The sequence below is a fragment of the Methylovorus menthalis genome (genome assembly GCF_020523625.1).
Taxonomy (GTDB): Bacteria; Pseudomonadota; Gammaproteobacteria; order Burkholderiales; family Methylophilaceae; genus Methylovorus; species Methylovorus menthalis.
In genome coordinates, this window is the sequence record NZ_JAJAQH010000006.1 from 341,481 (window position 1) to 572,166 (window position 230,686).

Annotated in this window: 213 protein-coding genes, 2 tRNA genes and 1 riboswitch (2 of these 216 only partly in view); of the genes, 115 read left to right on the plus strand and 100 right to left on the minus strand. The window is 54.6% G+C overall.

What is annotated here, in order from left to right; all coding sequences use genetic code 11:
• Positions 1–432, plus strand: the 3' portion of a protein-coding gene (locus LG204_RS07440; protein WP_230336671.1) for a LexA family protein. 147 nt of this gene lie to the left of the window's left edge; only the last 432 of its 579 coding nucleotides appear in the window; its start codon lies off the left edge, out of view; the stop codon is at positions 430–432.
• 313 nt (positions 433–745) lie between these two features.
• Here the strand turns inward: LG204_RS07440 and LG204_RS07445 are convergent, their stop codons facing one another.
• Complete coding sequence (locus LG204_RS07445; protein ID WP_230336672.1) at positions 746–1,663, minus strand: LysR family transcriptional regulator; 918 nt, start codon at positions 1,661–1,663, stop codon at positions 746–748.
• A gap of 112 nt (positions 1,664–1,775) precedes the next feature.
• Here LG204_RS07445 and LG204_RS07450 point away from each other — a divergent pair, with 112 nt between their 5' ends.
• The 3 genes from LG204_RS07450 (at position 1,776) to LG204_RS07460 (ending at position 3,826) form a co-directional block, all read left to right on the plus strand.
• On the plus strand, positions 1,776–2,378 hold the full coding sequence (locus LG204_RS07450) for an FMN-dependent NADH-azoreductase (RefSeq protein ID WP_230336673.1): 603 nt from the start codon (positions 1,776–1,778) through the stop codon (positions 2,376–2,378).
• A gap of 49 nt (positions 2,379–2,427) precedes the next feature.
• A complete protein-coding gene (locus LG204_RS07455; RefSeq protein ID WP_230336674.1) occupies positions 2,428–3,306 on the plus strand; it encodes a pirin family protein in 879 nt (292 codons plus the stop codon).
• A gap of 121 nt (positions 3,307–3,427) precedes the next feature.
• Positions 3,428–3,826, plus strand: coding sequence for a DoxX family protein (locus tag LG204_RS07460; RefSeq protein ID WP_230336675.1), 399 nt, complete (start codon positions 3,428–3,430; stop codon positions 3,824–3,826).
• A 74-nt stretch (positions 3,827–3,900) separates the two neighbouring features.
• Here LG204_RS07460 and LG204_RS07465 read toward each other — a convergent pair whose 3' ends face one another.
• From LG204_RS07465 to LG204_RS07480, 4 genes are all read right to left on the minus strand, one after another.
• Positions 3,901–5,535, minus strand: coding sequence for a phosphoethanolamine transferase (locus tag LG204_RS07465; protein WP_230336676.1), 1,635 nt, complete (start codon positions 5,533–5,535; stop codon positions 3,901–3,903).
• A 256-nt stretch (positions 5,536–5,791) separates the two neighbouring features.
• Positions 5,792–6,346 (minus strand): thermonuclease family protein, encoded by a 555-nt coding sequence (locus tag LG204_RS07470; protein WP_230336677.1) that lies wholly within the window; start codon positions 6,344–6,346, stop codon positions 5,792–5,794.
• Positions 6,346–6,741 (minus strand): GNAT family N-acetyltransferase, encoded by a 396-nt coding sequence (locus LG204_RS07475; RefSeq protein WP_230336678.1) that lies wholly within the window; start codon positions 6,739–6,741, stop codon positions 6,346–6,348. Before LG204_RS07475 ends, LG204_RS07470 begins: the two co-directional genes overlap by 1 nt.
• Positions 6,742–6,999: a hypothetical protein gene (locus LG204_RS07480; protein ID WP_230336679.1), complete on the minus strand. Its 258-nt coding sequence runs from the start codon at positions 6,997–6,999 to the stop codon at positions 6,742–6,744.
• Between the two features lie 281 nt (positions 7,000–7,280).
• Here LG204_RS07480 and LG204_RS07485 point away from each other — a divergent pair, with 281 nt between their 5' ends.
• Positions 7,281–9,299: a hypothetical protein gene (locus LG204_RS07485; protein WP_230336680.1), complete on the plus strand. Its 2,019-nt coding sequence runs from the start codon at positions 7,281–7,283 to the stop codon at positions 9,297–9,299.
• Between the two features lie 99 nt (positions 9,300–9,398).
• On the opposite strand, the gene LG204_RS07490 is transcribed toward LG204_RS07485, so the two are convergent.
• From LG204_RS07490 to LG204_RS07530, 9 genes are all read right to left on the minus strand, one after another.
• A tRNA-Met gene (locus tag LG204_RS07490) sits at positions 9,399–9,475 on the minus strand.
• Positions 9,476–9,563: 88 nt separating this feature from the next.
• Positions 9,564–10,649 (minus strand): redox-regulated ATPase YchF, encoded by a 1,086-nt coding sequence (gene ychF / locus LG204_RS07495; RefSeq protein WP_230336681.1) that lies wholly within the window; start codon positions 10,647–10,649, stop codon positions 9,564–9,566.
• Between the two features lie 18 nt (positions 10,650–10,667).
• Complete coding sequence (gene pth / locus LG204_RS07500) at positions 10,668–11,255, minus strand: aminoacyl-tRNA hydrolase (RefSeq protein ID WP_230336682.1); 588 nt, start codon at positions 11,253–11,255, stop codon at positions 10,668–10,670.
• Between the two features lie 123 nt (positions 11,256–11,378).
• Entirely contained in the window at positions 11,379–11,996 is a 618-nt protein-coding gene (locus LG204_RS07505) for a 50S ribosomal protein L25/general stress protein Ctc (RefSeq protein ID WP_230336683.1), read from the minus strand.
• An 83-nt stretch (positions 11,997–12,079) separates the two neighbouring features.
• Positions 12,080–13,015: a ribose-phosphate pyrophosphokinase gene (locus tag LG204_RS07510; protein WP_230336684.1), complete on the minus strand. Its 936-nt coding sequence runs from the start codon at positions 13,013–13,015 to the stop codon at positions 12,080–12,082.
• An 81-nt stretch (positions 13,016–13,096) separates the two neighbouring features.
• Positions 13,097–13,173 (minus strand) — tRNA-Gln (locus LG204_RS07515).
• A gap of 14 nt (positions 13,174–13,187) precedes the next feature.
• Positions 13,188–14,048: a 4-(cytidine 5'-diphospho)-2-C-methyl-D-erythritol kinase gene (ispE, locus tag LG204_RS07520; protein WP_230336685.1), complete on the minus strand. Its 861-nt coding sequence runs from the start codon at positions 14,046–14,048 to the stop codon at positions 13,188–13,190.
• A gap of 4 nt (positions 14,049–14,052) precedes the next feature.
• Entirely contained in the window at positions 14,053–14,643 is a 591-nt protein-coding gene (gene lolB, locus LG204_RS07525) for a lipoprotein insertase outer membrane protein LolB (protein ID WP_230336686.1), read from the minus strand.
• A 35-nt stretch (positions 14,644–14,678) separates the two neighbouring features.
• Positions 14,679–16,391, minus strand: a complete 1,713-nt coding sequence (locus tag LG204_RS07530) for a tetratricopeptide repeat protein (protein ID WP_230336687.1) — start codon at positions 16,389–16,391, stop codon at positions 14,679–14,681.
• 249 nt (positions 16,392–16,640) lie between these two features.
• Here LG204_RS07530 and LG204_RS07535 point away from each other — a divergent pair, with 249 nt between their 5' ends.
• From LG204_RS07535 to mutM, 5 genes are read left to right on the plus strand one after another with little or no spacing between them, the layout of a single operon-like run.
• Positions 16,641–17,573, plus strand: coding sequence for an ABC transporter ATP-binding protein (locus tag LG204_RS07535; protein ID WP_230336688.1), 933 nt, complete (start codon positions 16,641–16,643; stop codon positions 17,571–17,573).
• Positions 17,574–17,601: 28 nt separating this feature from the next.
• Positions 17,602–18,348: an ABC transporter permease subunit gene (locus tag LG204_RS07540; RefSeq protein ID WP_230336689.1), complete on the plus strand. Its 747-nt coding sequence runs from the start codon at positions 17,602–17,604 to the stop codon at positions 18,346–18,348.
• Positions 18,349–18,360: 12 nt separating this feature from the next.
• Positions 18,361–19,749 carry a GldG family protein gene (locus tag LG204_RS07545; RefSeq protein ID WP_230336690.1) on the plus strand — a complete coding sequence of 463 codons (1,389 nt, stop codon included), beginning with the start codon at positions 18,361–18,363 and terminating at the stop codon, positions 19,747–19,749.
• Entirely contained in the window at positions 19,746–20,636 is an 891-nt protein-coding gene (locus LG204_RS07550) for a DUF4340 domain-containing protein (RefSeq protein ID WP_230336691.1), read from the plus strand. The genes LG204_RS07545 and LG204_RS07550 overlap by 4 nt, the downstream gene beginning before the upstream one ends.
• Positions 20,637–20,644: 8 nt before the next feature.
• Complete coding sequence (mutM, locus tag LG204_RS07555; RefSeq protein WP_230336692.1) at positions 20,645–21,463, plus strand: bifunctional DNA-formamidopyrimidine glycosylase/DNA-(apurinic or apyrimidinic site) lyase; 819 nt, start codon at positions 20,645–20,647, stop codon at positions 21,461–21,463.
• Positions 21,464–21,588: 125 nt separating this feature from the next.
• Here mutM and LG204_RS07560 read toward each other — a convergent pair whose 3' ends face one another.
• Entirely contained in the window at positions 21,589–23,094 is a 1,506-nt protein-coding gene (locus tag LG204_RS07560) for a sodium:solute symporter family protein (protein ID WP_230336693.1), read from the minus strand.
• A gap of 304 nt (positions 23,095–23,398) precedes the next feature.
• Here LG204_RS07560 and LG204_RS07565 point away from each other — a divergent pair, with 304 nt between their 5' ends.
• Positions 23,399–24,229, plus strand: a complete 831-nt coding sequence (locus LG204_RS07565; protein WP_230336694.1) for an HDOD domain-containing protein — start codon at positions 23,399–23,401, stop codon at positions 24,227–24,229.
• A gap of 74 nt (positions 24,230–24,303) precedes the next feature.
• Here the strand turns inward: LG204_RS07565 and ubiB are convergent, their stop codons facing one another.
• Genes ubiB through LG204_RS07585 form a run of 4 tightly spaced genes read right to left on the minus strand, consistent with a single transcriptional unit; the run spans position 24,304 to position 27,608 of the window.
• Positions 24,304–25,824: a ubiquinone biosynthesis regulatory protein kinase UbiB gene (gene ubiB, locus LG204_RS07570; RefSeq protein WP_230336695.1), complete on the minus strand. Its 1,521-nt coding sequence runs from the start codon at positions 25,822–25,824 to the stop codon at positions 24,304–24,306.
• A 53-nt stretch (positions 25,825–25,877) separates the two neighbouring features.
• Positions 25,878–26,477, minus strand: coding sequence for a ubiquinone biosynthesis accessory factor UbiJ (locus tag LG204_RS07575; RefSeq protein WP_230336696.1), 600 nt, complete (start codon positions 26,475–26,477; stop codon positions 25,878–25,880).
• A complete protein-coding gene (gene ubiE, locus LG204_RS07580; RefSeq protein ID WP_230336697.1) occupies positions 26,474–27,211 on the minus strand; it encodes a bifunctional demethylmenaquinone methyltransferase/2-methoxy-6-polyprenyl-1,4-benzoquinol methylase UbiE in 738 nt (245 codons plus the stop codon). Before ubiE ends, LG204_RS07575 begins: the two co-directional genes overlap by 4 nt.
• Before the next feature lie 10 nt (positions 27,212–27,221).
• Positions 27,222–27,608 carry a gamma-butyrobetaine hydroxylase-like domain-containing protein gene (locus tag LG204_RS07585; RefSeq protein ID WP_230336698.1) on the minus strand — a complete coding sequence of 129 codons (387 nt, stop codon included), beginning with the start codon at positions 27,606–27,608 and terminating at the stop codon, positions 27,222–27,224.
• A 212-nt stretch (positions 27,609–27,820) separates the two neighbouring features.
• Between LG204_RS07585 and LG204_RS07590 the strand changes: the two genes are divergently transcribed.
• The gene (locus LG204_RS07590) at positions 27,821–29,782 is read left to right on the plus strand and encodes a dynamin family protein (protein ID WP_230336699.1); all 1,962 of its coding nucleotides are present in this window, start codon (positions 27,821–27,823) and stop codon (positions 29,780–29,782) included.
• The gene (gene ccoS, locus LG204_RS07595) at positions 29,779–29,985 is read left to right on the plus strand and encodes a cbb3-type cytochrome oxidase assembly protein CcoS (protein WP_013442793.1); all 207 of its coding nucleotides are present in this window, start codon (positions 29,779–29,781) and stop codon (positions 29,983–29,985) included. Before LG204_RS07590 ends, ccoS begins: the two co-directional genes overlap by 4 nt.
• 67 nt (positions 29,986–30,052) lie before the next feature.
• Here ccoS and LG204_RS07600 read toward each other — a convergent pair whose 3' ends face one another.
• Together LG204_RS07600 and rpoH are read right to left on the minus strand one after the other, a co-directional pair.
• Positions 30,053–30,262: a hypothetical protein gene (locus LG204_RS07600; protein ID WP_230336700.1), complete on the minus strand. Its 210-nt coding sequence runs from the start codon at positions 30,260–30,262 to the stop codon at positions 30,053–30,055.
• A gap of 14 nt (positions 30,263–30,276) precedes the next feature.
• Positions 30,277–31,131, minus strand: coding sequence for an RNA polymerase sigma factor RpoH (gene rpoH, locus LG204_RS07605; protein WP_230337863.1), 855 nt, complete (start codon positions 31,129–31,131; stop codon positions 30,277–30,279).
• A gap of 413 nt (positions 31,132–31,544) precedes the next feature.
• Between rpoH and LG204_RS07610 the strand changes: the two genes are divergently transcribed.
• The 5 genes from LG204_RS07610 (at position 31,545) to LG204_RS07630 (ending at position 37,149) form a co-directional block, all read left to right on the plus strand.
• Positions 31,545–32,081, plus strand: coding sequence for a sigma-70 family RNA polymerase sigma factor (locus tag LG204_RS07610; RefSeq protein ID WP_230336701.1), 537 nt, complete (start codon positions 31,545–31,547; stop codon positions 32,079–32,081).
• 20 nt (positions 32,082–32,101) lie between these two features.
• Positions 32,102–33,082 carry a FecR family protein gene (locus LG204_RS07615; protein WP_230336702.1) on the plus strand — a complete coding sequence of 327 codons (981 nt, stop codon included), beginning with the start codon at positions 32,102–32,104 and terminating at the stop codon, positions 33,080–33,082.
• Positions 33,083–33,156: 74 nt separating this feature from the next.
• On the plus strand, positions 33,157–35,595 hold the full coding sequence (locus LG204_RS07620; RefSeq protein ID WP_230336703.1) for a TonB-dependent siderophore receptor: 2,439 nt from the start codon (positions 33,157–33,159) through the stop codon (positions 35,593–35,595).
• 206 nt (positions 35,596–35,801) lie between these two features.
• Entirely contained in the window at positions 35,802–36,605 is an 804-nt protein-coding gene (locus LG204_RS07625) for a hypothetical protein (protein WP_230336704.1), read from the plus strand.
• Positions 36,595–37,149 carry a TetR/AcrR family transcriptional regulator gene (locus tag LG204_RS07630; RefSeq protein ID WP_230336705.1) on the plus strand — a complete coding sequence of 185 codons (555 nt, stop codon included), beginning with the start codon at positions 36,595–36,597 and terminating at the stop codon, positions 37,147–37,149. The genes LG204_RS07625 and LG204_RS07630 overlap by 11 nt, the downstream gene beginning before the upstream one ends.
• A gap of 41 nt (positions 37,150–37,190) precedes the next feature.
• Here the strand turns inward: LG204_RS07630 and LG204_RS07635 are convergent, their stop codons facing one another.
• Positions 37,191–37,691, minus strand: coding sequence for an SRPBCC family protein (locus LG204_RS07635; protein WP_230336706.1), 501 nt, complete (start codon positions 37,689–37,691; stop codon positions 37,191–37,193).
• Positions 37,692–38,238: 547 nt separating this feature from the next.
• Entirely contained in the window at positions 38,239–38,964 is a 726-nt protein-coding gene (locus tag LG204_RS07640; RefSeq protein WP_230336707.1) for a class II aldolase/adducin family protein, read from the minus strand.
• Between the two features lie 492 nt (positions 38,965–39,456).
• On the opposite strand from LG204_RS07640, the gene LG204_RS07645 reads away from it, so the two are divergent.
• Entirely contained in the window at positions 39,457–40,992 is a 1,536-nt protein-coding gene (locus tag LG204_RS07645) for a SulP family inorganic anion transporter (protein ID WP_268868024.1), read from the plus strand.
• A 60-nt stretch (positions 40,993–41,052) separates the two neighbouring features.
• Here the strand turns inward: LG204_RS07645 and LG204_RS07650 are convergent, their stop codons facing one another.
• Positions 41,053–41,649, minus strand: coding sequence for a PEP-CTERM sorting domain-containing protein (locus LG204_RS07650; protein ID WP_230336708.1), 597 nt, complete (start codon positions 41,647–41,649; stop codon positions 41,053–41,055).
• Positions 41,650–41,985: 336 nt separating this feature from the next.
• Complete coding sequence (locus tag LG204_RS07655) at positions 41,986–43,245, minus strand: NRAMP family divalent metal transporter (RefSeq protein WP_230336709.1); 1,260 nt, start codon at positions 43,243–43,245, stop codon at positions 41,986–41,988.
• A gap of 340 nt (positions 43,246–43,585) precedes the next feature.
• Here LG204_RS07655 and LG204_RS07660 point away from each other — a divergent pair, with 340 nt between their 5' ends.
• Genes LG204_RS07660 through LG204_RS07690 form a run of 7 tightly spaced genes read left to right on the plus strand, consistent with a single transcriptional unit; the run spans position 43,586 to position 48,398 of the window.
• Positions 43,586–44,215: a paraquat-inducible protein A gene (locus LG204_RS07660; protein ID WP_230336710.1), complete on the plus strand. Its 630-nt coding sequence runs from the start codon at positions 43,586–43,588 to the stop codon at positions 44,213–44,215.
• On the plus strand, positions 44,212–44,910 hold the full coding sequence (locus LG204_RS07665) for a paraquat-inducible protein A (protein WP_230336711.1): 699 nt from the start codon (positions 44,212–44,214) through the stop codon (positions 44,908–44,910). The genes LG204_RS07660 and LG204_RS07665 overlap by 4 nt, the downstream gene beginning before the upstream one ends.
• The gene (locus tag LG204_RS07670) at positions 44,907–46,610 is read left to right on the plus strand and encodes a PqiB family protein (RefSeq protein WP_230336712.1); all 1,704 of its coding nucleotides are present in this window, start codon (positions 44,907–44,909) and stop codon (positions 46,608–46,610) included. Before LG204_RS07665 ends, LG204_RS07670 begins: the two co-directional genes overlap by 4 nt.
• Positions 46,607–47,221: a PqiC family protein gene (locus tag LG204_RS07675; RefSeq protein WP_230336713.1), complete on the plus strand. Its 615-nt coding sequence runs from the start codon at positions 46,607–46,609 to the stop codon at positions 47,219–47,221. The genes LG204_RS07670 and LG204_RS07675 overlap by 4 nt, the downstream gene beginning before the upstream one ends.
• Positions 47,222–47,232: 11 nt before the next feature.
• On the plus strand, positions 47,233–47,670 hold the full coding sequence (locus LG204_RS07680; RefSeq protein WP_230336714.1) for a GNAT family N-acetyltransferase: 438 nt from the start codon (positions 47,233–47,235) through the stop codon (positions 47,668–47,670).
• Positions 47,646–47,834, plus strand: a complete 189-nt coding sequence (locus LG204_RS07685; RefSeq protein ID WP_230336715.1) for a hypothetical protein — start codon at positions 47,646–47,648, stop codon at positions 47,832–47,834. Before LG204_RS07680 ends, LG204_RS07685 begins: the two co-directional genes overlap by 25 nt.
• A gap of 12 nt (positions 47,835–47,846) precedes the next feature.
• Positions 47,847–48,398, plus strand: a complete 552-nt coding sequence (locus LG204_RS07690) for an NADPH-dependent FMN reductase (RefSeq protein WP_230336716.1) — start codon at positions 47,847–47,849, stop codon at positions 48,396–48,398.
• A 123-nt stretch (positions 48,399–48,521) separates the two neighbouring features.
• Here the strand turns inward: LG204_RS07690 and LG204_RS07695 are convergent, their stop codons facing one another.
• The gene (locus LG204_RS07695) at positions 48,522–49,850 is read right to left on the minus strand and encodes a putative bifunctional diguanylate cyclase/phosphodiesterase (RefSeq protein ID WP_230336717.1); all 1,329 of its coding nucleotides are present in this window, start codon (positions 49,848–49,850) and stop codon (positions 48,522–48,524) included.
• 518 nt (positions 49,851–50,368) lie between these two features.
• Between LG204_RS07695 and cptA the strand changes: the two genes are divergently transcribed.
• Positions 50,369–52,129, plus strand: a complete 1,761-nt coding sequence (cptA, locus tag LG204_RS07700) for a phosphoethanolamine transferase CptA (protein WP_230336718.1) — start codon at positions 50,369–50,371, stop codon at positions 52,127–52,129.
• A 48-nt stretch (positions 52,130–52,177) separates the two neighbouring features.
• Entirely contained in the window at positions 52,178–52,612 is a 435-nt protein-coding gene (locus LG204_RS07705; protein WP_230336719.1) for a DUF2141 domain-containing protein, read from the plus strand.
• A gap of 110 nt (positions 52,613–52,722) precedes the next feature.
• Here the strand turns inward: LG204_RS07705 and LG204_RS07710 are convergent, their stop codons facing one another.
• On the minus strand, positions 52,723–52,914 hold the full coding sequence (locus LG204_RS07710) for a hypothetical protein (RefSeq protein ID WP_230336720.1): 192 nt from the start codon (positions 52,912–52,914) through the stop codon (positions 52,723–52,725).
• 326 nt (positions 52,915–53,240) lie between these two features.
• Here LG204_RS07710 and LG204_RS07715 point away from each other — a divergent pair, with 326 nt between their 5' ends.
• Entirely contained in the window at positions 53,241–54,437 is a 1,197-nt protein-coding gene (locus LG204_RS07715) for an MFS transporter (protein ID WP_230336721.1), read from the plus strand.
• On the opposite strand, the gene LG204_RS07720 is transcribed toward LG204_RS07715, so the two are convergent.
• The 5 genes from LG204_RS07720 to LG204_RS07740 all read right to left on the minus strand — a co-directional run bounded on the left by LG204_RS07720 (position 54,424) and on the right by LG204_RS07740 (position 62,342).
• Positions 54,424–55,311, minus strand: coding sequence for a bestrophin family protein (locus tag LG204_RS07720; protein ID WP_230336722.1), 888 nt, complete (start codon positions 55,309–55,311; stop codon positions 54,424–54,426). The genes LG204_RS07715 and LG204_RS07720 overlap by 14 nt on opposite strands.
• A gap of 10 nt (positions 55,312–55,321) precedes the next feature.
• Complete coding sequence (locus tag LG204_RS07725; RefSeq protein ID WP_230336723.1) at positions 55,322–56,707, minus strand: di-heme oxidoreductase family protein; 1,386 nt, start codon at positions 56,705–56,707, stop codon at positions 55,322–55,324.
• Positions 56,704–58,059, minus strand: a complete 1,356-nt coding sequence (locus LG204_RS07730; protein WP_230336724.1) for an ABC transporter substrate-binding protein — start codon at positions 58,057–58,059, stop codon at positions 56,704–56,706. Before LG204_RS07730 ends, LG204_RS07725 begins: the two co-directional genes overlap by 4 nt.
• 8 nt (positions 58,060–58,067) lie before the next feature.
• The gene (locus LG204_RS07735; protein WP_230336725.1) at positions 58,068–60,077 is read right to left on the minus strand and encodes a TonB-dependent receptor plug domain-containing protein; all 2,010 of its coding nucleotides are present in this window, start codon (positions 60,075–60,077) and stop codon (positions 58,068–58,070) included.
• A 168-nt stretch (positions 60,078–60,245) separates the two neighbouring features.
• Positions 60,246–62,342, minus strand: a complete 2,097-nt coding sequence (locus tag LG204_RS07740) for a TonB-dependent receptor (protein WP_230336726.1) — start codon at positions 62,340–62,342, stop codon at positions 60,246–60,248.
• Between the two features lie 116 nt (positions 62,343–62,458).
• A riboswitch (cobalamin riboswitch) is annotated at positions 62,459–62,654 on the minus strand.
• A gap of 237 nt (positions 62,655–62,891) precedes the next feature.
• On the opposite strand from LG204_RS07740, the gene LG204_RS07745 reads away from it, so the two are divergent.
• Positions 62,892–63,344 carry a hypothetical protein gene (locus LG204_RS07745; protein WP_230336727.1) on the plus strand — a complete coding sequence of 151 codons (453 nt, stop codon included), beginning with the start codon at positions 62,892–62,894 and terminating at the stop codon, positions 63,342–63,344.
• A 48-nt stretch (positions 63,345–63,392) separates the two neighbouring features.
• On the opposite strand, the gene LG204_RS07750 is transcribed toward LG204_RS07745, so the two are convergent.
• Positions 63,393–64,328, minus strand: a complete 936-nt coding sequence (locus LG204_RS07750) for a patatin-like phospholipase family protein (protein WP_230336728.1) — start codon at positions 64,326–64,328, stop codon at positions 63,393–63,395.
• A gap of 528 nt (positions 64,329–64,856) precedes the next feature.
• On the opposite strand from LG204_RS07750, the gene LG204_RS07755 reads away from it, so the two are divergent.
• Positions 64,857–67,208: an EAL domain-containing protein gene (locus tag LG204_RS07755; protein WP_230336729.1), complete on the plus strand. Its 2,352-nt coding sequence runs from the start codon at positions 64,857–64,859 to the stop codon at positions 67,206–67,208.
• A gap of 66 nt (positions 67,209–67,274) precedes the next feature.
• On the opposite strand, the gene ribA (LG204_RS07760) is transcribed toward LG204_RS07755, so the two are convergent.
• The 4 genes from ribA (LG204_RS07760) to LG204_RS07775 all read right to left on the minus strand — a co-directional run bounded on the left by ribA (LG204_RS07760) (position 67,275) and on the right by LG204_RS07775 (position 70,623).
• On the minus strand, positions 67,275–67,901 hold the full coding sequence (gene ribA, locus LG204_RS07760; protein ID WP_230336730.1) for a GTP cyclohydrolase II: 627 nt from the start codon (positions 67,899–67,901) through the stop codon (positions 67,275–67,277).
• Complete coding sequence (locus LG204_RS07765; protein WP_230336731.1) at positions 67,888–68,940, minus strand: sigma-54 interaction domain-containing protein; 1,053 nt, start codon at positions 68,938–68,940, stop codon at positions 67,888–67,890. Before LG204_RS07765 ends, ribA (LG204_RS07760) begins: the two co-directional genes overlap by 14 nt.
• A gap of 71 nt (positions 68,941–69,011) precedes the next feature.
• Positions 69,012–70,220, minus strand: coding sequence for an acyl-CoA dehydrogenase family protein (locus tag LG204_RS07770; protein ID WP_230336732.1), 1,209 nt, complete (start codon positions 70,218–70,220; stop codon positions 69,012–69,014).
• Positions 70,221–70,479: 259 nt separating this feature from the next.
• Positions 70,480–70,623 carry a hypothetical protein gene (locus LG204_RS07775; protein ID WP_230336733.1) on the minus strand — a complete coding sequence of 48 codons (144 nt, stop codon included), beginning with the start codon at positions 70,621–70,623 and terminating at the stop codon, positions 70,480–70,482.
• Between the two features lie 34 nt (positions 70,624–70,657).
• On the opposite strand from LG204_RS07775, the gene ssuD reads away from it, so the two are divergent.
• The 3 genes from ssuD to LG204_RS07790 are packed head-to-tail and all read left to right on the plus strand — an operon-like array spanning position 70,658 to position 73,978.
• A complete protein-coding gene (gene ssuD / locus LG204_RS07780) occupies positions 70,658–71,803 on the plus strand; it encodes an FMNH2-dependent alkanesulfonate monooxygenase (protein WP_230336734.1) in 1,146 nt (381 codons plus the stop codon).
• A gap of 9 nt (positions 71,804–71,812) precedes the next feature.
• Entirely contained in the window at positions 71,813–73,015 is a 1,203-nt protein-coding gene (locus tag LG204_RS07785) for an acyl-CoA dehydrogenase family protein (protein ID WP_230336735.1), read from the plus strand.
• Between the two features lie 51 nt (positions 73,016–73,066).
• Entirely contained in the window at positions 73,067–73,978 is a 912-nt protein-coding gene (locus tag LG204_RS07790) for an amidohydrolase family protein (RefSeq protein WP_230336736.1), read from the plus strand.
• A gap of 33 nt (positions 73,979–74,011) precedes the next feature.
• Here LG204_RS07790 and LG204_RS07795 read toward each other — a convergent pair whose 3' ends face one another.
• From LG204_RS07795 to LG204_RS07815, 5 genes are all read right to left on the minus strand, one after another.
• Positions 74,012–77,098, minus strand: coding sequence for an efflux RND transporter permease subunit (locus LG204_RS07795; protein ID WP_230336737.1), 3,087 nt, complete (start codon positions 77,096–77,098; stop codon positions 74,012–74,014).
• Positions 77,099–77,108: 10 nt separating this feature from the next.
• Positions 77,109–78,194, minus strand: a complete 1,086-nt coding sequence (locus tag LG204_RS07800) for an efflux RND transporter periplasmic adaptor subunit (RefSeq protein WP_230336738.1) — start codon at positions 78,192–78,194, stop codon at positions 77,109–77,111.
• 1 nt (position 78,195) lies between these two features.
• A complete protein-coding gene (locus LG204_RS07805; RefSeq protein ID WP_230336739.1) occupies positions 78,196–79,641 on the minus strand; it encodes an efflux transporter outer membrane subunit in 1,446 nt (481 codons plus the stop codon).
• Positions 79,638–80,315, minus strand: a complete 678-nt coding sequence (locus tag LG204_RS07810) for a CerR family C-terminal domain-containing protein (RefSeq protein WP_230336740.1) — start codon at positions 80,313–80,315, stop codon at positions 79,638–79,640. The genes LG204_RS07805 and LG204_RS07810 overlap by 4 nt, the downstream gene beginning before the upstream one ends.
• A 188-nt stretch (positions 80,316–80,503) precedes the next feature.
• A complete protein-coding gene (locus LG204_RS07815) occupies positions 80,504–81,739 on the minus strand; it encodes an SfnB family sulfur acquisition oxidoreductase (RefSeq protein WP_230336741.1) in 1,236 nt (411 codons plus the stop codon).
• Between the two features lie 447 nt (positions 81,740–82,186).
• On the opposite strand from LG204_RS07815, the gene msuE reads away from it, so the two are divergent.
• From msuE to LG204_RS07865, 10 genes are all read left to right on the plus strand, one after another.
• Positions 82,187–82,783, plus strand: coding sequence for an FMN reductase (msuE, locus tag LG204_RS07820; RefSeq protein ID WP_230336742.1), 597 nt, complete (start codon positions 82,187–82,189; stop codon positions 82,781–82,783).
• Between the two features lie 29 nt (positions 82,784–82,812).
• Entirely contained in the window at positions 82,813–83,937 is a 1,125-nt protein-coding gene (sfnG, locus tag LG204_RS07825) for a dimethylsulfone monooxygenase SfnG (RefSeq protein WP_230336743.1), read from the plus strand.
• A gap of 43 nt (positions 83,938–83,980) precedes the next feature.
• The gene (locus LG204_RS07830) at positions 83,981–85,300 is read left to right on the plus strand and encodes an ABC transporter substrate-binding protein (protein WP_230336744.1); all 1,320 of its coding nucleotides are present in this window, start codon (positions 83,981–83,983) and stop codon (positions 85,298–85,300) included.
• Positions 85,301–85,399: 99 nt separating this feature from the next.
• Complete coding sequence (gene sfnG / locus LG204_RS07835) at positions 85,400–86,503, plus strand: dimethylsulfone monooxygenase SfnG (RefSeq protein WP_230337865.1); 1,104 nt, start codon at positions 85,400–85,402, stop codon at positions 86,501–86,503.
• A 23-nt stretch (positions 86,504–86,526) separates the two neighbouring features.
• Complete coding sequence (locus tag LG204_RS07840; RefSeq protein WP_230336745.1) at positions 86,527–87,768, plus strand: AMP-binding protein; 1,242 nt, start codon at positions 86,527–86,529, stop codon at positions 87,766–87,768.
• A complete protein-coding gene (locus LG204_RS07845) occupies positions 87,765–88,535 on the plus strand; it encodes an ABC transporter ATP-binding protein (protein WP_230336746.1) in 771 nt (256 codons plus the stop codon). Before LG204_RS07840 ends, LG204_RS07845 begins: the two co-directional genes overlap by 4 nt.
• Positions 88,536–88,579: 44 nt before the next feature.
• Entirely contained in the window at positions 88,580–89,461 is an 882-nt protein-coding gene (locus LG204_RS07850) for a branched-chain amino acid ABC transporter permease (protein WP_230336747.1), read from the plus strand.
• Between the two features lie 9 nt (positions 89,462–89,470).
• Positions 89,471–90,538 carry a branched-chain amino acid ABC transporter permease gene (locus tag LG204_RS07855; protein ID WP_230336748.1) on the plus strand — a complete coding sequence of 356 codons (1,068 nt, stop codon included), beginning with the start codon at positions 89,471–89,473 and terminating at the stop codon, positions 90,536–90,538.
• Between the two features lie 167 nt (positions 90,539–90,705).
• Positions 90,706–92,058 (plus strand): ABC transporter substrate-binding protein, encoded by a 1,353-nt coding sequence (locus LG204_RS07860; protein WP_230336749.1) that lies wholly within the window; start codon positions 90,706–90,708, stop codon positions 92,056–92,058.
• A 165-nt stretch (positions 92,059–92,223) separates the two neighbouring features.
• On the plus strand, positions 92,224–92,973 hold the full coding sequence (locus LG204_RS07865) for an ABC transporter ATP-binding protein (RefSeq protein WP_230336750.1): 750 nt from the start codon (positions 92,224–92,226) through the stop codon (positions 92,971–92,973).
• Positions 92,974–93,080: 107 nt separating this feature from the next.
• On the opposite strand, the gene LG204_RS07870 is transcribed toward LG204_RS07865, so the two are convergent.
• From LG204_RS07870 to LG204_RS07930, 13 genes are all read right to left on the minus strand, one after another.
• On the minus strand, positions 93,081–93,494 hold the full coding sequence (locus LG204_RS07870) for a hypothetical protein (protein WP_230336751.1): 414 nt from the start codon (positions 93,492–93,494) through the stop codon (positions 93,081–93,083).
• A gap of 162 nt (positions 93,495–93,656) precedes the next feature.
• Positions 93,657–94,226, minus strand: coding sequence for a hypothetical protein (locus LG204_RS07875; RefSeq protein ID WP_230336752.1), 570 nt, complete (start codon positions 94,224–94,226; stop codon positions 93,657–93,659).
• Positions 94,227–94,317: 91 nt separating this feature from the next.
• A complete protein-coding gene (locus LG204_RS07880) occupies positions 94,318–95,589 on the minus strand; it encodes an O-acetylhomoserine aminocarboxypropyltransferase/cysteine synthase family protein (protein ID WP_230336753.1) in 1,272 nt (423 codons plus the stop codon).
• 79 nt (positions 95,590–95,668) lie between these two features.
• Entirely contained in the window at positions 95,669–96,895 is a 1,227-nt protein-coding gene (locus tag LG204_RS07885) for an SfnB family sulfur acquisition oxidoreductase (RefSeq protein ID WP_230336754.1), read from the minus strand.
• 64 nt (positions 96,896–96,959) lie between these two features.
• The gene (locus LG204_RS07890; RefSeq protein WP_230336755.1) at positions 96,960–97,595 is read right to left on the minus strand and encodes an OmpW/AlkL family protein; all 636 of its coding nucleotides are present in this window, start codon (positions 97,593–97,595) and stop codon (positions 96,960–96,962) included.
• Between the two features lie 276 nt (positions 97,596–97,871).
• Positions 97,872–98,975: a porin gene (locus LG204_RS07895; RefSeq protein ID WP_230336756.1), complete on the minus strand. Its 1,104-nt coding sequence runs from the start codon at positions 98,973–98,975 to the stop codon at positions 97,872–97,874.
• A 574-nt stretch (positions 98,976–99,549) separates the two neighbouring features.
• Entirely contained in the window at positions 99,550–99,984 is a 435-nt protein-coding gene (locus tag LG204_RS07900; RefSeq protein ID WP_230336757.1) for a DUF2214 family protein, read from the minus strand.
• Positions 99,985–99,988: 4 nt separating this feature from the next.
• Positions 99,989–100,324 (minus strand): antibiotic biosynthesis monooxygenase family protein, encoded by a 336-nt coding sequence (locus LG204_RS07905; protein ID WP_230336758.1) that lies wholly within the window; start codon positions 100,322–100,324, stop codon positions 99,989–99,991.
• Between the two features lie 73 nt (positions 100,325–100,397).
• Positions 100,398–100,844, minus strand: coding sequence for a hypothetical protein (locus LG204_RS07910; RefSeq protein WP_230336759.1), 447 nt, complete (start codon positions 100,842–100,844; stop codon positions 100,398–100,400).
• Positions 100,845–100,894: 50 nt separating this feature from the next.
• The gene (gene tmpT / locus LG204_RS07915) at positions 100,895–101,545 is read right to left on the minus strand and encodes a thiopurine S-methyltransferase (RefSeq protein ID WP_230336760.1); all 651 of its coding nucleotides are present in this window, start codon (positions 101,543–101,545) and stop codon (positions 100,895–100,897) included.
• A 42-nt stretch (positions 101,546–101,587) separates the two neighbouring features.
• The gene (locus tag LG204_RS07920; protein ID WP_230336761.1) at positions 101,588–101,929 is read right to left on the minus strand and encodes a zinc ribbon domain-containing protein YjdM; all 342 of its coding nucleotides are present in this window, start codon (positions 101,927–101,929) and stop codon (positions 101,588–101,590) included.
• 105 nt (positions 101,930–102,034) lie between these two features.
• Positions 102,035–103,684, minus strand: coding sequence for an electron transfer flavoprotein-ubiquinone oxidoreductase (locus LG204_RS07925; RefSeq protein WP_230336762.1), 1,650 nt, complete (start codon positions 103,682–103,684; stop codon positions 102,035–102,037).
• A gap of 27 nt (positions 103,685–103,711) precedes the next feature.
• Entirely contained in the window at positions 103,712–104,638 is a 927-nt protein-coding gene (locus tag LG204_RS07930; protein ID WP_230336763.1) for a LysR family transcriptional regulator, read from the minus strand.
• Positions 104,639–104,733: 95 nt separating this feature from the next.
• On the opposite strand from LG204_RS07930, the gene LG204_RS07935 reads away from it, so the two are divergent.
• The 3 genes from LG204_RS07935 to LG204_RS07945 are packed head-to-tail and all read left to right on the plus strand — an operon-like array spanning position 104,734 to position 107,219.
• Positions 104,734–105,483, plus strand: a complete 750-nt coding sequence (locus LG204_RS07935) for an electron transfer flavoprotein subunit beta/FixA family protein (RefSeq protein WP_230336764.1) — start codon at positions 104,734–104,736, stop codon at positions 105,481–105,483.
• Positions 105,480–106,406 carry an electron transfer flavoprotein subunit alpha/FixB family protein gene (locus LG204_RS07940; protein ID WP_230336765.1) on the plus strand — a complete coding sequence of 309 codons (927 nt, stop codon included), beginning with the start codon at positions 105,480–105,482 and terminating at the stop codon, positions 106,404–106,406. Before LG204_RS07935 ends, LG204_RS07940 begins: the two co-directional genes overlap by 4 nt.
• Before the next feature lie 36 nt (positions 106,407–106,442).
• Positions 106,443–107,219, plus strand: a complete 777-nt coding sequence (locus LG204_RS07945; protein ID WP_230336766.1) for a ferredoxin--NADP reductase — start codon at positions 106,443–106,445, stop codon at positions 107,217–107,219.
• A gap of 113 nt (positions 107,220–107,332) precedes the next feature.
• Here the strand turns inward: LG204_RS07945 and LG204_RS07950 are convergent, their stop codons facing one another.
• The 7 genes from LG204_RS07950 to ftsY form a co-directional block, all read right to left on the minus strand.
• On the minus strand, positions 107,333–108,433 hold the full coding sequence (locus tag LG204_RS07950) for a glycosyltransferase (RefSeq protein WP_230336767.1): 1,101 nt from the start codon (positions 108,431–108,433) through the stop codon (positions 107,333–107,335).
• The gene (locus LG204_RS07955) at positions 108,430–109,545 is read right to left on the minus strand and encodes a glycosyltransferase family 9 protein (protein ID WP_230336768.1); all 1,116 of its coding nucleotides are present in this window, start codon (positions 109,543–109,545) and stop codon (positions 108,430–108,432) included. Before LG204_RS07955 ends, LG204_RS07950 begins: the two co-directional genes overlap by 4 nt.
• Positions 109,538–110,821 carry an O-antigen ligase family protein gene (locus tag LG204_RS14095; protein WP_230336769.1) on the minus strand — a complete coding sequence of 428 codons (1,284 nt, stop codon included), beginning with the start codon at positions 110,819–110,821 and terminating at the stop codon, positions 109,538–109,540. Before LG204_RS14095 ends, LG204_RS07955 begins: the two co-directional genes overlap by 8 nt.
• A gap of 223 nt (positions 110,822–111,044) precedes the next feature.
• Complete coding sequence (gene ribA, locus LG204_RS07965) at positions 111,045–111,647, minus strand: GTP cyclohydrolase II (protein ID WP_230336770.1); 603 nt, start codon at positions 111,645–111,647, stop codon at positions 111,045–111,047.
• A 20-nt stretch (positions 111,648–111,667) separates the two neighbouring features.
• Positions 111,668–112,570, minus strand: coding sequence for a permease-like cell division protein FtsX (gene ftsX, locus LG204_RS07970; protein WP_230336771.1), 903 nt, complete (start codon positions 112,568–112,570; stop codon positions 111,668–111,670).
• Positions 112,567–113,220, minus strand: coding sequence for a cell division ATP-binding protein FtsE (gene ftsE, locus LG204_RS07975; RefSeq protein ID WP_230336772.1), 654 nt, complete (start codon positions 113,218–113,220; stop codon positions 112,567–112,569). The genes ftsX and ftsE overlap by 4 nt, the downstream gene beginning before the upstream one ends.
• Before the next feature lie 33 nt (positions 113,221–113,253).
• Positions 113,254–114,279, minus strand: coding sequence for a signal recognition particle-docking protein FtsY (gene ftsY / locus LG204_RS07980; RefSeq protein WP_230337866.1), 1,026 nt, complete (start codon positions 114,277–114,279; stop codon positions 113,254–113,256).
• A gap of 309 nt (positions 114,280–114,588) precedes the next feature.
• Here ftsY and LG204_RS07985 point away from each other — a divergent pair, with 309 nt between their 5' ends.
• The 13 genes from LG204_RS07985 to LG204_RS08045 all read left to right on the plus strand — a co-directional run bounded on the left by LG204_RS07985 (position 114,589) and on the right by LG204_RS08045 (position 129,054).
• Positions 114,589–115,938: a M16 family metallopeptidase gene (locus tag LG204_RS07985; RefSeq protein WP_230337867.1), complete on the plus strand. Its 1,350-nt coding sequence runs from the start codon at positions 114,589–114,591 to the stop codon at positions 115,936–115,938.
• A 71-nt stretch (positions 115,939–116,009) separates the two neighbouring features.
• Positions 116,010–117,326 (plus strand): M16 family metallopeptidase, encoded by a 1,317-nt coding sequence (locus tag LG204_RS07990; RefSeq protein ID WP_230336773.1) that lies wholly within the window; start codon positions 116,010–116,012, stop codon positions 117,324–117,326.
• Positions 117,316–117,909 (plus strand): 16S rRNA (guanine(966)-N(2))-methyltransferase RsmD, encoded by a 594-nt coding sequence (gene rsmD, locus LG204_RS07995; RefSeq protein ID WP_230336774.1) that lies wholly within the window; start codon positions 117,316–117,318, stop codon positions 117,907–117,909. Before LG204_RS07990 ends, rsmD begins: the two co-directional genes overlap by 11 nt.
• Positions 117,896–118,411, plus strand: coding sequence for a pantetheine-phosphate adenylyltransferase (gene coaD, locus LG204_RS08000; RefSeq protein WP_230336775.1), 516 nt, complete (start codon positions 117,896–117,898; stop codon positions 118,409–118,411). The genes rsmD and coaD overlap by 14 nt, the downstream gene beginning before the upstream one ends.
• Positions 118,412–118,420: 9 nt before the next feature.
• On the plus strand, positions 118,421–118,672 hold the full coding sequence (locus tag LG204_RS08005) for a YfhL family 4Fe-4S dicluster ferredoxin (RefSeq protein ID WP_230336776.1): 252 nt from the start codon (positions 118,421–118,423) through the stop codon (positions 118,670–118,672).
• A 141-nt stretch (positions 118,673–118,813) separates the two neighbouring features.
• On the plus strand, positions 118,814–120,580 hold the full coding sequence (locus tag LG204_RS08010) for a methyl-accepting chemotaxis protein (RefSeq protein ID WP_230336777.1): 1,767 nt from the start codon (positions 118,814–118,816) through the stop codon (positions 120,578–120,580).
• A 68-nt stretch (positions 120,581–120,648) separates the two neighbouring features.
• Positions 120,649–121,038 (plus strand): lactoylglutathione lyase, encoded by a 390-nt coding sequence (gene gloA, locus LG204_RS08015; protein WP_013442706.1) that lies wholly within the window; start codon positions 120,649–120,651, stop codon positions 121,036–121,038.
• A gap of 205 nt (positions 121,039–121,243) precedes the next feature.
• Positions 121,244–122,245 (plus strand): alpha/beta hydrolase, encoded by a 1,002-nt coding sequence (locus tag LG204_RS08020; RefSeq protein WP_230336778.1) that lies wholly within the window; start codon positions 121,244–121,246, stop codon positions 122,243–122,245.
• Positions 122,246–122,607: 362 nt separating this feature from the next.
• Positions 122,608–124,290 carry a 2-isopropylmalate synthase gene (leuA, locus tag LG204_RS08025; RefSeq protein ID WP_407664211.1) on the plus strand — a complete coding sequence of 561 codons (1,683 nt, stop codon included), beginning with the start codon at positions 122,608–122,610 and terminating at the stop codon, positions 124,288–124,290.
• Between the two features lie 257 nt (positions 124,291–124,547).
• Positions 124,548–125,513, plus strand: a complete 966-nt coding sequence (locus tag LG204_RS08030; RefSeq protein ID WP_230336780.1) for a mitochondrial fission ELM1 family protein — start codon at positions 124,548–124,550, stop codon at positions 125,511–125,513.
• A 265-nt stretch (positions 125,514–125,778) separates the two neighbouring features.
• A complete protein-coding gene (locus tag LG204_RS08035; RefSeq protein ID WP_230336781.1) occupies positions 125,779–126,705 on the plus strand; it encodes a mitochondrial fission ELM1 family protein in 927 nt (308 codons plus the stop codon).
• Positions 126,702–127,838, plus strand: a complete 1,137-nt coding sequence (locus LG204_RS08040) for a glycosyltransferase family 4 protein (RefSeq protein WP_230336782.1) — start codon at positions 126,702–126,704, stop codon at positions 127,836–127,838. The genes LG204_RS08035 and LG204_RS08040 overlap by 4 nt, the downstream gene beginning before the upstream one ends.
• Positions 127,839–128,163: 325 nt before the next feature.
• A complete protein-coding gene (locus LG204_RS08045) occupies positions 128,164–129,054 on the plus strand; it encodes a glycosyltransferase family 9 protein (RefSeq protein ID WP_230336783.1) in 891 nt (296 codons plus the stop codon).
• A gap of 111 nt (positions 129,055–129,165) precedes the next feature.
• On the opposite strand, the gene dnaJ is transcribed toward LG204_RS08045, so the two are convergent.
• The 4 genes from dnaJ to waaC all read right to left on the minus strand — a co-directional run bounded on the left by dnaJ (position 129,166) and on the right by waaC (position 134,141).
• Positions 129,166–130,287 carry a molecular chaperone DnaJ gene (gene dnaJ / locus LG204_RS08050; RefSeq protein ID WP_230336784.1) on the minus strand — a complete coding sequence of 374 codons (1,122 nt, stop codon included), beginning with the start codon at positions 130,285–130,287 and terminating at the stop codon, positions 129,166–129,168.
• Between the two features lie 138 nt (positions 130,288–130,425).
• Positions 130,426–132,354 carry a molecular chaperone DnaK gene (dnaK, locus tag LG204_RS08055; RefSeq protein ID WP_230336785.1) on the minus strand — a complete coding sequence of 643 codons (1,929 nt, stop codon included), beginning with the start codon at positions 132,352–132,354 and terminating at the stop codon, positions 130,426–130,428.
• Positions 132,355–132,546: 192 nt separating this feature from the next.
• Positions 132,547–133,071: a nucleotide exchange factor GrpE gene (gene grpE / locus LG204_RS08060; RefSeq protein WP_230336786.1), complete on the minus strand. Its 525-nt coding sequence runs from the start codon at positions 133,069–133,071 to the stop codon at positions 132,547–132,549.
• Between the two features lie 95 nt (positions 133,072–133,166).
• Positions 133,167–134,141, minus strand: coding sequence for a lipopolysaccharide heptosyltransferase I (gene waaC, locus LG204_RS08065; RefSeq protein WP_407664212.1), 975 nt, complete (start codon positions 134,139–134,141; stop codon positions 133,167–133,169).
• A 133-nt stretch (positions 134,142–134,274) separates the two neighbouring features.
• Here waaC and LG204_RS08070 point away from each other — a divergent pair, with 133 nt between their 5' ends.
• The 10 genes from LG204_RS08070 to LG204_RS08115 all read left to right on the plus strand — a co-directional run bounded on the left by LG204_RS08070 (position 134,275) and on the right by LG204_RS08115 (position 145,337).
• On the plus strand, positions 134,275–135,411 hold the full coding sequence (locus LG204_RS08070; RefSeq protein ID WP_230336788.1) for a glycosyltransferase family 4 protein: 1,137 nt from the start codon (positions 134,275–134,277) through the stop codon (positions 135,409–135,411).
• Complete coding sequence (gene rfaP / locus LG204_RS08075; protein WP_407664213.1) at positions 135,411–136,241, plus strand: lipopolysaccharide core heptose(I) kinase RfaP; 831 nt, start codon at positions 135,411–135,413, stop codon at positions 136,239–136,241. The genes LG204_RS08070 and rfaP overlap by 1 nt, the downstream gene beginning before the upstream one ends.
• A gap of 23 nt (positions 136,242–136,264) precedes the next feature.
• Entirely contained in the window at positions 136,265–137,050 is a 786-nt protein-coding gene (locus LG204_RS08080) for a lipopolysaccharide kinase InaA family protein (RefSeq protein ID WP_230336790.1), read from the plus strand.
• A gap of 98 nt (positions 137,051–137,148) precedes the next feature.
• A complete protein-coding gene (locus tag LG204_RS08085) occupies positions 137,149–137,955 on the plus strand; it encodes a glycosyltransferase (protein ID WP_230336791.1) in 807 nt (268 codons plus the stop codon).
• A gap of 34 nt (positions 137,956–137,989) precedes the next feature.
• The gene (locus LG204_RS08090) at positions 137,990–139,471 is read left to right on the plus strand and encodes a lipopolysaccharide kinase InaA family protein (protein ID WP_230336792.1); all 1,482 of its coding nucleotides are present in this window, start codon (positions 137,990–137,992) and stop codon (positions 139,469–139,471) included.
• 10 nt (positions 139,472–139,481) lie between these two features.
• Positions 139,482–141,212, plus strand: coding sequence for a carbamoyltransferase family protein (locus LG204_RS08095; protein WP_230336793.1), 1,731 nt, complete (start codon positions 139,482–139,484; stop codon positions 141,210–141,212).
• A gap of 131 nt (positions 141,213–141,343) precedes the next feature.
• Positions 141,344–143,158 (plus strand): phosphogluconate dehydratase, encoded by a 1,815-nt coding sequence (gene edd / locus LG204_RS08100; protein ID WP_230336794.1) that lies wholly within the window; start codon positions 141,344–141,346, stop codon positions 143,156–143,158.
• A 104-nt stretch (positions 143,159–143,262) separates the two neighbouring features.
• Positions 143,263–143,889 (plus strand): bifunctional 4-hydroxy-2-oxoglutarate aldolase/2-dehydro-3-deoxy-phosphogluconate aldolase, encoded by a 627-nt coding sequence (gene eda / locus LG204_RS08105; protein ID WP_230336795.1) that lies wholly within the window; start codon positions 143,263–143,265, stop codon positions 143,887–143,889.
• A gap of 103 nt (positions 143,890–143,992) precedes the next feature.
• On the plus strand, positions 143,993–144,661 hold the full coding sequence (locus LG204_RS08110) for an HAD family hydrolase (protein WP_230336796.1): 669 nt from the start codon (positions 143,993–143,995) through the stop codon (positions 144,659–144,661).
• On the plus strand, positions 144,654–145,337 hold the full coding sequence (locus LG204_RS08115; RefSeq protein WP_230336797.1) for a BUD32 family EKC/KEOPS complex subunit: 684 nt from the start codon (positions 144,654–144,656) through the stop codon (positions 145,335–145,337). Before LG204_RS08110 ends, LG204_RS08115 begins: the two co-directional genes overlap by 8 nt.
• Before the next feature lie 23 nt (positions 145,338–145,360).
• On the opposite strand, the gene waaF is transcribed toward LG204_RS08115, so the two are convergent.
• From waaF to LG204_RS08155, 8 genes are all read right to left on the minus strand, one after another.
• Positions 145,361–146,395, minus strand: a complete 1,035-nt coding sequence (gene waaF, locus LG204_RS08120; protein ID WP_230336798.1) for a lipopolysaccharide heptosyltransferase II — start codon at positions 146,393–146,395, stop codon at positions 145,361–145,363.
• Positions 146,396–146,404: 9 nt separating this feature from the next.
• A complete protein-coding gene (rfaE1, locus tag LG204_RS08125) occupies positions 146,405–147,871 on the minus strand; it encodes a D-glycero-beta-D-manno-heptose-7-phosphate kinase (protein ID WP_230336799.1) in 1,467 nt (488 codons plus the stop codon).
• Positions 147,872–147,873: 2 nt separating this feature from the next.
• Entirely contained in the window at positions 147,874–148,437 is a 564-nt protein-coding gene (locus LG204_RS08130; RefSeq protein WP_230336800.1) for a D-sedoheptulose 7-phosphate isomerase, read from the minus strand.
• 11 nt (positions 148,438–148,448) lie between these two features.
• Entirely contained in the window at positions 148,449–149,429 is a 981-nt protein-coding gene (gene rfaD, locus LG204_RS08135) for an ADP-glyceromanno-heptose 6-epimerase (protein WP_230336801.1), read from the minus strand.
• A 196-nt stretch (positions 149,430–149,625) separates the two neighbouring features.
• Entirely contained in the window at positions 149,626–150,735 is a 1,110-nt protein-coding gene (gene hemH / locus LG204_RS08140) for a ferrochelatase (RefSeq protein WP_230336802.1), read from the minus strand.
• 6 nt (positions 150,736–150,741) lie between these two features.
• Positions 150,742–151,662, minus strand: coding sequence for a flagellar brake protein (locus tag LG204_RS08145; protein WP_230336803.1), 921 nt, complete (start codon positions 151,660–151,662; stop codon positions 150,742–150,744).
• Between the two features lie 2 nt (positions 151,663–151,664).
• Positions 151,665–152,681 (minus strand): heat-inducible transcriptional repressor HrcA, encoded by a 1,017-nt coding sequence (gene hrcA, locus LG204_RS08150; RefSeq protein ID WP_230337868.1) that lies wholly within the window; start codon positions 152,679–152,681, stop codon positions 151,665–151,667.
• A gap of 107 nt (positions 152,682–152,788) precedes the next feature.
• On the minus strand, positions 152,789–154,717 hold the full coding sequence (locus LG204_RS08155) for a sulfatase-like hydrolase/transferase (RefSeq protein ID WP_230336804.1): 1,929 nt from the start codon (positions 154,715–154,717) through the stop codon (positions 152,789–152,791).
• 282 nt (positions 154,718–154,999) lie between these two features.
• On the opposite strand from LG204_RS08155, the gene LG204_RS08160 reads away from it, so the two are divergent.
• Entirely contained in the window at positions 155,000–155,863 is an 864-nt protein-coding gene (locus LG204_RS08160) for an NAD kinase (protein WP_230336805.1), read from the plus strand.
• Between the two features lie 28 nt (positions 155,864–155,891).
• Complete coding sequence (recN, locus tag LG204_RS08165; protein WP_230336806.1) at positions 155,892–157,547, plus strand: DNA repair protein RecN; 1,656 nt, start codon at positions 155,892–155,894, stop codon at positions 157,545–157,547.
• A gap of 3 nt (positions 157,548–157,550) precedes the next feature.
• Here the strand turns inward: recN and fur are convergent, their stop codons facing one another.
• Positions 157,551–157,973: a ferric iron uptake transcriptional regulator gene (fur, locus tag LG204_RS08170; RefSeq protein ID WP_230336807.1), complete on the minus strand. Its 423-nt coding sequence runs from the start codon at positions 157,971–157,973 to the stop codon at positions 157,551–157,553.
• Between the two features lie 170 nt (positions 157,974–158,143).
• Here fur and LG204_RS08175 point away from each other — a divergent pair, with 170 nt between their 5' ends.
• From LG204_RS08175 to LG204_RS08200, 6 genes are all read left to right on the plus strand, one after another.
• A complete protein-coding gene (locus tag LG204_RS08175; protein WP_230336808.1) occupies positions 158,144–158,875 on the plus strand; it encodes an outer membrane protein assembly factor BamE in 732 nt (243 codons plus the stop codon).
• Between the two features lie 85 nt (positions 158,876–158,960).
• Positions 158,961–159,767 carry a 4-hydroxy-tetrahydrodipicolinate reductase gene (gene dapB, locus LG204_RS08180; RefSeq protein WP_230336809.1) on the plus strand — a complete coding sequence of 269 codons (807 nt, stop codon included), beginning with the start codon at positions 158,961–158,963 and terminating at the stop codon, positions 159,765–159,767.
• 231 nt (positions 159,768–159,998) lie between these two features.
• Positions 159,999–161,135, plus strand: coding sequence for a glutamine-hydrolyzing carbamoyl-phosphate synthase small subunit (gene carA / locus LG204_RS08185; protein WP_230336810.1), 1,137 nt, complete (start codon positions 159,999–160,001; stop codon positions 161,133–161,135).
• Between the two features lie 78 nt (positions 161,136–161,213).
• Positions 161,214–164,423, plus strand: coding sequence for a carbamoyl-phosphate synthase large subunit (carB, locus tag LG204_RS08190; RefSeq protein ID WP_230336811.1), 3,210 nt, complete (start codon positions 161,214–161,216; stop codon positions 164,421–164,423).
• 85 nt (positions 164,424–164,508) lie between these two features.
• Positions 164,509–164,985, plus strand: coding sequence for a transcription elongation factor GreA (greA, locus tag LG204_RS08195; protein ID WP_013442662.1), 477 nt, complete (start codon positions 164,509–164,511; stop codon positions 164,983–164,985).
• An 18-nt stretch (positions 164,986–165,003) separates the two neighbouring features.
• Positions 165,004–165,456 (plus strand): DUF4149 domain-containing protein, encoded by a 453-nt coding sequence (locus tag LG204_RS08200; RefSeq protein WP_230336812.1) that lies wholly within the window; start codon positions 165,004–165,006, stop codon positions 165,454–165,456.
• Positions 165,457–165,485: 29 nt separating this feature from the next.
• On the opposite strand, the gene yhbY is transcribed toward LG204_RS08200, so the two are convergent.
• Entirely contained in the window at positions 165,486–165,779 is a 294-nt protein-coding gene (gene yhbY / locus LG204_RS08205) for a ribosome assembly RNA-binding protein YhbY (RefSeq protein ID WP_230336813.1), read from the minus strand.
• A gap of 117 nt (positions 165,780–165,896) precedes the next feature.
• On the opposite strand from yhbY, the gene LG204_RS08210 reads away from it, so the two are divergent.
• The 5 genes from LG204_RS08210 (at position 165,897) to LG204_RS08230 (ending at position 171,582) form a co-directional block, all read left to right on the plus strand.
• Positions 165,897–166,520, plus strand: coding sequence for an RlmE family RNA methyltransferase (locus LG204_RS08210; protein ID WP_230336814.1), 624 nt, complete (start codon positions 165,897–165,899; stop codon positions 166,518–166,520).
• Between the two features lie 73 nt (positions 166,521–166,593).
• Entirely contained in the window at positions 166,594–168,489 is a 1,896-nt protein-coding gene (gene ftsH / locus LG204_RS08215) for an ATP-dependent zinc metalloprotease FtsH (protein ID WP_230336815.1), read from the plus strand.
• A gap of 64 nt (positions 168,490–168,553) precedes the next feature.
• A complete protein-coding gene (gene folP / locus LG204_RS08220) occupies positions 168,554–169,375 on the plus strand; it encodes a dihydropteroate synthase (protein ID WP_230336816.1) in 822 nt (273 codons plus the stop codon).
• Positions 169,376–169,483: 108 nt separating this feature from the next.
• A complete protein-coding gene (glmM, locus tag LG204_RS08225) occupies positions 169,484–170,842 on the plus strand; it encodes a phosphoglucosamine mutase (RefSeq protein ID WP_230336817.1) in 1,359 nt (452 codons plus the stop codon).
• Between the two features lie 206 nt (positions 170,843–171,048).
• Positions 171,049–171,582: a phosphatase PAP2 family protein gene (locus LG204_RS08230; protein WP_230336818.1), complete on the plus strand. Its 534-nt coding sequence runs from the start codon at positions 171,049–171,051 to the stop codon at positions 171,580–171,582.
• A 19-nt stretch (positions 171,583–171,601) separates the two neighbouring features.
• On the opposite strand, the gene LG204_RS08235 is transcribed toward LG204_RS08230, so the two are convergent.
• Complete coding sequence (locus tag LG204_RS08235) at positions 171,602–171,913, minus strand: helix-turn-helix domain-containing protein (protein WP_230336819.1); 312 nt, start codon at positions 171,911–171,913, stop codon at positions 171,602–171,604.
• On the minus strand, positions 171,841–172,542 hold the full coding sequence (locus tag LG204_RS08240) for a cupin domain-containing protein (RefSeq protein WP_230336820.1): 702 nt from the start codon (positions 172,540–172,542) through the stop codon (positions 171,841–171,843). Before LG204_RS08240 ends, LG204_RS08235 begins: the two co-directional genes overlap by 73 nt.
• On the opposite strand from LG204_RS08240, the gene LG204_RS08245 reads away from it, so the two are divergent.
• Positions 172,516–172,737 carry a hypothetical protein gene (locus tag LG204_RS08245; protein ID WP_230336821.1) on the plus strand — a complete coding sequence of 74 codons (222 nt, stop codon included), beginning with the start codon at positions 172,516–172,518 and terminating at the stop codon, positions 172,735–172,737. The two genes, LG204_RS08240 and LG204_RS08245, sit on opposite strands and share 27 nt — an antisense overlap.
• Positions 172,738–172,772: 35 nt before the next feature.
• Here LG204_RS08245 and LG204_RS08250 read toward each other — a convergent pair whose 3' ends face one another.
• The gene (locus tag LG204_RS08250) at positions 172,773–173,621 is read right to left on the minus strand and encodes a zinc dependent phospholipase C family protein (protein ID WP_230336822.1); all 849 of its coding nucleotides are present in this window, start codon (positions 173,619–173,621) and stop codon (positions 172,773–172,775) included.
• Between the two features lie 146 nt (positions 173,622–173,767).
• Here LG204_RS08250 and LG204_RS08255 point away from each other — a divergent pair, with 146 nt between their 5' ends.
• Positions 173,768–174,136: a diacylglycerol kinase gene (locus LG204_RS08255; RefSeq protein ID WP_230336823.1), complete on the plus strand. Its 369-nt coding sequence runs from the start codon at positions 173,768–173,770 to the stop codon at positions 174,134–174,136.
• Between the two features lie 34 nt (positions 174,137–174,170).
• Here the strand turns inward: LG204_RS08255 and LG204_RS08260 are convergent, their stop codons facing one another.
• The gene (locus LG204_RS08260) at positions 174,171–174,872 is read right to left on the minus strand and encodes a hypothetical protein (RefSeq protein ID WP_230336824.1); all 702 of its coding nucleotides are present in this window, start codon (positions 174,870–174,872) and stop codon (positions 174,171–174,173) included.
• A 130-nt stretch (positions 174,873–175,002) separates the two neighbouring features.
• Between LG204_RS08260 and LG204_RS08265 the strand changes: the two genes are divergently transcribed.
• Positions 175,003–176,157 carry a glycosyltransferase gene (locus LG204_RS08265; protein WP_230336825.1) on the plus strand — a complete coding sequence of 385 codons (1,155 nt, stop codon included), beginning with the start codon at positions 175,003–175,005 and terminating at the stop codon, positions 176,155–176,157.
• A gap of 118 nt (positions 176,158–176,275) precedes the next feature.
• Positions 176,276–177,532, plus strand: a complete 1,257-nt coding sequence (locus LG204_RS08270) for a D-amino acid dehydrogenase (protein ID WP_230336826.1) — start codon at positions 176,276–176,278, stop codon at positions 177,530–177,532.
• A 92-nt stretch (positions 177,533–177,624) separates the two neighbouring features.
• Here LG204_RS08270 and pstB read toward each other — a convergent pair whose 3' ends face one another.
• The 4 genes from pstB to LG204_RS08290 form a co-directional block, all read right to left on the minus strand.
• Positions 177,625–178,404, minus strand: a complete 780-nt coding sequence (pstB, locus tag LG204_RS08275) for a phosphate ABC transporter ATP-binding protein PstB (RefSeq protein ID WP_013442647.1) — start codon at positions 178,402–178,404, stop codon at positions 177,625–177,627.
• A gap of 59 nt (positions 178,405–178,463) precedes the next feature.
• Positions 178,464–179,402 (minus strand): phosphate ABC transporter permease PstA, encoded by a 939-nt coding sequence (pstA, locus tag LG204_RS08280; protein WP_013442646.1) that lies wholly within the window; start codon positions 179,400–179,402, stop codon positions 178,464–178,466.
• 3 nt (positions 179,403–179,405) lie between these two features.
• Positions 179,406–180,353: a phosphate ABC transporter permease subunit PstC gene (gene pstC, locus LG204_RS08285; RefSeq protein WP_230336827.1), complete on the minus strand. Its 948-nt coding sequence runs from the start codon at positions 180,351–180,353 to the stop codon at positions 179,406–179,408.
• Positions 180,354–180,439: 86 nt separating this feature from the next.
• The gene (locus tag LG204_RS08290; protein WP_230336828.1) at positions 180,440–181,444 is read right to left on the minus strand and encodes a PstS family phosphate ABC transporter substrate-binding protein; all 1,005 of its coding nucleotides are present in this window, start codon (positions 181,442–181,444) and stop codon (positions 180,440–180,442) included.
• A 351-nt stretch (positions 181,445–181,795) separates the two neighbouring features.
• On the opposite strand from LG204_RS08290, the gene LG204_RS08295 reads away from it, so the two are divergent.
• The 6 genes from LG204_RS08295 to LG204_RS08320 all read left to right on the plus strand — a co-directional run bounded on the left by LG204_RS08295 (position 181,796) and on the right by LG204_RS08320 (position 192,149).
• On the plus strand, positions 181,796–183,343 hold the full coding sequence (locus LG204_RS08295) for a hypothetical protein (RefSeq protein ID WP_230336829.1): 1,548 nt from the start codon (positions 181,796–181,798) through the stop codon (positions 183,341–183,343).
• 105 nt (positions 183,344–183,448) lie between these two features.
• Positions 183,449–184,553 (plus strand): peptide chain release factor 2 gene (prfB, locus tag LG204_RS08300; RefSeq protein WP_148211171.1). Its coding sequence is split into 2 segments (ribosomal slippage): positions 183,449–183,529 and positions 183,531–184,553, totalling 1,104 coding nucleotides; the frame shifts between segments, so codons are not numbered across the junction.
• A gap of 3 nt (positions 184,554–184,556) precedes the next feature.
• Positions 184,557–186,071, plus strand: coding sequence for a lysine--tRNA ligase (lysS, locus tag LG204_RS08305; protein ID WP_230336830.1), 1,515 nt, complete (start codon positions 184,557–184,559; stop codon positions 186,069–186,071).
• 276 nt (positions 186,072–186,347) lie between these two features.
• A complete protein-coding gene (locus tag LG204_RS08310; protein ID WP_230336831.1) occupies positions 186,348–186,938 on the plus strand; it encodes a bactofilin family protein in 591 nt (196 codons plus the stop codon).
• Positions 186,939–187,129: 191 nt separating this feature from the next.
• On the plus strand, positions 187,130–188,539 hold the full coding sequence (locus LG204_RS08315; protein WP_230336832.1) for a putative porin: 1,410 nt from the start codon (positions 187,130–187,132) through the stop codon (positions 188,537–188,539).
• A 229-nt stretch (positions 188,540–188,768) separates the two neighbouring features.
• On the plus strand, positions 188,769–192,149 hold the full coding sequence (locus LG204_RS08320; protein WP_230336833.1) for a bifunctional diguanylate cyclase/phosphodiesterase: 3,381 nt from the start codon (positions 188,769–188,771) through the stop codon (positions 192,147–192,149).
• Positions 192,150–192,179: 30 nt separating this feature from the next.
• On the opposite strand, the gene fdx is transcribed toward LG204_RS08320, so the two are convergent.
• The 10 genes from fdx to LG204_RS08370 all read right to left on the minus strand — a co-directional run bounded on the left by fdx (position 192,180) and on the right by LG204_RS08370 (position 200,366).
• A complete protein-coding gene (gene fdx / locus LG204_RS08325; RefSeq protein WP_159355344.1) occupies positions 192,180–192,521 on the minus strand; it encodes an ISC system 2Fe-2S type ferredoxin in 342 nt (113 codons plus the stop codon).
• Position 192,522: 1 nt separating this feature from the next.
• Entirely contained in the window at positions 192,523–194,391 is a 1,869-nt protein-coding gene (hscA, locus tag LG204_RS08330) for a Fe-S protein assembly chaperone HscA (RefSeq protein ID WP_230336834.1), read from the minus strand.
• A gap of 35 nt (positions 194,392–194,426) precedes the next feature.
• Complete coding sequence (gene hscB / locus LG204_RS08335) at positions 194,427–194,960, minus strand: Fe-S protein assembly co-chaperone HscB (RefSeq protein ID WP_230336835.1); 534 nt, start codon at positions 194,958–194,960, stop codon at positions 194,427–194,429.
• A gap of 64 nt (positions 194,961–195,024) precedes the next feature.
• Positions 195,025–195,348, minus strand: a complete 324-nt coding sequence (iscA, locus tag LG204_RS08340) for an iron-sulfur cluster assembly protein IscA (RefSeq protein ID WP_013442628.1) — start codon at positions 195,346–195,348, stop codon at positions 195,025–195,027.
• 10 nt (positions 195,349–195,358) lie between these two features.
• Positions 195,359–195,757 carry a Fe-S cluster assembly scaffold IscU gene (iscU, locus tag LG204_RS08345; RefSeq protein ID WP_230336836.1) on the minus strand — a complete coding sequence of 133 codons (399 nt, stop codon included), beginning with the start codon at positions 195,755–195,757 and terminating at the stop codon, positions 195,359–195,361.
• Positions 195,758–195,822: 65 nt separating this feature from the next.
• Entirely contained in the window at positions 195,823–197,037 is a 1,215-nt protein-coding gene (locus LG204_RS08350; RefSeq protein ID WP_230336837.1) for an IscS subfamily cysteine desulfurase, read from the minus strand.
• An 8-nt stretch (positions 197,038–197,045) separates the two neighbouring features.
• Positions 197,046–198,203 carry a cysteine desulfurase family protein gene (locus LG204_RS08355; protein WP_230336838.1) on the minus strand — a complete coding sequence of 386 codons (1,158 nt, stop codon included), beginning with the start codon at positions 198,201–198,203 and terminating at the stop codon, positions 197,046–197,048.
• A gap of 13 nt (positions 198,204–198,216) precedes the next feature.
• On the minus strand, positions 198,217–198,705 hold the full coding sequence (locus tag LG204_RS08360) for an Rrf2 family transcriptional regulator (RefSeq protein WP_230336839.1): 489 nt from the start codon (positions 198,703–198,705) through the stop codon (positions 198,217–198,219).
• Positions 198,706–198,823: 118 nt separating this feature from the next.
• On the minus strand, positions 198,824–199,579 hold the full coding sequence (cysE, locus tag LG204_RS08365; protein WP_230336840.1) for a serine O-acetyltransferase: 756 nt from the start codon (positions 199,577–199,579) through the stop codon (positions 198,824–198,826).
• A 22-nt stretch (positions 199,580–199,601) separates the two neighbouring features.
• A complete protein-coding gene (locus tag LG204_RS08370) occupies positions 199,602–200,366 on the minus strand; it encodes an RNA methyltransferase (RefSeq protein WP_230336841.1) in 765 nt (254 codons plus the stop codon).
• Positions 200,367–200,463: 97 nt separating this feature from the next.
• Here LG204_RS08370 and LG204_RS08375 point away from each other — a divergent pair, with 97 nt between their 5' ends.
• The gene (locus LG204_RS08375) at positions 200,464–201,273 is read left to right on the plus strand and encodes an inositol monophosphatase family protein (RefSeq protein WP_230336842.1); all 810 of its coding nucleotides are present in this window, start codon (positions 200,464–200,466) and stop codon (positions 201,271–201,273) included.
• Positions 201,274–201,397: 124 nt separating this feature from the next.
• Entirely contained in the window at positions 201,398–201,970 is a 573-nt protein-coding gene (locus tag LG204_RS08380; protein WP_230336843.1) for an FxDxF family PEP-CTERM protein, read from the plus strand.
• Between the two features lie 145 nt (positions 201,971–202,115).
• Here LG204_RS08380 and LG204_RS08385 read toward each other — a convergent pair whose 3' ends face one another.
• The 3 genes from LG204_RS08385 to epsA form a co-directional block, all read right to left on the minus strand.
• Positions 202,116–203,042, minus strand: a complete 927-nt coding sequence (locus tag LG204_RS08385) for a capsular polysaccharide synthesis protein (RefSeq protein ID WP_230336844.1) — start codon at positions 203,040–203,042, stop codon at positions 202,116–202,118.
• 165 nt (positions 203,043–203,207) lie between these two features.
• On the minus strand, positions 203,208–204,629 hold the full coding sequence (locus LG204_RS08390; RefSeq protein WP_230336845.1) for an undecaprenyl-phosphate glucose phosphotransferase: 1,422 nt from the start codon (positions 204,627–204,629) through the stop codon (positions 203,208–203,210).
• Entirely contained in the window at positions 204,626–205,423 is a 798-nt protein-coding gene (gene epsA / locus LG204_RS08395) for an XrtB/PEP-CTERM-associated transcriptional regulator EpsA (protein WP_230336846.1), read from the minus strand. Before epsA ends, LG204_RS08390 begins: the two co-directional genes overlap by 4 nt.
• Before the next feature lie 510 nt (positions 205,424–205,933).
• Here epsA and LG204_RS08400 point away from each other — a divergent pair.
• The 18 genes from LG204_RS08400 to galU all read left to right on the plus strand — a co-directional run bounded on the left by LG204_RS08400 (position 205,934) and on the right by galU (position 224,688).
• On the plus strand, positions 205,934–206,443 hold the full coding sequence (locus LG204_RS08400) for a Crp/Fnr family transcriptional regulator (RefSeq protein WP_230336847.1): 510 nt from the start codon (positions 205,934–205,936) through the stop codon (positions 206,441–206,443).
• Positions 206,444–206,457: 14 nt separating this feature from the next.
• Positions 206,458–207,699 carry an XrtB/PEP-CTERM-associated polysaccharide biosynthesis outer membrane protein EpsL gene (gene epsL, locus LG204_RS08405; protein ID WP_230336848.1) on the plus strand — a complete coding sequence of 414 codons (1,242 nt, stop codon included), beginning with the start codon at positions 206,458–206,460 and terminating at the stop codon, positions 207,697–207,699.
• A 48-nt stretch (positions 207,700–207,747) separates the two neighbouring features.
• Entirely contained in the window at positions 207,748–208,668 is a 921-nt protein-coding gene (locus LG204_RS08410; RefSeq protein ID WP_230336849.1) for an EpsD family peptidyl-prolyl cis-trans isomerase, read from the plus strand.
• 50 nt (positions 208,669–208,718) lie between these two features.
• Entirely contained in the window at positions 208,719–209,771 is a 1,053-nt protein-coding gene (locus tag LG204_RS08415) for an SLBB domain-containing protein (RefSeq protein ID WP_230336850.1), read from the plus strand.
• A gap of 9 nt (positions 209,772–209,780) precedes the next feature.
• Positions 209,781–211,184 (plus strand): chain length determinant protein EpsF, encoded by a 1,404-nt coding sequence (gene epsF / locus LG204_RS08420; protein WP_230336851.1) that lies wholly within the window; start codon positions 209,781–209,783, stop codon positions 211,182–211,184.
• An 8-nt stretch (positions 211,185–211,192) separates the two neighbouring features.
• Positions 211,193–212,074 carry a chain length determinant protein tyrosine kinase EpsG gene (gene epsG, locus LG204_RS08425; RefSeq protein WP_230336852.1) on the plus strand — a complete coding sequence of 294 codons (882 nt, stop codon included), beginning with the start codon at positions 211,193–211,195 and terminating at the stop codon, positions 212,072–212,074.
• A 69-nt stretch (positions 212,075–212,143) separates the two neighbouring features.
• Positions 212,144–213,058, plus strand: coding sequence for an exosortase B (xrtB, locus tag LG204_RS08430; protein WP_230336853.1), 915 nt, complete (start codon positions 212,144–212,146; stop codon positions 213,056–213,058).
• A 4-nt stretch (positions 213,059–213,062) separates the two neighbouring features.
• Positions 213,063–213,761: an exosortase-associated protein EpsI, B-type gene (gene epsI / locus LG204_RS08435; RefSeq protein ID WP_230336854.1), complete on the plus strand. Its 699-nt coding sequence runs from the start codon at positions 213,063–213,065 to the stop codon at positions 213,759–213,761.
• 121 nt (positions 213,762–213,882) lie between these two features.
• Positions 213,883–214,734, plus strand: a complete 852-nt coding sequence (locus LG204_RS08440; RefSeq protein WP_230336855.1) for a glycosyltransferase — start codon at positions 213,883–213,885, stop codon at positions 214,732–214,734.
• 24 nt (positions 214,735–214,758) lie between these two features.
• A complete protein-coding gene (locus tag LG204_RS08445) occupies positions 214,759–216,162 on the plus strand; it encodes an O-antigen ligase family protein (protein WP_230336856.1) in 1,404 nt (467 codons plus the stop codon).
• Positions 216,159–217,376: a glycosyltransferase family 4 protein gene (locus LG204_RS08450; RefSeq protein WP_230336857.1), complete on the plus strand. Its 1,218-nt coding sequence runs from the start codon at positions 216,159–216,161 to the stop codon at positions 217,374–217,376. Before LG204_RS08445 ends, LG204_RS08450 begins: the two co-directional genes overlap by 4 nt.
• A 26-nt stretch (positions 217,377–217,402) precedes the next feature.
• Positions 217,403–217,798 carry a GtrA family protein gene (locus LG204_RS08455; protein ID WP_230336858.1) on the plus strand — a complete coding sequence of 132 codons (396 nt, stop codon included), beginning with the start codon at positions 217,403–217,405 and terminating at the stop codon, positions 217,796–217,798.
• Between the two features lie 71 nt (positions 217,799–217,869).
• On the plus strand, positions 217,870–219,051 hold the full coding sequence (locus LG204_RS08460) for a glycosyltransferase family 2 protein (RefSeq protein ID WP_230336859.1): 1,182 nt from the start codon (positions 217,870–217,872) through the stop codon (positions 219,049–219,051).
• 265 nt (positions 219,052–219,316) lie between these two features.
• A complete protein-coding gene (locus tag LG204_RS08465; RefSeq protein ID WP_230336860.1) occupies positions 219,317–220,081 on the plus strand; it encodes a WecB/TagA/CpsF family glycosyltransferase in 765 nt (254 codons plus the stop codon).
• A gap of 68 nt (positions 220,082–220,149) precedes the next feature.
• Positions 220,150–221,571 (plus strand): mannose-1-phosphate guanylyltransferase/mannose-6-phosphate isomerase, encoded by a 1,422-nt coding sequence (locus tag LG204_RS08470; RefSeq protein WP_230336861.1) that lies wholly within the window; start codon positions 220,150–220,152, stop codon positions 221,569–221,571.
• 39 nt (positions 221,572–221,610) lie between these two features.
• Positions 221,611–222,621 carry a glycosyltransferase family protein gene (locus LG204_RS08475; protein ID WP_230336862.1) on the plus strand — a complete coding sequence of 337 codons (1,011 nt, stop codon included), beginning with the start codon at positions 221,611–221,613 and terminating at the stop codon, positions 222,619–222,621.
• Positions 222,622–222,683: 62 nt separating this feature from the next.
• Entirely contained in the window at positions 222,684–223,667 is a 984-nt protein-coding gene (gene galE / locus LG204_RS08480; protein WP_230336863.1) for a UDP-glucose 4-epimerase GalE, read from the plus strand.
• A gap of 121 nt (positions 223,668–223,788) precedes the next feature.
• Complete coding sequence (gene galU / locus LG204_RS08485; RefSeq protein ID WP_230336864.1) at positions 223,789–224,688, plus strand: UTP--glucose-1-phosphate uridylyltransferase GalU; 900 nt, start codon at positions 223,789–223,791, stop codon at positions 224,686–224,688.
• A gap of 9 nt (positions 224,689–224,697) precedes the next feature.
• On the opposite strand, the gene LG204_RS08490 is transcribed toward galU, so the two are convergent.
• Positions 224,698–225,342 (minus strand): lytic transglycosylase domain-containing protein, encoded by a 645-nt coding sequence (locus tag LG204_RS08490; RefSeq protein ID WP_230336865.1) that lies wholly within the window; start codon positions 225,340–225,342, stop codon positions 224,698–224,700.
• Positions 225,343–225,468: 126 nt separating this feature from the next.
• Here LG204_RS08490 and mutS point away from each other — a divergent pair, with 126 nt between their 5' ends.
• The gene (gene mutS / locus LG204_RS08495; RefSeq protein WP_230336866.1) at positions 225,469–228,045 is read left to right on the plus strand and encodes a DNA mismatch repair protein MutS; all 2,577 of its coding nucleotides are present in this window, start codon (positions 225,469–225,471) and stop codon (positions 228,043–228,045) included.
• Here the strand turns inward: mutS and arsC are convergent.
• Positions 228,037–228,411: an arsenate reductase (glutaredoxin) gene (arsC, locus tag LG204_RS08500; RefSeq protein WP_230336867.1), complete on the minus strand. Its 375-nt coding sequence runs from the start codon at positions 228,409–228,411 to the stop codon at positions 228,037–228,039. The two genes, mutS and arsC, sit on opposite strands and share 9 nt — an antisense overlap.
• A 212-nt stretch (positions 228,412–228,623) precedes the next feature.
• Here arsC and LG204_RS08505 point away from each other — a divergent pair, with 212 nt between their 5' ends.
• The gene (locus LG204_RS08505) at positions 228,624–229,133 is read left to right on the plus strand and encodes a DUF1993 domain-containing protein (RefSeq protein WP_230336868.1); all 510 of its coding nucleotides are present in this window, start codon (positions 228,624–228,626) and stop codon (positions 229,131–229,133) included.
• Here LG204_RS08505 and LG204_RS08510 read toward each other — a convergent pair.
• Positions 229,130–230,686 carry the 3' portion of a methanol/ethanol family PQQ-dependent dehydrogenase gene (locus LG204_RS08510; protein ID WP_230336869.1) on the minus strand. Its footprint extends 300 nt past the window's final position, so 1,557 of the gene's 1,857 nt are visible here — the last part of the coding sequence; its start codon lies beyond the right edge, outside the window; it ends in the stop codon at positions 229,130–229,132. The two genes, LG204_RS08505 and LG204_RS08510, sit on opposite strands and share 4 nt — an antisense overlap.

A 230,686-nucleotide genomic window follows, 5' to 3' on the forward strand; every position in this document is an offset into this window, starting at 1 on the left:
GGCTTTCTGGATGCCACGGTCGACCGGCGGCTCAAGCCAGGCAAGCGCTTTTTCGAGCGCATCTTGGCCGAGAGTACCGTGCAGGCAGGTTTTCCTTCCGCAGCCAGTGGCGATCGCCACGATACCCTCAGCATTGATGACTATCTGATCGAGCGTCCCTCACAAACCGTGCTGATCACGGTCAAGGGCGACTCCATGATCGATGCTGGCATCGTGCCGGATGATGTGGTGATTGTGGAAAAGCGGCAGGTGGCGAATGTCGGCGATATCGTAGTGGCGATTGTCGATAATGAATTTACCCTGAAAACTCTGGGCCGCGAAAAAGGCCAGTTTGTATTGCTCCCAGCCAATAAAGCCTATCCGGTGATTCGCCCGCAAGGCAATCTGGAGATATTTGGGGTCGTGGTCGGGCAGTTTCGTAAATACGACTAAAGCCGCGCTTATATTTATTCTGGCGCTATTTCCGCGTGCCAACTTTCAAAGTTCCAAACAAAAAGCCTTGTCAGAGATGCCAAGGCTTTTTTGTTGTTGCGTTATGAAGCTCAACGCCTTATTGGATGCTGGATTTGAGCCAGTTGCAGCCACAAGCTTACTCCACAAATTCTGTGGATAACTACGCGGATGAATACTGGATAGTGTACTTAAGTGTCTGGCCGGGCATGGGTATCTCAAAAGTGCTCGAAACGGATGCGTTTGCGCATATTCCACTCAAATGGGCCGATGGGTTGCCACTGCCGACGCCACATTACTGCTGATGTTTTTCGCAGTCGGCCTCGGCAAAGCGCGCTACCAATGCATCCAGAAAAACCCGGGTGCGGGCGGGCATCAGGCGGCGACCGGGAAACACGGCCCAGGCGGTGACACTTGGCAATTGCCAGTCTTCAAGGATGCGTACCAGCTCACCTGCCTTGACGTAGGGCTCGGCAAACGGCTCACCCAGCATGGCAATGCCCAGGCCCGAGATCGCCATGCGGACTAGAATGGCAGGCGAATTGGCGGATACCTTGCCAATCGGCGTGCCTTGCCATTGGGCTTGGTCGCGTTTGAGTTGCCACAGCATGGGTTCGCCGCGTCGGGTGAGCAGATGCAGCGCATCATGTTCCATCAATGCTTCTGGTTCATGCGGTGTGCCGCGTCTTTTGAGATAGGCGGGTGAGGCATAGAGCCCGGTTTCAAACGTGGCTATGCGTCTGGCGGCGAGCGAAGTGTCGTCTGGCAGATCGCCCATGCGAATCGCCAGGTCAAAGTTTTCGCCAATCAGATCCACCCGCCGTGGTGAAATATCCATCTCCAGAGAAATCGCCGGATAGCGCATGGCAAACTCGGCAAGCAAGGCTTGCAGGATATCAATCCCGAAATCCCCCGGCATTGAGAGTCGCAACCGACCGCTGGGCTCCACTTGCCGATGTTGCGTCAGCGCCAGCGTGGCTTCTACTTCCGCGGTGACCTGATGTGCATGCGCCAATACGGCATTGCCAAAGTCGGTGACGGTCAGCTTGCGTGTGGTTCTCAGCAGCAGGCGTTCGCCCAGTTGCGCCTCAAGCGCCGCCATGCGCCGCGAGAGGGTGGATTTCGGAATATGCAGGCGCTCTGCCGCGCGGCTGAAGCTTCCTTCATCCACGACGCGGGCAAACATGAGCAAATCATTCGCTTCCAGCTTCATTCTATATTTCCATCAGTGGAACAATAATATCCATTTTAACGACTTAATTAATTATTTGGGAATATGTAAAGTGTCTCCATCGTCATTCCACACATTAACTACGGAGATCATCATGAACATTCTGCAAGTGAATTCCAGCGCACGGACTATCGGTTCCCACTCCACGCATCTGGCCAATGCCCTGGTCGAGCGCTTGCTCACCCAGCATGCCGACGCCACATTGACCGTGCGTGACCTGGGTCGCAACCCACACCCTAATCTGGACGAAAAGGCCCTGCAGGCATTGTTCACGCCTGCGGACCAGCGCAATGCCGAGCAGGCTGCGCGCGTGGCGCTGGATGATGTGCTGATCAGCGAAATCCAGGCTGCTGATATCGTTGTATTGGGCGTACCCATGTATAACCTGGGGGTGTCTGTGCAACTCAAGAACTGGATTGATGCCATCTCGCGTGCGCAAGTGACGTTTCAATATACCGCCAACGGGCCAGAAGGCTTGCTGACCGGCAAGAAGGTTTACGTGGTGCTGGCCCGCGGCGGCATTTATCGCAATACGCCTGCCGATACCCAAACGCCGTACCTGAAAATTGTGTTGGGTTTTCTGGGCATGCATGATGTCGAATTCATTCATGCCGAAGGCCTGGCCATGGGCCCTGACGCGGAAAAAGCCGCGCTCGATACCGCCTATCGCCAGCTGGAAGAACTGGTGCCTGCCTGAGGCACAGTTAATCGCGGCACATTTAATCTCATAAATAAGGAGAGCGACCATGCGTAATATTCAAACCCCTGCAAATGCAGACATCGTGACCCAGCCACGGGCTGTGGAACAGATCGTGATCGGTCAGGCCACGTCTGACGGCGCCGGGGTCAAGCTCACGCGCGTGCTGACGCAACACCTGCAACGGCGTCTGGACCCTTTCCTGATGCTGGATGCCTTTGGCACAGACCAGCCTGAAGATTACATCGGTGGCTTTCCTGATCACCCGCACCGCGGATTCGAAACCGTGACCTACATGTTGCAAGGCCGCATGCGCCATCGCGACAGTGCCGGTAACGAAGGTCTGCTCGCCCCCGGTGGCGTGCAATGGATGACGGCGGGCAAGGGCGTCATTCACTCCGAGTTGCCCGAGCAGGAAGAGGGCGCCATGGAAGGCTTTCAGCTTTGGCTCAACCTGCCCGCCAAGGACAAAATGGTGGAGCCCGCCTACCGCGATATTCAAACGGAAGAGATTCCGGAATTCACCACTGCCGATGGCGTGACGGTACGGGTGATCGCAGGCGAGAGCCAGGGCGTCGCCGGTGCCATTCAACGTGACACCACCGAGCCGCTATATCTGGATGTGCATTTGCCAGCAGGCACTCGCTTTACCCAGCAGATGCCTGCCGAGTTTAATGCCCTGGTGTATGTGTATCGCGGTGAGGCGCTGATTGGCGAACGCCAGGTGCCACAACAGCGCATGGCCATACTCAAGACAACCAGCGACAGCGATGGCGTTGTCATTGAAGCGTCTGAAGCCACGCGTCTGCTGCTGATCGCAGGTCGTCCGCTCAAGGAGCCCATCGCGCAATATGGCCCTTTTGTGATGAACACCCAAGAGCAGATTTTTGAGGCGATTCACGATTACCGCGAAGGCCGTCTGGCCTGAGAAATGCGCTTAGTTTATTGATCGTAGTAAAACTGCCTGACTCAGCCTCACCTGGGTGAGTCAGGCCATTTTCAACAAGCAATCGGGTTTTTTATTTTTTTACTTTAAAGGGAGTTTTCTCATGCAAGCACTACATCGTCACGGCCCATTGGTCGGCCGCATCCTGATCGCGCTGATCTTCATCCTCTCAGGCTTTTCCAAGATCGGCGGTTTTGCCGGCATCTCCGGCTACATCGCCAGCAAAGGCCTGCCGCTGCCTGACCTAGTGACCATCCTCACCATCCTCATTGAAGTGGGAGGCGGCTTGCTGATCGTCGTCGGCTACCGTGCGCGTCTGGCCGCTGCTGCCTTGTTCTTGTTCACTCTGGCAGCCGCGTTCCTGTTTCATGATTTCTGGGCAGCAAGCCCAGACATGGCGCAAAACCAGATGATTCATTTCATGAAAAACATCTCCATGGCGGGTGGTCTGTTGTTTGTGCTGGTGCATGGCAGCGGCCCGCACAGTGTAAAAGCCGACTAATCCTTTAGTCTTTCAGCCAAACAAAAAGCCCGCTCATAATAAGCGGGCTTTTTCTCGTCAGCAGATGCTGATTCTTACTGCAACGCTGTATGCAGCTGGCCTTGTTGCTGCAGCATGCTGATGACGTCGGCGTTGTGCATGAGCACATCGTGTTTGCTGTCGCAGGTTTTGCTGTTGAGTTCGTACGAGACCAGCAGGGTGCAGAAGAGGTCATCGTGGCTGAAGGGGTAATCCTGATAGGGCTTGAGGTCGCTTAATTTGTAATCAAAATGCTTGCCCATCCAGACGATGGCGGGGATGTGGGTTTGCTCTTGCGGGGCGATCATGTAGGGGGCGGCATGCAGGTAGATGCCGTGTTCGCCCAGGGATTCGCCGTGATCGCTCACGTACAGCATGGCGGTGGCGTGGGTTTCGTTGTATTGCTTGAGAAAATCCACCACGTGCGCCAGGAAGTAGTCGGTATACAGAATGGCATTGTCGTAGGCGTTATCGAGTTCTTGCTGCGAGCATTGGCTGAGCTCGTTACTTTTGCAGGCGGGTTTGAATCGCTCAAACTCGGGCGGGTAGCGGCGATAGTATTCTGGGCCGTGGTTGCCCATTTGGTGCAGCACGATGAGGATATCCTTGTTTTTATGGCTGTCGATGTATTTATCCAGCCCGCCCAGCATGCCGATGTCGCGGCATTCGGTATCGCAGACTTTATTCAGCGTGGGGCTTTTGAAGTTTTCGTACGTCATGCGCGTGGCGACGCCTTTGGAGTCCGAGTTGTTGTCGCGCCACAGAATCTGCACGCCATGCTCAAACAGCACATCCAGCGCATTTTCATAATGCAGGGCTTTTTCGCGGTCAAAATCCTTGCGGCCCAGCGCTGAAAACATGCACGGCACAGATTCGCCAGTGGAGGTGCCGCACGAGCTGACATTGCGCAGGCTCAGCACATCGCGCTTGGCGAGCTCGGGGTTGGTGTCACGCGGGTAGCCATTCAATGAAAAGCGATCGGCACGCGCGGTTTCGCCCACCACCAGAATAATCAGCTCATGTTGCGATGGCGTGCCTATCATCACCGCATCGGGTGCGGTGGCTGTCAGCGCGGTAATCGCGGTGGACTTCAGCTTTTCATGCGCATAACCAAACAGCGAGTAAACGGGGTAAATCGGGTTGGCATAGTTGCGGGTGATTTTGTGCTCGCGTATGAAAGACGCGTAATGCGCGGTAAACGGTGCCACCACCAGCACCATGCCGATGATGAGCAGCAGCGTGAGCGAAAGCTTGGACTGGAATTCCGCCTTGAAGCCCCTGCCGGCTGGCCAATAGCGAATAATCAGCCACGCCGGCAACACGCCCAGCAACAAGGTGCGCAGCACCAGCCCCCAGCTCAGCAGCCCGGCAAACTCCTGCGTATCGGTATGAAAAATATTGTCGATCATCACCGTATCGACCACCACGCCATAGGTATCCATGTAATACGCCGCTTGCGATGCCACCAGCACCAGCAAGGCCAGCAGCCAGCGTGCGCCACGGGTATGCGCCACCAGCAGCAGAAACAGCGCGGTGGCAAACGTGAAAAACAAACCAAGGGAGATCAAGAGCGGTACATTGCCAGCGCTGGGCGGGTACACCTCCAGCAGACGTTGAAACAGGCTGATATTGGCCGTTGCCATCAGAAACACGGCAACCAGCAAGGTTTTACGGTTACAAGTTGAAAACATGGGACTCTTTAAACAGGTTGTGAAGTAATGCCCGGCTTGCGCAGGGCTTATCACTACTACATGGCACGATTTGTACCAACGCCCGCTAAAGAGTGTGCGCGGATGGGAGAATGGTTTGTTAATTAAAAATCAAAGACTTGAAGTGTGGTGGCTGAGGCGGAATGCAAGGCAAAGCAGCCCACCCTGCAAACATGTTCATAACCCTGGTTTAACAGCCTGCATATTTTGGTAAAGATGACGGCTGAAAACCGTGGCGCTATCTAAAGCGGCGGTTATGCATCATCCATTGCTGCTTGAAGGCATCCTGCGTCTTTTGCTGGTTTTCTTGCTGTCGATATTCCCATGGCGGGGTCGGGTTGGCATCGGCCCACAGGCCGCGCTTTTCATTGCGGGCGGTTTGCTCAGCTGCCGCGTAGCTTATTCGGTCTGCCTCGGTCTGGTCCCGCGCATAATGCTTGTAATGCCACGCCATGCCCTGAGTGAGCTGGCGCAGATTGCAGTCCGTGCCATCCACCCACACCTTGCCCAGCAGTCGGCCATATTGGTCCGACTCCTGGCTCTCGATCATCGCCTCTCTGCCGCGCGCGCACTCTGCCAGCGCCTGCTTGGCCTTGTTGCCAAAGGCCTGCGCTTGCTCAGGCGCATCAATGCCCTGCAAGCGCACTTTATATTTCAGGTTGTCCGGGGTTTTGACGGTGAGCGTATCGCCATCGGCGATATACACCACCTTGCCACTCACATCGGCATGCGCGGTTAGCGCCAGGCAGCACAGCCATGGCAATACAAAACGGGGTGGGGAAAGGGTAAACATCAGGTCAGGCGGCGAATGACGTAAGCATTATCCGCCAGTGTAAACCCCAGCCTGGGGTAATAGTCCATGGCATCGGGCGCGGACAGCAAAATCAGCGATACCTGCTCACCTGTTTTTTCTCGCGTCAGCCGCACCAGCTCCTCGCCTATGCCCTGGCGCTGATAAGCCGCATCCACCGCCAGATCAGATAAATAACAGCAATAACTAAAATCCGTCAGCGCCCGGCTCACGCCCACCAGCGTGTCGCCATCCCACGCAGAAAACACTAGGTTCGCATGCGTGAACATCGCCCCTATTCGCGCCAGATCATCCACCGGCCGGTTAATGCCCGACGCCTTGAACACCCGCGCCACATCGGCAGGGTTCAACGGAAAATTTTCACGGTAGGTAATCATCTACTTTTGTGCGGACTGGCAAGCATGGTCATGGCAATTCTGTCCGCATACATAATCCCCCGCCGTGCCCACCGCCAGCTCTTTCAACTTGGCCACCGACGCCTCACGACACGCCGACAATGAAGAAAACTGCCCCACGAACACGGTGTTATCCAGATCAAACTTATCCGGGTACACATAGCTATCATAGGTATCGCTGCTGCAGGCAGCGCATAAGGCCAGCAAGGCAGAGAGCGCCAGAAATCTCAATGCATTCATCAACAACATCATGGGTTTACTTTATGGAATGGGTTGAGGTGATTTTAGCGACTAATGGGGAAGGAGGTGGGGTGGGATGACAATTATGGGCTGAGGGCGGATAGCTGACCTTGCTACCCGCTGAAAAAATTGCAGGCGAGTATATTTGGAGGCTATAGCTTGAAATGCCTAAATCACTTCCCTGCAGTTAGGGGATACTTCTTCAATCTCAATGTTATCCTCATAAAGTTTGGAGCTATGATCAATCTGCGCGTATAACGATGAAAAAAGGATGAGGCAACGTGAGTCTACAAACAAATTTAAAGGGTCGCTTACGAAATACTTCCTTGCCCAAGAGTCACGGCTTAATGCCGGTATTTGAGGCTGTGGTTAACTCTATTCACTCTATTGAGGAAAAAAGGGATGTGGAAAATGGCAAGATTATTCTTCGTGTAAATCGCGCAACCCAAGTTGATCTGGACTTAGAGGCTAAGTCCTTGGCGCCCATTGTCGGCTTCACCATAGCTGATAATGGCTGCGGTTTTGACGAAGCCAACTTTAAGTCATTTGAAACTCTTGATTCTGACCACAAAATCGACAAGGGCTGTCGAGGCGTTGGCCGCCTGATGTGGCTGAAAGTATTTAATCTTGTTGAAGTTGAAAGCCACTTTTTAGATGTTGATGGCGAGCTTAAAAAGCGCATATTTCGATTTGACGATAAATTGGGTGTCCACGGCGAAGAGATTGTGTCCGCCACTGAAAAACAGTCAGGAACCCTAATCAAGCTGGTTGGTTTCGATGAAAACTATCGAAAGCAGGTTCCCACAAAGTGTCAGTTGATCGCTAACCAATTGCTGGAGCATGTGCTGTGGTATTTTGTGCGAAGTGAGCACGCTCCGAAAATATTGGTTGAGGATTCAGGAGAAAGCATCGATCTGGATTCTCTCTATGACCAACATATGCACGCAAGTGCTTATCATGAAACCATTAGAATTCGAGAGTACGACTTCGATTTAACCCATATCAAGTTTCGTTCCTCCGTCAATAAAAAGCACCAGCTTGCTCTTTGCGCAGCCAATAGATTGGTTAGAGAGGACTCAATTCAGGGAAAACTTCCCGGCCTATACGGCAAAATTTCAGATGCTGCTGGTGAGTTCACTTATACCTGCTACGTGTCTTCAAGTTACCTCAACGAACATGTGCGCAGTGAGCGGACTTCTTTTGATATTGCCGAAGATGTTGAAGATATGCTCAACGAAGTGAGTTTTAAAGATATTCGCGACGCCGTGTTAGAGCGAACCAAAGAATACCTGCAAGATGTCCTGGAAGAATATGTGTCTGCTGGCCGCAAACGGGTAGATGATTTTATTAACAATCATGCACCGCGCTACCGCCCAATTGCCAATTATATTGCAGAAGAACTGCTGATTTTTGACCCGGAAAAGTCCGACAAGGAGCTGGAGCTACACCTGCACGCTCAGTGGTATGAGGTCGAGCGGCAGCTGGTGAGCGCAGGCCATGACATCATGCAGCCGCAGAATGAGGAGCATGTAGAGGAGTACAAGGAAAGGCTGAGCGAGTATCTACGTAAGTCAGAAGACCTTAAAAAATCAGACCTTGCCAACTACGTTTCGCACCGCAAGGTGATTATCGATCTGCTACAAAAGTCTATCGAGCGACTCGATAATGGAAAGTACGCCCGTGAAGATATGATTCACGAGCTGATAATGCCCATGCGAAAAGATTCCAGCGAAGTCTTTTTGGATTCTTGCAATCTTTGGCTGGTCGATGAGCGCTTGGCATTTCATAACTATTTGGCTTCAGACAAAACGCTCAATGCTATGCCAATTACAAGCAATGACTCAACCAAAGAGCCCGACATACTCAGCCTGAAGGTGTTCGATAATCCACTTCTTGTTAACGATCAGCCCAGCTTTCCTCTTGCAGCCATTACTGTTATCGAAATAAAGCGCCCAATGCGCAACGATATGCGTGAAGGCGAAGATAAAGACCCTATCGATCAGGCTCTCAATTACGTTGAGCGGATTCGTGAGGGTCAGGCAAAAACTAAGTCAGGTCTGTTAATCCCAAGAAATAACGATATCCCCGCCTATTGCTATATCATCTGCGACCTCACTTCAACAATGATAAAACGATGTAAAAACTTTAGTTTGACCATGACTGCTGATGGGATGGGCTTCTTTGGGTACAACCCTAATTACAAGGCGTATATTGAGGTCATTAGCTTTAATCAACTCGTGAAGGCGGCAAAAGAACGTAATCGAGCATTTTTTGAAAAGTTAGGTATGCCAACTACATAACTCTTATGATCGTAAGAAGTGTTAGACCAAAAGGGATGGTCGAAGAGGGGCAGTGGCCGATAAAAAAGCGGCTTCCATCTCTGGAAGCCGCTTGATATTTGGTGGTGATGGGGGGACTTGAACCCTCGACCCCAGGATTATGAATCCTGTGCTCTAACCAGCTGAGCTACATCACCGGGTACTGTTGAAACAAGCCCGCTATTGTATTTTCTGGGCGGGTCTTTGTCAAAGCAAAACTGAGTGTTTTATTGGTTTTGCGGCCGATTACACGTTAAAGCGGAAGTGGACGACGTCGCCATCCTGCATGATGTATTCCTTGCCTTCCAGACGCATTTTTCCGGCTTCCTTGGCGCCTTGTTCGCCTTTGTTTTTCACAAACTCTTCGTAGGCGATAACTTCGGCACGGATAAAGCCGCGTTCAAAGTCGGTGTGGATGACGCCAGCGGCTTGCGGGGCGGTGGAGCCGCGTTTTACGGTCCAGGCGCGCACTTCTTTCACACCGGCGGTGAAGTAGGTTTGCAGGCCGAGCAGGCTGTAGGCGGCGCGGATCACGCGATCCAGGCCGGGTTCTTCCAGGCCGAGTTCGGTGAGGAACATGGCTTTGTCTTCGTCTTCCAGATCGGCGATTTCAGATTCGATCTTGGCGCAGATGGCGACCACGGGGGCGTTTTCTGCTTTGCCGAGGTTAAGCACTTTATCCAGCAGCGGGTTGTTCTCAAAGCCGCTTTCGTCCACGTTAGCCAGATACATCACAGGCTTGACGGTGATCAGGCAAAGGGGCTTGATGATTTGCAGCTGGTCAGCATCCAGGCCCAGGGTGCGCACGGGCTTGCTTTGGTCCAGCCATTTCTGGATTTTTTCGAGCACGGCGCACAGGGCGATGGCTTCTTTGTCGCCAGACTTGGCTTTTTTGCCTTCGCGCTGCAGGGTTTTCTCCACGGTTTCCATGTCGGAAAGGGCGAGCTCGGTGTTGATGGTTTCGATGTCGTCCAGCGGGTCTACCTTGCCTGCTACGTGCACGACGTTGCCATCGTCAAAGCAGCGCACCACGTGGGCAATGGCGTCGGTTTCGCGGATGTTGGCGAGGAACTTGTTGCCGAGGCCTTCACCCTTGGAAGCGCCTGCCACCAGACCGGCGATGTCGACGAACTCTACAATGGCGGGTTGGGTTTTTTGCGGGTTGACGATGTCGATCAGCGGTTTCAGGCGCGGATCAGGTACTTCCACAATGCCGACATTGGGCTCAATGGTACAGAAGGGGTAGTTTTCCGCAGCAATACCGGCACGGGTAATGGCATTGAACAGGGTGGATTTACCAACGTTGGGTAGACCGACAATTCCGCATTTCATATGGCTCGCCTTTTTTGCTTAAACTGCTTTGGGTTTGGTGTGTAACTTGAGCATGGCTTGTTCAAAGCTGCCGGCCAGCAGCTGGTCGAGCAAGGCCACGCTATCTTCTATGGTGGTTTCTATCAGGCTCATTTCGGCCTTGGCTGGCGCATGCAGCACAAAGTGGGCCACAGCTGCGCGCTCGCCGGGGTGGCCAATGCCCAGGCGCAGGCGCCAGAATTCATTGGTGCCGAGGTGCGCGGCAATATCCTTGAGGCCATTGTGCCCGCCGTGGCCGCCGCCTTTTTTCATTTTGACCTGGCCGGGCGGGATATCCAGCTCATCATGGATCACCAGGATCTCATGCGGCTCGAGTTTGTAAAACTTGGCCAGCGCGCTTACCGAGCGGCCGCTGGCGTTCATGAATGTGGTGGGCTTGAGCAGCCAGGCTTCTGTGCCGCTGTGCTTGAGTTTGCCTGCCAACCCGTGAAACTTGGCTTCATTGGCGAGCTTGCTGCCGGATAATGCCGCGACGCGGTCTATCCACCAGAAACCGGCATTGTGGCGCGTGTCTTCATACTCGCTACCGGGGTTGCCGAGGCCAACAAAGAGTTTGATGCCGTTCATGGGTTAATCAGCTTGGGTTATCTGTGCAGCAGTATAAATCCAGCACTATAAATAAAGACGCGCGGTCCGAGTTTGCCAGTGATGGGCTCGGAACGCGCGCTTTAAGCCGCTTGCAGAAAAAACTTATTCTGCTGCTGGTGCGTCAGCGGTTTCTTCTTCAGCAGCTGCACCGCCACGTGGCACGGAGATAGATGCAACAGCTGCATCGTTGTCGTGTGCCAGTTGTACAAATTCAACGCCCTTAGGCAGCTTGATTTGTGACAGGTGGATGCTGTGGCCGGCTTCCAGAGGTGCCAGGTCAACTTCGATGAACTCTGGCAGGTCTTTTGGCAGGCAGCTTACGTCAGCTTCGGTCAGGATGTGGGTTACCACACCGCCAGACAGTTTCACGCCAGGTGCGATGTCCTGGTTGATGAAGTGCAATGGCACCTTCACGTGCAGCTTTTCAGTAGCGCTTACGCGTTGGAAGTCGATGTGCTGAATGGTGTTGCGTACTGGGTGCATCTGGTAGTCACGCAGAACAACTTGTTCCTTCTTGCCATCCAGATTCAGAGTCAGGATGGAAGCGTGGAAAGCTTCGTGACGGAATTCCAGGAACAGCGCCTTGTGGTCAAACTCAACGCTAACTGCGTCTTTGCTTGCACCGTAGACGATGCCAGGCACCTTGCCTGCGCGACGAAGGCGGCGGCTCGCACCCGTACCTTGGTTTTCACGCTTAACGGCGGTAATTTCGATTTGCATGGTACTACTCCTTAATTAACTGCTATCCGCGACCAGATAACAGGGTTGTGAGTGCAGGGCCTTGTGAGCTCTGCGCTCGAAACTTAATCCATAAACAGCGAGCTGACCGAGTCTTCGCGGCTAATGCGGCGGATGGTTTCGGCAAACAGCTCAGCGGTTGAAAGCTGGCGAATCTTGGGGCATGCAGCAGCATCGGCGCGCAATGGAATGGTGTCGGTGACGACCAGTTCATCGAGTTGCGAGCTGGTGATGCGTTCTACAGCCGGGCCGGAAAGTACCGGATGGGTGCTGTAGGCCACCACTTTGGATGCGCCTTGCTCTTTCAGGGCAATGGCGGCTTCGCACAGGGTGTTGGCGGTGTCGACCATGTCGTCCATCAGCACACAGGTACGGCCAGCAACATCACCGATAATGTTCATGACCTTGGCCACATTTGGCTTGGGGCGGCGCTTGTCGATAATCGCCAGGTCGGAACCCAGTTGCTTGGCGGCCGCACGGGCACGCACCACACCGCCGACATCGGGCGATACCACGACCAGATTTTCGTGCTTTTGCTTCAGCAGATCATCCAGCAGGATAGGGGTCGCGTAGATATTGTCGACGGGAATATCGAAGAAGCCTTGAATCTGGTCAGAGTGCAAATCCATGGTCAGCAGGCGGTTAACACCTACGCTGGTGAGCATGTTGGCAACGACCTTGGCGGTAATGGCAACACGTGCGGAACGCGGACGGCGATCCTGACGTGAGTAACCGAGATAAGGAATCGCTGCGGTGATGCGGCCAGCAGAGGAGCGACGCAGCGCGTCGACCATCACCATGACTTCCATCAGGTTGTCGTTGGTGGGCATGCAGGTGGATTGCAGAACGAAGACATCCTTGCCGCGCACATTGTCGAGCAGTTCAATCATGACTTCGCCATCGCTAAAGCGATCTACCGTGGCACGGCCAAGGCCGATACCCAGGTGGCTGACAACTGCTTCGGCTAGCCTGGGATTGGCTGTGCCGGTAAATACCATCATGTCGCCATTGGCCACAGTCGGGATTCCTTGTAGGTCAAAAAAATAAAAAAGCGTGTATAGCTACACGCTTTTAATGCATTCTGGCTGGGGAAGAAGGATTCGAACCTTCGCATGCCGGAATCAAAATCCGGTGCCTTAACCAGCTTGGCGACTCCCCATTTGATCTTTAAATCTACACGTTTTTTACAAGGTCATAAAGTGGATGCTTTTCCAACCCTTTTGCCACACATGAAAACACCGGAAGACCCGCTATTTTCGATGGCACCTGAGCAAGAATCGCTTCTGCTTCTGCCTGGCTTTCAACGCTGATGAATACTGAAGCGCCTGATCCGCTCATTCGTGCCGGTGAGAATTGATTTAACCAACTCAGACTAGCGGCGACTGCGGGATGCTGCTGGCAAACTACAGTTTCAAGGTCGTTGTGAACCATGCCCCTTGAAAAGTCCGCTATTGTCGTGAGTTTTGTATCCCTTGTCAATTCCTTCGACGCAAAAATTTCAGCAGTCGAGACGTTGACTTGTGGCGTCAACAGCACATACCACGCTGGATTCAAGGAGATAGCTGATAATTTTTCTCCTACACCTTCTGCCCAGGCATTCTCTCCAAAAACAAATACCGGCACATCGGCGCCGAGTTGCAGGCCGAGGGTGATCAGGGTTTGCCGATCAAGCTGCAAATCCCACAGATGATTAAGCGCCAGTAGCATGGTCGCCGCGTCAGAGCTGCCGCCACCCAGGCCGCCGCCCATGGGGATGCGCTTTTCAATCTTGATATCGACACCGCGCGTGCAGCCGGTGTGCTGTTGCAGCAGGCGGGCAGCCCGCACGCACAGATCGCGCTCCGCAGGCACGCCGGGGACGTCGGTAATGCGGTTTACCTCGCCATCCTCGCGCAAGCGCAGTTGCAGCGTGTCAGAAAAATCCAGCAGGCGGAACACGGTCTGCAGCAAATGGTAGCCATCGGCGCGCTGACCGGTAATGTGCAGGAAGAGATTGATTTTGGCCGGGGCCGGGTAGGTGTGAAAGTCGCTCATGGGGCTATTGCGTGGTTTGCAATGAATCCGTGCCATCGATATTCCAGCGCTCGACGATCAGCTTGAGATTCAGTTGCAGGCTTTTCATGTAAATTTTGTGGGGCAGGTCGTATTGGCCTACGCGCTGGTACTGGCTGTATTCAATGTCCCAGCCATCCTGCTTGAGGCGGGTCAGGCGGCCTTGTTCATCCCATATCGCTTCATGCGCTGCAGCAGTGGGGCGACCCAGCGCCCAGTCATGCAGACCTTGCATGGGGAGGCGCCAGCCCAGGTTTTGCTCGGTCAGGGTTTCGGCATCTTGCGCGCGCAGGGTTTTCTGGTCGCTGGTCACCATGGTGACGCCAGTCGCGTCTTTATCTATGGTCGCCACTTGCGATCCCAGTGGCGAAAACAGGGCCACCTGGTCCGTGGCTGGCTGGTGATTCCAGGTAAATCCACCTGAGAAACCCTGCTTTTGCGTCTGCACGCCTATGCGGCCTTTCAGGTCGAATGCCTGCAGGGTTTGCAGGCTGACAAGGTGCTGGCGATACACCTCTTCATTGGCCACCGGGCGCGATGGCGTGGTGGTGCAGGCAGAAATCAAGAGGGCCGCCATAAAGAGCGGCCCCCGCAGAAGCACACGCACGTTCATCAGTTCTTGAACTTCTGCGCTGTCTTGATCAGGACTTCATTGTCGGGAAATACCTTGAGGGCGGATTCCCAGGTTTGCACGGCTTCGTCTTTCTTGCCCTGGTGCCACAATACTTCGCCCAAATGCGCGGCGATTTCAGGGTCAGGCTGCTGCGAGTAGGCTTGGCGCAGGTAATTGCTTGCCGAATCCAGCTTGCCCATGCGGTATTGCACCCAGCCCATGCTGTCGAGGATGTAATGGTCATCCGGGCTCAGGGCCAGCGCCTGCTGAATGAGTTTGTGCGCTTCGTCGAGCTTGAGGTTGCGATCTGCCAGGCTGTAGCCGAGGGCGTTGTAGGCTTGCGCAAAATCCGGCTTGAGCTTGATCAGCTTGCGCAGCTCTTTTTCGGCAGTATCAAACTGGCCAATACGCTCCGCGGCCATGGCGTAGTCGTAAATGATTTCCGGCGTGTTGGGCAGGGTGGCCACGGTTTGACCGAGAAGGTCAAAGGCTTCCTGGTAGCGCTTCATCTTGCCCAGCAGGCTGGCCTGCATTTGCATGGAAAGGGCTTCCTGCTCATTGGTCAGCTCGGGGATGTCACGCAGCACCTGTAATGCGGCATCAATGCCCTGCGTACGGGCCACAATGCCAGCAATGTTGAATTGTGCATCCAGATAGCGGTCACCCGGCTTTACGCGGTTGTACCAGGCCAGCGCCAGCTTGTCGTCATTCTGTTTCTCGGCGATTTGGCCCAGGTAGATAAACACCTGATCTGGATTTTTAAATCCGGCAGCCAGAGCGTCCTGAAAGTATTTTTCCGCATCGGCCAGTTCATTGGCCTGAATCGACAGCAAGCCGACGACAACCATGATTTCCGGGTTGTTTTTAGACGCTGAAATCAGCTTGATGAATTCAGGCTTGGCTTCATCAAACCGTTTCTGGTTGATCAGCAGGCGCGCCATGGTCAGCCGAACTTCGTTGGCGTTTTCATTCACGCTGAGAAATTGCTTGTAGAAGTTGATGGCGGCATTAGGCGATTGCAGATACAGAATCTGGCCTTTGAGCAGCGCGCTCATTTCCCACCCTGGGCTCAGCTTTTCTGCAATATCAAGCTCGCTCACGGCAAGCTCCACCTTGCCAGCGGCAAGCGCCGAATTGGCAATGGTGAAATGGGCTTCCGGCAGATCAGGGTAAGGTGCGGCCAGTTCTTGCACCAGTGTCAGCACGGCGCTTTTGTCAGTTTGCTTTGCCAGCAGGCTGTTCAGGTAAAGAAAGCCATTGGCACGGGTGTCTTCTTTTGCCAGCAGTTTTTGCAGGAAAGGCTTGGCCTCGTTTAGTTTGCCTGCATTCACAAACAGCTCGGTGCTGGCTTGCTGCGCCTCGGTTGAGCTGGGGTCGAGTTCGGTCCACAGGCTCACGGCTTGTGTCACCAGGCGTGGCTTGTTGCCGTACACGGCTGCTTTGGCAGCGCGCTCGGCCAGGCGTGGATCACGGCTGGACTTGGCTAAATCGAGAAAAATCGTACTGGCAAGTTCAAGATCACCACGTTGGCCGGCGACTTCGCCAATCAGGTACTTATAGACAAAGGCGCCAGTAAGCTCGGTTTGCGGAGTGGCAGCAGGCTTGGACTTTGCAGATTCTGATTTGGATGGCTCGACTGCCTGAGCGGAGATGCTGGCAATGGAGGCCAGACTTAACAAAACAGCTAGCGTGAGTTTGCGGGGATTAGGCATGAGTGAAAAGTGTTCTCGATACTAGGTGTGGTTGCGATAAATTCTGGCTGATGGCTTAAATGCTTAGTCCGTGACAGTGTTTGCAAGTTCATCCATAATGAATTCTGACTATAGCTTTTTGGATAGAACTTTCCAATAGAATTTAATTCTATTTGCATGTACTTTGAATATATGACCCCTAACGCTTGACAGTTGTCAGGCGTTTTTTTAATTTAGCAGCCCTTCACCCGGAGTGTATCAACTTCAATTATGACTACTGTAACCGTTGAGGCCCGCGAGCTTACGCGCATCTATGGGGGGCGCGAAGCAGTTCGCGATGTGAGTTTTACCCTGAATAAAGGGGAAGTGTTAGGTTTTCTCGGGCCGAATGGTGCGGGCAAATCCACTTCCATGAAAATGCTGACCGGCAACCTTGCTCCGAGCAAGGGTAGCGTCAAGATTTGTGGTATCGACATGATCGAGAACCCCAAGGAAGCCAAGGCGCTGATCGGATACCTGCCAGAGCAACCTCCGCTTTATCGCGAGCTTACCGTGGACGAGTTTCTGGCGATTGCCGCGCGTTTGCACCGGGTGAGTGGCAGTCATGTCAAGAAAGCCGTGCGCATTGCCAAAGAGCGATGTGGCCTGACAGAGATGGGTAGCCGCCTGATTGAAAATCTCTCCAAGGGTTACCAGCAGCGCGTGGGCATTGCACAAGCCATCATCCACAATCCCATGGTCGTCATTCTCGACGAACCTACTGTCGGTCTCGATCCTATCCAGATTCGCGATATTCGCAACCTGATCAAGGAACTGGGCGGCGAGCACAGCGTTATCCTTTCTACCCATATCCTGCCTGAAGTCGAAATGGTCTGTGATCGCGTGCAGATCATTCACAAGGGGCAGATGGTATTCAATGGCTCGATAGACGTGCTCAAGCAGCAACGTCATGGCAACAAGTTGCTAGTTGGCCTGAGCCGCGCGCCCGCTGATGAAGAATTGCTGAAGATTCCTGGCATTACCGGTGTGGAATCCATGGCGGGCGGCCTGTTGCGAGTACGTTATGCTGAAGGTGGCAATCCGGCAGAACTGCTGGTGCAGGCGGCTGTTAACCAGAACTGGGGTCTTTATCAGATTCAACCTGACCAGACCAGTCTGGAAGAAGTCTTCGTTCAACTCACCTTCCAGGAGCAGGCTGCTTAAGCCCGCTCTGCTCACAGAAAGCGTAGTCATGATTTTCAATATCACCAGAAAAGAATTGAAGAGCCTGTTCTCCTCGCCCATGGGCTGGGTAGTGCTGGCCCTGTTGCAATTCGTCTTCGGTACCTTCTTCCTGAATGGCATCGAGCAATACTTCCAGACCATGTCCGGCGCCATTCGCCCGGAGCAGCGCATCGGTGTCACCGAGTTTGTCGGGGCCAATATTTTCGGCATTGCTTCTTTCGTCATGCTGTTTGCCGTGCCTTTGCTGTCCATGCGCCTGATCAGTGATGAACGCCGTCAGCAGACGCTGACCTTCCTCTTCAGTGCTCCCTTATCGCTGACTGAAATCGTGGTTGGCAAATTCCTCGGCCTGGTCACCTTTCTGTCTATCGTGATCTTTTTTCTGGCCGCGATGATGTCCACGCTCAATTTCTGGGCCGAGATCGACTTTGGCTACATAGCGGCGAACGTGATTGGTCTATGGCTGCTGGTGGCGAGTTTTTCTTCGCTGGGCCTGTATGTTTCCAGCCTGACGCAGCAACCGATAGTGGCCGGTATTATCAGCTTTATCGCCCTGTTTGCCTTGCTGCTGCTGGATAACTTTATGGCGGGCGATCCTACCGGCACCATGTCTTATCTGTCGCTGATGCGCCATTTTGAGCCGTTCTCTCGCGGCCTGCTGGATACACGCGATGTGGCTTATTTCCTGTTGTTTATTGTCACTTTCCTGACCTTGACAGTGCGTCGCCTGGACGCTGATCGTCTGCGCGGCTAACTGGGTACCCCTATGAAAACGAATCGTAAACTCCGCCTCCAGCTCTTCATGCAAAACAGTGTGTTTGTTTTGCTGTTTCTGGCTCTTATTTTCCTGTTGGGCTATCTGTCACATGAGTACCATGTGTCGCAGGATATTACCCAAAGTTCACGCAATACCCTGACCGAAGGCAGCGTTAATGTCCTGAAGCAGATGAAAGGGCCGGTGGAGGTCACCGTCTTTGTCTCCAAGGATGAAGCCTATCGCAAGGTCATCAACGACTTCATTTCGCGCTATCAGCGCTCCAAACCTGATATCAAAGTCACCTGGGTAAACCCGGCCGAAGAGCCCAAGCTGGCACAGGATGCCGGCATCAAGGCCGAGGGCGAACTGGTAGTGGATTTCAACAAGCGCACCGAGCATCTGACGCCACCGTATGTTGAGCAGGACATGACCAATTTGCTGGTGCGCCTGTCGCGTACCAACCAGCGTGCCGTGATGTATCTGGATGGGCATGGCGAACGTAACCTGATCGGTATCAAGAATCATGATCTGGGCGAGTTTGGCCGTCAGTTGCAGAAAAAAGGCTTCAAGCTGGCCAATCCTGATCTGACCATTGCGCAAGGCGTGCCAAGCAATGGCGCCATGCTGGTGATTGCCAGTCCACAGGTGGATGTGTCTGAAGTTGAGGCCAAGAAGATCAAGGATTACCTGGATGCAGGTGGCAATCTGCTGTGGTTGCTGGACGATGAAAACACCCATGGTCTGCAAAGCGTTGCCGAATACCTGGGCCTGGAAATCACCCCAGGGATGGTGATTGACCTGTCATCTGCCCAGTATGGCGCTGACTCCAAGATCGCATTCGCCAGCCAATACGGTGAGCATCCCATTACCAAGAACTTCATGCTGCGCACCTTGTTCCCCGAAGCCCGCATGCTGGATGCGCGCGGCACCGATGAAAATGGCTGGCAAGTCAGCCATCTGGTGGAAGTGGCCCCGAATGGCTGGCTGGAAACCGGCAAGATCGATGCCAAGGTGAGCTTTGATGACAAGAAGGACATCCATGGCCCGATCAATGTGGCGGTCGCCATGGAGCGCAAGTATGGCAAGAAGGGCCAGCGCGTGGTCGTGGTCGGTAACGGCAACTTCCTTTCCAATACCTTTGTCGGCAATGGCGGCAACCTGGACCTGGGCATCAATATCGTGAACTGGCTGGCAGGCGACGATAACCTGATCACCATTCAGCCCAAACCCCTCAAGGATGTGAATATCTCCATTCCCAAGGAAGGCTGGGGCCATTTTGCAGCACAAGTGGTGTTTATCCCCGTGTTTGGCGTATCGCTGGGCCTGTTTCAGTTCATCCTGCCCGTGGCCTTGCTGGTGGCTGGTGTGAGCATCTGGTGGCGGAGACGCAAGGCATGAGGTCGCGCTGGATTGTTAACCTGATCTTGCTGGCGCTGATCGCTGGTATCGTGAGTTTCCTCTACCTGCGCCCCGCAAAGCCGGTAGAGGAAAAGAAAAGCCAGCAGGTGATTGCCGTTTCCAATCTCAAGATTGGTGGCTTCAGCCATGTCAGTATCGAATTCCCGGCCAAGGCGGGTGTGGAATTCGAGAAAATTGACGGCTACTGGCATATCGTCAAGCCATTCAAGGCACGCGCAGACCAGATGGCAGTGCAACGCATTCTGGCGATAGTGGCGGCCGAGAGTAACGATAAATTCCCGGCGACCGATCTCGCCCGCTATGGCCTGGATCAACCCAAGATCAAGGTAAAGCTGGATAACGAAGAGTTCCTGTTCGGTACTTACAATCCGGTGAGCAGCGACCAGTATCTGGCGTACAAGGATGCGGTTTATCTGGTATCCAGCTCCTACTCTGACTTTGCATCCGTGCAGGTGGAAGAGGCGATCGACAAGAACCTGCTGAAGCCCACGGAAAAAGTGGCCGGGTTTGATTTCTCGCGCCTGGAGCAATGGGAGTCTGTGCGCCTGAATGTGGATATCAAGGACGGCAATTGGACGACCTCGGTGCCGGATGCCAAGCTCACGCAGAACGATATGAACGAGTGGTTTGATACCTACTGGAAGAATGTGGATATCAAATCGGTAGAGCCTTATACGCCTGATCGCAGGGCGACGTATGCCTCGTTTGAAGTGAAACTGCAGGATGGCTCCAAGGTGCATTTCGACCGCATTCAGGAGGCTCCTGAGGTAATCCTTGGTCGCCCGGATGAAGGCATGATGTATCACCTGCCTGCCGACTTTGGCTTTACGCTGCTTAATCCTCCCGTTACCGCCAAAAGCAAGTAAGCAGCTGCATGCCTGAACTGCCGGAGGTCGAAACTACCATGCGGGGCCTGGCCCCGCTGGTCGGCCAGCCGGTAGCCAAGGTCATCATTCGTCATCCCACCCTGCGTTGGCCCATCCCGGCCGACCTGGTGCATACCCTGCCGCAACAGACCCTCAAGTCGCTTAGTCGGCGCGCCAAATACATTCTGGCGCAATTCGATACCGGTTATCTCTTGCTGCATCTTGGCATGTCTGGCCGTATCTGCCTGCTCGCGCAGGATGAGCCTGCCGCCAAGCATGATCACTTTGATCTGCATTTTGCCGATGGCCAGGTATTGCGGTTGCGTGATCCCCGGCGTTTTGGGGCTGTGTTATGGGCGGGCGCAGACCCTGCGCAGCATTCCTTGTTAAATGTGCTGGGGCCGGAACCGCTGGAAGCCGCGTTTGATGGCGACTGGTTGTATCGCCAGTTTCGCACGCGTAGCGCCCCGGTTAAAAATGCCATCATGGATAGTCATCTGGTGGTCGGCGTGGGCAATATCTACGCCAGTGAATCCCTGTTTCGCGCACGCATACATCCGCAAACCCCTGCCAATCGGCTGAGTCGCCAGGCATGTGACCGACTGGCGGCCGAGATCAAGGCGACCCTGACCGATGCGCTGGCAGCCGGTGGCAGCAGCCTGCGCGATTTCTTTGGCGCAGATGGTAATCCAGGATATTTTCAGCAGGAATATTTCACTTACGCGCGCACAGGTGAGGCCTGCAAGATATGCAGCACGCCTATCCAGAACGTGCGGCTGGGGCAGCGCTCGACTTTCTTCTGTCCTCGCTGTCAGCCCAAGCCTTAGCCTGCAAACTTTAGTCTGAAAACCTTAGTCTCAGAGATGGCCGCATTCGCGGCGCATTTCACCATTGTTTATCGGCGCATTAGCGGCCAACGACGGCCTTTTATGCTGAAAGGCCACTTAGCCGATTAGTGACCAGGCAGATGCCCGGATTGACCTGCATGACCCGCCGGGGTGTGTGGGTGGGCGGCCTGCCGGTGCAGGTATTCCGCTTCTGCGTGGCCGGGTTTGCCTATCTTCTGCGGTAGCAATGAACCTACCACCATGCCGAGCGCACTGACGGCGAGCCCTATCATCTGGGGCGGTACCAGGCTGTCTTCCCCTAACAGCACTTCCAGCAATATCCAGGTGCTCACTCCGCCAATAATGGCTGCCAGAGCGCCCTGGCTGTTGGCGCGCTTCCAGAATGCGCCAAAAAACAGGGGCACGAAAGCGCCTGCCAGGGTGATCTTGTAGGCGGACTCCACCATGCCAAAAATCGACAGTTCCGAGTTGAGTGCATAGGTCAGCACGCATGCGGCAAAGCCGATCAGGCAGATACGCATCACCTTCAAAAAGCCACGATCCGTGAGATGCGGCATGAAGCCGCGCACAATATTTTCAGCAAACGAGATGGAAGGCGCCAGCAGCGTAGCCGACGAACAGCTCATGATGGCCGAAAGCACGGCCCCAAAGAAAATGACCTGCGCCAGTAATGGCGTGTGCTGCAATACCAGCGTCGGCAGCACGCGTTGCGAGTCTTCGGCGATCAGGCCATTAAAGAAGGCGGGATCGATAATGGTGGCGGCATAGGCAATAAACATCGGCACAAAGGTAAAACAGAAGTAGACCGATGCGCCGAGCACCGAGCCCCAGATGGCCACCTTGGCGCTTTTGGCCGAGGTGATGCGCTGGAATACGTCCTGCTGGGGGATGGAGCCCAGCATCATGGTCATCCACGCGCCGAGGAAGCCTACCCATTGCCAGATATCCAGTGGTGGGAAGAATTCGAGCTTGCCAGCGGCGCGGGCGTGATCAATCACCGGTGCCACGCCACCTGTCATGCCGGATACGATGTAGCCAATGTAGAGCAGGCCGCCGATGATCACCGTCATCTGCACAAAGTCGAGGATGGCCACCGACAGCATGCCGCCGAACGTGGTGTAGGTGAGAACAATGGCGGTGCCGAGGATCATGCCGGCTTCCTGGCTGACAGCCCCTTGCGTGATCATGTTGAAGATCAGCCCGAGCGCCTTGATCTGCGCAGCCACCCAGCCGAGGTAGGACACCACAATAGCAAGTGTGGTCAACACTTCTACCGTGCGGTTGTAACGCATGCGATAGAAATCGCCCAATGTGATGATGTTGAGTTTATAGAGCTGGGTAGCGAAGAAGAAACCAGCGATCACCAGGCACAAGCTGGAGCCGAAGGGATCGGCCACCACGCCGCGCAGGCCTTCCTGCACAAAGGTGGCGGAGACGCCAAACACTGCTTCTGCGCCGAACCAGGTGGCGAATACGGTTGCCATGACCACAGGCAACGGCAGGTGCCGACCGGCGACGGCATAGTCCTTGGTGTTCTTGACGCGGGTGGCGGCGATGAGACCAATGCTGATGGAAACCAGCAGATAAAGAACCACAAACCAGATCAGCACGCTTTCATGTCCTTATTCCAAATAAAGCCGCCATTTAACTGGCGGGAGTGAAGGCATTCGCCGCTCAAACTGCACCGTGTCTTGCTGAATCCGGGCTGGTTTTTCGAGGGCTGTTTTTTCACCATGGATTCTAGCAAAAACTATGCTTGGGCGAGTATTTTGCGAGCCTTAATTGATGCGGTTTGCCCATCTATTTTATGAAATGCAAAGGCGCGGTCTGCGATATGCTAACGACTCGCATCGATCGTAGTCTAAACTGTGCTGAAAAAAGGTCGATACAGGTATATGAGGAGCCCGCGACATCATGCCAAACACGAATAAATCCCTGACTGAATGGGTGGATTTTCTTAGCCACGCCGATATTCCGGTGCTGAAGTATACCTCGCGAGAGCTTGCCAGACTGCAGTTGGACGAAGATTCCCTGAGCGGGCGCGCCATTTTTTCTGTGGTGATTCAAGACCCGATGATGGTGTTCCGCTTGCTGCGCTATATGCAGTCGCACAAGCATAAAAGCCAATTGCAGGATCTGGTGCAGATTGAGCATATCGTGATGATGCTGGGCACCGAAAAGTTTTTTCAGGATATTCCGGCCAAACCTATCGTCGAAGAAGTCTTGCATGACAACTTGCCAGCGCTGACGCATTTGCTGCGTCTGGTGCATAGGGCCCATAAAGCCGCGCATTACGCACTGGATTGGGCGGTGCGGTTGTATGACCTCCATGCCGAAGAGATACGCACGGCCGCGTTGCTGCACGATCTTTCCGAGATATTGATGTGGTGCTTTGCCCCGGACAAGATGATGGAAATCTTTCAACGGCAGCATGCAGATAAAACGCTGCGCAGCCAGGCCGTACAGCAGGAGGTGCTCGGCTTCCGCCTGCTTGATTTGCAGCAGCAACTGGCCGAGGTGTGCGAATTACCGCCTTTGCTGCTCAGGCTGATGAAGGATGGTGCCAGTGGTGAGCAGCGGGTGCGCAATGTCACGCTGGCGGTGAATCTTGCCCGGCATGCCGCGCATGGCTGGGATGATGCTGCCTTGCCGGATGATTATCGTGATATTGCCGAGTTGTTGCGGGTGGATGTGCCCAAGGTGCGACACTGGGTGGGAGCCCCGGTCATCGGCGAATCGTCTTGATTGGCTGGGTAATTTAAATCTTATACAGCACAGCGGGCCCGGTAGTCATATCAGGCCCGTGTGCATTCTGTCTGTTAGAAAAATCGAATTGCTTCCAGCGCCAGCAGGCCGACAAGTGCCAGAGCCAGCAAGCTCAGCACCCAGGTCTGACGTTGCTGCTGACGGCGCAATTGATGCAGTTCCTTGACCAGATGCGGATTCTGCTCGCGCAGCAGAAAATCATCAATGCGACGCGGCAACATGGGCAGGATGGCCCCCCAGGTCGGCGCTTCCTGCTGTACGCGTTTTAACACACTGCGCCAGCCTATCTGCTCCGACATCCAGCGCTCAAGGTAGGGTTGTGCTGTCTTCCACAGATCCAGTTGTGGGTCGAGGTCGCGCCCCAGCCCTTCCACATTCAGCAGGGTTTTTTGCAGCATGGTGAGCTGAGGCTGAATTTCTACACCAAAGCGACGCGAGGTCTGGAACAGGCGCAACAGTACGCGGCCAAATGAAATCTCGCTGATCGGTTTATCAAAAATCGGCTCGCACACGGCGCGGATGGCGGTTTCAAATTCCTCCAGCGGTGTGTCTTTTGGGGCCCAGCCCGATTCGATGTGCGCGCGGGCCACTTCACGGTAATCCCGGCGGAAAAAGGCCAGGAAGTTACGTGCCAGATATTGTTTATCTATTTCTGTCAGGCTACCCATGATGCCGAAGTCGAGGGCGACATAACGCCCATCCGGTGCGACCTGGATATTGCCGGGATGCATGTCGGCATGGAAAAACCCATCGCGGAACACCTGGGTAAAGAAAATTTCCACGCCATCCCGCGCGAGCTTGGGAATATCAACCCCCATGCTGCGCAATTGCGCCACCTGGCTGATGGGGATGCCATTCATGCGGTCCATCACCATTACTTGTTCGCGGCACCAGTCCCAGTAAACATCCGGCACCAGCAGCAGGCGTTTATCCTTGAAGTTGCGACCCAGCAGGCTGCAGTTGGCGGCTTCCAGCATCAGGTCGAGTTCGCTGTGTATATGCCTGGCAAACTCGGCAACCACTTCGCGGGGTTTCAGGCGGCGGCCATCGGAAGAAACTTTGTGGAACAGCCAGGCCGCGCTATCCAGCAGGGCCAGGTCTTTTTCAATGATCTTGCCTATGCCTGGGCGCAGAATCTTGACGGCGACCTCGCGACCGCCGGGCAGGCTGGCAAAATGCACTTGGGCAACCGAGGCGCTGGCAATCGGTGTCGTGTCAAACCGTTCAAATACCTGGGCCACCGGCATGCCATAGGCTGCTTCCATGATGGCGGCGGCTTGTTCATAGGGGAAGGGCGGTACGCGATCCTGCAACTTGGCGAGTTCATCGGCAATATCCAGCGGAATCAGGTCGCGGCGCGTGGAAAGCATCTGGCCGAATTTGACGAAAATAGGACCGAGGGCTTCGAGTGCCAGTCGCAGGCGTTCACCGCGCGGGGCGCGTATCGGGCGCCAGAATAGCAGCGCACGTATCAGTGTTTGCGCCGGGCGCAAGCGGCTGTGGCCGAGGATGAATTCATCCAGGCCGTAGCGCAGGGTGATCACGATAATCTTGAGCAGTCTGAAAAAGCGCATGCCGTTATTCTTGAGGTTGGGTTGGGGATAATGAGCGCGAGAGGCTTGTTGGCTTATGAATGTTTTTGCAGCAAGTCATCCAGCCGGGCGCTGAGTTTTTCAATGTGCTTTTCCAGGCGGCCGAGGTCGTCGCGCAGGGTGTCAACATCGCGGTTGAACGCTTCCACATGGCGCTTTTTGGCAATCAGCGGTTGTTCTTCCTGCCAGAATTCAGCGGCCATTTCGGTCAGGTTCACGGCCTGCTTGCGGGTGGCGGCTACGCCTTCTTGCAGGCGCTGGCTGATCTGGCTGGCGGCCACATCGCCTACCACATGGCTCAGGTCTTCTTCGTAATCCCACGACATGGCTTGCAGGACTTTGCCCAGCGCGATGGCAAATTCGGTGTCGCCTTCCAGCACGATTTCACTATGGGCGGACGCATCTTTTGCCAGCAACCGCAAAGCGAGGGAAGGGCTGATGCGCATGCTGGCATCATAAACTGCGGTGTCGCCAGCCATGGCCAGGCCGCCGTCTTCCAGCACCACCAGCGTGGCGCTGACCGGAAACAGCTGCAGGCGGATATGCTTGCCAGCATAGGGTTGCAAGTGCGGTCTGGCCCAGCTGTTCTGGTTGATGAGATGGCCCAGCAGACGTGTCAGCAGCGGTTTGATCATGCGGTTTTCCATCCTTTGTGCAGGGCAACCACACCGGCGGACAGGTTGTAGTAATCCACCTTGCCAAAACCGGCATCCAGCATCATTTGTTTCAGGGTTTCCTGATCGGGGTGCATGCGGATGGACTCGGCCAGATATTGATAACTGGCGGCATCCTGTGCCAGGAGCTTGCCCATCAGCGGCAGCAGCTTGAAGGAATAAGCGTCATACAGCGAGGCCAGGGGTTTCCATACTTGCGAGAATTCCAGAACCAGCAGGCGCCCGCCGGTCTTGAGTACACGGTGCATTTCGGCCAGGGCGCGGTCTTTGTGCGTCATGTTGCGCAGGCCAAAGGCGACAATCACACAGTCGAAATGCTGATCAGGGAAGGGCAGTTTCTCGGCATCGCATTGCAATGCAGGTACTGCAACGCCTTCATCCATCAGGCGGTCGCGCCCTACGCCCAGCATGGAGGCGTTGATGTCGGTCAGCACCACAGTGCCTTCGTTACCGACCTTGCGTGAAAAGAGGCGTGACAGATCGCCACTGCCGCCGGCGACATCCAGCACACGGTCGCCTGCCTTCACGCCGCTGATCTCGACGGCAAAACGCTTCCAGGTGCGGTGCAAGCCCGCCGACATCACGTCGTTCATCAGGTCATATTTGCGCGCCACGGAGTGAAACACTTCGCCTACCTTGCGGGCTTTTTCGTGTTCTTCCACCGTCTGGAAGCCAAAATGGGTTTTATCGGTCATCGTGTGTTCCTTATGCGTTGCTGTCTGTCTTGCGTTTTACGCCGGCCATCTCAAGGCGGCCTATGTATTCGCGCCACAGGGCTTCGTACTGGCTGGCGAGGTCGTAGAGATAATCCCAGGAGTAAAGCCCGGTGTCGTGGCCATCGGAGAATGTGAGTTTGACGGCGTAATTGCCCACCGGGCTGATGGCGGTGATATTGACGTCTTCCTTGCCGATTTGCAGGGTTTCCTGTCCCGGGCCATGTCCGCGCACTTCAGCGGAGGGGGAGTAAACCCGCAGGAATTCGCAGGACAACATGCAGGTCGTATTGTCATCGAATGTAATCTCGAGCAGGCGCGATTTCTGATGCAGGCGAATGTCGGTTGGGCGCGGGGAATCCGGGGTTAATCCACTCATGAGACGTGTGACTGGGCTAAAAGGTTGATGATAGCAGAATCATCGAATCCGGATTCAGATATCTCCCCTTTGCAGCATGTGCATAAGCACGCCAGATGCGGGCTGTCGTGTTACGGGAGATTGGCAGGAACTGACAATATACGCCTGATTTGTTTGACTTAAAAATCGGGCATGCTAGAGTGGTGTGAATAATAAAGTGTGGTGGGGGTACCATGGCAGAGAGTAAATTGGCGCATCAGTTCGCGGCCTATAGCGAATGGCGCAAAGCCCTGATGAATACGGTGCAGGATTACCGCCAATGGCTGAACGAACAGGAGCTGAATGACGCCCAGATCGATCAGCGTTTGCAGCAGCTGCTTGAGCGCCTGCGTGAAGACAAGCTGAATGTAGCGTTTGTCGCCGAATACTCCCGTGGCAAGTCTGAACTCATCAACGCCGTTTTCTTTGCCGATTATGGTCAGCGCCTGTTGCCATCCAGTGCTGGCCGCACCACCATGTGTCCGACTGAACTGCTTTACGACCCCGCCAAGCCAGCTTGCCTGCAGTTGTTGCCGATTGAAACGCGTGCTTCTGACGCGACCACCACCGAATACAAGCGCTACCCTGAAGAGTGGCGCGTGATCGAATTCAAGATTGACGATAGCGACAGCATGATAGAGGCCTTCAAGGAGGTCAGCACCACCAAATCGGTCAGCCCGGAAGAAGCCGAGCGCTATGGCCTGTTTGACCGGAATAACCCGGAAGACGCGCTTAACCTGAATGCCAATGGCACGGTGGATGTGCCTTGCTGGCGCTATGCCGTGATCAACTTCCCGCATCCCTTGCTGGAGCAGGGCCTGGTAATTCTGGATACCCCTGGCCTGAATGCCATTGGTACCGAGCCAGAGCTGACGCTCAATATGCTGCCTAACGCGCATGCCGTGCTCTTTATTCTGGCGGCAGATACCGGCGTTACTAAGTCGGAAATCGACGTCTGGCGTCAATACATCAGCGGTACCCGCTGGAAGCAGAAGGGCCGCCTGGCGGTGCTGAACAAGATTGATGGCTTGTGGGATGAACTCAAGGATAGCCAGAGCATCGAAGATGAAATAAAGAAGCAGGTGCAGACCAGCGCAGAGCTGCTGGGCTTGGACGCAGGCCAGATTTTCCCGATCTCGGCGCAGAAAGGCTTGCTCGCCAAGGTAAATGGCGATGCGACACTGCTGCAGCGCAGTCGCTTGCCTGAGTTGGAAAAAGCTCTGTCCGACGAGCTTATCCCTTCCAAGAAGCAGATCGTGCAAGAGTCCACCCAGAGCGAGATTGATGATCTCTTGAGCAATTCAAGCCTGATTCTGGATTCGCGATTGCAAGGGCTCAGCGAGCAGCTCGATGAACTCAAGGGCCTGCGTGGCAAGAATGAGGATGTGGTTGAGCACATGATGAACAAGGTGAAGGTCGACAAGGAAAACTTCGAGAAAGGCTTGCAGCGCTTTCAGGCACTGCGCAGCGTGTTTTCGCAGCAGACCAATCGGCTATTCAGCCTGCTGGGCATGGAAGCCTTGCGTGATCAGGTGACCACCACTCGCAACAAGATGATCGCGGCGACCTTTACCAAAAACATCCGCAGTGCCATGGATGAATTTTTTGCGGATCTGAAAACCCGCATGCAAAGCTCGGAAACGCAGATCGAAGAGATCAAGAAAATGATGGACGCGATGTACGAGAAATTCAATCAGGATCATGGCTTGCGCAAATCGGATGCGCCGTCATTCTCGATGTTGCGCTATCAGAAAGAGCTGGCAAAGCTGGAACGTGCCTACAAAGAGCAGTTCAACACCACGCTCAATATGATCACCAATGAAAAAATGACGCTGACATCCAAGTTTTTCGAGACGCTGGCAACGCGCGTTATTCATGTCTATGAGATTGCCAACCGCGATGTGGAGAACTGGCTGAAGGCCGTGATCGCGCCCATGGAATCCCAGGTGCGCGAGCACCAGCTGCAACTCAAGCGCCGTCTTGAGAGCATCAAGCGCATTTACAAGGCGACCGATACTCTGGAAGACCGCATCGGTGAGCTTGAAAGTATTGAAAGCGGTATCCGCCAGCAATTGGCAGACTTGGAAAACCTGCGGCAGCAGATGTACGCTGCGCTCGCATCCGTGCAGGATGCTCCATTGACGCAGGCCGCATGAACGTCACCACGCTTCTTTTCCTGCTGGGCATGACCGTGGTGTTCATCGTGATTGCCGCGTTCGGTATTCTGTGGGCAATCAAAAGTGGCCAGTATGATGATATGGAAGGGCCCGCCCAGCGTATCCTCATGGACGATGATGATCCCATGATTCCATTTAATCGCTTGAAGCAAGCGCCTAAAAATACTAAAATCGACGAATAACAATACAACTTGTGAGGTTTTTGATATGAAGGATTACAAGTCCTGGTTCACGTTTGCCAATTTGCCATTAACCATTGTTGTGGTGCTTATCACTTGGTCCTGGATGAGTGCGTTGTCGGTCATGATTTTTGGCTAATACGGCACTGGATTCAGAATATAAAAAAGCTGCTTCGGGCAGCTTTTTTATTGTCCGATTGCGGAGTTTGGCTGTGAATGCGTTGCTCATGCCCACCATGAAAAAACCCGGCGTCAGGCCGGGTTTTTTGTGAGTCAACATTGCAGACTGCCAGGTTAGGCTGCGCTCAGCATGCCTTTCATTTTTTGCATGGCTTTCTGCTCTATCTGGCGGATACGTTCTGCCGATACACCAAACTCGGCTGCCAGATCATGCAGGGTCGCACTATTGTTTTCCTGCAACCAGCGCGCCTGCACAATGCGGCGGCTACGCTCATCCAGGCTTTCCAGGGCATTGGCCAGGCCTACGGTCTGGTTATGCTCGGCTTCGCGCTCGGCCAGCAAGTCGGAAGGCTCTGGCTGCTGATCCTGAAGGTAAGCGATCGGGCTGAAGCTATCTTCGCTGTCATCATCACTATTGCCTTCCAGCGAAATCTCATGGCCACCCATGCGCGACTCCATCTCCACGACCTCTTCCGGCTTGACCTTGAGTTCGCGGGCGATATCCGCCACTTCGTCGGGGCTCAGCGTATGGCTGCTTTTCTTCATGCTGCGCAGGTTGAAGAAAAGCTTGCGTTGCGCTTTGGTGGTGGCCACTTTAACCAAGCGCCAGTTGCGCACGATATATTCGTGAATCTCGGCCTTGATCCAGTGCATGGCAAAAGACACCAGGCGAACGCCACGGTCAGGGTCAAAGCGACGCACAGCCTTCATCAGGCCGACATTGCCTTCCTGAATCAGATCGGCTTGTGGCAGGCCATAACCGGAGTAGCCGCGGGCGATGCTGGCAACCAGACGCAAGTGCGACACGATGAGGCCTTTGGCAGCGTCAATGTCGTTATCTTTGCGCAAGCGTGTGGCCAGATCGTACTCTTCCTCGGCGGTCAATACCGGAAATGCCTTGATCGTACGCAGGTACTGATCAAGGCTGTCCAGTGAAGACACTGAAGGAATCGTCAGGGCATTTGTCATAGGATTAATCTCGCTCATGAAATTGATTTTAGCACTCCCTCTTTGAGAGTGCTAGTGCTGAAAAGTTTCCTTTTTTATGCATGATTGTTCAGTGACATTAAGGTCGTGGACACGACAATATTGAAGCAGCGTGAGAGTCCGTCAACTATCTCTGAGTCATCTATTCGTCGTTTATTGATGGCGATCCCTGAATCAGGAAATTCAGTCCGGATGGAGCTTTATGAGGTACTTTTATTGGCTTTTCGAGGTCTGGCAGCATTTCCAGCGTGCTGTAGTTTGATACCAGCTCAACGAAATCTGGTGGTCGCTGGAATAGCCTGGATCACAATGTCATTAACACCGGCTACCTGAAAACGCTTTACAAAATCATGCATATTTATGAGAATGGTTCTCATTTTAAATAATCTTTTGCCATGCAACCCTCCATTTCTCCAAGATCCGATACGAGTTTTAGCGAGTTATACAAAGAGCATAACGGATGGCTGAAAGGATGGCTCTTAAAAAAGCTTCGTTGCTACCAGAGTGCTGAAGATACAGCGCAAGATACCTTTCATAAGCTGTTATTGGCTCCCCCGTCGGAGTTGGCGAATTTAAAAAGCCCCAGGCCTTATTTATCTACAATTGCCAAGCGGCTGATGATCGATCAATTAAGGCGAAGGAAACTGGAAGCCTTATATCTGGAGGCTTTAAATAACTTCACAGAACATGATGCCTACAGTTCTGTGCAGGACCATCATCAGGTAATTGAAACCCTGATTTTATTGGCTAATATGCTGGATAAGCTTCCAGAAAAACCAAGGAAGGCGTTTCTGGCATGCCGTTTCGAAGGTCTTAGCTATAAAGAGATTGCTGATGAATTGGATGTGTCTGCAAGCATGGTCAAACAATATATCGCCCAAGTCATGGTGGAGTGTTATGCCATTGTTTTCGAAAATGAGAAAACTAAATGAGGGCGCGCTCGAGCAATTCGATGAGTGCTGAAGCTCATATCAATAGCAAGTCCGATTCGGTGGTTGAGCAGGCGGCGCAATGGCATGCAAGTTTGCAATCCGGCGATATGACGGATGTGGAATTACAGGCATTCCATGAATGGCATGACGCTGATTCAGTACATGCCGCAACCTACGCCAAAATGAGCTCACTGTGGTCCAGGTTTGATTCGGCAGATTCCATAGCTGGCAAATCTACGCTTCATAAGCTCCTGAAAACACGCAAGTCGAAATCAAACATCAAGAAGACGAATGCCTTGGTGGGGTTGTGCCTTGTGTCCATAGTGGCTTGGGTAGGCATGCAAACCAATTATCCAAAATATTATTTGGCAGATTACCGAAGTGCTGTTGGTCAACAGCGGAATATTCAACTTGCTGATAATAGTGAAGTACTTCTCGATACCAACTCGGCGATTAACATTCACTACTCTCAAGGTGTGCGAAAGATAGAGCTGGTGCAGGGCAGTCTATTCATCAAAGTCAGCAAGGATCCAACCCGGCCATTAATCATCGCAACGTCGTCTGGCACCGCCCAGGCATTAGGAACTCAGTTTTTTGTGGAACAGCATGCGGGTTCCATGGTGGTGGGTGTCACTGAATCCAGAGTACAGGTTTGCGCGGTGAATGATAAACGTGTTTGTACGATACTGTATGCGGGAGAGAAGGCCGAAATAAAAGATCATCATCTTTCCAAGCCGCAAGAAATGGATGTTCTTGCGGCCGTTGCCTGGACCAAGGGGGATCTGATCGCCGATAACCTTGCACTGAGCGACGTGCTATATGAACTAAGCCGTTACAAGTCTGGCTGGATTTCCTATGATGCTGAAGAAATGAAAAAAATACGGGTTTCTGGCGTGTTTAAACTCTCGGAGGTTGATCAATCTCTTCATCATCTGGCGGAAACGCTTCCAATCCGCTTAGATGCATACACATCCTACTGGACCGCCGTGCATTCAAAATAGATTCAGGCTTGCTGTCCATTTGTCGGTTTCATTCGTCCTAGTTATGAAGACAAAAATTAGGGGAGTTACCGTCAATGTTCAAAATTGCAAATCATCGTTATCAACGCTCTATCGCAGGGATGCTCTCCCTGCTATTGGTTCAGCTGACATCACCGCCACTTTTGGCAGCGGATAATGCTAGCGCTGTTCAGCAGCATCAGTACGCAATTCCTGCTGGATCACTGACACAAGCGTTAAATCACTTCGCTCAAGATGCCGGCATCGTCCTATCTTTTGACCCGCAACTGACCCTGAATAAATCCAGTAATGGAATTCAGGGGAAGTTCAGTGTCGAGGAGGGGTTCTCCAGGCTATTGGAAGGCTCTGGCGTCACTTTCTACAAAACATCTGACCAAGGCTATGGCCTCAAGAAAGTACCGCTTCCACCAACTTCGGATAACGCTGCGCCGGATACTTTGCCGGAAGTTCGTGTCCGGGCTGCCGCTGAAAAAAATGAAGAAAAGGCATGGAGTCCAGTCGAGGGTTTTGTTGCTAAACGTAGTGCTACTGCAAATAAAATCGACAGCAAGATTATTGAAACCCCCAACTCGATTTCTGTGGTCACGGCGGATCAAATGGAGGCGCAGCAGGTAAAGACTATTACACAATCTTTACGGTATACACCTGGCATAACGGCGGAAATAGCAGGCCCGCAATTCATGGCCGATCAACTGCTGATACGTGGTTTCCAGCAAAGTACCGGCAGGCTGCTCAGAGACGGAAATCGAACGTTTCTTGCCAATTACCTTGGCTGGGATGCGCCAGAGCCATTTGGGCTGGAGCGCGTTGAGGTCATGCGTGGTGCTAGTTCAGTACTATATGGTTCATCAGATCCAGGGGGCCAGATCAACCTTGTGACAAAACGTCCGCCGTTAACCCCTCTGCACCATATCCAGCTCCAGGCGGGAAGCTTCGATTATAAGCAGGCTGCATTCGATTTCGGTGGCCCCGTCGATGATGCGGGCGTTGTCAGCTACCGTTTAACTGGCTTGATCCGTGATAGCAGTGCCCAGACCGATTATATAAAGAATGAACGCACCTTCATTGCTCCCGCCATAACCATTCGTCCATCTGAGCAAACGGAAATTACCTTCTTGGCTGAATACCAGAAACAGAAAGGGAATTTTGCCAATCCATTGCCTGCTCAAGGAACAGCATTAAGCAATCCTAATGGCCGCATCAGCAGGGATCGCTATATCGGTGAACCGAATTACGATAAATCCATGAATGAGAAAGTATCTGCCGGGTATATTCTTGATCATGCCTTTAATGATGTCTGGACATTCAGGCAGAACCTCCGCTTCAGTCATTATCGTCATGACAGTCGTGAAGTTGCTTTCTTGGGTTGGGCCGATCCGGAATTAACGACTGCAAACAGATACGCTGAAGAGCGCAATGGTTCAGGCAATTTATTTACCGTGGATAACCAGGTTCAAGCAAAGTTTGCTACCGGGAGTCTTAACCATACGCTTTTGACCGGTTTGGATTTCAGTCGAGCAAGCTATAAGCAGGATCAATCTCTGCTGTTGGGGACATCACTGAATCTTTTTAATCCGGTATACGGAAACTTGACCCTGTTCCCATTCTCTACAGTTTCGTATGAGCAGACGGTTAAGCAGACAGGTGTTTACCTGCAAGACCAAATCAAGATTAATAACTGGGTCGCCGTTGTAGGCGGGCGCCAGGACTGGGTCCGGGATGAAAATGATGCCGCGTTTGCTTCCAAACCAGTAGCAAAAGACCATAAATTCTCAGGCAGGGCCGGACTGTTATACCTCTTTGATAACGGGTTTGCGCCGTATGTCAGCTACTCCGAGTCATTCCTGCCTGTCGCAGGCAGGACGTTTACCCAGGAGGTATTCAAACCGGAGGAAGGCAAACAATACGAAATCGGGTTGAAATATGAACCACCTCAATCCAATAGCCTTTATTCGATTGCCGCCTTTGACTTGACCAAGGAAAACGTGAGCATTCCTGACCCCGCTCATTCAGGCAACAATATTCAGGAAGGTGAGATAAGGTCTCGCGGTATTGAACTTGAAGCGAAAACCAGCATTACCCGGAAGCTGAATGTTCTTGGCAGCTATACATGGAATGATGTTGAAGTTACCAAGGCAGAAGCAGGCATCAAGGGAAATACCCCATTCCGGGTACCTGAACATATGGCATCGATATGGGTGGATTACATGCCATCTGGCGTATTGGCAGGTCTTAATATTGGCGGAGGTGTCCGTTATGTAGGAAGCTCAGCTGGCGACCGCGAAAACAGTTTCAAAGTGGACTCCTATACGGTAGTCGATGCGCTAGTCAGGTATGACCTTGAAAACATGAATGCTAAATTCAAAGGCTTCAGGGTTTCATTGAATGCCATGAATTTATTGGATAAGCGATTCGTTGCAGGATGTTTCAGTATGAACGGCTGTCAATATGGGCAACAACAGACCATCTTCGCAACAGTGGACTACAAATGGTAAAAACATATACAGCATGAATTTAAGGGAGCTCAGGCTCCCTTATTATTTTATATTGTGTAAATGACTGACTTTAAGGTTCGGCATTCGACGTCTTCATACAAAGCAAGTCGTATGGTTGGATTATCGGATCTTGGCAATACGTTTTCAAACTACATAAGCCCTTCATATTATTTGAATTACCATACTAAACAGTTTAGTATTTGCACATGGAAATACTAAACAGTTCATGGTTGCTCCGCATGCTGGAGAATGGTGGGAAAAAGCCTTCAGACAAGCTTCTTTCGCTATTTCCCTGTTTGGAAACATGGCTGGGCGCTCCGGGGATTAGAGAGCGCTTTATCTCCGAGTTTGAAGCGAAGCATATGCTTAACCAGCATTGTCCTGCGCTCGCCGCCAGACTCACGGAACTTGCGACGGAAGCCAAGGTATCGAAGCCGGATGTTTTTGTGGCGCAGGTGCTTATTCTTCTGCAAGGTGCGCTTACGGAGGAGGTTCGCAATCCTGGGTCAGGCGCACTGAACGCAGCCAGAATCGCAGCAAAAGCGATACTTGAAGATGCTATCCAGCCACCCCGATTGAAATCGAAATGGGCTTACGCGAGTGGGGCTGCAGTGGCATCCCTATGCATCGCCATGGGTGGTTATCTTGTCGGTTCGCAGATTGCGGTTGAGGCATCAGCGGATGCTTATCAGGCAGCGTATAACAGGGCTCTGCTGGAGAGCTCTCCCATTAACCCTGAATTGATCGATAAAGTGATGGCACTTCAGGCTGAAATCAATTCAGGTCATTGTCCCGCTCCGCAGTTGTTCGCTATGCCACAGGATCAGGCGGCTGCGTATATGGATGCCATTACGTATCGCACATCGCGGCATCCTTTGCAGGATAGTGAAAGGCTGACGAAATTTTTAGTTTGGTATAAACAGAATCGGGAATGGGAGTGTTACTTCCCGCCATCGAATGGCCACACGGCTGTCTCATGGGTTCCTACAGGAAGAAAATATGGCTACTAAGATGCGTGAATATATTCTTGAGGTCGCCTCCGATCTCTTTCTGACGCAAGGAATTAACGCGACCAGTGTCGATGCGATTGTGGCAAAAGCCGATATCGCGAAAGTCACTTTATACAAGTATTTCAAATCCAAGGAACAGCTCATTCTTGAGTATCTCAAGGATTATGACGATAAGCTATGGAGTATCCTGGCCAAGGGCGATCAGCATGCGGATGCAGAGACACTGTTGTCCAATCTGGTTGCCAATCTTCTGGATTTGATAGGGAGCCCGGACTTTAAGGGATTTGCGTTTATCAACGCCAGTGTTGAGTTTCCTCAAAGCGATAGCGCAGTACACCAGACCTCGCTGGAGTTTTCGCGTAATTTGAGAAACCAGCTTGCCAAGTTGGCGCATGCCGCTGGTAAAAAGAATGCCGATGTTCTGGCCTTGCAACTGCAGATGGTGATCGAAGGGGCTTCGGTCAGTAACGAGGTGCAGATCAAGTCTGAGGCTATCAAGCATGCCAAAGACATGGCCAAGGTATTGATTGAGTCTGCAAAATAAATAGACAGCGCCTCAACAACTTGAGGCGCCATCCTTCGCGATTACTTGGTTTCGCTAATCTTCTTCAGATTGTCCAAACCACCTTTGTAAACACCCGTAATAGTCTTGACGGCATCTGCGTTACTTGCCCCTGCGGCATTGAATGTTCCGCTCCAGGTGACCTTGGTCTTGTTCGCCCCCGCTGAATGCACAGTGTAGGTTGAGTGATAGTCGCTCACCGGGAGAACGCCCTCAAGGATGGTGTAAGAGTATGTATGCTTCTTTGTATCATAGGCTTCCAGCTTTTCCTTTAGCTTGCCGCCATCCGGCAAGGTGATGACGCGTACCGCGCCAACCTGATTGTTTGTACCTTCTACAATCTCCGTTTTCGTTGCGGCAGGATGCCACGCGCCCAGATCACCAAAGTTACTCGATTTTGCCCAAACATCATCTGCTTTTGCATTGATCTCGATAGATTGTTCCGCCTTCAGGCTGCCACCCGCAAAAGCGACCCCTGAAGAGATGCCAGCCAATACGAGACCTACTAATGCTGCTTGCTTCATCTTATTCTCCTGTAGTTGATTTTTAATGGTAAAAAACATACTAGTTAGTATGCTTGATAGCATACTAACTAGTATGTTTTGTCTTTGCAACTGCCTCGCTATTGGTCGTGCATAAATGACTGCAAAATTGTATGGGGCCGAAAATAATCAGCGCGTGCTTCACCTTGCAAGCTTCCTGGCCGGGTATCTTTCAGCTTCCGTAAGTCTTTTTTACTGGAGTAACCAACTGCAGGAGTTGATGGTGCGGCTGAAGCGAAGCTGGTAGAAGCGGTAGATACATTAACCCACGGGAAAACCGTCGTATTAGTAACGCATAGTTTTCCCTCGTTAATGCGGATGGATCGGATTGTCGTCCTGGTGCGTGGAAAAAATCGTCGCTTCCGGACCGCCAGAGCGGCTGTTGCAGCAACTCAACAGTCAATAAATCACGTTAACCAGCACGCCTGATGTTCCCGAAATGATTCCCGCGCTCGCAGGCGGGGCGCGTGGGTATGTCAGCCTGTGCTCATGACGCTTATATCCGTCAGGCCATATGCGGCCATTGCGCTCATATATCGTTGCTGCTGTTCAAGCCTGGATTAAACGTCTCTTCCTGCTCGGTTTTTTCAATATCGACATGTTGGTGGTTGCCATGCTCCCTGTCTTCCAATCCTGCAATGACATGGTGTTTAGGAAGATTGCCGCTGGCCAGCACGATCTGGCAGATATGCTCCAGTCGCTCGATGTGCTCGAACGCCCCCCATGGGTCGCGGGCCAGGGCAATCACACCATGCCTGTCCAAACCCACGATATCGGCTGAGACGTGGCCATCCGGCTGTAAGTCCAGTGCCTGACAGGTGGCGATGGCCAGTTCCAGGCTGATGGCGGGCACATTCGGGACATTGGGGGCCACCCGCGTGTAGCGATGTATTTCGGGAAAATCCAGCGATAGCGCTTGCAGATCAAGCCCGGCGTACATGGCGGCGATGGTGTAGGTTGGGTGGACATGGATGATCGCCCGGGTATCTGGAATTTCTCTCAGTAGCCTTCTGTGCAGCTCGATTTCGCCGCTGGGTTTGCCGCCATCCTCTGGGTTGAGGCGTACCAGCGAATGGTCGGGCTGAAACTCAAGCTTGATCAGGCTTTCCGCTTCAAGCCGGTGTTTTTTGGAGCCCGATGGTGTGACGTAAATCCAGTTCTCGTTTTTGCGGCGAACAGAGCCATTACCATCCCGTGTAGATATCCACCCGCGGTTGTAACATTCCTTCAACACATCACATATGGCAGTAATCATGGGCTTATCCGGTAAATTCATTGGACTGATAGGCGAAGGCGAGTTCAGTTTTATTTTTAAGCATGTGGATAGGGTTTTATTTTCTAATGGGTACAGGGGGAATTTTTCGGATTGTGGTGAAATCTCCGAGTAGGCATTGCGTAGGAATGCATCCATAAAACCGCAAGTGCATGAGCAATGCGCGTAAAAATTACGGCAGCCCCCTTGGGAGCTGCCGTTTAGCTAATGTCCATTTTGAGATTTAACTCTATGTGAGCTTGAACTCTTGGAATCAGCGATTAGAGGATAACCAGCTTGTGATCATGCTGTTACCGGAAATTTTCTTATTCTCGCGTAGGACATTTTTGTTATTTCTCGGGCCATGTGAGGCTGTCTGCAGTCGATTTTTGATGACTGGCAAATACAGCATCGTAATCCATATAAAATACGGTATTCCACCTCTTGCCCATCTGTACTCAGGCGAAAAATCAACATTGAATCAGGAGCATTGTATTGTCCATCGCCCGCCCAAGCGCGCTGCATCTTCAGCAAGTGCGAATCAATCTGCTTAGTGGCCTGACTGTCGCGCTTGCCATGGTGCCCGAGGCCATCGCCTTTGCCTTGATAGCCCATGTCTCGCCGCTCACCGGCCTGTATGCGGCGGTTATCGTTTCCTTTATTACCTCTGCCTTTGGCGGCAGGCCAGGCATGATCTCAGGCGCGGCGGGGGCCATCGCCGTGGTCATGACCGCGCTGGTGGTGCAGCATGGCGTGGAGTACCTGTTTGCTACCATTATCCTGATGGGTGTGCTGCAGATATGTTTTGCGCTGGCCCGGCTGGGCAAGTTTATCCGCATGGTGCCGCACCCTGTGATGCTGGGGTTTGTGAATGGCCTCGCCATCGTCATTTTCATTGCCCAGCTTGCCCACTTCAAAACGGTGGCGCCGGATGGCACTGTGAGCTGGATGAGTGGGGCGCCCTTATACCTGATGGCAGGTCTGATCGTCGTGACCATGGCCATCATCTATCTGCTGCCCAGACTCAGCAGGGCGATTCCTTCCACGCTGGCGGCAATCATGCTGGTGTCGGTCAGCGTGGCGCTGCTGGGGCTGGATACGAAGACCGTGGGTGACCTGGGGTCGATTGCCGGGGGGGTGCCGGATTTTCATCTGCCGCAGGTGCCGCTGACCCTTGAGACATTCACGATTATTTTCCCCTATGCCCTGATATTGGCCGCTATTGGCCTGATTGAAACCCTGCTGACGCTCAACCTGATCGATGCCATGACCAATACACGTGGCCGCCCCAATCGCGAGTCGCTGGCGCGAGGCATGGCCAACTTTGTTACCGGGCTGTTTGGCGGTATGGGCGGCTGCGCCATGATCGGTCAGAGCATGATCAATGTGAATAATGGCGCCACCAAGCGGCTTTCTGGCATCGCCACTTCACTGTTTCTGCTGTCCTTCATCCTGTTTGCTTCACGCTGGATCGAGATGATCCCGCTTGCCGCCCTGATCGGCGTCATGTTTGTCGTGGCGGAGAAAACATTCGAGTGGGGCAGCTTCAGGCTATTTGGCAAAGTGCCGAAAGCCGATGTGTTTGTCGGCTTACTGGTGGCAAGTGTTACGGTGATTGCCGACCTGGCGATTGCGGTGATCATTGGCGTGATTGTGTCCGCCTTGGTATTTGCATGGGAACAAGCCAAGCGCATCAGTGTACAGGCATCCCAGTCTCAAGACGGTACCAAGCTGTATGAATTGCATGGCAGCCTGTTTTTTGCCTCTATTGCTGCGTTTCAGAATTTGTTTTCGGTGCAGGATGATCCGCAAAACGTGGTGATTGATTTTAAACATGCGAGAGTGGTGGATCATTCGGCACTTGCCGCGATTGACGCACTGGCGGAGCGTTATCAATCTGCCGGCAAAACGCTGCAGCTGCGCCATTTAAGCCAGGATTGCATGGAGTTGCTGGATAAGGCCAAAGGTCTGGTCGAGGTCAATGTGCTGGAAGACCCGCAATACCGCGTGGCGGACGACAAGCTTGGCTAGATCGCCGGGAGGAAGCTCTTCAGCCTGTCACGGCCGAAGAGCTGAAGAGTTTTAAAGTGGTTAACTGAACATTCTGCTGCTGCGGCGACGCGATACCATGCCGATCAGGCCCAAGCCGGATAACAGCATCAGCGTGGTGCCAACTTCAGGGACCGCGGAGACGACCTTGATATTATCCAGCTGATAAAGTTTGCCCGTCGTCTGGGTAATGGTGAGTGACAGCAGATTGGTAAACCCAGTCACGGCAAATGACTGAAAGCCATACAGCTGATCAAGCGTCAGTAACTGACTGATACTGCCGCCAGCCGCGAAGAAGCCCACGATTTTGACTTGGGTAGATGGTAAACCGCCCCACTCGGCCAGATCAAGGGATAGCAGATCGAAGGTACTGCCAGCATTATTTGTCAGTGTTGTGCTCTGCTGATAGGAGGTGGTTTTGACCAGTGCGGTGCTTTGCGTATAGTAAGTGTGCAAGGTGCCCAGCGTCTGCAGATCAGGGCTGGATGCGTTGTCTACCAGCGTGTATCCATCTTCCGTATAACTTGCCCCTTGTGAATGGACGGCACTGTCAGCGACAGCCAGCGACTCAAAGTCGATGGTGGTGGCTTGCGCGTTCAGGCTGCATAGCAAAGCGAGTGCTGCGATCGTAAACTTCATGGTAAACCCCCTTGTTGTATGGTGTTGCCGAATGGTGTTGTTTTTTATTCCAATGTTAATGAAGCGTGCTACCGACCTCATTAAGCAAAGCGTGTGCCACTTGGTGATATTGACTTTTAGTTTATAAAAATCAGCCACTTGTTGTGATTCTTAGGAGGGGTGAACTTGCTGCAGAAGTATTGAAAGTGCGCATATAGGGCATGCTGCACCAGAAAGCCAATATTTATCAATAAGTTATGCTTAATGATGTGTCACGTTGCTATTAGCAGGGCTTATAGATGGGATGCGGGCAGTAAACGTGAACCGATACGCCAGAAACGAATTCATTAAGCGGCTTCACAACGTGATGAACATACCCACAACGGTAACGGCCATGGCGGCTGTGGCAGCCCATCCTAACCAGCGTAGTCGGGGGCTGATAACATGAGGCCCCATGATGTTGCCCCGGGATGCCAACAGCATCATGACCACCATAATGGGGACAGAAATCACGCCATTGATGACTGCGGCCCAGAACAATTCCTTGACGGGGTCCATGGGCGTAAAGCAGAAAATCACACCGCCTATGGTGGCGGCGGCAATCACGCCGTAAAAGCCACGACCCTCGTTACGGTCTAGCCGGGAATTCAGGCCTTCTTGCCATCCTGCCGCCTCTGCCACGGCATAGCCTGCTGACCCAGCGAGTATGGGAACCGCCAGCATGCCGGTGCCGATGATGCCCATGCTGAAAAGGATAAAAGTAAATTCCCCTGCGAGTGGTCGCAAGGCCTCTGCCGCTTGTGCTGACGTCTGGATGTCGGTGATTCCCGCTGCATTCAGCGTCGCTGCTGTGCTCAGGATAATGAAAAACGCAATCAGATTGGAAAAGCTCATGCCGATGATGGTGTCGAGCTTGATGTGTCGCAACTTGCGACGTACCTCTTGTGAGGTGGGAGTGGGAAGGCCAGCGGTATCTTCCATTTCCTGGGCGGCCTGCCAGAAAAAAAGATAAGGGCTGATAGTGGTACCGAACACTGCCACGATCATCAGCAGCATGTCATGGTTGATGCTAATGCCCGGATGGAGAACTTTCCGCACGACCATCCACCAGTCCAGGTGCAGGGTGAATACCACCGCCACATACGACAACAGGGCCAGTGTCAGCCATTTCAGCCAGCGCACATAGGTGCGATAAGGCAGAAACACCTGCAGCAACAGGCAAATGATTCCAAACGCCACGGCATAGAGGTGAGATGAGCCACCCACCAGCAAGCGCAATGCCTCTGCCATGGCGGCAATATCGGCGGCTACGTTAAGCGTATTGGCGATCAGCAGCATGCTGACGACGGTGAGCAACACCCAGCGTGGAAAGCTGGTTTTGATATTGGCTGCCAGGCCTTGCCGGGTGACATAGCCAATGCGCGCACTCACCATCTGAATCGCGACCATCAGCGGCAAGGTAAAGATCATGGTCCAGAGCATCGAGTAGCCAAACTGCGCGCCCGCCTGGGAGTATGTTGCAATGCCGCTGGGGTCATCATCCGCCGCCCCCGTTACTAGGCCGGGACCCAGCTCTCCCAAGCCGCGTCGCAAACTGAATTTTTTGATCATGTGCATGTGGAGCGGCTCCTGATAGATAGCGCTTGATAGCCTGGCAAATTTAAAAAGGCGACATGTAACGGCGGTTATTTGCCGCAGTGAGGCGCCTGGATTAAACAGGTTTAAGGATGAGATACTGGTACATATCCCTTTGCAATGTTACTAGACAAGGGGCATCTGCTTGCCATGTTTTTAATCGGCGCCCGGCGCCAACTGGTAATCTGGCAATATCCTCCGTATCCGTCAGATTGCATCCTCACTCCTGGATGCCGTGTTGCCCAATTAAATAATTGCCGATTTAGAGTGATCACTCTAGAATGGTTGCTCGCATGAGCGAATTTAAACAAAACCTTTGACCATGAAAACCTTCCCCCATCTGGTGGCCTGCGAGCATTGCGACAGCGTGTATGAGCGTACTCCGCTCGCGCTCGGGCAATTGGCGCGGTGTGAGCGCTGCGACGCGATTCTCTATCGTGCCAGTCGGCTGGATGTTGATCGCTGGTTGGCGTTGACGGTCGCGGCGGCGATCGTGTTCGTGATGGCGAATGTGTGCCCGGTGATTTACATCAGCTTCAAGGGCCTCCATAACGAGGCCACGCTATGGGCATCGGCGGCAGCGCTGGCACATGGCCCGGCTGCCCCTATTGCGGTGCCAACGGCCATGTCCATCATCATCGTGCCGTTTTTGCAGATCAGCCTGCTGGGCTGGGTGCTGATGTATGCACGCTTTGGAAAACGTGCGCCGGGGTTTGAGCGGGCCATGCGCATGCTGGTGGCATTGCGGCCCTGGAGCATGGTCGAAGTATGCCTGCTGGGCATTTTGGTGGCAGTCATCAAGCTTTCCGGCTTTTTGCAGGTGGCGCCAGGCGCCGGTATCTGGGCAACCGCCTTGCTGATGATCTTGCTCACCCTGATCGCTAATCGCGATATTCATTGGCTGTGGGAAATCACTGAGCCTGCGAGATCAGCCGAAGAGGTGCAGGCATGACAGGTGCTGTGTCAGCGCGTCGCCTTGGTGTGGTGAGCTGCCACGCTTGCGGCCTGGTTTGCCAGGATACCTTGCCTCAAGAGATCACCCCGCAAGCGGCGCACGATCCGCATGTTCCGGGGTCAGATGCACCTGATAATGCGGATCGTGGGCGTAGCTATCATGTGGATTGTCCGCGTTGCGGCGCACCATTGCACCGGCGGCGCCCCAACAGCATTGCGCGGGCATGGGCTTTGCTGCTTGCCGGCCTGATTTTTTACATACCGGCCAATGTGCTGCCCGTCATGTACACCAGCCTGATGGGCAAGGGCAGTGAAAACACCATCATGCAAGGGGTCATCGAGTTCTGGAAATCCGGCTCTTATGGCATTGCCCTGGTGATTTTCATTGCCAGCGTGCTGGTGCCATGCACCAAGTTTCTGGTGCTGGGGGTGTTGTTTGTCACATCGCAACGCCGCAGTCGCTGGGCCATGAAAGAGCGCGCCAAACTGTACCGCATGGTGGAGTTGGTCGGCTACTGGTCCATGCTGGATGTGCTGGTGGTGGCGGTGGTAGCTGCCTTGGTGAAATTCCAGGGTCTGAGCGACATTGAGCCACGCATCGGTATTCTTTTCTTTGGCATGGTGGTGATCATGACCATGCTTTCTGCCATGAGTTTTGATCCGCGTTTGATATGGGATGGTGACACCGAATGAACGATACAACTGAAACACGCCCACAGCCCGGCAAACCGGCGATCCTCCGCCGCCGCTGGGGTATTTCGCTGATCTGGATAGTGCCATTGCTGGCAGCGGCCATCGGCATCTCCATGCTGGTGCATGCCTGGCTGTCGGAAGGCCCCGAGATCACCATTTTCTTTCGCACCGCCACCGGCCTGGAAGCCGGTAAAACCCCGGTCAAATACAAGGATGTGACCGTGGGTGCCGTCACTGCGATCACCCTGAGCAAAGATGGCTCACACGTGAAGGTCAAGGTGGCTCTGATGCAAAGTGCCAAAAGCCTGACCAGCAAGGATAGCCGCTTCTGGGTGGTGCGTCCGCGCATCGGTGCCAGTGGGATTTCCGGCGTCGATACCTTGCTGTCAGGTGCTTATATTGGCGTGGACAAAGGGCGGGCAGAAGACACCGCCAGCGAATTCACCGGACTGGAGATGCCGCCGCCCGTGGTGGGCGATATGCCGGGAAAATCCTTCATCTTGAAGAGCGAGGATCTGGGCTCGCTGGATATTGGCTCGCCGGTCTATTACCGCCGGATTCAGGTAGGGCGCGTGGCCTCGTATCAACTGGGCGAGAGCGGCCAGGACATCAAGCTGCAGATATTCATTGACGCGCCTTATGACCGCTTTGTCACCACCAATACCCGCTTCTGGAATGCGAGTGGTGTGGATGTTTCTCTGGGCGCCGATGGCCTCAAGCTCAAGACGCAATCCGTGGCAACCATTGTGGCCGGAGGCGTAGCCTTTGCCTCACCCATGGGCCGCCAGGCCAGCCCGGCGCCCAAGGATACCGAATTCACCCTGACCGCAGACCAGGGCACTGCGATGGCGCCGCCAGATGGTGAGGCGCAATACATCCAGCTCAAGTTCGAGCAATCGTTACGCGGACTTTCCGTCGGTGCTCCGGTGCAGTTTTCGGGGGTTGATCTGGGGCGGGTGGTGTCCATCAACCTGGATTACGACCCGGAAAAACATCGCTTCCCGACGGTGGTCGGGGTAGTGGTCTATCCCCAGCGCATGGGGCGCGTGCTTGAAAAACTGCCCAAGCTGGAGGGTGATAATGACAGGCAGGCGGCGCTGTTCATGCGCAGCATGGTCAAGCAAGGGCTGCGTGCCCAGGCGCGGCTGGGCAATATCCTGACTGGCCAGCTCTATATCGCCATGGATTTTGTCCGCAATGCGCCCAAGGTGGAGATGGATGTCAACGCCCGACCGATTACCATGCCGACCGTGAATGGTAGCTTTGATCGCATGCAGGAGCAGATTGCCAATATCGTCGCCAAAATCGAAAAGATGCCCCTGGATTCGATAGCCCGAAACCTGGATACAACGCTGGTCAGCCTCGACAAGACACTCACGCAGGTCAACAGTCAGGTATTGCCCCAGACGGCACAAACCCTGCAGCAAACCCAGCACACCATGCAAGAGGCTGACGAGACCATGCAGCAAGCCAGACAGACCTTTGGCAATGTCGATAGCCTGCTGGCGGAGGATGCGCCGCTGCAACAGAATCTGGGGCAGACCTTGCAAGAGGTGCAGCGTACCTCCCGCTCATTGCGTGTGCTGACCGATTTGCTGGGCCGTCATCCCGAATCCCTGCTGCGTGGGCGTCCGGAGGATGCGTCTACCGTTACCCTTAACCCCGCCGCGCCAACGACCAAAGAGGAGTCGACCAAATGATCCGCATCAACCGTGTTTACCTGGGATGTTGGTTCGTGCTCGCCATCAGCGGCTGCTCCTCCGTCTCAGCCCCTGTGCACTACCACACGTTGCTGGCCCCGGCAGCCCCCGCCGTGGAAAGCCAGCCGCAGGCACCGTTTCTGATCGAGGTGCTGCCAGTGGGCATTCCGCCACAGCTGGATCAATTGCAGCTGGTGGTCAGGCAGGGCACTAGCAATGTCGCTATCGTGGATGGCGAGCGCTGGGCCGGGCCGCTGGCAGATGAGTTCCGCAATGCCTTGTCTACGCAGTTGACGCAGCGTCTGCATACCCAGGATATTGCCGGTCTGGCCGTACCCAAGGATCAGCCTGTATTACGGATCAAGGTGCAGGTGCGTCGCCTGGATGGCTGGCTGGGCCAACGTGTGCAACTCGATGCCGACTGGAGCCTGGGCTTTGCCAAGCAGGCGGCTAATGCCCGTTTTATCTGCCGGGGGCAGTTTCAAGAGCAGGCCTCTGGCGGCTATGCCGAACTGGTGCAAGCGCAGCAGCGCAGCATTGCGGCTCTGGCCGCCCGTGTAGCCGAGCAGGCGCAAGCGTGGGCCGCCGCGCAGTCAGCATCTTGCCCTTAGCATTCTCGTCGATGGATACCCTGGTATTTCACACCATTGCGCATAACACGCCCGAGTACGTGGCCGCAGTCGCATTGCGTCATGCCATCCTCAGACAACCCCTCGGGCTGGCATTTTCAGCCCAGCAACTCGCGGCGGAAGCCGACTCCCAGCATATTGGTGCTTACCTTGAGCAAGCGCTGGTGGCCTGCCTGGTGCTTAAACCCATCAACCCACGCCAGGTACAAATGCGCCAAGTGGCGGTAGATGTTCAGTTGCAAGGCAAAGGTATAGGCCGTCGCCTGGTGACCCATGCCGAAATGGTCGCCCGGCAAATTGGCTATCAGGAAATGCACCTCCACGCCCGCGAAAGCGCCGTGATCTTTTATCAACGCCTGGGCTATGCCACGCATGGCGAGCCTTTTACTGAAATCGGCATTCCGCATTGCTTGATGATCAAGGGGCTTTAAATCAGGCAAATGTGTTTAAAGTGTTGCCGTGGCAACAGATGCCAAACAGAAAAAGTGCTGGTCCAGAAGCAGTTTTCGCTGCTTTTTTAGGTAAGATGCCGAACTTCCATGGTGATTTTTCAGGCATGATCCTTGCCATGTACTTGAGGTTAGTTAATTTATAAGTGGAAACAAACATGGCAAAAATTATTGGTGTCTCGGGCAGCATTACCAGTCCATCAAGAACCAAGGCATTGGTCGAAACCATCGTGACCAAGGCGACTCAGCGGCTGCATGCTTCAGGGGACGTGGTGGATATCGCGCAGCTGATTGATGTACTTGGTACCACCGTCAGCTTCAATGACTTTCCGGCGGCGATTCAGGCAGCCCACGACAAACTGCGCAACGCAGAGCTGATCGTGATTGCGAGCCCGGTATACAAGGCTTCCTACACTGGCTTGATGAAGCATTTCTTTGATCTGCTCGACCCCAAGGCTCTGAATGGCAAAGTGGCAATTCTCGCGGCAACGGGCGGCAGCGATCAGCATGCTTCCATTCTCGATTATCAGTTGCGTACCCTGGCAAGTTTCTTTGGTCTTTATACGGTGCCAACGGCCATCTATGCCAAGGATTCGGAATTCACCAACTACAAATTGACCAGCGAAGCCATTGAGCAGCGCATTGATGTGGCGCTTGAGCAGGCGGCGCTGTTGCTGAATCATTCTGCCCAGCGGGCGCTGGTGGCATAAAGCACGATCAGGCTAAGGCCTGCGGCAATATGCCACATTCCCAATCGCAGGGATTTCTATAGAATGGATTGCGCTAAAGTAAGGAGAAGATGGCTGGGGGATTCGCCGCCCCCAGCTATTTTTTTAGCTTGCCAGGCTTGCCGCATGCGCTGACAACAGCACTTCAAACTGGGCAATCGGCACCGGTTTGCTGAGCAAATATCCCTGATACGACAAGCAACCCATATCCGCTAGAAACTGGCGGTGCTGTTCGGTTTCCACCCCTTCGGCAATCACGTGCAGATGCATGGCTTGCCCCAATGCCACCAGTGTTTGCACAATCGCCACATCATTAGCATCGGTCAGCATGTCGCGCACAAACGACTGATCAATCTTGAGCTGGTCCAGCGGCAGCTTTTTCAGATAGCTGAGGGATGAATAGCCGGTGCCAAAGTCATCCAGTGACAATCCCACGCCTTTTTCTTTCAAAGCGTGCATTTTCGAGATGATGTCATTCACATCATTCACCAGCATGCTTTCGGTCAACTCCAGCTTGAGCAGGGCGGGGTTGATGCCCGAACGTTCCAGCACCGAGATCACCTGGCTGACATAATCCGGCTGCTTGAATTGCAGGGCGCTCACATTGACCGCGATGGACAAATGCGCCGTGGCCGCATTCTTGGACCAGGCCATGAGTTGTGCGCAGGCCATGCCCAATACCCAGTGCCCGATCGGCAAAATCAGCCCGGTTTCCTCTGCCAATGGGATGAAGTCGGCGGGTGACACCATGCCTTTTACCGGATGCTTCCAGCGTAGCAGGGCTTCGGCGCCGACAATGCGGCCGTCATCGCCTGCTTGCGGCTGGTAGTAGAGCATCAGTTGATTGGCGAGCAAGGCCTTGCGCAGGTCCGATTCAAGCGCATTGCGCTCGGCCAGATTGGCCTGCATGACCCAGACCAGGGCATACAGCACGGCGGTGATGATGATGTTGTGAAACCAGGTGCCGGGGATACGCACATCGTTGCCCAGCATATAGGCGGAGTTTATCCCCCAGTTGCTGCTGGCAAAGCAGACAAAGGCGATGAGACCTGCCGTGACCATGCCATGCCTGAGCCAGGGGCTTTCTCCCTTGAAGGCCAATGATGCGAACAGCGCGATGACCAGAAAATAGTTTTGATTGGAGCGCGGGGCTTCCGCACTGGGTACATCCAGAAATAGGCAAAACAGGCAGAGCACCGTATATACCGACAAGAACAACAGAATGGCCGCAGCTTTGATGTTTCCGCGATAGGTCAGGTAGGCCGTGATGGCGGAGACCAGAATGGAGAACAGGTTAAGGCAGCAGATGGCCCAGTTTTGATGAAAGGCAAAGTAGATGCCCCAGAACACGGAAATGCTGCTGAGAATAGCAGAACTCAGCAACAGCGCACGGCGCATGCGCAAGGAGTGCTTGATGTGTGGCTGTATCTCCATGACCAAAGGCTCCACCAGAAGTCGCGGATCAACAGTGCAGTAACCTAATCCGCCACGGAATTTATTATTAAGCTTATTGATGCCTGGGAGAACTTAGCGCTGCCAGCCGCAGTGGCCAATTCAGCGTATAAAGATAATGCTGTAAAGATAATAGCTTGATTTTCTTGATCGTGGTGAAGCGGGTGCCATGCATAAGCTTTGCTTCAGGCAACCAAATTACCTGCCATGCTCAACCGGTCTGGTGTATTTTTCGCGTGGATGGCAGGCAGATGTCTTAATCCATGAAATAAATGCAGTGTTCTTTCGCCCAATACTTCGTTTTTTGCGGGCTTTGCCCGCACACTTCGCAATCCACGTCATATTTTCAGCTTTTATTTAATGGCAACTTTATGATTTTTATGCGTATTTAATTAAAAAGCGCAGGCCGCCTCTCGTCGGCACGCTCCTTGATATGTATTCCATGGCTATCAAGCAGGTAGCGGACCAACACAATAAAAATGATCAACGACGAGTGATGCATGAAAACTATGGTGAGCCCTGAAGCAGCGCAACTGGAGAAGACTGGAAGTTCGTCTTTCCTGCGGTTTTTTAATCTGTATTTGTTCTTTTTCTATTTCTCGGGGGTTACGCATGTGCTCCTGCAAATGACGGATGCGACGATTTTCATCGGCTTCCGCCAGGCGGTGTACATGAGTTTTCTGTGGCTGGTGCCAGTGTTGCTGTTCCCCCGGCATACCAGGGCCATCGCTGCCGTCATTGGTATTGTGCTGTGGGCGACTTCATTGCTGAGCCTCGCGTATTTTTGCGTGTATCACCAGGAGTTCTCGCAGAGCGTGCTCTATATCCTGTTTGAGTCGAATCCGGCTGAGTCTTCCGAATATATTTCCCAGTACTTCAAGTGGTGGATGCCGCTGGTATATCTGGCCCACACGCTGGCTGCCTGGTTTTTGTGGCGGCGTGTGCAGCCACTGGCGTTTTCATGGCGTGGCAAGCTGGTAGCCTGCCTGCTGATTATTGTGCCGGTGCAGGTGCTGCCGTTCATACAGGATCGTTTTATCAGTCACCAAAGCTGGGAACGGGTGATCGACCACATGCAGCGCCGCATGGAGCCTGCCGAGCCCTGGCAACTGGTGATGGGCTATCTGCAATATCAGCGGCAGCTCGGCAATATGCAGGCGCTATTGGCAAAGAACAGTGCCTTGCCGCCACTCGCCAACTTGCAGGATCAATACGCGGGCAAGCCTGGCACCCTGGTACTGGTGATCGGTGAATCATCCACCCGCCTGCATTGGGGGCTGTACGGCTATCCGCGCGATACCACCCCCAATCTTGAGAAAATGAAAGACCAGCTCAGCCTCTTTACCCGTGTGGTGTCGCCACGCGCCTCGACCATCGAGGTGCTGGAGCAGGCGCTGACCTTTGCCGATCGTGACAACCCGGATGCCGTCATGACCAAGCCTTCGATCATGAATCTCATGAAACAGGCGGGCTACAAGACATTCTGGATCACCAACCAGCAGACCATCACCAAACGCAACACCATGCTGGCCTACTTCTCGCAGCTGGCTGATGTGCAGCGCTACACCAACAACACGCGCTACCAGAACTCGCGCGAATACGACAGTAACGTCTTCAAGCCATTTGAATCCGCCCTGGCGGACCCTGCGCAGCGCAAGTTCATCGTCGTCCACCTGTTGGGCACCCACATGAAATACGAATACCGCTACCCGCCCGAGTTCGATTACTTCAAGGACCGTACCGGTCTGCCAGACTGGCTGGATGACAACAAGGCTCAGGTGGTGAATACCTATGACAATGCCGTGCGCTACAACGATTATGTGCTGGCTACCTTGCTGAAAACCCTGCAGGCCAAAGGCGAGCGCAGCATGCTGACCTTCATGTCGGACCACGGCGAGGATGTTTACGACACGCCACCGCATGAGTTTGTCGGCCGCAATGAGGGCAATCCCACCTTGCCCATGTTTGCCATTCCCATGTTTGTCTGGGCCTCTGACCAGTGGAAGCAGGATAGCCCAAAGGATCTCGGCTTTGCCTTGAATCGCGAATACAGCACAGCGTATTTCGAGCAAACCTGGTCTGATCTGGCCGGGCTGCATTACACCGGCTTTGATCCCAGCAAGAGCCTGGTCAATACCGCCTTTGTGCAGCGTCCGACCTGGGTGGGTGACCCGACCTTCCGCGCCGGCATGCGCGAGATTCAGCAGCCAGCGTTATCGTCCACCCAATTGGCTGAAAAGGCGCACCCGGCAGTGCACTAGCCATGTTGGCATAGACGGCGCGCATAGCACTAACCCAAGGAGTATGAAGTGAACCACCTGCGTATTTATTTAAGCCTGATCTTCGTTTGTTTTTCCCTGAATGCCTCAGCCGATGGAGCAAACGGCGTGTCACTGACCGTGAAGGTAGAAGGGGTGAAAAGTGCCAAGGGCAATATCCGGGCAGCGCTTTACGCCGACCCCAAAACCTTTCGCAAGGAGGCGCAAGCAGTGGCTGTGATCCAGACTGCTGCGAGCCCAGGTGAGGTTAGCCTGAGCTGGCCTGATGTGAAGCCAGGGAAATATGCCGTGGTGGTGTACCACGACGAAGATGCCAACGGCGAACTGAACCGTCGCTTTGGCATGTTCCCCACCGAAGGTTACGGGCTATCGAATAACCCAAAAGTATCCGGCCCGCCACCGTTTGAGCCTAGTGCGTTTGAGGTAAGTGGGGCAACGGAAATCATGGTGGAACTGCATTACTGAGTGCGGATATGAATGACTGAGAGGACGCCTTGATTGTGGCTTCAGAATGAGCTCTTGTCATGGGACATAAAAAAACCGCCATACAGGCGGTTTTTTTATGTCCCACAGGCTTAAGCCGTGGTGTCGATCTGCGTACCTACTGTAGTCGATGGTGCAGGCTTGGGTGGTGGCGGAGCCTCATTGGGCTTGCTGTTGCTCGCCTCGGTTGTTTCTGCCGGAGGTTTGGGTTGTGCTTGCTGCGCGGGTGGCGGCGGTGGTGGTGTATAGCTGGTGCTGGTTGAGCTTCCTACGGCGGATGACATGATGTTCTCCTGAAAAGTCACTAACTATTATTAGGCCTTGCTGTTTACTGATAACGACAGTCCCTATCGAAAATGAAGGGGCAGGCTGCTAAATATGTCCCTTAATTTTCTGCTATTAGTCAGCGTGGTGCTTTGCATGCGCTAGCGCGTCGACGCGGCATGATCGGCTGGCTCCATTGCCTGCTATGTGTCTGCATAAGGCCTGCGCTTAGTCATTCGACGTATGGAGCGCATTTGCCGGAGTCTGTTAGTTTCTTTCCCGATGATGCGCCGTCCTGCGGGTGGCGTGTTTCATCGCATTTCGCAACTTTCCGTCGAGGCCATGCATGCGTTCAGCTACAAACGAATCTTCCTCACAGGCCCTGGGTTTTGGCATTGTCGCCATTGTGCTGGTGGCCTTTGCACTGCGGCCTTCCATCGTCTCCATAGGCCCGATTTTGCCGCGTATTATCGATGCGTTTGCCTTGTCGCATGCGCAGGCTTCGCTGCTGACAGCGATTCCTGATCTGTTGATGGGCCTGCTGGCCTTGCCCGCGCCCTGGCTGGCACACCGTTTCGGCCGGGATAAAACCATCGTGACGGCACTGGCCATTCTGTGCGTATCTACCTTTGCCCGTGCCTTTACGCCGGATGTGCTGTCATTGCTGCTGAGCACGGTGGGCATCGGGGCGGGGATCGCCGTGACCGGCACGCTGCTCTCTGGTTACGTCAAGGTGAACTACCCGACCCGGGCGGCGTGGGTGATGGGTATTTATGTGACGGGTTTGTCGTTTGGCAGCACGCTGTCTGCCGTCATCACCGCGCCCATGGCCGAGAGTGTGGGTGACTGGCGCCTGCCCGCTGGCATATGGTCTGCGCTGGGGCTGCTGGCGACGCTGGCCTGGGGCTATGTCTATTGGCAGCATGTGCGCACGCACGATGCCAGCCAGAAGATGGTGGCTGCCCGGGCGCCCCTGCCATGGCGCAATGCACTCGCCTGGCGGGTTGCCGCATTTTTTGCCTGCATTAACCTGATTTTTTATGCCATGGTGACCTGGACGGCGGCTGTGTTTCTGGAGTATGGCCTTTCCAGCAGCATGGCCGGGGTGCTGCTCGGATGCTTTACCGCCGCCTTCATGCTGGCTAGCCCGGTGTTTGGGGCTTTCAGCAAATCGCTGGATCGCAGGGTCTGGCTGGTATCCAGCGCGGCGATTACCCTGCTCGGACTGGTGGTGATGACAATGGCGCCACTATGGGCGCCTGTACCGGTGATCGCCATTACGGCCTTTGGCCTGGGCGGTGCCTTTACCCTGGGCATGACCTTGCCGCTGGATAACACCACCAACGCGAGCGAAACCAACGCATGGACGGCGTTTGTGCTGACCATCGGGTATCTGGTCGCCGCGACCGGCCCCTTGGCATTCGGTTATCTGCGCGATGTGACGGGCAGCTACGCCAATTCGCTGCATATGCTGATCGTCATTGCCGGTTTGATGATCGTGATCGCGTTCCGACTCAAGCCAGCCAGTACTACAGCAGGATGAAATTTACCGGCTTCTTCAACGGCGGCAAGTCTTCCACGCCCATGGCTTGCAGCAGGTTGATTTCTATCTGACGCGACAGCGCGTCGATCGGCAGGGCATTGGGTTGCGTGCTGAAGGGGGCTTCCAGTTCATCGCCCAGTGCATCCAGCCCAAAGAAGGTGTACGCCACAAGTGCAGAGGCAAATGGCGTTACCCAGCCCAGGCTGTCGGCGAATCCAAATGGCAGCAAAAAGCAGAAGGTGTAGGCCGTGCGGTGCAGCAGCAGCGTGTAGCCAAATGGCACTGGTGTCGTCAGCAACCGCTCGCACGCGCTCTGGATGCGGGACAAGTGGGCAATGCTCTGGTCGAGCAGGGAATAGGGGATGTCGGTCAGGATGCCCTGGCTGCGCAAGGTGATGATTTCCCGCTGCATGCCTTCCAGAAAAGATTCGGGCGAGCCTGCCTGGCTGCGGGTGGTCAGCTGCGTTTCCAGGTCTTCGCTCGCGCGCAGTTGCTGGCGCAGGGCATGGGTGAAGCCGATGGCCATCTGTAGCAATCGGTCGCGGGCTTCCACCGAGGTGGCGTTGATGATCATGCTCTGCCGCGCCAGGGTGCGGGTGGTGGTCACCAGTTCGCCCCATTGCTTGCGCGCTTCCCACCAGCGGTCGTAGCAGGCATTGTTTCTAAAGGCTAGAAACACCGACAGCGCAATCCCTAGCAGGGCAAAAGGTGCGCTCTCGAAAGTGGGCAGCCAGTCGGGACGGAGTCTATGCGTCAGCACAATCAGCGCGGACATGGCGGTAATCACCAGAATACGCGGCAGTATGCGCATCACAATCGAGCCGCGCACAATGAAAAATAGATGGATCAGGCTGGGGCGGTTGCGGATGATCATGGTTAGCAGCTCATAAGGATTCCAGAAAGGCGAGCAAGTCGGCCAATTCCTGCTTTTGCAGGCGGTCAACATAGGCTCGCGAAGCGCGGGCCTCACCATCATGCCAGTAAATCGCCTCAAGAATACTTCTGGCGCGCCCATCATGCAAAAAACCGGCCCGTGGCTCGACTATCCTGGCGAGCCCTATGCCCCACAGCGGCGGGGTGCGCCATTCCGAACCGGATGCCATGAAATCGGGCCGATGGTCTGCCAGGCCGGGCCCCATGTCATGCAAAAGCAAGTCAGTGTAGGGACGTATGGTTTGATTGGTGAGGGGCGTCAACACGTCCCTACCGGTTTTGAGCTCGGGCACATGACAAACCGCACAATGCGCACGACGAAAAATGCGGGCCCCCCGGATGACTGCGGCATCATCCGTGTTGCGTTGTGGTGGCACTGCAAGTGCCTGCTGGTAAAACACCATGTCATCCAGCTGCGCTGGCTGCAGTTCAACAGTGGAAGACTGGGTGTTCAGGCAGGCAGTCTGCAGGCGTCCGCAATTGCCGGTGGGGAACACCTGGCTGGTAATGCCCATGTCGCCTACCAGCGCGCTGGCGGTTTGCAGTCGCAAGCTGGCGGTGTTGGCTTTCCAACCGAAGCGGCCGGGGAGCATGCGCTGGTTTTCCGGGTCCCATACTGTATTCAGCCGGCCTTTGATACCGGCGGGTTTTTTCTGCTTTGCCAGTGCCTGCAAGGTGCTTATCGGGATGGCTTCCATGAGACCTGTGCCATACAGCGGTGGGGCAATACGGGCGGAAGTCAGCACGCCTGAGTTAGCGCCAGTGTTTGCCGTTTCCCTCATCAGTGGCTCCAGCGCACCATAGGCTGGTTGCACAAAGCGGATATGTGGCTGCCGCAGTTCTATGTTGCCCAGCGGTGTGGCGACTGTTCGGGTGGAGTAGTGAACACTAGCCTCGCCTTCGCCGGGTACCCCCGGCACCCCAAACGCATTCAGCTGATCGCCATAGAGCGGATGCGCTACCGGACCGCCGTGCATGCCCACGCCGGGCACGCTCAATCTGACCAGCATGGTCTTGAGTGACTCCTCCGGGCCGTCGGGCGCGTAGCCCCGCCCATTTTTGGCGTGGCAGGCGATGCATGCGTTTCGGTTATACAGCGGGCCAAGACCTGCGATGGCGCTGTCTTGCGACGGTGGAATTACCCAGCTTTGGCGCACAAGCTGCCTGCCGCGGTAAAAACGTTCAAGCTCGCTGGTGCTGAGATGGGGGAGCGGCTGGGTATAGGCTTCCCGCAGATAAGCCGGGGCGGGTGCGCTGGCATCGGTGGCAACGGCCAGCGGCATGCCCTGCCAATATAACCCTAGGCATGCGCCCCAGAACAAGCCCCACTTGGTCATGGGCTGGTGAGCTGGCCTGTCTTGCCAGTGGCCTCTGTTTGCTGTGCGGGTTTCTGCTGGATCAGCGCCATCACGCGTGCATGGCGTTGCTGTATTTCCTGATTCCAGCGCGCTTCATATTGGGCTGTTTCTGCCTCATAGGCCGGGTTTTCACGGCGTGCGCGGAACACGGTTTGCAGATGGACATCTTCTGCTTCGCGTTCGCTGATCAGTGGCATTTCGGCGAGGGCTCGGGCTTCTGTCAATGATGGGCTGGCACCTGTCTGCTGTGCTTCCGCCTGGCGTAGCTGTTGCCACATGCTATCCAGCGTGGCTTGGGGGCGAGTGATGCAGGCATCAAATACCGCCGATGTCAGCGCTTGTCGACGCAATAATGTTTCCAGGCTGGTCTGGTTGGCGGTGCTTACAGATTGCGTAAACGGATTGAAATACCCAGCGGGTGCCTGGCTATAGGCCGATGCCCTGACCGGCAATTTGCGGATATCCGGGTGAAACAGCAGCGCCTGGCCTGCATCTGACAGCACGAATGCCACAAACGCCTCGGCCGCCGCCACGTGGCGGGAGGACTGCAATATGCCGATATGCGCAGGCGAATACCCGACATGGTGCGGGTAGACGAACTTGAGCGGCTGTCCATTGGCGATGGCGGCATGGGCGAAGAAGTCGATGGTGAGGCCGACAGCGAAGTTGCCACTGGCGACATCGTCGGTCACGAACGTGGAGCCTGCGGTGGCGAGCTTTGCCTGCGCCGCCATCTGATGGATGATCCGCCAGCCATCATTCCAGCCCAGCGCGCCCAATATCGCCTCATACAGCCCGGGTGCAAAACCCACCTGCGAAGGAATGGGCAGGGTCACCTTGCCTGCCCAGGCAGGGGAGGCAATATCCTGCCAGTCAGTCGGAAGTGGCAGGCCACTCGCGCTGATCGTTTGCGGATTGACCACCATGCCGTATCCCGCAATCTCGGATGCGAAGAAATAATGATCCGGGTCGGCGATTTGCACGCCATGGACGCTCTCGGCAATACCATCAATAGGTGGCAATTGGCGCAATTGTGCCTGCTTGCGCAACTGAAGGAAGTTGCGCAGTGCCGGGCTCCAGTAGACGTCCACGTCGCCACTGCCAGGTTCTGACAGCAGTTTCTGCGTATCCGCTGATTGCCGCCAGATCACCTCCAGCCGGTATTGCGGATGCGCTTGCTCAAACGCCGCCTCAAACTGGCTGACCATCTCCTGCGGGTAGCTGGTCAGCACGACAAGGCGTTCTTCTGCGCAAGCACACAGGCTGATGCAGCCGATGCCAATCGCTAGTAGCCACCGGCCAAGTATCTGCAGCTGTTTGATCAAGCGCATATCCGGCCTCAGAAACGACGGGTGACGTTAAGAAACATATTGCGGCCAGGCATGGGGTAGCCTTCGATATAGGTGTAGTTGCGATCGAACAGGTTGTTAATGCCGAACTCGCCACTCCAGATACCGGATGGCTGGTACACCACTTTGGTATTGGCAATGCCAAAGCCGCCTGATACACGGCTGCCAGTGGTGGAGCTGTAGCGCGAGGAGTTGACCTCGGTGCTGGCTACCAGCGACCACATATCGTTTGCCTGCCATTTGCCATAGCCAAACAACTTCTCACGCGGGATGTCGGTCAGCTTGTCATCGCTGCTTTTGTTGTCGCGATCCATGTAGGTGTAGTTGGCACCAATCTCCAGGGCATTAGTAGGAAATACCGCAAAGCCGAGTTCCGTACCCGAGGTGAGGACTTTGCCCACATTGCGGAACTGAGAACATTGACTGCCGCTAGAACAGGCGCTATTCGGTAGATTCACTGCCTGAATAAGATCCGTGGTGTCGTAATAGAACATGCTCGCCATCAGCTTGAGTTTCGATGTCACAAACCCGGAAGCACCCAGCTCGTAGTTGGTGGAGAATTCCGTGTCGAGATCAGGATTGGGCACGGCGCGACCAAACCGGCCAGAGTAGCGATCCTTCATGGTGGGGAAGCGGCTCTTGCGCGAAATGGTGGCATGCACTTCATCCGTTGCATTGGGCTTGTAAAACAGGCCTGCTTGCGGATTCCAGGAGTCGGCGTCGCCTTTCTTGAAATCATAAAGCTGGTTGGCATTATTCAATCCCTCAGCTTCGAGCGTCTCGCGACGGTCGCGGCTCACCCCCAGCACCAGTGCCAGTTTATCTGTGATCTGGTGCGTGTCTTCCACCGCCAGCGAGGTGGTTCTGTCTTCAAAATTCTGGACCGGGTTGCCCTTGTTGTGTTCTTCGTGTTTATCCTGCTTGAGATGCAGAGCGAACTTCAAGGTGTTCTGGTTGTTGATGGTGGTGCCAAATTCGGTGCTGGCGCCATAGCTGTGGTCGTTGTAAATGCTGGTGAAGGCGTAGTTGCGTGTCATGGACGAGTAGCTGGTATCGTCGTAACTATTCAGGATGTTGCTGAATTTGTCGTAAAACGCGCGGACTTTCAGATAAGACGATTGACCGATGCTGGTGCGGGAAATGAAATAGAGGCTGTCTTTATCCCACTCGGGCCAGCGCCAGTAGCGCGCTGACTGGCTGGCATCCGAACCTGCATATACCGGATTGCCTTTGGAGCCGCGCTGGCTGATGTAATTCAGGCTGTATTCATCGCCCTCGCGCGGGGTAAAACCGATTTTGAGGTTGATCTTGCCATCCTGAGTGTAAGAGTTGTCGCGTACACCGCCATCTTCATTGGCTGTCGGCTTGAAGTCGGACGACAGGCGGTAGCGGTTGGTATCCAGCATGGAGCCGCTGGCTTGCCAGTACCAGGTGCCGTAGTTGCCACCGGCATTGATGTCGGTGCGGTAGCCGTTGTATTTGAAATCCTTGTCGGTCTTGAGTCCAACGGTGACATTGCCTTCAAACTCCTTGGATGGTTTGCGGCTGACCAGATTGATTGCCCCGCCCAGGGTATTGGGGCCATACAGCACCGAACTGAACCCCTTGGCTACCTGCACACTGGCAAGATCAAATGTGTTGAAGCGCGCCAGGTCCACATAGCCGTCATACGAGACATAGACTGGTACGCCGTCAATGAAAACGGGCACTTGCCGTAAATCAAAGCCACGCAGTTGGATGGTTTGCTCATTGCGCGGACCTCCCTCCGAGAGGGTTACGCCGGGCAGGGTATTGATGGCGGCACCTACGGTTTCGCGGTTCAACACGCGCATCTGGCTTTGTGTGACAGTATCGCTGGAACCAGTGACGGCGCTGTCGTTCGGTGCGGTGACCAGCACTTCCCCCAGGTTGAATGTATTGATGTCCGCGGCTTGTGCCGTCAGCGCCATACCTCCCAGTATGGCGGCCGTCAGACGTGCATGTTTGTTGTTGTGCTTCATAGGGTCCCCCTTTAAAAGTGACGTAATTCTAATAGGATGCCTTTCGTTATGTCCAACTGAATATAGCGATTTATATAAAGAGGCGCATTGTTGTGGAGATCAACATGCTGAGTTAGAGGAGCTTTTTCTTGCGGAAGAGAGGCGGCCTGCCTGCCGCCCCGATAGTGATCAGTAGCTGATTTCCGCCGTCAGTTCCAGGCTGCGTGAGGGGCCGAGGATGAACTGGCTGGTGTCGTAATAGGTGCTGGCGTAGAGCTTGTCACCCAGATTGCGGGCATTGAGGCGCAGGGTGGTGTGGCGATTGGCACGCCAGGCAATATTGGCGTCGTACACGGTATAGCCGGGCATCACCGAGGTGTTGGCATTGTCGGCATAACGTTGTCCGACCAGTCTGGCGCCCGCGCCCATGGACCAGTCCCCCCGCTGATAATAAGCCCAGGCATTGGCGACTTTTTCCGGCACATTGGTGGGGGTGTTGCCCGCGCGCGACGTGTTGTTTTCCAGCAGCTCGTCAAACCGTGCCTTGAGCAGCGCCATGTTGGCATCAATGCGCCAGTGGGCCGCGGGTAACCACATGGTTGAAAGCTCCACCCCACGCGAAGACTGCTTGCCGCCTTGGACCGTACGCGTATTGTCGTTGGGGTCGCGCGTGAGAATGTCGTCCTTGGCGATATGGTACAGCGCCAGCGTTACTTCGCCTTTGCCGTTATCCAGCATGTGCTTGATGCCGACTTCGGCCTGTTTGGCGGTGGTCAGTTTGAAGGCTTTATTGCCTGGCCGTAACGAGACGATGGACGACACCGGGTCTGAGCCCTGGTTGTATTGGCCATACAAAGCCAGGCCAGGGGTGGCGGTAAACACCGTGCCTAGGCGATAGGAGAAAGGCGAGTAGTCCTTGTCGAACGAAGCGCCGGTGATGAAGTTCTGATGATCGACATTGATCCAGTCCTGGCGCAAGCCTGCGGTGAGTTTCAGTCGCTCGGTCAGGTCCAGCGCATCTTCAACAAACAGGGCGTTTTGCAAGGTGCTGGATTTGTATTCGGGAATCGTCGGGTCCAAGCTGGCATCGGAATAGTAGCCCGGTGCAAAGCCCTTGATCGGCACGGTGCTGGTACCGTCGGTGTCCGCATAGAAGTTGTCGATATAACGCAGATCAACACGGGTGGTTTCCCAGCCAATTGCCCAGCGATTACTGTGGCCAAAGGCATCGGCCACGCTGGCCAGTTCCAGGCGGTTGCCCAACTGTTTCAGCTGGTGTTTGATCTCGGTGTGGCCAGATCGCGTCACCGTGTTGGTGGCACTATCAAGTGCGTAGTATTCCAGGTTGCGCCAGTGGCGGCGGCTGTTAAACCAGTAGCTGATGTTGGTGAGTTTTAGCGCGTCTGAAATATCCCATTCCACCTTGGCGCGCAGGCGGTCATCGGCAAAATCCATGGCACTGTCGTTCACGTTGTAATTCTGCTTGCGCAGGCTGCTGTCCATGCGGCCATCGCGCAAGGGGATGCCGGTGTAGGTGGTCGGGGAATCTTCGCTATAATCATAGGTGAAGTCCACCCGCAGATGATCGGTAGGCACCAGTTGCAGGCCACTCATGAGCTTGCGGCTCTGGTGCTCGCCGCGGTCCACATAACCATTGCCGCCGGTAGCAGAGGCATCAATCCGGAATGCGCCTATTTCGCCCACGGCACCAGTGCCACCCACGCCAGCGCGGTATTCCCCACGGGTGCCCCAGCCGGTCAAGGCTTCAAATGAAGCTTCACGACTTGGCGCCTTGCGTATGCTGTTGATGATGCCGCCCACCGTGCCAGTGCCAAACAATACCGAGGCTGGCCCGCGCAATACCTCGATGCGTTCGTAGCCCCAGGTGTCGGAGGGAAACGTGATCGTGCTGGCGGCGGTCAGCAGCCGTACGCCATCTTCTGCCTGGCCGATGGAATCATTACCACTGAAGCCGCGTGCTGAAAAGGCGTTGCCTACGCCTAGATTGCTGATGTCGCTGATGCCTGTGGTGCGTGATACGGCTTCGCGGATACTGACATCGCCGCGTCGGCGTATGGTATCGGCATCCACGGCTTCAATACTGGCGGGTGTTTCAAGTGGCGTCAGGCCGAGACGGCTGGCGGTGGAAAGTGGCTGCTTGAGCCGGGATTCTGGTTTGAGGCTTTGCGCGGAGACTTCGACTTCTTCCAGCGGCTGAATATCTTCAGCGTAAGCGGACACGGAAAAAAGCAAGCCGGTCAGGCTCGCCATGGCGGTGCGTTTCATGGGTGATTTCCTTATGTTCGCATGCGACCCCGCATGCGGATGCATCATGGAAAAACCGCAGAGCCATGGTATGAGATTGGTGACTAGCCTCGCCCAAACACCGCGCCCCGCGGTAGTTCCTTCGTGACTGGCAGGCCGGTCTCCGGGCTCACGAGGCTTGATGCACCGCCTTCCCAGGCATAAAGCCCAGTGGCGTCGATGGCACATCCATACTCGCTTACCGTTGCGGGGGCAGCATAGGCATTTCACTTATTTCCCGTTTCACCTTTCCCCTCGAACGAGAGGGCAGGCACCTGGCAGTGTGCATAGATTATAAGGGGGAACAGTGAATAAGTTTTAAGAAATGTCAGGATGCCTTGGCAGAAGCGCTCTGGCGGGGAGGGTGACAATTGTGTCACCCTTGGGTCGACCTATTTTCCATGGACTGTATAATTTCTGCATAAGTGATAACTCCGGCTATATCAGGCCTTTCAGTTCTCAAACTCTCCGATTATGTGGCGCATGCATCCTTCTTTCAGAACCTCACGGTATGTGGCAATTGGTCTTCTTATGACGCGCCTTTTCGGCGCTGTCGTATTGGCGTCTGTGTTATCCGCCTGCGACAAACTTCCCGGCTGGGCTACCGCGGTGCTGCATGCTGAGGTCAAGGCCAGCCCGCTCTCGGGGCCAGATGAAAATCGTGATGGCATCCGCGACGACATTGAGCCGCTGATTGTCGGTTCCTCTACCTTGCCGGACGTTATATCGGCCAGAACGACCTATGCGGTGTCCCTGCAGAAGGTGGTGAATTTTGATTTTGAGCATCCCAAGACGCTAGCGCTGCTAAAGTCGGAATACTCAAGAAGCCTGGCCTGCGCCATGCTGGTGGACGATGGCTTCATCGAGAGGCTGGATAGCGCAACCTTCAATACCCCGGAGCGTGCCCAGCAACAGGATATGTTTCATAAGAGCATCAGCGGGCAGGCATTTGATTTTGATGCCCTGTCCCGGCTGTGCAATTAGTCGTCTGATTTATAGACAGGTGATTTTCCGTTAGGCCTGTGCTGGCGCTTATCTGGCCAATGCCTGATAGATCGTATCCAGCGTGGCTTTATTGGTTTTGATCAGTTTTTTTGCTTCCGTCTTCAGGTTTTCAATATTGCCTTTGGTGGCGTTATCCATGTCATCCGAGGCGATGGTCAGTTCGGTTTGCAGCCGATAGTAATGATCACCCAGTATCATCTGCATCTGGTAATTGGCGGCATCGGCCACACCATCAAACATGCAGCTCAAGAGCGGCAGCACCCAGCCCGCTTTTCCCCAGTCTTTCGCTTCATCAAAGGTAATCGGCCTGATCAGCTCGCCGGTGCCTAGCGATAGCAGCAAAAACTCGGTTTCATCCGGGAAAATACGTTTGGCTTCGGCATAGGCCGACACCGAAGGCGAGTTGATGAACACACCGCCATCCACCAGGGTTTTCAGCGAACCCGCAACCTCTAACTGGGTAGGCTCGAAGTAGGTAGGCGCGGCGGAAGTGGCGCGTGCGATGTGTTTCAGCAGCACGGGTTTATGAGTGTCTTTCCAGCTTTTGAAAAAAATCGGTTCGCGGTTTTGCAGGTCGTAACTCGTGACCAGGGTATTGGTCAGGCAGTCCTGCAGCGCGTCGTCTTCAAAATACTCCTGCAGCACCTTCTCAATACCATCTGCGGAATAAAGCTCGTCGGCAATGCCGCCTATGGATGACACCCCTTTCCATAAGGAGCGCGAGAATATCTCCTTGCCCCGGGTTTCGTAGATCGCGACCAGATCTTTTGCCGCGTATTTTGCCTTGCCCGAGGCGTCTTTCTTTGCACAACCGATAGCGAGAATACCGCCAGTCGATGTGCCCGCAATCAGGTCAAACAACTGCCAGATCGGCTTGCCCAGATGGGCCTCGATGTCCGCTAGGATCAGCGCCGGGATCAGCCCGCGAATACCACCCCCATCAATGCTTAAAATTGTTTTCATCTCAATGCTCCTGAAAGTGTTGATCTGTAAAGCAGCTTCAAGTCTTGCGTATCTTCATTTGCCTGGTGTGCGGTGGCAACCCGTATGCTCGTGCTGAATCAGGTACGTGTGGTGTATGAGCAGATGCGGTTTATTTTTATATTATTCAGTTGCTTATTGTTGAATGCCACATGCATATTAAGCTTCTTTCGCCATTAAATGTAATCAAATAATAAAGACGGCAAAGACATGCGCATGGTCTCTGTCGGTGTTTGAATACTCTGCTCCCCAAGTTGCAGGCTAAACCAGCCGATTTTCCATGCAATCAGTCCCCAATTCCTCTTCAATTTTGGTCACTCTCATGCGGTAAGTCATTGCTATTATTTGAATCGGCAATACAATCCTCCATTCTTGAAATTGTGATTCAAGACACAATTATTCGGATCAAGATTTAATTCTGCGGACCGTAAACTCTATGACACGCAAGCGTTTTCATAGCGCAAGTTGGCTCGCGGTCTTAACGGCAAAAGAAGAACTACTGAGTGCGGGATGCGACTAGCTAAATTCAAAAATTCGGGCCATGCGGTAACGGCTGCTTCTGCACTGCGCATGCTTATCCAGAGCCTCGTGGCACTGGTTTGCATTTCTGCGGCACTGTATGCCGTGAGCGCAGAACAGATGGAAAGTGGCGCCTTACCCTTTGTCAGCAAGCCTTTGGCCTCTGAGGCGCTAGAGCTGACGGCGCAGGAGCTCGCGTGGCTCAAGGCGCACCCGGTCATCACGGTTGGCGTGCATCACGGCTGGATGCCGATCGAGTTTTTGTCGGAGGGTAACGAGTTTCGCGGTATTACCGTGGACTACCTGAAGCGCTTTGAGCGGCTGCTGGGGGTGCGTTTTGAAAGACGCGAATACTCAGAAAACCCCGATACCGAAACCGCTGACATGCTATCCGGCATCGCCAGTGTCAAAGCGCTGAATGGTAGCCGCTATGTGGCCTTGGCTGAGCCGGTTATTTCGATGCCTTACACCATCTATATTCACAAGAAAAACGACACCATTCGCACCTTTGCCGACCTGCAGCACAAGCGTGTGGCGGTGTTTAAAAACGGTCCGCTGGCGGGTCTGCTCACCAAAGATCAGCAAGGCACAGAGTTATTTCAGGTGGATATCGCCGAAGAAGCATTTGTCGCTCTGGAAACCGGCAGGGCGGATGCCTACATCGGCAATCCGCTGGTGGTGGATTATGTATCGAATGTGCAGGGTATACGCTATCTGGCCAAGGCGGGCCCCACGCCCTATAAAGCCAGCGTGAACATGGCGGTGCGCAAGGACTGGCCCGAACTGGGCACTATCCTGCAGAAGACCCTGAAGCATCTGGAACCCGAACGTGGCGACATTTTGAATGACTGGCATCTGCAACCCGGCAGCAAAGCCGGGCTGCTGCCTTTCCTTCTGGCAGGCCTGCTCTTGCTGGCGACGGTGATCATGCTGCGTGGCTATCGACTCAAGCGCGAGGTCGCACGGCAAACCGCTGCCTCGCAAAACATGATCTGGAAGCAGGCCAATTACGACTTTCTTACTGGCTTGCCCAATCGCCCGATGTTCCACAAACAGCTGGCCGAAGAAATCCATAAATCGTTGCAGCATCAGCAGCCGCTGGTGCTGATGTTTCTTGATCTGGATAACTTCAAGCAGATCAACGATCAGCTCGGACACTCCATTGGCGACAAACTGCTGGTCGAAACCGGCGCACGTATTGCCGCCGTCGCACGCGATTGCACGCTGCTGGCCCGCCTGGGTGGCGATGAATTTACCATCGTGCTTTCCAATGTGCAGAACCAGCAGCAGGTCGAATGGCTGTGCGAGCGCATTCTGCGCCAGGTATCGTTGCCATTCACCATTGAAAACCACGTGGTATATGTCACTACCAGCATTGGCATTGCGTCTTTCCCCGAGCACAGCCGCGATGTGGAAACGCTGATGAAATACGCCGACCAGGCCATGTACGAAGCCAAGCGGCTGGGGCGCAATCGCTACCAGTTTTTCTCGCCCTCCATGCAAGAGCTCGCCGCGCACAAGCTGCAGATCAGCAATGATTTGCGGCATGCACTCAACCGACAGGAGCTGGTGATGTATTACCAGCCGATTGTCGATCTCGCGACTGGCGATATACACAAAGCCGAAGCGCTGGTGCGCTGGCAGCATCCCACCCGCGGCTTGGTGCCCCCCATCGAGTTTATTCCGGTGGCGGAAGAGACTGGCATGATCAATCGCATGGGCGACTGGGTATTCCGCCAGTCAGCTCGAGATACAGTGACCCTGGTGCAGCAGTCCCTGTCGTCACGCAGTACCCCCTCGGACGGCCATGCCGTGGATGCGACCATCTTCCAGGTCAGCATCAACGTGTCGCCCCTGCAGTTTCAGAGCAGCCAGGAACTGCAAACCTGGCAGGCCTATCTCGACCAGATTGCTCTGCCCGCACAATGTCTGGCGATTGAAATCACCGAAGGCCTGCTGCTGGAGGCCTCCGATCAGGTGAAAGCGACCCTGTCGCAATTCCGCGATGCCGGTATTGCCACCTCGATTGATGACTTCGGCACCGGGTATTCTTCGCTGGCGTATCTCAAGAAGTTTCATATCGATTTTGTCAAAATCGACCGCTCCTTCGTGCAGAACCTGGGCGCAGGCAATGACGATATGGTGCTATGCGAAGTGATTGTGGATATGGCGCACAGACTCGGCATGCGCGTGATTGCCGAAGGCGTGGAAACCGAAGCCCAGCTGGATCTGCTGAAACGCGCAGGTTGTGACTTTGCCCAAGGCTATCTGTTCTCGGCGGCCTTGCCGTTTGATCAGTTCACGACCTTTGTGCAGGACTGGCGCAAACGCACTACCAGTTAGCCGCGAGCGGGATGATGTTTCGTGACGGCGCGACGAAACCTTAATGCTAACTTGCAGCCGGTATCCTTACAGCCAGTGCCCCAGCTTGATCCGTTTGGTGTCGAGGTAATGCTGGTTATGCAGCCCGGCGGGCATGCGTAAAGGTTGCTGGCTGGGGGCAAAGCCGCTTTCTGCCAGGCATTGCAGCTTGTCCGGGTTGTTGCTCAGTAATTGTACCGAGCGCACTTGCAGGTCATGCAGTATGGCAATTGCCGCATCGTAACGGCGGCCATCCACAGGCAAGCCTAGCGCCAGATTAGCCTCTACCGTATCCAGCCCCTGATCCTGTAACTGATAGGCGCGTATCTTGTTGGCGAGGCCAATGCCGCGACCTTCATGCCCGCGCAGATAGACCAGCACACCAAGCCCTGCATCGGCAATGATCTGTTGCGAGCGTTGCAGCTGTTCGCCGCAATCGCAGCGGCGGGAGCCAAAAACGTCGCCGGTCAGGCATTCCGAGTGCAGGCGTAGCAATACTTCCTGCTGGTGCTCAACATCGCCGGCTACCAGCGCGACATGTTCGACCCCTGTATCCGCCTCGCGGTAAACATGCAAATCAAACTGCCCATGCTTGGTGGGCAAAGGCGCACTGGCGACGCGTTCCACCCGCTTGTCGGTTGTCTGGGGGAAACGCAGCGCCTCACTTGAGCGCATTGATTGCCCCCATCTTGATCAGCTTGGCCCGCACGATATTGCGGCTGATACCCAGCAGCTTGGCGGTTTGCACCTGGTTGTTGTGGCAATGCTGATAGGCGGTGCGGACAATGGTATCTTCCAGCTGCTCAAACAGGTCAGGCGCGCCAGTTTCAAAATAGGCGTGCAGCACTTCCTGCAGTTGCGACTGGTGGGCATCCCTGCCCGAGGTTTCTGCTTCGCGCGGGCGATGCAGTGAGATCGACGATAGCTGCAGGTCTTCACTGCGCACAATATTATTTTTGCAAATGAGCAGGGCGTGGTGAATGATGTTTTCCAGCTCGCGGATATTGCCCGGCCAGGCATGGCTCAACAGCTTGGCCTTGGCGTGCTCATCCAGCGTGATCTCGCCGTAGCCCAGTCGGCGGCGGTATTCCGTCACAAAATACTCAGCCAGCGGCAGGATATCGCCGGGGCGATTGCGCAGGGTGGGTAACTCGAGGTGGGCCACGCGCAGGCGGTAAAACAGATCCTCACGGAAATGCCCGGCCAGCACGGCTTCTTCCAGCCGCACGTTGGTAGCGGCCACCAGCCGCACATCAATCGGCGTGGCCTTGCGGGCGCCCAGTCTTACCACTTCGCGCTCTTGCAGCACACGCAGCAGTTTTACCTGAATGCTGGGCGGCAGGTCGCCGATTTCATCGAGAAACAGCGTGCCGCCATTCGCCGCTTCAAACCAGCCAGCCTTGGCGCTGAAGGCACCGGTGAACGCGCCTTTTTCGTGGCCAAATAATTCGCTCTCAACCAGGCTTTCCGAAAACGCGCCGCAATTCACTGCGACAAAGGGTTTGCCCTTGCGCTGGCTCAGCTCGTGCACATAGCGCGCAATCAGTTCCTTGCCGGTGCCTGTTTCGCCGATGATCAGCACATTGGCGTCGCTGGGGGCAATCATCTTGATGCGGGTCAGCAGCGCCACCGATTTCGGGTCCTCAAACACCTGGGCCGTCGCTCGAATCGAGGTGGTTAGCGCCTGCGAGTTCGGGAGTGTCAGTAAATTCATCGAGTCGTCCTTTACAGCCGTTTCTATCGGATCGTCCGGGAAATATTCAAAATGTCGTGTATTCAGCATATTCATGAGTAAAACGTGGGGGTGGGATACAGCTGTTTCAGTGCCCATTGCCCCAGCTCCTTTATCTTGTAATCCAGAGGGTCATGCAGGGTATGCGTGCGCAGGTTGCGCCAGTGGCGGTCCAGTCGCAATCCGGCATGGGTGGCGCGTGAGCCTGCGACTTCAAACATGCGGCTGGTGATATCCAGCCCCACGCGGGTCGCCATCACTTTGGCCGTACTGATGCTGACAGCCACATGGCCGCGTTCAACATCGCTTAACAGGTTTCCTTTGTTCCATGCTTCATCCAATCGTATGGCGGCCAGGTCGCACAAGGCGCGCGTGCTTTCCAGCCCAACCCAGAAATCGCCGTAATGTCCCAGGATATAAGGGTCGGCATCCGTGCTAGCGACATCGGCACCTTGCCAGGGGCGTGCTTCGTGCAGCGTGTATTGTCGGGCGTCTTCAAAGGCGCCTTCGGCAATGCCAAGGTAGATATTGGTCAGTATCAGCTGCGCGACCAGCGGCCGCAGACACGAGAAAGGCGTGCTCAAGGGGCCGGGGTCAGCCAGCACTTCGTGGGTTTCTACCCGCACTTTTTCAAAATTGACGCTGCCGCTATCGGTCTGGCGCTGGCCGATGTTGTCCCAATCCTGAATCACGGTGATGCCGCTGCGGCCGGTGGGCAAGGCGGCAATTACCAGTGCGCCGTCTGATTGCTCAATGGCCGAGGCAATCAGCATTTCCGAATCCAGCGCGCCGGAGCAAAAGCTCTTCTTGCCTGAGAACTCGCGCCAATGGCTGAAGGGGCGGCTCACTGTACGCGTATCCAGCGGATTCAGCGCATTGCCCCAGAACCATTGCAGGCGGGCGGTCTGCTCAAACCAGCGTTCCCATTGTTCTGGCTGCGAAAACAGCCTGACCGTGGCCAGCATCAGATGCTGAAAACCAAAGACATGGGCGAGCGAGCTATCGGCCTTTGCGAATTCGCGTATGGCCTGCAGGGTTTGCTGCCAGTCGGCACCCAAGCCTCCATATTGAGTAGGGATCGCCATGGCGAGCAAACCGCTGGCGCGGATAGCGTCGCGTTGTTCTTTCGGGGTACCGCCCAGGTGGTCACGCTCAATGGCCGTCAGGGCGAATTCCTTGGCCAGGACACGGGCGATTTCCAGTGGCGTTCTGGGTTCCAGCTCGGGGTAGAGTGCATGTACTGAAGGTTGATGTATAGCCAAAAGTTATATTCCTGCTTGCTGTTATATAAACCATACAGCACATAACATGCCAGCCCGAAATACTTGTTCGTCATATCGATATGCTGCTGTGGCAGCAACTGGGGCAGTTTGAGCATTTTTCGCCCTATGCCTTGCAAACCCAGCCGTGGCGGGGTGTTGCATGAGATATTCCCGTATGAGCGGTATTTTGTGCGTAGTCATCATGCCGTTTAGCGCTGCCTGCATACCTTGCCGAGTTGCTGCTTAGTCAGCACACAAGTCAATCCACTGCTGATTGAGCAGCACATTTCCAACAGTTCTGCATGAAATCCCCCATAAAACCGCGTTTATCCCCAATGGCATGCTCTTTGCTGAAGAGTGTGCAGCCATCTGTTTTTTTGATGTGCCCGGATTTGTCCGTCATTTTGTATAGCCACACTTGTAAAGAAAGACACGCGATGCAGATATTCTGGTTTTTGCCCACGCATGGTGACCAGCGTTACCTCGGCACCTCTTACGGAGCCCGACCCGCCACCTATAGCTACCTGAAACAGATTGCCCAAGCCGCGGATCGCCTCGGCTATGAGGGCGTGCTGGTGCCGTCGGGCCGCTCGTGCGAAGACCCGTGGGTAGTGAGTGCCTCGCTGGTGAATGAAACCCTTGATCTGAAATTCCTGGTGGCGGTGCGCCCGGGGTTTACCTCGCCCACGGTGTCCGCCCGCATGGCGTCCACGCTGGATCGCATCTCGGGCGGCCGCTTGCTGGTGAATGTGGTGGCCGGGGGTGACCCGGCCGAGCAGCAGGCCGATGGCAGCTTTTTATCGCATGACGAACGCTATGCCGAAACCGCCGAGTTCTTGCAGGTTTGGAAATCGGTACTGCAAGGCGAGACCATCAGTCTGGAGGGCGACTATATCCATGTGAAGGAGGCCAGCTTGCCGACCGGCGCGTTCCAGAAACCTTATCCGCCGCTGTTTATCGGTGGCTCATCGCAGGCGGCGATTGATCTGACGGCGGAGCATATTGATGTCTATCTGACCTGGGGCGAACCACCTGCCGCTGTGGCCGACAAGATTACGGCGGTACGCGCCGCGGCTGCCGCTCAGGGACGTACTGTGAAATTTGGCATACGCCTGCATGTGATTGCGCGCGAAACCTCCGAAGAGGCCTGGCAGGCGGCTGACCAGCTGATTTCGCATGTGACGGACGAAACGATTGCCGCCGCCCAGACGGCGGTGGCGCGCTTTGATTCGGTCGGGCAGCAGAAGATGAGCGCCCTGCATGGTGGCCGCCGTGACCGTCTGGTGGTATCGCCTAACCTGTGGGCGGGTGTCGGCCTGGTGCGCGGCGGGGCGGGTACCGCCCTGGTTGGCAGTGCTCAGGAGGTGGCGGATCGCATCAAGGAATACGCCGATCTCGGCATCGAATATTTCATTTTCTCGGGCTATCCACATCTGGAAGAGTCTTATCGCGTGGCGGAGCTGCTATTCCCCCTGCTGCCACTGTCCGTCAAGGCAGGCAGCGAGGCCGCCATCAAAACCAATCTGACCGGCCCGTTTGGTGAAGCACTCCCCAATCGCGGTCCTCAAGTGTCTGCTTCCTGAAAGACCTGCATGAGTACGATAGCCAATGAAGTCAGCGTGCCCCCTGTATTTGAAGGTACGCCACAACATCGCGCCGACCAGCTTGCCGCCTACTTGGCAAAAACCGCCGCTGAACGCGATGTACAAGGTGGCACGCCCTACGCCCAGCGCGAGGCCGTGCGTCAGAGCGGATTGCTTAAGCTGCTGATCCCGGTGGAGTGGGGTGGCCTGGGCGGCGACTGGTCGCAGCTGTACCGCATCATCCGCACCATTGCGCGGGCCGATAGCTCCATCGCCCAAGTGTTTGCCTTTCAGTTCCTGATGCTTGCATCGGTGCGGCTGTATGCCACCGAGGCCCAATGGCAAGACCTGTGGCACGAAACCGCTGAGAAAAATTTGTGGTGGGGCAATGCACTTAACCCGCTGGATAACCGTACCATCGCCACCCCACAGGGTGAACATTACCTGTTCAGCGGCCAGAAGAGTTTTTGCTCGGGGGCGACGGATTCGGATCGACTGATTGTGTCCGCCATTGAAGCCGATACCGGCCGTTTTCTGGTAGCGGCGGTGCCCACTGGCCGCGCGGGCATCACGCTCAATAACGATTGGGACAACATGGGGCAGCGCCAGACCGATAGTGGCAGCGCCGAATTTACCAGGCTGCGGGTGGACGCCAGTGAGCTGTTGATGAACCCCGGCCCCTTGAGTTCGCCTTTTTCCAGCCTGCGCTCGCTGGTGGCCCAGCTGATTTTTACCAATATCTATCAGGGTATTGCCGAAGGCGCGCTGGCCGAAGCCAGCCAGTACACGCGCCAGAGTTCGCGGGTGTGGTCCGGCTCACTGGCCTCTTCCGTACAGCAAGATCCTTATACTCTGCTGCATTACGGCGAATTCTGGGCCAGCCTCGAAGCGTCGCGTGTGCTGGCAGACCATGCCGCCAGCTTGCTCGATGCGGCCTGGGCCAAAGACCTGACGCTGGGCGATGAGGAGCGTGGCCAGGTGGCGCTGGCGGTGTTTGCCGCCAAGGTCAATATCACGCGTAGCGGGCTGGATGTCACTTCGCGCATCTTTGAGGTGGCAGGGGCACGTGCCACCACGGCGCGGCTGCGGCTGGACCGCTTCTGGCGCAACCTGCGTGTGTACACCCTGCACGACCCGGTGGATTACAAACTGAAAGATCTTGGCGACTGGGCGCTTAACGGCCAGTATCCGACCGCCAGTTTTTATTCCTGATCCCGGCACTGCATGCCGAAAAACCGAACCACACAGTCACAAGAAAGCACCATGACACAACCCATTATCGATATGCGTAGCCGCCCGGCATACTTGCATGACTTCTTTGGCGCCACGCCCGGCACGCCCGCCTATGACACCGCCAAATGGCTGAATCGCCGCGTCGGCTCGCAAGACCCCGAGCACTTTCGCCGCTCTTACACCATAGAAGGCTATCTTGCCGAGATTGAAGCAGCCGGGGTCAGCAAAGCCGTGGTGGTGGGGCGCGAGACGCCCAGCCTCACCATCAGCAACGATGAAATCGCCAACCTGGTCGGCCATAGCGACAAGCTGATCGGTCTGGGCTCGGTGGATATTCAGCAGCGTGGCGAGAAAAGCGCAATTGAGGAAATCAACCGCGCCATCAATACCTTTGGTTTTCGCGCCATCAATATTGAGCCTGGCTTTGGCGAGCCTGCCTTGCAGGCGGATGACCCGGTGTTTTTCCCGGTGTATGAAGAGTGCCTGCATTTTGACGTGCCGGTATGCCTGATGTCCGGCCCTACCACGCCCGACTTTGCCTATGCCCAACCGGCGGCGGTGGCACGGCTGGCGCGGCGTTATCCGCTGCTCAAGATCATTTGCTTCCACGGCTATTACCCGTATGTGAACGAGATCGTTGGCGCGGCGTTCCGCTACGACAATATCTACCTGGTGCCGGATATGTATATCTTCCAGCCGGGTTCGCAGCTTTACGTAGAGGCCGCCAACACTTTCCTGGCCGACCAGTTGCTGTTTGGTTCGTCTTACCCGTTCCGCGCCATGCAGCAGACCGTGCAGGACTTTGCTGCGCTGGGCTTCAAGGATGAGGTGCTGGATAAAGTGTTCTACCAGAATGCCGCCCGTCTGCTGGGGGTGAATTTGTTGGCGAAATCAGCGCCGCGCCAGCCTATTGCAAAAACAGTGACCGCGGCGACGGCCTGACACCGGGCCGCAGATGGGCCCGGTATTGAGGTATTAACGGGTGGCTTTGTTGGTGCGTCGCTGCCAGCGGGTTTTCAGCCACTGCTCGGCATCATCCACAAACGTATACACGGCGGGAATCACGATCAGGCTCAGGATGGTGGATGTGATCAAACCGCCGATCACCGCAATTGCCATCGGCGAGCGGAAGCTGGGGTCGGCCCCCAGCCCCATGGCAATCGGCACCATGCCAGCGCCCATGGCCAAAGTGGTCATGATGATGGGGCGAGCCCGTTTGCGGCAGGCATCGATCAGGGCCTCCAGCCGTGATGGTGGATTCTGGCCATCCTGCCTGTGCCCGCGCGCCATGATGGCGTACTCCACCAGCAGGATGGAGTTCTTGCTCACAATGCCCATTAGCATCAAGAGCCCAATCAGCGATGGCATGGAAAAGCTTTTCCCCGTCAGCAGCAACAGCACAAAGGCGCCGCCTATGCTGAGCGGCAAGGCCATGAGGATGGTTAGCGGTTGCATGAAGTCGCGGAACAGCAGCACCAGCACAGCGTAAATGCACAGCACGCCTATGCCCATCGCCAGGCCAAAACTCTGGAACAGGTCATTCATGTTTTCGGCGTCGCTGGAGGGCACGATGTGCACACTGGGTGGCAGATTCTTGATGGCGGGCAATTGCATGGCCTCGGCATATACCGCGCCCAGCTCGCGCTGACCCAGCTCTACCTCGATCGACACATTACGCACGCGTTTAAAACGGTCAATCTGCGCCGGGCCGCTGCCCAGGTGAATGTCGGCTATATTGCCGATCCGCACCGGGCCATTGGTGCCGCTGACGGTCAGGCGTGAAATCGCGTCCAGATCCGTGCGGAAGCTCTCGGGAAACTGGATGCGGATAGGCACCTGGCGGTCAGCGAGGTTGAGCTTGGGCAGATTGATGTCGTAATCACCTGCGGTGGCGATGCGTACCACATCGGCAATGTCGCGGGTGGTCACGCCCAGTGCCGCAGCTCGCGCCGTATCTGGTCTGATGATCACTTCCGGTTGCACCAGGCTGGCGTTGGAAAAGACATTGCCGATATTGCGCAGCGTGCGCAAGCCGCGCATGACCTCGGTCGTGGCTTCGGTCAATGCCAGCGGGTCGTCACTCTGCAGGTTCAACACCATCTTGACGCCAGTATCCAGCGAACCCACCTTGATGCGCATGCCAGGCAAAGCGCCCAGTGCATTGCGCAGCTCGCCTTCAATCTGCTGCTGGGTGATGCTGCGCTCGCTGCGGTGCACCATCACTACCGTCAGCACGGCTTTGCGGGTTTCCGTCGTGGAGCCCGCCGAAAAGCCCTGGCCCGAGGTGCCGCTACCGATGCTGCTGTATACATGGCGCACATTGGGGTTTTTGCTGATCAGTGTGCGCACCTCTTCCGCGGCCGTGGCGGTGTCCTGCAGGTGGGCCCCGGGTGCCAGTTCGATATTGACCAGGGTCATGCTACGGTCTGCTGGCGGCACAAAACCCTTGGGCAGCAGCGGAATCAGCATGAGCGAACCCACGAAAAACAGCATGGCCAGGCTGACCGTGATCAAACGATGGCGTACTGACCACGCCACCAGCGCCAGATAGCGGCGCGTGATCCAGCCATCGTGCTCGGCTTTTTCTGGCTTGGCCTTGAGAAAGTAAGCCGCCATCATCGGTGTAATCAGGCGGGCGACGGCCAGCGAGGCGAAAATGGCGAATACTGCTGTCCAGCCGAATTGCTTGAAAAACTTGCCCGCAATGCCCGACATGAAGGCGGTGGGTAAAAATACCGCGATCAGGGCAAAGGTGGTGGCAATCACCGCCATGCCAATCTCATCCGCTGCTTCCATGGCAGCTTCACGCGGAGATTTGCCCATGTTGAGGTGGCGCGCGATGTTTTCGATTTCCACAATCGCATCGTCCACAAGGATACCCACCACCAGCGCCAGCGAGAGCAGGGTGACGGTATTGATGGTGTAGCCAAATAGGCTCATGCCGATAAAAGTCGGCAATACACTGAGCGGCAGGGCTACCGCGGCGATGAAGGTCGCGCGCATATCCCGCAGGAACAGCATCACCACCAGCACCGCCAGTACCGCGCCTTCATACAGCAGGTGCATGGAGCCATCGAAATTGTCCTGCACCGGGGTAACGTTTTCCCAGGCCGGGGTGATCTTGACGCCGGGGTGGCCGTCATTGAATTCCGCGACTGCCTTGTCGACACGGGCCTTGAGGCCAGTTTCGCTTTCGCCCTTGCTGCGCGTGATTTCAAAGCCGATGACCGTTTTGCCATCCATCAGCGCCATACGGCTGCGCTCGGCGATCGTGTCCTCTACATCGGCCACCTGGCCCAACGTGACATAAGTGCCCGTCAGTGTTGGAAGTTGCAGGTCACGCAACTGGCTTGCTTCTTTCACCGTGCCCAGCGTGCGCACTTGCTGGCGGATGCCGCCGAGATCGGTGCGGCCGCCGGAGCTTTCCACCTGCATGCGGCGCAGTTCGGATGAGACGGTGGCAGCGCTTACTCCCAATGCCACCATTTTTTCCGGATCAAGCGAAATGCGCACCTCGCGGTCCACACCGCCAACACGCTCAAACTTGCCGACGCCGGTGACCGAGAGCATTTTCTTGGCAACCTCATTGTCGATCAGCCAGCTTAGGTCTTTTTCGTCCATGTCGTTGGCGGTGACGCTGTAATTGACGATGGGCGAGCCCGAAGTGGTGATGCGCGAAACGATAGGGTCTTTGGTGTCCGCGGGCAGCTCGGAGCGCACGCGCGAGACCGCCGAGCGCACGTCATTTTCGGCATCCGAGACGGATTTTTCCAGCTGGAATTGCACGGAGATGGTCACCTGGCCATCGAGAATCTTGGTCGTGATGTGCTTGACCATATCCACTGAGGCGATGGAGTCTTCGATCTTGCGCGCGACATCATTCTCAAGCTGGCGCGGCGAGGCGCCTTCCAAGGTGGCGGTGACGCTGACCGCCGGTAACTCGATATCCGGGAAGTCCTGCACCTTGGAGGTTTTGAAGGCAAACAGCCCGATGATGCTCAGCAGGCCAAATAGCAGGATGGCCGGGATCGGGTTGCGGATGGAATAGGCAGAGATATTCATGGTGACCCCGTTATTGCGCTACGCGCACGATGTCGCCATCGATCAGGAAACCCACGCCACTTTCCACGTAATGGGCCTTGGGATCTATGCCCTCGTGAATGATAATGCGGTCACCCACATGGCCGCCGCTGACTACCTTGCGGCGCTCGACATGCTGCTGGTCACTCACCGTAAACACATATTCATAGCCATCGCGATTCAGCACCGCGCTGGCGGGCAGGCTGAGCCCGCTCTGCTGGCCCACGGCAAAGCTGCCACGGGCAAACATGCCACTCTTTAGCGGGCTATCCAGCCCGTGGGGAATATCCACATACACCAGCGTGTTGCGCGTGTCTTGATTCATGGTCGGTGCTACCACGCGCACCTTGCCGGTGACCGTGCGCTGGCTGCCGGTGGGCATCAGCTCCACGGACTGGCCAGGCTTGATGCTGGCGAGTTCGGTGGCGCCGACTTCTCCACGCCACTCCAGCCGGTCCTGCATTACCAGGCGAAACAGCTCTTCACCGGCATTCACCACACTGCCTACGGTGGCCGTACGGCTACTGATGGTGCCGAAATCGGGCGCCACAATGCGGGTATGGCGCAAGCGCAAGCGCTGGCTTTCCAGCGCGGCCACGGCGGACTCATAGCGTGCCCTGGCGGTTCGCTCGGTAGTGAGGTATTGCACGACTTGCTGCTCGCTCAAGGCACCTTTCGCCAGGCCTTTTACCCGGTTGGCATCCAGCTCGGCCTGGCGCAGATTGGCTTCGGCCTCCAGCGCATCGGCCTCTTTCTGCATGAGATCAGCTTTCACCGTTTCGTCGTCAAACTCGGCCAGCAGCTGGCCTTTGCTTACCTTGGCGCCCACATTCACGTACACCGCTTTCAGGCGCAATCCGCTGACTTCATTGCCGATTACGGCTTCCTGCCAGGCAAGAATATTGCCGTTAGCGGTGACATTGGTCGTGGTGGTGGCTTCTTGCGGGCTTACCAGCCGTACGGTCAGCGCTGGTTTGGTTTCGGCCGCATCCTTGTCGGATTTGCCGGGATGGCAGGCTGTCAGCAACGCCGTGGTTAGCAGTGCGGTAAAAGAAAGAATCAGGAGACGGTTTTTCATGTTATTTCTCGTTGGAAGAGGAGGCGTCGGCAGCAGCAAGAGGCGTGTTGGGACCTTGCCAGCCGCCACCAATGGCGATGTAAAGTTCGATCAGAGTTGTGATGCGATTCTGGTTCAGCTGCGTCAGGGCGTAGTCGGCCTCCAGCGCATTGCGACGCGTCGTTTCCAGGTCTATCGCATTGTCAAAACCGGCCGCATAGCGCTGGCTGATGGCATCCAGTGCCAGCGCATAATTGTTGGCGGCCTGCTGCAGGCTGGGCTGGCGTGCGTTGTAACTTTGCAGCGTCAGCAGTTTCTGCTCGACTTCCTTGATCGCATTGCGTGCCTTGCTGCGGTAGTTGCTGTCCGCTGCACGCAGGCTTTCCCATGCGGCGGCGACATTGGCCTTGCGCTGCCCCATGTCAAACAAGGGCAGGTCTATCGTCGGGCCTATGGACCAGGTGACGGCATTGCTGGCTTTGCCTGAGTTGATAAAGCGTACCGGCGTGATATTGCCGCTCAGCGTGATCTTGGGATAGCGATTGGCTTCCTTGACGCCGACATCCGCGCTGGCGGCGGCCAGGTCGCGCTCCGCGGCCAGCAGGTCAGGGCGTTGTTCCAGCAGGACGGCCGGTACCGAGGGCACGTCAAACACGCCCGGTTGCAGCACAGTAAAATCGCGCGGCGCCAGACGCTCGCGCAACTGTGGCTCGGCGATGCCGGTGAGTGCCACCATGGCCTTGATCTGCAATTCGCATTGCATGGTCTGGTCATTGAGGTCGCTTTCGGCCTGTGCTTGCGTGGCCTGAGCCAGGGCGCTATCCGAGTCGGACTTGAACCCGTGGGCGGCTGCAGACGCGGTCAGCTCGGCGCTGCGGGTTTTTGATTCCAGATAGCGCTCATACAGCCGTACCTTTTGCTGGCAAAAGCGGTAGTCGTTATACGCCTTGGCGCTCTCCGCGGCGACTGAAAGTCGCGCATCCTGCAGCAGGTTGCGCTTGGCATCGTAATCGGCCAGTGAGGATTCGCGTTCGCGCCGCAGTCCGCCAAAGAGGTCGATCTCCCACGAGGTATCAAAGCTGATCTGCTGCTGGGTGAGCAGGGTGGGATCGCCGCCGAAAGAGAAGGCCTTGCGGGTGATCGATGGCGTGGCGCTCAGGCCATCAAAGCCCATGGCGCGCGCGGCCACCAGGTTGGCACGGGCCGAGGCGATATTCTTGTAGGCATCGGCCACCGTGGCGCTGTTGCGCTCGGCGGCGGTGATGATCTCCAGCAATACATCGTCGTTGAACTGGCGCCACCAGTCTTCTGATTGGGCGTTCATGGAGGGAGTCTGTACTTGCCATGCTTCCGCCGTTACGGCTTTGGGTTTCTGGTAATCCGGGCCAACCATGGGCCAGCCCTGGCAGCCTGCCAGCAAGCTCGCGAGGAAGGCGGACAGGAAAATCTTGCGTGGGGTCGCGCTCATGCCGTTTGCTCCCCGGCGCCAGCGCGGCGGGCCTTTTCGGCCATCACCATGGCGAGTGCATAGCGGCCGTAGCGTTCGGCCATGCGGTCCAGCGCCGCATGGTTTTCCACCAGTTGTGGCGACATATGGCGAATGACCTTCTGCCCGATATACATATGCACCGCCATCCCAAAACAGGCCAGCACCAGGCTGCGAATCTCGTCATCCGGCTCTTTTACGTCCAGATGCTGGCAGAGCAGCTTAGCCATGGCGAGATGATGTGGCTTTACTTCGCATTCTATTTCCTGTTCCCACACGCCGGTCGGCTCCAGCATCTCGCGATGGCGGAGTTTCACCACATCGTGCACCACATCGCCCATTTTCAGGGGCTGGAAGAACTCCACAAAGAACTGCTGCAAAGCGCTAGCCAAGGACAGGCCGGGGGCAGAAAAGGCAAATTCGCCGGGACGCGCAATGAGATCCGGCATGGAAAACACCGTGCGATACAAGCCCGCTTTATCGGTGAAGTAATAGCTGATGGCGGAGACATTGACTTGGGCGGCTTGGGCAATCTGCCGCACGCTGGTCTTGGCATAGCCTTTTTCAGCGAACAGTTTGAGCGCGCAGAGCAGGATCTTTTGCCGTGCTTCGGCACCGTCGGTGCGGCTGGCAATCTGCGAGTTGGTGGGGGACATGGGCGAGGACGGCCAGAATTAAGTGGAGCTGGCATCATACATCAAACAAACGTTTGATCAATAATGCTTACAAAGATTTAACTTTCGCCTTGTGCAAGCGCACATCCGGCATCGGCGAAAAAAAACGCCTGGTCGGGATATCCCGCCAAGCGTCTTATCAGCCAAGGTTGTCAGGCTTTATTGCGATGTTAGATCCATGGGTGGCGCGGTGGGTTGACCTTGTTCAGCACATAGTTGCCCACGGCGTAATACTTCCAGCGCACCGGGTCGTGCAGGGTGTGGGTGCGGGCATTGCGCCAATGGCGATCCAGGTTATATTCGCCCAGCGTAGAACGCGTGCCTGCCAGCTCAAACAGTTTGCTGCCCGCGAGCAACGCGGTTTCGGTGCTCAGCACCTTGGCTTCGGCCACGGCAATCGAGGCAGCGGCCACGGTTTCTTCGTTAGGGTTCTTTTGCGCGGCATCAATAAACTCGCCTGCACGCTTCAGCAACGCATCGGTGGCATGCACGCGAATCTGGATATCGCCGATGTCCTTGAGTGTGAGTGGGTCTTCGTAGCCATGCTCGAGGTCGGTATCTATCCATGGGCGGGTGTGGTTGCGCACAAAATGCAGCGTGTCGCGCAAGGCGGCGCGGGCAATGCCGGTATCAACCCCGGCCTGGATGATTTGCGCGATCGGGCCCATGGGGGTAGGGCGATCAAACGCCAGATGGTGCGGCAAGACGTATTCGCTGGGCACGAAAATATTCTCCAGCACAGTGGTGCCGCTGGCGGTGGTGCGCTGGCCAAAGCTGGACCAGTCGTCAATGATGGTCAGGCCCTTGCTGCCTTTTTGCACGAAGGCGACCACGGTGTTGTCGTTTTCATCCTTGGCGACGACCGGCACCCAGTCGGCCAGCAGTGCGCCAGAGGAGTAGAACTTCTTGCCGGAGAGCAGGTAACCGCCTTCGGTCGGGGCCAGCCGCGTTTTCACATCATTCACTGTGCGGGTGCCGATCTCAGAGAAAGCATTGCCGAAGCGCACGCCCTGCAATACCAGATCAAAGAAAAACTTCTTTTGCCACTCGGTCCCATCCAGGCGCAGGCCTTCCACCATATAAAGATGGTTCTGCGGAATCTGGCCAATGCTGGGGTCGGCTTCCGCCACGATGGCAATCACCTCCGCCAGCGTGCTGTTGGAGACAAATGCGCCGCCGTATTCCTTGGGCACGGTAATGCCCCACAGGCCGCTTTGCGAAAAGTAATCCAGCTCTGCGCGTGGCAGGCGGCGCTCGGCGTCACGCACGGCGGCTTCCTTGGCAATGTGGGCGGCGACCTGGTGAGCGACGGCAATTGCTTCCTCGTCAGATTTAATAATATGGGCAAGCGGGCGCGACGCTATCGCGGCGTCTGTTTCCTTGTGCAATATCGATGCTGTGGTCATACAAACTCCTGATCATGAATAAACATAAGATAAATAATGTGGCAGCGAGGCCATCTACAAATGGAATTGCACATAGCGTGCCAGCATTTATACATATGATTATTAATGGATATTTTTGTATGGTCGGATATAGGGCGCGGCTGTAGCAGCAGGCTGCTGCCCATGTGCTGCTAGATCAGCAGGTTTCCTCCCTTGAGCGACCTTGATTCGCCAAATCTCGCCCGAAAACGCCAGAAAAGCCCCGGGTTTTGATCAGATTTCAGCAAAAACCTGCTGATTGAGCAGCAGCCGGTCAGCATGCTGGCGGCATATGCAACAGGTCCGGCGGCGGTGTATTTTTGTTAAGCGTATGAATTTTATGGATAAAGTCAGGTGGCACGGTTGCTGCTATTAGCTAGGGGAGTGTGGCTCTTTGTTGGAGCCGCGAACCTGACAATAGGAGTCACCATGAGCAAGAAACTGAAAGTCACGGCGGTAGCAGGCAGTACCAGTCGTCCATCCCGCACCCTGACACTGGTAGAAGAAATCGTCGCGCGCCTTGGGCAGCATTTGCCTATCGAACTTAACCTGATTGAGCTGGGCGAGCTGGGACCTGACCTCGGCGCATCGCTGAGCTATGACAGCATTAAGCCGGCTGTGCGCAAAGCCATTGATGATATTGAAAGCGCTGACTTCCTGATTTTTGCCACCCCGGTTTACCGTGGTTCATACACCGGTCTGCTCAAGCATCTGTTTGACCTGGTGCACTACGAAGCCCTGATTGATGTGCCCGTGCTGCTGGCCGCCACTGGCGGCAGTCTGCGGCATTCGCTGGTGATCGAGCATCAGCTGCGTCCGCTGTTCAGCTTCTTCCAGTCGGTCACGCTGCCTGTCGGCGTGTATGCCACCGAAAACGAGTTCACGAACTACAAGATCAGCAATGAAGCGCTGGATCAGCGCATCGACCTTGCCATTGAGCGCGCGCTGCCTTTTTTGAAGCACCGCGAGCTGGCGACGCCTGAAGCAGCTGAAGCCACCGCCAAGCTGGTCGCTAGCGCTTCCTGATTGTCCTGATACCAATGGGGCTGAATGTCATGAGTGAAAAAAGCATCAAGTTTGCCTACTGGGTTTCCAATTTGAGTGGAGGCCAAGTGGTTAGCGATATTGAGCAGGCCACGGGCTGGAGTACGGAATACAACATCGCGCTGGCCCAAACCGCAGAGCGGGTTGGTTTTGAGTATGCGCTGACGGCAACCCGTTTTTTGGGTGGCTATAAGGCCGATGGCCAGCACGAGTCGGTGATCCTGACATCGGCGCTGTTGCAGGCAACGAAGAAACTGAGAGTGATTGCCGCAGTGTTGCCAGGCATTTGGCCCCCGGCATTACTGGCCAAGCTCGCCACGACCGCTGACCATCTCTCCCAAGGGCGCTGGGCAGTGAATGTGGTCAGTGGCTGGTTCAAGGAAGAGTTCAACGCGCTTGGCGAGCCCTGGCTTGAGCATGACGAGCGGTATCGGCGTTCTGAGGAGTTCATTCGGGTGCTGAAAGGTTTGTGGTCGGATGCCCCGTTTACCTTCAAGGGCGATTTTTACCGGATCAATGCCTTGGCTTACAAGCCACAACCAGTGCAACGCCCGCATCCTGAAATCTTTCAGGGCGGCAACTCAAAAGCAGCTCGCCAGATGGCAGCCCGCGTGTCCGACTGGTATTTCATGAACGGCGGTTCGCTGGAGGTATTGAAAGCGCAAATCGACGAAGTGTCAGCCGAAGCTGCCAAGCATAGCCGCAAGCTCAAGTTTGCCGTGAATGCCTTTGTGATCGCCCGGGATACCGAAGCCGAAGCGCGTGCCGTGCAGGAAGACATTGTGCGGCTGGCTGATCCGGAGGCGATTGCCGGGTTTGCCAATGCCGTGAAGCAGGCGGGGCTGGCCACGGACGACAAGCTGGGCATGTGGGCGCAGTCGCGTCAGCAGGACCTGGTGCAGCCGAATGACGGTTTCAAAACCGGGCTGATCGGCACGCGTGAACAGATCGCCGACCGCATCGTACAGCTACGCGCCATTGGCATTGATCTCGTGCTCGTGGGCGTATTGAACTACGACTGGGAGCTGGCGCATTTTGGCGAAAAGATTATTCCCCTGGTGCGTGACCGTGAAAACGCGACAGTGTCTGGCGCAAACCAACCTTCAGATGCAGAGCTGGATGGCGTAGCCGTCTGAATGGCAGCGTATATCCATCGAATAACAATGAACAGGAGTCTCAATGTTTCAATCGGTTAAAACTACGGTAAGCGCTGCGCTGCTGGCAGCGGGCTTGTTGGGAATATGGCACGGCCCTGCCATGGCGGCCCAGCCTGAGCAGCATTTCAGTATTGCCGGTTACCGTATCGGGCCTTACGCCGCAGGCGGCTCTGGCCAGGCCAGCGGGCTGGAGGATTATCTGCAGCTGATCAATCTGCGTGATGGTGGCGTCAACGGTGTCAAGTTGAGCTGGACCGAGTGCGAGACCGAATACATTGTGGAGCGCGGCGTGGAGTGCTACGAGCGCACCAAGAAAACTGCGACAACCTTCAATCCATTCAGTGTGGGAATTGCCTATGGCGTGATTGAGCGTGCCACCACCGACAAGATTCCGGTGATTACCCCCAACCATGGTCGCACGGACTCTACCGATGGCAGCGTGTTTCCGTTCATTTTCCCGGTCATTCTTAATCCGTGGAGTGAGGCCTCCGCCATTATCAATTACATCGGCCAGAAATCAGGCGGCCTTGACAAGTTGAAGGGCAAGAAAATCGTGACGCTGTATCACGGCTCTCCCTATGGCAAAGAGACCATCCCTATCTTTGATCTGCTCTCCAGGAAATACGGCTTTGAAAACACCCAGATCGAGGTGCCACATCCAGGCAATGACCAACAGTCGCAATGGCTGAACATCCGCCGCATCAAACCGGATTACGTCATTTTGCGCGGCTGGGGCGTCATGAATCCGGTGGCACTGAAAACCGCCCAGAAGACGGGGTTCCCGGCGGATCACATTATCGGCAACGTATGGAGCAACTCGGAAGAGGATGCCCAGCCAGCGGGCGCTGCTGCCAAGGGCTACATCTCGGCCACCACGCATCCTTCCGGCACGGATTTCCCGGTGTTGCAGGACGTGAAGAAATACGTATACGCCGCGGGCAAGGGCAAGATCGAGCCGGAGCGTGTCGGCAGCATCTATTACAACATGGGCATTCTCGACGGCATTCTGCATGTAGAGGCCGTGCGGGTGGCGCAGGCCAGGTTTGGCAAGCGTCCCTTGACCGGGGATGAGGTGCGCTGGGGCTTCGAGCATATCGACATCACGCCCAAGCGTCTGGAGGAGCTCGGCGCCAGCGGTCTGCTGCAGCCCATCAAGCTGACCTGCCATGACCACGAAGGTGGTGGCGCTGTGAAGTTCCAGCAGTGGGATGGCAAGCGCTGGCAAATCATTAGTGACTGGGTGCAGGCAGACCGCCAGCTTCTGCGGCCGCTGATTGAGAAGTCCGCGCTGCAATATGCCAAGGAGAAAAACATCACTCCACGTAATTGTAGTGCCGAATAAGCAGCTGTTTCCGGTTTCAGATTATTAATTTTGCCGGGTGTCATGCCCAGCACAGTCGTCATCACGTTTTGGTACCCCGGTACCGCATTTATGAAAGGAATGATTGTGAGCACACAAACGCATCAAGCCCCCATCAAGTTCGCTTATTGGGTACCGAATGTCAGCGGCGGCCTGGTCGTCAGCAATATCGAGCAGCGCACCAGCTGGGATTTTGAATACAACAAGAAGCTCGCGCAGATTGCCGAAAAAGCCGGGTTTGAATATGCCCTGAGCCAGATTCGCTTTACCGCCGGTTACGGTGCCGAGTATCAGCATGAGTCGGTATCGTTTTCGCATGCCTTGCTGGCCGCGACTGAAAAGCTGAACGTGATTGCTGCCATCCTGCCTGGTCCCTGGGACCCCGCTGTGGTGGCCAAGCAGATTGCAACGATTGATCATCTGACCGGCGGCGGCCGTGTTGCGGTGAATATTGTCTCTGGCTGGTTCAAGGGCGAGTTCGTGGCGATTGGTCAGCCATGGCTGGAGCATGATGAGCGCTATCGCCGTTCACAGGAGTTCATCGAAGCGCTGAAAGGCATCTGGTCGCAGGATGATTTTAGCTACCACGGTGATTTCTACCGTTTCCACAATTACTCGCTGAAACCCAAGCCCCTGAAGCAACCTGAAGTGTTCCAGGGCGGTAGCTCACGCGCCGCACGTGACATGGCGGCCAAGGTATCTGACTGGTACTTCACCAACGGCAACACGGTAGAAGGCATCAAGGCGCAGATTGACGATATCCGCGCCAAGGCTGCGGCCAATAACCACAGTGTCAAGATCGGCGTGAATGCCTTCGTGATTGCGCGCGATACCGAAGAAGAAGCCAAGGCGGTGCTGGCGGAGATCATCGCCAAAGCTAACCCCGAAGCGGTCAATGCCTTTGGCGATGCTGCCAAACAGGCGGGCAAATCCAGCCCTGAGGGCGAAGGCAATTGGGCCAAGTCCACATTTGAAGACCTGGTGCAATACAACGATGGTTTCAAGACCAACCTGATCGGCACGCCACAGCAGATTGCCGAGCGCATTGTGGCACTGAAGGCGGTGGGCGTGGACCTAGTGTTGTCCGGTTTCCTGCACTTCCAGGAAGAAGTCGCCTACTTCGGTGAGAAGGTCTTGCCGCTGGTGCGCGAGCTGGAAGCTGGCAAGGTCGCCCTGGCCGCGTGAGCAGAAAAAGGCAGGCCCACTCCATGAGCAACGATACCTTACCCAGCCTGCTGCAGGCGCAGTCCGAGCAGCGCGGCACCGCCGTCGCCATCCGCCACAAGCGGCTGGGCATCTGGCATGCCTTGCACTGGCAGGATGCGCAGCGCGAGGTACTGCAGCTCGCTGCCGTCTTGCGTGAGCGCGGCTTCAACAAGGGGGATGCGCTCTTCCTGCTGAGCCACCCACGCCCGCAAGCCTTGCTGCTGCAGCTGGCGGCGCAGTGGCTGGGCGGCCTGGCCGCGCCGGTGGATCTGCTGGTGGAGCGTGCGGTGACGGTGCAGCTGTTGCAAAAGTTGCGTCCAGCCTTTGTCTTTGCCGAGGGCGAGGATGAGGTGGATCTGCTGGCCGAGGCGGGTGTTACGCCGCGCCTGGTGATCTACGCTGACCGGCGTGGTCTGGCGGTCGATGCTGTGGCTTCACGTCTGGATTATGCCGACGCGCTCACGCTGGCGGCTGCAACCCTGCGCGATGCACCGCTAGTAGCCCCGGTGGATCATGCTTTTGCCTTTCACCGACTGGATGCGCAAGGGCTGGTGCATTTGCAGACTATAAGCCATCACGAGTTGCTGAATGAGGGGCGGCGCCTGTTGCGGCAGGAAAACCTCAGCGCGGCGGATGAAGCGCTGGCGGCGCGGGCGTTTGCTGCCAGCGGCCATGCACGTTATCTGCTGGCACCCTGGCTCTTGGCAGGCTTTCGTTTGAATTTCCCGGAAAACCTGGCGACCCGCGATAACGACCGCCGTGAGCTCGGCCCCACATTGGTGGCGGGCACCCGTGAGACTTATCAGCGGCTGGAGTCGCTGGTGCAGCAACGCATGCCGCAGCCGGGCAGCTGGCGGCGGCGTCTGGTGGATTGGGCCTTGCGCACCTCAAGCGCGACGCGCAATCCTTCGCCCGTATCGTTAAAACCAGCGGCGAGGCCGAATCGTCGCTTCAGTTTGCAACTGGCCTTGGCGCAGTGGCTGGTGATAGGCCCGCTGCGCGATGTCATCGGCTTCAGCCGTACGCGCGTGCCTTTGCTGGTGGGCGAGCCCTTGCCGGAATCTTCACTGCGCTTTTTCCGCAGCCTCGGCATCGAGATTCGTAACTGGGAAGAGCAAGCCTATTGGTATGTGCTGGAAGGCGGCAAGGCGCGCGTGGTCAAGCGTGGGCCCTCGTCGCTGCAAGTACAAGCCAGCGTCAGCCTCTCGGCCGCCACCATCAACACGGCGGGGATCCCATCATGAGCAGCCCCTTGCTTGAGCTGAGCCATATCTCGTTGTCATTCAAAGGCGTGAAGGCGATTACCGATATCAGCTTTGCCGTTAATGAGGGCGAGATTTGCGCCCTGATCGGCCCTAATGGCGCCGGTAAAAGCTCGCTGTTGAATGTGATCAATGGCGTGTATCAGCCGGATATCGGCGACATCATATATGCCGGTACCCGTTTGCGTCGCATGCAGCCCCATGCGGCGGCGCGTCGCGGCATTGCCCGCACATTTCAGAACATCGCCTTGTTCAAGGGGATGAGCGTGCTGGATAACGTGCTGACTGGGCGCAACCTGAAGGTGCGTGGCAGCTGGCTGGAGCAGGCGTTGCATATCGGCCGGGCACCGGGCGATGAAGTGATACAGCGCAAGCGCGCTGAAGAGATCATTGATTTTCTGCGCATACAGCCTTGGCGCAACAGCATCGTCGGCACCTTGCCCTATGGCCTGCAAAAGCGCGTGGAGCTGGCGCGTGCGCTGGCGGCCGAGCCCCGGCTTCTGCTGCTGGATGAGCCCATGGCGGGCATGAACCACGAGGAAAAAGCCGACATGAGCCGCTTTATCCTGGATACCCAGCGCGAGTTTGGTACCACCATCGTGCTGATCGAACACGATATTGGCGTGGTGATGAATCTCTCTGACCACGTGGTGGTGCTGGATTATGGCAAGAAAATTGGCGATGGCACGCCGCAGGAGGTGCGCGAAAACCCGGACGTGATCGCGGCGTATCTGGGGACATCGCATTAAGCAGGTTCATACACGATTGGTCACCCTCTGGGGAAAGTAACGAAATGGAATTTTTCTTTGAAGTATTGCTGGGCGGGCTGTTGGCGGGCGTGATGTATTCGCTGGTCGCTATTGGCTTCGTGCTCATCTACAAGGCATCAGGCGTGTTCAATTTCGCGCAGGGTTCCATGGTGCTGTTTGCCGCGTTGACCTTTGTCAGCCTGCTGGAGCGTGGCATCCCGTTCTGGCTGACCTTTGGTATCACTATGTTGACCATGGTGGTGCTGGCGTGGGCGATTGAGCGCTTCATGCTGCGCAAGCTGGTCAACCGGCCGCCGATTACGCTGTTTATGGCGACGCTGGGGCTGAGTTACATGATCGAAGGTCTGGCGCAGGCGGTATGGGGTGCTCAGGTGCACGGTCTGGAGCTAGGCATCAGCGATGAGCCGCTGGAGCTGGGCGGCATGCTGCTGTCGCAGTTTGATATTTTTGCGGCGGGCGTGGCTGGCGTGCTGGTGATCTTTTTATCCTGGCTGTTCAACAAGACCCGCACCGGGATTTCCTTGCGGGCTGTGGCTGATGACCAGCTGGCTGCACTGGCGGTGGGTATCAAGCTGCAACGTATCTGGTTGATCGTCTGGGCGGTGGCCGGGTTTGTCGGGCTGGTGGCCGGACTGTTGTGGGGCGCGCGCCTGGGCGTGCAGTTCTCCTTGTCTCTGGTGGTGCTGAAAGCCTTGCCAGTGCTGATTATCGGTGGCTTTACCTCGATTGGAGGTGCCATCGTTGGCGGTCTTATTATCGGCGCCTCGGAAAAGCTGGCCGAGGTCTTTATCGGGCCCATCATCGGCGGTGGTATTGAAAACTGGTTCCCGTATGTGTTGGCCCTGGTGTTTTTGCTGGTGCGGCCAGCGGGTATTTTTGGCGAACGCGCCATCGAGCGCGTGTAGGAGAGCAGCATGCTGTATAGAGAATCCGGGCAATTCATCAGCGATTACCGTGCCGATCGCCGACTCTTCCGCTTGTGGCAGGAGCGGGCAGGCTTTTACCTGCTGCTGGTGTTTGCCTTTGCCGTGGTGCCCTTCATTGCCAACGATTACTGGTTCAGCGCCATCTTGGTGCCATTCCTGGTGCTGTCGCTGGCGGGGTTGGGGCTGAATCTGCTCACCGGTTATGCCGGGCAGTTATCGCTGGGCTCGGCGGCCTTCATGGCGGTGGGGGCGTTTGCGGCCTACAACTTCCATTTGCGTATCGAGGGCCTGCCTTTTCTGCTGAGCTTTATTCTGGGCGGGGTAGCCGCTGCGGGCGTTGGCATCCTGTTTGGCTTGCCCAGTCTACGCATCAAGGGCTTCTACCTGCTGGTGTCGACGCTGGCGGCGCAGTTTTTTGTGCAATGGGTGCTGACCAGTGTTGGCTGGTTTTCCAATAACAATGCCTCCGGCGTTATCACGGCGCCCCCCCTGCTGATTTGGGGCCGTGATTTCAGTTCGCCCGCAGGCCGTTACCTGCTGACGCTGGCGGTGGTGGTGGCGCTGGCGCTGCTTGCGCGCAACATCGTGCGCAGCGAGCTGGGCCGTCACTGGATGGCGGTGCGCGATATGGATACGGCGGCGGCAGTGATCGGTATTCCCATCCTCAAGACCAAGCTGCTGGCGTTTGCCATCAGCTCGTTCTTCCTGGGGGTGGCCGGGGCCTTGTGGGCATTTACTTACCTGGGCACGGTGGAGCCGCATGGCTTTGATCTCACACGCTCGTTCCAGATCCTGTTCATCATCATCATCGGCGGCATGGGCAGCATTCTGGGCAATTTCCTGGGGGCGGCATTTATCGTGCTGCTGCCGATCTTGCTGTCGAATCTATCCGGCACAGTGCTGGCGGGGCTGATCGACCCCGGTCAACTGGAAAACCTGCAAAAGATCATTTTTGGCGGGCTGATTGTGTTCTTCCTGATCAAGGAGCCGTTTGGTCTCGCCCGCCTGTGGCAAAACTTCCGTGAGCGCAGCCGCATCTGGCCGCTACGGTACTGATTACCGCGCTGGTGGCGCTGGTGATGTCAACATCTCCCGGCGCGGCCACGCACACACTTAGTCAATAGGGGGCGAAGCATCATGTGTTGAATTCCGGCATTTGTGCGGTCTTTTATATAACTAAAAACGCTGTTGATTTATTTAATTAAAACCAAGGAGTCTATCTGATGTTACGAGTTGTCCAACAAGGCCTTAAGCTGGCCGCGGCTATCGGCCTGGGGTCTAGTCTGCTCAGTGCCAGTCTGTTTGCAGGCAGCGCCCAGGCAGCAAATGAGCAGTATTTTCCATTGCAGAGTTACCGCGTAGGCCCTTACGCGGCTGGCGGTACCGGTTTTTTCGGTGGCTTTATCGATTATCTGCAATACGTGAATACCAAGGAAGGCGGCGTTAACGGCGTCAAATTCACTTGGAGCGAGTGCGAAACCGAATACGTGGTGGAAAAAGGCGTGGAGTGCTACGAGCGCCTGAAGAAGGGCTTGAACGGCGCCCCCGCTGCTGCGACCAATCCGCTGTCCGTGGGCATTGCCTACGCCACGCTGGAGCGCTCGGCTGCCGACAAGCTGCCGCTGATCACCATCAACCATGGCCGCACGGACTCTACCGATGGCAGCGTATTCCCGTATGTGTTCCCGCTGCAGTTGAACCCGTATAGCGAAGTGTCCGCCATCATCAACTACATCGCCACCAAGTCAGGCGGCCTGGATAAGCTCAAGGGCAAGAAGATCGTGACCCTGTACCACGGCTCGCCTTATGGCAAGGAAACCAATCCCATCTTGGAATTGCTGGCCAAGAAATACGGCTTTGAGCTGACCCTGCTGGAAGTGCCACACCCCGGCAACGAGCAGCAATCGCAATGGCTCAACATCCGCCGTATCAAGCCGGATTGGGTGATCTTGCGTGGCTGGGGCGTGATGAATCCGGTGGCGCTAAAGACGGCCCAGAAGACCGGCTTCCCGGCGGACCACATCATCGGCAACATTTGGAGCAACTCGGAAGAAGATGCTGCACCAGCGGGCTCGGCTGCCAAAGGCTTTATCTCGATCACCACGCATCCTTCTGGTACCAACTTTCCGGTATTACAGGATATCGACAAGGTCGTGCTGAAAGCGGGCAAGGGCAATCTGCAAGATCCCAAGCGCTTTGGCACCGTGTATTACAACCTGGGCGTGGTGAATGGCATTCTGAACGTGGAAGCCGTGCGTGTGGCCCAGGCCAAGTTTGGCAAACGTCCGCTGACCGGCGAAGAAGTACGCTGGGGCTTTGAAAACATCCGCCTGGATGAAAAGCGCCTGAAGGAACTCGGTGCCTATGGCCTGGTGCAACCACTCAAGCTGTCTTGCTCTGACCATGAGGGCGGCGGTGCTGTGCGCTTCCAGCAGTGGGATGGCAGTAAATGGAACGTGATCTCGGATTGGGTACAGGCAGACCGCAAGTTGCTGCGTCCTATCATCGAAGAGTCATCGCACCAGTATGCCAAGGAAAAAGGCATTACCCCACGCGATTGCTCCAAGGAATCTTGATCGCCCTGAGCTGAAAGGCACTGCGTGAGCCCCGCAGTGCTGTTCATGAAACAGGCTCGCGACGTGATCCCCCTTGGTTGCGTGACGTGAGCCTGATTCCGGTTGCGCCTTTGTTGCCGATGGCAATGAGGGCGCCTCCGAAATCATTACCTGATGGAGTGCGCCATGACGGCCCCTTTGCTGCAACTTGATAACATTGAAGTCATCTACGACAAGGTGATCCTTGCCGTGCGCAACATCTCGCTCAAGGTCGCTCCCGGCAGTATTGTCGCCCTGCTGGGGGCAAATGGCGCGGGCAAGAGCACCACGCTCAAGGCGATTTCCGGCCTTGCCAATGCCGAGCGCGGCGAGGTAGTGGATGGCCGCATCTATTATCTCAACCGCGATATCACCAGTGCCAGCCCTCATAGTTTGGTCGAACTTGGCCTGGTGCAGGTGCTGGAAGGCCGCCATTGTTTTGCGCACCTTAGCGTGGAAGAAAACCTGCTGACCGGCGGCTATGTGCGCCATCGCTCCCGTGCCAGGCTCACTGAATCGCTGGAGAAGATTTACCATTACTTCCCCCGCCTCAAGCTGTTGCGGCGCAATCAGGCTGGCTATACATCCGGCGGCGAGCAGCAGATGGTGGCGATAGGTCGCGCGCTGATGGCTGAACCCAAGCTGGTGCTGCTGGATGAGCCTTCCATGGGCCTGGCACCGCTGGTGGTGGAAGAGATTTTCGAGATCGTACATACGCTGAATCGCCAGCAGGGCGTGAGTTTTCTGCTGGCCGAGCAGAACGCCAGCATTGCCCTCAAGTATGCGGATGTGGGGTACATCATCGAAAGCGGCCGTGTGGCGGCGGAAGGCACCACCGCCGACCTGAAAAACCGCAGTGATCTGCAGGCGCTGTATCTGGGGCTGGAAGCCGCCTAGACGCAGGCTTTGGCGTGAATGATTGGTTTAAAACGTACTGGATAATTGAGCGGGCTGCAGAGGCCTATCGTTAGCTGAATGGACTCGCTGGTGTAGCGTATCAGTCCTCAAACATACACATCAATAGGGGGATTCTGGCTACGGTCTACTTCTGCGCTGCTGGCTTTCTGCTTCAACTCTTCGCGCATCTGGTCCAGCAGTTTCTGCTTGTCTTCCGGGCTCATGGCCTCAAAATCTTCCTTGCTGATGCCGTGCGCATGCATCCACGACCATTGCAGCTTTTCCGCGTACGACATTTTCATGTAATCCTGCAGCTCTTGTGCCGGATCACTCTTGACCGTGCTGTTTTCCAGCGTTTTTTCGGATGCTGCCACGCTGCTGGCGCTGGCGGTTTGCTGCGTACTTTCTTCGGTCGTCAGCGTGCTCAGCTCCAGCGCTTTTGCCTGACTGCTATCCACACGCGTACGATAAGCCGCCGCCGCTCCCAGCGGCGTGGCAGTGATGAATGGGCTGATACTCATTGCAGGACTCCCCGACTCTTGTTATTGGCTGATCGCACACACGATGCGTCAGCCTTGCATCATAGTCAGCGGGGCGGTGCGGCATAGGCCGGAACAGAACGGAAATTGGCGGTTTGTTTGCGGTTATGAAATGCGGAGCCACGTAAGTGGCCCCGATGTGAATTAATGCGGGGGACTGGCAGACTGGGGCGTGTAGCTCCACTTGGGTATCCATAAAAGGGCCAGTAGCGAAACCAGCGCAATGGCAATGCTGATCCACAACATGAGCGGATAGCTTGCCATGCGTTGCGGGTAGATATGCAGTACTGCACCCAGGCCAATGGCATTGCCGCCTGCTACAAGCACGGCGGCCGCGTAATCCTGAAAGCGGCGTGCGCGGTTGGCGCCCTGCGCCCATTGTGGATCGGTGTTGTAGCTGGGCAGGCCGTGGTCATCATTACCCAATTGCTCCAGCTGCGAAAGAAACCGGCGCAGATTGGTGATGGCGCGCTCGGTTTTGTAATTCAGAAATGCCAGGCAGGTGGAAGCCACGGGAAAGCCCAGCACCAGCCACTCCACCGGCAGGGTATCCGTGCCAGCGCCGGGCTTGAGGGCAACCAGCGCCGCCAGCAGGCTGACCGTGAGGGTGACATACAGCGTAAGCGCCTGCTGCCGCTGGTTGATGCGAGCGTTGACCTCCTGATAACCGGCAATAAAGCGGTAATTGGCGTCTACATGGTGCGGTTTGCTCATGTCATGCGATCTCCTTGGACTGGCGTTAACCATGGGCGGGCAAGGCGATGCTTTGCGCTTGCCCGACGGATGTGGATGGATAAGGCGTGGTTTAAACCTCGCTTAACGCTTGTTCCAGATCGGCAATCAGGTCGTCCACATGCTCAATACCGACTGACAAGCGCACCAGGTCTTCGCTCACGCCGGCTTTTTTCAGCTCTTCCGGGCTGAGCTGGCGATGCGTTGTGGTGGCTGGGTGGCACGCCAGGCTCTTGGCATCGCCAATATTGACCAGGCGGGTGAAGAGCTTGAGCGCGTCGATAAAACGCGTGCCTCCCTCAAGGCCATGCTCGACCCCAAACGACAGGATGCCGGAGGCGCGGCCGCTCAGGTATTTATCGACCAGCGCACGGTCAGGATGGTCTGGCAGCCCGGCGTAATTGACCCATTTCACCTTGGGGTGTTGCTGCAGGTATTGGGCTATGCGCAAGGCATTGTCGCTGTGGCGCTCAATCCGCAGCGGCAGGGTTTCCAGCCCCTGCAGGATGAGGAAGCTATTGAACGGGCTGATGGCCGCCCCCGTATTGCGCAGCGGCACCACGCGGGCGCGGGCAATATAGGCGGCGGCGCCCAGCGCTTCCACGTAGTTGACACCGTGGTAGCTGGGGTCGGGCGTATTCAGGCTGGGGAAACGTTCGGCATGTTCGCCCCAGGGAAATTTGCCGCTATCGATAATGGCGCCGCCGATGGAGTTGCCGTGGCCGCCTATGTATTTGGTCAGCGAGTGCACCACGATATCCACGCCATGCTCGAATGGCCGCGCCAGGATAGGCGTGGCGACCGTGCTGTCGACGACTACTGGCACGCCATGGCGATGCGCATGGCGGCTGATGGCTTCAAGGTCCACCACATTGCCAAGCGGATTGCCTATGGTTTCGGCAAATACCAGCTTGGTTTTGCTATCAATCAGTTTTTCCAGTGAAGCCGGGTCGCGATAATCAAAAAAGCGCACTTCGATGCCCTGCTTGGGCAGGGTGTGGGCAAAGTAATTATAGGTGCCGCCATACAGCGTGGAGACGGAGACGATATTGTCCCCTGCCTCCGCGATGGTCTGGATGGCATAAGTAATCGCCGCCATGCCCGAGGCCAGCGCCAGCGCGCCTATACCGCCTTCGAGCTGGGCCAGGCGTTCTTCCAGCACAGCGGTGGTTGGGTTCATGATGCGGGTGTAGATATTGCCCTGGACTTTCAGGTCAAACAGATCAGCGCCATGCTGGGTGTTATCAAAGGCATACGAGCTGGTCTGGTAGATGGGCACGGCCACCGCTTTTGTAGTGGGGTCTGGCGAATAGCCAGCGTGGATGGCAAGGGTTTCTGGTTTCATGGTTTCTCCTGTTGCGTTGTTGTTGTGGCGTTACTATAAACCCGGCGCGCGGCCGGGTTTATACCATTTGGTCAGATGCTTATAACCAAGGATGCCGAGGCGGATTGACCTTGTTCAGGTAGTAATTGCCGATAGCATGGAATTTCCAGCGCACCGGATCGTGCAGCGTGTGCGTGCGGGCATTGCGCCAATGGCGGTCCAGGTTGTATTCCTCCAGTGTGGAGCGCGTGCCGCCCAGTTCAAACAGCTTGTTGCTGGCTAGCAGCGCAATCTCAGTGGTGAGTACCTTGGCCTCGGCAACAGCGATCGAGGCGGCCGCCACGCTGGCTTCGTCTGGCGTATTCGCGGCGATGGCCAGTTTGTCGGCGGCACGGTCCAACAGGGCTTCGGCGGCATGCAGACGTAATTCAAGGTCGCCAACCTGCTGAATGGTGTAAGGGTCGTCGCTGGCGCGTTCGATATCCTTGGCATCTATCCATGGCCGGGCTGACTGGCGGACATACTCGAGCGTGGCGGCAATGCTGCCGGTGGCAATACCGGCGTCGACGGCGGCCTGGATGAACTGGGAGCTGGGACCACCTATCGTGGGCCGGGCAAATGCCTGATAGATGGGCACGACATGGTTGGCCGGTACCCGCACCTGATCAATCAGCACGGTACCGCTGGCGGTGGTGCGCTGCCCAAAGCTGGACCAGTCATTGACCACCGTGAGTCCCGGTGTCCCCTGTTCTGCCAGCGCCAGATGCGGCAATCCAGCGCTATCGACCGCCACAATGGGAATCCAGTGCGCCAGCAAGGCGCCGGTGGCAAAAAACTTGGTGCCATTGACGATGTAATCCTGGCCATCAGGCTGAATCAGCGTGGAAAACTCGGCCACCGTGCGGCCGCCTTTTTCCGAGAAGGCATTGCCAAAGCGGGCGCCGCGTAGCACCAGATCAAAGAAGTAGCGCTTTTGCGCCTCGGTGCCATCCAGGATCAGGTGCTCAATAATCACCAGATGGTTTTGCGGCAACTGCCCGAGCGATGGGTCCACGGCAGAAATGATCTTGATAACCTCGCCCAGGGTGCGATACGACACCCCCGCGCCACCGTATTGTTTGGGAATGGTGATGGCCCATAGGCCACTTTGCGAAAAAGCATCCAATTCCTGCACCGGCAGGCGGCGTTCGCGGTCGCGCTGGGCCGCCTCGCGAGCAAATTCGGCGGCCAGTTTGTGGGCAATCTCAATTGCTTCCGCATCCGACTGAATGCGATGAGCTGGCTGGCTTAATACAGGCTTGGGCAGGGTGTTGGGTGGTGTACTCATGAAAATCTCCTGAAATGAGGTGATATGCGCAAGCGGTCTTGCAGGCCGCTTGCGCTGATAGGGATTAGAAGCGATAGCCCACATTGACCGAGTAGATAAAGGGATTCACATCCACATCGCCGACATCATTGCCATTGATGCTGACTTTGCTATTGATGCGCGCATAGCGGATGTCGGCACCTACGGTCCAGTGATCATCCAGCGCGTAGTCCAGGCCAGCCTGTAAGGCAGGGCCCCATGAGCTACCCAGCTTGAGCTTGTCGCCGCTGTCCAGTTTTTCATCGAGAAATCGTGTGTAGTTGATGCCTACGCCGACAAACGGCCGCAAGGTGGCTTCTGGCCTGAAGTGATATTGCAGGCTGAGGATAGGCGGCAGATGCTTGGCTTCACCTGCGCGGCTGCCGTTGACATCAATCTGGTGCTTGAAGGCTAAACCACCCAGCAGGTCGAGCGCCCAATGAGGCGTGATGAAATAACCGATGTTGAATGAAGGGCCGACGCGGTTACCGATATCGACTTCGGCGCTATGGTTGATGATGCTGCCGTTATCCGAGGTTGGCACAATGAAGGAGGCACCTGCGCGTAATTGCCATGGACCTGCGGTATCGCTTTCTGCCAGGGCGGGTGTCGCCACGACAAGGCCGAGCCACAGGCTACCCAGGATAAGACGTAGAGGGTGAGATAATGCAGAGTGGGACATAGTTCTTCCTTTTGTAATTAATAGGTAATTGCAAAAGTGCGAGCCATTGGTATTGGTATTGCACCCATGATCTACTTAGCAGAGATCGGGCCAGATTTAATATATTGATTTTTAACGATATTGTTTTTTTAGGGGGTTGCCTGACCAGCAGACTGCTGGCAGCGTGCTGCATAAGAAGCGACCTTGTGCAGCACGAGCATAAAAAAAGCCCGTTGCGAACAACGGGCAGTGAGAGGCGCGGGGAGCCGCCGGCGCCTGATGGCGTCGGCGGGCAAATTAGAAGAAATGGGCGACGTGGAAGATGACCTTTACGCCATCGATGTCAGCCTGGTTGTTGTCCTGCTGCTGTTTGAACCAGAAGGTATCAATACGCACATTGCTACCCTTGATCAGGTAGCTGGCGCCCAGGTCCAGGCGCCGGGTGTTGGTATTGGTGGTGTCGTTGTCAAAGTCCTGATACACAAACTTGGGCTGGATCTTGCCGATGCCCACCGTTTGCGCAAAGGCATAGCTGCCGGTGACAAAGTAACCTTTGCCCTGTGGTGCCAGGGTATCGCCAGTGCTGTCGTTGTTGTAGTTGTAATAGGAGGCTTCGGCACCGACGACGGCACCATTTTCCAGCGGTTTTTCCAGGCGGCCGTCTACGTTCCAGTAGCGGTAATCACCGGGGTTGGTAATGGTGCCCGCGCCATCTTTCTGGAAGCGGTAAGAGCCACCGACGGACAGGATGGATTTTGAACCATCATAGCTCGCGAGATTGTAGAAGCCGGGCTCGGTATCCCAGAAGTTGTATTGCAGGCGACCAGCAAATGACAGATTGTCTGACTGGTTGGAACTGCCATCGCGGCGCTTGAAGGCGCCCATCTGGTATTTCAGTGCCTGACTTTCGTTGGAACCCCAGACGGTGGCGCCATCATCACGACCACCAAAGCGGTTGGGGGCCTGCTCGACCAGCGGGAAGTCAAAGGTCGGCGGATACATCGGGGCTGAAGCGGAAGCGCGGCTGGCTGGCGGCAAAAAGCGGCCCACCCACACGTTGAAATACTTGTTCAGCTCCAGGCCAACGTGCGCATCCAGAATCTCGATCTGGTTATCGGCGGCATTGCGCGCAAAGTTGAATTCAAACGACACATTCTCATGCACCTTGCCGTTGGTGTAGAGACGCGCTTCTTCGGTCTCAAAGTCATTGGAGCGATCTTTGCCGTTAGGCGCTGCATCCTTGATCGAACTGTAGCTGCCACGATACGCCACGCCGATGTTGATGAACTGATCTTCGTCGCGTTGGAATGTGGGTGCCGCCAGTGCCGCCGCGCTGCTCCCCAGCAAGACTGCTGAAACCGCCAGTGTTGCCCAGTATGATGTGAATAATGAGTTTTGCATTGTTATATACCCTGATAGTGATGGTGAAAACGTCATCGCCGCGGCCTGCAAATGCTGCACTGCAGGCAAGCTGACAAATCGAGGGTATATAGGCACGGAGCGTGCCATGTGTGAGCTTGTTTTAAATCAATAAGTTATTAATTTTTATGCAAAAACGACTTGCTGGATGATCAGCAGGATGACGAATGGGTGCTGGTGGGAAAGCAGGTTTTAAGCCTGGAGCCCATAAGGTATGAAGCGCGTTTAAATTGCCAATTTAAATTGGCAAGCATGAGATACTCATCGGCTCATAGGTAGTGGGCGTGTATGCTGATTGCCTGTCAGGCATCTGCATTTTTGCTCTTGCCGAAATCGTTTCTTGTCTGCCGTGCCACCGTCATATCCCAGCTCTATGCAATATGCCCGGCAGTCTGCATCCATCTCATCCATCTTGACGTTAATCAGGCTATAAATGCCCCATGCCAAAAGGGGCATCCACCAAAGCGGCGAATGCCATGCGAGATAGGCTTTGATGACGCGCCACACTCTGGCGCGATCCAATGACCTGAATTGCATTGCTGCCTTGAATCCTTCGCTAAGCTAAACCAATACCTCGCGCCATCAGCACGGCCAGCAGAGGAATAATCAACAGCAGCAGCATTTCCAGCCGGATGACCATGATGATGCTTTTAGGCACAACGATACTGGATGCGGTGCTGTTTCGATGACGCAACAGGAATAGGGTGGGGTGGATGGACAGCAGGCCGATCAGCACGAACAGCGTGACCTTGGCATGAAACACCGGGTTGGCCATGTAAAACGCCGATGGCTTGCCGACAGCAAAGGCGAGCAGTAGCCCTGTCACTAGAATCACCCCGGCGGATATACCGTAAATCAGATCAATCAGTGCGACCTTCTTTAACGCAGCGGCGGACATGTCTGCCTTGAGTTGCAGATGCTCGACCATCAGCGAGGAGGCGAGCACCAGAATGCCGATGAAGTGCAGGTATTTGACGATGACGTAACTCATGAGCTTAGCCTTTGCTAGGAGATGAAGAGGAGGTTGGGTGGTTTATCTTGCCATCACCGTATGTGCGCAGCACCTCGGAGATGATGACTTGATAGCCGTTGAGCCAATTGGCCTGGGCGGCTTTGGCTTCGAGATGCTTGGGGTGTTGCATCAGCGCTTGCAGTCCGTCCATCGTCTTCCAGTAATAAGTGTTGGCGATAAGACCGGAGCTGGGGTTTTCCCAGCTTTCTTCGCCTAGGTAGCCACTGGTTTGCCTGGCGGCTTCGGCAATGGCGTTATCCAGGGCATAAAATGCCTCGTTAAACTGTTTCTTGTCAAAAATGAATGTTGCGGAATACATGCCTAACCCCGGGAAAGCTTGAATTTAAAAGTGAAATGCATAGCAATAAATGATTCAGCCTGCAGGTATGAATTTATTGGCAGTAGCGGCCAAGCAGATCATTCATGGGGCTGTTTTCCGTGATGGTCGTACCCATGATGGCGTTTTCTGCCTGTTGCGGGCCGGTTACCGGCATGCCTTTGACGGTATGTGGGCCTGACCATACTTCCCTGCCGGTCTGGTCAAAATAGCGATGCCATTCCGGCCACCATTCTTCTTCACCACAGCTTAAAAACACGCGCATTTCGCTGGTGTAGTAGCGGTAGTTTTTGCCTTCTATGGTCTCGATTTGCGGTGTTTTGCACTCGGTGCGAAATGTCATGCGCAGGTACTGGTCTTTATCCTGCGTGACTTTTTCCACCATGGTGTTGCTGAAGACCTGGCAGCCATCCGGTGTCTGGCCGAACGCTTGCCAGGCGGACCCAGCAGCTGGCATTAAGGGGCTGAAAAGGCAAAGACTGAGCAAGGCAATGAGGCGCATGAGAGTACCCCTGAGGCTAACACGTCGGTTGTTAAGCCTGAACATGTGGTTTACGCCTGTGGTGTGAGGCGGCTCAATCGCCACACATGTTCCTCTGCCGGGATGTGGCCTTTGAAGCCACCGGCGACATCAGCGCTTTCCAGCAGGTGAAGAATGTAGTGCGCCTGATAATGTTGCTTTACCTCGGCATCGTCCACTGAAAACGGCGGGCCGGACATCTGCGATTGCTCGTATAGGTAGCAGATGAGCAGTTGTGGCGCGGTGTGGCTGATGGCGGTGAGATGCGCCGTGTATTTATCCCTGAGCTGTGCGGGGAGAGCGACCATGGCTGCCCGGTCATAAATGGCATCCACCTGGCCCAGCGTGTCTGCCGTCAGGTCAAAAATATCTCCGACAAAAATATCGATGTGCGTGGCCCGATAGTGCCTGAGTTTGCCCAGTTGAATAATTTCCGGGGCCACGCCTAGCTCGGCGAATAATTGCGTCACCGCAAGTTCACTGAGCTCGGCCCCGGCCACGTGAAACCCTTGGCCCAATAGCCAGTGAATATCCAGCGTTTTGCCACAAAGCGGGATAAAGACGCGCGATTGCTGGGGAAGTCGCAGACTGGGCAGATGCTTCACCAGCAAGGCATTGGCGCTTGCTCCATGAAAGCCGATCTCGTTTCTTTCCCAGCGCTGATGCCAAAAGCTGGCTTCCATGGTCATCCTTTTGTGGTGGTGGCGGGTGTGATGGCCGCTTAATCAGGCCTTTTTAACAAATTCCGATTTCAGTTTCATGGCACCCACGCCATCAATCTTGCAGTCGATATTGTGATCGCTATCGACCAGGCGGATGTTTTTAACCTTGGTGCCGACCTTGACCACCAGTGAGGAGCCTTTGACTTTCAGGTCCTTGATCACGGTGACGGTATCGCCATCCACCAGCAAATTGCCATTGGCATCATGCACAACCAGCCCATCGGCCGTCGCAGGGGCTGCATCACCGGGTGTCCACTCATGGCCGCATTCCGGGCAAACCAGCATATTGCGGTCTTCATAGCCGTAGATGGAACTGCATTGGGGACAGGGAGGAATTTGACTCATGTTTGATCTCTTATCGTTTTAATCTTATGTTTGTAATGTTATGGCGTAGCCATGGCTCTGCCAGGGAGGGCCTGACACAACAGCCATCCCGTATGCGGATATTGTTTACATATTCACATAATTAGGCCCACCGCCGCCTTCGGGTGTCACCCACACAATGTTCTGCGTGGGGTCTTTTATATCGCAGGCTTTGCAATGGATGCAATTGGCGGCATTAATCTGCAGGCGCGGGTCGGTGTTTTCTTCCACGATCTCATATACGCCAGCCGGGCAGTAGCGTTGCTCGGGGGCATCGTACTTGGCGAGGTTGACCGTGATCGGTACCGAGGCATCTTTCAGCGTCAGGTGAACGGGCTGGTCTTCATCGTGCTGCACGTTGGAGAGGAAGATGGACGACAGGCGGTCAAAGGTCAGCACGCCGTCGGGTTTTGGGTAGGCGATGCGCGTGGCCTGGTCTTTGGTTTGCAGGCATTCGTTGTCGGCCTTGCCGTGTTTCAGTGTCCATGGCGTGCGTAAGCCAGCGCGGGCGAGCCACATTTCAAAGCCGCCATAGGCGGAGCCAAGCAGGCTGCCAAAGCGGGAGAGGGCAGGTTTGACATTGCGCACGGCGTCGAGGTCTTGCCAGATCCAGGAAGCGCGCAGTTTTTCCTGATAGCTGCTCAGAATGTCGTGCGAGCGCTCGCTGCCCAGGGCTTCAAACACCGCTTCGGCGGCCAGCATGCCGGATTTCATGGCATTGTGGCTGCCCTTGATGCGGGGCACGTTGACGAGGCCTGCCGCGCAGCCGATCAGCGCGCCACCAGGGAACACCAGCGTGGGCAGCGATTGCAGGCCACCTTCGTTGATGGTACGTGCGCCATAGCTGATGCGTTTGGCGCCTGCCAGCATGGGGGCGATTTTCGGGTGCGTTTTGAAGCGCTGAAATTCCTCAAACGGGCTTAAATAAGGATTGCTGTAATTGAGATGCACCACATAGCCGATGGCGGCGATATTGTCTTCCAGGTGGTAGATAAAGGCGCCGCCTCCGGTGTCGTTGTCCAGTGGCCAGCCTTGCGCATGCATCACCATCCCCGCCTTGTGCTGGCTGGAGTCAAGCTGCCACAGCTCCTTGAAGCCGATGCCATATTTTTGCGGCTCGGCGGTATCGCGCAGCGTGAATTGCTGCTCCAGCTTGCGGGTGAGCGAGCCGCGCGTGCCTTCGGCAATCAGGGTGTAATGGGCATGCAACTCCATGCCGGGCGCGAAGCCGGGCTTTTCGGTGCCATCGCGTGCCACGCCCATGTCGCCGGTGACTACACCTTTGAGGGCGCCGGATTCGTCATACAGAAGATCGTAACCGGTAAAGCCGGGGTAGATTTCCACGCCCAGCGCTTCGGCTTGCTCGCCCAGCCAGCGGGTGAGGTTGCCCAGGCTGATGATGTAATTGCCATGGTTGCTCATGAGCGGTGGCAGCAGTTTTTCCGGGATGGTGAAGCCGCCTTTTTCTGTCAGAAACAGAAAGTGATCTTCGGTGACTGCTGTGTGCAAAGGCGCACCCAGAGTTTTCCAGTCCGGGAAGAGTTCGTTCAATGCAATGGGGTCGATGACCGCGCCCGAGAGAATATGGGCGCCCACTTCGCTGCCTTTTTCCAGGATGCAGATACTGATTTCGCGCTCTTCGGCCTGTGCAAGTTGCTTGAGACGGATGGCGGCAGAGAGCCCGGCCGGGCCTGCGCCAACAATCAGTACATCGTAATTCATCACATCGCGTTGCATGGGTGGTCTTTCAGTTAAAGCAAAATGCTATTTGATAATGGGCAAGTCTATCTGGTCACTGCGCCCTGCATCCACGGTAAACGCCCGGCAGTAATCCAGGAAGGCGCGAATGCTGGCGGTGAGGTACTTTTTGCGATGCCAGACAAACATGAACTGGCGGCGCAGATCCAGCTCGGGCATCTCAATCGGCACCAGGCTGCCGCGCCGGAAGGCATCGCGCAACGCCAGACGCGAGATGCAGCCTATGCCAAGGCCGGATTCCACCGCGCGTTTGATGGCTTCGGTGTGTTCCAGCGTCAGGCGTATTTTAAGCCTAGATTGATGATGGCGCATCGCATGGTCAAAAGTTTCGCGGGTGCCGGAGCCCAGCTCGCGCAAAATCCAGGTCTCTTGCAGCAGGTCTTCCAGGCTGACGCCGGGCTTGTTTGCCAAGGGGTGATCGGGCGCGCAGAACACCACCAGTTCGTCATCCAGCCAAGGCTCCACGGCAAGGTCAGGGTGCTGGCAATTGCCTTCGATCAGGCCGAGGTCGAGGTCGTAATTGGCCACTTGCTGCAAAATTGCATTGGTATTTTGTACGTGCAGCTCAATTTGGCACTCATCATGTTGTTTCATAAAGGAACCGATGAGCAGAGTTGCGATATAATTGCCGATTGTCAACGTGGCGCCCACTCTGAGCAGACCCAGTGTGGTCTTGCCTTGCAGAACATGCTCGATTTCCGAAGCCTGATCCAGCAATGCGGCCGCCATCGGCAAAAGACTGCGCCCCAGATCGTTCAGCTTGAGCAATTTGCCAAGACGATCAAAGAACTGACAATCAAACTGGCGCTCCAGCTCGGCCAAGGCCGTGCTGGCAGCCGATTGCGATAGCGATAGCGCCTCTGCCGCCCGGGAGACATTCTCCAGGCGCGCGATGGCGACAAATACTTCCAGTTGTCTCAGGGTATAGCGCATATAGGTTTTGTAGATATGGATTATTAATATAATCAATTTAATAGATATTTTAGTGTCGTTTAAAATACACGGCAATACAGTCCAGGAGTGTGTGCATGAAAATTATGGTGGCAGTGAAGCACGTGGTGGATTACAACATCGTGCCTCGCGTCAAGCAGGATGGCTCCGACGTCGAGATCAGCGGCGTCAAGATGGGCATCAATCCCTTCGATGAAATCGCAGTGGAAGAAGCGCTGCGCCTTAAGGAAAAAGGCATCGCCACGGAAATCGTGGCCGTGTCCATCGGCGCTGAAAACAGCAAGGATACCTTACGCCACGCGCTGGCCATGGGCGTAGACCGTGCCGTGCTGGTACAGGTGGAAGGCAAGCTGCAGCCACTGGGCGTGGCCAAGCTGCTGAAGGCGGTGGCGGGTCGTGAGCAGCCCGACCTGATTCTGCTGGGTAAGCAGGCGATTGATGACGACGCAGGTCAGGCCGGGCAAATGCTGGCCGCCCTGCTGGGCGTGGGCCAAGGCTTGTTCGCTTCTGAAATCAAGGTGAATGGCAACGAAATCGAAGTCAACCGTGAGGTGGATGGCGGTACTGAAACCGTCGCCTTGCAGCTGCCCGCCATTGTGACGGCGGATTTGCGCCTCAATGAGCCACGCTTTATCAAGCTTCCCAACATGATGATGGCCAAGAAAAAGCCGATAGACGTGATTGCAGGTACCGAGTTGGGCGTGGATTTTGCCTCGCACCTCAGCCTGCTGAATGTCGCCGAGCCTGCGCCACGTAAGCCCGGCGTTATGGTGAACAGTGTGGCCGAGCTGGTCGAAAAACTGCGTATTGAAAAGGTATTGGCATGAGCGTTCTGATTTTGGCCGAACACGATGGCCAGCATATTAAGCAATCCACCCGTCAGGCAGTGACCGCTGCTGCAGCCTGGCAACAACCGCTGCACCTTCTGGTAGTGGGGGCTGATGTATCGGCCGTGGCCGCGCAGGCCGCCGCCATTGCCGGTGTGGCAAAGGTGATCAGGGTGGAAGCACCGCATCTGGCCCATTTGCTGGCTGAAGATGTGGCCGCTGCCCTGCAACAGCTTGCAGGCGATTATAAAGTGATCGTGGCCGCGCACAGCACCCTGGGCAAGGGCGTGCTGCCGCGCGTAGCGGCCCTGCTGGATGTCGGCATGGTGTCGGATGTGGTCGAGATTCAGGCGCCAGCTACCTATGTGCGCCCGATTTACGCCGGCAATGTCCTGGCAACGGTGCAAAGCAGCGATGCCGTGCAAGTGGTAAGCGTGCGCGCGACTTCGTTTGAGGCCGCTACGGATGGCGCCAGTGCTGAAGTCACAAGTGCAGCGGCACCCGCAGCCTTTGGCAAGGTGCGCTGGGTGAGCGAGCAGCGCAACCTGTCGGATCGTCCTGAACTGGCCACAGCAAACGTGGTGATTTCGGGTGGTCGTAGCCTGGGCGAGCAGTTCAACGCCCTGCTGGAGCCCGTGGCCCACAAGCTGAATGCCGCGATTGGCGCGACGCGCGCCTGCGTGGATGCAGGCTTTGCCCCCAACGACCTGCAGGTTGGTCAAACCGGTACTGTGGTTGCGCCTGAGCTGTATATTGCGGTCGGTATTTCCGGCGCCATGCAGCATCTGGCCGGTATCAAGGATAGCAAGGTGATCGTCGCCATCAATCACGATCCCGATGCCCCGATCTTCAAGCATGCGGATTACGGCCTCGTGGCCGACCTGTTCAAGGCCTTGCCTGAACTCAATGCTGCCCTTAGCTGATCGTTAATCAATTTCCCATTTGAAAGATAAAGAACTATGAGCGCGTTTAATACCGAAAAAGTGTTGTCGGTAAAGCATTGGAATGACAGTCTGTTTTCGTTCACCACCACCCGTGACGCTGGCCTGCGTTTTGAAAACGGCCAGTTCGTCATGATCGGCCTGCAAGTTGAAGGCAAACCGCTGATGCGTGCCTACAGTATTGCCAGTGCCAACTACGCTGAAGACCTCGAGTTCTTCAGCATCAAGGTACCGAATGGTCCTTTGACCTCACGCCTGCAACACCTGAAAGTGGGCGATGATATCCTGGTGGGCCGCAAGCCTACCGGCACGCTGCTGCTGTCTGACCTCAAGCCCGGCAAGAATCTTTACTTGCTGTCTACCGGCACTGGCCTCGCGCCTTTCATCTGCCTGATCCAGGATCCTGAAATCTACGAAAAGTTTGAAAAAGTGATTCTGGTCCACGGTGTGCGTCGTGTGAACGACCTGGCCTATGAAGAATTCATCACCAAGGAATTGCCGGAAAACGAATATTTCGGCGAACAGGTCAAGAACCAGCTGATCTACTACCCCACGGTAACCCGCGAGCCATTCCGTAACGAAGGCCGCCTCACCGACCTCATGGAAAACGGCAAGATGTTTGCTGACATCGGCCTGCCACCGCTCAACCCCGAGACCGACCGCGCCATGTTGTGCGGCAGCCCGCAAATGCTGGAAGATACCTGCCGCATTCTGGATGCTGCTGGCCTGAAAGTGTCCAAGCGCATTGGCGATCTGGGTGATTACGTCATCGAACGTGCGTTTGCCGAGAAGTAATTCTTGGCTTATGCCTTAAGCGGCTCAGCTTGGGTATGACTACGACCTTTAAAAGTCCGACGGTGAATACCTTCGGACTTTAATTTATTGTTGCAAGGATTGTATCGAGTCGGTCACGGGGTTGCGTGCCGAATTGCTGGGTGTGAGGCCAAGGATTGAATGGCAGTTTCCAGCTGCGTTTGAATGTGCTGCTGGGAGAAATTGGCGTCATAGTAAGTGCGCGCGGCTTCTCCGCGGGCTGGAAATGTTGCTGGGTTTGCTGCCCAGGCCATTACGGCATTTAGTAGCGCATTGGGATTGTCGGGCGCGATCAGCGCGAGTCCAGCATTTGCCTCAGGTGATTCTTTTTGTGGGTAGGTGTTGCTGATACGAGTGATGACGGGTTTTCCGCAGGCTAGTGCCTGAAATACCTTATTGGGAATCACATTGCCAGCCTTGGCCGAGCCGCCAAACACCCCGAGCAGGATATCGGCATTTGCAATGCGCTGGGGTAATTCGTTATAGGGGATCGCAGATTCAAACCGGATATTGTCATGGCCTTTTGCAAGCTCCATGCAGCCCGGTTTTTGTGGTCCCTCACCTAGCAAAGTCCAGATAATGTTGGGTTGCCCCTTAGCAAGTCTGGCAGCCTGGATAATGGTTTCCACCCCATGCAGGCCAATAAAGCTGCCATAAAATAATACTTCGATCGTCGATGTTGTGCGGTTTCTGGGCCGTGGCTGGAATAGCGACTCCTCCGCCCCTACATGCACCGTAAATAGCCGCTCGGGCGCTACGCCCAGTTCATCGGCAAACAGCCGCGCATGCAAATCCGTATCTGCCAGCACGATATCCGCAGACTGCAGTAAGCCGGATTCCCAGATTTTCAGCCGCCTGGCCTGGACGCTATCCGGGGCGAACTTTGCTCGCTCGAAGACCTGCTTGTCCCAAGCGCTGATCAAAGGATCTACCAGGAGTGGTACTTGATGCCGGGTTGCCCATGCGCGCGCCGCACTGATATCGCGCTGCCTGAAGCAAGGCACCCAGACCAAGTCGGGTTTGCCTAAGCGATGCATGCTCGCTTGCCATTGCACGCCCCAGCGAGCCCAGGGGCGGAAATCAACGATGCGATAGCCCATGGCCTGCATAGCTTGTCGACATATTCGGTTGCGCGAGTAGTTGATATCGGAATTACCCCACCAAAGCAGGGTGCGTGTGTGTTCTGTTGTATTCATAACTGGTTCAGAAAAGGCAACACCTTGCCGATGGATAAGCCCCGCATGCATGAGTGGTGCGAGCAGGTTTTCTGATAACAGTTCACACAAGGCAAGGCAGCCTGAATGGCGCGCACCTGCGGACCTATCGGTTTCACCCTGCGCGGGTCGGTTGGGCCGCAGATCACCAGCATGGGGGTCATGGTGCTGGCGGCAAGGTGTGCGGTGCCTGTATCGTTGCCTACAATCAGCCTGGCATGGGAAAACAGGGTGGGCAAGGCCAGCAATTCTGTTTGACCGCAGAGATTGATCGCGAGCTCAGGACATGCTGCCGCGACTGTACGGCATTCCTCGGCGTCATCGGCTCCACCAATCAATACCACATGCTGCATGCCCTGTGTATGCAGAGCCTGAGCGAGCTCGGCATAATGCGCAGCACCCCAGCGTTTGGATATTCCAGCGGCATGGCTACCGCACAGCAAAACGGCAAATGGACGTTGTAGTAGCCCATGTTGGTCCATGAGCCGCTTCGCGGCTTGTTCGTGTTCAGCCATAGCATAAAGTACAGGGCAGTTGGCCTTGGCCGAAATACCCCCCGCCGCTAAGGTCTGATGCATGATATGCAGGCTGTGTGAGGTGGCAAGGGTTTTATCTTGCCGAATCGTATAGGGAAATACCGGATGGTTGCCTAGCAAATAGCGCGGCGCTTTGCCGAGAAGCTTCAGCATTCCCAGTAGCAGACGGCTTTTGTCATTGGTCTGCAGGTCAATAATGAGGTCATACCTATGCTGGATGACCTGCCTGCACCAACGCAGATAGCCACGCAGACCACGTTCACGTTTGCGCAGGTCCACATGCCACACCTTGCTGAAACGAGGATCAGCAGAAAACAGGGTATGCCATGGCGGCATTGCGTTCAGATGAAGCTCGGCATCCGGAAAAGCTTCTCGTATATCCTGCATGATCGCAGTGCTCACTACCACATCGCCCATCCCTCCCCACTTGATAATGAGTATTCGGTGTATATCGGGCATGCGCGGTAAGTCGATCACAGTGCTCTGTTGAAAGGGCGGCACTCGGCAGGCGTGATCTGTGTATTCCAATATTTCACGTACAGGCAGTTGACTAGACATCAATCTGCTCTTGCCGGGTTGATGCTGGTTGCAAGCTGGCGATAAAGCCGCAGGCGATAAGCATCAGCAGCGGAAACCACCAAGGTACTAGCATGGGCTGGGTAGTATTCAGCGGGAAATAAATAGCCATCAAGGGCAGGGCAAACGGCCACGCCTCTGCCCGCAGTGTGGGCGCCGCCGCACGATACCAGCGATAAAAAAGCAGCATGATGGTTACAAGGCCGGCCAAGCCAATCATGCCGGTTTCTGCCAGCAATTCCACATAGATATTGTGGGTGTGGGTAGGGGCATTTACGAAAGGGTCATCCGCGCGCGTCGCATAGTCCGGATATGCCGCCTTGAAGTTGCTTGTGCCTATGCCTGTAACAGGATAGGCGGCAAACATATGCATACCGGTTTCCCATAAATGCAATCGATAGCTGAGCAAACCATTCAGTTTGTCAAAGGTGGTGGTGGATGGCTTCACCAGCTGTTCAGTCTGGGCCATTTTCATGCTGATCAAAGAGTGGCTCATGGGATAAGCAATGGCGATGGCAATCAATGGCACGGCTAGAAGTAAAAGTGATTTTTTTAGTCCCAATCGAAGTTGGAATACCATGCACGCCAGTATAAGTACCAGAATGTACAGATATCCGCGCGAACCTGACATCGTCATCATCCAGGCGCTCATCAGCAGAAGACTCATCGCAGCCCATTTTTTTTGCTGGCGGATGAGCATGTAACAGGCCAATGGCAATATTGGAAGAAGGATAATGCCTTGATGCAAATCCTTAAAAAAACCGGTTATGCGACCATCAGCACGCCGCGCGACACCAATAAGATCGGTACCAGTCAGATATTGCACCATGCTATCCACAAACCACACGATGACCGTCCACACCACAACATGTGCAAGCAGGTTGCGGTAGCGGGCCTGCTTCAAGACCTGGGTCAGGGTAATGCCCGCGAAATATAACAGCAAGAACCAGGCAACCGCAATCGCGCTTGCCTGCGGCCTGATACTGGTGAATAGCGATATGCACATAGGCATCCATAGCAGCAAAAATACTACGGTCCATCTGCGTACCTCAGTCTGCTGCCATATTACGTGGTATCCAATCAGGGCATAGCCTACTCCCAGGAGGCTTAATAGCAATACAGGCATGCGGGCCCCACCACTAAAGGGTGACCATACAATAATGAGGGAGGCCAATATAAGGCCAGTTAATCTGAAGAAATAATTAATTTGTGCGGTGTGCACATCAAGGGAGGGCATTGTAGAACCTGCTTTATTCACGCACTTATTGCATAGTTAAGAGGGCAATCGTCATCGAAGTGACACATAATCTAATTTGAAGTATATGTGTTCTGGAATGACTTAACCGCCTGTTATATCACTGCAGTAATGCAAGCGCATGACAATGGCAGAAAGAAAACGGTAGGTCGTCAGTTTGTGGCTAGCGCCAGAATAGCGGAGAATATTATTTAACTCGACTTTAGAAGCAGGCTAGCACAGTAGGCTAAAGGTAGTGCCCGAGCTTGGTTCGCTTGGTTTGCAGATATTCGGCGTTATTCTGGTTGGGAGTAATCAGCAGCGGTACGCGATGGCTGACAGAAATGCCCGCTGCCTGCAGCCGGGTGACTTTTTCGGGATTATTGGTCAGGAGCTGAATGCGTTGCAAACCCAGGTCACGCAGCATGGCTGCGGCTAGATCGTAGCTGCGGGCATCAATCGGCAGGCCTTGTTCCAGATTGGCTTGTACCGTATCGCGGCCTTGGTCCTGCAGGGCATAAGCCTTGATTTTATGGGCCAAGCCTATGCCGCGACCTTCGTGTCCGCGCAGGTAGAGAATCACGCCGCAGCCTGCTTTTGAAATGGTTTCTTGCGATTTGGCGAGTTGTTCGCCGCAATCGCAACGTCTGGAGCCCAGTACATCCCCGGTCAGGCATTCTGAGTGGAGGCGCACCAGCACGTCTTCCTGGCCTGGCTTCAGCTCGCCAGCGACAAGGGCCACCTGGTCTTGCAGGCCTTGCGGATCATTGTCTGACCGATAGATATGTAAGGTGAAATCCCCATGCGAGGTGGGCATGCGGGAGGTGGCGATTTTCTTGACGGTTTGCATAATGAAAAAAAGATGGGGGCTCAGCGGCTGGATTCAAGCTTTGCCAGTGAGCGGCCGACGGCGACGTAAGAACCCAGCCAGCCGAGCGCGACCGGAATAAGCAGGATGGCGAGGCAAACGAAGGGCTCCGGCATGCTCAAATGAAAGTCACTCGCGTAGAGGGCAGCAATGTCGGCAATCGAGTAATTGAACAGCTGGATAACGCCAGCCAGCAACAACAAGGAGGCCACGCCACCTCCCAGGCCATACAGCATGCCCGCATAGAGGAAGGGCCGCCGGATAAAGCGATTGGTCGCGCCGATGAGCTTGCTGACTTCAATTTCTTCCCGCTGGGTGACGACTTGCAGGCGTATGGTGTTGCCGATAATGGCGAGCAGGGCAAAGCCGAGCAAACCTACCAGTACCAGCAAAGCCTTCTTGCTCAGCTCCAGGATGGCGTACAGGCGCTTGATCCAGGTGGCATCCATCTGGGCCAGTTCCACACCTGGCTGCTTCTGGATGAGCGATTGCAGGGCCTCAATGGCGACCGGGTCATGGTTACGCGGCGCGATCTGGAATGCATCGGGCAACGGGTTTTTATCCAGATTGATGGCGCCTGCGGTTTCCTGTTGTAGTTGCTTCCAGGCGGCATCCTTGCTGATGAAGGTGACGCGGGCGACCTCATGCCTCTGGGTAAGCCATTGCTGCAGGCGCGTGACGCTGCCTGGCTCGGCATCCAGTTTCATGAACACGCTGATTTGCGGCTCGGTGCTGATATTGCCCGTCAGGCGGTTCAGGTTATCCACGATGACAAACAGGATGGCGGGCAGGCACACGGTGACGCCCATGACGCACCACATGACCAGAGTGGCCAGCATGCGATGCCGCATGCGACCCAATACCAGGCGCAAGGCTTGTTTATGCTGATTTATCCACGGTCTCATGCTTGCAGGGTTCCTTGCTCCAGGCGCAACACGCGTGCGCCCGAGTTGGCGATTTCGTGCTGGTCATGCGTGGCGACAATAATGGTGACGCCCACTTGCTGAAAAGCGTAAAAGATCGCCATGATTTCTTCGGCATAGCCCTCATCCAGGTTGCCGGTCGGTTCGTCAGCAATCAGGATGGATGGCCGACTGACCACGGCGCGGGCGATCGCCAGCCGTTGCTGTTCGCCACCCGACAGGGTGATGGGCATGGCTTTTTCCTTGCCGAGCAAGCCGACTTTGTCCAGCGCCGCGCGTATGCGCTTGCCGGCTTCCTGTCCGGTAATGCCATTGATATAGAGTGGCAGCGCTACGTTTTCAAAGCAGTTGCGATCATAAAGCAGCTTGTGGTCCTGAAACACCAGGCCAAATTTTCGCCGCAAAAAAGGCAAGGCAGCTGAGCGCAGCTTGCTGACATTCTGGTTGCCGATCAATACGGTGCCAGACGTCGGCCGCTCGGTGGCGGCAATCAGCTTGAGCAATGTACTTTTACCGGCCCCCGAGGCGCCTGCGACAAATACCAGCTCGCCGGGCTCAATGTTGAAACTGACATTGCGCAGGATTTGCTCACTGCCGGGATAGCGTTTGCTGACCTGGTCAAATTTAATCATGTCGGCTCCTGCGCAGCGTGTATGAAAAGCGCATCACGAAAACAGCGCATCTACAAATTCCTCTGCCTTGAACGGCCGCAGGTCGGCAATGCTTTCGCCCACGCCGATATAACGGATGGGGATGGGCCGCGCCTGGGCAATCGCCGCAATCACACCGCCCTTGGCAGTGCCATCCAGCTTGCTCAGCACCAGCCCGGTAACACCCAGGGCATCATCAAACGCCTTGACCTGGCTGATGGCGTTCTGACCGGTATTGGCATCCAGCACCAGCAGGATTTCATGCGGCGCGCCCGGCAATGCCTTGCCGATCACGCGCTGCACCTTGCGAATTTCTTCCATCAGGTTGAGCTGTGTTGGCAGGCGACCTGCGGTGTCGGCCAGCACGATATCGATATTGCGTGCCTTGGCTGAATTGACTGCATCAAAAATCACCGCGGCCGGATCGCCGCTTTCCTGAGCAACCACATGCACATTGTTGCGATCGCCCCAGGCCTGCAATTGCTCGCGGGCAGCGGCACGGAAGGTATCGCCCGCGGCGATCAATACGGATTTTCCTTGCGCCTGAAACAGGTTGGCCAGCTTGCCGATGCTGGTGGTTTTACCGGCGCCATTGACGCCTGCCAACATGATGACAAATGGCTGGTGGGTAGTGGTTACCAGAGGTTTTTCCAGTGGAGCGAGCAGCTCCAGCAGGGCATCTTTAAGGGCTTGTTTAAGCTGGGTGGTGTCGCTCAGGCTCTGGCGCTTCACGCGCTGACGAATCTGCTCCAGCAAGGCTTGCGTGGCGGCCACGCCCACATCGGAAGTGAGCAGGATGGTTTCCAGCTCTTCGTAAACATCTTCATCAATCTTGCCGCCGCCAAACAGCCCGGCAAGCTGGTTGCCCAGCTGGCTGCGGGTTTTGGCCAGCCCGCTCTTCAGGCGTTCGGTCCAGCTCAGCTTGCTTTCCGGCACGGGCTCTGGTGTAACCTCGGTCGCGGGAGCATCCGGCACGGCCGGGGCAACCGGCGCTTCTGGCGTGGGAGGTGGAGTCTTGTCTTTTTTGAAAAAATCGAACATACGCTTCAACTTGAATTTCGCCTTATTTTAGTCGTATTCGGCCGCCCATGCACGAATCTATTCAGGCCATGGCGGGGCGAAACTAAGTGACTGGGCATGGGTCACACGCCTGTACGTTGCATGGCCCATGGCACTGCTGGCTTGAAAGTTGATCGGGCCGCCAGGCGCCTTGGCTATAATGATGCAGAAGAGCAGCTAACAAAACCGCGCGAGGGGATATTTTGTCTGGCCGGTATCGCAGGTTTTGTTAGCTGCTCTAAATCAAAGGAGAACAATAAGGTGTTGAGTCGCAAATTAGTCAGGATCGTCATGCTGCTGGGTTTGGTGCCCAGTGTCACTCTACCCGGCGTTGCCGCCGCAGAAACCCAGGAGTTCAAGTTTAGCAATGGCCTGCGCCTGATCGTGCAGGAAGACCATCGTTCGCCCGTGGTGGTGTCGCAGGTGTGGTACCGCGCAGGCAGTATTGATGAGGTGAATGGCAAGACCGGCGTCGCCCACTTGCTGGAACACATGATGTTCAAGGGGACTAAGAACGTAAAGCCAGGCCAGTTCTCCCGCCTGGTGGCTGCGGCGGGTGGTCGTGAAAATGCCTTTACCAGCCGTGACTACACCGCGTATTACCAGCAGCTGGAAAAATCCAAGCTGCCGCTGTCATTCAAGCTGGAATCTGACCGCATGGCCAATCTGCAATTGACCAAGGAAGAGTTCTCCAAGGAAATCAAGGTGGTGATGGAAGAGCGCCGCTGGCGTACCGAAGACAAGCCGCAATCCACCGTGGCCGAGCAATACCAGTCTGTGGTGTTTCAGGCGCACCCGTATGCCCGTCCGGTGGTGGGCTGGATGAATGATCTGGAGAACATGACCGTGGAAGATGCGCGCGAGTGGTACAACAACTGGTACGCCCCCAACAATGCCACCGTGGTGGTGGTGGGTGATGTAAAGGCGCAGGAAGTATACAAGCTGGCCCAGCAATATTTTGGCCCGCTGAAACCGCGCAAATTGCCGGTACGCAAGCCGCAGCTGGAGCCTGCACAAAAAGGCGAGCGTCGCCTGATCGTCAAGGCCCCAGCTAAGCTGCCCTATGTGCTGATGGGCTTCCATGTGCCTGCACTGCGTGATCCGGTGAATGACTGGGAACCCTACGCGCTTGAGATTCTGGCTGGCGTGCTGGATGGCAATGCCTCAGCCCGCTTGACACAGAATCTGGTGCGCAGCCAGCAGATTGCCGTGGATGTGGGTGCAGGGTATGACCTTACCCAGCGCGGTGCGACCAGCCTGTTTGAGCTGGATGGCTCGCCCAGCGAAGGCAAGACTGCCGCCGATATTGAGGCTGCGCTGTTGCAGCAGATCGAGGATATCAAGCAGTCCGGTGTTACTGAGGATGAGCTTAACCGGGTCAAGGCGCAGGTGATTGCGGCGGATGTGTATCAACGCGACTCCATGTTCAACCAGGCCATGCAGATCGGCCAGCTCGAAACCATCGGCTACTCATGGCGTTTTCTCAAGGATTACCCCGAGAAGCTCAAGCAGGTGACCCCGCAGCAGGTGCAGGAAGTGGCGCGCAAATATCTCACGCATGACAACCTGACCGTGGCGACGCTGGATCCGCAGCCGATTGATCCCAATGCCAAGCCCAAGGGCAGGCCCAGCGATCATTAAGCCTATAGCGCGGGCATGGCGACTTTCACGCCAGCCCGGACCCTGAACTTACGGAATTCAAAGGTAACCCCATGTTGATCAAGAAACTTTATGCAAAATGCCTGACAGGCATGGCCGCGGTCGTGTTGAGCTTGTCTGCCCAGGCCGCGGTGAATATCCAGCAATGGAAAACCGCCAGCGGCGCCGATGTTTATTTTGTTGAAAATCACGATTTGCCCATTATTGATGTCAGCGTCAATTTTGAAGCGGGCAGCGCGCGTGATGTAGCTGAGAAGTCTGGCCTGGCTGGTATGACGCGCTATCTGATGACCCTGGGCGCGGCCGGTATGAGTGACGAAGAAATCTCGCGCAAGATGGCCGATGTCGGGGCGATTATGGGCGGCGAGCTGGATGCGGATCGTGCAGCCTTCAAGCTGCGCACCCTGAGCCAGGCCCGAGAGCGCGAGCAGGCGCTGGATGTGTTTGCCAAGGTATTGCAGCAGCCGGATTTTCCACAGGCGACGCTGGAGCGTGAAAAAGCCCGCGCCATTGCCGGTCTGCAGGAAGCGGCTACCCAGCCAGAAAGCATCGCCAGCAAGGCCTTCATGAAAGCCTTGTACGGCACGCACCCCTATGCGCTGGAGGATGGCGGCGAGCCTGAAACCATCGCTGCGCTGAAGCGCGATGATTTGCAGGCGTTTTACCAGCAGCACTATGGTGCCAAGGGCGCGGTGATTGCCATGATAGGCGACATGACGCGCGAAGAAGCGAATCAGATTGCCGAGCGTTTGACAGCAAAACTGCCAGCGGTGGATGCGCAGCCTGCCTTGCCAGCCGTGGCTTACCCGGAACGTGCCGTGGATGAGCGTATTCAGCATCCAGCCAGCCAGTCACATATCCTGATTGGCTACCCTGGCGTCAAGCGCGGCGATGCGGATTATTTTCCCCTGTATGTCGGCAATTACATTCTCGGTGGTGGTGGCTTTGTTTCGCGCCTGACCGAAGAGGTACGCGAGAAGCGTGGCCTGGTGTATAGCGTGTATAGCTACTTCATGCCCATGGCGGGCCTCGGCCCCTTCCAGATTGGCCTGCAGACCAAGCGCGAGCAATCAGCGGAAGCCATGAAAGTGGTGGAACAGACGCTGGATAAATTCGTGCAGAACGGCGTGACGGAAGATGAGCTGATTGCTGCCAAGCAGAATATCACCGGTGGTTTTCCACTGCGCCTCGACAGCAACAGCAAGATTCTGGATTACCTGGCAGTGATCGGCTTTTACAAGCTGCCGCTGACCTATCTGGAAGATTTCAACAAGAATATCAATAGCGTGACAACGGCCCAGATCAAGGATGCATTCAGTCGCCGTATTGATACCCACAAATTGGTCACGGTGGTGGTCGGTGGCAACTAAGACTGTCAGCAAGACGGGCGGTGTCAACAAGGTCCGCATAGGCGGCGGCATCTGGCGCAGCCGCCTGTTGAGTTTCCCCGATGGCCCGGGCTTGCGACCGACGCCCGATCGCGTGCGGCAAACCCTGTTCAACTGGCTGGGGCAGGACCTGCACGGCATGCGCTGTCTGGATCTGTTTTCCGGCACCGGTGCGCTGGGCTTTGAAGCCTTATCCCGTGGCGCCCGCGAAGTGGTCATGGTGGAGAAATCGCTGCCGGCTTTTCGCGCCCTGCAAGCCAATAAGGCCTTGTTGGCAGCAGATAGCGCCAGCTTGCTTAATGCCGATGCCGCGCAGTTGTTGAGCGCGACTTCTACCAAACTTGAGCCGGGCAGTTTTGATGTCATTTTTCTTGACCCCCCCTACAACCAGGGCTGGCTGGACAAGCTGTTGCCAGCGCTTGCCCCTTTGCTTTCACCCGATGGGCGCGTGTATGTCGAAGCCGAATATGTGCTGGCGGATAGCCCGCCCTGGCAGGTGCTGAAAAGCGGCAAAGCGGGCAATGTTTGCTATCACCTGCTAAAATTGGCGGATGCAAACGAATGAATCCCACACCGGCCTGACTGTCGTCTACCCCGGTACTTTTGATCCCATCACCCGCGGCCATGAAGATATCGTGCGCCGCGCAGCGGGGCTGTTTGACCGCGTCATCGTCGCCGTTGCGCAAAGTCCGGGCAAGTCACCGTTCTTTGGGCTGGACGAGCGCGTCTCCATGGCTTCTGAGGTGTTGCAGGATTGCCCCAATGTGCAGGTGATGGGCTTTGCCGGTTTGCTGATGGAGTTTGTGCAGGCGCAGGGTGCACGCGTGGTGATTCGTGGTTTGCGCGCGGTGTCTGACTTTGAATATGAATTCCAACTGGCGGGCATGAACCGCAATATGTTTCCGCAGGTAGAAACCTTGTTTTTGACGCCTGCCGAGCAATACATGTTTATCTCTGCCAGTCTCGTGCGCGAGATCGCCCGGCTCAATGGCGATGTCAGCAATTTTGTTTCCCCGCTGGTGCAGGCGCATATCCAGCGCAAACTGGACCACGCCGCTGGTCGATAGGGTTTTTTCATGGCATTAATGATTACCGATGAATGCATCAATTGCGATGTGTGCGAACCGGCTTGCCCCAATGGCGCCATCTCGCAGGGCGCTGAAATCTATGTCATCAATCCGGCACTGTGCACCGAGTGCGTCGGGCATTTTGACGAGCCCCAATGCCAGGATGTCTGCCCGATCGACTGTATTCCGCTAGACCCGGATGTAGTGGAAAACCGCGACCAGCTTTATGAGAAATATCTGAAAATTTCTGGCAAGGCATAAAACCTCGGTTAGCTTTAACGTGGGTGAATATTTCATATAAGTAAACATTGTTAATCTTTAGGCATAATTTTTGCCTGTGTTGGTATTATTTTTTTCAGATAATGCCGATATTGGGCAAGGCTGATTTTGCCAAGGATTAACATGACTCCCCTTAGCTCCCCCCTGCATTACGCGGTGTCCGAAGACACTGAAACCCCGGTGTATGCGCCACCGCAGCTGCCATCCCGTACCCCGGAAACCATTAAAAGTATCGCTGGCCTGGGTGCCCGACTGGCCCATTTGATGCGCCAGTTGCTCAACACCGAAAGCACCCAATCGGCGCGTTTTGTCGAAGTGGAGAACCGTGTTGGTGCAATGACGACGGAAGTGGAGGCGGTGACCGAGCGCATGCAAAGCAGCATGCAGGAGGCTGAAAGCCTGCGCGAACAATCCCAGCAAGATTTTTCGCAAGCCAGCAGCGAATTGTCGCAGGGTTTGTTGCAGCTGGAGCAGTCCTTGTCGGCCAAGCTGTCCAAGGTAAACGAGGTGGTGCGCGGCCTGGAGCGGGTAGGGCGTGAGCTCGAGTTGATTGCCGTCAACGCAGCTATTCAGGCTGCCCACGCCGGAGAGGCCGGGCGCAGCTTCAGCGTGGTTGCTGACCATGTGCGCCAGCTGGCACGGCATACCGTACAGAATGCGAATGAAGTATCGCAAATGCTGGATTTCAAGGATTTTCAGCAGCAGCTGATTGGCTTCGGCCATTCCAGCCGCGAAAACGTGGATCAGGTGGACAGACAGACAGTGGCAGCGTTTTCCAAGGTGCAGCAGGCCTTTGGCGAGATACGCACTTCCATGCAAACGCTGGTGGAGCATGGCAAGGTGATCGAGACCATGCATCATCTGGATCGCGGCAGTTATGAGGGGCAGCGCGTCAAGGTGGCTTGGGCGCGCGAAATGGCCGAGGATCTGCAGAAAAGTGGTGGCGTTACCGAGCTGCAACTCCCGCTGCATCTGGCGCGCGTGCTGCGCAAGGATGGCGGTTACAAACCACTGGTCTATGATCGCCTGAACGATATTCTGCAGCGTGGCGTTTTGCGCGTGGCGATTGAGCCATCGTTCAAGGGCTTGTCATTCCGGCTGCGTCCTGGCGAAGCATTGCGCGGCCTGGATGTGGAATATGCCACCGCGTTTGCGCGCTATCTTGGCGTGCAGATCGAGTTTATCGAGCATCCCTGGGATCAGTGTGTGGACTTGCTGCACATCGGCCGCAGCCGCGGCGAGCCAGAGGCTGATCTGGTGTGGAGCGCTTTGCCGCCCAGCGCCAGCTATTACAAGGTGGCCTATTCTGATGCGTATACCTATCTGCATTACATGCTGGCGCGGCGAGCAGGGGATGATCGCATCAGCGGCCTGGGCAGCCTGCAGGGCAAGGTGCTGGGCTGCATCAATGACCCCGGCGCCTTTGCCACGCTGGAGGCGGCGGGCCTGCGCTGGAGCAAACACAAGCGCGAGGAGCGCGGCACCATACGGCTGGCCAACCTGATTGCCTACACCGATCAATCCATCATTCACGACGCCCTTGCCGATGGCAAGATCGATGCCTTTGCCGTGGATCAGCCCATCTTTGCCTGGGCTTGCAATGGCAAGGACAGCCCCTGGCATGGTCGCATCGAGTTGCTTAATGGCAATATCGCGCCCAGCCCCTGGTATTACACCGTGGCCGTCGCGGATGACCCGGCCAGCTATACCTTGCTGCAGCATGTGAATGCCTTCATCCGTGACTTCAGCCGCACGCGTGAGCGCGAGGCGCTGGAACTGCGCTGGCAGTTTTATCCAGTGCATGGCACGGCAGGCTATCAAGGGGAAGCCGGGCATTTGCGCGGCGAGCCCGAGCTCTATCGTGACTGGGTCGAGCAGCAGCCCGCATAGGCCTATAAGCCTGCAAAGGCCTATAATAGTGCAGTTAATTCAACAATAAACTGCCATGAGGAGAGACTATGCGACTGTTACACACCATGCTGCGCGTCGGCAATCTTGATAAATCCATCGCCTTTTACACCCAGGTGCTGGGCATGCAGGTATTGCGCAAGCACGAATACCCAGACGGAAAATTTACCCTGGCGTTTGTTGGTTACGGCGACGAGCAGAACAACACCGTGCTGGAGCTTACCTATAACTGGGGTACCGAGAGTTACGACAAAGGCAACGCCTATGGCCATATCGCCATTGAGGTGGATGATGCCTATAAAGCCTGTGAAGCCGTGAAACAGGCGGGCGGTAAAGTCGTACGCGAAGCCGGCCCCATGATGCACGGCACCACGGTCATTGCCTTCATTGAAGACCCCGATGGCTACAAGGTCGAGTTCATCCAAAAAGGCACTTTTTAATACGCCCTGATGGCGGGCGCCCGCCACACTGAAAAATGGCTGGCCCAGTATGTGGCCAGCCATTTTTCATTTACACCACCAAAACGGCAAGATACGCCTACACGCAAATCAGCCGACAGCGGGCAGCGCCCGGCTGCCATCGCCGCCACAATATCCCGATGCACCGCTCCAAAAGCGGCTTTTTCCCTTGTGATGGAGAGATATTGTGAACATACTTGATCCCTTGATTAAACCGTTTTCCCAGACGCGCGACCCTTATCGCGGCATGGACCCCGAAACGCGCGCCTTCCTGCAAACACTGGCGGATGCTGACAGCACCCCGATGGAAAAGCTGAGCCCGATCGAAGCGCGCCACGTGCTGGAACAGGCGCAGCAGGAAACCATGGTCGACATAAGCGGTATCGATACGCGGCAACTCACGATCGATTGTGAAGGTCACGTGATCGAACTGGATATCGTGCGCCCGGCTGCCTCCGGTACGGCGCCTTTGCCTGTGGTCATGTTCTTCCACGGTGGTGGCTGGGTGCTGGGGGATTTTCCTACGCATAAACGTCTGGTGCGCGACATTGCCGTGCTGTCGGGCTGTGCCGTGGTGTTCGTCAATTACACACGCTCGCCCGAAGCGGAGTACCCGACAGCGGTGATTCAGGCTTATCTCGCCACCAAATGGATAGCCGAAAACGGCCAGGAGGTGGGACTGGATGGTCAGCGCCTGGCCGTGGCGGGCAATAGCGCCGGAGGCAATATGGCAACCGCAGTCTGTCTCATGGCAAAAGACCGCTTTGGCCCCACCATACGCCATCAGACCCTGTTCTGGCCGGTGACCGATGCCAACTTTGACACCGGCTCCTACGACGATTTTGAAGATGGCTATTTCCTCACGCGCAACATGATGAAATGGTTCTGGGATAACTACACCCCGAATGATGAAGTGCGTGCCGAGGTCTATGCCTCGCCGCTAAAAGCGGAGCCCGAGCAATTACAGGGCTTGCCGCCTGCGCTGATACAAACCGCAGAATGCGATGTGCTGCGCGATGAAGGCGAGGCCTATGCCCGTCTGCTGAATGATGCGGGCGTCAAAGTGACGGCCACCCGTTACATTGGCACCATCCATGATTTTGGCTTGCTGAATGCACTCGCGTTGACACCGCCTACCCGGGCTGCTCTCAATCAGGCAGCACAGGAAATCCGCAAGCATCTGGCTTGATAGCGTTTTTTGCTGTTTGACGCATGGCGGCAGATTGATTAAGATACTGCCATGCGTCAATTTTTGAACATCTCCGCACTTTCCCTGCAGCAGGCCGACCTCCTCGGCCTGCGACTGCTGCGCGTCGCGCGCATCTAAATCCCCCCCTATTATTGGCTTTACCCGCTGCCCGTCTCGTGTGAGACCGGGGCTGATCCATCGCTATTTCAGAAAGAGCGACCCCATGTTGAATATTGTGTTTTTGCTTTGCGAACGACTAATGACCGGTTGTCAGGCCAAGTGCCGGTGGCTGCCTGACAACCTGTGTGCCACAGACTACGTCTTTGTCTAGTAACGAATTATCAAGAACAGGAATGACCATGATGTTGAAGCAACCAAATAAGAAATACCGCCCCTTTACGCCTGTGGCCCTGGCTGACCGGCAATGGCCAGGCAAGACCATTACCCATCCCCCCATCTGGATGAGTACCGACCTGCGCGATGGCAACCAGGCCTTGTTTGAGCCCATGAATGCCGAGCGCAAGATGCGCATGTTCAAGATGCTGGTGCAGATCGGCTTCAAGGAAATTGAAGTCGCGTTTCCATCGGCCTCGCAAACCGACTTTGATTTTGTACGCAGGCTCATCGAAGAAAAGCATATCCCGGACGATGTCACCATTGAAGTGTTGACGCAGGCGCGCGAAGACCTGATCCGCCGCACATTCGAGGCCTTGCGCGGTGCGCGGCGTGCCATCGTGCATATCTACAACGCCACTGCTCCCGAGTTTCGCCGCATCGTGTTCCGTATGGATAAGCCGCAGGTCAAGCAGTTGGCCGTCGACAGCGCTCGCCTGATTCGCGAATTGGCCGAGCAGCAGCCGGAGACGGAATGGGTATTCCAGTACAGCCCGGAAACTTTTACCGCCACCGAGCTCGACTTTGCCAAGGAAGTCTGCGATGCCGTGACGGACGCATGGGGCGCCACGCCCGAGCGCAAAGTGATCCTGAATCTGCCCGCCACGGTGGAAGTCGGCACGCCGAATTTCTACGCAGACCAGATTGAGTGGATGCACCGCAACCTCGCCCGCCGCGATAGCGTGATTCTGAGCGTGCACCCGCACAACGACCGTGGCACGGCAGTGGCTGCCGCCGAGCTTGCAGTGATGGCCGGGGCGGACCGTATCGAGGGCTGTTTGTTTGGCCATGGCGAACGCACGGGCAATGTCGACTTGGTCAGCCTGGCCTTAAATCTCTACACTCAGGGCGTGCATCCGGGGCTCGATTTCTCCAATATCAATGCCATTGCACGCACGGTGGAAGATTGCACCCAGTTGCCTGTGCATCCGCGGCATCCTTATGCCGGTGACCTGGTGTTTACCGCGTTCTCCGGCTCGCATCAGGATGCCATCAAGAAAGGCTTTGCCGCGCAACAGCCGGATACCTTGTGGGAAGTGCCGTATCTGCCGATAGACCCGCATGATGTGGGTCGCACCTATGACTCTATCATTCGCGTCAACAGCCAGTCCGGCAAGGGCGGCATCGCCTACCTGCTTGAGAGCGGTTACGGCTTGTCCATGCCGCGCCGCATGCAGGTCGAATTCAGCGCCGCCGTTCAAAAGCTGACCGATACCACCGGGCAGGAAGTATCAGCCGAAGGTATCTGGCAGCTGTTTGAAGCCGAGTACCTGTTTGCCAAGGAGCCCTTGCATTATGTGGGGCACGAATTGACCGAGCATGCTGGCCGGCAACATATCAAGCTCACCATGCGCCTGCATGGCGAAACCTTGGTACGCGAAGGCGAGGGCAATGGGCCGATAGATGCGCTGGTGCATGCCTTGGGTTATCCGGTGAATATTCTGGATTACGAAGAGCGGGCCATGACCGGTGGCGCCGATGCGCAGGCCGTTGCATTTGCTGAACTCGGCATGACCGGCATTGCAGGCAGTGTCTATGGCGCCGGCTTGCACCAGAATCTGGTGACCTCATCCATCCTCGCCGTGGTCAGCGGTATCAATCGCTTGTACAGCAAGCTGGATGAGCAGGGGCGTCGCCAATTGTTGGACTAGCTACAGTGCGTGAATAACGCTGGTGCTTGAGCTAACGTGATCCCGAATCGTGAAAGCGGTTCGGGATTTTTATTGCCTTTTCATAAGACCAACCAAACCACTGCCAACCATCACGCCGCTGTCATCTTTCTGACGTGGGCGCGCAATAAAGCGACCCTATAGTGTGCTCTAGTTCGTGCGCAGGGCGATTGCTTCACTTCTTGAGATATTCGGCCTTGCGCACCATGCTTTTCGTGCATCTTCAAGGCGCAAATCAAATGAGTACAGCGGTTAACCCTATCGTCATCTGGCGCTTGCTGGATGGAAAACCCGGTCACGAAACCCAGACGCTGGGGCTGGTCAAATCCCTGCAGCGCCGTCAGGCCTGCGAGTCCTTCGATATCCGTGTCAGCGGGCAAGTGGAATCGCTATTCAACGTCGCCAGTGCTACCTGGCCTTTTGCGCGTGGCCTGCCTTTGCCGGATCTGATTATCGGCGCCGGGCATCGTACCCATCTGCCCATGCTGGCTGCGCGGCGCGCCCATGGTGGCAAGGCCGTGGTGCTGATGCAGCCTAGTCTGCCAGTGGCCCTGTTTGATCTTTGCCTGATCCCCCAGCATGATCGTTACCGTGGCGGTGGCAATTTTGTCGAGACGCGCGGCGTGCTGAATCCCTTGTATGCGGAAGGCGGGCATGCAGAAAACAAAACCCTGATCATGATAGGTGGGCCTTCGCGGCATTACGGATGGGATACGGCGAACGTGCTGGCCCAGATTCGCCAGCTACTGGCTCATCGCCCCTGGATGCAGTACACCCTGACCACCTCGCGCCGTACGCCAGCGGATTTCATCGTCGGCCTGCATGCGCTCTCTGCGCCCAATCTGCGGGTGGTGCCGTTCAGCCAGACCCAGCCGGGCTGGGTGGCCGAGCAGCTGGCGCAGTCTGCCACCGCCTGGGTCTCGGAAGATTCGGTTTCCATGGTGTACGAGGCGCTGACGGCGCAAGTGGCCGTGGGGCTGCTGAATTTACCTTTGAAGCAGGAAAACCGGGTGTGGCGCGGGGTTGAACACTTGTTGCAGCAAGGCATGATCGTGCGTTTTGATAGCGATGCAGATTACCTGCAACGCCTGCATCCGGTAGCGGGTTTTACCGAAGCTGACCGCTGTGCGGACTGGATATTGCGCCGCTGGCTACAACCAGTGCCGGTTTCTGTGCCACAGGTGGCGATGTCTAAAGTCTTTTAGGGCGGGTAAGCAAGCTTAAAAGCAGTTATGGAAACAATATAACTGCCCTCAGGGGTAATTACAAAAATCTCATTCGCAACTGAAAATGAAAATACCCAAACGGTATTTCTATTTTTTAAATGAGATTATAAATGTTAAACGACTTCGGATTTCTCCAGGATGGTTTTAAACCTCATACATGCATACGCCTTTTTCAGACTAGGTCAGTTTCATCCGGTCGGAGGTAGTGGTTGTGGGGAGGCGGAGTACCATTATTATTTGGCGTTTGCTGGATGGAAAGCCTGACCATGAGAATCAGTCATTAGGTTTAGTCAAGGCTATACAAAGTTATGTGGCCTGCCAATACTACGACATAGAGGTGAAGGGCGGTATGAAGGCTGTGTGCAATCTGATTACTGGGCATTGGCAAGGTGGGCATAATTTACCAATACCTGATTTGATAATTGGTGCTGGCCATAGAACACATTGGGATATGCTGGCTGCAAAAAGAGCTTACGGAGGAAAATCAATTGTATTGATGGCTCCAACCTTACCACTTACATGGTTTGACCTTTGTTTGATTCCTCAGCATGATCATTATCAAGGTCCTGGTTTTTTTGTTGAAACACAAGGCGTTCTCAACCCATTACATGCTACAGGCCAACACCATCATGACAAGGCACTCATCATGATCGGGGGCTATTCAAAACATTATCAGTGGGACACATTGGGACTATTAACTCAGATTCGTCAGTTACTCGCTCATCGACCTTGGGTAAGGCATACATTAACCACCTCTCGAAGAACCCCTGCTGATTTTACGTTAAGTCTGAACTCATTGAGTGCGCATAACCTCAAGGTTGTTCCTTATTGTGAGACAAAACCTGGATGGGTTGCTAATGAATTAGCCCACTCTGACACGGCTTGGATATCAGAAGATTCAGTTTCAATGGTTTATGAAGCTTTGACTGCACACGTCGGTGTCGGCGTTCTTAATTTGAATATTAAAAAACAAAGTCGTATATCACGCGGTCTGGAAAACCTCATCTTAAATAAAATGGTTGTTCGATTTGATAGCAATGCAAACTATCAGCAGCTTTTGCGCCCAGTTATAGGATTTTCTGAGGCAGAACGTTGCGCAAAGTTGATCATCGAAAAATGGTTTTATAGTGAGCACGCAATGCACTCAGCAATTTTATTAGGAGCTGAATGATTAAAAAAAGACTCACTGTGCTGCAAGTGTTGCCCGCGCTGGAATCAGGCGGTGTGGAGCGCGGCACGCTGGAATTGGGGCATTACCTAGTGCAGCAGGGCCACCGCTCGCTGGTGATGTCCGCCGGTGGCCGTCTGGTGGAGCAGCTGGAACAGCAGGGCAGTGAGCATTTCCAATGGCCCATCGGCCGTAAATCTTTCCTCAGTTTGCGCCTGGTACGACCTCTGCGGCATTTTTTGCGGGAGCATGCCGTGGATATCCTGCACGTGCGTTCGCGCTTCCCGGCCTGGATCTGTTATCTGGCCTGGAAGGGCATGGACCCTGCCAAGCGGCCTCGCCTGGTAACCACGGTACATGGCACCTATTCAGTCTCTGCCTATAGCGCCGTCATGACCAAGGGCGAGCGCGTGATCGTCATTTCCAAGATGATCCGCGATTATGTCTTGCAGCATTACCCGGTGGATGCGGGCCGATTGCGCTTGAATTACCGGGGTGTGGATCCCGCCGTGCATCGCTATGGCTATCAACCCAGGGCCGATTGGCTGGAGGCGTGGTATCGCGATTATCCTGAAACCCAGGGACGCCAGCTGCTGACCTTGCCTGCGCGACTTACCCGCTGGAAAGGCCAAGAGAATTTCATCACCCTGCTGGCGCAACTCCGGCAGCAAGGCGCCAAGGTGCATGGCCTGATTGTGGGTGATGTGCAGGCGGGCAAGGGGGCTTATCTGGACGAGCTGAAGCTCCAGGCCGAAAGGTTGGGCGTCGCGGACAGCATCACCTTTACCGGTCACCGGCAGGATATCCGAGACATCATGGCGATGTCGCATATTGTATTTTCCCTCTCACAGCAGCCGGAAGCGTTTGGTCGGGTAACCATGGAGGCGCTCAGCATGGGCGTGCCGGTGATTGCCTATGCGCACGGTGGCGTGGCCGAGCAGCTGACCGCGCTTCTACCGCAGGGCGCGGTACCCGTGGGTGATCTGGATGCGGCGTTGAAACTGAGTCTGGCATGGCTGCAACAGGCACCGCAGGTGCCGGAAAACCAGGTATTTCGCTTGCAGACCATGCTGGAAAATACCTTGGCGATTTATCAGGAGCTGACCATGCCAGCCAGTGGGGTGGCGCCGATATAAGGATCTGTCAGTCGTGGCGAGCCATGGTAATGGCGGGCTGGAAAAGCATGTGCGCGAAATGTCCAGCGACGTCGTGGGTATATGGAAAGCGAGCTGAAATTTACATTTAGACCACAGCAGTAACTAGTGTAAATATTCTTCTTGTCATCAAAATTAAACATGGCTGACACAGATTGAAATGATGCTGTTATCCATGAAACATGCGCTGCATATTCTTCTGATCCGCCGAATGAAATGTTTTTTTCGCCTTTGGCTGCCTCGCTTTCAAGCTCCGCTGCTGAAAGAGACTGAGGCCGATCAAGTCACTGTCCAGCGTATTTTGCTGGTGAGTCTTTCGAACATAGGCGATGCGGTGTTGACCACGCCTTGCTTGCAGGCCCTGCATCGCCACTATCCGGCAGCGGTGATTGATATTGTCGGCGATCCACGATCGCAGGCAATTTTCAGTGCTTGTCCCTATCTTGGCCGCTTGTTTGTTCTGGATAAAAAGGCAGGCTGGCGTGGTCGACTGGCTTTGATCATGCTGCTGCGCCGCCAGCAATATGATCTGGCAATAGACTTGCGTTCTGACTGGATACTTTCTTTCATCCGCGCTAGCCGCAAGCTGGGCAAGCTTTCCAGTCGGGCGGGCCATGATCTGCATAGTGCCGAGAAACATGCGGCTGCGCTAAAACCGCTGGGCATTCATGACACGCCGGAAACCCGGATATGGATCCATGCGCGGGATCGGCTGTTCGCCCAGAACATGCTGGATGGCTGGGCAGAGCGGCGCATTCTTGCCTTGGGGCTGGGGGCGAATTTCGAGGGCAAGATATGGCCGGTTGAGCATTTCATTGTCTTGGTGAACATGCTGGCGGGGAGTTTTGATGCGGTCCTGTTATTGGGCAATCAACAGGATGCAAGGCGTGCCGACGTGTTTTCACAGGGGTGTGCCTTGCCGGTCATCCATGCCTGCGGCCAATGCAATCTGCTTGAAACCGCCGCCTTGCTGGAGCATGCCGGCTTGTTTGTGGGTAACGATTCCGGGCTGGGGCATATGGCCAGCGCCATGGGGACGCCGACCATGACACTGTTCGGGCCGGGTTTTCCCGCGCGCTACCGCCCTTGGGGCACAGCCGCTGGCTGGCTGCAGAGTCAGGATGGCACCATGCAAGCGCTGGAGCCCGCAGCGGTGGCGGACTATATTCGGCAGACATGGCCGTGGGTGAGGCCTTGATCGTGCGGCCTGGGATAGGTGGCTCAGGCGTCGGCAAGCATGTTTTTCAGGCATAAAAAAGCCGGAAACCGCGTGTCGCAGTTTCCGGCTTTTGCGTATTACCAGGCTTAATTACTGAAAGAAATCCTTGACCTTGTCCATCCAGCCCTTGGCGCGTGGGCTGTGCTTGTCAGAGTCTTGCAGATTGATTTCTTCCATCTCGCGCAACAATTCCTTCTGGCGTTCGGTCAGCTTGATCGGCGTCTCGACCACCACATGGCACATTAGGTCGCCGGGGTCACTGCTGCGCAGGGGCTTGATGCCCTTGCCGCGCAGGCGGAAGGTGGCGCCCGTTTGGGTTTCTGGCGGAATCTTCATCTTGGCATGCCCATCCAGCGTGGGGATTTCGATTTCCCCACCTAGGGCTGCCGTAGTGAAGCTGATCGGCATTTCGCAATGCAGGTTGCCGCCATCGCGCTGGAAAATATCGTGTTGCTTCAGATGTACCACGACATACAGATCACCAGGTGGGCCGCCATTGACGCCGGCTTCGCCTTCGCCAGACAGGCGGATGCGATCACCTTCATCCACACCCGCCGGAATCTTGACCGACAGGGTCTTGTGTTTCTTGACGCGACCAGCGCCGTGACAGCTTGGGCATGGCTCTTTCACCATTTTGCCGCTGCCATGGCACTTGGGGCAGGTCTGCTGTACCGAGAAGAAGCCTTGCTGCATGCGTACCTGGCCATGACCGCCGCAGGTGGTGCAGGTGACAGGCTGTGTACCGGGGCGGGCGCCAGAACCATGACAGGTCTCGCATTCGGACATGACCGGAATGCGGATCTTGGTTTCAGTGCCGCGCGCAGCGTCTTCCAGCGAGATTTCCATGTTGTAGCGCAGGTCAGCCCCGCGATACACGTTGGAGCGACGATTGCCGCCGCCACCACCGAAAATGTCACCGAAGATGTCACCAAAGGCATCGGCAAAGTTGCCAAAGCCCTGGCCACCGGGGCCTGGGCCTGCACTAGGATCTACACCGGCATGGCCGTACTGGTCGTAAGCCGCACGCTTCTGCTCGTCAGAAAGCACTTCATAGGCCTCTTTGGCCTCCTTGAAGCTTTCTTCCGCTTTGGGATTGTCCGGGTTGCGATCCGGGTGGTATTTCATCGCCAGCTTGCGATAGGACTTTTTGATTTCCTCATCGTTGGCGTCGCGATTGACACCCAGAACTTCGTAGTAATCTTTTTTTGCCATATCAATTCAATCGTCTGATTATCAATACTGCGTCGCAAGGACGCCGTAGACCAGCATGCTGAAGGGAAGCCCTTGCTGGGAGGTGATGTTTGATCAGATCCCGGTTTGGACTTCCCCTCTGGCAAAGGTACTTAACTATTACTTCTTGTCGTCTTTCACTTCTTCAAACTCGGCATCCACCACATCGGCATCTACCGTTTTTTCGCCTTGTGGCTGGGCTTCTTCAGCGCCGCCACCTGCCTGGCCCTGCTGCTCAGCGTAGACTTTTTCGCCCAGCTTTTGCGAGGCTTCCATCAAGGCGTTGGTCTTGGCTTCGATGGTTTCCTTGTCGTCGCTCTTGATCGCATCTTCCACATCCTTGATCGCGGCTTCGATTTTTTCCTTCTCGCCAGCGTCCAGCTTGTCGCCATGTTCGGTCAGCGACTTCTTCACGCTGTGTACCATGCCATCGGCGCTGTTGCGGGCATCGACCAGTTCACGCAGCTTGCGGTCTTCATCGGCGTAGGCAGCCGCATCTTCTTCCATGCGCTTGATCTCATCTTCAGACAAACCGGAGTTGGCCTTGATGGTGATCTTGTTTTCCTTGTTGGTGGCCTTGTCCTTGGCAGACACATGCAAGATACCATTGGCATCAATGTCAAAGGTCACTTCAATCTGTGGCATGCCACGTGGTGCAGGTGGAATGTCGGACAGGTTGAACTGGCCCAGGCTCTTGTTGCCAGCCGCCATTTCACGCTCGCCCTGCAACACTTGAATGGTCACGGCGTTCTGGTTGTCTTCAGCGGTGGAGAACACTTGCGAAGCCTTGGTCGGGATCGTGGTGTTCTTCTTGATCAGCTTGGTCATCACGCCGCCCAGGGTTTCAATACCCAGTGACAATGGCGTTACGTCCAGCAGCAGCACGTCTTTCACGTCGCCCTGCAATACGCCACCCTGAATCGCAGCACCTACGGCTACGGCTTCGTCCGGGTTCACATCCTTGCGTGGCTCCTTGCCGAAGAATTCCTTTACCTTTTCCTGTACCTTGGGCATACGGGTCTGACCACCGACTAGGATCACGTCCTGAATGTCGGACAGCTTGACGCCAGCATCCTTCAGCGCGACTTCGCAAGGCTTGATCGAGCGTTCGATCAGGTCTTCCACCAAGCTTTCAAACTTGGTGCGGGTGATCTTCACTACCAAGTGCTTGGGACCAGTGGCATCGGCCGTGATGTAAGGCAGGTTGACTTCGGTCTGCTGTGCAGAAGACAGCTCGATCTTGGCTTTTTCTGCGGCTTCTTTCAGGCGTTGCTTGGCCAGCAGGTCATTACGCAGATCCAGGCCGTTTTCCTTCTTGAATTCATCGGCCAGGAAGTCGATCAGGCGGTTATCGAAGTCTTCGCCACCTAGGAAGGTGTCACCGTTGGTGGACAGCACTTCAAACTGGTGTTCGCCATCGATTTCGGCAATTTCAATGATGGAGATATCGAAGGTACCACCACCCAGGTCATATACGGCGATCTTGCGATCACCTTCCTGCTTGTCCAGACCAAAGGCCAGCGCAGCGGCGGTTGGCTCGTTGATGATGCGTTTTACTTCCAGACCGGCAATACGGCCTGCATCCTTGGTAGCCTGACGCTGGCTGTCATTAAAGTAAGCCGGAACGGTAATCACGGCTTCGGTCACTTCTTCGCCTAGGTAATCCTCGGCGGTCTTTTTCATCTTGCGCAGCACTTCAGCGGAGATTTGTGGCGGGGCCATTTTCTGACCGCGGACTTCCACCCATGCATCGCCGTTGTCTGCCTTGGTGATGCTGTAAGGCATCAGGCCGATATCTTTTTGTACTTCTTTTTCTTCAAAACGACGGCCGATCAAACGCTTTACCGCATACAGGGTGTTCTTGGGGTTGGTGACGGCCTGACGTTTGGCAGGCGCGCCAGCCAGAATTTCGCCATCGTCCTGATAAGCGACGATAGAGGGAGTCGTACGGGTACCTTCTGCATTTTCAATCACGCGTGGCTTGCCACCTTCCATCACTGCAACGCAGGAGTTCGTGGTGCCCAAGTCAATACCAATAATTTTAGCCATAGATGTTTTCCTTTTTTAATCCTTGAGTAACCGCTGCTGGCAGTGCTGGCAATACGCGAGGTGTCGGTATTGTCCTGATGTCTGCTACTGCGGTAATGCCTGTTTCATAAGTAAGGGTATTTATCGGGAATTCAAGATTTCCCGCGGAGATTTTTGCAATTTATGCCCAAATTCTCCGTTTTTGAGCTGTTTTCAGCTTTTTGCCTTGGCAACGGTCACCAGGGCCGGGCGTAAAACGCGTTCGTTCAGGGCGTAACCCTTTTGCAGCACGCTGATCACGCTGTTGGCTTCCTGATCGGATTCCAGCATGCTGATCGCCTGGTGCTTGTTTGGGTCAAACTTTTCGCCCAGCGGGTTGATTTCGGTGATGTGGAATTTTTCAAACACGCTCAGCAATTGCTTGGCGGTGAGTTCCACGCCGCTCTTGTAGCTTTCCACGGTAGCGTTTTCCACGACCAGGGCAGCATCCAGGCTGTCTTTGACGGCCAGCAATTCGCCGGAAAATTTTTCCAGGGCAAACTTGCGTGCCTTGTCGATATCTTCAGCGGCACGACGACGGATGTTTTCGCCCTCGGCTTTCACATACAGCACATTGGCCTGTTGCTCTGCCAATTGGGCTTCAAGCTCGGCAATCCGCGCATCCAGCGAACCTGCGGCGCCTGCATCATGGGCTTCTGAAATTTCGTCCTGTTCAGGATGTTGATTTTCTTCTTGCATGGGATTCCCTTTGTTAAATAACTGCCATACGCAGGCAAATTGGGGTGGCTTTGAATATTTCAAGCGCGCGTCGTGATTTTTTTGCGCGGCGCTTTTTATTTGGCGGGCAAAATCGATTGCAATGTCATGAGCACGACACTGACAGGCGTCTCGGCGCCGCGCCCACCAAGATTTTCCGCTCTCGCAGTAGCACCTGGGTAGAGGCCGGTTTTGGTCGGGTCGGTATCGGTGTAGATGGCAATGGTGGGGATGCTCAAGGCCACTGTGAGATGTGCCAGGCCAGTATCCACGCCAATGGCCGCACGTGCGCCCAGCAGAATGGGCGCCAGCGCGGAAAGTGAAAGCCGGGGCAAGACCAGGCTGCCGGGCACTTGCGCGGCAATGCGTTTTGCCCGTTGCTCTTCCGTAGGGTTACCCCAAGGCAAGACCAGCATCATGTGTTGGGTGGCGAGGGCTTGGCCCAGTCCTATCCAGTGACTCTCTGGCCATAGTTTGCTATCGCGGCTGGTAGCATGCAGACCGACCACATAAGATTGCCCAGCGGCAAAAGCCGGGCTTGACTGCATGCCGTTGGCAATGCCGTAATCCGGTGCCGTGATCGGCGGCGGGTAGGCTAGCGCTTCAGCAGCCAGTGCGCGGTTGCGGATGACCGCATGCAGGCGGCGGTCCACGCCATGGGTGCGATTGTAAAAACAGGCGGCAATCGGCTCGCGTGCGGAGCAGCGGTTGTAGCCATGTCGCTCTCCCTCGGCCAGGTGAGAAATAACGGCGCTTTTCAGCAGGCCTTGCGTATCAATAATGAGATCGTAACGATCTTTTTTCAGTAGACGGCGCACATCGCCAATCTCTTGCCAGGTTTCACCTTGCTTCAGGTGTTTGCGCCAGCGGCGGACCGCCACCGGAATAACGCGATTAACCCCGGGATGCATGGCGGGAATGTCTTGAAAACTCTCTTCCACCACCCAATCAATCACGGCATTGGGTACATGGGCGTGAATGTCGGAAATGACGGGAAGATTATGAATGACATCGCCCATGGACGATGTTTTGACGATCAGGATACGCGGCATAAATGCCATTTTCGCATACAATCGCGTATTGGCGCATGTCGCCATTGTGTCCACAACATGGCCTGGCAGGCCGGTCGGGACGTTGAGCCCGACAACATGTATTGCAGATGAATCAAGGATAACTGGTACCCGCGTGAAATTCGCTTTTATCGTTTTTAAATATTTCCCATTTGGCGGCATGCAGCGCGATATGTTGCGCACGGCCACCCATGTGGCGAGCCAGGGGCACCAGGTCGATATCTATACGCTGTCGTGGGAGGGGGGTATCCCCGAAGGCATTCACGTGCATGTGATCCCTGTGCAGGCATGGTTCAATTTTCAGCGCTACCAGCGCTTCATTGATATCGTGCATGCGCGCCTGAAGGAGCAGGGCGATATTGATTGCGTGGTGGGATATAACCGCATGCCGGGGCTGGATGTGCATTTTGCCGCCGACCCCTGTTTTGTTGAACGCAGCCGCCAGCAGCGCAGTTGGCTTTATCGTTTCACGCCGCGTTACCGCTGGTTTGCCGCCGCCGAGCGCGCTGTATTTGACCGCGCTTCCAATTGCCAGATACTGATGGTCGCCAAGACCGAAATGCCGCTATTTGCGAAGTGGTACGGCACCCAGCCCGAGCGCATGCACTATATTCCGCCTTTCTTGTCCGCCGAGCGGCTGGCATTGCAAGATCGATCCGAGATGCGCCAGCACTTATGCCAGGCATTCCAACTCAACCCGCAGCATCGTATTGCCTTGCTGGTGGGTTCCGGCTTTCACATGAAAGGGCTGGACCGGGCGATCCAGGCCCTGGCAGCATTGCCGGAGGCGCAGCGCCTGCAAACGCGGCTGGTGGCGATCGGGCAGGATAAGCCCGGCCCTTTCATGCGCATGGCGCAAAAGCTGGGCGTGGCAGACCAGCTGGTGATCGCCAAGGGCCGTGCCGATATTCCCTGGCTGATGCAGGGGGCCGATCTTTATGTGCACCCGGCCTATCGTGAAAACACCGGGCTGGTGATTCTGGAGGCGCTGGCGGCGGGCTTGCCAGCCTTGGTGACCGAAACCTGCGGTTACGCCCACCACGTGCTGGATGCCGATGCCGGCATGGTGGCCGCCGCGCCGTTTGATCAGCAGGCATTCAATACCTTGTTTGCACAAATGCTGGTTTCGCCGGAGACAGAGCGCTGGCGCCAGAATGGCATTGCCTATGCCAGCAAGCTCATGCAAGCCAATGATGGCCATGCTGAGGCCAATATCCTGCTGGCGCTGGCAAGTCGAGGGCAGGCCGCATGATGCGCTGGCTGAAAACCCAGGTGCTGGACGTGCCAGACTGGCTGCGTGCCCGGCTGGGCAATCCCGTATTTGATGCCATCATGCAGTTGCAGGGGCAAGTGTTCCGCGATGTGCCGGGGCGCAAGACCATACGCTGCGAGCTGGATGGCAAACCGTATTTCATCAAGCAGCATTTTGGTGTGGGCTGGGGCGAGATTTTCAAAAATCTCCTTAGTCTGCGCTGGCCAATTATCAGTGCTGCTACCGAATGGCAGGCCATCCAGAAGCTGGGTGAGGTGGGTATCCCCACTACGCCTGGCGTAGCCTATGGCTGGCGTGGTCTGAATCCGGCCAGTCGCCAGTCATTCGTGGTGACGCGCGACCTGGGCGATATTATTTCCCTCGAAACCTTGTGTGCCCCTTGGGGTGAAACACCGCCAGACCCTGCCTTCAAGCGCAGGCTGATTCTGGAAGTCGCACGGCTGGCAAGACTGTTGCACGACAATGGCATGAACCATCGCGATTTTTATATCTGCCATTTTTGCCTGGACCAACCACGCTGGCAGCAGCATAACGAGATTTATCTTTACCTGATTGATCTGCATCGCGTGGGCATACGCGGGCGCATCCAGCCCGTAGCCCGCATGAAGGATATTGCCGCGCTGTATTTTTCTGCGATGAATATCGGCCTGACGCGGCGTGACGTATTGCGCTTTCTGCGCGCCTATCGCCCTCAGCCGCTGCGCCAGACCTTGCAGCAGGAGCGAGGTTTCCTTGATCAGGTGACGGCCCGCGCGCAGCGTTTGTACGTCAAGTTCCATGGCAAAATGCCATCCCAGCTGGATGACTGATTCCCGGATGATGGGTGTTGACCATGGCTGATTTTATCGCGCCCAAATGGCAGGCATTGCTGGCCGAAAATGCGTTGGGCAGCGTAGATGCCGCGTGGACGCGTGAGGTGGCATGGGTCGAAGCACCGAACGACGGAAGAGGTGGCTTGAGCGGTGTGGGGCGGGTGAACCTGCCATCATCGCAAGGGCATACGACAGGCGCTTTTCTCAAGCGTCAGCAGAACCATACGCGGCCATCGTGGAAACACCCTTTGCGCGGCGAGGCTACTTTCAAGCGCGAGTTTGATATGGTCCAGCATCTGCAGGCGCATGGCGTACCCACGCTGGAACCCATGCTGTTTGGTGAACGTTATGTGGCAGGTGAGGTGCGGGCCGTATTGATGACCGTGGCGCTGGATGGATATCAGCCACTGGATGTACTGGCCGCCACTGAAGAGTTTGGCCGCATGTCTCCCGTGCAAAAGCGGCAGTTACTGGCGGCGACGGCGCATACGGTGCGACAGATGCATCTGGCCGGTGTGCAGCATCGCTCGCTGTATGCCAAGCATCTTTTTGCCGCCCGACAGGGCGAAGGCTACCGGGTGGTGGTGATCGATCTGGAAAAGTCACGTTTTAGCTGGTTGCCGGTGTTGCGTACATTGCATGATCTGGTGACCTTGAATTATCGAACCCCGGGCTGGAGTCGCACGCAGCGGCTGTATTTTTTCAAGCAGTATTACGCTATCAATTCGCTCAAAGGTTGGCAGCGGACATTATGCAAGCTGATAGCCAGGCGCTCGCGCGCCAGGCTCAAGCCCAGGGCAAAATAAACCAGCTGTAATAAGCCCAGAGGTAAACAGCGTGGCGGGCCGCCTGATGTCGGCGTAAAGCGCTGATGACAATTGGATAAATAAGGTATGGCATTCAAATGAATACTGAGAGTAAACCCGCATCCGGCGATGAGCATCTGACGGATTTCAGCATTGCGCTGGTCAATTACAAGACGCACGAAGTGACGTCGCTTTGCCTGGACCTGCTGAAAAAGGCCCTGGGCGATAGCCAGGTGCCGGTATGGGTGGTGGATAACAACTCCGCTGATGAAAGCACGGAGTACCTGAAGTCCCTGGACTGGATCAACCTCATCGAGCGCAAGGCGGAGGCGCCGGAAAAAGGCTTCATGGCACATGGCCGCGCGCTGGACCTGATCCTGGCGCGGGTGCAAACGCCTTATCTGTTGCTGATGCATACCGATACGCTGATCTACGACGTGGATATTCTGCGGCAGATGTTGGCCCATATGCGCTCGGGTGACAGGGTGGCCGCAGTGGGCTGCCTGGAACAGGTGAAGCGTACCCGCCTAGAAACCGCCTGGCGCATATTTATCCGCGCCACCAAATATTACTATCGCCGCGCCAAGGTGGCGCTGGGCTTGGATACCCGCGAGCCACGCCTGTTTTATGAAATCTACCTCAAGAGTTTTTGCACCTTGTGGAACGTCGACATCATTCGCCAGCAGGCATTGAGTTTTGCCATGACCGAACGTATCCCGGGCTATGAGATGCAGGACAGGCTCAAGGCAGCCGGTTATCGCTTCGTCGCCATTCCACCGCAGCACATGTTCGACTATCTGGACCATGTGGAAGCGGGTACGGTGTCGCTGGTCAATGGACTGGGCAAAGACCACAAGCGCGTAAAGAACTACCAGCGCATCATGGCGCGCGTGAAGGCCAAATAGTGCATGGTGTTTGTTTAATGGAGGCTGGTGCCGTATGAGCATGGCAATAAATATCGCGCTGGCACCCGATACAGAACTTTTGCTGGCAGATGGCAGCAGCTTGCGTATCGGCCAGCATCTGCGGGTGTTGCCCGGGCGCCGATTGGTGTGCTTTGGCGAATGGCAGGGGCAGCCGGTGCTGGCCAAGGTTTTCATGGGCAAGCGCGCAGCGTATTACGCCGAGCGTGACGCCAATGGTGTAAAGCGCCTGCTGGAAGCCCATCTGGCAACACCACCCTTGCTCGTGCAGACATCCAGCCAGGCAGGCGACATGCAGGTCTTGCTGTATGTGGCGCTGATGGGGGCCGGCAATGCCGAGCAGGCCATGCAGGCTGCCGATGCCTCGGGACGCAGTGCGATTACCCGCCAGCTGGTAGAGGCCGTGGCCGCGCAGCATGAAGCGGGGCTTCTGCAGACGGATATGTACCCCAAGAATTTTCTGCTTGAAAAAGGCACTTTTGAACACAGCACTGTGCATGCGATTGACGGCGATGGCATTCGCCCATTGGGTCGCCTTTTTTCGTCATGGCGTGCCTGGCATAATCTGGCGGTATTGCTCGCCAAACTTGATCCGGAAGTGCTGGATCGCGACTTGCCTGCACTGGTGCAGCGCTATCGCGAAGTCAGACAGTTGGGTGCGGGGCCGGTGTCGCCTTTGCTGCGCCGCCTGATCGATGCTTGCCGCTGGTATGCCAGTTATCAATATGCCGACAAGAAGGTCTTGCGCACCTGTTCTGATGTCGTGGTGCACAAGACCTCCGCGCTGTTTGCCGCGCTCAACAGGCAGCCGCCCATGACCCTGCTGGCCGTGCCATCGCCTGTCGAACTGGACGGCTGGATCAGCCAGGTGGCAACTGCAGAAGCATTGAAGCGGGGTAACACTAGCACCGTGGTCAGGCATGATCTTGATAACGTGCCGGTGGTGATTAAAAGGTACAATATCAAGAATTTCTGGCATGGCATTGGCCGTGCATGGCGCCAAAGTCGGGCAGCGGTCTCCTGGCGCAATGGCTTTCGGCTGCAACGGTATGGCATAGGCACTCCTAAGCCGCTTGCCTTGGTGGAAGCGCGCTGGGGGCCATTTCGCCGTCGCGCCTATCTGCTGGCAGAGTATCTGGATGCGCCGGATGTGGGTGCGTATTTTGAGCAGGCAGACCTCAGTGATGATGACTGCCTGCAGGCGTGCCGCCAGATTGCCCGGATGTTTTATCAGCTGAAATTGCTTAAAATCTCGCATGGCGATTGCAAGGCAAGCAATCTCAAAATGGTGAATACCATGCCATACCTGATTGATCTGGACAGTATGCAGGAGCATCTGTTCCGCCACCTATTTGCGTGGCACCACGCGCGTGATTTGCGCCGCTTTATGCGAAACTGGCCGCCGCAATCCCGGGTTTACCGGATGCTGGCACATGCCTTTGCCGACATTTATCGTGACGCCGCTTTCCTGAAAAAAGCTGGCATCTCCATCAACTAAGCGAACCAACATGATTATTTTAGGATTATCCGGTGCTCTCGGGCACGACTCTTCTGCGGCCATTATGGTGGATGGCAAGATCATTGCCGCCGCCGAAGAGGAACGTTTCATACGCGACAAGCACGCCAAGAACAAATTGCCACTCGAAGCCGCTCGCTACTGCCTGAAAGAGGCGGGTGTCCGGCCTGATCAGGTGGATGTAGTCGCCTTTCCCTATGGCGAAATCCCGCTTAGCTCGGCAGCGCGCTGGCACTACGCCAAGCGTCACTGGTATGCGCCTGATCGTGCGCTGGATGCCCTGTTCAACGGCAATCGCCGCTATCGCCGCAACCGCGACAAGGCCATGCAACTGATGCGCGACCTTGGTATCAACAAAGCTGAATTTGTGCCGGTGGAGCATCATCTGGCGCACGCCAGCAGTGCCTATCACCTGAGTGGCTTCAAGGAAAAAACCGCGATTGTCGGCATTGACGGCAAGGGCGAGTATGCGACGACGTTCTTTGGCTACGGTGAAAACGGCAAGATCCACAAGATCAAGGAATTCTACGACCCGGATTCGCTGGGTGGTATGTATGGCGCGATTACTGAATACCTGGGTTTTGAAATGCTGGATGGCGAATTCAAGGTCATGGGCATGGCACCGTACGGCGACCCTACCAAGTACGATCTCTCACGGTTGGTGGAATTTGATGGCGACGATCTCAAGGTCAACACCAAGCTGGTGAATGTGGTCGGCTTGCGTCGCTACAAGGAAAAAGGCAAAGGCTATTACTTTACCCCCGAGCTGGTGGAGTGGCTGGGGCCCAAGCGCGAAGGCGACGAGATCGACGATCCCTACATCCATTACGCCGCTTCTGTGCAGGCCTTGCTGGAAGACATTGCATTGAAGATGATCGACCACTATGTGGGTGACATCATTCGTGAAACCGGCCGCATCTGCATGGCCGGTGGCGTGGCGCTCAACGTCAAGCTTAACCAGCGCATCATCGCCATGCCGGGCGTCAAAGAGTTGTTTGTGCAGCCAGCGTCTGGCGATGCTGGTACGGCGCTGGGGGCGGCCAGTTTTGTGGCGGCCGAACGCGGTGAGCCGGTGCAGGCCATGCAGCATGCTTACCTTGGCCCATCCTTCACTACCGAAGAGTGTATTGCCGCTTGCGAAGTGCATCCTGCCAAGCCTACGTTTTACCGCATTGAAAATGCCGCACAAAAGGGCGCCGAACTGCTCGCCGCGGGTAATCCGCTAGCGTGGTTCCAGGGCCGCATGGAGTTTGGTCCGCGCGCACTGGGTTGCCGCAGTATCCTGGGTGACCCCAGTCACTCCGGCGTTGCCGATCGCATCAATGCCCAGATTAAATACCGCGAACGCTGGCGTCCATTCTGCCCCAGCATGCTGGATCGCGTGGCGGTGGACCTGTTGCAGACAGAGCATCCTGCGCCTTACATGACCTTCACCTTTGACGTGGCGGATCACTGGAAGCCGCGTATTCCCGAGGTCGTGCATGAAGACGGCACCGCACGTGCCCAGGTGGTGACCAAGGAAACCAACCCCCGATACTATGCCCTGATTGAAGAGCTGGAGCGGCTGCGTGGCGTGCCCGTGGTGTTGAATACATCGCTTAACCGCCGTGGCGAGCCCATGATCTGCAGTCCTGCCGATGCGCTTAACATGTTCTATGGCTGCGATTTGCAGTACCTGATCATGGAGGATGTACTCGTCGTCAAGGAAACAGCAAGCTCCTGATTTTTCGTCAAGTCCTGTGCGATTATCCCTTGATTTATGGCGGGTTTTGCATGCCCTTTCATTTGACGGGGGCATGCGCTTTGAGGATAATCCAAGGCTGATCCCACTTTATAAATAGCGCCCAACATCTAATGAAACAAATACTCAACGAGGTTACGGAACGCATTCGCGAACGCAGTGCGCCTACCCGTCAGGCATATCTTCAACGTATCGATCATATTATTCAGCGTCCGCGTGGCGCAGATCGCCTGGGCTGTGCCAATGTGGCTCACGCATTTGCGGCCATGCCCAACAACGACAAATTCCGTGTGGTGGCCGAGAAGGCTCCTCACATCGGCGTGATCACGGCCTACAACGACATGTTGTCGGCGCATCAGCCTTACGAAACCTATCCCGATATCATCCGTGATGAAGCGCGCAAGCATGGCGCCACCGTGCAAGTGGCGGGTGGTGTGCCTGCCATGTGCGATGGCATCACCCAGGGCGAGCCCGGCATGGAGCTGTCACTGTTTTCGCGTGACACCATCGCCATGGCAACCGCCATTGGCTTGTCGCATGACGTGTTCGATGCAGCTCTGCTACTCGGCGTGTGTGACAAGATTGTGCCTGGTCTCCTGATCGGCGCCCTGCATTTTGGCCATCTGCCATGTGTGTTTGTGCCTGCAGGCCCCATGAGTACCGGTATTGATAACACCTCCAAATCCAAGGTGCGCGAGAAATACGCGCAGGGCCTGGTCGGGCGTGAAGAACTGCTGGCCTCTGAATCCGCGGCTTACCACGGGGCTGGCACCTGTACTTTTTACGGCACTGCCAACAGTAACCAGATGCTGCTTGAAGCGATGGGTCTGCATGTACCGGGTGCTGCCTTTGTGCATCCGCATGAAGGCATGCGTGAATCGCTGACACGTGAAGCGGTGAAGACCGTCTTGTCGATTACCCAGACCCAACGCTTTACACCGATTGGTCGTCTGGTGGATGAGCGTGTGATTGTGAATGCGATTGTGGCCTTGCTGGCTACCGGCGGCAGTACCAACCACGTGATTCACTGGGTGGCGGTGGCCCGCGCTGCTGGCATCATCATCGACTGGTCAGACTTCTCCAAGTTGTCGCAATCCACCCCATTACTGGCCCGTGTTTACCCTAACGGCTCGGCGGATGTGAATGAATTCCAGAATGCTGGCGGTCCAAGTTTCGTGATTCGTGAGCTGGTTGAAGGCGGTTACATGCATGACGACGTTTCGTCGGTCGTGCTCGGTGGTTTGCGTGATTTCTGCAAGAAGCCTGAACTGGCCGAAGATGGCCTGATCTGGGTCGATCTGCCAGCGGAAAGCGTGGATGAAACCATCGTGCGCACTACCAGCAAGCCATTCAGTGCATCTGGTGGTTTGCGCCTGCTGACGGGTAATCTTGGCCGCTCGGTGATCAAAACTTCTTCGGTGCCTGAAGATCGCCAAGTCATTGAAGCTCCTGCCATCGTCTTCAACGGCCAGGAAGAACTGCTGGCTGCTTTTGAGCGTGGCGAGCTGGAAAAAGACTTTGTGGCCGTGGTGCGATTCCAGGGCCCGCGTGCGAATGGTATGCCTGAGTTGCACAAGCTGACGCCGCCATTGTCCGTCTTGCAAGCCAAGGGCTTCAAGGTGGCGATTGTGACTGACGGCCGCATGAGTGGCGCTTCAGGCAAGGTGCCCGCCGCGATTCACTTGAGTCCAGAAGCCCTGGCCGGTGGTCCTATCGGCAAGGTCCGCACTGGCGACATGATTCGTCTCAACTCCATCGTGGGCACATTGAATGCGCTGGTGGATGAAGATGAATGGCAATCGCGTACCCAGGCCGTGATGACAGAAGCGCACAAGCACAACAATGGCCATGGTATTGGTCGTGAGCTCTTCGGTGGCATGCGCAAGAATGTGCACAGTGCCGAAGAAGGCGCCGTTACCTGGATGTGATCTGACCGCTGATCCGTATCCTTCAAGGGATGCGGATCAGTCACCGGTTTGGCGAGCCTGGGCTCTGGCCGCAACTCTTTTCTTGATATCAATTTGGATGTGAAATGAACACTTTAGACTTAGCTAATTACGGCCCGGTCATTCCGGTTATCGTCATCAACAAGGTGGAAGACGCCGTGCCCATGGCTGAGGCCTTGCTCGAGGGCGGTATCAAGGTGCTGGAGGTGACCCTGCGTACGCCCGTAGCGCTGCAGGCGATGGAAGCGATTGCCAAGGCTGTGCCTGATGCCATCGTCGGTGCCGGTACCGTGCGTAACATCAAGGATGCGCAAGCATGCAAGGATGTCGGTTGCCAGTTTGCTGTGAGCCCAGGCTACACCAGTCAGCTTGGTCTGGCTGCCCGTGAAATCGGTTTGCCATTGCTGCCAGGTGTTTCTACTGGTAGTGAAATCATGCAGGCCAATGCCGATGATTACTACTTCCTCAAGCTGTTCCCAGCGGTTGCTGTGGGTGGTATCAACCTGCTGAAGGGGTTTTCTGGCCCATTCGGCGACGTCAAATTCTGCCCAACCGGCGGTGTTACCGTTGAAAGCGCCCCTCAGTTCTTGGCGCTGCCAAACGTGGTGGTCTGCGGTGGTACATGGCTAACTCCAGCGGATGCCGTCGCCTCCAAGAACTGGACTCACATTACCAAACTGGCCCGTGAAGCCAGCGCGATTAAAGCAGCATAATGCAATGGTGACCCTAGTCGGGGCCACTTGCTAATAGGATGTTGTCGCGGCTGATTCACTATCCCTGGTGGTCAGCCGCGATGCCAATCCGGTCAGGCTCAACATGAATATAGCGCGATATCAAAGTCTGGTCTTTGATTGTGACGGTGTCATCCTCAATTCCAATTTCCTGAAAATTGAGGCCTATTTCGCTACTGCCAAAAACTTTGGCGCCAATGATCAGCAAGCGCAAGCGCTGGTCGACTACCATATCAAACTCGGGGGTATCTCCCGGTTTGTCAAATTCGAATACTTTCTCACCGATATTCTTCACCGACCTGCCAGCCGCAAGGATGTTGACTTTCTGCTGACCGACTTTGGTCGCGAAGTCCGTAAACGTCTCTCCACCTGCGAAATTGCCCCAGGGTTGCCTGCTTTGCGTGAGCAAACTCCCGACAGTAACTGGCTTGTGATCTCGGGTGGGGATCAGGAAGAGCTGCGTGCCATTTTTGCCGAACGCGGTTTATTGGACTTGTTTGACGGCGGCATTTTTGGCAGCCCAGATAACAAGGATCAGATCCTCGCGCGTGAACTGGCGACGGGCAATATCCGCCAGCCAGCCTTGTTCATGGGCGATAGTCGCTATGACCATGAATCATCCACCCGAGCCGGGTTGGATTTCGTGTTCATGCATGCATGGACCGATTTTCCCGAGTGGCAAGCGTATACCCGTGAGCAAGGCATTACGGTGCGGGCGCAACTTAACGATTTAGTGGCTGCAGCACATGAGTAACTTGTTTTTCAATTGGCGACGCAGTGAGGCCTTGACAGCAGACACATTGAAGCAAATGTGCGAACAAGCCAAGGTGCTGGAACAGGATGAGCGTGGGGTCAAGGTTTTACAACTTGCGGATGGCAATATCTTCAAGCTGTTCCGTGTTCGTCGCCTGCTCAGCCTAGCGCATATTTATTCCTATGCCCGGCATTTTTGTCGCAATGCAGATGGGCTGAGTGCGCTGGGCATTCCTACCGTTCAGATCATCAAGCTGATCCATTTTGTGGATAGCAGTGATACTGCAGTGCTTTATCAGCCTCTGCCAGGCAAAACCTTGCGCCAGCTGAGTCAGGCTGGTGAATTAAGCGAGGGATTGATGCATGATTTTGGCGTGTTTGTCGCACGCTTGCATGCCATGGGGGTATATTTTCGATCACTGCATTTCGGCAATGTCGTGTTAACACCGCAAGGTACGCTGGGGCTGATTGATATCGCCGATCTCAAACTCTATGGCCGAGGCTTGTCGACTTGGCACCGTGGACGCAATTTCCGCCACCTCCAGCGCCTTAAAGATGACTGGAGGATTGTTCCTCCTCAACATGTACAGGTGTTTGGGGAAGCGTACTTCGCAGCGAGCGGGTTAACACCTCATGCGGTGACGACATTAAGGCTGAAATTGAAGTACCTTCCTTAGCGCGTCTATATCTGGCACGCTTCTTAACTTGATTCGGTAAGCTTCAGTCCAATTGAAGAAATCACGCGCCTCGGCGGTATCAGCTTAAGACAGTTCAAATGTCCCAGCGGGCACTCCCGCTTGAAGCAGGGGCTGCATTCCAGGCCGAGGTATTCGATGATGGCTTTGCTGCTCATCGGCGGGGTGTGGTGCGGATCGGATGAGCCATAGACGGCGATCAATTTTTTATCCAGGGCGGCAGCGACATGCATCAGGCCGGAGTCGTTGCTGACGACGGCAGTGCACAAGGCCATCAGGTCTATGGCTTCGCCCAGCTGGGTTTTTCCGCCCAGGTCCAGGCACGCCATATTGCTCAAGCGATTGATCTCGTGCGTGACGGGAATATCCTTGGCAGAGCCAAATAACCAGACCTGCCAGCCTTGGGCAATCGCGGCGCGGGCAACTTCCACATAGTATTCCACCGGCCAGCGCTTGGCTTCGCCGTATTCGGCTCCGGGGCAAAGTGCCAGCACAGGAGCCTGCGGGAGTGGGTGGCCTAGCTTGATAAGCGCTGCCTTGGCCTGCTCCAGATTTGTTTGCAGGCTGGGGTTGGTGATCTGCTGGGGCCGGTGCGGCTGTGTGTCGCGAGGCTGGCTCAGGGCGACAAACCTGTCAACCGTGCGAGGCAGCACCTGCTTGTTTAGGGGACGTATATCATTGAGTAGACCATAGCGTTGCTCGCCAAGAAAACCAGTGCGCTGCGGAATACTTGCCGCAAACGGCAGGATGGCGGATTTGAGCGAGTTGGTGAGCATGATGCTCTGGGTGTATTCGGCCTTGCGCAGTGTACGACCGAAGCGAATGCGCTCAAGCAGCGCGAATTGGCCATGTTTGAATGGCAGGGCAATGCCTTGATTGACTTCTGGCATGCGTTCCAGCAGGGGCAGGGTCCAGCCAGGTGCTGCCACGTCTATGATGACATTGGGGTCTTGCTGGCGCAGCGCTTTGAACAGGCTTTGTGCCAGCACCATGTCGCCCACCCAGGAGGGGCCCATTACCAATATTTTATTCGCTGCCATGACGCAAGCCTAACTGGCTATTTTTTCCAGAATTCCACTGGTGCTGCGACCGGGGACGACTGGAATCAGTGCTATTTCGCCGCCCCAGGATTTGACCTCGGCGCCGCCCACTACCTGGTCTTCACGGTAATCGCTACCTTTGGCGATGACATCGGGGCGTATGGCTTTAATGAGTTCAAGCGGGGTGTCGTCGTCAAACAGAATCACGGCGTCGATGGCTTCCAGCGCGGCCAATACACGCGCCCGGTCCATCTCGTGAATAACGGGGCGAGAGGGGCCTTTGAGCGCGCTGACAGAGCGATCGGTATTTAGTCCCAGAATCAGGCGAGTGCCGCGCTTGCTGGCCGCTTCGAGGTAAGTCACATGACCCGCATGCAGGAGGTCAAAACAGCCATTGGTGAAGACGATTTTTTCACCTGCCTGATGCCAGGCCGCTACTCTTGCGAGCAGCGTTTCCATATTGCATACCTTGTCGGACTGGCTTGCAGTTTCAGCGCTCAATAATGTATTAAGCAGCTCTTCACGCGAAATGGGGACGGTGCCGACCTTGCCGACCACGATGCCAGCAGCGATATTCGCCAGTTGCAATGCCGGATGCGGTGGCAATCCATGCATCATGCCTGCCGCCAAGGTCGCGATGACGGTATCACCGGCACCAGAGACATCGAATACCTGCTTGGCGGTGGCGGGGATATGGCTGGTGGCGTCCGCCTCTATCATGCTGATGCCTTCCTCACCGCGGGTAACCGCGAGGAAATCCAGCTCTAGCGTGTTGCGTAATTCTGCGGCGGCTTGCAGCAATGCTGCATTGTCCTGCCCACTGACATTGCAGGCTTCGGCGGTTTCGCGCTTGTTGGGGGTTAATGCCGTGGCACCGCGATATTTGCTGTAATCGCGCCCCTTGGGGTCTACCAGCAAGGGGATGCCGTGCTGCTTGGCGTGCTTAATGACATGCTGCGCCAACTCGGCACCTAGCACGCCCTTGGCATAATCGGACAGGATGATCATCGCGGGCTGCTGCGCCAGCAGATCATCGACATGTTGTTGCAGCTGCTGCTTTTCGTCGGCACTGAAGGCGGCGCTGCTTTCCTGATCCAGGCGCATCATTTGCTGTATGCCGCCCAGTACGCGCGTTTTGGTGATGGTCGGGCGCTCACCGCTGTGCATCACGCCCGTCGTGCCGATCTTGGCCGTCTGCATCAGCGTCAGCAGGCTTTGCGCTTCCACGTCATGCCCTACTACGCCACAGATGCGGGTCGGAATGCCAAGCAGGGCGAGGTTGGCGGCAACATTGGCTGCACCACCAGCGCGTTCGTTGCGCTCTTTCAGCAAGACCACGGGCACGGGGGCTTCCGGGGAGATGCGCTGCACTTCGCCTATCAGGTAGCGATCCAGCATGAGGTCGCCAATAACGAGCGCCCAGCCTTCGCCTTGACTGAAGCGTTCCTTGACGGTGCTGATCAGTAAATTCGACATCGTCAGTCAGCTTCCAGCAGATCGCACAGGCTATGGCCAATAAAAATATGGGCTTCCTGAATGCGGGGCGTATCGGATGACGGCATGGTCAGGCAGTAATCGCAGAGCGCAGCCAGTTTGCCGCCACTACCACCCGTCATGCCAACGGTCTTGGCGCCGATGGCCTTGGCCGTCTCAATGGCGCGGACAACATTGGCGCTATTCCCCGAGGTGGAAAAGCCGACGACCACATCCTGCGGCAGGCACAAGGCTTCGACCTGACGCGAAAAAATGAAATCAAAGCCATAGTCATTGCCTACCGACGTCAGGATGGAGGTATCGGTAGTCAGCGCAATGGCGGGCAGGCCTTTGCGTTCCTTTTTATAGCGGCCGACGATCTCGGCCGCCACGTGCTGGCTGTCGGCGGCACTGCCGCCGTTGCCCATAAATAAAATCTTGCCGCCATTCGCAAGACAGTTGCGCCAAACTTGGGCGACTTCGGCGATTTGCTGCAGCATGGGTTCCAGCTGCGCCATTACGCTGGCATGCTGCGACAGGGCTTGCTGTAAATTTTCAATGGGAGTCATATTGCTCAGCCTTATGCGTAAGGGTCTGCCTGAAGCAGATAATTCTGTACGTAATCGCGTACGCCTTCTTCCAGCGTATGGAAAGCGCTGGTATAGCCCGCTGCCTGCAGCTTTTGCATGCTGGCTTCGGTAAAGTACTGATACTTGCCGTGTAAATCCTGCGGCATGTCAATGTAGGTGATGGAGGGAGTTTTGCCCATGCTGGTCATGACATTGGTTGCCAGATCGCGGAAGGCGCGCGCCTTGCCTGTGCCGATGTTGTAAATGCCAGAGGCGCCGCCTTGCAGAAGGAAGTGGGCAACCACGGCTGCGGCATCTTTCACATAGACAAAATCACGCAGCTGCATGCCATCGGCATAGCCTTCTACATGGCTCTTGAACAGTTTTACCGTGCCGTGCTCACTGAACTGGTTGAATGTATGGAACGCGACGCTGGCCATGCGTTCCTTATGGTACTCATTGGGGCCGTACACATTGAAGAACTTGAAGCCCTGCCACTGGGGTGGCACAGGTTGCTGTGTGCGTACCTGGCGCAAGACCCATTGGTCAAAAAACTGTTTGGAGTAGCCGTAGCCGTTCAGCGGACGCAAGGTGTCGATGGATGATTCATCGTCGACATAGCCTTTTTCACCGCCACCATACGTGGCAGCGGAGCTGGCATAAATGAAGGGGATGCCTTTATCGGCGCAGTAATGCCAGAGCGATTGGCTGAAGTGGATGTTGTCCTGTACCAGCTTGTTGAAATCGCGCTCGGTGGTGGCGCTGATGGCCCCCATGTGGATGACCGCCTCGACCTTGTGGCCCTGCTCCAGCCAGCCGGCAAGTTCGTCCTTGTCCAGATACTGGGCGTACTTTCTGTGCACCAGATTCTGCCATTGCTCGGGATGATGCAGGCGATCAACGATCACCAGATCATCGCGACCTGCCTGGGTATTGAGGTGCCAGGCAATCATGCTGCCTATCATGCCGGCGCCGCCGGTAATTACTATCATGCGCTATGTATCCAATTCTGCGAGGTTGGGGCAAACGGTCAAGGTCTTCGCTTGTCCGGGGTGGCGAGCGGGTCTGCCAATCAGCGAGTGGTCGGCGTCTGAACGAACAGGCGGCTAGCACTGCGCAAGTTGCCAACAAGTTTGCAAGTATAGCAAACCCCTCACTGGCAGGGGTTGCTGCAAGCTTCAGTGAAGCTCAGACATCCGTCTTGCTTTCGCTTAATGCCTGAGCGCGCAGGGCCGTTTTCAGGCCTTCCTGGCGCGCATGCTCGGCATCCCATTCTGTGCTTACCCAGCCATGGAGATTGTCCAAGGCAATGTCGCACATGGCGTGAATCCAGCTCTCGCGGCTATTCAGGGCGGGAATGTAGTGGTACTCGCCGCCACCGTTATGCTGGAAAATCTCCTTGCCTTCCATGGCGATTTCTTCCAGGGTTTCTAGGCAGTCGCTGGAGAATCCAGGGCAAACGACATCGACGCGTTTTATCTGGTCTTTACCCAGTTTTTCAAGCGTGGCGGCCAGGTAGGGCTTCAGCCATTCGGCCTTGCCAAAGCGCGATTGAAACGCGATCAGATACTGATCCTTGCTGAGTCCCAGCGCCTCGGCCAGTAGTCGGCCTGTTTTGTGGCATTCACAGTGATAGGGGTCGCCTTTATCCAGCGTATAGCGCGGTACGCCATGAAAACTCATGACCAGTTTTTCTGGTTTGCCATTGATAGACCAGTATTCGCGTACGCTGTCAGCCAGCGCCTTTATGTAGGCAGGATGGTCATGATAGTTGCGGATGGTGCGGATCGCTGGCACGTTGCGTATCTGTTTTAACGTATCCCAGACGGCATCCAGCGCAGAGGCTGTGCTGCTGGCCGCATATTGCGGATATAGAGGGAATACCAGAATACGGGTGCAGTTTTGCGCCTGCAATTTGGCAATGGCCGAGGCCATGGAGGGATTGCCATAGCGCATGCCCAGCTCTACTGCGTAAGGCGATGCAATGCGCTGGCTCAGGAAGCCTTGCAGCAGTGCTGTTTGCTTACGGGCATTCGCCAGTAGCGGCGAGCCTTCGCTGGTCCATATTTGCGCATACTTTTCTGCGGATTTGCGTGGGCGCAGATTCAGGATGATCAGGTTAAGGATCAGCCACCAGATAATGCGCGGGATTTCTACCACGCGCCGGTCGCTCAGGAACTGCTTGAGGTAAGGGCGCAACGCCTTGGCGGTCGGGGCGTCAGGGGTACCAAGATTGGCGAGCAAAATGCCGGTTTTCGGTAGGGTGGCATGGTCAAAGGCCACCATAGGTTTTTTCATGCGGTGTTATCCGAGTTGAATGTTGGAAATCGATTGCAGAATGAAGTTCTGCAGCAGGATTTTTTGCTGGTAGGGAATATCATCGAACTCCAGGCCCTGCTGTATGACCAGCTTGCCACTGTCTGACTGTATGGTGCGCTGGCTGCAGATATGGCTGGGCAAGGTGAAAAAAGTTTCACTGCCGTTAATTTGCAGCTTGAAATTGCATTCCAGCTCATGCCCGACTTGCCCTACGCCTTCATGGGATTCGACCAAAGCGCCGCCCATGCTGATATCGACCAGCATGCCGGATGCCTTGCTCTTGAGCAGGGTGGAGAGGTTGGTGAAGGACGTGATGATGTTGACCTGGATGCGTTGCGAGCGCCGTATTTTCGACATGGTCACCGTGCGCGGGTAGGCGAGATGCATATGAGGATAGGGGCGGCTATACACTACCTCGGCAGTGGTGGTGAAGGCATATACATTACGGCCGCTGAACAATGACACCGAGAATGCGCTGCCTTCCTTGATGAACATGACGCGATCATTCACCACAGGCAGGCTGCAGACGATGCTGCGCTGTGCCATGCCACCAAGAAACTTGACGAAAAAGGCATCCTGGCTGCCCGTAGTGGTCAGGAATTTAAGCTGGATGTTATCGCCAATTTCCAGTTGGCGCGTGATGTTTTCCTTGCTGGCATCGACTGTTTCTACCTTGATGTCCTTGCCATTTTTCTGCATGGATTCGATGGGATTCTGGTCGCCACTGATCTCGCTGTCTACATACAGATCTTTCGCGCGCAACTCGTCCAGCATGGCGGCATTTTGAATTACCTGCCCCGCGGGCGACACCAGCAATCCATTGGCATCAAACAGCGGATGGCGGATGGTGGCCCCTATGTGCAGGGTGGATTTGTTCAGTAACTGAAAGCTGGATGGTCGGGACATGGCTATTTCATGGACAGGCCGCTGGAGAGCAGCTTGGCCGTAATATCAACAATCGGAATGACGCGTTCGTAAGCCATGCGGGTGGGCCCGATCACGCCCAGCGTGCCCACGATCTGGCCATTGGCTTCATAGGGGGCGGTGACCATGCTGCATTCATCCAGCGGCAGGTAGCCGGATTCGCCCCCGATGAAAATCTGGATGCCTTCGGCGCGCTGGCTATTGTCCAGCAGCTGCATCAGCGAGGTACGGCGCTCGAATATCTCGAACAGTTTGCGCAGCGAAGTGACATTGGTCGACAACTCATCTACCTGTAGCAGATTGCGCTCGCCGGAAATCACCACATTGTCGCGATCCTCATCCAGCGCCTTACTGCTCGCATCCAGTGCGGCGGCCATCAGGCGGTTCATGTCCGACTGCATTTGTTTCAGTTCTTCGTGCAGCTTTTTCTGCACATCCTCGAAGGTGCTGCCCGAGTAGTTGGCGTTGAAGAAGTTGCTGGCCTGCGTGAGCTCGGCCGCGCTATATGCCTTGTCGGTGACAATGATGCGGTTCTGCACATTGCCATCGGAGGTGACGATGATGACCAGCAGCCGGGTATCTGAAAGCGGGAGAAACTCTAGGTGCTTGAACGCAATCGATTTGCGGCGAGGGATCATGACCACCCCGGCAAACTGCGTGAGGCTGGAGAGCAGGCCAGCTGCAGATGAAATCAGTTCTTGTGGATCTGGCGACGAAAGCTCGCTTTCCAGTCGCTGAATTTCCTGCGATTGCAGCGGTTTGATGGTGAGCAGCGTATCCACAAAAAAACGATAGCCGCGGTGCGTGGGGATACGGCCAGCTGACGTATGTGGGCTGGCAATAAAGCCCATGTCTTCCAGGTCCGACATGACATTGCGCACAGTGGCGGGGCTGAGATCCAGTCCGGAGCATTTTGAAAGCGTGCGCGACCCCACGGGCTGACCATCGCTGATGTAGTGTTCAACCAACGTTTTAAGCAGAATTTGTGCGCGTTTATCCAGAGTAGTCACTTGTACCGAATGTCTGATGCAGGCGAAGTGCCCATGGCTGAAAATTATCCGGTACAAGCAGGAGGAGCGCAATAAGTATTACGCAGCTCCTGACGGGCTTATTGCGGCTGGGGATGCTCTTTCACCATGTAGCGCGATAAATCCCGCATGAGTTGCAGTGTGGCAGGCTGTTTTTGCTGGGCAATGCGGGCTACCTGTTCAATGGGAATCGGGCGATCATCGGCCGTGGTGATGCGGTTGCCCGCATAGCCATCAATGCTGACTGGCTGGGTGATTTTGACATCCTGGTCGATATAGGTGATCTTGCTCCAGTCCGACACATACGCATAGCTACGCTGTTGTTCGCCAAACAGGTTGTAGCCGATGGCGTAATCCGACACCGGGTTGCTCACGCCCAGCAATGGCATCAGGGTGGGAATGATATCCATGTGGCTGGTCATCCTGTCCGATACCTGCGCGGCCTGGCCCGGTACCCATAACACCAGCGGTGTGCGGATTTGCTGATCCACAAATGTCGAATTGTGGCCCCAGTAGCCATGTTCCATGAATTCCTCCCCATGGTCGCCAACAAGCACCACGATGGTGTTGTCCAGCAGCTGATGCTGTTTCAGGTAATCGAACACCCGCGCAAACTGGCTATCCAGGTGATGCACGGAATTGATGTAACGGTTCTTGATGCCGGGCATGTTCTTTTTCAGGGTGGACTTGTCTAGCGTGGCGTAGTTGATGTCGTTTTCATATGGCCGACGGATGACGCTTTCCGGGGGGAAGTAGTAGCGTGCATGCGGCGTCTCAAAAAACATGAAAGTGAAGAACGGCTTGCCGGGGTCGCGCTTGTCAATGAAGTTCAGCATGTCAGTGACATTGGTGCGGTCATTTTCCCAGCCTGGCTTGCCATTTTTTTGCAGCGAATGCAGCTTGTCAGCGGGTACCTGGCTGAAAATGGTCTTATCAAACTCGGGATACGAAAACATGGCGCTGGTATACAGACTCATCTGGTAGTTCTGTCGATGCAGAACATCAATGATGGCGGCGCCTCGTTGTTCTTTCAGGAAGGGGAACCAGTAGTTGCCGGGAATGCCGGTAAACATGGAAAACACGCCCATGCGCGTGCCGTTACCGCCACTATAGTTGTGGGTAAAACGTGCCGCCTGATTAGCGAACTGCCATGTGACAGGCATGATTTGCGGATTCAGCATATCGGCCCGCCAGGATTCCGACGTCAGCCAGACGATGTTATAGGGCTTGGCTGGTGCAGTGATCTGCAGCGGTGCCATAGGGTAATTGAGTCGACCTTTAACATCCAGCTTAGGTCCACGCTTGATTTCATAGCCTAGCTTGGCGAAGAAATGACGACTGGTTACGTGCTGGAAAAACGGAATGGTATCGGTCAGCGACATGATGGCATTGCGCCCGAATGCATCATTGGCGGCGTAGGTAAAGTGAATGCCAATGGTGGTCAGTAGGAGCGTCAGCAGCGTGTACCCATACATGCGCGTGGGCAGCCATTGATGCTTTAGGGTGCGCAGATAGCACCAGCGCATCAGCCACAACAATCCACCCTGCACTATAAAAAAGCCCGCCGCTATCAAGGCAAAGCCTGCATCGGAAGCGCCGCTCCCGCCGAGGGATAGCAGACCGCCGGGCGTCATCACCAGATTAATGATGAAACCATTGATAAACATGCCATAGAGCGCAAATACTTTGGCGTTGGCAAACAGTAATAATAGGGTAATGCCAGTGGTGAGGATGGCGACTGCGCTGGATGGGAGTGTGCGCGCTGCTTGGTCGGGTTGGCGTCCCCAGTTGCTTAGGCTGAAAGTTAGCCGCACGAGAATAATCGCGGGCAGGAGATAAAGCGCGCCGTAGCAAACGAAGGCAATCGTGATGAAGAACAGCGCCCCCACGCTGGTGCTATAGGCCGTGCCAAACGCGACCGAGTCAACGGATACCAGCAACACCATCAGATAGCTTAATAACAGGAAGTGCGATAGCAGTCTGGACTGGTGGTGTTTGCTGAGACTCATGCGGGGTAACCTGTTCAGTGGTCATTAAGGTGGCGGTTACCATGCAAGGCCTGTGCTTGCCAGGCGATATTTTTCTATCCGCATGAATTAAATTGGATTTTTGTTTGTGACAGAAGGCTGGGCCTGCTTGCAAAAGGGATAAGTTGTGCAAAATTTGGTAATAGCCCTGCTAGGAGTCTGCAATGTTTGCAGGCTTTCAGCGGGGCGGTATTGATCGGCAGGCTGACGAACATCGTACTGGCGCTCTTCTGTGCTTATGTTATCTATGATTAAATGCATGCCATGAAAAATGCATTTCAAACGGTAGCGCTGATCGGGAAATACATGAATCCCGAAATGCGCGAGCAGATACTCGCGTTAGCCCGATTCCTGGCAGATCGGCAGATCGGTATTTTCATTGAGGAAAAAACCGCCGAGCAATCCGAGATCAAGGGTTACACGACGGTGCATATCAACGCTATCGGCGCCTATGCCGACCTTGCCGTGGTGCTGGGTGGTGATGGCACTATGCTCAGCGTGGCGCGTTCGTTGGTGGATTATCAGATTCCGCTGGTGGGCGTTAATCGTGGCCGTTTTGGGTTCTTGACGGATATCACGTCTGAATCCATGTGCGAGGCCATGAGCCAGATTCTGGCAGGCGAGTATCAGACCGAGCAGCGCATTTTGCTGTCGGCTACCGTCATGCGTAATGGCGAACCGGTGCATCAGGGTCGGGCGCTGAATGACGTCGTCATCAATAAAAATGGCATGGCGCGGCTCATTGAGCTGGAGGTGCATATCGATGGCCAATTTGTGCATCGCCAGCGCGCCGATGGCTTGATTCTGGCGACACCCACAGGCACCACCGCATACTCATTATCTGCCGGTGGTCCGATTCTGCATCCGATGCTGGATGCCATTGCGCTGGTGCCGATTTGCCCGCATACCCTGAGCAATCGGCCTATCGCCATCAGCAGCAATAGCAAGGTAGAAATTACCGTGGTGCAGGCGCCCGATGTGCGCATGCACCTGGACGGCCAGATGCAGTTTGAATTGCAGCAGGGCGACAAAATACTGGTGGAGCGTGCAAAAAGAACCGTGACGCTTCTGCACTTGCTAGGCCACAGCCACTACGACATGCTCAGGGAAAAGCTCAACTGGGGTTGATCCCCACCCACAATCGCAGCAGGACACCATGTTACAGACACTCACTATCCGCGACTTCGTCATTGTCGATCAACTCAATCTCGAGTTTGATCGCGGCTTTACCGTATTGACCGGGGAAACCGGTGCGGGTAAATCCATCCTGATTGATGCGCTCTCTTTGGCGCTGGGAGCTAGGGGCGAGGGCGGTGTGACCCGCAGTGGCTGTGATCGTGCCGATATCAGCGCCAGTTTTGACATAGCGGGCCTGCCTGATTTGCAGCAATGGCTGGATGAGCATGAGCTGCCGTCGGATGATCAGCAACTGCTGCTGCGGCGTGTGATTTATGCCGATGGTCGCTCCAAGGCATTTGTTGGTGGCATGCCGGCAACCGTGCAGCAATTGCGCGAGGCGGGGGAATTCCTGGTCGATATATACAGCCAGCATGCGCATCATTCATTACTGAAGACCAGTTATCAGCGCCAGACGCTGGATCTGTACGCGGGGCAATCCGCGTTGGCGGCAGACGTGGCGCAGCACTTTCAAGCCTGGCATGCGCTACATGAACGTCGTCTGGCGGCGGAGCAGCATGCTGTAGCCTATGCGGATGAGCTGGCGGAGTTGCGTGACCAGCTTCGCGAGCTTGGCCAGCTGGCGCCAGTGGCCGATGAGTGGGAACCCCTGCAACAGGAACATGCGCGGCTATCCAATGGTGCTGGCCTTATCGCAGGTGGCGAGGCGTGTCGGCAGATATTGAGCGAGGGTGAGTATTCCGTGATGCCGCAACTCAGTGCATTGCAGCACAAGTTGCAGGAGCTGGTGGAGCTGGATGAGTCACTGAAGGAAGCTGCTGATACGCTGGATTCGGCGATCATTCAGCTGGAAGAAACCGATCGTTCGCTCAATCGCTATTTGCAACGCACAGAGCTGGATCCCGAGCGTCTGGCCGAAGTGGAGTCGCGTATCCAGGCACTGCATGGCACGGCGCGCAAATATCGCGTCAGGCCAGAGGAGTTGACGGATCTAATGGCGCAGTGGCAGCTGCGCATGGCGGAGCTTGAGCTGATGGTCGATGATGGCCAGCTCGCGCAGCAGGAAAAAGCAGCATGGCAGTCTTATTACCTGCTTGCCCAGCGCTTGAGCGAGGAGCGTCACGTGGTGGCTCAACGTCTGTCGGCCTTGATCAGTACCGAAATGCAGCGCCTCTCGTTGTCTGGGGGACGTTTTGAGGTAGCCCTCACTGAGCAGCAAGCCTCGGCGCACGGGTTGGAGCAAGTGGAGTTTCTGGTAGCCGGGCATGCGGGTACGGTGCCAAGGCCATTGAGTAAAGTCGCATCCGGGGGCGAGTTGTCACGCATCAGCCTTGCCATTCGCGTGGTGACTGCGCAGCAAGGCGATATACCGACCATGATCTTTGACGAGGTAGATGTCGGGATTGGCGGCGGTGTAGCAGAAATCGTGGGTCAGTTGCTGAAGCAACTGGGGCAGGAGCGCCAGGTGCTGGTGATTACCCATCTTCCGCAGGTGGCTGCACAAGGGCAACAGCATTTGCGCGTCAGCAAACGTCAGCAGGACGGCCTGACGCTCAGTCGGATTGATCCGTTAAACGCAAGCGAACGTGTGAGTGAGATAGCGCGCATGCTGGGTGGCGTGGATATTACCGATACCACTCTGCAGCATGCGGCCGAGATGCTGGGGAAGCCCTAGCGACTACTTGGGTTGGCAGGGCTGCTTGGTGCAGACGCCGTAGATGTACAGCGAGTGGTCCTGGATGGTAAAGCCGCGTTCGGTAGCAGCCATTTTCTGACGTTTTTCGATTTCCTCATCAAAAAACTCTTCGACACGACCACATTTGATACAGACGATATGGTCGTGGTGACCGCCCTGATTCAATTCGAATACGGCTTTGCCACTTTCAAAGTGATGGCGGATCAGCAAGCCAGCCTGTTCAAATTGTGTCAACACGCGGTAAACGGTGGCCAGGCCCACATCTTCGCCGGTCGACAGTAATATCTTGTAAACATCTTCTGCGGATAAGTGACGCTCTTTGCTGTTTTCAAACAGGCTCAGCACCTTCAGTCTTGGCAGGGTAGCCTTCAGGCCAGCATTCTTTAATTCATCAGGTTCACGCATGATTTCGGTACTCAACTAGTATTTGGGATGTTGGTGTTCTGGTGCAGGGGTGTCATGGTATATTAACGCCATTTCCAGCCAAAGTCATGGTAATGCGCTACACAATTCTCTTACTGACCCTTTTATGTGCCGCCTGCAGTTCGGCACTTCCGTCGTTCAAGCCTTATCGGATGGACATCCAGCAGGGCAATATTGTGACCTCCAAGATGTTGATGCAGTTGAAGCCGGGCATGAGCAAATCGCAAGCGCGATTTGTGATGGGTACTCCACTTCTGCAGGATAGTTTCCATGGCGATCGCTGGGATTACTTCTACCAATACCGCAAGGATGGCAAGATTGTTCAGCAGCGTCGCGTCATTCTGGAGTTTGAGAATGAGCAGCTGAAGCGCGTTCGTGGTGACACAATCGCGGCAGGGGTTGATCCAACGGTGCCCGAGTTGCAGCGCCGCTCGGTTGAGCCAGAGAAGGGCCTGTGGGACCGCCTGAAGTTCTGGAAGTCGGATGAGGCTCCAGCTGCCGCCGCTGCAGCAGCCCCAGCGGTTGCCGAGACGCCTTCCAGCAAGGATGTCCTTGATCCTATGTTGGTCAATCCGCCAGCCTCATCGCCTGCACGTCCATCGGATGTCAGTGATCCGGCTGAGCCTGTAGCCCCGGCTGCAGTGCAGGAAGCACCTGCTGCCGCACCGACACCAGGCAAACCAGCTCCGGCTGCAACGCAGGCTGCACCGGCGAAGAAGGTCTCTCCTGCTACCTCGGGCAGTGTCCAGCCAGTGCCGGCTGTCAAGTCGGCACCTGCCAAAGCTGCCCCGGCCGGGGCAACGCAGGCTGCGCCTGAGGATGATTTGCCGCCTGAAGAAGAGCCTGGCTATTTTGAGCGCATGCTGGAGAAGATTGGTTTCTAAGACGCTTCGCCGCTAGCGTGGCAGCATTAATTTGAAATTTGGGCAGACCTCCGACCGGAGGTCTGTTTTGTTTTGTGAGGATGTCATGAAAAAACTGAATGTGGTGATCGCTGGATGTAGTGGCCGTATGGGATATGCCTTGCTTGAAGGGGTGTTTGCCGATGAGGCCCTGCAATTGCATGCGGCGTTGGACCGGTCAGATAGCCCACAGTTGGGCCGTGATGCCGGTGAGCAGTTCGGCCGTAAAACCGATATTCTGATCAGTCATGATGTTGCAGCCGCGCTGGCGGGTGCCGATGTGCTGGTGGACTTCACACGTCCTGAGCCTAGCCTGAAGTATTTGCAGGCCTGCCGTGAAGCGGGTGTTGCCATGGTCATCGGTACGACCGGATTCACGCCTGAGCAAAAGCAGCAGATTGAAGTGGCATCGGCCGATATTGCCGTGGTTTTTGCTCCCAATATGAGCGTAGGTGTGACCTTGCTGATCAATCTGGTCAAGGAAGCTGCCAAGGTGCTGGCCGAAGGATACGACATCGAAGTGATCGAGGCGCACCATAGGCACAAGGTGGATGCCCCATCTGGAACTGCGTTGCGACTGGGCGAGGCGGCGGCTGAGGCCTTGGGCCGGGATCTGGCGACTTGCGCGGTGTATGGCCGAGAGGGCGTCACTGGTGAGCGAGACCCCGGCACTATCGGCTTTGCTACGGTACGTGGGGGGGATGTAGTAGGTGACCACACTGTATTGTTTGCGGGTATTGGTGAGCGGGTAGAGCTCACTCACAAGGCGAGCAGTCGTGCCACGTTTGCGCTGGGTGCATTGCGTGCGGCCAAGTTTCTGACGGGTCGCTCCAACGGCTTGTTTGATATGCGCGATGTGTTGTCGCTCAAATAGCTAAGCATAAATCAGCGCAGTATTGCGTCATTGCATGCGGTGTTTGCCAACTTTGCGCAACGCCATCGCAAGGATGCCAATAATTGATGCTGAAGTGAAAGGTCGCGTTGAAGAGAGTAGCCTTTTGCGCTATAATCTTGAAACTTTACAGGCGGGATAAGTTCGAACTTGTCCCGCTTTGCACATCCGCTGTTATCTTAGCGTCAACATTGAAAAACAAGGGGTTAGAACGTGCCGCAACACACACCAGCCATGTTGGTTCTTGCTGATGGAACTGTGTTTCGTGGTATTTCGATTGGTGCCCACGGCCATACAGTTGGCGAGGTGGTGTTCAACACTTCCATTACGGGCTATCAGGAAATCCTCACTGATCCTTCCTACACCAAGCAGATCGTTACCCTGACCTATCCGCATATCGGCAATGTCGGTGTCAATACCGAAGATGTCGAGTCCGGCCAGGTATATGCCAGCGGATTGATCATTCGCGATCTTCCTTTGACGGATAGCTGCTGGCGCAGTCAACAAACACTTTCCGATTATCTTGCTGCCAATAACGTGGTGGCGATCGCCGATATTGATACCCGTAAGCTGACCCGCATTCTGCGTGAAAAAGGCGCTCAGGCCGGTTGCATTATTACGGGCGAAGCCGATGAAGCCAAGGCCGTCGAATTGGCACGCGCTTTCCCGGGTCTTGCTGGCATGGACCTGGCCAAAGTGGTCAGCTGCACGCAGGCCTATACCTTTGATGAAGGTGAGTGGGTGCTGGGTTCGGGATATGCCAAGCCTGAGGCCAGCCGTTATCACGTGGTTGCCTTCGATTACGGTGTCAAGCGCAATATCCTGCGCATGCTCACTTCCCGTGGTTGCAAGGTGACCGTATTGCCAGCGCAAGCTTCGGCAGAAGATGCCCTGGCGCTGAATCCTGACGGAATTTTCCTCTCCAATGGTCCTGGTGATCCAGAGCCGTGCGATTATGCCATTGAGGCGATCCGCACTGTGGTGGATCGTGGCGTGCCAACATTCGGTATCTGCCTCGGCCACCAGTTGTTGGCATTGGCTAGCGGTGCTCGTACCTTGAAGATGAAATTTGGCCATCATGGCGCAAACCATCCCGTACAGGATGCTGACGATCAGCGCGTATTCATTACCAGCCAGAATCACGGCTTTGCTGTGGATGCCAGTTCGCTCCCAGCCAATCTGCGGGCCACACATGTATCCCTGTTTGATGGCAGTTTGCAGGGCATTGCCCGTACGGACCAGCCAGCATTCAGTTTCCAGGGCCACCCGGAAGCGAGTCCTGGCCCTGTAGAAATGTCCTACCTGTTTGATCGATTCATCAACATGATGGAAAAGCAAAAAGCAAATTAACCGCCGGGCTGCGCCACTCATGCCAGAAACCGGCGTGTAGTGGTGGGTTTCGGCGCTCACCAGCGGTTTAAAGAACATATGGCAAAACGTACAGACATCAAATCCATCCTCATCATAGGCGCTGGCCCGATCGTGATCGGCCAGGCCTGCGAGTTCGATTACTCCGGCGCCCAGGCTTGCAAAGCCTTGCGTGAAGAGGGGTACCGCGTCATTCTGGTGAACTCGAATCCTGCCACCATCATGACTGACCCGGAAATGGCAGATGCGACTTACATCGAGCCCGTCACCTGGAAAATGGTGGAAAAGATCATTGCCATTGAGCGTCCAGATGCCTTGCTGCCTACCATGGGTGGCCAAACGGCATTGAACTGTGCGCTGGATCTGGCCAAACATGGCGTGCTGGAAAAATACAATGTTGAGCTGATTGGCGCTTCAAAAGAAGCGATCGACAAGGCGGAAGACCGCGAAAAATTCAAGACAGCCATGACTAAGATCGGTCTGGGTTCCGCGCGTTCATCCGTTGCCCATAGCCTGGAAGAAGCATTGCAGGTACAAGCCAGTATTGGCTACCCAGCGATCATTCGCCCATCGTTCACCATGGGCGGCAGCGGCGGTGGTATTGCTTATAACAAAGAAGAATTTCTTGCCATTTGCGAGCGCGGTCTTGAGGCATCGCCTACGAGCGAGCTGCTGATCGAAGAGTCGCTGCTGGGCTGGAAAGAATACGAGATGGAAGTGGTCCGCGACAGCAAGGACAACTGCATCATCATCTGTTCCATTGAAAACTTGGACCCGATGGGCGTGCACACCGGTGACTCCATCACCGTGGCACCGGCACAAACGCTGACTGATAAGGAATATCAGATCATGCGGAATGCCTCGCTGGCCGTATTGCGCGAAATTGGTGTGGATACTGGTGGTTCTAACGTGCAGTTCGCCATCAATCCTGACGACGGTCGCATGATCGTTATTGAGATGAATCCCCGCGTATCGCGCTCTTCTGCATTGGCTTCCAAGGCCACCGGTTTTCCGATTGCCAAAGTGGCAGCAAAGCTGGCCGTTGGCTTCACGCTGGATGAGCTGCGCAATGAAATTACCGGTGGTGCAACACCGGCGTCGTTTGAGCCATCCATCGACTACGTGGTCACCAAGATTCCACGCTTTGCGTTTGAGAAATTCCCTCAGGCCGACTCTCGTCTGACGACCCAAATGAAGTCTGTTGGTGAAGTCATGGCCATTGGCCGTACGTTCCAGGAATCCTTCCAGAAAGCCCTGCGTGGCCTGGAAGTGGGGGTTGATGGCCTGGACGAAAAAACAACGGATACAGACCAGATCAACAAGGAGCTAGGTGAGCCTGGCCCTGAGCGCATCTGGTTTGTGGGTGATGCATTCCGTGTCGGCATGACGGTTGAGCAGGTGCATCAGCTTTCCAAGATTGACAAGTGGTTCCTGGTGCAGATTTACGACCTGATCGCACGTGAAGAGGCGCTCAAGGGCAAGGGGCTGGCCGATCTGGACAAGAACCTGCTGTTCCAGCTCAAGCGCCGCGGCTTCTCTGACCGTCGCCTTGCCAAGTTGCTGGGCACCGATCAGCACGCGGTGCGTGCCTATCGCCAGGCATTGAATGTGCGCCCGGTTTACAAGCGCGTGGATACCTGTGCTGCCGAATTTGCCACCGATACCGCCTACATGTACTCCACCTATGAAGATGAGTGCGAAGCGCAACCGACCACCAACAAGAAAATCATGGTGCTGGGTGGCGGCCCTAACCGTATCGGTCAGGGCATCGAGTTTGATTACTGCTGTGTGCACGCGGCGTTTGCCATGCGTGAAGATGGTTACGAGACCATCATGGTCAACTGTAATCCTGAAACCGTCTCTACTGACTATGACACCTCTGACCGTCTCTATTTCGAGCCGCTGACGCTGGAAGATGTGCTGGAAATCGTGGCACTGGAAAAACCGGTTGGCGTGATCGTGCAATATGGTGGTCAGACACCACTGAAGCTGGCACGTGATCTGGAAAAAGCCGGTGTGCCGATTATTGGTACCAGCCCGGATGCGATTGACCGTGCCGAAGACCGTGAACGCTTCCAGCAAATGTTGCAGGAGCTGGGCCTCAAGCAGCCGCCTAACCGCACTGCACGTACCCCGGAAGAAGCCATTCGCCTGGCGCAGGAAATCGGTTACCCATTGGTCGTGCGCCCATCCTATGTGCTGGGTGGTCGTGCCATGGAAATCGTCCATGAGCAGGCGCAACTTGAGCGCTATATGCGCGAAGCCGTCAAGGTTTCCAATGAATCCCCTGTGTTGCTGGATCGCTTCCTGAACGATGCATTGGAAGTGGACGTGGATGCGCTGTCGGATGGTGAGGATGTCATTATCGGTGGCATCATGGAACACATTGAGCAAGCTGGCGTGCACTCCGGTGACTCAGCCTGTTCATTGCCGCCTTATAGCCTGACTCAGGCCATGCAGGATGAATTACGAGTTCAGACCGTCCAAATGGCCAAGGCGCTTGGTGTCGTTGGCTTGATGAATGTGCAGTTCGCTATTCAAGGCGATGTTGTTTTCGTGCTTGAAGTGAATCCACGTGCTTCACGTACCGTGCCTTTCGTATCGAAGGCTTGTGGTTTGCAACTGGCCAAAGTGGCGGCGCGCTGCATGACCGGTGTGACCCTCAAGCAGCAAGGCGTCACCAAGGAAATCGTGCCGCCGTATTACTCTGTCAAGGAAGCGGTATTCCCCTTCATCAAGTTCCCTGGCGTCGATACCATACTCGGCCCGGAAATGAAGTCGACCGGTGAGGTCATGGGCGTAGGCAAGACCTTTGCCGAGGCGTTTGTGAAATCCCAGTTGGGTTCAGGCACCAAGCTTCCCAAGGCAGGCAAGGCCTTCATCAGCGTGCGTCGTGAAGACCGTGAAAAGGTCATCGAGATTGCACGTTCACTGGCAAACCTCGGCTTTCAGCTGGTGGCGACCAAGGGTTCCGCTGCTGCACTGGCTGAAGCTGGCCTGAAGGTCACTCCGGTCAACAAGGTAGCCGAAGGTCGTCCGCATATTGTCGACATGATCAAGAACGGTGAGATCAGTTTTATTGTCAATGTGACGGAAGACAAGAAAGCCGTGGCAGATTCCTACGAAATACGCCGCAGTGCCTTGCAGCAAAAAGTGACCTATTACACTACCCTGGCCGGTGCCAAGGCAGCTTGTATCGGCATGGCACACATGCAGGAACTCGAAGTTCAGTCCCTGCAAAGCTTGCATCAGCAGCTTACTCAGTCATAATATAGACCTACACAAAACCACGCCTTCGCCTCCAGGCTGAAGGTGTGGTTTTTGTTTTATAGATTGCAATGGTAGAGAAAAGAATATGAATCAAATCCCAATTACAGTAAATGGCGCGGAACTGCTCAAGCAGGAGTTGCAACGCCTTCGCAGCGTTGACCGTCCCAATGTGATTCAGGCAATTGCTGAAGCGCGTGCCCAGGGCGATTTGTCGGAAAATGCCGAGTATGATGCCGCCAAGGAGCGTCAAAGCTTCATTGAAGGCCGTATTGCCGAGATCGAAGCCAAGCTGTCGAATGCCATGGTTATTGATCCCAAGACGCTTAATGCGGAAGGTCGTTGCGTATTTGGCGCTACCGTAGAAGTGGAAGACCTGGATAACGGTGATGTCTCTACCTACCAAATCGTGGGTGACGACGAAGCGGATATCAAGAAAGGCAAGATTTCCATCGGTTCCCCCATTGCCCGTGGCTTGATCGGCAAGACCGCAGGCGATGTTGCTGAAGTGATGGCGCCAGGTGGTTTGCGCTCTTACGAAGTGCTGGATGTTCAGTACATTTAAGGTGCGGGAGCGCTAGATATGGGTGCCTGGTCAGACAAGCTTGCATTACTCGTGGTGACATTGTGGGTAGGTGCACTATGGGCGGTGGGTTATCTGGTAGCCCCCACGCTGTTCAGCACCTTATCTGATCGTCAGCTGGCAGGTAGCCTGGCAGGAAAAATGTTTACGCTGGTCGCCTATATTGGCGTTGGCAGTGCGTTTTACCTGCTGATACACCGCCTGGCGAATTTTGGTACCACCGCGCTGAAACAAGGCTTTTTCTGGGCTGTGGTTGTCATGCTGATTCTGACGCTGTTCGGCCACTTTGGTATCCAGCCGCTGATTGCGCAGCTCAAGGCGCAAGCCATGCCTGCTGATGTGATGCATAGTATTTTTGCCAGCCGTTTCAAGGCCTGGCACGGCGTTGCCAGTATTGCATATCTGATTGAAAGCCTGCTGGGTCTGGTGCTGGTGCTCAAGGCCAGAGAGTAATGTCCGGCCTCGGTCCCAAAACGGCCTGATCAGGCGAAACTGATTTTCGGATTCTCGCCCTGGCGATAAATCACCAGTTGCTTGCCGATGTGGTGAACGGCAGTGGCATTGGTTTTTTCGCAGATTTCTTGCAGCATGCTGACGCGGGCTGCCCGATCATCCCCGAATACCTTGATCTTGATCAGTTCGTGCGCTTTCAAGCTGACTTCGATTTCCTTGAGGACGGTTTCAGTCAGGCCATTGTTGCCTATCATCACAACTGGATTCAGGTTGTGACCCAATGCGCGCAGATGGCTAATTTGTTTGGAGTTCAGTTCAGGCATATCATCTCGTGATGTTGGCGGAATACACGCTCCATCCAGAGGGTATCCCTTTGATTCAAAAAGGCCCGCAGTCTATCACATGCCACCATTCCTACCAAGAAGTACTATTCTTACACCATGAAAAGAACCAGAACCAGCAAGGGCTGGATGCAGGAACATGTCAACGATGAGTTCGTGAAGCGGGCGCAACGTGATGGCTATCGTGCGCGTGCCGCCTACAAGCTCATGGAGATTGATGACAAGGATCAGCTGATCAAGCCAGGCATGACCATTGTTGACCTGGGAGCAACCCCCGGTAGCTGGTCGCAAGTGGCGGTGCAACGACTTAAAGGGCAAGGCCGCATTATTGCTCTGGATTTGCTGGAAATGGCCGCGATCCCCGGTGTGGACTTTATCCAGGGCGATTTCCGTGAAGACGCTGTGCTGCTGCAGTTGGAAGAAAAATTAAATAATCGTCCGATAGACCTTGTAATTGCCGACATGGCCCCAAATATATCCGGTATCAGTTCTGTCGATCAGGCGAATGCTGCTTACCTGACGGAACTAGCACTGGAATTCAGCCTGAAATGGCTGAAACCGGGGGGTAATTTTCTGGTCAAAGTTTTTATCGGCTCGGGTTTTGACGAGATTATTAAAACCATGCGGCTCGGGTTCGATAAGGTGGTGACCCGAAAACCAAAGGCCTCTCGTGATCGTAGCAGTGAAGTCTATTTACTCGGATTGAAGCGCAAAGCCGATTGATTGGCGCCTGCGCAAGCGATCAAAATAGGTTTAGAATGAAGTTTGCTGCCTTTATTTAGTTAAGGATGTGATTTTGAACAACATCGTCAAGAATATTGCAATTTGGGTGATTGTCGCCCTGGTGCTGATGACTGTCTTCAACCAGTTTGGCTCCAAGACCACCGCCGACAGTCAGGTCGTCTACTCGCAATTCATCGACCAGGTTAAACAAGGCCAGATTGCCAAAGTGACTATAGAAGGCCGCGTATTGCGCGGTGTCACCAACGAAGGCCGCAAATTCAATACCTATGCGCCTTCTGACCCATGGCTGGTGTCCGATCTGCTGAAGAATAACGTCACCGTTGAAGCCAAGCCGGACGAAGAGCCATCCTTGCTCATGAATATTTTCGTGTCATGGTTCCCCATGCTGCTGCTGATTGGCGTCTGGGTATTCTTCATGCGCCAGATGCAAGGCGGCGGCAAAGGCGGTGCTTTTTCTTTCGGCAAGAGCAAGGCACGTCAGCTGGATGAAGCCTCCAACCAGACCACATTTGCCGATGTCGCAGGTTGTGATGAAGCCAAGGAAGAAGTTTCCGAGCTGGTCGAATTCCTGCGTGATCCTACCAAGTTCCAGAAACTGGGCGGCCGTATTCCCCGCGGCGTATTGATGGTGGGCCCTCCAGGTACTGGTAAAACCTTGCTAGCCAAGGCCATTGCCGGTGAAGCCAAGGTACCTTTCTTCACTATTTCGGGTTCCGATTTTGTCGAGATGTTCGTTGGTGTGGGCGCAGCCCGTGTACGTGACATGTTTGAGCAAGCCAAGAAAGCCGCGCCTTGCATCATCTTCATTGATGAAATTGATGCCGTAGGTCGCCATCGTGGTGCTGGTACAGGTGGTGGCAACGATGAGCGCGAGCAGACACTTAACCAGATGCTGGTCGAGATGGACGGCTTTGAGCCTAATTCAGGCGTGATTGTGATTGCCGCAACCAACCGTGCCGATGTGCTGGACAAGGCATTGCTGCGCCCAGGCCGTTTTGACCGTCAAGTCATGGTGGGGCTGCCGGATATTCGCGGCCGTGAGCAAATCCTGATGGTGCATATGCGCAAGGTGCCGATTGATGCGGATGTGAAGGCCGATATCATTGCCCGTGGAACCCCTGGTTTCTCCGGTGCGGATCTTGCCAATCTGGTCAATGAAGCGGCCTTGTTTGCCGCGCGCCGCAATAAGCGCACGGTGGATATGCAGGATTTTGAAGATGCCAAGGACAAGATTTTCATGGGTCCCGAGCGCAAGTCCATGGTCATGCGTGAAGAAGAACGCCGCAATACGGCTTACCACGAGTCCGGCCATGCAGTGGTAGCCAAGCTGCTGCCCAAGGCTGATCCGGTGCACAAAGTCACCATCATGCCGCGCGGTTGGGCCTTGGGTCTGACTTGGCAGCTGCCAGAGCATGATCGCATCAGCAACTACAAGGACAAGATGCTGGAAGAAATTTCCATCCTGTTCGGTGGCCGTATTGCTGAAGAAATCTTCATGCATCAGATGTCCACCGGTGCTTCGAACGACTTTGAACGTGCCACCAAGATGGCCCGTGACATGGTAACGCGCTTTGGTATGTCTGATACCCTGGGCACCATGGTGTACGTGGATAATGATCAGGATTCGATGTTTGGCCGCATGTCAGCCAAAACCGTTTCCGAAGCTACACAACAAAAGGTGGATTCTGAAATCCGTCGTATTCTGGATGAGCAATATGCGGTTGCACGCAAGCTGCTGGAAGACAACCGCGACAAGGTGGAAGCCATGACCGCTGCGCTGCTGGAGTGGGAGACCATTGATGCAGAGCAGATCAACGACATCATGGCGGGTAATGCACCACGTCCACCCAAGGTATTGCCTACGGTGAACCGGCACACCGCCAGTGATACTGGCAGCTCTGGCCCAACGGCAACACCTGCACCACAACCTGCGGCCAAGTCCGAATAGTTTCCCTTCACTGTCAAAGCCATATTCTTCGCAAGTAGAATATGGCTTTCTTATTTTTTAGCTTATGAAATTTATCTGCGGTCGTTATCAGCTTGATCTTTCCCGTCCCCATGTCATGGGCATCGTCAATGTCACACCAGATTCCTTTTCGGATGGTGGCAAATTCTCTTCTACTGAGCTCGCGGTGGCGCATGCCATGGAGCTGGTAGAGCAGGGTGCGGACATTCTGGATATAGGCGGTGAATCTACACGCCCCGGGGCAACGCCAGTCTCACTGGAAGATGAGCTCCAGCGGGTATTGCCTGTGATCGAGCAATTGGCAAAGCGCGTGGATGTGCCACTTTCCATTGATACCTATAAACCTGAAGTCATGCGGGCGGCCATCGCTGCTGGGGCCGATATCGTGAATGATGTCAGGGCCTTGCAGGAGCCAAGTGCGCTGGAGATTGTGGCAGCAAGCAATGCAGGTGTTTGCCTGATGCATATGAAAGGCACGCCGCAAACCATGCAGCTGGAACCACAATATGATGATGTGGTGGCCGAGGTTTCCGGTTTCCTGCAAGCTCGCTTGCAGGCTGCTCAGGCAGCCGGGATAGCAGCAGAGCGCATCACGCTGGATCCGGGTTTTGGTTTCGGCAAGCGTACTGTGCATAATATTGCCCTGCTGCAGCAATTACCTGTGTTGATGGCACTGGGGTATCCTTTACTGGTCGGGCTTTCGCGCAAATCTGTCCTGGGTAAAATTACGGGAGAGGATGTCGACTCCCGCCTTTATGCCAGTCTGGCGGCATCCGTGATTGCCACCATGAAAGGGGCTGCCATTGTGCGGGTACATGATGTCAAGGCAACCGCCGAGGCGCTGAAGGTGGTGGCAGCCGTACGCTGATCTGCACGCTGGATCAGTCGTGTCTCAGGTCTGGCTATAAAGTATCCATGCGAGAAGCATGTTTCGCGATGACGTTTTGCATGAGTCAAGTTTTTGAAAGTTTAGGGAATGACAAGAAAATATTTTGGTACCGATGGCATACGTGGACGTGTAGGGGAAGCACCTATCACGCCGGATTTTGTCATGCGATTGGGCTATGCCGCTGGACGGGTACTGACAGGCCTGGATAGTCACCTGGCAAAAGATGCCCACCCCACCGTACTGATCGGTAAAGACACGCGGATTTCAGGTTACATGCTGGAGTCCGCCTTGCAGGCAGGGTTGTCTGCCGCGGGCGTGGATGTGTTGCTGACTGGCCCTATGCCAACGCCAGCCGTGGCGTATCTGACCCGTGCCTTGCGCGCGCAGGCGGGCATTGTGATTTCTGCCTCGCATAATCCATTTGAAGATAATGGCATCAAGTTTTTCTCCGCTGAGGGCACCAAGTTGCCGGATGATATTGAGCTGGCGATTGAAGCTGCGCTGGATCAGCCATTACAGGTGATGCCCTCGGCAAGCCTGGGCAAAGCCAAGCGCATCACGGATGCAGCTGGCCGCTATATTGAATTCTGCAAGAGCACATTTCCTTCCGCGCTGGATTTGCGTGGTCTGCGCATTGTGCTTGATTGTGCCAATGGCGCTACCTATCACGTAGCCCCGCCGGTATTTCATGAACTGGGCGCCGAGATTGTGACCATCGGTTATCAGCCAGATGGCCTTAATATCAACCTCGACTGTGGTTCTACCCACCCGCAAGCCCTGTGCCGCGCTGTGATTGAACACAAGGCGGATCTGGGCATTGCGTTTGATGGCGATGGTGACCGTGTGGTGATGGTGGATAGCCAAGGCCGCCTGCTGGATGGTGACCAGTTGCTCTATATCATTGCCATGCAGCGCAAGCAGCGCGGTCGCCTTGCCGGTGGCGTGGTCGGTACACTGATGACCAATCTGGCCCTCGAGCATGCGCTGGCAAAGGCCGATATTCCGTTCCTGCGAGCCAAGGTCGGTGATCGATATGTACTGGAGTTGCTCAATGAGCAGGATTGGGAGCTGGGCGGTGAGAACTCCGGCCATATCCTCTGCCTGGATAAACACAGCAGCGGCGACGGCATTATTGCCGCCTTGCAGGTGCTGCATGCCATGCGCACCGCCGAGTGCAGCCTGGATACACTCGGTGCAGGCCTCACCCTGTATCCGCAGGTGTTGATCAACGTCAAGGTCGCTGGCAAAGTCGATTTGGCGGCACAGCCTGCCATTCAGCAAGCGGTGGCAGATGCAGAGCAGCAATTGCAGGGGCGTGGCCGTGTGCTGTTGCGCCCATCGGGCACCGAGCCCAAAATCCGCGTGATGGTAGAAGGCGAAGATGGTGCTCTGGTGCAGCAACTGGCTGAGAATATTGCCGCTGTTGTGCAAACCCAGTTGGCCTGATTAGCGTTGATTTAATTACCGACATGCAGTCATCTGCATGTCGGTTTGTTTCCGGCGCTGGCTTCTGCCAGCGCCATGTGCTTTCCGATTATTCTCTGGTGATGATCAACGCATTTACCGTCATCATCCCGTCATACTTGCATGACATGCTAGCCCACGTAAAACCAAGTTAAACCATCATTAACCTCGGTGAAGTGGAGGTCAACATGCAAAGAATGAATCTGGTCATCAACCGTTTTAACGAAATAGATAGTCGCTTGTGCGTGCGTGCCAATCGCACCTCACGCTTTATTGGCGTGCGGGTATTCTTCCGCCTGGTCAGTCGGCTGGGTGATGGTGTTTTCTGGTACACCGTCATGCTGGGCATTATATTGAGCCACGGCACGGCCGGGCTTTTGCCAGCCCTGCACATGGCACTGGCCGGCTTGACCGGCACCTGCGTCTACAAATGGCTCAAGGGCAAGACCCTGCGTCCGCGGCCATATGAAGTGCATCAGGATATCTGGCTGACCGGCAAGCCGCTGGATCGCTTCAGCTTTCCATCCGGGCATACCTTGCATGCCGTGGCGTTCTGCACCGTCGGCCTGTTCTACTACCCGGCGCTGCTGCCCTTGCTGCTGCCGTTCACACTGATGGTCGCACTTTCACGTGTGGTGCTGGGCTTGCACTATCCCAGCGATGTCTTGGCTGGGGCCGCCATAGGCGCCATGATCGCGATGATCTCTATCGCCATTGTTTAGCTGAGCAAGGTGTACGGAATTAAAAAGCGGCGGCTTGTGCGCCGCTTTTTTTATGGTCGAGCATGCTTTTCGCCAGCAGCGCCTGGGCTCGCCATGCCCTTGGTGAGGCGCCAAACTTCAGCTTGAATGCCCGGCTGAATTGCGATAAATCATTGAAACCCCATTTCATGGCGATGTCCGATACTGCCACGCCCATCAAGGCGGGATTGCTTAAATCCTGCTGGGTTTTCTCCAGTCGCCGCGTCCATACATAACGCATCAGCGAGCTCTGTTCTGCTGCCAGCAATTCATTGATGTAGCGCGACGATAAGCCGGTAGCCGCAGCCAACATGGAAGTATCCAGCTGCGGGGGGGGAGCAGTTTTTCCACCTGGCTTTTGATGCTGAAAAGCGAGAGCGAGCGGCTACGCGACAGCTGACTGGCGGGCGGGCGTATCTGTTGCAATGCCAGCGTAAAAAGCTCGAGTGCATTTTCCGATAGCGCATCAAATGTGGTCTGGCTCATGGCTTGCGCCTCTGCCGAGCTGCTGCGTATGAATTCCGCCGCCACTGCACCTATGCCGACATGTCCGGGAATGGTGCGGGCGGTGCAATGCTCAGCCCCTGCCAGCCGCTGCTCCAGCAGAACGCGTGGTATCGATACCAGAAGCTTGGAGAACGGGCCAGGGCAGGTGATGCTGTGCGGGCGCGTGGCATCGTAGATTGTCATGTCCCCGGGCCGCAGGAACACCTCGCGCCCCGCTTGTTCGAGCAGGTATTCCCCAGACAATAGCACTACGCCGAGATAGGCATCATGGTTGGATTGCAAGGGCTTTTGCGGTAATCGGCTGAGCTTGATGCCATTGGAGCGTACTGAGGACAGCCGCAGTTTGTTCCAGGCATAAATATCCATTTCATTCAGCAGCGGGGCTTGTCGTGGCGGGGTGATGTCGACATGGGCATACTCGCGGCACCATGGCATGTGCGTTGGGCCATGGTGGTGGGCGCATTTACCAACTCCAGCCTGTTTTTGTTGATGGCGATTTTTCCGGTGCTGGATAATCCCAATCAACCGCCACCGATGATATTCACCGCTTATCTGCTCGCCAGTGTATTGACCACCAGTTACGGCTTTGGCAAAGCGGCCGTGCTGGTGTTGCGCTCTACCTTCAAATAATAGCCAGGTCCGAGGGTGTAGCGATACTGGCTGGGCTAATCTCCGGCCAGTTTGCTGAAATAACTGATGGGCGCGGGGTGCAGATGCTCCAGATGCTGCCGGCAGGCGGCGCGCCAGGCATTCAGCTGCGCTGCATCTAGGTGGCGCAGCTCGGCCTCCCAATGCGGCTGTATGCCCTGCAGCACGATATGGATATCCTGAATCGCCGTTTGGGTCTTGGCGATGTAATACACAAAATGCTTGAACACGCGTCTATCCAGCAGGCGCATGCTGCGATAGATCATGCCTGGCAGTCGTGAAAAGCGCAGCAATCGGTCGGCCTTGCCCAGACGGCGCAAGGCTTTCTCGGTATGCTGTGGCTCACAGCCGAAGCTAGGGGAAATAAAGGCGGCCAGCGTGTTCGCGTGGCGATCAAGCAGTTTGCCCGGGGTATGTGCCATCAAGGGCGCCAGGTGGGCGTCCATCGCCCATTCCGAGGCAATATGGGTCACCATGCTGTTTTCCATCCACATGGCTTCATGCGCAGGCACAAAGTGGTTGTGTGCGATGACATCCACATACAAATGGCTGGCATAGCCTATGGCCATCGCGGTTTCTTCATCAGTGCGGGCGCGACTCAGCAGCAGGTAGGCGTGACGCCATTGGTGGGTTTCGCGGAAGGTGGGGGAAACCAGCGACAGATCCGGCAGGCATGCACCTGCCATCACCAGCTCGGGAAAACGTTGTATGGCGAGGCGCAGACGCGGGTCAAGCAATGGCATGGCCCAGACGAGTGAGTGGGCAAAATACAGGTGGGTGACCAGTCCCCAGGCATTGGCATCCTGTGATTGCAAAACCAGGGGCAAAAGCCAGAAGACCTTACCAAGATTTGCGTGCCTTTTCATGCTGCCTAATGTCGCTTCAGGGCATGATGGCCTTGTGACAGTTATATGATTTTATTGTGACACGGCTTTGCGTGCGTGCGGGTTTGTTATACTGCCGCGCTGATGTCTGTTACGCATCATTAATGATTGCACGTTAAGGAAAGCACATGGAAAGTCCATACAAGGGAAAAACCGGATTACGCCGCCTGATCAATGCATTCGGCTACTCCATGGCCGGGCTGAAGGCCGCCTATACCAATGAAGATGCCTTCCGCCAGGAAGTGTTGATGACCATAGTCCTCGTGCCATTGGCCTTGTATCTGGGCGATGGCGGCGTTGCCAAGGCCGCCATGATCGCCAGTGTGTTGTTGGTGGTGATTGTCGAGCTGCTAAATTCTTCCATCGAAGCCACGGTGGATCGCATTTCCCTTGAAAACCACATGCTTGCCAAGCGCGCCAAGGATATCGGCAGTGCGGCGGTACTCATCAGCCTGATCAATCTGGCCGTGGTCTGGCTGCTGATTCTGCTGGGTTAAACGCTTGATATCTCCCCAGCTGACCTGGCTTGCCCTAATGCCACAGCTGGGGGCTCAATAGGCGCAAGCCTACACTGAGCCAGCGATCCTCATTGCCCTGGTCCATCCTGTTGCCATACGTTGTGTCTATCTGCACACGCTCTCGCACTAGCCAATAGCGCAGGCCCACCTGGTAAAAAGGGCGTTCGCGGTCATCGCCAAACACTTCCGCGATGGCCTGCAGTCGTTCGTTCAACCGCGTTTCTGACCCCAGTCCCCAGGTCAGCTTGTTCTGGTGCTCGGCTTTTTCATGCAACCAACCCAGATTCACATGCAGTATCAGCGCATCATTTGCCAGTGAGAAGCTGGCAGGCATATACGCATAGGCATCGCCCAGCATGCTGGATTTCTCATCCACGCTGGGATGCCTTGCATGCCCCACCACCAGCCCGATGCCGTAATTGTTGGTTGTGAGCGGGCGGAACAGGGTTTTGGCTTGCAGAATGACATCCGTGGTATTGGAGTCGCCATCTGCGCGGGTCAGGGCGCCGCCATAGGTCAGCTCCAGGTTCTCGCCGACATTGCAGCCTGGCAGCGCCCAGTATTCGTCGCTGTTGGCATTATGTTTGGTCCAGGTTTCCAACTGACAGCTGCGCGGGTCCACGACGCGCGCATCGTCGGTGATCATGGGGCGGGCAGCGTGGGCGGCTAGCGGTAACACCAGCAGCACTGCTAGCAAGGGGCGGAGTCGTTTCATGTTGGAATTCCCTGATAAGCGGCTGCATTATAAACATGCAATATGACGTCTGCATTGCAATTCACATAAGCGTCATAAATCCTCTGTATCTTGCCAACAAAGCGTTATATGCGTGTTGCGAGAGGCAGATGTGAAGATTTTATTTATTTCCGATGTGTATTTTCCCCGCATCAATGGGGTGTCGACGTCCATCCGGACCTTTGTCGGGCAATTGCAGGAGCTGGGCCATGAGGTGCATCTGATTGCGCCAGATTATGGCGTGCAAACCGAAGATGAACATTGGATACGGCGCATTCCTGCGCGTACCATTTATTTTGATCCGGAAGATCGCCTGATGAAATATGGCGCCGCGCTGGACAAGCTGATGGAGCTGCGCGCCGAGAATTACGACCTCATTCACATTCACACGCCGTTTGTTGCCCATTACCTGGGACTCAAGCTGGGGCGTTTGCTGGATGTGCCTTGTGTGGAAACCTACCACACCTTTTTTGAGGATTATCTGCATCATTATTTACCGTGGATACCCAAGGCCATGGCAAAAGGGCTGGCACGCATGGTGTCGCGGCAGCAGTGCAATGCCGTGCAGGCCATTGTGGCGCCATCGCGGCCCATGCTAGATGTCTTGCGCCAATATGGCATCAACAGCACGGCAGAGGTCATCCCCACCGGCTTGCAACCCCACAGCTTTGCCGATGCCGATGGCGACGCATTCCGAAGCAAATACAGCATTGCCCCAAATCGCCCGGTCGCCCTGTTTGTCGGGCGCGTAGCATTTGAGAAAAACATCGCTTTTCTGGTCCGCATGGTGACACATCTGCGCAAACATCAACCGGATGCCCTGCTGGTCATTGCCGGAGAGGGCCCCGCTGAGAGCAGTCTGCATGCCATGAGCAAGCAACTGGGCCTGCAGGACAATATCCAGTTCATCGGCTATCTGGATCGCGAGAAAGAACTCAATGCCTGCTATCGGGCGGCGGATGTCTTTGTCTTCTCATCAAAAACTGAAACCCAGGGCCTGGTGCTGCTGGAAGCCATGGCACAAGGTACGCCGGTGGTTGCATTGGCGGAGCTGGGTACCAAATCCATCCTGATCGAGGGCGAGGGTGCCTTGATTGCGCCAGAAGATGAACAGGTGTTTGCCGAAAAAGTAAGTAGCCTGTTCAGTGATGAGGCTAAGCGCAAACGTCTGGGCGAGTCCGCGCGGCAATATGCGGCCAAACGCTGGACCTCGCGCACGCAGGCCGAACGCATGCTGCAATTTTACGAGCAGCTGATTTCGGCCTGAGACTGGCTGCTTGCCTATAACGGCTGGTGCGGCGCTGATGACTCTCATGCAAAAATAGATTGATTGCCAGCCCTTAAGCTTGCTTTAATCAGGGTGAGGATTTCACAGGGGTTGGGTTATGCATGTGCTTGTCATTGGCGGCGGTGTCATCGGGGTAACGACCGCTTATTACCTGGCTCGAGCCGGGCATAGCGTCACGCTGCTTGAGCGCGAGGCTGGCCCCGCCTTGCAAACCAGCTTTGCCAATGCCGGCCAGGTTTCGCCTGGTTACGCTTCCCCGTGGGCGGCCCCTGGCGTTCCACTCAAAGCATTGAAGTGGATGTTCATGCGGCATGCGCCACTGGCGCTTAAGCCCGATGGCTCTTTGGCGCAGATCCAATGGCTGTGGCAACTCTGGCGCAATTGCGATGCCCGCCATTACCTGCGCAACAAAGAGCGCATGGTGCGGCTGGCGGAATATAGCCGCGATTGCCTGGATGCCCTGCGTCGCGATACCGAGATTGAATATGAAGGCCGCCAGCTCGGCACCTTGCAGGTATTTCGTACCCAGCAACAGCTGGATGCCGCCGGACGCGATATTACCGTGCTGCATGAGGCTGGCGTGCCGTTTCAGTTACTGGATAGTCACCAGCTGGCCGATGCCGAGCCTGCCTTGCAACATGCGGCAGCGCGGCTCACGGGTGGCCTGCGACTACCTCACGATGAAACCGGAGATTGCTATCTGTTCACCACGCGTCTGGCGGCTATGGCGCAAGCCATTGGCGTGGTATTTGAGTACGGTGCAACGGCGAGCGCCATGCAGATCGAGGGTGGTCGCTTTATCGGAGTGCAAACGAACGAACGACTGATCACGGCCGATGCCTGTGTGCTGGCCGCTGGTGTATACAGCGCCCGTTTGTTACGCGGAATCGCCGATATTCCTGTTTACCCGGTCAAGGGCTACTCGATTACCCTGCCTATCCTCAATGAGCAACTGGCACCGCGCTCCACCATTCTCGATGAAACCTACAAGATCGCGCTGACGCGCTTTGACCAGCGCATACGCGTCGGTGGCATGGCGGAAGTGGTCGGTTACGATACGCGCTTGCGCGCACGCCGCCGTGCCACGCTGGAAATGGTGGTGCAGGATTTATTCCCCGGTGCGGGCGATACGACCAAAGCGAGCTTCTGGGCCGGGTTGCGTCCCATGACGCCGGACGGCACGCCATTGGTGGGCGCGACCCATATTCCCAATTTTTTCCTTAATACCGGACATGGCACCCTGGGCTGGACCATGGCTTGCGGGTCAGCACAGTTGCTCGCGCATCTCATATCGGGGCAGGCCGCGGATATCCGCCATGATGATCTGTCACTGGCCCGCTATCACCAGCCTTGAATGACTGCGAATAGCCATGAAAAAAGCCCGGGGATAAGCCTGGGCTTTTTGCTGCAAGGATGGACTGTTTGGCAGGCCACCAGGCGACGTGATTAACCGAACTTGCCGGTAATGTAGTCTTCTGTTTCCTTGCGGGTAGGGCGGGTGAAGATCATGTCAGTATCGCCGTACTCGATCAGCTCGCCCAGATACATATAAGCGGTGTAGTCAGACACACGGGCTGCTTGCTGCATGTTGTGTGTCACCACCAGAATCGTCAGCTTGTTGCGCAGCTCGGACATCAGTTCTTCGATGTTGGCAGTCGCAATCGGGTCCAGCGCAGATGTCGGCTCGTCGAACAGCATGATTTCAGGGTCGGTTGCCAGTGCGCGGGCAATGCACAGACGCTGTTGCTGACCACCAGACAGGTTGAATGCCAGGTCGTGCAGGCGGTTTTTCACTTCGTCCCACAGGGCTGCACCTTTCAGTGCTTCTTCTACCTTGTCATCCACGACGCGCTTGTTGTTCTCACCACGTACACGCAGGCCGTAAGCCACGTTTTCGTAGATGGACTTGGGGAAGGGGTTAGGCTTCTGGAACACCATGCTGATGCGCATGCGCACTTCAATCGGGTCCACGCCATTGGCCAGCACATTGGTGTTGTCTGGATGCATGATGATCTGGCCATCATAACGGTTGCCAGGGTAGAGATCGTGCATGCGGTTGAAGCAGCGCAGGAATGTCGATTTACCACAGCCGGATGGGCCGATCAGGGCGGTGATCTTCTTCTCATACAGCGGCATGGTGATGCCCTTGAGTGCCTTGTGACCACCATTGTAGTAGAAATTCAGATCGCGCGATTCAGCTTTAATCGGAGTTGAGGTTGTCACCATTTGATTAGTTTCCTGATTCTTAAATTAGTCTGTTCAGCCAGTAAGCGGGGATGTCCCGATTACCACTTTATATTCTTGCGGATGCGGTAACGCAGCCAGATTGCGGTGCCATTCATCAGCAGGGTAACCACGATGATGAGCGCGCCGGTGGCCGCTGCATTCATGTGGAATGCATGGTCAGGGCGGGACAGCCAGTTGAACATCTGGATCGGCATCACGGTAAAGCCGGAACTCAGCCACTCAAAATTGAGGAAGGGTGGCGTATCCGTAATCGGGGATGGTGGCAGGAAGGCAATGAAGGTCAGCGCACCAATCGTAATCAGAGGAGCCGTTTCGCCCAATGCCCGTGCCATGCCGATAATCACGCCGGTCAGGATGCCGCCGAACGAGTAGTGCAGCACATGGTGCAGCACGACTTGCCACTTGGTGGCGCCTACAGCATATGCTGCTTCGCGAATCGCCACAGGAATGCCACGTACTGCTTCACGTGTTGCCACAATGACAACCGGCAGGATCAGCAGACCCAATGTCAGGCCGGCGGTAAGAATGCTTTGCCCCAGATCGAGAATGTAAACAAACAGACCCAGTGCCAGCAAACCATACACAATCGAAGGAACACCCGCCAGGTTCGTCACGTTGATTTCGATCAGATCGGAGAACCAGTTCTTGGGTGCGTACTCTTCCAGATACAGGCCTGCTGCAACACCCATCGGCACGGCGGAAAGAAAGGTCACGATCATCACCAGCAGCGAACCTATCCAAGCCGATAACAGGCCAGCATGGGCTGCCCGGCGTGAAGGGTATTCGGAGAGGAACTCAAACGTGAAGCGCGGGTAACCATCCATCACCAGGTCGACAAACAGCGTCAACAAGGTCAGGAGGCCGATCATCAGCGCGATCAGGCCGATAATCGAGAATACATAGTCATTGAATTTGTGCCGGCGAATCATCGCCCGCACTTCTTCCAGGTTGTCCAGTACGGATGCTTGGTTACTCATGGTTTAATAAGTCTCTCTGAATTTCTTGCGGGTAAGGTGGCCCAGAATATTGAAGATCAGGGTCATTAACATCAGCACCAGACCTGCAGCAAAAATACTCTGGTAACCAATGCTACCGTGAGGCAAATCGCCCATGGCAACCTGCACGATGTAAGCAGTAATGGTGGATGCGCTTTCCATCGGGTTGAAGGTCAGGTTAGGTTGTTGGCCAGCCGCAAGTGCTACTACCATCGTTTCACCTACCGCACGGGAAATACCCAGGATGTAAGCGGCGATAATGCCGGAAATCGCTGCCGGGGTTACCACACGGATGGCTGTCTGAAAGCGCGTGGCGCCCATGGCATACGAACCTTCTCGCATGCTCATTGGTACAGCGCGCATGGCATCTTCAGCGACCGAGCTGATATAAGGCACGATCATGATGCCCATCACGATACCTGGGCCCAACATATTGAAGCCAGGCAGGCCGGGGATGAATTTTTGCAGCAAGGGTGTCACGAACAGCAGGGCGAAGTAGCCAAATACCACCGTTGGCACGCCAACCAGCAGTTCCAGGATGGGCTTGACGGTTTCGCGCGTCCTGTGCGAAGCAAACTCGGACAGGTAAATGGCACCAATGGTGCCAATCGGAATAGCTACCAGCAAGGCAATGGCCGAGGTGGTGAGCGTGCCGGAAACCAGAGGCAAAATGCCATAGTGCGCATCTTCAAACAGTGGCGTCCATTGCGTATCCGTCAGGAAGTCAATAATGGAAACATGCTCAAAAAAGCTTAAGGATTCGTAAAGCAGAATGGCGACAATTGCCATCGTGGTTGCTACTGCCGACATGGCAGCCAGCATAAGAAGGAATTCAATCACGCGTTCAACAAAATGTCTGCGGACGTTTTTTGCCAAACGTGCACTGATTTTCAGTTCAGTCTGATTTGGTAGCACTTGAGTAGCCGTGTTCACTTGATTTAGACCCGTGCATTGTAACGGAATTGAAGGGAGGGATGCGACATCGGGCAGGCATTAATGCCGCCCGATGTCGCAAGCCATTACTTGATACGGCTCAGCAGTTCAGGAATCTTCACGCCAACTTCAGGCACGCCACCAAAGCCAGTACCCGGCTTCAGAGACTTCCAGTGAGCTACCACGGCAGCGTATTCGCTGGATGGCAAAGGCACGTATTTCACTTCCTTGGTCAGCTCAGCAGCATTGGCCAGGTAGAAGTTGATGAACTCTTTGACTTCAGGCTTGAAAGCGCCTGCAGTTGCGTTCACATAGATGAACAGCGGACGGGACAATGGCTGGTAAGTGCCATTCATCACAGTTTCAGGGGATGGACCAACCGCTGGTGCGCCAGTCTTGGCAACGATAGGCACAGCGCGCAGTTTGTCGCGGTTTTCGTCAAAATAAGCATAGCCAAAGTAACCCAGGCCGCCGATGTCGCTGGATACACCTTGTACCAGAACGTTGTCATCTTCAGAGGCGGTGAAGTCACCACGGCTGGACTTGGCCTTGCCAACCACAGCTTCAGTAAAATAGTCGAATGTACCCGAGTCAGCGCCTGGGCCAAACAGCTTCAGTGGCTTGTCTGGCCAAGTGGCGTTCACTTGTTTCCAGGTCTTGATGCTGCCTTGTGCAGCAGGTGCCCACATCTTGTTCAGCTCTTCCACGGTCAAGCTCTTGATCCAGTCATTCTTTGGATTCACCACCACGGTCAGCGCGTCATAAGCAACTGGCAGTTCAATATATTGAATGCCGGCTTCCTTACATGCATCCATTTCCTTTTTCAGGATAGGGCGAGAAGCTTCGGAGATATCGGTTTCGCCACGGCAGAACTTCTTGAAACCGCCGCCAGTACCGGAAATACCCACGGTAACCTTGATCGCGCCTTTCTTGGCTTTCTGGAATTCTTCAGCGACCGCTTCGGTAATCGGATAAACCGTGCTGGAACCGTCGATCTTGACGATCTTTTCAGCGGCGTGAGCAGTAGGGATGGCGAACAGAGATGCGACAACGGCCGCCAGACCCATGCTTTGTACAAACTTCGATTGCATATAACCTCCATGGTTTGAATAAATCCGCGCTGCAGACGTCAGTTTCCGAGAGCGGGGGTACATAACTTGGGAGCACTTTAAAGCCTCTATGTTACAAGTTTGTGACAACGATGACGAAAGCTAAATTTAGCTGGTGATGCTCTAACATTTAAATCCGTAGAAAATGCTCAATCTGGTCGAGAGAAAACTCTTCTGATGCACTTTTAGTTGATATCTATCACCTGAGAATGTTTAGGGGTATTCGAAAATATGGACTCCATATTTTTAATATTACCCAAGCTCATGGCAGCTAAAGTCGAGAGTCTGGCTATTAAGATTAAGTTAACAATCCTTCCCCAAAAAATGAAAATAATGAAGAAGAATCTCCCCATGTGGTTATTGATCGCGGCACTCATGCCTTCATTTGTATATGCATCTGCTCTGGATGCTACTGAGGATGGCTATATCGGGCTGATCCCGGCCGGAAATTACAGGCTGACTAAGGGGAGATGCGATGAATGTCATGCATCTCCACAATCGCTTTGGTATTTCAAGGATGAAATAATTGGTACCACTGCTTACCGACCTTCCGATGACACTGTTTCGCTCGTCTGGCTTGGGTCGAGCAAGGTGTTTACCAATGCAAGAATACTGAATGAAGATACGATCGCGCTGAGCAATGGAGAAACCTTGGCCTTCGGGATTGTTCCTAAAATCAAAACCAACCTGTCCTACTTCAATCAGGCGAGTTTGGATTACTTGATGGACCATCCTGTTCGGTTACGTGGTGAGGTGATGGACGATAATGGTATGCCAAGGTTTGTAGCCCGGACCATATGGCCTCTGAATTTCAAGATACTGTCTTCACCACCCAAACCTCTGGCCCAAGGTGAGTCTCTTCAGCAGCTGGTCCGATCAAATAATGGAGGTGCCCAGCGGCCATTTCAGACGCGTGTTCTATGGCAGCGCCCGCCCTCACCCGATTCGGCATGGCAGGGTAAAGCCGTCATTGGTTTGATGTTAAATGGTGCTCAAGGAGATGACGATGAAGCACATGGAGGGCACTTTGGCATTTTGACAGGCCAGTACCAGTCGGATGGAGACTGGTCTCGATGGTTGGTGAATAATTTTTACAATTTGGATTCGTATAGCGAAAAAGGCATCATCGCTGCGCCTACTCCAGCTGACAAGTACCTGATGGATTTGAACAATGGCCAGAGTTACTATCGTCCATCCTACATGTTGGTGGCGATCATGCGCGATTCGTCAATTCCGCAACTCTACCAATCATCTATCAATAAAGTCTTTGAAGACTTCTACCGGCACAACATTACATACGATCATGCTAAATCGAACTGTGCAGGTATCAGTATCGATGCATTACGTCAGATTGGCTGGAAAGTGCCTGAAAGAGGTAGTGATGGATACTTGAAAGCGGTGGCTGCTTACTTGTATGTTGCGATTACCAGTAAAAGTCTGAAAGATGCCCGCAATGTATATAACTACATTACCGAAGAATCCACCAGGTTGAATCCTGCGGCAGCGTTTGATGCGATTGGCAATGATATGCTGATGCTGGCTAATCAGCATGCTGAGCGGTCTTTAACCTTAATCGAACGTCGGTTTTCGGAATCGATTGAAGCGTTGGTCTACGTTCAAATTCCGCAGATCCCATCTTCTCGTGCATTTGGTCAGGCTCCCGTATATTCATTTGATGAATACCTTGAGCGAGCGCCTGCAGATCGCAGCCAATGGAAGATTGTGCCGGTAGAGCCCAGGCCGTTTCCAGACAATCTTAAAGGTAAGGCGGCACTTGAGCTTGCCAAGCCCTCCATCGTGCCTGTGCCTGTTGCCATCGCACTGCTGTTAATGCTATCTAGCATAGTAGCTGGAGGCTGGTGGATTTCAAGAAAACTATAAAGACGTGGTAAGTGAGTTGTTTATAGCTTCAAACTGCTTAGTAGCCAGTCAAAATGAGCGGACGAGGTTTGATGTATAATCTCGTTTTTATTAGGTTTTATGGTAATGGAAGCAGAACAACTCAATCTGATCGCCCACCGTCTGGCTGATCTTTCTGAACGTAATCATGCCCTTCGGGGGTATCTTTGACTTCGAGACCAAGCAGCAACGCCTGGAAGAAGTGTCACAATTGCTGGAAGATCCCAGCATCTGGAACGATAACGAACGCTCGCAAAAACTAGGTAAGGAACGCCGCGAACTGGAGTTCGTGGTCAAATCCTTGACCGAGGTGGATAACAGCCTGCGCGACAGTGCCGAGCTGTTTGAAATGGCGCGCGAAGAAAACGATGATGCCACCTTGCTCGGTATTGATGCAGATAGCAAAGCCTTGGAAAAGCAGGTGGAGGAAATGGAATTCCGCCGCATGTTTGCCAACCCCATGGATGGCAATAACTGCTTTATCGATATTCAGTCCGGCTCGGGTGGTACCGAAGCGCAGGATTGGGCTTCCATGCTGCTGCGCATGTATCTGCGCTATTGCGAGCGTCGTGGCTTCAAGGTGGAAGTGCTGGAAGAGTCAGAAGGCGATGTTGCCGGGCTGAAGAGCGCTTCGCTGAAAATATCCGGCGACTATGCTTATGGTTATCTGCGGACTGAAAGTGGCGTGCATCGCCTGGTGCGCAAGTCGCCATTTGATTCGGGGAATCGTCGGCATACTTCATTTGCTAGCGTGTCAGTCTTCCCGGAAGTGGATGACTCGATCGAGGTTGAGATCAACCCGGCCGATTTGCGGATTGATACTTACCGGGCATCTGGTGCCGGTGGTCAGCATATTAACAAGACAGACTCCGCTGTGCGTATTACCCACTTGCCGACCAATACCGTTGTGCAATGTCAGAATGACCGCTCACAGCATCGTAACAAGGCTGAGGCCATGAACATGCTGAAGGCACAGCTGTATCAGCTGGAGCTCAACAAGCGCAATCAGGAAAAGCAGGCGCTGGAAGATGCCAAGACGGATATTGGCTGGGGGCACCAGATTCGCAGCTATGTGCTGGATCAGTCGCGTATCAAGGATCTGCGCACCAACGTTGAAATTGGCAATACCCAGGGCGTGCTGGATGGCGATCTGGATCCATTCATATCAGAAAGTTTAAAGCAGGGAGTGTAGTAAGTGAGCGAAGCACAACAGCCGATTGAGGCTACACAACAAGACGAAAACCATGTGATTGCCGAGCGTCGGGAAAAGCTGAAAGCGATCCGGGCTCAGGGGGTGGCTTTCCCCAATGATTTCAAGCCTGAGCATGTAGCGGCTGATTTGCATGCCAAATATGGCGAGCAGGACAATGAAACGCTGGAGCCCGCGAATGTACAGGTGAGCGTGGCTGGCCGCATGATGCTGAAGCGCGTCATGGGCAAGGCCAGCTTTGCCACCTTGCAGGACAAAAGTGGCCGTATCCAGCTGTTCATTTCCAAGGAGAGCATAGGTGAAGAGCTTTACGATGCTTTCAAGAAATGGGATATGGGCGATATTCTCGCCGCGCGCGGCGTGGTGTTCAAAACCAAGACAGGTGAACTGTCGATCAAGGTGAGTGAGCTGCGTTTGCTCACCAAGTCCCTGCGTCCGCTGCCTGAGAAATTCCATGGCCTGTCTGATCAGGAGACCAAGTATCGCCAGCGCTATGTCGATCTGATTGTGTCGGACGATACGCGCCAGACCTTTATTGCCCGCAGCAAGATTGTGGCGGCCATTCGCAGCTTCATGCTGGGCAATGAGTTTCTGGAAGTGGAAACGCCCATGCTGCATCCGATTCCTGGCGGTGCGTCGGCCAAGCCTTTTATCACGCATCACAATGCGCTGGATATGCAGATGTATATGCGCATTGCACCTGAGCTTTATCTCAAGCGCCTGATCGTGGGCGGTTTTGAGCGCGTATTCGAGATCAACCGCAATTTCCGTAACGAAGGTGTCAGCGTTCGCCACAACCCGGAATTCACCATGATGGAGTTCTACGCGGCTTATACCGATTACAAGTGGCTGATGGACTTCACCGAAAACTGCATTCGTGCGGCGGCGATTGCTGCCCGGGGTACTGCTGTGCTGGAATATCAAGGCCGCACGCTCGATCTGAGCCAGCCCTTCCAGCGCCTGACCATTGTGGGGGCGATTCAGAAATACGCGCCAGGCTATACGCTGGATCAGTTAACCGATATGACCTTCCTGCGTACCGAGCTGAAAAAGTTTGGGGTGGAAGCCTTTGCCCACGCCGGTCTGGGCGCGCTGCAATTGGCACTGTTTGAAGAAACAGCTGAAAGCCAGCTGTGGGAGCCGACGTATATTATTGATTACCCCGTGGAAGTCTCGCCGTTGGCGCGTGCATCGGATAGCAACCCTGAAATTACCGAGCGCTTTGAACTGTTTGTGACCGGTCGCGAAATTGCCAACGGCTTCTCCGAGCTGAATGATGCCGAAGACCAGGCGGCACGTTTCCATGCCCAGGTCGCTGCCAAGGAAGCGGGCGATGACGAGGCCATGTATTACGATGCTGATTTCATCCGTGCACTGGAGTACGGCATGCCGCCTACCGGCGGTTGCGGTATCGGCATTGACCGCTTGGTGATGCTATTAACCGACAGTCCAAGTATTCGCGATGTGATTCTGTTCCCGCATATGCGTCCCGAAGCCTGAATATAAACGCGAGCCCTGCTGCGGTGTGTTGCGGCAGGGCGACAAGGTTTATTATTTAAAAACAGTAGCTTGTATTTTTAAGAACGGATGAGCGTCTCCTGAGGGAGACGTTTTTTATTGGTTTTCAGGCGTATTCTGAAAAATCTGATAAGAAGTGTTCTTAAGTGATTGATTAATTGACTATTGTCAAAGTCGGCATGGTCGTTGCTCTTACTGCTCTGGTAAATGTGATGTCTGCATTTCGACATTTTTTACCATCATGAAAGAGGTTTACCCATGTTAAACAAGCAAGGTCTATTCAATCGAGGTGCCCAACCTTCTCCAGCACAATCCACTCCGAGCAGCCGTCCAGCAACATCGCCTTTATCCGCAGGTGCTTCCACCACGACCAGCGCCCCATACCCAGCCAGCCAGCCATCAGCGGTGGCATCCGCTACCGCTGCATCCACCGTAGCAGACAATAAGACGGGTACAGAAAACCAAGAGATCTCGGGTAGCCGCCTGATAGTCGGGCCGGATGTCAAACTTAAAGGTGCCGAAATACAAGACTGCGATACTTTGGTGGTAGAAGGTCGAGTCGAAGCTACCATGGATAGCCGTGTCATCCAGATTGCCGAAGCAGGTGAATTTTCTGGCAAGGTAGGCATCGATGTCGCCGAGATATATGGAAAGTTTGAAGGTGAGCTGACTGCGCGTAGCCAGCTCATCATTCATGCCAGCGGACGCGTCAGCGGTAAAATCCGTTACGGCAAAATTTTTATTGAAGAAGGTGGAGAGTTGTCCGGCGATATTGCCTCAATCTCAACAGACAATACCAGCCATAAAGCCAGCCCATTGCGGGCAGCGGCCAGTGCCAGCCAAGCCTAGCTGCGTTTTACGCTCCAGCGCTTAAGGTGGCTGGAGCTGTCTCTATCGATATTTCACCATGTTGTATTTATGCAACGTCAACATGACGAATTCATTATCCGTCATCAATCTGTCACATTGAATCATCAAAATCGCTCCCGTGTTGAAACTCAACAAAACGAATTTATAGTTTTTTAACCGGGAGTAATCTAATGAAAAGTATCAAGCTGCGCGGCGTCTGTGCTGCAGTTTCTGGGGCACTACTGTTCGGTTTTGGCGCTAACGCCATGGCCGACTCCACTGTTGACATCGTCAATGCTCTGGTGAGCAAGGGTGTATTGACCGAAGAAGAAGGTAACCTGCTGACCAAGGGCCGCGAAGGCGAAAAGCTGGGTCAGGAAAAAGCCATGAAAACGGCTGGCAAGATCAAGATTTCTGACGTGATCGATAGCGCTACTTTGTATGGCGATATTCGTGCACGTTACGAATTCCGTAATGGCGAAGACACTGCCAGCAATGGTGAAGATCGTACGCGTGGTCGCTACAAGATGCTGTTGGGCGTGAAGACCGAAGCCGGTGATTTCTACTCTGACCTGGCTTTGTCCATGGGTTCAGGTGGTCGTTCCGACAATGCCACGTTTGGTAATGGTAACAACGGTGCAAATGGTAAGGAAAGCGTTTACGTCAAGCGCGCCATGCTCGGCTGGAAAGCGACTGATTGGTTGAAGGTTGAAGCTGGTCGTGTGGCTAACCCTCTGTATACCACTTCCATGGTATGGGATGCGGATCTGACATTTGAAGGTCTGGTAGAAAAGATTGACTACAAGTGGGGCAAGGTAAACCTGTTCGGTAATTTCGCACAGTCTCAATACCGTGGCGACCGTCAGGATTATTACAATATCGATACCAGCTCCGAACGTAAAACCAACACACTGTTGGCTTTCCAGGGTGGTGCCAAGTTTGATATTACCGATACGGTATCTGCCAAAGCTGCGATCACTTACACCACCTACACAAGTGATAACGGCACTGGCACTGGTGCTTTTGTACCAGGCTTGGGTACTACCACGACCGTTGGTTCTACCCTCGGTACCAATGTTACCTCGACTAATGATATCCGCACCATTGAAATCCCGGCTGAACTGGGCTTCAAACTGGCAAACAACATGAAGCTGAATGTGTTTGGTGATTATGTAGTCAACCTAGATGGTGATGACCGCTTTGACGCTGCTGTCGCTGCTGCTACGGCCGGTGCTACTCGGAATGCGATCAATGCTGCTGGTAACGATGACAAAGCCTGGCTGGTGGGTGTAGGCCTGGAACAAAAGCAGGACAAGAACCCCAAGAAGGGTGACTGGTCTGCCAAGCTCTGGTACCAGGACGTTGGTGTTTATGCACTTGATCCTAACGCCGTGGACTCTGACTTCATGGATTCCAAAGTCAACCTGAAGGGTGTCGTGTTCAAGGGTGAATACCTGGTGCGTGACAATGTCTTCCTGAACCTGGCTGCTGGTCATGCTACTCGCAAGAATGACCGTCTGGCCGCCACTGGCGCAGGTGATATTAATCTGAACCTCGACAGCTACAATCTGTATCAACTGGACGTCACTTACAAGTTCTAAGTTGATAAGTGATGAGCATGCCGGCAACATGGCATGCATATCCCGAAAAACCCGCCATGAATATGGCGGGTTTTTTATGCTTAATGGGCATGGTGTTTAGCTATCCCTGACATGGCAATGCAAGGCGTCAGCTGGCGCGGAGATTAAAGCTTAAAGTCCCTTTTAGTAATAGGATTTTTGGCGTTTGTTGTGTACGATTACATAAAAATTCATATTATAAATCAGGGAAATGTACACCAGTCTCAACACTCGGCCGCGGCCACTTTCTATCCGCAATATCGTTAAACTCAGCCTGGTTGTTTTAGTTTATTACTTGCTCGGTAGTCTTAATCTCTGGATTCCCATTCCGGATGCCTGGGCGAGCTTGATCAGCCCGACAGCGGGATTCTCGCTGGCCATTCTGCTGGTGTTTGGTTATCGTGCCTGGCCTGCCATCTTTATTGGCTCCCTGATTACCCATTTGAATTCCACTGTGTATTACGTCGCCACCACCATGGCGGTGGGAGATACTCTGGAAACCCTGCTGGCGTGTTATCTGCTGAAGCAGGTGGCGCGTTTTGATCCCGCGCTGATTCGTCTGCGGGATTTCTTGACGCTGGTATTTTTTGCGGTGGGAATCAGCCCGCTGGTCAGCGCTTTTATCAATGTGCTGATGCTGATGGTCATTGGGGCTGATCCAGCCACGCTCGCCAACAGCTTTACCAACTCATGGCTGGAGGATGCTTTCAGCTATCTCTTGTTCACGCCCGTGGTACTGGCTGTTTATCACTATGAGCCGATTCGCTGGAGCTGGGGGCGTGCTGCCGAGGCCTTGGTTCTTGCTGGACTGGTCATCTTCAGTTGCCTGTTGACCATGCTGGGTGCCATGGATAAATCCATTTCACAGTTGATGCAACCGCAGGCGTTCATGCTGTTTCCTCTGGTGATGTGGGCAGCGTTGCGGTTTCACCAGCGCGGTGCGGCGCTCAGTGTGTTATTTGTCGCCATGACGGCATTGTGGGGCGGCGCGCATGGATTGGGGACATTTGCCCATGATTTTGCCCAAGCCAATCTGCTGGATTACTGGATGTATGTGCTTGTGCTATCGTCAACCGGCGTTGCCTTGTCTGGTTTGAATGCCGGGCGTATCCGTTCGGAAGCGCGACTCAAGGAGCAGCTCGATACCTATGATGCCCTGCTGCATGCTCAAGCCGATGTGAATGAAGGCGTGGCGATTATTCATCGCGGCAAGATCGTCTATGGCAACGATGCCTTGTGGCGCATTGGCGGCTACAGTCCCGGTGATATTCCCCTGGGCTCCGATTTTTTCAGTTTGATCCACCCGTCGGACCGCAAACGGGTGGGCGAGATTTACCAGCAGCGTTTGCAGGATATGGATGTGCCTACGCGTTATGAAGCCCTGGGCCTGGGGAAAAACGGCCGTGCGATTCATATCGAGATTGCGGCTGCCCAGTATCGGGATGACAGCCAGCGCATCGTGACGCTGATTATTGACATCAGCAGCCGTAAAAAAGCCGAAGCCGAGCTCGTGAAAAGCCAGCAGGATTACCGGGAGCTGGTGGAGTCGGTGCAGGCGATTGTCTGGCGGGCGATTCCTGGCGGAAAATTTACCTTTGTCAGTAAGGAAGCCGAAGCGCTGCTGGGCTATCCGCTTGCGCAGTGGACTCAGGATGCCGATTTCTGGGCCGACAAGATTCATCCTGATGACCGCGATTGGGTGGTGGAGTATTGCCGCACCGAATCGCTCAAGCTGACAAGCTTTGATTTTGATTATCGGATGATCGCGGCGGATGGCCGCGTGGTTTGGATGAAGGATATCGTCAAGGTGATTCCCAATATGTCCAACACCCGCCCAGCTGAACTGGTGGGCGTGATGCTGGATATCACGGCCAGCAAGGCCGCTGAGTCAGATCTCCGCCTGGCCCGCCAGGTGTTTGACAATACGGCAGAAGGCATCGTGATTACGGATCCGGCTTTCCGGGTGCTGGAAGTCAACCAGGCTTACCAGTTGATTACGGGATACGAGAAAGAAGAGATCATCGGCAAGCTGCCGTCGGTCATGCTGGCTGGGCTGCATGAGCAAGCCTACTACGACCTCATCCGGCAGACGCTGGAACATGAGGGCCAGTGGGTAGGCGAAATCTGGAATCGGCGCAAATCGGGCGAGAGTTATCCCGAGTGGTTATCCATCAGCCAGGTGACCGATGTCAAAGGCACCGTGCAGAATTATGTGGCTGTGTTCACCGATATCACCCAACGCAAATTATCCGAAGAGCGCCTGCAGTTCCTGGCCAACCACGATGCGCTGACGCATCTGCCCAACCGGGCCTTGTTGCAGGAGCGCATTGATCAGGCCTTGAGTCGCGCACAGCGCAACAAGACCGCGATTGCCGTCTTGTTCATTGATCTTGATCGCTTCAAGATCATCAACGATACCTTGGGTCACCAGACGGGCGACATGCTGCTGCAGGAGGGCGCCAAGCGTCTCAAGGAGTGCCTGCGTGAGACGGATACCGTGGCGCGGCAGGGCGGGGATGAGTTTGTTGTGCTGGTGGAAGACTGCGGCGATACCGATTACCTCAATACCATTGCCCGCAAGATCATGGCGGCCCTGGCGCAACCCTTTATCCTGGTTGGGCGTGAGCTCTTCATCAGTGCCAGTATTGGCATCAGCGTGTACCCGGATGATGGCCTGGATACGGCCAGTTTGCTCAAGCATGCCGATGCTGCCATGTACCGCGCCAAGGAATCCGGCAAAAATACCTTCCGCTTTTATGCGGCAGAGGCCAATACCAATAGCGTGGAATTATTAACGCTGGAAAACAATCTGCGCCGGGCCGTTGAACGCAATGAGTTCGTGCTGCATTACCAGCCCAAGGTGGATTTGCGCTCGCAGAAAATCATCGGTGCCGAGGCGGTGGTGCGCTGGCAGCATCCTGAATTGGGCATGCTGTCACCCATGCAGTTTATTCCCCTCGCGGAAGAGACCGGTCTGATTATCGACATTGGCGCCTGGATCATGCGTGAATCCTGTCGACAAGCCGTGGAGTGGCAACAGCTCACCGGGCAGACCGTTCGGGTCGCTGTCAATCTCTCCGCCCGCCAGTTCCGCGATGAGACCCTGCGGCAAACCATAGCCGATGCACTGGCAGAGAGTGGGTTGACGGCAGACTGTCTGGAATTGGAAATTACGGAAAGCATGATCATGCACAATGCCGAGCGGGCGCGTGAGGTGCTGCAACACTTCCACGACCTCGGCGCCCATGTGCTGATTGATGACTTTGGCACCGGCTATTCTTCGTTCGGCTATCTCAAGCACTTCCCGATAGATTCACTCAAGATCGACCGGTCGTTTGTGCGCGATATCCCCGATGACGTGGACGACATGGCGATTACCCAAGCCATTATCGCCATGGCGCACAGCCTGCAGATCAAGGTGGTGGCAGAAGGCGTGGAAACTCATGAACAGCTGGCGTTCCTGAAAAAGCAGGGCTGCGACCAAATTCAGGGGTTCCTGTTCAGCGAGCCGCTGCATAGCCACGACTTTGTTCGCATGCTTAAACTGCAGCCCATGCTCAGGCTGCAGCTGGGTGAGGCAGCGGTGGCCTGAGCCGACGCCCGCTGCGTAGTTCGGAGGAGGTTAGCGGTGGCCTTCTTTGGCCATATTGATGGAGTACTTCGGGATTTCGACGACCAGGTCTTCTTTACCGACAATGGCCTGGCAGGAAAGACGGGAATTGGGTTCCAGGCCCCAAGCTTTATCCAGCAGGTCCTCTTCTTTTTCTTCAGGGGCATTCAGCGATTTGTAGCCCTCACGCACGATCACGTGGCAAGTGGTGCAGGCGCACACCTTGTCGCAAGCGTGTTCGATATCAATGTCCTGCTCCAGCAGATTGTCGCATACCGACATGCCTGGCTTGGCGTCAAAGGCGGCGCCATCCGGGCACAGCTCCTGATGGGGTAATACGATGATTTGCGGCATATCAGATTTCCAGTGAGTTAAGGTTTTGCCCGGCAAAGGCTTGCTTGACCGACGCATCCATGCGGCGGGCAGCAAAGGTTTCGGTGGCATGATTCAAGGCATCAACGGCGCGGGTGATGGCATGGCTGTCGTCCTGGGTAATCAAGGTCTGCAACGCCTGCATTTCTTGCTCGATGGCCGCGCGCTCTTCCGGGCTCAACAGCGTATATCCATCCTGTTGCAGTGCAGCAGTGATGGCTTCAAGCAGGCGTTGGGCATCGACCTGGGATTCGCGCAGGGCACGGGCTTGTTTATCGCTTTCGGCAGCGGCGAACGAGGATTGCAGCATGCCGGTGATGGTGTCTTCGCTCAAGCCGTACGAGGGCTTGACGACAATGTGCGATTCAACGCCGCTGGTTTGTTCGCGGGCGGTGACGGAGAGCAGACCGTCGGCATCCACCTGAAAGGTCACGCGAATGCGGGCGGCACCGGCCGCCATGGGCGGAATGCTGCGCAGTTCAAAGCGCGCCAGCGAGCGACAGTCGCTTACCAGCTCGCGCTCGCCTTGCACTACGTGAATGCTCATCGCGGTCTGACCATCCTTGAAAGTGGTGAAATCCTGCGCGCGGGCGACGGGCAGGGTGGAGTTGCGTGGAATGACTTTTTCCACCAGGCCGCCCATGGTTTCGAGCCCGAGCGACAGGGGAATCACATCCAGCAGCAAGAGGTCATCGTCACTGCGATTTCCTGCCAGCACGTTGGCCTGAATGGCGGCGCCGAGGGCGACGACCTTGTCCGGGTCCAGATTGGTCAGTGGTTCCTGACCAAAGTATTCGGCGACGGCCTGGCGTATGTGCGGCATGCGTGTGGCACCGCCCACCATGACGACACCTTTGATATCTTCCAGCGTCAAGCCAGCATCGCGCATGGCTTTGCGCGTGGGGTTCAGCGTTTTTGCCACCAGGTGTGAGGTGAGGTCGACAAACTGCTCGGCGGTCAGGTGCAGGTTGATGACATCGCCATTGCTCAGCACGCTGGTGATTTGCACTTCATGATGTTCGGTCAGCCATTCTTTGACTTCGCGCGCCTTGGTCAGCAGGAGGCGAGTATCTTCTGCATTGAGTGGCGGCAGCTTGGCCTGCTCGAGTATCCAGCAGAAAATGCGGCGGTCAAAATCATCACCGCCCAGGGCAGAATCGCCATTGGTAGACAATACCTCGAATACGCCTTTGGACAGGCGCAGGATGGAAACATCAAACGTACCGCCGCCCAGGTCATAAATGATGTAAACCCCTTCGGAGCCATTATCCAGCCCATAAGCGACAGCGGCAGCGGTGGGTTCATTCAGGAGACGCAACACATTGATGCCAGCGAGTCGCGCGGCGTCCTTGGTGGCCTGGCGCTGCGCATCATCGAAGTAGGCAGGCACGGTAATGACAGCGCCAGTGAGTTCGCCACCCAAGGCTTTTTCTGCGCGCAGGCGCAAGGCCTTGAGTATCTCGGCGGAGACTTCCACCGGGCTTTTGATGCCGGCGCGGGTTTCAATCTGCACCATGCCGGGGGCGTCAATAAAGCGGTAAGGAATATGCGCCTGATCGGCGAGGTCGTTCAAGCCACGCCCCATGAAGCGCTTGACGGAAACAATGGTATTTTGTGGATCACGGCTCTGCTGTGCTTGGGCGGCATAGCCAACTTCAATGGCGCCATCAGCCAGATAGCGCACTACGGATGGCAGCAGCGCATGGCCTTTTTCATCATGCAGGACGGTACTCATGCCGCTGCGTACGGTGGCGACAAGTGAGTTGGTGGTGCCGAGGTCTATGCCCACCGCCAGCCGGTGCTGGTGAGGGGCCGCGCTCATGCCCGGTTCTGCAATTTGTAATAAGGCCATAAGGTGATGAGTTCCTGATTTGTATGTAGCGTGTTTTACGCTTCCAGTTTTTCCATGCTCTGCAGGATATCTTCACGCAGTTTATCGACAAAGCTGAGCTTGCGAACGGAGCCGGCGGCGGCCGTTAATTCTGCCGATTCTGCGCCCAGCTGCTGCTCCAGGTCTTGCTGTAATGATTTGGCGGCCGCCTGGATGTCCTTTAACAGGCTATCCAGCGCATCCAGGTCTTTCGCATCGCGTGCTTCTTCAATCGTTTCACGCCATTCCATCTGCTGCATCAGAAAATCGGTCGGCATGGCGGTATTGCTCTCTTCATCGGTGTGTACACCTTGCAATTCCAGCAAGTAGCGGGCGCGCGCTGTTGGATTCTTGAGCGTACGGTAAGCTTCATTGGCCGAGGTTGCCCATTGCATGGAGCGCAGCTTTTCAGTGCTGCTCGCCGCGGCAAACTTGTCAGGATGCACTTCGCTCTGCAACTGGCGGTAGCGCTGGTCAAGCAGGGCTGTATCAATGGCAAATGCGGCAGGCAAGCCGAACAGGGAAAAGTGGTTTGTGCTGGAATCTTGCATGATGGAAAGAGGGTTGGAGCAGGCGATAATGTATGCAAAGGCTCCCTGATGGGAGCCTTTGTCATCAAATGGTAAAGCTCTCCCCGCAACCACATTCGTCCTTGACGTTGGGGTTGTTGAATTTAAAGCCTTCGTTCAGGCCTTCCTTGGTGAAGTCCAGCTCGGTACCGTCGATGTATACCAGGCTTTTCGGGTCCACAATCACCTTCACGCCGTGGCTTTCAAAGGCCATGTCTTCCGGGTTGAGGTCATCCACGAACTCAAGCGTATAAGCCATGCCAGAGCAGCCAGTGGTCTTGACGCCGAGGCGCAGGCCGATGCCCTTGCCTCGATTGGACAAGAATTTCTGTACGCGGCTGGCCGCAGTTTCAGTCAGGGTAATTGCCATGGTACGTCCCTTATGCGGCTTCCTGGGTATTGCCCTGCTTAGCCTTCAGGTCCGCTACCGCGGCACGGATGGCGTCTTCTGCCAGTACCGAGCAGTGGATCTTGACCGGCGGCAATGCGAGTTCTTCGGCGATGTCCGAGTTCTTGATTTCCATGACTTGATCCAGGGTCTTGCCCTTGATCCATTCGGTGACCAGCGAGCTGGAGGCAATGGCAGAACCGCAGCCGTATGTCTTGAACTTGGCGTCTTCAATAACACCTGCCTCATTGACCTTGATCTGCAGCTTCATCACGTCGCCACAGGCCGGGGCACCCACCATGCCAGTGCCCACGGTAGGGTCGTTTTTGTCCAGGGTACCCACGTTACGTGGGTTCTCGTAGTGATCTAATACTTTGTCTGAATATGCCAATTTGTTGCTCCTTTTAGTCACACAGCGAAAAATGTGGCCTGCGTTCAGGCTTCATCGTTCACGTATTAATGGGCTGCCCATTCCACCTTGCTCAAATCCACGCCTTCAAGGTGCATTTCCCATAATGGAGAAAGCTCGCGCAGCTTGCCAATCTTGCTTTTCATCAGGTTAATCGTGTAGTCGATCTCTTCTTCGGTCGTAAAGCGGCCAATGGAGAAACGAATGGAGCTGTGTGCCAGCTCATCTGAGCGGCCCAAGGCACGCAGCACGTAGGATGGCTCCAGGCTGGCAGAGGTACATGCCGAGCCACTGGATACTGCGATATCCTTGACCGCCATGATCAGCGATTCGCCTTCAACAAAATTGAAGCTGATGTTGAGGTTGTGCGGTACGCGCTGCTTCATGTCACCGTTGACATACACTTCATCAATTTCTTGCAGACCGGTCAGCAGGCGATCGCGCAGACGGCGAATGCGGGCATTTTCCAGGTCCATTTCTTCGCGTGCGATGCGGAAGGCTTCGCCCATACCCACGATCTGGTGGGTAGCCAGGGTGCCGGAGCGCAGGCCGCGTTCGTGACCACCGCCATGCATCTGGGCTTCCAGGCGTACGCGCGGTTTGCGGCGCACATACAGGGCACCAATGCCTTTGGGGCCGTAGGTCTTGTGGGCCGAGAAGCTCATCAGGTCTACTGGCAGCTTTTCGAGGTCGATATTAACTTTACCCGTGGCCTGAGCAGCATCCACGTGGAAAATAATGCCTTGTTCGCGGCAAATATTGCCCAGCGCTTCAATGTCCTGAACCACGCCAATTTCGTTGTTGACCAGCATGACAGAGGCCAGCACGGTATCCGGGCGCAGTGCTGCGCGGAATTTCTCAATATCCACCAGACCATTGGGTTCAGGTGCCAGATAAGTGGCTTCAAAACCCACACGCTCCAGTTCGCGTACGGCATCCAGCACGGCTTTGTGCTCGGTCTGAATGGTGACAATGTGCTTGCCCTTGCCGCTATAGAAGTTGGCGGCACCCTTGATCGCCAGATTGTTGGACTCGGTGGCACCGGAGGTCCAGACAATCTCGCGTGGATCGGCATTCACCAGTTTGGCGACTTCTTCACGTGCATTTTCCACGGCTTTTTCTGCGGTCCAGCCAAATGGATGGCTACGCGATGCCGGATTGCCGAAATGCTCGGTCAAGAACGGAATCATCTTTTCAGCCACGCGCGGGTCAGTTGGCGTGGTGGCCGAATAGTCCAGGTAAATCGGAGTATGTACAGTCATCTTCTTCCTCACACTGCAATCGCAGTTAATTTTCTTAAACGTTGTAGCTCACCGTTCAGCGTGAGCAAAAATGCGTCCACTTCCTGCATGGTATTCGTGTAGCCCAGGCTTACTCGTACAGAGCCGCGCGCCAGATCAGGATTTACACCCATGGCCAGCAGTACATGGCTGGGCTCGGTACTATCGCTCGAGCAGGCGGAGCCACTGGCAACGGCAAATCCCTGCCGGTCCAATGCCATGACCAGGGTTTCGCCTTCAATGCCTGCAAAGGCAAAGAAGCTGGTGTTCGGCAAGCGCGGTGCATGCGCTCCAAAAATAACGGCACCCAGTTCGGTCAAGCCTTGTTCGAGGCGTGCCCGAAGTTTTTCCATATATTCGCGACGCGGGGCAAGCCCGCTGGCGCTCAACTCGGCCGCCATGCCAAACCCTACAAGGGCGGCCAGGTTTTCACTGCCACTGCGCAGACCTTTCTCTTGTCCGCCCCCATAAATCAGGGGACGGATATCCACGCGCTTGTCCAGAATCAGAGCACCTGCGCCTTGCGGGCCGTGAATCTTGTGCGATGACAGGGTCATGGCATGGACATTCAGTTCGACAAAGTCGACGGCAATCTTGCCCAAGGCCTGCACGGCATCGGTATGCACCCATGCTTTGTGCTGTCTGGCAATCTCCGCCAGCTCACTTATTGGCTGTATCGCGCCGGTTTCGTTATTGGCCAGCATTACCGATATCAGTCCTGCTGGTTTGGTGGCCGTCCTCATTGCGGTGGCAAGGGCCGAAGGCTTGATCAGGCCTTGGTCATCAGCTTCAATCATCCCTGTCTTAACGCCTTGCCATTGCAAGGCAAGCGCGGGCCGAGTGATGGCGGGATGCTCGATGGCGCTGATCAGTACCTGCTCCACGCCATTGGCAGTGGCAATGCCATGAATAGCCAGATTGTCAGCCTCAGTGCCGCTGCCCGTAAATACTACTTGCGAAGGATATGCCCCCACAGCGGCGGCTACTTGTTCTCTTGCCTGCTCAATCGCCTGGCGGGCCGTGCGGCCCACATTGTGGCGACTGGTGGCATTGCCGTACTGCTCCGTCATAAAGGGCAGCATGCGCTCCAGCACCCTGCTATCCAGGTGGGTGGTCCCGTTATGATCGAAGTAAGTCGCGGTTTGCATGCTGCGTTCCGTCTCAGGCAGTCATGGCTTCCACGGTTTGCGAAGACTTGACACTCTTTTTCGCATCAATCCGACTGGAAATGGTAATGGCGCGCTCATCGGATTGCGATGCCACCAGGTCTTCCAGCGAAACAGCAGAAAGGTAATCCAGGATTTTGGCATTCAAGGTCGACCATAGTTCATGCGTCATGCATGGCTTTTCGCCGCGGCAGTTTTTGTGCCCACCGCACTGGGTCGCGTCAATCAATTCGTCTGCAGCCGCAATGATGTTGGCAACAGAGATTTCACCTGGTTTTTTTGCAATCAGGTAACCGCCGCCTGGGCCGCGCACACTGGTAACCAGGCCACTACGACGAAGACGGCTGAAAAGTTGCTCAAGATAGGAGAGCGAAATATTTTGCCGTTCGCTGATGCCCGCCAAGGTGACGGGGCGATTTTCTTCAGCCATCGCCAAGTCCAGCATGGCGGTGACGGCAAAACGTCCTTTGGTCGTTAATCGCATGAGTTAATCCTAGAGTGTTCTGGTTGAGTAATTGGCGCTGAAAGCCAGTCGTGGCGTGCCTTGTGGGGCTGCGAGCAGTCTCTCGAAACAGGCCTAAACTTTATAATACCCTAACACTTTAGTCAACTATTTTGTTGAGATAGTTCACGTCAAATGCTTTGCCCACTTCGGCATCTGTTTCCACGTCTGCGCCGAGTTTTGCCAGCTGTTGCATCACCTCTTGCAGCTGCTGATCTTGTTTGGCCGCATGGTCCAACAGGGCGTGGATAGCCTTGATCATGGGGTCGTTCATATTGTCGCTGACAGCATAGGCGGAGAAGCCGATTTTGGCCGCCATGTCATCGCGCTGACGGTGTTTTTCCTGGTCATCCAGAATGCGGGCGGGAATGCCGACGGCAGTGGCATTCGGCGGTACATCTTTAACCACGACGGCATTGGAGCCGATTTTGGCTTCTGCGCCTATGGTGATAGGCCCCAGCACCTTGGCGCCGGCACCGATCACGACGCCGCGCTCCAGTGTCGGATGGCGCTTGCCTTTATTCCACGATGTGCCGCCGAGGGTCACGCCGTGATACAGGGTGCAGTCATCGCCGATGACGGCTGTTTCACCAATGACGACCCCCATGCCGTGATCAATGAACACCCGGCGCCCAATTTGCGCGCCTGGGTGAATTTCGATCCCGGTAAACCAGCGGGCAAGATGCGAGCTGAATCGGGCCAGCCAGTAAAACCGCTGTTTCCAGATCCAGTGCGACAAGCGATGAATGATCAGTGCATGTACGCCTGGGTAGGTGGTGAGAATTTCCCAGCGCGTGCGTGCTGCCGGGTCGCGCTCGAATACAACGGCGATATCTTCTTTAAATCTGTCCAGCATAGTGTGTATCCGTCATGTTGCTTTATTCCTCAGGAGGGCGTGGGTGCTGAGTTAGTGTCAGGATCCCGCGCAAAATATTGACTTCTTCTTTCTCCAGCGCTGTTCTTGCGTACATCCGGCGCAGGCGCTGCATGAGCCGCCGAGGAGAGTGTGGGTTAAGGAAGCCAATGCCCGTTAATGTTTGTTCCAGGTGGCGATAAAACATCTCCACCTCGTCATTGGTGGCCGGGGTTGCTTTCAAGCCAGCGTGTGGCATTGCCTGCTGCTCGTCGAGCAAGGCCATGCGTACCTCATAGCACATCACTTGCACTGCGGCGGCGAGGTTGAGCGACCAGTAGCCAGGGTCGGTCGGTATCATGGCCAGCAGTTGGCAGCGGTCCAGCTCGGCGTTGGATAGTCCGCTCATTTCTGTGCCGAATACCAGCGCGATTTTGCTATCTTCATCTGCTGACTGCAGCAATAACTCGCGAGCTTCGGCAGCTGCTTCCCGCACGCTGACTAATCGGTGGGAGAGTTGGCGTTTGCGCGCACTCAACCCAATCGCTAGTGTGCAGCCACTGAGGGCTTCTTCCAATGTGGAGCAAGTCTGGGCATTTTCAAGGATGTCGACGGCACCGCATGCCAGCGCATTGGCTTCGCTATCAGGAAACTTTTCCGGATTGACCAGTTTCAGGTCATGCAGGCCCATCACTTTCATGGCGCGTGCTGTGGAGCCAATATTGCCCGGATGACTGGGTTGGCAAAGCACAATGCGAAAGCGAGAAAGTAAATGAAGTTTGGAAGTCATGGAGTTACACATTAAAATGCTATTTTAACAGTTCTTTAAAAAGTGCATTTGTGTAGTTTCTACACAAGGCCATCCCATTGGAAACGATCTAAATACTATGCATCCTATACTTATCAATGCCGTTAAAGCCGCTCGCCGCGCTGGCGGGATCATCACCCGCGCTTCCCAGGATGTGGGCTCGCTCAAGGTGCGCAGCAAGACATACAATGATTTCGTGAGTGAAGTTGACCATGCTGCTGAGGCCGCTATTCTGGATATCCTGAAGGATGCATATCCTACGCACGGCTTTATTGGCGAGGAGACCGGTAATGACAATATTGATGCCGAGAATGTGTGGATCATTGATCCGCTGGATGGCACGACCAACTTTTTACATGGTTTCCCGCAGTATTCCATTTCGATTGCGCTGATGCAGCAAGGTCAACTGACCCAGGCCGTGGTCTATGACCCCAACCGCAACGACCTCTTCACCGCTACCCGTGGCCGCGGTGCTTTTCTCAACGATAAGCGCATTCGCGTCAGCAACCGCGCCAAGTTGCAGGAATCGATCATTGGTACTGGCTTCCCGTTCCGTGACTTTACCCATCTGGATACCTATATGGGTATGTTCAAGGATATGGTGCGCAAAACCTCTGGCCTGCGTCGCCCGGGTTCGGCTGCACTGGATCTCGCGTACGTAGCTGCTGGATACTTCGATGGATTCTGGGAAATCGGCCTCTCCAAGTGGGATATTGCGGCGGGTGCACTCCTGATTCAAGAAGCGGGTGGTATTGTGGGCGATTTTGAAGGCAATGAGAGCTGGATTGAATCTGGCAATATCGTTGCAGGTAACCCGAAAGTGTTTTCCCAAATGCTGCAAACACTTGCTCCACATTTGACAGATAGTCTGCGTAGCCAGCCTGATTAATAGGTAAAGTTGAGTCAATAGATGTAAAAAGCCCCCAAAAAAAATTGATAAGTTGATAAAAATCAATGTGTTGTATGGTGTTAGTTCTTTCGGACTATTGAGCGCTTGATCAGTTAAGCATTTAATGGGCACCAGTGAGAAGGCATTATTGATTGTCAACTTTTTAATTCGGGGGAATATCATGACTTTAGGTTACAAAAAACTGTTTGCTTCTTTGGTTCTGGCTGGTGTGGCTGGTCTGTCTTCAATGAGCGCAAATGCTGCTACTTTCGCAGCAACTGCAACTCCAGAAGGCTACGAAATCGATTACACCACTTCTACAACTTCATTCAATGATCTGTGGTCATTCAATGTAGTGGCTCCGGCTTCTATCGTTGCTTCCATTTCCGGTACTTCTACATCGGCTTTCTCCTTCACCAAGTTTGATCTGGTGAAGTTGATTGGCGGCGTATACACGACTGTCGTGACCGGTGATGTTGGCAATCTGACTGCCAAGATCAGCTTCGGTGGTCTGGAAGCCGATGATCTGGGTGGCGATTACTTCATCCGCGTTGCTGGTCTGGGCAAGGGCAACTACACTGGTACTATCACTGTATCAGCTGTTCCTGAAGCTGAAACTTATGTAATGATGCTGGCTGGTGTTGGCCTGATGGGCTTTGTTGCTCGTCGTCGCAAGTCTGCTTACGCTGCTGCTTAATTGTCGGCTGCTTAGGTTGTGAAAAAACCCCGCAAATGCGGGGTTTTTTTTTCGCCTTGCATTCCCAATCAATCATTGGTGAAAGATTTATCTTGAGCATGGGCTGGTTGGATAAGCAAGCATGTGCCGGCTCATTGCTCACGCATTATTTAATGTAGTGCTGATAAAACGAATTATTGGCTGCCTTCATTCGTGGGTCGACTTTATAGCTTAATTTATAGATCTGTACCGGATCCTGCTTAATTGCCATGTCCGCCTCCGGTGTATATTCCGCAAACAACAATGCCATTAAAAGATGACGATCGTTACCAAAATAACCAAGCGCATCTATTTGGCGTTTAAACCGCGGAAAGCTCCGATAAGCAATACTGATGGCATGATCAAACAGGAAGTAATCAAGTTCAGTATTGTGGTCTTGCCAATACTGACTGAGAAAGTCTCGTAAAAATAAAGCGGTAGCATTCCCTTGGCTGGCTTTGATGAAGAATGTCGTCCATTTTCCATAAGAAACCGTCGATGTGATCGGGTAGGCCACGCTTTTCAATGAAAAAAACGGTTCGTTGAAAACATCATCAGGCAGTTTCTTCAAAATCAGCACGGTGGAATCAATCCATGCGCCACCGTGTTCTGCTAATAAATACAAGCGCAGCACATCAGAAAAGTGCGCTGGCTTAATGAGGTTCTTCTCAAATTTTTCTTCAATATGGCGGGGAAGCTGAACGAAGTTTCGATAGTTTTCCAGCGTGATCACGTGAATGCGGCAATCATCGCTATGAAACCGCTGAATGTTATCGACACATTTTTTGACGATTTCCGGAGCACTTTCCAAGCCTTGTAACCAGCACACCCAGATAATGTTTTGTGCAGGGGTGGGGGTGCCCAATGGGGCTTCATGAAGACGTTGATAAGTCGAGATCAGGGGCGCATATTGCTGGTGGAGATAATGCTGGATGATGCCCAGTCTGGTATTGTGCAAGGCTGCTTGAATGCCAGAAGGCACAAAGCTTCTATTGATCAGCTTGCTTGCTTTGCTTAATACGCGATTGCACACGCGGGCTATTTTGAAATTCATGGTGCAAAAGATCCCTTGGTATTCATAACATCGCTGCGTAACGCTTAACAAGCTGATTAGCGCGTTGGGTGTGACCACGCTCAAAACTTAGGGCGCTGTGTTCACTTCTCAACAGCTTGGCTCGGCATGGTTTCTGTCATGCCTCTTACCAAGGCGGGGCAGGCCTCAGTAGGCGTTTTTCTCGCCGGTAAACACCACGCTGACTGTTTTATAAATAATGTACATGTCCAGCTTGGGTGTCCAGTTGCGCAAGTAGTCGATGTCGTAGTCGATACGGGCTTTCATTTTATCCAGGGTTTCGGTTTCCCCGCGCAGTCCGTTTACCTGGGCCCAGCCGGTAATACCAGGTTTGACTTTATGCCGGATCATGTAGCCTTTGATCAGCTTACGGTACATCTCATTGTGCGAGACGGCATGTGGGCGCGGACCGACCACGCTCATGCGTCCTTGCAGCACGTTGATGAATTGCGGTAACTCATCCAGTGAGTTGCGCCGCAAGAATGCGCCAAATTTGGTAGTGCGTTGATCATTTTTCGTCGCTTGCGTCACTTTTGCGCCATCTTCACACACAGTCATGGAGCGGAATTTGTAGACGAGGATTTCCTCCCCATCGAGCCCATAGCGACGTTGTTTGAAAATAACAGGGCCAGGTGAGCTCATCTTTACGCCAATGGCAATGGCCAATAATATCGGTGAGATCAGGATCAGGATCAGCACCGAAAATGCAATGTCGGCCGTCCGTTTCAGCAGGCCATCAAAACCGGTAAACGGCGTTTCACATACGCTGACGACGGGGATGTTTTCCACTTGATCTACCCGCCCCTGAATCAGGTCGGTCATGAAGATGTCCGGGACAAAGTAGATGGACGCCGTTGTATCTTTCAAGTCATCCAGCAGCTTCATGATGCGCGGCTGGCTGGCCATGGGCAGGGACAGGTAAATCGTGTTGATGTGATGCTCCTTCACATAGTCAGCCATGCTCTCTAGCCGACCCAGGATAGGATAATGCAACTCTGAGCTTACTCGGTCCACGCTACGATCTTCAAAGAAACCCTGGAGTTCTGTCGGATGGTAATGGCTGCGCTGCAGGCGCTCGGCCAGAGCCAAGCCCTGATCGTTCATTCCCGCGATCACTGCGCGCCGCATGGGACCTTGCATCTTGATCAGCATGGGGGCGGCCATGCGCAGACCCAGCGTAGCGGCAATGAGCAGCGTTGGTGTCAGCCACAGCCACAGGGTAATCGAAGCCTTGGGGAAAATGTAAATGTATTCGGAAGCATACCCAAACGCCATCAGCAGGCCTGCCAGGACAAACCATGCCAGCAATGTATTTTGGATAACCGAGCCAATGGATTGGCTGATTTTTGTGGTGCTGGGGAACATCAGCGAGAACAAAATCAGCGACATGATCAGGTAGTGGGGCGGAAGGTCGTTCTCGTAAACAAATGCCACGATCCATAGCGAGATAACGACCACAAGTGGATCGAGCAGGGCTTCTACACCATGCAGAATGTTGTCGCGCGCAAATGTGATTCCGGCGAAGGTTTTACGTGAGGTAGGCTTGGTTGCCGCTAATGTTGGTTTCATGAGGCCCGGGGAGTCTGCTTGAATTTGGAAACGGCTTGGGCTCTGTTAAGAACATCAAGCTTTTTAAAGATGCGTTGCAAATGGTTTTTTACGGTAAACGAGCTAATGTCCAGAATCATGCCGATTTCCTGATTGGTCTTGCCATTGCGTACCCACTCCATGATTTCAATTTCGCGAGACGAAAGCTGTTCCAGAGCTTCGTTTTCCTCTTCGTGCAGATCTTCCGAAGCATCTTTGTCTGCCGGATGCTGCACGGGTAAATGCTCAAGTTGCCGCAACGCGCTATCAATATAAGGGAGTAGCGACTCCAGCATATATCGCGAAGTATTCGGCATGGTGGGTGTCGAATTTAGCAATATGTAAAGGCAATCATGACGGCCGCGAAAATCCTTGATGCCATGCACTAGCGCCGATTTCATGTTTTTCAGATGGCTATTCACCTCGGCTGGCAGTACATCGCAGTCTTGAAATACACCATTTTCAGCCGACAAGGTAAAAGGGGCTTTCGTATGGCTGAGCCAGTAATTGAAAAGCCTCTTTAGCAATGGGTTCAGATCACCGCTGGAAATTTTCTCCGTACGCACGCCAGGTAGCGGCGACACAATATTGAAGTAGATGACGCCCATGGAGAAATCGCCCCAGGCCGTGATCATGATTTCATGCGGTAAAAACTGCTGCAGCTTGCCTTGCATCCAAAGAAAGAACTCGAAGTGCGAGCGGATTCTTAAAGACTCATGCATCAAGTCAATAAGCTGCGCCTTCTCAATATCGGTTAGTTCTTTGGTAATAAACATAGCCGTTCAAATATAAAAAATCATTTACGTTGCAAACACTTGTCTTGGCGAGCAATTATTGGGCCAGCTGCAAGGGCGCAAGCGCAATCCAGCTGTAGATCATCCACTCAGGCTGCGATACGTGCTGAAAAGGTTTTGTGCTCATGTGTTTGTTGGTGGCCATTTTATATTTGGATCAAGCGTGGAATCCTAGCGTATTCTTGTCTGTGACGGCTGACACTATGATAAAACTTTTGCCTACATCAGTGGTAGTTCTTTTGGACTATTGTTGTCACCCTCCACAGTCCATACACTGCGGTACATAATGGCGCTGGATTGTAGTTCTGCTGGCTGGATGGCAGCGATGTCTGGTTGTGATCAACACTTTCCATTGTGACTATGGATTGTCATGGGCTGGTACCTCAGCGAATCCTTATGATGGCTATGCGGATGGGCAATCATAATAGCTAGTCTACGTTCATAACTTGCTTAACATTAGCGTCACAAATCATTGAAAGTTTTTGTTTATCCATGTACTCTGATTTAATACATTTAGGCGGGGCAGATAAGTACGTAGATGAAGTGCTTGAAATAATCAACAGCATAAAGCTGCTTGATGACTTCAGTGCGGATGAAGTTCGTTACCTATGTGCTTACATGCAGTGCTATGCAGCGCCAAGAGACTATTCGTTATTAGTCGAGGGTGCTGGTGGCGACTACCTGCTATTAATATTAAGTGGGGGGGTAGACGTGTACAAAAATGATGCATCCGCAGAGGGTCGCCACATGGTGGCTCGCCTTGGCATTGGCGATACGATTGGAGAAATGTCTCTTATCGACGGTTACCCAAGATCCGCCACCTGTGTTACCACTCATCCTACCGATTTTGCTGTATTTTCCCGTAGCAGCATGCAAGAGCTGCTGGTGAATATGCCCAAGTTGGGCAATAAAATACTGATCAAGCTTTTGCAACTGATGACAGAGCGTCTGAGGGATACTTCCAACAGATATCCTGATGGTGCTTTTTTCAGCTTGGTTTAGCAACGGGTAAAATCTTGGACGTAAATATCAAGCTTTGGCCAGCCAAACGGTCCCTTATATCTTTTATTCTAATACTTTCATTTTCTATCAGCGCAAGCGCCGACGAAAATGATACCGTCAATTTCAATTTAAGCCATGCGGTAACTTACGACGACAACTTGTTTCGACTGGATCGAAATGAGAGCCCCGTAGCGACTTTTGGTAAAAATCAAAAATGGGAAATGATTAACGCAACTACTTATGGCATGGAAGTTGCTAAACAGTACAGTCTGCAACGCTTCAAGTTTGATGTTTCCCAGACATCTTATCGCTATCAAAATTATAATTTTTTGAATTTTGATGGAGTGAACTACGACATTCAATGGAATTGGTCTGTTACCCCATATTTAAAAGGTAACCTCGTATTTGATCGTAAGGAATTGCCAAATACATTTGCCAATATCCGGAGCATCAATCCATTATCGACAAATACCCGAACGGTGAAGAACAACCGGTTCGATATCGACTGGAGTCCTTATGGTAACTGGCATTTGCTTGGCGCTATTTCTGAATTGACGGTGACAACCGACAATTCTGCACCCGGGCAAGATAATCTGGATTTCAGTTTTGAGCAAAAGTCTTTACGGACCGGCCTTCGATATGAGCTTTCTTCCGGCTCAAGAGTGGAGTATGGGGCAAGTACCAGTGATGGCAAATATGGGGATTCTAATTTCAACCCGATTTTAGTATCTGATCGCGGCTATACCGAGAAACGCCAAGAGTTTCTTTTTCGCTGGGTGCTTTCCGCAAAGTCAAAATTGGATATGAATGCATCGTATATTGATAGAAACAATGACAATTTTAGTCAGCGTGACGTGAGCGGCTGGATTGGCAATGTAAACTACCAGTGGGATATGACTGGGAAAACGCGGCTGAATTTAATTGCTGCTTCTGATCTTTACCCTACACAGGCGACCTCGTATACCTATGCAAGACAATATTTATTAGCCATCCGACCGGTATGGTCTGTGACACCTAAAGTATCTGTTAGGGGGGATCTGACATATCGAGACCGAAGCTATAACGGATTCGCTCCGGTTCCCTCATCCAAGGATCGTGAGGAAACATCAAAAACGGCTAGCATTAGTCTTAACTGGACTCCTCGACGGTACGTGACTTTTGGAGTAATGCTGAAACGCGAAACCAGAGATTCGAATATCACTAACGACGATTTTGTGTCTAACAGCGCCATGGTCAATGCCGCTTTAACCTTCTAACGGTATATCGCCTTTGAAGACGATATGTATTATGGGATGGAGTATTAAATGAGTGTATTAAAAAGCACAGTATTTGCGGTGATGATGGTGACTCTGGTCTCCTGTGGAAAATCGGAAGAGAAGTCCGCATCGGGGCAGGTGGCTGCCATTGTGGATGGGAAAGAGATTTCCGTATTGCAGTTGAATCAAGTCATGAAAAACATGCCTAACGTAACGGCTGAGAATGCAGATGCGGTGCGTAAACAAGTTCTGGAGCGCCTCATTGACCAGCAGATTGTCTTGAACAAAGCATTGGAAGAAAAAACGGAGCGAAGTGCAGAAGTGGTGTCTGCAATCGAAGCGGCAAAGCGGGATGTTATCACCCGAGCATATTTAACCAATCTTGTTGGAGCGCGTGTAAAACCTAGCCCCCAGCAGGTTAAAGATTATTTTGAATCCCATCCTGAGCTATTTTCTGCACGTAAAATTTATAACCTTCAGGATATTTCCTTGCCAGCGGGGACCCATGTCACCGATGAACTGAAAACGCTGGTTGAACATAGTAAAGGCCTCCAGGAAGTTGCTGAATTCTTAAAAGGCCAAGGCGTGAAGTTTGGTGCATCAAGCTATAGCCGTCCTGCCGAGCAGATGCCAACGGACGCACTTGATGTGCTTAAAAGTCAAAAAGATGGTGCGGTCTTAATTATCCCGATGGACGGAAATCCACATATTGTGAAGCTGGTAGGTGCCGTGAGTTCTCCCATGGCGTATGAGCAGGCAAAACCATTGATCCAGACTTTCCTTGTCAATTCTGGTGGACAGAAGTTGATTAAATCTGAGCTTGCGCGCATGAAAGAGAAAGCCAAAGTGGAATATGTAGGGGCCTTTGCGGGTAACAAACCCGCGCCAAAAGATGCGGCCCCATCAGATGCTAAACCTGCCGAAAAAAATAACAGCCATATCGAAAAAGGAGTGGTCGGCCTGGATTAGGAAATATCTAGGACATCACTTAATTAACCATAATCAAACAGGAAGATATCATGATGAAATGGTGCATGAGAATTATTGGGGCGTTTCTTCTCGCAGTGGCGTTTAATGCCGCCGCCGCAGATGAGTATGCTCTTGGGGCTGGGGATGTGATCCGTATTCAGGTGTTTCAAAATCCTGATCTTACGACCGAGGCCCGGGTGTCGGAGTCCGGTGAAATCAGCTTTCCATTGCTTGGTGCCGTGAATGTTGGTGGTGCCGGCATTGGCCAAGCTGAGCGAAAGATCGAACAAAGCCTTGTAAAGGGCGGGTTTGTTCAAAAGCCGCAAGTGAATATTGTGCTGCTTCAGGTTAGAGGCAATCAGGTCGCCGTTCTGGGCATGGTGAACCGTCCAGGACGCTTTGTGATTGAGACTTTTGATACTCACCTGAGTGAAATGCTGGCAACGGCGGGTGGTGTGCTGACCATGGCGGGGAGTGGCAAAGCCATTATTACCGGTCAGCGTGATGGCCAGGTAATGCGTCGCGAAGTCGACTTGGCCGAGCTCTTTTTGCAGGATAAGCGAGATGCTGACCTGCTGGTCATGCGTGGGGATGTGATCTATATCGTTCCTGGTAATCAGGTTTCCATACTTGGGCAGGTAAATCGCCCTGGGCGCTTCCCTCTTGAGGATGCGAAAATGAAGTTTTCTGATGCGCTGGCTATGGCAGGTGGTGTGAGTCCGACAGGCGCTGATACCGCTGTCCTTGAGGGCATGCGTAATGGGCAGAAGTTTTACAAAGTGGTGGATCTGCCTTCCATCTACCTTGACGAAAATTCAGACATGAACCCGGATGTGCTCGCCGGTGATTCGATTTATGTACATCGTGCTCCTGTATTTTATATCTATGGCGAAGTACAGCGTCCAGGCTCTTATCGCATTGAAAGAAGCATGACCGTTATGCAGGCTCTGGCTGAAGGGGGCGGTCCTACACCCCGTGGAACTCAGCGCGGCTTGAAGCTGCACCGTAAAAATACGGCAGGTGTTGTTGAAAAAACCACACCTGGCCTGGATGATTTGGTCCAGTCTGGGGATGTACTTTACGTTAAAGAAAGCCTGTTTTAGGAATCTCGGATGAATTTGAATCAGATCGTACTCATTCTGCTGGCACGATACCGTATCGTACTATTTACCTTCTTGCTTACGGTAATCACGGTCCTTATCCTCAGTTTGCTACAAAGCAAGGTGTATCAGGCAACTGCCTCGGTAGTCCTTAACTACAAAGGGACTGACCCCGTGACCGGCACTGTCGTCCCTGGCAACATGGCCTTGGGTTATGTCCCGACACAGATCGATATTATTAATAGCCAGCATGTAGCGCTAAAGGTAGTCGATGAGTTACGCATGGCTGAAAACGAGAATGTGAAAGCCAAGTTTGATGAAGACACCGGAGGGCGTGGTGATCTACGTTTCTGGCTCGCAGACTTGTTGTTGAAAAAGCTGACAGTGACGCCCGGCCGTGACAGCAGTGTGATTGAAATCATGTTTGAAGGGTCCGATCCTGACTTCGTTGCTCTCGTTGCAAATGCGTTTGCCAATGCCTATCAGGAAACCAATGTTGAACTCAAAGTAGAGCCAGCACAGAAAGCCACCGAGTACTTTGGAACCCAGATTCAGTCATTGCGTGACGGTTTGTCGCAAGCCCAATCCAAGTTGTCCAAGTATCAGCGTGAAAATGGGTACACCAGTTCTGATGAGCGCATGGATGTCGAGGCTTCTCGTCTTAACTGGCTATCTGAGCAGTTGGTATCGGCACAAGGGCAATCCATTGAAGCTGAGTCCCGTTCTGGTGGTAGTCGTAAAAATGCCTATGAATCACCTGACGTGGTTGGCAATCCCATTATCCAAAACCTGAAAATTAATCTTGCAACGGCGGAGTCCAAGCTTGCTGAGTTATCGCAGCGATTGGATAAAAATCACCCGCAATATCAAGCGGCTGAGGCTGAAATCAACAAGATCAAGTCCCAACTGAGCGCTGAAGTCAAAACAGTTACTGGCTCTGTTGGCAACGGTGCTGGGATTCAGAAGCAACGTGTGGCTGAGTTGCAAGCGCAGGTTGATAAGCAAAAAGCCGTGCTGGTCGAGATGAACCGTTCACGTGATGAGATGCTGGTTTTGCAAAAAGACGTAGAGATGGCTCAGCGAGCTATTGATGCTGCTATGCAACGCTATAGCCAGACCATGATTGAGTCGAAATCTAATCAAAGCGACGTGGCTATTCTGAATACGGCGACATCGCCATTGCTCCCTTCCGGGACCAGAACATTGCTGAAATTAGCATTCGGTTCCGTCATCGGTCTGATACTTGGCATTGGATTTGCATTTATTTCTGAATTTATGGATAGGCGCGTGCGTAGCAAAGACGATATCTCCAATTTGCTGGGGGTTCCTGTGTTTGCCTTGATTGATGGCATTCCACCAGCAACAGGCATTAAAGCATTGCCGCAGAATATCGTTAAATATTTGCCTTCAGCTTGAGGAATCATATGGATCTGACGAATGGAATTACTCCGGCAGTAAGCAATATCAAGCCGGAGAAAAGTGAAGCAAATATAGGTAAGTTGTTACTGGATTTGGGTAAGCTGACTGCAGATGAAGCAGAGCGGGTGTTGCGGTTGCAAAAGCAGGAAAACATCCGCTTCGGTGAAGCGGCACTGAGACTGGGTTTCATCAATGAAGCCGATATCAGACAAGCATTGTCTGTCCAATTTGAATACCCATACTTGCAAACAAACGAGGGCGGGTTCTCGCCAGACCTTGTCGCTGCATATCAGCCGTTTTCTAAACAAGTTGAGGCTTTGCGTGCCTTGCGTACACAGCTTATCCTGCGATGGTTCAGCGAGGGTAACAAGGCATTGGCCGTTGTATCAGCAAAATCGGGCGATGGTTGTAGTTACATTGCAGCCAATCTGGCGATTGTGTTCTCACAATTGGGTGAAAACACCTTGCTGATTGACGCTAACCTGCGCGAACCTGTGCAGCACCGCAACTTCAACCTGAGTGAACCTCGCGGTCTTTCCGATATTTTGATTGGACGTTCTGGCCCAGAGGTCATTACCCATCTTGGTGCGTTTGAGAATTTGTCCGTGCTTGGCGCTGGCACCATCCCTCCCAATCCTCAAGAGTTGTTGGCGCGCAGTTCATTCACCGATCTCATGAACAGAGTGATGGGTGATTACGATGTGATTATTGTGGATACCTCATCTACCGAACAATCTTCGGATGCGCAGGCGATAGCCGGGCGTTGTCGAGGCACTTTGGTCGTTTCCCGTGTCAATGAAACCAAGCTACATGACTTGAACGTGTTGAAAGATCAACTCGGTGGGGTAGGAGTACGAATCGTCGGGGCTGTTGCCAACCAGTTTTAATTAACTTGAATGACAGAGGGGGAATTGAATGTATGAAATCCCCCTTCTGTGTGAAATAAAGCGATAGTCATGGACAAGTTTGGCAATACTGCACTTCGTTGGACCTCTCCAGATAAAACCATGTGGGCCTGGATCGCAATTGCGGTTGGGTTGTTAATTGTTTATTTCCCAACATTCTGGGATTTATTCCATGGCTTATGGGGTACGGAACGCCATGCGCATGGCCCCATCGTCTTCTTCGTGTCTATCTGGTTTTTTTATTTCAAGTTAAAACAGCTTCCCACCTATGGCATTCAGGTTGAGCCATTGCCTGTATTGGGATGGCCCATTCTTATTTTTGGCCTCTTGATTTTCATTCTGGGGCGATCGCAAACCCTTTTGATTCTTGAAGTTGGCTCGCTTATTCCTGTGCTACTAGGGATTACCCTGATTTTTATGGGTAGCCGGGTCGCCAAGTTTTTATGGTTTGCATTTTTCTTTTTGTGTTTTGTGGTGCCTTTGCCGGCGTTTGTGGTGGATGCAGCAACGTTACCTATGAAAACCGCGGTGTCTTTTGCGACAGAGCATATTCTCTATGCCTTGGATTATCCCATCGCACGGACTGGGGTTATGTTGACCATCGGCCAATATCAGTTGCTGGTAGCGGATGCGTGCGCAGGCCTAAACTCGCTGTTTACCCTTGAAGTATTGGGGCTTTTGTACATGAATGTGACACATCATGAATCCCCATTCAGAAACTTCATGCTTGCCGTGTTGATTATTCCTATTTCCTTTATTGCCAATGTCACCCGCGTCATTGTGCTTGCGCTCATTACGTATCATTGGGGAGATGCCGCCGGGCAAGGGTTCTTGCATGAGTTTTCAGGCATTGTGCTGTTTATTACAGCCCTCTTGTTAGTGATTGCGACGGATGGCCTTTTGCGAGTGCTATCAAACAAGTTTAAAAAATCCCCGCAAGCCAAGTCATCTGATCTCAAGGTATAGCCAAATGGTGAAACTTCCTCAAGCTTCATTGCGCCTGGCCATTTTAATAGTCTTGCTTTTTGCGGCTACTGCCGGTCTGGCATATTGGTTAACACCTCAAATGCAAACGCAGCAAATGCCCGAAGATTTCGAGGCCATGTTGCCTAAAAAAATCAATGACTGGGCAGAGCAGCCTAATCCATACTTGCAAGTTGGCCTGGTCGACACCACCGATAAAAATGTTGATCAGCCATATGACCGTGTATTGATGCGTAGTTATCGCTCCGGCGAGGGGGCGCAGGTCATGCTGGCGTTGGCTTATGCCAAAGAGCAATCACAGGATGTCAAAATTCACCGGCCAGATGTTTGTTATCAGGCACAGGGGTTTGCCATCAATTCCCGGCATGTTCAATCGTTAAATATCGATGGCCAGCATGACATTCAAGTTGTTCGTCTCGTGGTTTCTCAACCGTCTCGCCTGGAAGTAGTGAGTTACTGGATCCGGATTGGTAACGAATATCCCGTGACGCCCCTTAACATGCGCCTGAAAATTTTACGTGACGGCCTGGCAGGGAGTGTGGCGGATGGCATCCTGGTGAGAGTATCGTCTATCGTGGATGACGAATCTGAGGCTGCCGCTGCGTTTGCACGTCAAGAAGAATTCTTGAAAGAGATGGTTGCTGTTCTCCCTCAGGATCAAGCACGGGTTCTGGCGCGATTCTAAGTTTCAGTACAGACTTTTTCTGGCCCGGAATCTGCTTAAGTTGCAGGGGTAGTTTTCACGACATGCAATATTCATAGCTCGGCTTGTTAGGGCGATTTTAAATTCAGATTTCAGGATATTTATGCGGGTATCAATTTATATCCCTACTCATAACAGATTGGATTTGTTAAAAAAGGCAATTGATTCAGCCTTGCAACAAACCCATGCTGATGTAGAAGTGATCGTGGTGAACGATGGTTCAAGGGATGGTACCGATCAATATCTGATCGAGCGAGCCCAAGGGGATTCACGCTTGCTTTACATAAATAAAGCAACGGCAGAGGGCGCCCCAAAAGCCAGAAATGCAGCCATCAAAATGGCCACTGGCGCGTTTATTACCGGGCTCGATGACGATGATGCTTTTGAGCCCACACGTGTCGAAGCTTTCATAAAGTATTGGGAGTTACTGGCAGGTCTAGGCATCCAGCCAGCCTGTTTATATTCGCAAGATGTCATCATTGCCAATGGCGTCAAGGTTCGCACTTCTGGCAAGCGCGGTAGTGTAAGCTTCACCGACCTGATTGAATTTAACTACATAGGTAATCAGATATTTGCACCCAAAGAACACTTTATTGGTGCAGGTCTGTTCGATGAATCACTTCCCGCCTGGCAGGACCTAGAATTTTTTATGCGTGTCCTCGCTAAATACGGTCAGGCTTACCTGATTGATCTACCTACACAACTGTATGATGACTCTCCCCGGATTGATCGTATTTCGGTCAAGTCCGAAAAGAAAATTCGCGATGCTTTCCGTATCGTGTCTACCAAGCATGCAAGCCAATCGCCTAGAGGCCAGCAATTGTTAATGTTGCGTGTATTTTCGCCTTTCTATGGCGTACGCCCTACATTGCGGGACATATGGAAATTCATGCGCCTTGGATTCTGGCCTCAAGGGATGCTTCGCATGTTGCGGGAAGCTTGTCGCAAGGCTTAATAATGCAGAATAGTGAATCACGTCATGAATAAAAGCCTCACCCCGATTATTGCCGCCATTATCTATGCCTTCATCGCCATTTTTTCCGGACTGGTATCTGTAGGCCTTGTGGATTTTGCTGGCCATCGTTATGGCATGCTGCTCGCTGTACCAACGCTAATCGTATTGGGGCTGATTTTTATTGCAGATCGGTATGTTCTTTTTCTGCTGGTATTACTCGTGCGAGCGTCCATTGACCAGATACTGGATACCACCAAATTTGCGGGGATCGGCCTGGGAGGGGCATTAAATGCGTTAATCATCCTGATTGCTTTTCTTGCTTATTTACAAGCAGATAAACATATCCGCAAAATTCTTTTCTCGATCTGGTTACCATTTTTAGCGGCATACATCATTGCAATTGTGCTGTCACCAGAACGCGTACCTTCCATTAAATTATATTTAAGCCTGATTTCTACAGCCGCTGTTTTAATGCTAGGCATGCATTTGGTGAAGACCGAAAAGGACTTCTTTAAGTGGCTGAAAATTATCTTGTTATCGAGTGTTATTCCTCTGCTTTATGGATTTGTGATGTTAGCCGTGCATTCGATGCACCACTTTGGTAGTCGAATAAACAGTACCTTTAATCATCCCAACGTGTTTGCGTTTTACTTGGTATTGGTCATTTCCATTGGATTTTATGCATGGAAATCTGAAAGTGACTTTTTGGGTAAGAACTTGAAAAAATGGTTACCCATTTATCTGGCGATATTGTGTCTGATGCTGGTATTAACCCAAACACGGAGCGCTTGGCTTGGATTTGCTGCTTTCTTTACAGTCTATGCGCTTTTATATGAGCGTCGTTATCTTATTCTCGTCGTGGCAATGCCCATCGTCGCTCTCATGATCCCCGAAGTCAGGGACCGGCTGAATGACCTGTCTTCAGGGAACGAGATGGTGGGCTACGCTAAACTTAACTCTTACGCGTGGCGCAAGTATCTCTGGGAGTGTGCAATGAACTGGATGCAACCGGCTAAATATATATTTGGCTATGGGGCTGAAAGCTTCAAACATTATTCGATAGACTTTTTCCCGTTGGCAGGGCCTACGGGTGCAGCTTCCCATAACATCTACTACCAAGTGTTCTTTGAAATGGGGATTGTGGGCCTGCTCGCGTATATCTGGCTTTATCTGAAGGCTGGATTGGTGATATTCAAATTCTGGAGTCGAAACCGATTGCTGGTCTTTGTATCGGTTAGTTTGATCGTTGAATATTTAATGTTCAGTTATTCCGATAACATGATGTATTACCTTAACTATAACTGGTATTTCTGGTTTTTTATTGGATCGGTGATGGGATGGCTGACTAGGATTGAGCCTGCAGCAGATTCGCCGGTCATTGATGGTGAAGTTGGATCATTGAATTCCAGAATGGTAGAGAAAATTTGAACATTGCGTATTTCATTAATCAGCACCCATTAGTAAGCACCAGTTTTATTCGTCGCGAGATCAATGCTCTGGAACGAAACGGGTGCAAGGTTTTCAGAACGGCCATACGAGGCTGGCTTAGCCCGGTTGTCGATCCTGGTGATATTCGGGAGAGAGAGTTAACGCGCTACATCATGCGAGCGGGTGGGCTTGCTCGCATTAGTGCCATACTGAGCACCTTTGTACAGCAACCGGCGCTGTTTCTTAAAACGGTTTTGTTGGCTATTAAATTGGGCTTTCGCTCTGAAAAAGTATTCTTTTATAGTCTGATTTACTTTTCCCACGCTTGCATATTGCGCGAGTGGTACAAAGCAGAAAACATTGACCATGTGCATGCGCATTTTGGTACCAACTCAACGGAGGTCTTGATGTACTGCAAGCTTCTCGGTGGGCCGAGTTACAGCTTTACAGTACATGGCCCGGAGGAGTTCGATAAAAACAAGCTGATCCACCTTAAGGAAAAGGTGAATCACGCCAGTTTTGTCATTGCGATCAGCGCCTTCACAAAAAGTCAGCTGTTTCGCTGGGTGGACTTTAATGACTGGTCAAAAATTCATGAAGTGCATTGTGGACTGGAAGCGGATTTTTACAATGTCAGTCCTGTACCTGTTCCAGATGTACATCGTTTGGTTTGCGTTGGGCGTTTGTGCGAGCAAAAAGGGCAAATGCTTCTGGTGGAGGCAATCGCTTTGTTGGCTGCCCGCCAGCATAAAGTGAAGCTGGTATTGGCGGGGGATGGTGAGATGCGTGCGGAAATTGAAGCCCAGATACGCAAGCACAAGCTTGAATCGCAAATCAGCATCACCGGATGGATTACAAGTGCCCAGGTGCGCGAGCATATGCAAAACTCCAGCGCGATGGTATTGCCAAGTTTTGCAGAAGGGTTGCCGGTGGTCATTATGGAGGCAATGGCACTTAAGCGCCCCGTATTAACAACGTATGTTGCTGGTATTCCGGAGCTGGTAGTGGATGGTAAAACGGGCTGGTTATTCCCGGCTGGGGACGTGGAAGCCCTGGCAAGTGCAATACAAGGCTTTATGGAAACGCCAGCTGCTGAGTTATCGGCGATGGGCGAGCGCGGCCATGAGCGTGTGATTGCACGGCATGCGGTAGATACGGAAGCTGAAAAGCTGATTGCACTTTTTCAGTCCTTGCCTTCCTCGCAGATACATTAAGCAAGGTGAGCAACACGCGTCGAAACATGATGCAGCATCTGGTAAAACTGTGGAAGTTTGCCTTGGTGGGTTGCGTGGTATTGGTGCTTGATACCTTGATGTTTACTGCATTCATGCAGTTTGGTTTGAGGCCGAATGTAGCGAGGATTGCAAGCGTGTTTTTAGCCATGGTCTGCTCATGGATATTGAATCGAGTATTTACATTCAAGGCAGGCAAGCCAGGCCTAAACTTCATGAGCGAGTGCGGCGCATTCATGCTTTCCCAATCACCTGGCGCAGTGATGAATGCTGTGGTGTCGCTGTGGGCGTTTCACCATATTGCCATAGCCGCAACGTATCCTTTGATTGCGGTGTTTTTAGGAAGCTGTGTAGGGATGCTGCTTAATTACCTGTTAGCCAGTCGATACATTTTCAAACATTAATGCGGAGCGAACACAGGCTACGCCATCACTCTTTTTTTGACTGAACGTAAATACTGAGGTGACACTGATACATGCAATACATTGATCTCATCTGGTTCGTCGTCGGCGTTGTCCTGTTTGTCCCGACCAGCTATTTTTGCCTGCAAATTGCCATGGCGTTTTTTTATTCAAAACAAACGTCCGATATGCACGCCGCTACTCCATCGCTGGCGATACTGGTCCCTGCGCATAACGAAAGCAATGGTATTGGCGTCACGCTTAAGTCGCTGCTGGCGCAGGTCACCATCCCAGAGAGCATTATCGTGATTGCCGACAATTGTACTGATGATACGGCGCAAGTTGCCCGCCAGTATGGTGTTAGCGTTATTGAGCGCCATGATGATGTAAAGCGAGGTAAGGGCTTTGCTATGGACTATGGCATGCAATACCTCAAAACCACCGTGCAGCCGCCGGAGATTGTGATGATTGTGGATGCTGATTGTTGGGTAGGACCCAATGCCATTCCAACGCTGGCACAAACCGCTATGGTGCGTCAGCGACCCGTGCAAGCACTTTACTTGATGGTTTCGCCTGAAGCCGGTGCTCTCAAGACACGGCTGGCCGAGTTTGCCTGGGTGGTTAAAAATCAGGTACGTCCGCTGGGCTTGCGCGTGATGCAAGGACCATGTCAACTGATGGGCACGGGCATGGCGTTTCCATGGGCTTTTATTTCAAAGGCCGATCTCGCCAATGGGCATTTGGTAGAAGACATGAAGCTGGGACTGGATGCAGCCAATGACGGTCATGCGCCCATTTTTTGCCATGAAGCGCTCGTCAAAAGTGCATTTGCTACCAATGAGGCCGGGGCTGACTCTCAGCGCACACGATGGGAGCATGGGCACATCAGCATGATTTTTAATACAGGACTTCCTCTGGTATTGAAAGGTTTACTCACTCGCAATGCCGAGCTGGTCGCGATGGCACTGGATATCTGTATTCCGCCTTTGGCGTTGCTCGTCATGTTTTTGGGTGGCTACATTGTCATAGCAGCGATCATCGCCTTATTCGGATATGCTGGATCACTGGTATTAGGTGGCGCGATGCTAGTGCTGTTGATATTCGCGGTGATGGCTGCATGGGCTAAATTCGGGCGGCACGCCATTCCTTTGTGGATGCTGGCGTATGCGCCTTTTTACGCCCTCAAGAAAATTCCCTTGTATCTGAAGTTTCTGGTCAAGCGTCAAGTGGAGTGGGTACGCTCGCAGCGCGATTAAGTTTGGCCCGCATTCGCCTCTTGTCGCTGATTGGAGACGCGGTGGTTAATGATGGGTAACTTGATTGCAAACATAATTTTTTTCGGCCCTTTTTATCCGTCGTCATTTTGAGACATGGGCTGAGATGTGGCTCCCATGGCTGATTTAAGGTCACTGTTTATAAACCGTATTTAATTTCAGGCTGGTTTGATAATTCGGGCCTGCTATTTGCTTAACTGATAACCGACAACGCATGCAAACTCGTTCTAATAAACAAGATGAATCAATGAACCATATACAGCTTTTTAATATCAAGATTGACGTGCTGGATATGGCAGGCAGTGTGGCTCGCATATTTACCTGGCTGGACGATGATGTACGAGAGTGCCGGTATGTGGTGACGCCGAATGTCGACCATGTGGTTAAGCTTAGTGAAAACACCGCATTCAAAGATGCCTATGATCAGGCTTCGCTGGTGGTGGCAGATGGCAAGCCTGTGGTGTTGGCTTCAAAGTTATTGGGAAAGCCTTTGCCTGGCACCGTGCCTGGGAGTGATTTGGTCCCGGCCTTGTTTACCCATGCACAATCACTTAACAACAAGGTGTTACGTGTCTATTTGCTGGGCGCCGGCGCTGGCGTGGCAGAGCGCGCTGCCGAGTATATTCATGCACAATGGCCTAACGTCAGCGTGGTTGGTTTGTATAGTCCGCCCATGGGCTTTGAAAAAAGCCCTGAAGAGTGCGAAAAGATTTGTACCCAGATCAATCAAACGCAAGCAGACTTGCTGGTGATAGGCTTGGGAGCGCCCAAGCAGGAACTATGGGTGGCTAAATATCAGTCAGCGTTGAAGGTAAAGGCGGCGCTCTGCGTCGGCGCGACCATTGATTTTCTGGCTGGCGAGAAACCGCGGGCTCCGATGTGGATGCGTCGATGCGGGGTTGAGTGGCTGCACCGCATGGCATCCGAGCCCAAAAGGCTGGTATCCCGATATCTGAACGATGCCATGGTGTTTCCACGACTATTCTTGAAAGAATGGTTGAAAAAGGATTGATCTAGCCCTGCTAACATAGGGCTGGAGGGGAATTGAATAATGTCGAAAATTGATTTGGGGAAATGTAAATGAAAATAGTGCCAGTGATATTGTCGGGTGGATCCGGGACACGCTTGTGGCCATTATCAAGGCAGGCCTTGCCCAAGCAATTGTTACCCCTGACTTCCGGACATTCCATGTTGCAGGAAACCTTGCTGCGTCTCAACGGCGTTGAGTCGATTGAGTCGCCTATCGTTGTTTGCGGTAATGATCACCGTTTCCTGGTGGCAGAGCAGTTGCTGGAGATCGGCAGCAAGCCCAAGGCGATTGTCCTTGAGCCGGTTGGCCGTAATACCGCGCCTGCCATTGCCGTTGCGGCGAGCCGTTTGCTGCAGGAAAGTACCGATGATGTGCTCATGCTGGTATTGCCTGCGGATCATGTCATTCAAGACAAGGCGGCTTTCTCCGCCGCCATTGCCGTTGCTGCACAGACAGCAAAAAGTGGGCGTCTGGTGACGTTCGGCATCAAACCTACGGTGCCAGAAACCGGCTATGGCTACATTAACGGTGGTGCGGCGTTGGCTAGTTGCCCAGGTAGTTTTGAATTATCCCGTTTTGTTGAAAAGCCTAATCTTGAAACAGCCAAGCAGTATCTTGCCTCTGGAGATTACTACTGGAACAGCGGTATGTTCCTGTTCAGCCCCAAGCAATACATGGAAGAGCTTGCCCAATTTGCTCCTGATATCGCCAGCAAGGCGAGCGAGGCACTGGAGCAAAGCTATACCGACCTTGATTTTGTGCGCCTGCATGAAGCCAGCTTCAAGGACTGCCCATCGCAATCGGTAGATTACGCCGTGATGGAGCACACGCGGAACGCCGCCGTTGTTCCTGTGGATATTGGTTGGAGTGATGTCGGCTCTTGGACGGCTCTTGCTGACGTACTGGACAAGGATGACGCCGGCAATGTCACTGTGGGTGATGTCTACCTCAACGGCGTAAAAAACTCCATGGTACGTAGCGAAGGCCGCATGGTGGCTGCGCTGGGGGTTGAAGACCTGATCATCGTGGAAACCAGCGATGCCGTGCTTGTGGCGCACAAGGATGCGGCGCAGGATGTGAAGAAAATTGTCGACTACCTCAAAGAGCAGGGCCGCAAGGAGCATGAATATCACTCCCGCGTATATCGCCCTTGGGGTTGGTATGAAGGCATTGACGCTGCTGAGCGTTTTCAGGTCAAGCGCATCATGGTCAAGCCAGGCGAAAAGCTCTCATTACAGATGCATCATCATCGAGCAGAGCATTGGGTGGTGGTTAGTGGTACCGCCATCGTCACCAAAAATGGCGAAGCCGAAATGCTCTGCGAAAACCAGTCTACCTATATTCCCATTGGCGCTACACATCGCCTTGAAAACCCGGGCAAGTTGCCTTTGCATCTGATTGAGGTGCAATCAGGCGGCTATCTGGGTGAAGACGACATTGTGCGTTTTGAAGATACATACGGCCGCAGTTGATCTGGGTTGAACAATAAAAAGCGTAACGGGCTAGTTTAAGTGACACAAAATACATTGCCACGCATTACCTACTATCCTTATTTTCATACGGGTAACCAGTACACAGAGCGGATGATCGAGCTTCACTCGACTTTCGCCGAGGTTGTACCGTTTGAGGGTTTTTATAAAGCGCTCAAAACAATGGTTGCCCGTGGATTCAAGCGCAATGATTTTTCGGTCATCAACTGGCTGGAAACTGAATGTCTGGATCGAAGCACCAAGCGATTTTCACTCACGAGGGCTGGCAGTTTGTTTGTAAAGCTGCTGGTCTTGAAAGTGGTGACGAAAAATATCGTCATGGTGGTGCATAACTACTACCCACATGGGGCTGCCAAATCGGATATACCCAAAATTCTTCGTTTCATGCGCCTCATGGAGAAACTCTCCGATGTGGTGATCTCGCATTCGGGTGCCGATGTCGGGCGTTATGAGTATGTGCCCCATCCGCTTTATCAGTTCAAGAGCAGTCCGCCGTCACTGCAAGTGCCGGAGCTCGCGCCCTTGCAGGGCAAACCCTATTTCATCGTGTTCGGGCGCATCATGCCTTACAAGAATGTGCATGAGCTTATGAAAGTGTGGCCAGCAGATATGCATCTTCTGATTGCCGGTATCGTCGGCGATGAGGCGTATGTGCAAGAGTTACGTGCGCAAGCGTCGGACAATATTCATTTTGCGGCCAGAGAGCTATCGGATGACGAGGCAAAGGTTGTGGTTGAGCAGTCGCAGGCGGTGATTATTTGCCACGCAGAAGACAATGTCGTGGTGAGCGGCACGTTTTTTTTCGCCATGTCCTTGAAAAAGCATGTGATTGCGCTTGAAACGCCCTTCATGGCGTGGGCTGCCCGTTCATTGCCAGACGGATATGTCGCGGTCAGCCCGGATGTGGCAGGCGTGGCTCAAGCAGCCGCGCAGTTCCGGCCTGAGATTTCGATCCAGCCAGCGATTGCTGAAGCCCATTTTGGCGATACGGTGATTACGGATGCATTAAAAAAGGCCTATCGTTTACATTGAATACAGCGATCAGCGTTTCAAGAGCGCTGCGCTAAATAGCTAAAAATGAAGAAGGGAAGACGATGAAAGTTTTGGTAGTAGGCGGTGCCGGGTACATTGGGTCGCACATGGTCAAAATGCTGTTGAGCGAGGGCCATGAGGTCATTACGTTTGACAACCTGTCGTCGGGCTATCGCGATGCGGTGGTTGGCGGCACTTTTGTACAGGCGGATCTCGCCGACAAGTCAGCGCTGGATGAGGTGTTCGTGACATACGCACCCGATGCAGTCATGCATTTTGCCTCATACATTCAGGTCGGCGAATCGGTTCGCCATCCGGACAAGTACTATCTCAACAACTTCACCAATACCATGAATCTGCTGGATGCCATGGTGAAGCATGGGGTGAATTACTTTATTTTCTCGTCAACGGCAGCGGTATTCGGCGAGCCGGAGTATGTGCCGATTGATGAAGCCCATGCGAAAAATCCTCTCAACCCTTATGGCCGTTCCAAGCTCATGGTGGAGCAGGCGCTCGGCGATTATGAGCGCGCCTATGGCATCAAGTCGGTTTGCCTGCGCTATTTCAATGCGGCAGGTGCTGATCCTGAAGGCCAATTGGGCGAACGGCATGAGCCAGAGACGCACCTAATTCCTCTGGTGTTGCAGGCCATCTCCGGCCGGCGCGACAACATTACGGTGTTTGGTCGCGATTACGATACGCCGGACGGTACTTGCATCCGTGATTACATTCACATTGTGGATTTGTGCAGCGCGCATTCGCTGGCGTTGCGAAAATTGATGGAAACCAATATCAGCCGCCGCTACAACCTGGGCAATGGTGCCGGATTCTCTGTGCAGCAAGTCATTGCCGCGGCACAAAAAGTGACAGGCAAGCCTATCAAGGTGGCGGAGGGCGAGCGCCGTGAGGGTGACCCTGCACGACTGGTGGCCGATGCTTCCCTGGCTCGTAGCGAGCTGGGCTGGACGCCAGTCTATGCGGATCTGGAAACCATCATCCAGCATGCCTGGCAGTGGGAGTCCAAAACAGTTGGCAAGCCTGTTTGATTGGTCCTTAAGGGCTATTTAATATTTCGGTCATTGGTGTACATTACATTAATGATTTTTATCACGATGATCGCAACCCCTTTTCAAGCGATCATCCAACCTGTTGGGAGATTAAACTCAAATGCGTCAAAAAAATGTCACTAAGGCAGTCTTCCCGGTCGCGGGCCTGGGTACGCGTTTTCTGCCGGCTACAAAAGCCAATCCCAAGGAAATGTTGCCTGTCGTCGACAAGCCACTGATTCAATACGCGGTTGAAGAAGCGGTTGCTGCAGGCATCACCGATCTTATTTTCATTACCGGCCGTAACAAGCGCTCCATCTCTGATCACTTCGATATGGCCTATGAGCTTGAAAACGAACTGGAACGCAATGGTAAGAAGCAATTGCTGTCTGTCGTGCAGAATATTGTTCCCAAGAATGTGAACTGCATCTACATCCGCCAAAACCAGGCGCTGGGCCTGGGCCATGCGGTCAAGCTGGCCAAGCCTGTGGTCAATGACGATCCATTTGCCGTGATTCTGGCCGATGACTTGATTGATGCCAAAGTGCCTGTGGTCAAACAAATGGTAGATGCCTACCAATATTACCGTTGCTCCTTGCTGGGCGTGCAGGAAGTGCCGCGCGATCAAACCAAGAGCTACGGGATTGTCGCAACACACCCGATGAGCAATGGTATTGAGCAGGTTGCAGGTATTGTAGAGAAGCCAAAGCCGGAAGATGCGCCATCCAACCTCGGTGTTGTTGGCCGTTATATCCTGACTCCCCGTATTTTCCACCATCTGGAAAACCTGCAAGCCGGTTCCGGTGGCGAGTTGCAATTGACGGATGCAATTGCCAGCCTGTTGAGCGAGGAGCAGATTCTGGCGTACCGCTTTGAAGGTACGCGTTACGATTGCGGCTCCAAGTCCGGCTTCCTGGAAGCCACCGTGCGCCTGGGTCTCAAACACCCTGAGTGCGGCAAGGATTTGCGAGCCCTACTGGAAGCCATCGCTGCTGAAGGCGCTGCCAGCAAGAAGAAGTAAAGTGAAACCTTACCGCTGCGTGGTCATGCGGTAACTTTTCAAGGTCGAGGGCGCCAATGTGGTGCCCTCGATGTATTTTCGCGGCTGGTTTTGCGGCTGTTTTTTGATGGGCTTGCCGCTCAGCTTTTCATATTGCTCCATTACCTTGGGCACATACGCCTGGGTTTCTGCATATGGCGGAATCTCGTTACCGTATTTTTCCACCGCGCCTTCACCAGCGTTGTACGCCGCAATCGCCAGATCCAGCCGGCCTGGGTATTTTTTTTGCAACTGGCTGAAATAGCGTGTGCCAGCCTTGAGGTTGGCAGACACCGAGCTGGCACTATTGCTGACCCCAAAGCGGCTGCCGGTTTCTGGCATTACTTGCATTAATCCCAAGGCACCTTTGCTGGAGATGGCATCTTGCCGATAACCAGACTCGACTGCGATAAGGGCATGCACCAGACACGGGTCCAACCCGGAGCTGCGAGCGGCGGAGAGAATGGATTTGGCATGCGGCTTGGCGGCCAGCAATTGACGCTGGAGTGCCAGCTCATCTGCGGATGGTTGCAATTGATAAGGAGTGCTGGTGCCGCAGGGGATGGCATCATGTGACGTGGCATCGCCTGCCCATGCCAGAGGCAGGCCTGAAATAAAAAGGGCGGATACCGCCATGTTAAATCTGCAAATTAACTGCATACGATTTAAAATATTGCCAGTTCAGAGTGCATGCTTGCATGTTAACAAGAAAATGCCGCTTTAACAGCGCGCTAACTCCGCCACGGAATCACTGCTCAACTCATGACCACTACTGCTGTCGACACACCAAACCCATCTGCCGAAAACCATACGCCCATGATGCGCCAATATCTGGGGATCAAGGCCCAATATCCAGATATGTTGGTGTTTTATCGCATGGGCGATTTTTATGAATTGTTCCATGACGATGCCGAGAAAGCCGCCAAGCTGTTAGGCATTACCCTGACCAAGCGTGGTGCGTCGAATGGCGAACCCATACGCATGGCAGGGGTGCCTTATCATGCCGCCGAGCAATACCTCGCCAAGCTGGCCAAACTAGGGGAAGCTGTCGCCATTTGTGAGCAAATTGGCGACCCTGCCAAAAGCAAAGGGCCGGTAGAACGGCAAGTCACGCGTATCCTGACGCCAGGCACCCTGACAGATAGCGCTTTGCTGGACGACACCCGGGATAATCTGTTAGTTGCCGTATCAGCCGGGGAGGGCATTGTTGGCCTGGCCCGCATTAACCTGGCTGCCGGCCAGCTTGTGCTCACTGAAGTTGCCCCAGGACTGCTCGCGCAGGAGCTGGAGCGTATTTCTCCTGCTGAATTGCTGCTGGCCGATGGTTACCAGCATCCCAGCATTGAAGCACTCAAGTGCCCAAAAAAACGCCTGGCACCGTGGCAGTTTGATCTCGACTCCGCCACGCAATTGCTGACCCAGCAATTCAATACGCATGACCTGGCTGGCTTTGGCTGCGCCGACCTGACGCAAGCCATCTCGGCAGCAGGGGCTTTGCTCGATTACGTTCGACATACCCAGCGCAGCAGCCTACCGCATATCAATGCCTTGTCGGTGGAGCAGAGTGGCGAATATATTCAGTTTGATGCCGCCAGCCGCCGCAACCTTGAAATCGACCAAACCCTGCGTGGTGAACCGACGCCCACTCTTTATTCGCTGCTGAATACCAGCCGCACGGCGATGGGTGCACGCCTGCTACGGCACTGGCTGCACCATCCACTGCGTGATCATGCGGCGATACAGGCACGCCTGGAGGCCGTTGCTGCGCTATTGCACGGCGATGCCCTACAAACGCCACGGCGCCTACTTAACAACATTGGCGATATCGAACGCATTACCGCGCGCGTGGCCTTGAAAAGCGCCCGCCCTCGCGATCTTTCCGGGTTGCGCGACAGCTTGCAGCAATTGCCCGAACTCCAACAATCCCTGGCAGGCTTGCCATCCGCATTGTTGCAACAGGCAATTGCCTTGCTACAGCCGCCTGCCGACGTCACTTCCTTGCTCGCCGCGGCCATACGTTCCGAGCCCTCATCAGTGCTGCGTGAAGGTGGGGTGATTGCCGATGGCTATGATTCCGAGCTGGATGAGCTGCGCGGCATACAAACCAATTGTGGCGAATTTCTGCTCAAGTTTGAGGCGGAAGAGCGCGCACGTACCGGCTTGGCCAACCTCAAGGTTGAGTACAACAGCGTGCATGGCTTTTACATTGAAATCAGCCGTGCCCAGGCCGAGCATGCCCCGGCCGAATACCGCCGTCGGCAGACCCTTAAAAACGCCGAGCGTTTTATTACGCCCGAGCTCAAGACCTTTGAAGACAAAGTGCTCTCCGCCAATGAGCGTGCCCTGGCGCGCGAAAAAGCCCTGTATGACGCTTTGCTTGATGCACTTGCTCCCTATATTCAAGCCTTGCAGGCCAATGCCCACGCCGTCGCCCAGCTGGATGTCATCGCCACCTTTGCCGAGCGTGCCCAGGCACTGAGTTACGTGCAACCTGAATTTACCGCCGAAGCGGGTATTCAGATCACGGCCGGCCGACACCCGGTGGTGGAGCAACTGGCGCAACCGTTTATCGCTAATGATGTGCAGCTCACGCCTTACCGCCAGTTGCTGTTGATCACCGGGCCCAATATGGGCGGTAAATCGACCTATATGCGGCAGACAGCGCTGATCGTGCTGCTGGCGCATTGCGGTTGCTTTGTTCCCGCTAAGGCTGCACGTATCGGACAGGTAGACCGTATCTTTACCCGCATAGGCGCCTCGGATGACCTAGCTGGCGGCCGCTCGACCTTCATGGTGGAAATGACGGAAACGGCCAATATCCTGCATAACGCCACGGAATACAGCCTGGTATTGCTCGATGAAATCGGGCGGGGCACTTCCACGTTTGATGGTCTCTCGCTGGCCTGGGCCGTCGCGCGGCAATTACTCGAGCGTAATCGCAGCTATACCTTGTTTGCCACCCACTACTTTGAGCTGACACGGTTGGTAGAAGATTTCAAACAAGCCGCCAATGTGCATCTGGATGCGGTGGAACACGGCAATGGCATTGTCTTCCTGCATGCGGTGCAAGAGGGGCCTGCCAGTCAGAGCTACGGCCTGCAGGTTGCCCAGTTGGCTGGTATTCCACGCTCAGTAGTTAACGCGGCTAAACGCAAACTGGTGCAACTTGAGCAACAGAATATACAGGCGGGGCCTCAAGGCGATATGTTCAGCCAGCCTGCTGCCGAACCGCACGTTGAAGTATCCCCCGCGCTTGCGGAGCTGGAGCGCCTGGATCCGGATGATTTGACACCCAAGCAGGCGCTGGAAGCGTTATATAAATTAAAAACTCTACTTTAGAGAAGGTGTGGCGTTGCCGAGTATTTCCAATACTTTCTCAGCGGGCCTGCACAAGCGGGTGCCAAGGGGTGAGACAACAATCGGTCGATTAATGAGTTCTGGGTGCGACTCCATGGCATCCAGCAAGGCCTCATCGGATAAATCGGGGTTTTCCAGATTCAGTTGTTGATAAATATCCTCGGTGCTGCGCAATAAGTCCCTGGCCTCCAGACGTGCATCTCGCAGTAATTTCTCAAGCGTAGCCCGATCTGGGGGTGTTTTTAAATACTCAATGATCGTGGGCTCTTGACCGCTTTGGATTATTAGCTCAAGAGTCTCTCGGGACTTACTGCAGCGTGGGTTATGGTAAATGGTGATCTCTGACATGACGGTGGTTCCCAAAATGAAATGCTGAGGGTAAACAAGCTTATGCTATTCGGCAAGTCTGCCTATTGTCGGCTTCATGATCGCCAGCAGTGCTGTTTGATGATTTGTCTATATTGAGACGATGGCTTGCCGGCCTTCACACAAGCGTCTATGTTATGGGGCGCGGCCTTCACTTGGCCAACTCTCTATCTTCATTCTGATTGGAAAATATCATGTCCCTTAACTTTTACGATGCATCCAGCCCTTTGTTTGTGCGTGGGCTCCGTAACCTGAGTGCAATGCTGGTAAAGGCGGAGACCTACGCTCAGGCGCGCAGTATTGATCCAACCGTTCTGATTGGCGCGCGGCTGGCGCCAGATATGTTTCCCCTATCGCGGCAAATCCAGATTGCCACGGATACCGCAAAGGGGTGTGCCGCCCGCCTGGCAGGGGTTGAGATTCCTGCTTTTGAAGACACAGAGTCCACGTTTGATGAATTGCAACAGCGCATTGCCAAAACAATTGCGTTTATCGAGACGATAACCCCTCAGCAACTGGAAGCAGCCGCCTCGCGGGAGATTCAGCTGAAGTTACGTGGTCGTGAGGTGACGTTTACGGCGCAAGCCTATCTTTTCACGTTCGTGATTCCCAATTTTTATTTCCACATGACCACGGCATATGGGATTTTGAGACACAACGGTGTAGAGCTGGGTAAACCAGACTATTTAGGTGCTTTGAGTTAAAGCCCGAATACATTCAGGGCGCCGCCGCCTGGCGCGGCATTGTATTTAGCGAGATCCCTGAAGGCGCCAGCGGTTCCCGCACCGTCTGATTCCTGGGTAAGGCCTTGATTTAATGCAATGCCTGCCCAGCCGCCAATGCCGGAATACACACCTATGTATTGCTTGCCGTGGTGCGCATAGGTCATGGCATTACCCACCACGCCGGATCCTACCTGGAATTGCCATAGTAGTTTGCCCGAGCGGGCATCCAACGCTTTAAACCAGCGGTCCAGTGTGCCGTAAAACACCAGATTACCCGCCGTCGCCAGCGCGCCACCCCATACGGGATAAGGTTCGCGGTTATACCATTTTGCCTCACCTTTCAATCCATCCCACGCCATGAATCCACCCATGACGCCATCGGGCCCCGGGAACATGGTCAGACTGGCGCCTGCCCAGGGTTGCCCGGCGACATATTTGGCCTCCACTGCTTCATAACGCATGCAAAGGTGATTAAGTGGGACATAAAACATGCCGCTTTTTGGGGAGTAAGCCGCAGGCTGCTCGTCTTTCGCCCCAAGTGCTGCGGGGCAGATATTGGCGGTCTCCTGATCTTCGTGTGTGGAGTAGCGCGAGTCTTTTTGTGGCACGCCAGTGGCGAGATCCACATGCGTTGCCCAGTTCACGAAGGGATGCATTTTGGCGGCGACCAGTAGCGTGCCATCGCGTCTATCCAGCGTGTAGGCAAAGCCATTGCGGTCAAAATGCGTTGCAAGCTTTTGCTTGCCGTGATCCCACAAAATGATCTCATTCACACTGTCGTAATCCCACTCGTCATGCGGGGTGAGCTGGTAACCCCATTTCGCCATGCCGGTATCCAGATCGCGGGCGAATAGCGTCATTGCCCATTTATTATCGCCGGGCCGCACATCGGGATTCCACACCGAGGGGTTGCCCGTGCCGTAGTAGACCAGATTGAGCGCCGGGTCATATGAAAACCACCCCCATACCGGACCGCCACCATGCTCCCAACCATTACCGGCGGCTTGCGGCTTTAGCCATGTGCGCACGCCCAGATCTTTCTCCGGGAATACCAGACGATCTTTGCTTAAGGCTTTGAATGCGCCGCCTTCCTTGTTGCCGCCATGCACATCCTCATAAACGGAGAGGGCACTGTAATGCGGATTGGCCTGATTGAAGTCAGGGCCGATGCGTACATCTTTATCTGGGCCCATGCTGTAAGCCTTCCAGACCTCATGTCCATCGTTGATGGCATAAGCCGCCAGAAAGCAGCGCACACCAAATTCGCCGCCGCTACAGCCCGTCAGTACTTTATCTTTAAACACATAGGGCGCATTGGTGTTGGTGGCCCCGGTTTTGGGGTCATTGACCTGCTTTTCCCATACCTTTTGTCCTGTGCGGCTATCCAGCGCGACCAGCATGCCATTGTTTTGCTGCAGGAAAATCTTGCCATCGCCATAGGCAAGTCCCCTGCTGACGTTGTCGCAACAGAGGATGCCCTGTATATCCTCCGACTGCTTGGGGAAATAAGACCAGATGATCTTCTGCTGATG

What these genes read in the sequence shown, in the direction of transcription:
- LG204_RS07445 (WP_230336672.1), bottom strand. Translation starts at nt 1,663, where the DNA reads ATGAAGCTGGAAGCGAATGATTTGCTCATGTTTGCCCGCGTCGTGGAT.
- LG204_RS07450 (WP_230336673.1), top strand. Translation starts at nt 1,776, where the DNA reads ATGAACATTCTGCAAGTGAATTCCAGCGCACGGACTATCGGTTCCCAC.
- LG204_RS07455 (WP_230336674.1), top strand. Translation starts at nt 2,428, where the DNA reads ATGCGTAATATTCAAACCCCTGCAAATGCAGACATCGTGACCCAGCCA.
- LG204_RS07460 (WP_230336675.1), top strand. Translation starts at nt 3,428, where the DNA reads ATGCAAGCACTACATCGTCACGGCCCATTGGTCGGCCGCATCCTGATC.
- LG204_RS07465 (WP_230336676.1), bottom strand. Translation starts at nt 5,535, where the DNA reads ATGTTTTCAACTTGTAACCGTAAAACCTTGCTGGTTGCCGTGTTTCTG.
- LG204_RS07470 (WP_230336677.1), bottom strand. Translation starts at nt 6,346, where the DNA reads ATGTTTACCCTTTCCCCACCCCGTTTTGTATTGCCATGGCTGTGCTGC.
- LG204_RS07475 (WP_230336678.1), bottom strand. Translation starts at nt 6,741, where the DNA reads ATGATTACCTACCGTGAAAATTTTCCGTTGAACCCTGCCGATGTGGCG.
- LG204_RS07480 (WP_230336679.1), bottom strand. Translation starts at nt 6,999, where the DNA reads ATGAATGCATTGAGATTTCTGGCGCTCTCTGCCTTGCTGGCCTTATGC.
- ychF (WP_230336681.1), bottom strand. Translation starts at nt 10,649, where the DNA reads ATGAAATGCGGAATTGTCGGTCTACCCAACGTTGGTAAATCCACCCTG.
- pth (WP_230336682.1), bottom strand. Translation starts at nt 11,255, where the DNA reads ATGAACGGCATCAAACTCTTTGTTGGCCTCGGCAACCCCGGTAGCGAG.
- LG204_RS07505 (WP_230336683.1), bottom strand. Translation starts at nt 11,996, where the DNA reads ATGCAAATCGAAATTACCGCCGTTAAGCGTGAAAACCAAGGTACGGGT.
- LG204_RS07510 (WP_230336684.1), bottom strand. Translation starts at nt 13,015, where the DNA reads ATGATGGTATTTACCGGCACAGCCAATCCCAGGCTAGCCGAAGCAGTT.
- ispE (WP_230336685.1), bottom strand. Translation starts at nt 14,048, where the DNA reads ATGAGCGACTTTCACACCTACCCGGCCCCGGCCAAAATCAATCTCTTC.
- lolB (WP_230336686.1), bottom strand. Translation starts at nt 14,643, where the DNA reads ATGGCGGCCCTCTTGATTTCTGCCTGCACCACCACGCCATCGCGCCCG.
- LG204_RS07530 (WP_230336687.1), bottom strand. Translation starts at nt 16,391, where the DNA reads ATGCCTAATCCCCGCAAACTCACGCTAGCTGTTTTGTTAAGTCTGGCC.
- LG204_RS07535 (WP_230336688.1), top strand. Translation starts at nt 16,641, where the DNA reads ATGACTACTGTAACCGTTGAGGCCCGCGAGCTTACGCGCATCTATGGG.
- LG204_RS07540 (WP_230336689.1), top strand. Translation starts at nt 17,602, where the DNA reads ATGATTTTCAATATCACCAGAAAAGAATTGAAGAGCCTGTTCTCCTCG.
- LG204_RS07545 (WP_230336690.1), top strand. Translation starts at nt 18,361, where the DNA reads ATGAAAACGAATCGTAAACTCCGCCTCCAGCTCTTCATGCAAAACAGT.
- LG204_RS07550 (WP_230336691.1), top strand. Translation starts at nt 19,746, where the DNA reads ATGAGGTCGCGCTGGATTGTTAACCTGATCTTGCTGGCGCTGATCGCT.
- mutM (WP_230336692.1), top strand. Translation starts at nt 20,645, where the DNA reads ATGCCTGAACTGCCGGAGGTCGAAACTACCATGCGGGGCCTGGCCCCG.
- LG204_RS07565 (WP_230336694.1), top strand. Translation starts at nt 23,399, where the DNA reads ATGCCAAACACGAATAAATCCCTGACTGAATGGGTGGATTTTCTTAGC.
- ubiB (WP_230336695.1), bottom strand. Translation starts at nt 25,824, where the DNA reads ATGCGCTTTTTCAGACTGCTCAAGATTATCGTGATCACCCTGCGCTAC.
- LG204_RS07575 (WP_230336696.1), bottom strand. Translation starts at nt 26,477, where the DNA reads ATGATCAAACCGCTGCTGACACGTCTGCTGGGCCATCTCATCAACCAG.
- ubiE (WP_230336697.1), bottom strand. Translation starts at nt 27,211, where the DNA reads ATGACCGATAAAACCCATTTTGGCTTCCAGACGGTGGAAGAACACGAA.
- LG204_RS07585 (WP_230336698.1), bottom strand. Translation starts at nt 27,608, where the DNA reads ATGAGTGGATTAACCCCGGATTCCCCGCGCCCAACCGACATTCGCCTG.
- LG204_RS07590 (WP_230336699.1), top strand. Translation starts at nt 27,821, where the DNA reads ATGGCAGAGAGTAAATTGGCGCATCAGTTCGCGGCCTATAGCGAATGG.
- ccoS (WP_013442793.1), top strand. Translation starts at nt 29,779, where the DNA reads ATGAACGTCACCACGCTTCTTTTCCTGCTGGGCATGACCGTGGTGTTC.
- LG204_RS07600 (WP_230336700.1), bottom strand. Translation starts at nt 30,262, where the DNA reads ATGTTGACTCACAAAAAACCCGGCCTGACGCCGGGTTTTTTCATGGTG.
- rpoH (WP_230337863.1), bottom strand. Translation starts at nt 31,131, where the DNA reads ATGACAAATGCCCTGACGATTCCTTCAGTGTCTTCACTGGACAGCCTT.
- LG204_RS07610 (WP_230336701.1), top strand. Translation starts at nt 31,545, where the DNA reads ATGCAACCCTCCATTTCTCCAAGATCCGATACGAGTTTTAGCGAGTTA.
- LG204_RS07615 (WP_230336702.1), top strand. Translation starts at nt 32,102, where the DNA reads ATGAGTGCTGAAGCTCATATCAATAGCAAGTCCGATTCGGTGGTTGAG.
- LG204_RS07620 (WP_230336703.1), top strand. Translation starts at nt 33,157, where the DNA reads ATGTTCAAAATTGCAAATCATCGTTATCAACGCTCTATCGCAGGGATG.
- LG204_RS07625 (WP_230336704.1), top strand. Translation starts at nt 35,802, where the DNA reads ATGGAAATACTAAACAGTTCATGGTTGCTCCGCATGCTGGAGAATGGT.
- LG204_RS07630 (WP_230336705.1), top strand. Translation starts at nt 36,595, where the DNA reads ATGGCTACTAAGATGCGTGAATATATTCTTGAGGTCGCCTCCGATCTC.
- LG204_RS07635 (WP_230336706.1), bottom strand. Translation starts at nt 37,691, where the DNA reads ATGAAGCAAGCAGCATTAGTAGGTCTCGTATTGGCTGGCATCTCTTCA.
- LG204_RS07640 (WP_230336707.1), bottom strand. Translation starts at nt 38,964, where the DNA reads ATGATTACTGCCATATGTGATGTGTTGAAGGAATGTTACAACCGCGGG.
- LG204_RS07650 (WP_230336708.1), bottom strand. Translation starts at nt 41,649, where the DNA reads ATGAAGTTTACGATCGCAGCACTCGCTTTGCTATGCAGCCTGAACGCG.
- LG204_RS07655 (WP_230336709.1), bottom strand. Translation starts at nt 43,245, where the DNA reads ATGCACATGATCAAAAAATTCAGTTTGCGACGCGGCTTGGGAGAGCTG.
- LG204_RS07660 (WP_230336710.1), top strand. Translation starts at nt 43,586, where the DNA reads ATGAAAACCTTCCCCCATCTGGTGGCCTGCGAGCATTGCGACAGCGTG.
- LG204_RS07665 (WP_230336711.1), top strand. Translation starts at nt 44,212, where the DNA reads ATGACAGGTGCTGTGTCAGCGCGTCGCCTTGGTGTGGTGAGCTGCCAC.
- LG204_RS07670 (WP_230336712.1), top strand. Translation starts at nt 44,907, where the DNA reads ATGAACGATACAACTGAAACACGCCCACAGCCCGGCAAACCGGCGATC.
- LG204_RS07675 (WP_230336713.1), top strand. Translation starts at nt 46,607, where the DNA reads ATGATCCGCATCAACCGTGTTTACCTGGGATGTTGGTTCGTGCTCGCC.
- LG204_RS07680 (WP_230336714.1), top strand. Translation starts at nt 47,233, where the DNA reads ATGGATACCCTGGTATTTCACACCATTGCGCATAACACGCCCGAGTAC.
- LG204_RS07690 (WP_230336716.1), top strand. Translation starts at nt 47,847, where the DNA reads ATGGCAAAAATTATTGGTGTCTCGGGCAGCATTACCAGTCCATCAAGA.
- LG204_RS07695 (WP_230336717.1), bottom strand. Translation starts at nt 49,850, where the DNA reads ATGGAGATACAGCCACACATCAAGCACTCCTTGCGCATGCGCCGTGCG.
- cptA (WP_230336718.1), top strand. Translation starts at nt 50,369, where the DNA reads ATGAAAACTATGGTGAGCCCTGAAGCAGCGCAACTGGAGAAGACTGGA.
- LG204_RS07710 (WP_230336720.1), bottom strand. Translation starts at nt 52,914, where the DNA reads ATGTCATCCGCCGTAGGAAGCTCAACCAGCACCAGCTATACACCACCA.
- LG204_RS07715 (WP_230336721.1), top strand. Translation starts at nt 53,241, where the DNA reads ATGCGTTCAGCTACAAACGAATCTTCCTCACAGGCCCTGGGTTTTGGC.
- LG204_RS07720 (WP_230336722.1), bottom strand. Translation starts at nt 55,311, where the DNA reads ATGATCATCCGCAACCGCCCCAGCCTGATCCATCTATTTTTCATTGTG.
- LG204_RS07725 (WP_230336723.1), bottom strand. Translation starts at nt 56,707, where the DNA reads ATGACCAAGTGGGGCTTGTTCTGGGGCGCATGCCTAGGGTTATATTGG.
- LG204_RS07730 (WP_230336724.1), bottom strand. Translation starts at nt 58,059, where the DNA reads ATGCGCTTGATCAAACAGCTGCAGATACTTGGCCGGTGGCTACTAGCG.
- LG204_RS07735 (WP_230336725.1), bottom strand. Translation starts at nt 60,077, where the DNA reads ATGAAGCACAACAACAAACATGCACGTCTGACGGCCGCCATACTGGGA.
- LG204_RS07740 (WP_230336726.1), bottom strand. Translation starts at nt 62,342, where the DNA reads ATGAAACGCACCGCCATGGCGAGCCTGACCGGCTTGCTTTTTTCCGTG.
- LG204_RS07745 (WP_230336727.1), top strand. Translation starts at nt 62,892, where the DNA reads ATGACGCGCCTTTTCGGCGCTGTCGTATTGGCGTCTGTGTTATCCGCC.
- LG204_RS07750 (WP_230336728.1), bottom strand. Translation starts at nt 64,328, where the DNA reads ATGAAAACAATTTTAAGCATTGATGGGGGTGGTATTCGCGGGCTGATC.
- LG204_RS07755 (WP_230336729.1), top strand. Translation starts at nt 64,857, where the DNA reads ATGCGACTAGCTAAATTCAAAAATTCGGGCCATGCGGTAACGGCTGCT.
- ribA (WP_230336730.1), bottom strand. Translation starts at nt 67,901, where the DNA reads ATGCGCTCAAGTGAGGCGCTGCGTTTCCCCCAGACAACCGACAAGCGG.
- LG204_RS07765 (WP_230336731.1), bottom strand. Translation starts at nt 68,940, where the DNA reads ATGAATTTACTGACACTCCCGAACTCGCAGGCGCTAACCACCTCGATT.
- LG204_RS07775 (WP_230336733.1), bottom strand. Translation starts at nt 70,623, where the DNA reads ATGACGGACAAATCCGGGCACATCAAAAAAACAGATGGCTGCACACTC.
- ssuD (WP_230336734.1), top strand. Translation starts at nt 70,658, where the DNA reads ATGCAGATATTCTGGTTTTTGCCCACGCATGGTGACCAGCGTTACCTC.
- LG204_RS07785 (WP_230336735.1), top strand. Translation starts at nt 71,813, where the DNA reads ATGAGTACGATAGCCAATGAAGTCAGCGTGCCCCCTGTATTTGAAGGT.
- LG204_RS07790 (WP_230336736.1), top strand. Translation starts at nt 73,067, where the DNA reads ATGACACAACCCATTATCGATATGCGTAGCCGCCCGGCATACTTGCAT.
- LG204_RS07795 (WP_230336737.1), bottom strand. Translation starts at nt 77,098, where the DNA reads ATGAATATCTCTGCCTATTCCATCCGCAACCCGATCCCGGCCATCCTG.
- LG204_RS07800 (WP_230336738.1), bottom strand. Translation starts at nt 78,194, where the DNA reads ATGAAAAACCGTCTCCTGATTCTTTCTTTTACCGCACTGCTAACCACG.
- LG204_RS07805 (WP_230336739.1), bottom strand. Translation starts at nt 79,641, where the DNA reads ATGAGCGCGACCCCACGCAAGATTTTCCTGTCCGCCTTCCTCGCGAGC.
- LG204_RS07810 (WP_230336740.1), bottom strand. Translation starts at nt 80,315, where the DNA reads ATGTCCCCCACCAACTCGCAGATTGCCAGCCGCACCGACGGTGCCGAA.
- LG204_RS07815 (WP_230336741.1), bottom strand. Translation starts at nt 81,739, where the DNA reads ATGACCACAGCATCGATATTGCACAAGGAAACAGACGCCGCGATAGCG.
- msuE (WP_230336742.1), top strand. Translation starts at nt 82,187, where the DNA reads ATGAGCAAGAAACTGAAAGTCACGGCGGTAGCAGGCAGTACCAGTCGT.
- sfnG (WP_230336743.1), top strand. Translation starts at nt 82,813, where the DNA reads ATGAGTGAAAAAAGCATCAAGTTTGCCTACTGGGTTTCCAATTTGAGT.
- LG204_RS07830 (WP_230336744.1), top strand. Translation starts at nt 83,981, where the DNA reads ATGTTTCAATCGGTTAAAACTACGGTAAGCGCTGCGCTGCTGGCAGCG.
- sfnG (WP_230337865.1), top strand. Translation starts at nt 85,400, where the DNA reads ATGATTGTGAGCACACAAACGCATCAAGCCCCCATCAAGTTCGCTTAT.
- LG204_RS07840 (WP_230336745.1), top strand. Translation starts at nt 86,527, where the DNA reads ATGAGCAACGATACCTTACCCAGCCTGCTGCAGGCGCAGTCCGAGCAG.
- LG204_RS07845 (WP_230336746.1), top strand. Translation starts at nt 87,765, where the DNA reads ATGAGCAGCCCCTTGCTTGAGCTGAGCCATATCTCGTTGTCATTCAAA.
- LG204_RS07850 (WP_230336747.1), top strand. Translation starts at nt 88,580, where the DNA reads ATGGAATTTTTCTTTGAAGTATTGCTGGGCGGGCTGTTGGCGGGCGTG.
- LG204_RS07855 (WP_230336748.1), top strand. Translation starts at nt 89,471, where the DNA reads ATGCTGTATAGAGAATCCGGGCAATTCATCAGCGATTACCGTGCCGAT.
- LG204_RS07860 (WP_230336749.1), top strand. Translation starts at nt 90,706, where the DNA reads ATGTTACGAGTTGTCCAACAAGGCCTTAAGCTGGCCGCGGCTATCGGC.
- LG204_RS07865 (WP_230336750.1), top strand. Translation starts at nt 92,224, where the DNA reads ATGACGGCCCCTTTGCTGCAACTTGATAACATTGAAGTCATCTACGAC.
- LG204_RS07870 (WP_230336751.1), bottom strand. Translation starts at nt 93,494, where the DNA reads ATGAGTATCAGCCCATTCATCACTGCCACGCCGCTGGGAGCGGCGGCG.
- LG204_RS07875 (WP_230336752.1), bottom strand. Translation starts at nt 94,226, where the DNA reads ATGAGCAAACCGCACCATGTAGACGCCAATTACCGCTTTATTGCCGGT.
- LG204_RS07880 (WP_230336753.1), bottom strand. Translation starts at nt 95,589, where the DNA reads ATGAAACCAGAAACCCTTGCCATCCACGCTGGCTATTCGCCAGACCCC.
- LG204_RS07885 (WP_230336754.1), bottom strand. Translation starts at nt 96,895, where the DNA reads ATGAGTACACCACCCAACACCCTGCCCAAGCCTGTATTAAGCCAGCCA.
- LG204_RS07890 (WP_230336755.1), bottom strand. Translation starts at nt 97,595, where the DNA reads ATGTCCCACTCTGCATTATCTCACCCTCTACGTCTTATCCTGGGTAGC.
- LG204_RS07895 (WP_230336756.1), bottom strand. Translation starts at nt 98,975, where the DNA reads ATGCAAAACTCATTATTCACATCATACTGGGCAACACTGGCGGTTTCA.
- LG204_RS07900 (WP_230336757.1), bottom strand. Translation starts at nt 99,984, where the DNA reads ATGAGTTACGTCATCGTCAAATACCTGCACTTCATCGGCATTCTGGTG.
- LG204_RS07905 (WP_230336758.1), bottom strand. Translation starts at nt 100,324, where the DNA reads ATGTATTCCGCAACATTCATTTTTGACAAGAAACAGTTTAACGAGGCA.
- LG204_RS07910 (WP_230336759.1), bottom strand. Translation starts at nt 100,844, where the DNA reads ATGCGCCTCATTGCCTTGCTCAGTCTTTGCCTTTTCAGCCCCTTAATG.
- tmpT (WP_230336760.1), bottom strand. Translation starts at nt 101,545, where the DNA reads ATGGAAGCCAGCTTTTGGCATCAGCGCTGGGAAAGAAACGAGATCGGC.
- LG204_RS07920 (WP_230336761.1), bottom strand. Translation starts at nt 101,929, where the DNA reads ATGAGTCAAATTCCTCCCTGTCCCCAATGCAGTTCCATCTACGGCTAT.
- LG204_RS07925 (WP_230336762.1), bottom strand. Translation starts at nt 103,684, where the DNA reads ATGCAACGCGATGTGATGAATTACGATGTACTGATTGTTGGCGCAGGC.
- LG204_RS07930 (WP_230336763.1), bottom strand. Translation starts at nt 104,638, where the DNA reads ATGCGCTATACCCTGAGACAACTGGAAGTATTTGTCGCCATCGCGCGC.
- LG204_RS07935 (WP_230336764.1), top strand. Translation starts at nt 104,734, where the DNA reads ATGAAAATTATGGTGGCAGTGAAGCACGTGGTGGATTACAACATCGTG.
- LG204_RS07940 (WP_230336765.1), top strand. Translation starts at nt 105,480, where the DNA reads ATGAGCGTTCTGATTTTGGCCGAACACGATGGCCAGCATATTAAGCAA.
- LG204_RS07945 (WP_230336766.1), top strand. Translation starts at nt 106,443, where the DNA reads ATGAGCGCGTTTAATACCGAAAAAGTGTTGTCGGTAAAGCATTGGAAT.
- LG204_RS07950 (WP_230336767.1), bottom strand. Translation starts at nt 108,433, where the DNA reads ATGAATACAACAGAACACACACGCACCCTGCTTTGGTGGGGTAATTCC.
- LG204_RS07955 (WP_230336768.1), bottom strand. Translation starts at nt 109,545, where the DNA reads ATGTCTAGTCAACTGCCTGTACGTGAAATATTGGAATACACAGATCAC.
- ribA (WP_230336770.1), bottom strand. Translation starts at nt 111,647, where the DNA reads ATGCAAACCGTCAAGAAAATCGCCACCTCCCGCATGCCCACCTCGCAT.
- ftsX (WP_230336771.1), bottom strand. Translation starts at nt 112,570, where the DNA reads ATGAGACCGTGGATAAATCAGCATAAACAAGCCTTGCGCCTGGTATTG.
- ftsE (WP_230336772.1), bottom strand. Translation starts at nt 113,220, where the DNA reads ATGATTAAATTTGACCAGGTCAGCAAACGCTATCCCGGCAGTGAGCAA.
- ftsY (WP_230337866.1), bottom strand. Translation starts at nt 114,279, where the DNA reads ATGTTCGATTTTTTCAAAAAAGACAAGACTCCACCTCCCACGCCAGAA.
- LG204_RS07985 (WP_230337867.1), top strand. Translation starts at nt 114,589, where the DNA reads ATGCTGCTGGGTTTGGTGCCCAGTGTCACTCTACCCGGCGTTGCCGCC.
- LG204_RS07990 (WP_230336773.1), top strand. Translation starts at nt 116,010, where the DNA reads ATGTTGATCAAGAAACTTTATGCAAAATGCCTGACAGGCATGGCCGCG.
- coaD (WP_230336775.1), top strand. Translation starts at nt 117,896, where the DNA reads ATGCAAACGAATGAATCCCACACCGGCCTGACTGTCGTCTACCCCGGT.
- LG204_RS08005 (WP_230336776.1), top strand. Translation starts at nt 118,421, where the DNA reads ATGGCATTAATGATTACCGATGAATGCATCAATTGCGATGTGTGCGAA.
- LG204_RS08010 (WP_230336777.1), top strand. Translation starts at nt 118,814, where the DNA reads ATGACTCCCCTTAGCTCCCCCCTGCATTACGCGGTGTCCGAAGACACT.
- gloA (WP_013442706.1), top strand. Translation starts at nt 120,649, where the DNA reads ATGCGACTGTTACACACCATGCTGCGCGTCGGCAATCTTGATAAATCC.
- leuA (WP_407664211.1), top strand. Translation starts at nt 122,608, where the DNA reads ATGTTGAAGCAACCAAATAAGAAATACCGCCCCTTTACGCCTGTGGCC.
- LG204_RS08030 (WP_230336780.1), top strand. Translation starts at nt 124,548, where the DNA reads ATGAGTACAGCGGTTAACCCTATCGTCATCTGGCGCTTGCTGGATGGA.
- LG204_RS08040 (WP_230336782.1), top strand. Translation starts at nt 126,702, where the DNA reads ATGATTAAAAAAAGACTCACTGTGCTGCAAGTGTTGCCCGCGCTGGAA.
- dnaJ (WP_230336784.1), bottom strand. Translation starts at nt 130,287, where the DNA reads ATGGCAAAAAAAGATTACTACGAAGTTCTGGGTGTCAATCGCGACGCC.
- dnaK (WP_230336785.1), bottom strand. Translation starts at nt 132,354, where the DNA reads ATGGCTAAAATTATTGGTATTGACTTGGGCACCACGAACTCCTGCGTT.
- grpE (WP_230336786.1), bottom strand. Translation starts at nt 133,071, where the DNA reads ATGCAAGAAGAAAATCAACATCCTGAACAGGACGAAATTTCAGAAGCC.
- waaC (WP_407664212.1), bottom strand. Translation starts at nt 134,141, where the DNA reads ATGCCGCGTATCCTGATCGTCAAAACATCGTCCATGGGCGATGTCATT.
- rfaP (WP_407664213.1), top strand. Translation starts at nt 135,411, where the DNA reads ATGCGCTGGCTGAAAACCCAGGTGCTGGACGTGCCAGACTGGCTGCGT.
- LG204_RS08080 (WP_230336790.1), top strand. Translation starts at nt 136,265, where the DNA reads ATGGCTGATTTTATCGCGCCCAAATGGCAGGCATTGCTGGCCGAAAAT.
- LG204_RS08085 (WP_230336791.1), top strand. Translation starts at nt 137,149, where the DNA reads ATGAATACTGAGAGTAAACCCGCATCCGGCGATGAGCATCTGACGGAT.
- LG204_RS08090 (WP_230336792.1), top strand. Translation starts at nt 137,990, where the DNA reads ATGAGCATGGCAATAAATATCGCGCTGGCACCCGATACAGAACTTTTG.
- LG204_RS08095 (WP_230336793.1), top strand. Translation starts at nt 139,482, where the DNA reads ATGATTATTTTAGGATTATCCGGTGCTCTCGGGCACGACTCTTCTGCG.
- edd (WP_230336794.1), top strand. Translation starts at nt 141,344, where the DNA reads ATGAAACAAATACTCAACGAGGTTACGGAACGCATTCGCGAACGCAGT.
- eda (WP_230336795.1), top strand. Translation starts at nt 143,263, where the DNA reads ATGAACACTTTAGACTTAGCTAATTACGGCCCGGTCATTCCGGTTATC.
- LG204_RS08110 (WP_230336796.1), top strand. Translation starts at nt 143,993, where the DNA reads ATGAATATAGCGCGATATCAAAGTCTGGTCTTTGATTGTGACGGTGTC.
- LG204_RS08115 (WP_230336797.1), top strand. Translation starts at nt 144,654, where the DNA reads ATGAGTAACTTGTTTTTCAATTGGCGACGCAGTGAGGCCTTGACAGCA.
- waaF (WP_230336798.1), bottom strand. Translation starts at nt 146,395, where the DNA reads ATGGCAGCGAATAAAATATTGGTAATGGGCCCCTCCTGGGTGGGCGAC.
- rfaE1 (WP_230336799.1), bottom strand. Translation starts at nt 147,871, where the DNA reads ATGTCGAATTTACTGATCAGCACCGTCAAGGAACGCTTCAGTCAAGGC.
- LG204_RS08130 (WP_230336800.1), bottom strand. Translation starts at nt 148,437, where the DNA reads ATGACTCCCATTGAAAATTTACAGCAAGCCCTGTCGCAGCATGCCAGC.
- rfaD (WP_230336801.1), bottom strand. Translation starts at nt 149,429, where the DNA reads ATGATAGTAATTACCGGCGGCGCCGGCATGATAGGCAGCATGATTGCC.
- hemH (WP_230336802.1), bottom strand. Translation starts at nt 150,735, where the DNA reads ATGAAAAAACCTATGGTGGCCTTTGACCATGCCACCCTACCGAAAACC.
- LG204_RS08145 (WP_230336803.1), bottom strand. Translation starts at nt 151,662, where the DNA reads ATGTCCCGACCATCCAGCTTTCAGTTACTGAACAAATCCACCCTGCAC.
- LG204_RS08155 (WP_230336804.1), bottom strand. Translation starts at nt 154,717, where the DNA reads ATGAGTCTCAGCAAACACCACCAGTCCAGACTGCTATCGCACTTCCTG.
- LG204_RS08160 (WP_230336805.1), top strand. Translation starts at nt 155,000, where the DNA reads ATGAAAAATGCATTTCAAACGGTAGCGCTGATCGGGAAATACATGAAT.
- recN (WP_230336806.1), top strand. Translation starts at nt 155,892, where the DNA reads ATGTTACAGACACTCACTATCCGCGACTTCGTCATTGTCGATCAACTC.
- fur (WP_230336807.1), bottom strand. Translation starts at nt 157,973, where the DNA reads ATGCGTGAACCTGATGAATTAAAGAATGCTGGCCTGAAGGCTACCCTG.
- LG204_RS08175 (WP_230336808.1), top strand. Translation starts at nt 158,144, where the DNA reads ATGGACATCCAGCAGGGCAATATTGTGACCTCCAAGATGTTGATGCAG.
- dapB (WP_230336809.1), top strand. Translation starts at nt 158,961, where the DNA reads ATGAAAAAACTGAATGTGGTGATCGCTGGATGTAGTGGCCGTATGGGA.
- carB (WP_230336811.1), top strand. Translation starts at nt 161,214, where the DNA reads ATGGCAAAACGTACAGACATCAAATCCATCCTCATCATAGGCGCTGGC.
- greA (WP_013442662.1), top strand. Translation starts at nt 164,509, where the DNA reads ATGAATCAAATCCCAATTACAGTAAATGGCGCGGAACTGCTCAAGCAG.
- LG204_RS08200 (WP_230336812.1), top strand. Translation starts at nt 165,004, where the DNA reads ATGGGTGCCTGGTCAGACAAGCTTGCATTACTCGTGGTGACATTGTGG.
- yhbY (WP_230336813.1), bottom strand. Translation starts at nt 165,779, where the DNA reads ATGCCTGAACTGAACTCCAAACAAATTAGCCATCTGCGCGCATTGGGT.
- LG204_RS08210 (WP_230336814.1), top strand. Translation starts at nt 165,897, where the DNA reads ATGAAAAGAACCAGAACCAGCAAGGGCTGGATGCAGGAACATGTCAAC.
- folP (WP_230336816.1), top strand. Translation starts at nt 168,554, where the DNA reads ATGAAATTTATCTGCGGTCGTTATCAGCTTGATCTTTCCCGTCCCCAT.
- glmM (WP_230336817.1), top strand. Translation starts at nt 169,484, where the DNA reads ATGACAAGAAAATATTTTGGTACCGATGGCATACGTGGACGTGTAGGG.
- LG204_RS08230 (WP_230336818.1), top strand. Translation starts at nt 171,049, where the DNA reads ATGCAAAGAATGAATCTGGTCATCAACCGTTTTAACGAAATAGATAGT.
- LG204_RS08235 (WP_230336819.1), bottom strand. Translation starts at nt 171,913, where the DNA reads ATGTTGGCTGCGGCTACCGGCTTATCGTCGCGCTACATCAATGAATTG.
- LG204_RS08245 (WP_230336821.1), top strand. Translation starts at nt 172,516, where the DNA reads ATGGGCATACTCGCGGCACCATGGCATGTGCGTTGGGCCATGGTGGTG.
- LG204_RS08240 (WP_230336820.1), bottom strand. Translation starts at nt 172,542, where the DNA reads ATGCCATGGTGCCGCGAGTATGCCCATGTCGACATCACCCCGCCACGA.
- LG204_RS08250 (WP_230336822.1), bottom strand. Translation starts at nt 173,621, where the DNA reads ATGAAAAGGCACGCAAATCTTGGTAAGGTCTTCTGGCTTTTGCCCCTG.
- LG204_RS08255 (WP_230336823.1), top strand. Translation starts at nt 173,768, where the DNA reads ATGGAAAGTCCATACAAGGGAAAAACCGGATTACGCCGCCTGATCAAT.
- LG204_RS08260 (WP_230336824.1), bottom strand. Translation starts at nt 174,872, where the DNA reads ATGAAACGACTCCGCCCCTTGCTAGCAGTGCTGCTGGTGTTACCGCTA.
- LG204_RS08270 (WP_230336826.1), top strand. Translation starts at nt 176,276, where the DNA reads ATGCATGTGCTTGTCATTGGCGGCGGTGTCATCGGGGTAACGACCGCT.
- pstB (WP_013442647.1), bottom strand. Translation starts at nt 178,404, where the DNA reads ATGGTGACAACCTCAACTCCGATTAAAGCTGAATCGCGCGATCTGAAT.
- pstA (WP_013442646.1), bottom strand. Translation starts at nt 179,402, where the DNA reads ATGAGTAACCAAGCATCCGTACTGGACAACCTGGAAGAAGTGCGGGCG.
- LG204_RS08290 (WP_230336828.1), bottom strand. Translation starts at nt 181,444, where the DNA reads ATGCAATCGAAGTTTGTACAAAGCATGGGTCTGGCGGCCGTTGTCGCA.
- LG204_RS08295 (WP_230336829.1), top strand. Translation starts at nt 181,796, where the DNA reads ATGAAGAAGAATCTCCCCATGTGGTTATTGATCGCGGCACTCATGCCT.
- LG204_RS08310 (WP_230336831.1), top strand. Translation starts at nt 186,348, where the DNA reads ATGTTAAACAAGCAAGGTCTATTCAATCGAGGTGCCCAACCTTCTCCA.
- LG204_RS08315 (WP_230336832.1), top strand. Translation starts at nt 187,130, where the DNA reads ATGAAAAGTATCAAGCTGCGCGGCGTCTGTGCTGCAGTTTCTGGGGCA.
- LG204_RS08320 (WP_230336833.1), top strand. Translation starts at nt 188,769, where the DNA reads ATGTACACCAGTCTCAACACTCGGCCGCGGCCACTTTCTATCCGCAAT.
- fdx (WP_159355344.1), bottom strand. Translation starts at nt 192,521, where the DNA reads ATGCCGCAAATCATCGTATTACCCCATCAGGAGCTGTGCCCGGATGGC.
- hscA (WP_230336834.1), bottom strand. Translation starts at nt 194,391, where the DNA reads ATGGCCTTATTACAAATTGCAGAACCGGGCATGAGCGCGGCCCCTCAC.
- hscB (WP_230336835.1), bottom strand. Translation starts at nt 194,960, where the DNA reads ATGCAAGATTCCAGCACAAACCACTTTTCCCTGTTCGGCTTGCCTGCC.
- iscA (WP_013442628.1), bottom strand. Translation starts at nt 195,348, where the DNA reads ATGGCAATTACCCTGACTGAAACTGCGGCCAGCCGCGTACAGAAATTC.
- LG204_RS08350 (WP_230336837.1), bottom strand. Translation starts at nt 197,037, where the DNA reads ATGACTGTACATACTCCGATTTACCTGGACTATTCGGCCACCACGCCA.
- LG204_RS08355 (WP_230336838.1), bottom strand. Translation starts at nt 198,203, where the DNA reads ATGCAAACCGCGACTTACTTCGATCATAACGGGACCACCCACCTGGAT.
- LG204_RS08360 (WP_230336839.1), bottom strand. Translation starts at nt 198,705, where the DNA reads ATGCGATTAACGACCAAAGGACGTTTTGCCGTCACCGCCATGCTGGAC.
- cysE (WP_230336840.1), bottom strand. Translation starts at nt 199,579, where the DNA reads ATGCTGGACAGATTTAAAGAAGATATCGCCGTTGTATTCGAGCGCGAC.
- LG204_RS08370 (WP_230336841.1), bottom strand. Translation starts at nt 200,366, where the DNA reads ATGACTTCCAAACTTCATTTACTTTCTCGCTTTCGCATTGTGCTTTGC.
- LG204_RS08375 (WP_230336842.1), top strand. Translation starts at nt 200,464, where the DNA reads ATGCATCCTATACTTATCAATGCCGTTAAAGCCGCTCGCCGCGCTGGC.
- LG204_RS08380 (WP_230336843.1), top strand. Translation starts at nt 201,398, where the DNA reads ATGGGCACCAGTGAGAAGGCATTATTGATTGTCAACTTTTTAATTCGG.
- LG204_RS08385 (WP_230336844.1), bottom strand. Translation starts at nt 203,042, where the DNA reads ATGAATTTCAAAATAGCCCGCGTGTGCAATCGCGTATTAAGCAAAGCA.
- LG204_RS08390 (WP_230336845.1), bottom strand. Translation starts at nt 204,629, where the DNA reads ATGAAACCAACATTAGCGGCAACCAAGCCTACCTCACGTAAAACCTTC.
- epsA (WP_230336846.1), bottom strand. Translation starts at nt 205,423, where the DNA reads ATGTTTATTACCAAAGAACTAACCGATATTGAGAAGGCGCAGCTTATT.
- LG204_RS08400 (WP_230336847.1), top strand. Translation starts at nt 205,934, where the DNA reads ATGTACTCTGATTTAATACATTTAGGCGGGGCAGATAAGTACGTAGAT.
- LG204_RS08410 (WP_230336849.1), top strand. Translation starts at nt 207,748, where the DNA reads ATGAGTGTATTAAAAAGCACAGTATTTGCGGTGATGATGGTGACTCTG.
- LG204_RS08415 (WP_230336850.1), top strand. Translation starts at nt 208,719, where the DNA reads ATGATGAAATGGTGCATGAGAATTATTGGGGCGTTTCTTCTCGCAGTG.
- epsF (WP_230336851.1), top strand. Translation starts at nt 209,781, where the DNA reads ATGAATTTGAATCAGATCGTACTCATTCTGCTGGCACGATACCGTATC.
- epsG (WP_230336852.1), top strand. Translation starts at nt 211,193, where the DNA reads ATGGATCTGACGAATGGAATTACTCCGGCAGTAAGCAATATCAAGCCG.
- xrtB (WP_230336853.1), top strand. Translation starts at nt 212,144, where the DNA reads ATGGACAAGTTTGGCAATACTGCACTTCGTTGGACCTCTCCAGATAAA.
- epsI (WP_230336854.1), top strand. Translation starts at nt 213,063, where the DNA reads ATGGTGAAACTTCCTCAAGCTTCATTGCGCCTGGCCATTTTAATAGTC.
- LG204_RS08440 (WP_230336855.1), top strand. Translation starts at nt 213,883, where the DNA reads ATGCGGGTATCAATTTATATCCCTACTCATAACAGATTGGATTTGTTA.
- LG204_RS08445 (WP_230336856.1), top strand. Translation starts at nt 214,759, where the DNA reads ATGAATAAAAGCCTCACCCCGATTATTGCCGCCATTATCTATGCCTTC.
- LG204_RS08455 (WP_230336858.1), top strand. Translation starts at nt 217,403, where the DNA reads ATGATGCAGCATCTGGTAAAACTGTGGAAGTTTGCCTTGGTGGGTTGC.
- LG204_RS08460 (WP_230336859.1), top strand. Translation starts at nt 217,870, where the DNA reads ATGCAATACATTGATCTCATCTGGTTCGTCGTCGGCGTTGTCCTGTTT.
- LG204_RS08465 (WP_230336860.1), top strand. Translation starts at nt 219,317, where the DNA reads ATGAACCATATACAGCTTTTTAATATCAAGATTGACGTGCTGGATATG.
- LG204_RS08470 (WP_230336861.1), top strand. Translation starts at nt 220,150, where the DNA reads ATGAAAATAGTGCCAGTGATATTGTCGGGTGGATCCGGGACACGCTTG.
- galE (WP_230336863.1), top strand. Translation starts at nt 222,684, where the DNA reads ATGAAAGTTTTGGTAGTAGGCGGTGCCGGGTACATTGGGTCGCACATG.
- galU (WP_230336864.1), top strand. Translation starts at nt 223,789, where the DNA reads ATGCGTCAAAAAAATGTCACTAAGGCAGTCTTCCCGGTCGCGGGCCTG.
- LG204_RS08490 (WP_230336865.1), bottom strand. Translation starts at nt 225,342, where the DNA reads ATGGCGGTATCCGCCCTTTTTATTTCAGGCCTGCCTCTGGCATGGGCA.
- mutS (WP_230336866.1), top strand. Translation starts at nt 225,469, where the DNA reads ATGACCACTACTGCTGTCGACACACCAAACCCATCTGCCGAAAACCAT.
- arsC (WP_230336867.1), bottom strand. Translation starts at nt 228,411, where the DNA reads ATGTCAGAGATCACCATTTACCATAACCCACGCTGCAGTAAGTCCCGA.
- LG204_RS08505 (WP_230336868.1), top strand. Translation starts at nt 228,624, where the DNA reads ATGTCCCTTAACTTTTACGATGCATCCAGCCCTTTGTTTGTGCGTGGG.